The following is a 230,686-nucleotide window of genomic DNA, read 5'->3' on the forward strand; positions in this document are numbered from 1 at the left end:
TAGGACCCGAAAAGTATATCCTTATGTAAACACGATCACAATTGCCGAGGCAAATTGTGATGGAGTCTGGGAGGCTACCGGAGGTTTTAAAATTATTGATAATACCCATAATAAAAGAACAGTACGGGTTAAAAGAATCAATAAGAACGAAGGCAAGCTTTTTTTTATTACCAGCAATGGTGGCTATTCTGTTCTTACTTTTGATGCTTTTATTTACCCAGATATTACAGACCCTACAGCTCCATGCCCTACTAGCGAGCATACCAAAATGAAACGAACAGGAAGAAGAACCCTTTATGCAGAGAATTATAAGGGATATTATACCTACAAGTGGACTATCGTTAATAGGGGGAATACGTATTATGAAACAGGAAGAACTATTACATTACGTATTGGAAGTTCGGATGTAACCCTTACGGTATCCAAGAAGGATTGTGCTACACAAACAAGTGTTCGAAAAAACTTTTTTATCGATGCTAATCCTAATAATTAATACTATAGATCGGTTTAAAAAAATAAAAAGAGGCCTCTGAAAAGGTAATTCTAAGACTAAATTGTCAGTCTGAGTTTATCGAAGGGCTCTGCTTGACATTGAAAATACTATTTTCAGACCTCTTTTTTATTTCAATAATTGATTAGTAGCTAGGTATGTCTAATGCAGTATAGCCATGGCTTGCTATCTCTTGTATTGAGGATTCTAATTATTTACAATTACACACCTAATTCATAAAACAACAAATCATGAAAAAAACAATTTTTAAAGTAATTACTATTGTAATGCTGGCAACCTTTATTAGTAGTTGCGAGACAGATGATGGTACTCTTGATAATCTCGAAGGAGAATCAAAGAGCTTATTAACAGAAAATCAGTCAGAAGGTTATCTTAATGACAATGCCAACGAAGCAATGTCCCAAACCGACCCTGTTTATTTTAGGATTATAAGCTATGACAACCCTAATGGAAAAGCCTATTCGATTATAGACGGAAAAATCATAGTATACGTAGGAACATATATAACTGCAGAAGCAGAAGGCCCTGGATATTGGAAAGTTACTGGAGATTTTAAGATTATAGGAGACCCTACCAAAAGGAGAGTGCGAATTCTTCGAACTGGTAGAAAAGCTTCGTCTATGATATATATGTATCCAGTACCAAGTGGAGAGGCTGGTACTGTACGTACTTTTGTAGAAGTTCCATCATCGGTTCCACCTACAGCTTCATGCCCAAGCAGCGGACATACAATGATAGAGCAAATTTTTAATTCTGTTCTTGATGCCAAGAATTATAATACGAAGTATACCTATAAGTGGAAAGTTGTTCATAACGGCCGTACCACTTATAAAACAGGACGAAGTGTTTTGTTAAGTAAAGGAGGATCTACCGTTACCCTTTCTGTATCTAAAAATGGATGCACCACTCAGTCAAGTGGACCTAAAAACTACTTTGTTAGATAAGAGTAGTCTAAATTTGATGTAAACAAAAATTACCCTATTAAACAGGCTGCCTTTTTAGACAGCCTGTTTTGATTGTTTTAATACTAAAATTATGACAGGCAGACTGCTATGATAAATTAAACCGTTCTTTTAGAGCTTGTTTAACGCGTTCTAAACCCGCCAGGATATATTCTTTGCGTTCTCCAATCCCTATTCTGAAATGATGGTCCATCCCATAACAATCTCCTGCCAAAATAAATACACTTTTTTCTGTTCGTAACCATTCTGCCAGTTCGGTAGAATTAATATCTAAATTGTATTTTATAAATAACATTCCGCCGCTTTTTGGGGGTACATATTCAAATAAATCCCCATATTGATCGAGCCATTGCTTTACTACTATTAAGTTTTCATTAAGCATGGTTCTGTTTCGGGTTAATATTTCTTTACGTTTTTCGGGTCTTAATGCGATCTCACCAATATAATGACTCATAATACCTGCAGTAATAGAGGTATAATCATGGTATGCCCATGTATCTGCAATCAGTGTTTCTGGCCCTATTAACCACCCTAAACGTAATCCGGGGAGGGCATAGGCTTTAGATAACCCACCATTAACCATAACTTTGTCATACATCCCAATAAAACTTTCGATAATTTCTCCGTTTAATTCGGCTCCGCGATATACTTCATCACAATATACCCAGGCATCTACACGCTTTGCGATAGTTACAATTTCCTGCATTTCTTCAGAAGAAAGTGTGTATCCTGTTGGGTTATTGGGATTACATATTGCAATCATTTTTGTTTTTGAAGTGACCAAAGCTTTTAATTCTTCGATATCTGGTTTCCACTTGTTTTCTTCACGTAAATGAAATGCCTTGGGAATACATCCCATTTCTTCGGCAATACCCCAAATCTGCATATAGTTGGGGACCATCATAACCACTTCATCTCCTTTTTCTAATAAAGTATGACAAGCAATAAAATTTGCTTCAGAAGAGCCATTGGTTACTAATACATTTTCTTCATTAGCCCCGTTATACATTGCACTAATCCTTTTGCGTAATGGGATAGAACCGTTGGTTTGCCCATATCCTAAAACAGTATTGGTAAGTGTATCTATCTGATCTTGCTCTAATAGCTCATTAAGCGTATAAGGATGAAAACCACTTTCGGTAAGATTGTAATCTACTGTGTTTTCAAATAGGGATTGTACTCTTTCGAGCTCAAAAATTGGAATATTCATTCTATTATATTTTAGTATTCATGTATGTTTTATAAACAGCTTTTGCAATCATTATATCTTGTACTGCAACTCCTGTAAGGTCTACTATTGTTATTTGTTGATCATCGGTGCGTTGTAAAGCGGGATCCTGAATTGCACTACCAAGCTCAATGATTTTTTCTTCGGAAATTGCACCATCTTTAATGGCACGATATATTTCGCCTCTACTTTTACTTTGCGGAATACTATCTGCAATAACGATATCTGCTTTTTGAAGCACTTCACTATCAAGTTCCTGCTTATCCGAAGTATCAGAGCCTACCGCAGTGATATGAGTTCCCGGCAAGATATCTCTTGCATCGAGCAGTGCAACTTCAGAAGGAGTAGTGGTAACAATTAAGGTACTATTTTTTGCTACATCTGCTGGAGTTTTAGCAATGTAGATATCAAAATCAGTACTTAATTCTGCTTTAAACTTCTCTGCATTTTCGAGTGTTCTTCCCCATACCCATACGGTTTTACAAGGATTGTTTTTCTGCAGAAATTGCAACTGTAATTTGGCCTGTATCCCGGTACCTATAATACCAATGGCGTTTATTTTTTTTGGAGCAAAATATGTAGCTGCCAGAGCACCTGCTGCTGCAGTTCGAATATCGGTAAGGTACCCCTCGTCTAATAAAATGGCTACGGGCTGCCCTGTTTTTTGACTAAATATGAGCATCATTCCCTGACTGGAAGCTATTCCTAATTTTGAATTGTTATAAAAACCAGAGGCAATTTTGATAACATAAAAATCATCATTCTTTATATATCCATATTTAATATGTACATCTCCGGGAGGATCTTCAAATAGTAATTCACCTATAGGAGGAACCACCGTTTTACCATTACTGTAGTGTATAAAACCTTCTTCCATAGCCGCAACTACATCTAATGATTGTATACTTTCTTTAATGTCTTTCAGATTAATAATAGTCGCCATATTTTACCATTATTTGGGTTAATAATTGATTATCTATTTTTTTCCCTGTTAGTACCAGAACCACATTTTTGCCATGATATGCTTTGCTTTGTAATAATGCTGCTACAGGTAAAGCAGCGGTAGGTTCAATTTCTACCTTATGATACTTCATTATAAAAGCAAGAGCTTTTTTAATATCCTCTTCTTCGATGACCTCAAAACCAGACAAGTATTTTTTGCAAATATCAAAGGTGATGGCGTTATTTTCAATTCCGCCCGCAGATGCATCTGCAATAGTGGATAAAGTACTTGGAGGAACGATACCATCTTGTTGTATCGACAAATACATTTCTGAAGCATTTTTGGGTTGACAGCCAATGACTGAAACACTATCATTAGTACTAAAATATGTGCTTATCCCAGATGCCAATCCACCACCGCCAACAGGTGTTAAAATAGTATCTACTTCTGGTACTTGTTCTTCTATTTCAACAGCGATAGTACCTTGCCCTTTAATAATTTCAGGATCATTATAGGGGTGAATTAAAACACCGTTGATGTCTTTTACATAAGCTGTTGCTTTTTCTTCGGTTTCCAGACTATTTTCGCCATAGAAAATAACTCTCATCCTATATTGCTCAAGGGCTTTTATTTTTGCGTCACTTGTTTTCTTAGGAAGGAATAAAACACCTTTAAATCCAAATTTTTCTGAGGCATACCCAAATGCTGCAGCATGATTCCCGGTAGATGCTGCTACAAAAGTTTTGTCAAAAACACTTTTGTCTAAACTACGTACTTTGGTAAGAACCCCTCGTATTTTAAACGATCCCGTATATTGTAAAAATTCCATTTTAAGAAAGACATTTGCCCCAGAAATTTTACTTAATTCTGGAGAATACGCCATAGGTGTTCTATTCAAATCAGGCTTGCTGATTTTGTAAGCATCAATTATATCTGTAGCCCGTATCATTGTTTTGAATTTGGAAAATTTTGATCTATCGCTTCAATAGATTTCTGGATTAATTTTGCTACGTTTTTATAATATTCTGGATGTATCTCTTCGACATCATCGGTCGCCTGGTGATACCCTGGGTGATCTTCTTCGCTAAAAGTGATATTGGGAATTCCTTTCCTGAAAAAAGGACCATTATCAGAAGAAAACATCCAATAATCTTTGGTTTTGTCATCTGGATCATCATGACCATAAGAAACGGTTAACGGGCTATCTTTTGCAATACTTTCGATTATTGGTTTAAACTGTGGATAAGGGTAAGTACCAACCACATATATTTCGTTTTTAGGATTGCGGCTAATCATATCCATATTGATATTGAGTTTGATATCTGATAACAAAACCGGCGGGTTATCTATAAAATGTTTAGAACCAAATAGCCCTAATTCTTCGGCATCAAAAGCAGCAAAAAGAATAGAATACTGAGGTTGGTTTTTAGAAAAATATTTAGCTAAGATCAATAGGGCAGAAGTACCAGATGCATTATCATCTGCACCATTGTATATCGTATCGTTTATAATACCAAGATGATCATAATGCGCCCCAATAACAATATATTTTTTGGGATACGTTTTTCCTTTTACATAACCTATAAAATTGGTACCTGCTCTCTCTTTTTTGGCTTTTCTATCTTTAAAAGTAAAGTGAGAATCGTAATCGGTATCTAATTTTTCTAAACCGATATTTTTAAAATACGATCTGATAAAATCTTGAGCTTTTTGATTATTTCCTGTACCTCTTCCCAGGTACTCATCTGATGATATTTGTTTTTGAATATCTAATAATTCGGTTGTTTCTATTCCCGAATCCGTTACTACATCATATTTTTTTATTTCGTTAGCTGTCATCCAGTGAATACTATCAGCGGGTGCAGCTTCTAAGGTATACCAATAAAATGCTGTAGGGATATTCATTTCGGTATAGTAGTTTACATATTTTTTATGCTCTTCATGATCTTTCGGAAAATCTAATGCTACACTATCTTCTCCAGACCAGGAATGCACTCCTAGTTTTGCTGTAGCGTGAATATTTCGTTTTTCTCCTGCCAAAAACATATCTGTTCCTCCAGAAGCTACCATTCCGTTTTCGGGGATGTAAGTGTTTATATGGTGTTTCCTGATTTCGCGAGAAGCAAGAAGATTTATTTCATCGTCTATAGATCCCGAAACCTCTTCCATTACCAACGTGGTTACTTTTGGATTTTCGAACAGAACTTCTTTAATGTCATGTAGCGTATTAGAATAAATAACACCATTCATATATAGGGTGTCTTTGGTAGTTTGATTTTCTTTAAAATAGAATTCTGCTACTTGATCGCCTTCCATTTTCATCAATATCTTTTGCCCAAAAGATGAGGTATATAGAATTTGGGGAAAGAAATACAAGGTAGCAACAGAAATAATGATAATTGTTGCAAATGCAATGATGACTCTTTTCATAATAGTAATGTGTTAATTAATACTAGATGTAATAAAAAAAAACCTCCGTACACCAAACCAACTTTTGTTGATTAAGGTATACGGAGGTTTTCCGTAAGAAATTCACTTGTCTTCCCGATGTTCTTCCTTAAGCTAAAAAACAAGAGTGTAACATACTGTTACTATATTTCTACATATACAAAGATAGAAAAAAAACAATTAAGTGTATACAAATTAGAATTATAGCTTTTGAGTATCTACTTTGATAAGTGAAATTTTGTAGGACATCATTTTTTTTGAATAAAATAAATATCTACGTAATCAGTAACCTCACTACAAGGATTATTCATCTCCTGGAGCCTCCAGTATTTTCTATTTCCCTTTACTTTAAAATTGAATTCTCCTTCTCTTTTGCAAGGTTTTCCGTTGTTTATAAAATCTACCTGGGTCTCAATAGTGCCGTTAAATACGAGGTGCTTTGCAGAACGTGGAGTAATGGTGCCTTTAATTTTTAAGAAATCACTATTTTCTTTACTATTTTGGTGACCTTCTATTGTATACACATTGTCGTTATCTGTTTTTTCGATCTTGGCAGTTCCAAAATAATCCCATGAAATCCATTGAACAGATAGATAGTGATTACCTACCATAATTTTATCTAAGTCGTTTTGCGAAAAAGAAAATAATGGTAAGAATACTAAAAGAATTAAAATTATTTTTTTCATACGTTCTCACGTTAATTATTTACTATATATCTTACGACCAAAGATAGGCATCATAAATGATTTGTGTCACCTTGTTTTCAGTGAAATCTTTGTGTTGATAGCGTATCGATGGTATCATAGAATTGTTTTCTACAACATTATTTTTATAACATCTTTCCTAAAATTTCTTTCATCATTTTGGCCGCCAGAAAAGCTGTCATATTCTGAAAATCCCTATTAGGATTGTATTCTACGATATCGGCACCAATGACTTCACCTTTTATATTCTGAATTAAATCGATTACTTGCCTAGACGATAGACCTCCAGGCTCATGATGCGAAACTCCGGGTGCATATGCCGGATCAAAACCATCCATATCCAATGAGATATATACAGGATTATCAAATTGAGTTATTTTGGTTACATCCAGATTCTTCATTTGATGAATTTCGACATTAAACTTTTCTGCCTGCTCTGCCTGATGTGTATTTAATGTTCTAATCCCTACCTGAACTAATCTGGCGGCAAATCCGTTTTCCATAATTCTTGCAAAAGGACAGGCGTGAGAGTATTTATCACCTTCAAAGTTATCATATAAATCAGAATGCGCATCGATATGTAAAATGTCTAATTTTGGATATTTTTTATGATGAGCCTTAATAATAGGAAATGTAATAGAGTGATCCCCTCCCAGGGTAAAAACTTTTGTTTCAGATGCTAAATGATTCGAAGTTATGGTTTCAATATCGAAATAGTCCAAAATATCAAAATCTCCTTTATCGGTTATTCGAGAATCCTCGATTGTGATTCCGTTTTCGGTAAATAAATTAAGCGAACCACAGTGTAATGCCTCTCTAATTAGTGGAGGAGCTAGTCCCGGACCTTGCTGAAAAGAGGACTTTTTATCAAATTGTATTCCTTGTATGACAATTTTGCTCATTTATTTTTAGGTATTAATTCTGGTTTATTTGCCTGAGTAATTTACAAATAGTATCGTTAATTGGCGTTGCAATTTTATTTTGTACTGCCACCTTTTCGATTGCTCCATTTTTTGCGTTAACTTCTATGATGTTTCCAGTTAACCGATCAGATAACATTGAGCTTCCTTTTGTTTTTGAGTATGTGGATATTTTTTCCATCATTTCAGATTCAAAACTACTTTTAATTATTGCTCCGTCTGATTTTGCTACTTCAATTCCTTCTCTTAGGAGATCTTTATACAAACCTATTACTTCTGGATTTTCAAAAACAGAACATGTTCTTCCGGTTAAACATAGTATTGATCCCAGGGCAGAGCTTTCTATTAGTTTTTTCCAATTTTCGGTTTTGTAATCCAATACTTCTATTATCTGTGCATCGTTTTTGGTAAAAAGCTGTGTAAATCGTTTTGCTAACTCGCTTTGTTCGACTTTAAGTACCGGTTTTCTAAATTGTAAGTAATAATTATCTTCAATGGGTTGAGTAGGACAATCAATCATACATTCCAAAATATTTTCCTTTGTAGTAAAAGGCGTAATGCGTTCTTTTAATTCTATACCGTTTCTTATAACAGCTACTTTAGTATTCGCCCTGATTAATTTTGCCAATTTATCATTAGCAGCGTCAAAATGATATTCTTTTAAGCATATAAGTAACCAATCAAGTTCCTCTGATCTTTCTTTTTCAGTCTCAATAGGTATTTCTATTTTTTTATTTTGAAATTGTATTTTGATTTTAGATTTAGGAGTTCTGGTATAATAGAATACTTCGTTTTCAGGATGTGCTACTAATATCCGTGACATTACAGAACCTATTGCCCCTAAACCTAATACTCCTATTCTTTTCATTTATTCTTTTTGCGAGATGTTATGTTAACATGAAAAAAACTCATGTGTTTATATAATATGAATATGGTTTTAATATTCATGAAATTCTTTTATCGTAAAATCATTTATTTTTTGTTTAGGTCTAAGTAGTGTATTTAGATAGTATCTATGAAAATAACCATTTAAAACTATAATTCTTTGATTTTTATATTCTTCTGTGAAATGAAGAATGTTTTTAGACATTGTTTTATTCCTAAGCTGCCAAAAATCAGATGCTCGTTTATAGCCTTCGAGATAGCTAATACTATCGCCATCTGCTTTTTTATGATATGTAGTTTTAAAAGCAGGGATATTATCCATTATTTTTCCCAGCTTTTTATATTGAAAATCCTGTCTGATATTTGATACACTATCTGTCTTTAGGCTGTTAAATGCTTTTGGACCCAAATAGGCAAAAGAATTTAAGGTATCATTTACTACCAGAAATTCTTTGTAAACTTGTTCTTCTTGCGAATTAAGGACTCCATTTTTGTATAGACTATCGAGCATTTTAAAAGCTTTACTATCTGTTGGTCTTGAGCCTATTTTGATTCTATACTCATTTCGCCCTGTAAAATCATATGGTCTTACCTTTACATCAAAAGTGTTCATGTATTTTATCGTAGCGATATTCTCATTACTATCCCAGGTCTTTTTGAATTTAAAATCTGTTGTAAAAAAAGAAGAATCACATTCATATAGGATGAGATCTGGTTTTATTTTGACCAGAATATTATATAGACTATCTGAATTAAAATTTTCTACGGGTTGATGAACGGTTCCTAAAAGAATTAACTCTGTATTTTTCTTACTACAAGACAGTATTATGAAACAGCTAAGAATTATGATGATATTCTTATTCATGTGAATTTTTAGTTTTTGATGAGGACCAACAATTAAATATAGACACCAATGTAATTATAATTTTTAAGTTGGTGAGTATGGTTAGGAGAATTGCAGGCAAGAAAATGCACAAACAATTTCCCTATCTAGATTGTTTTTTTGGCCTTAGTAATATATAGGAGAGGCGACTATTACTCTTTATTTTGTTTACCAGTAATTAAAAACTCTGATAATGCAGTATTAAGATTATCTCCTGTATTACTATTGGTAAATACAACATATCCCATATTGAGATCATTATACAGTATAGCTTCACATCTAAAATCGCCATTATTACCACCATGCCCAAAACTAGGACCAAATGGTGTTTTTTGCATATGGATACTTAATCCAAAATAGTTTTCCCATCCTTCTGGACTAGGATCTTCTTTATCTTTAGGAATTCTGGTTTGTATTTTAAACATTTCGTTATAGGTTTCTGGTTTTAGCCCTTTTTTATTATGTAATCCTAATAAGAAATTGGTAAATGTTTTAGCTTCTGTATGCATACTCCAGGCCATACCCGGATTTTCTGGTAATGAAGCCTGTGATGGCAGGTTATCAAAATGACCATTAGATACTACTTTGGCCAGGTATTCGTTTTTAGAAAAATAGGTATTTTCTAAACCTAATGGTGTAAGCACTTCTTCTTTTAGTATAGTATTGATATCCTTACCTGTTACTTTGGTAACGACTCTTTTTAAGTATTCAAAACCTTCACCAGAATATCGATATTTGGTCCCTGGTGTAAATTTAATATCAATCTTTCCATCTTCGTTCATCCAAGCCCAGTTTGGGAACCCTGTTTTGTGAGACATTACATGTCGGGCTGTTATAAGTTTATAGCGATCATCATGTGCAATGGCTTCAAATGGCAAATATTCATATAATGGTTTATCAAGATCAATAATACCACGTTCTACCAATCGCATTACAGCAAAACCAAAAACTGGTTTGGTAATCGAGGCTGCTTCGAATAAGGTATTGTGATCTACTTCCTTTTTTGTGAGTGTGTTCTTTACTCCATAGGTTTGATGATAGACAACTTTACCATTTTTAATCAATGCAAGGGATACTCCGGGGATTTGATAATGTTCCTGATATGTTTTGATAAACGTATCCACTATAGAAGCTTCTTTGATATTAAAATCGTGTAAAATTCCTTTGTTTGGGATTATATCTGGATCAGAAATGGTAGATAATTCAAATGTTGGTGCAGTGATGTTTTTATTTGCCACTGCTGTGACTTTGATATTGGTATCTTTTGTATTTATTCTAAAAAGCTTTTCGTCTCTAAATTGACTTTCATCTTCGTAAAATAAACCTGATGCTGGTGAAATGATATATTCGCCAGAGGGAAGGTCTAAGGTGTAATTTCCTGTTGAATCTACCGAGGTTTGCGTCCAAAGGGCAGGATTATGAGTAGATGCAAATCGAATTCGGTTAGGATAGCCTTTCATAGCGCTATTTTTCCATTTTAATTTTCCACTGATTGTACCTGTTTTTTCTTTTCCTTTCATAAATATCACATCACCAAGTCTTCCTGGGGCACTACTTTTACCGCCACTATTTCCCCAGGCAATAAAAGAATTAGAGTTTTGATCATCGTCGGCATCTTTATCGATAAATACATGATCGACTCCAATAGATTTACCTGTAGTTATAGTACTATTCAGTTTTACTTTACATTCATAAATAGTGGTGTTTTTATTTCGCTTGGATTTAATTTCTATAGCATCCCAATTTGTATTTTTCTTTGTAGGATCCCAGCTTATAGATTGATTATTGGTGTCTTTATAATTTTCGCTATACTGATATAAATCTACACCAGAACCATTGGGAGAGTGTTGCTCGTCGATATAGAAATTAAAGGTATCTTGTGTATTCCATTCTGATGCATCGGTAGTATCTACAATATGAGAGTCGTCTGTTATTACAACAACAATGTAAAGTGCTTTTTCAGAGCGGTTATATCCCACCTGAAAATAAGCATCAAAATCATTTTTGTTCTTCGGCCCTCCACCATACGGTAGTTTATTGATAGGATAGCGAGTAAAGTCTTTTGGCCAATCTTGAGGATTCCCATCAATAGTTATAGAAGATACAGGATATGCATAGGCGATAGCACCATTAGACACCTCTATTAAATTTTCTGATTTTGTTTTTATGTCAATCGAATTACTATATGCAGTATTAAAAAATACAAAAAAGAGTAGTGCGTATAGCACTACTCTTTTTAAAATATTTCGATGTTCGTTTGATTGATGATGAATGGTATCTGTAAGAGAATTAAAGCGCAAATCCATAATGATTGATTTAAAATGTGAATAAATAGCTATATTCCTTAAAAAAGATGATGCTCTTTAGCCTCATCTTTTTTAAAGATACTATTGTTTAAAGATTGTTACAGTTTTGCAGTTATAAATTGAAATAAAAGTTAAATAAGGGAGGTTTTAAACTGAACTGTTATATAGATTGGTATTAATCACTTAGTTTATGAAATATTGTTTTTGGATGCTGTGAAGATGTGTATCCTGTAACTTTTTTGTTTTTATCCTTTATAAATGTGATCTTATGATTAGCCAGGTTCATAAAAGTATTATTTTGTACATGAAAAATCGGATAGTTTCTATCATCTACTATCGCATAAAGAGCTTTTTCTCTTGGGTTGATTTTTAATTTTACTTTAGCTCCATCCAGATATTCATAAGTTCCGGTGTATGCTTCCAGAATTGTTCTGTCACTATAATTTTTATAAGGATCATCTTCTGATAAAATTACCCCTTCTCCTGGTATCCACTTATCATACTCCATATGGTACGCTATTCTTCGCGCTTCATTAAACCCTTGAAGTTTTGCTACCAAATGTAAGGCACCATCAATACCGGCAGAAATACCAGCTGTGGTGATTACTTGTCCATTATCAACAAATCGGGCGTCTTTTATCACTGTTATATTTGGATAATTAGTTTCTAAGCCATTCAATGCGTTATGAAAAGTGGTTGCTGATTTACCATCAAGAATTCCGGCTTTTGCTAGTGCAAATACTCCTGTACATACAGAGAAATGGTATTCGATGTTTTGTTGTGCTTTTATCCATTCAATTACTTTTGGATCATTAAAAGCACTGGAAGAGTTTCCTCCAAAAAAAGCAAGTATATCTGCATTAGGGCTATTAGCTATACTGTAATCCGGGAGTATTTTCAGGATTCCCTGAGAGATAATAGGTTCTTTGGTTTTAGAAACGGTAAAAACTTCAAAATTTGCATAGGCAAATACTTCCATAGGACCAGCAAAATCTAATACTTCTATACCAGGTTGTAAATAGAAGGCAATTGTCATTTTTTTGTTGGCTAGTTTTTTAAGTTCCTTTTTTGTAGTAAGTTTCATATTACAATGGTGACAGATTCCAGGTTTACTAAATTTTAAAGTGTCGCAACTACTATTGCAAGGAGGACATACATAAATTTCATTAGAAGTTGCTGAAGGTTGTGATATAACCGATATATTGATCAGTAATAGTAATACTAATAACTTTTGCATTGTTTCTTGAGTAATGATTAATTCTTCAAAATTAAATGTCTTTTGAGAATCTTAAAAGGACAAGTGTGCGCAGTATTAGGACAGATATATTATATATATGTGAAGTTAACAGGTAGTACATCTTTATGTTTTTTAAGTAAGGCTCTTAATTGGTTTGTACTTTTTAATCCACATTGGTTGGCAACATAGCTAACTTTATTACCATCGGCCAAAAGATGCATGGCTTTATCTACTCTAAGTTTTTCGAGATAGGCACCAATGGTAATTCCCGTTGTTTTTTTAAAGAGCCGTGTAAGATTACGACTACTCATATGCACATAATCAGCCATATTTTCTAGTGTGAATGAAGTATGGAGGTGTTTTGTCATATAATCTTGGGCATCATGAATCCGAGTGTCCAGATGATTTCGATATTGTAAGAAAATACTCAGTTGAGGATCAGATTCGCTACGACGAAAATATATAACTACTTCTTTGGCTATATCTGTAGCAAACTTAGGGCCATATAATTGCTCGAGAATAAATAAAGAAAGATCAATACCAGAACTGACTCCCGCACTAGAGTACAGACGATTATCTACAACAAATAATCTGTTGTTAACTAGATCAACTTTGTGAAACTTATTAGTGAATTCTTTAAAATATTTCCAGTGTGTTGTGCATTTATGCCCATCTAATAATCCTGATTCTGCAAGTAAAAAACTTCCGGTACATACAGAACAGATATTGACCCCATTAGAATATTGAATATTTAACCAATCCAAAAATGCTTTACTTTTTTGTATAAATTCAGAATCAGAAAGTAATTGAAATTCTATCCCTGGGATAAAAATAAAATCACCCTCTGTTAATTCGAATTTCTCAAAATTAGAAAGCTTAGCAAAATAGAGCCCAGCACTGCTCTCTATTTCCTCTTCATTGTTTATGGTAACAAAATGAAGATCGATACCAGCCCCATATTCTTTGGCTTCATAAAAGATATGTGCTGGACCATTAATGTCTAATAAATGAACTTTGGGTGGTATGACAAAAATGATATTTTTGATAATCTGATTTTAAGCTAAAATACTAATAAATAGTATTCTTTAAAGAGTATTAAATGGGCAAAGAGAAGGTTTTTACGCCTCGTTTTCTTCAATAATTTTATTTTTTAGCTCGATAATTTCTAAAAGGGTTCGTATCTCTTTTTGAATACTATTTCTAACAAATTTAATAAAGATAATAGCACCGATAACATAGGAAGCGTCGATCATTACCATTTGCCATGTGGTAAAGTATAAGCTAAATTCTGGAGTGATCATATAAAAACCAATAGTGTACAATGCTATGATGGTTATCGTGACTGGTCCATGAATACGTTTTCTGAACTTATAAAATGCTATTGTATTATTAGTTGTTTTTAAGACATCGTCTATTACATCGATCTTTTCTGATTTTAAAACACTAATACATTCGATTAGTATTCTTAGTAATAATCCTCCTATCATTAGTGCTACTCCAATTCTACTTAGTATTTCTTTTACCGGAGCTACATAGTAGAAAAAGGCAGATATTCCTATTAATGTGATTGATAGTATTATGATATTTCCGTAGTGAAAACGGATATTAGATTTTTTCTTCGAAGTAATAGACGATAATGTCTCTTCTTGTACTCCAGAATTACTCTCAATATCTTTTTTTCCTTTTTGCCACTTACGTTGCAATTCGTCAAATTCATTACTCATGATCTAATATTTTTTTAAGTCGTTTCTTTATTCTGTGAATTTTTACCCTAACATTGGTGGGCTTAATACCTAAAACATGTGATATAGTTTCATAGTCCTGTCCTTCTAACACCATCATAATGATTAATCTATCCAGTTCTTCTAATTGGCCTATGGCTATATACAATCCTTGTTCTTGATCATCTTTTTGACTTTGTGACTCATCGACCAGTACATGTTCTATTTTATCAAAGGATAATCTCTTTTTCTTTTTTTCTTTTCTTATATATTGCAGGCATGTATTTACCGTGATTCTATACACCCAGGTTTTATGAGTGGATTGCTCTTTAAAGTTATCGAGAGCATTCCAGATATTAATGAATACTTCTTGCGAAAGATCATTAGCCATATCTATATCTCCTTTCATAAAACCGAGACACATTTGCTGAACCATAGGATAGCACTGGCGATATACGGTCTCAAAAAGTTGTTGATTCTTTTTACTCATTTGCCAGGAAAGCGTTTACTGTTGTATAAAACCATTCGGGTTGATCAAACATAATAAAGTGTCTGCTGTTTGAAGCCATCTTGATAGATTTGTTTGCTAAAGTAGCATATTGTTTTTCGTAATTAGATTTTGCAATCTCTACAGAAGGAAATGATGCTCCCAGAATTAAAGTTTTTGCAGTTACCTTGTTTAGAATTTTTCTTAAATCCAGTTTTAATAAATCGGTATATCCATACACATAGGTTTCGCGATCAGCTTCCATAATCCAATTGATTAGAGTATCTACTTTATCTTTATTATTGGTCATGTTTTTTGCCATCATGGTAGCAGTCTGTTTAAACTGTGTATCTTCTGCCTGTAGCATTTGCTTGTTATATGGACTATCGTATTGTATTTGACTTTCTGGTACACCAGGCATCATTAATTCTCGCATACACGGTATAGAATCTACAATAACTAACCTGGTAATTGTATCGGGTAGTGCTGCAGCAAGATCAATAGCTAGATTTCCACCCATACTGTGCCCTATAATTGTTACATTGGTTAGGTTTTTATCTTTGATATATACAATTAACTCTTTTTTAATGGTATCATACCATGGCATTGCAATAGGCGGGTTGCCATTAAAACCAGCGTAGGAAATAAGATGAGCTTCACTTTTTGTAGTTAAATGTTCAACAGTATCGTTCCATATTGATCCGGGAGTGGTAAAACCTGGTAAAAATAATACAGGATTTCCTTGTCCAACTATTTCAGTTTTGATAGCTGATGTTTGACTAAATCCTAAGTTTATAATAATTAGCATTAATAAGGTAATTCTAAATGTTTTCATGTCTTTATTTTTATTGTATTTCTATTTTAATTTTCCCCTTTGATGCAGAAAGTTGTGAATTGTTACACGTGGGATAAAAAAAATAAAAAGAAATACAAAAGACCTGTTAGAACTTAGTCAATAGTTGGTTGATAACGTACAGAGGATATTAGAGTTATTGAATAGAGTATATATATAAAGAGGGATTAATGTTTGGACGAATCGTTAAATTGCCAAAGGACATTTACAATTTTCCATGTACCGTTTATTTTTACAATATGCATATAATCAATCCACTCATCAGCAATAAGTTTTACAGAAGCTGTCTTGTCAAAAACATCTAATATAATAACCTCTTTTTTTGGTTTTTTAGGAAACTTATCTCCGTTACTATTATAAAACTCTGAGAGAATTACCATGAAATCTGTAAACGTTTCTCGAAGATATTCTTTGTTTGTAGCTTTGTTTTTCCAAAAAGTTCTTTTTACCATTCTAGGATGAGCAGCTCGCTCAAACTGCTTAGGGTTTACATTGTGTTGTGCTTCTAGGTAATCCAAAGCTACTTGTTTAATATCCAGAGAATCTTGTTTGGATTGTGCATTTGTTTTATACCCCAATAAACCAATACTAGATACTAAAGCAATTTTAAGTATATATTTCATGATAAAGACCTTTTATTTTTACTTCTAAAAATATAAGATATCTAATAATTAAGTTTGAAAGTTTTCTTAAATGTTAACGAACAATAAGTATTAATTTTTTATTGCTGAGAAGTAAAATATTCTTTTGGAGATGTTCCCATCAATTTTTTGAAAGACTTATTAAATGTCGTTTTAGAATTAAAACCTGCTTCCTGCGCCAGCCCAAAAAAAGTTAAGTTTTTTGCTTTATCTGTTTGTGCTAATTCTACAAATTCTTTAATGCGATGATAATTAATATATTCAAAGAAATTCATACCGATATTTTCGTTCAATAATCGAGCTATTTCCGGACTGCTTACTCCCAGCATTTCAGCAAGTTCTGCTTTTAATAATTTTCTATTGAGATACGGTTTTTTCTCTACCATTAACAGATCTAATTTGGTTTGTAAATGATCTAGATCTGATTTGGATAGCTTGGATTGCGTATATTTTTTTTGAACTCCACTGGGGATAATTTTAAATAGATCAGGAGAAATCATACCATAATAAGCGATAAAAAGAATGATTAAAGCGATACTTAGCCAAATTGCCTCTCTTGCTGTCCTTTCTAGCATTTCAAATCCTAAAATACTAATGAAATACACAATAACCCAGCATAGTAAGCAAATACCAATTGCAATAAGAAAATTAAGGAAAAACTGTGTCTTTACGGTATAACTTAATTCATCGCGTAACCCTTTCCTAAAAGAAAGAAATAATTGTAGACTCATTACCCAATATGTTATATTGAAGAGCAATCCGATGCCTATAAAAATAGTTATGGTACGAAATAATTCTCCGCTTTTAATTCTTGCTCCAATGACTTCGTCTGTAGGAAGCATAAACATAAAAATAACAAAGATGATATAGAAAACCCCAGGGAGGTAGTGTAACAAATCCTGGTACGAAAAGCGTTTGTTTAATAAAGAAGATTTGGTAAACAAGTAAATTGTAGATCCAAATAGAAGTGTTGCGAACTCAGAAAATGCAATCAGCCGAAAGTTTTTACCAAAGATATCAGATATATAAAGTACTCGACCCGATAAACCAATCATAAGAACCAGTACTAAAAAAGCGACATATCCATTAATGTTTTTTCTGTTTTTTGGCGAAAAAAGATAAATGCAGAGTAAAAACAGACTCTGGAAATAACCGAAATATACGAGTTGATTTAAAAGTGTTTGCATAAGAGTGTATTAAGCAGGTTATTTAATAACCTGCTTTTGTTGGTCTAAAATAGTTACTAAATATGAAACTGGTTCACATGTTTCACCGAACTATGATCCATTTTTAGATTTTCTTTATAAAATTGTTCAAAAGCGGCTTTGTTTTTCCAGGAAGTAATAACGAAATAATCTGGATTATAGTTATATCCAAAAGGAGATGCGCCTTCTACAAAATCCACTTGTATTTGACCACCTGCTTTTTTCATTTTTTGTACCCATTCTTTTTTGAACTTTTGAAAAGAAGACTTGTCTTTATGCCAATATGCGGTAACAATATTAAATTTTTCTGGGTTAATGCTAAAAGAAATATCCTGTTTTAATTCGTAATAAGTAAGGTTGAAAGTAGACCAGATATTTCTTCTTTCTTCATGAAAATCAGGCATTGTTTTCTGAATATCGTGTAAAAATTTTTCTCTTCCATTATGTGTATCCCAATATCCCAAGATCATGCTTTCGGGATGATAATTACCTTGAGTCGGGCTTCCTTTTATTGCAATCCCCGGTAAATTATGATATCCCATTTTTTCGGCAACAGGAAATACAGTTTTAAAATAATGCTGTAGTTTTTGTTTAGTATCGGGTTTGGTATTCAGAAATATGATATCAAATACATGCCCTTTTTTTAGAGTGTATGATTTTGTTTTTGATTGCGCATTCAGGGATGCAAAATTAACAGTCAAGAAAAGTGTTAATAACGAGATTTTTAAAAGCTTCATATAGTTCTTCAGTTTTAATTAATGAATTTTTTTACAAGACAAATGTATATGCTATCATCTGAGAAATGAAGAATAATAGGGGACGAAAGGTACAGATACCGTATGTGTACTTTTATTTGAAGATAAAATCGCGAAAATTGGTGGTGTAGAGATGATCCAATTAAAATCTATTAACTCTGGTTACGAAGTATACGCTTAATTAGTATTTGTTTTAGTATTGATTTGATCAACCAAATTACAGATGTATCGATTAAATTCAACATTTCTTGCACCATAACTGGCAAGCCCTATCAATTTTACTTCCTGGTTTTCTTTAGAATTTACTTTTAAGATAAATAGAGAATACCCTTCTTTGGTTCTAAATCTAAGACCATCTTCTTCTTTTATAATTTCATAATTGCTTAAGGCATCAGAATAAGGTGATTTTCTTATTAAAACATAGTTTTCATAAAGAATACAATTTGGGCTTGGCTTAATTTTACTCAAAAGGAAGACTAGAGTAACGATACTAATTATTACCATACTACCTATTATCATGACGATCATCTTTCTTGAGTTTTTATGCATTGTTAACCACGCCTTATGCTATCTAATGTACTAAAAATTATTTTCTTTTTAAGTTCATAATTTGCTTCTTGTTTCAAAAAACACCCCGAAAGTCTACAAATTAGAGCCATTCAGCTAATTAGTTTTTTAGACCTTTTCCTTATTTCTATCTTTTATGAAATCTCAATATATATTAACCCAACTTATTTAAAACGCAAACAATGAAACACAAATTATTATTCGTCATATGCTTACTCTTTACTTTATGTATGTATTCCCAAACATTTATTAGAGATTATAGTAATCCTACAGTAACTTATCAATTAAAAATGGAATTTTTACCACAATCCTGGGGAGATGTTTATCTTGATATAGAAGTGAAAAATACAGGAAACAGTGGTATTAATGCCAGAAATGCGAAAATTCAGTTTTTATCCGATGGTACTCCAAGCTTTGTTAATTTTACACCTAACGGAAGTATTTCGTACCCAACTGTAACTATGACCCACCTACAAGATGGAAATCAATTTATTAATACCTTAAATATAGGGCTTCCTGAAGCATCCTGGGTCGATCATATTTTATCTCCTAATGAAAGTTTTAAACTTAGAATTGATTTTAGAACTGTAACATCAACATACAGTGATCTTGCCGATTCTGTTAGATTTTATACAGAAGATGGAGTTCCTTCTTTATTTACAGACGTAACAACTACAGTAACAGGAAATGATACGAATGCCGTTGTAGTTAACTATAAAAATATGAGTTCTAATGCTCAATCCACAGAAACAATTACTACATCTAAGGTTTCTTCGTTAAGAGTAAATCAGCAATACCAGGTATGGGCAGATAATTTTATTGTAGGGACGACTCAATACACCAGTGCATATTCAGAATTATCACCTTTATCATTCACTCCTTCTGAAACAAATACAGCTATTGCAATAGGGTTTACTAAATCTACTATTCGTACAGAAAATGTAACGGTTAATGTATCTGGGCTTCCTAGCGGAGTTTCTACAGCAATTACACTTAAGAATAATGATACAAACGGTGCAGATAAAAATACGCAGATTGCTAATGGAAGTACTAGCATATCACAGGTTCTCGAAGGAAATTATAGTGTTACAATAGCTGCCTATACCGATAGTGCTAATAACCTAATTTATACTCCGAAATACACTGCAAATCTTACAATAGGTACAGGAAATAGCAATACCCTGGCTGTTTCTTTTACCGCTTCTTCTGTGCATGAGTTTACTGTTAAAGGTTTTCCTAAATACTTATCTCATGGAACTATAACAAATGCAGCGGCTTCTTTTGATGATAATTTTAAGAACTCACCTTTGAGTGTTCTTTTTAAATATTCTGGATTAGATGGCGCAGGGGATAGAGGTAAAATTCCTGATATGACTCCTACAAAGAACACCATCGAGCAAGCGCGAAGATTAGAAAGTAATCAAGGAGGTAGAAAAATACTTCCTGTAATGGTGCATTACACTGCCAATGCTAGTGGAGGAGGGTCTTTGGAAGCAATAAAAGATTTGTCTGAAAATGAGAACCTATATTTTCATTATAGAAATTTGATTCAGGAAATTAAAGTTATGCTTAGCTATGAAGATACAGATCACCCTAATCCCGGAGCTTTTGTAATAAGTCCAGATCTAATAGGTGCTATTCAACAAGATGTCGTTTTTGGAAATGATCATAATATCAGAACGATGAGAGTTGAGGTTAATCAGGATATCAAAAGAGCTTTTGAAGATGAGAATTTAAGTATTACAGGACTTCCTTCTTTTTCTGATAACCTAAAAGGTTATTTTCAATCGGTTAATTTCCTTATCCATCACGTCGGAGAATGTAAAATACCATTTGGATACCAGCAAAATGTGTGGGCTGCTGGTTCTGCCCGTTGGGTGTTTGAAAAAGCAGGAGAGTTTAATGACCCTGTGAGTGAAGCAATAGAAGTAGCAGATTTTATGAATAGCCTTGAGCTATATACAGGAGATTGGAAACCAGACTTTATAGCTTTTGACCGATATGAAAGAGATTGTTTTGGGCCGGCTGCAATACAAAATTATGCATGGACTGCCAGACATTGGGATAAATATCTGATCTTTTGTAAAGAAATAGCAGAACGAGTAGGTAATGTACCTGTTATGCTATGGCAAATCCCTGGTGGGCATATCCCTACTACAGGTGAAAATATTGTTAATTTCGATATTGCTAATCATTCTTCGGGTTCTGCTCCTTATTTTCTTGGAGATAGTAGAATAGGAACAAATCTAAACAAAATTCATCCAGATTTAAAAAATGTATCATTAGCAGCACTTCCTCATTATGATGCAAATACGGTTGGAGCGCTTTTGGCTAAGGATAATGGTTATGATTGGGGAACCTCAAATCTGCAAAGATTAGCAGATATGAATGTTTTTGCAATTTTATGGGGTGGGGGATCTACCACAGGAATAGGTTCTATTGGTACTAATGGAGATGATGACGGATGGTTGGCTGCAAAAATAAGTGAGTATTACAGCAATTCTCCTGTGTATAAAACCGTTGCGATTACACCATATCAAAATGCAGCATATTGCCAGAATGGAGCGAAATCCCTATTGTTACCTAATGAAAATAGTAGAGAGTTACAGGGTATAAAAATATTCCCTAGCCCTGCAAAAAATCAATTACAGATACGTAGCTCTGTTGCTGGACAAGAATTTTTGATAATGGTATTTGATATATATGGTAAGAAAGTAGGTGAATATAAAAACCGAAAAGGGAATAGTATAGATGTATCTAATTTGTCTAAAGGTGCCTATATTATTAAATTATATTCTCTATCTGAAGAAGAAAGCGTCTCTAAAATATTTTACAAAGACTAACACTGTCTGTTTAAAGAATAGATGTTAATTAAATTAGTAACCAAAGCCTGTCAAAAGTATTTGATCATCATATATGATATAAAATATGGATAGGCTTTGGTTTTTACTAAAAAATATTTTTTAAGGAGATAGTTTTGTGCTATTTGTTTCTGGAAATAGAAAAAATGATATTGTCTGGATTGTCACTATCTATTCTATCTTCAATATGATTGAAATCATTTCTTATGAGTAGTTTCTTTGAAGCTTCATTATTTTTATGTGTAAAAGCTTCTATACGATCTAACTCCAAAGTTTTAAATCCATAATCCAGGATACTTATCAGAGCTTCGTTCATGATTCCTTGTTTATAAAAATCTGGATGTAAATCGTAACCTACTTCTGCTATTTTTTTGTCTTCAGAGAAATTCCACAGACAGATAGTACCAATAAGTTCTGGATTATCTTTTACCGTTATTCCCCAAAATAACCAATCTTGCTGATCAATACCCTTATTAATTTTGTTGATGAAATTAATAGCTTCTTCGGTTGTATTTGTTTTAGGTCTTTTTACAAATGTATTAACGATTTCATTAGATCGTAAAAAGAGAATCACTTGATCATCACTTTCTTTTAATTGTCTTAGGAATAATCTTTCGGTTTGTAGTTCTGGAAACATTGTAAATTTCGTTTTTTGAAACTTTTATAAAGGCTAAAAATATTCAAAAGAAATTACATTTTGGTAGCTATTGAATAAAACAGTGATTTTTGCTAAGTTTTAACCTAAAGTATTTAAACAATCATACTCAAGAATTTAATATCACTCGTAATTATTTGAATAAAATAACTAACCCTCCAATTGCTGTCATGATTAAAATAAATTTTCGGTATTGGTGATCTTTAAATTGCTTTACTACTTTAAGTCCAATAATGAATCCTAATACAACTCCCGGAACTAAATATAAATCCACGGTTAACGACTGTGTATTTATGGTATTCCAACTAAAAATATGAAAAGGTAGTTTAAATAGGTTAATTATAAAAAAAAGCCAGGCTGCAGTGCCAATAAACTCATTTTTCGGTATTCGAGTTGCCATAAAAAAGATATTGGTAAAGGCTCCTGCCAGGTTTCCGATCATTGTAGTAAAACCTGCTGCAAATCCAGTACTACCAATAAACCAAAGCTTATTAGGAATGTTTTTCTTATCGTATCGTTCCCAAAAAAACATGATAATAACACTACTAATGATAATCACGGCCATTCCTTTCTTAAATATATATTCAGGAAGATCTTTTCCTACAAAAACAGCTATTAGAACTCCACCAATCATCCATGGGAGAAATTGGAAGAGATATTTCCAACGGGCATGTCGGTTATAATAGAGTACAGCCAAAACGTCTGCAAAAATTAGAAGAGGTAGTAGTATTCCTGTAGATGCTTTTGCACCATGTGCCAATGCCATTAGAGTTACGACCACAATCCCCATTCCTTTGAGCCCCGATTTAGATACACCTAATATAAAAGCAGCGGTAAACGGAATAAGATAAGATGTCATTTTAGAATACTATAGTTCTTTTACATTTACATAAAAATTAGGATCTACAGTAAGCTTATTTCCTTTAACATCTTTTGTCTGCCAATTAGCATTAGGCTTTATCCATTCTGGATTATCATCTATAAAGAGACGTACAGGCATATCAAATTTATCTACGATATTGCTATAACGATATTTTAATTTACCGTCTTTAAAATTATATTCGAGAACGGGTACTTTTATGGTTCTTAGATATTGATCAAAAAACTGAGTTAAATCGATGTCAGTTTCTTTGCTAATATAATCTTCGATCTGCTTTGTTGTCACTGTTTTATGATAAAATGTAGTATTAAGCCCTCTAAGAACAGATCTCCATTTTTCATCATCTTCTATAAGTTGACGTAGTGTGTGTAACATGTTTGATCCCTTAAGATACATATCACTTGACCCTTCATTATTTACATTATATGTACCTATGATTGGAGAATCATTTTGGATTTTTTTTCTGGTACCTATTACATATTCTGCAGCGGCCTTTTTTCCATAATGATAATCAAGAAAAAGACTTTCAGAATATGCTGTGAAACCTTCATGAATCCACATATCTGCAGCATCCTTATAGGTGATATTATTAGCAAACCATTCGTGACCAGATTCATGAATAATAATAAAGTCAAATTTCAATCCCCATCCTGATCCAGAAAGATCATTACCAAGGTATCCATTTATATATTTGTTTCCATAAGTGACAGAGCTTTGATGTTCCATTCCTAGATAAGGTACTTCTACCAGTTTAAAGCTATCTTCATAAAATGGGTAGGGACCAAACCAATGCTCAAAGGCTTTCATCATCTTTGGGGCATCTTTAAATTGTTTTTTTGCTTTTTCCAGGTTGTCCCTTAATACATAATAATCCATATCCAGTTTACCTTTTTCACCTTCATATTGTTCTCCAAAATGTACATAATCTCCGATATTGATATTTACACCATAGTTATTAATTGGATTACTTACGAACCAATGATATGTTTTGGTATCATTGTCATGTCTTTCTGTTTTACGCAATCGGCCATTAGATACATTCATAAGGGCAGATGGTACATTAACACTAATTAGCAAACTATCTACTTCATCATACATATGATCTTTATTAGGCCACCAAACGCTGGCTCCTAATCCCTGACATGAGGAAGCCACAAAATGTTTCCCATTTTGATCTTTTTTCCATGAAATACCACCATCCCATGGTGCCCGAACGGCTTCACGAGGTTTACCACTATAGTATACTTCTATTGCATTTTTGCTATTTTCTTTTTGTGCTGTTGCTAGTGTTATAAAATGAGCATTTCCTTCAGATGTTACTTGTAACGGTTTATTATTCTGAAGTACTTTTTCTATTTTTAAAGGTGGTTGCAGATCGATTTGCATTACGTTATGCTCTTTCAACACTTTATAATGAATTGTATTTTTTCCTGAAATAGTTTTTTTATCTGGATCCACAGCAATATCAAGATGGTAATAGGTTAAATCCCACCAAGCTCTTTCTGGAGTTATTGATCCTCGTAATGAATCTTGCCTTGTAAATTGTGACTCTTGCGCAGATAGTAGAGTAAAGCTTAAAATGCTAAAGACTATAGTATAGAATGTTTTCATCTATGGTGTGTTTATTTCTCGATAATTATACTTAATATCTACCTGTTAGATCAGTAGAATTCGCATAATAATCAATTTTGTATTAGTTTCGAAATTATTAGCAAACTCTTTTTTGTACTTTATCTAAAAGTTTCTGATGGAAATACGACCGGACTCTCATGACCGTTTTTCCCGACAGCGGCTATTCCGAAGAAGAAATTGTCAATTACAATGCCATCTAGAACAAAATTATCTACATTTCCTACAAAACGGCTATGATCCCAGGTGGGAGAAGTCGTATCTCGCCAGTATATTTTGTAACCTTTGATATTAGGATCATTGGCTTTTTTCCATTTAAATTTTGCTGATGGCTCTACAATACCACCTATTTTTACTTCGGATGGGGCAGGAGGAGCCCAGGCAATACTTGCTAAATTTATAGCATTAACTGCGGTAAGTTTTGCAGCATAATCAAAGTTAACATGTTCTACAACATCTCCGTATTTGATTCCGTTTTCTTCACGAATGTTTTGATGTTGTTGTGTGTAATTTTCATGCGCTTCCATAATTCGAATTCCGGCGTAGCCTAAATCATTAAAAGGTCTGTGATGCCCACCACGACCAAAGCGATCTAATCGATAAATCATCATTGGGTTCATCTCTGGCATATAGGTTTTTACATTTTTATGCACATATCGGGCCAATTGACGTGAAATTCCATCGACTTCTCCACCATAAAAACGTCTACGTCTTACCGTTTTTTCGTCATCGGTAAGATTGGTAGGTTCAGAAAATATTCTAAAAGCTCGATTATCGATAACTCCGTCTACTCCTTTAATGTTTCCAATCATATCATTATTAAGGATTCCTATAATGTCCCAGCCTTTGTTTTTAGCGTATTTTGCTAATCCACCACCACCAAAGAGACCTTGTTCTTCTCCAGACAATCCAACATAAATAATACTGTTTTCAAAAGTGTATTTTGATAATACCCTTGCAGCTTCAATGGTTCCTGCCATCCCGCTAGCATTATCATTTGCACCGGGAGCATCGGTAGTAAAATCCATAGTATCACTGGCTCGAGAATCGATATCTCCACTCATAATAATATAACGATTAGGATACTTTGTTCCTTTTTGTACAGCTACTACATTTACCACCCAGGCATCATGAGGTACTCTTGATCCCATATCTTTGGTTACAAAATCTTTTTGATAAAATACATCTAAACAGTTTTTACAATCGGTAGAGATTTTCTCAAATTCTGTTTTGATCCACCTTCGGGCTGCTCCAATACCTCGTGTCTGAGAAATAGTATCACTAAATGTATTACGAGTTCCAAAATTTGCTAATTTTTTGATATCGGTTTCAACTCTATCTGCAGAGACTGCATTGATGATATCATAAATACGTTGATCTGTTTGTGCAGTTAAAATGGTAGATAATAGAAGTAGGGTAGCGGTAAAAAATGTTTTCATTTGTGTGAATTTGATCGCCTAATTTAAAGAAAAGAGCCAAGTAATGATGATCTCTTAACAAATTTATAAGATGTTGATATACATCACTGAATAAAAACAACTTTAGCTATTTTATCATTTTTCACTTCATAAATTGCAATGGCACTATAATGTTGTTTATGGATGGTTAGAAATTCTTCATCAATAACGACATTACCCATAACAATCCTGTTTTTGATTTTGCAATTAAGATCAGGTGTGTTGTTAAAGAAATTGGCATATCCTTCTTTGATTTTCTTATGCCCCTCATATAAGAATTTATAAGGAAAATTGTAGACTTTTATATCTTCGGTATATGTAGCAACAAAAGCATCGATATCTCTTGTGTTATAGGCATCGAGTTGTTTATCAATAATGTTTAAAGTACTTTTTTCGAGATCATTATCATATTGAGGTTTAATAAAAGTTACCTTGGCAATCTTTCCGTTTTTAATTTCATATATAGAAATAACTCTTACTTTTCGATCGTTATAAGTAACATATTCTTCGTCGATTACTTTATTACCAAGTACAATACGATGTTTTATTTCACAAAATAAATTAGGTTGATTCTTAAATTTTTTGTCATAATATGGGCGCATAGCTTCCTTGCCCTTATAACGCACTGTATTTGGATAGTCATAAATTAATACATCGTCATTATATGTAGCTAAAAAAGCATCTATATCTCTGGCATTGTAAGCATCTAATTGTTTTTGAACAATATGTTCGGGAGATATATCTGATACTACAGCAAGCATGTTTCCGGTAGTATTTGTTGCTATTCTTGAAATATTACCAATTTCTTTATCCATAAAAGTATGAAAGATGTTCCAGCCGGCATCTGTTTTTGGATTAAACTTAAAAATCTGGTTTTGTTTTCCCATCAGGATTGTACCATCTGGTAACCAACACAGATCTTCGGATCCTGATATTGTATTTATGATTTTTTTGGTAGCTCCGGTTATAGGATCAATCGATCTAATTTCCCAATTTTTGTTTTCTTTACTGATATAGCTAATTAGGTTTGAATTTGGTATTTTATGCAACGATCTTCCTACTTTTTTTTGAAAAGTATGATTGGTATTCTCTTTTATATTGGATACGACCAATGACATTGCATTATCTTCGAGTACCGATGAAACCAGTATATCCTGATTAAACCAGGTATGATACCCTACTTTAAGTCCTTCTAATAAAACTTTAGACTTTCCAGTTTCATAGTTATAACGATACAGGAGTTGTTTACCATCTTGATCAAGGCGAATGGCAGAAACTTCATTTTTTCCTGGGATTTTAGTAGGGGAGTATTCACTACCATTTTTGGTTTCTGTAATCCAATCTACTTTAGCTTTTTTACTATCATATACAGCTATATCTGTTTGTTTATTACGTGTAGAGGAAAACAAAACCATATTACCGTTAAAGATAGAAGGTTGATTATCATATCCTTTGTTGTTAGATATGTTTCTTTGGTTGTTAAGTTTGATTGTTTCTCCTTTTTTGATGATATCAAAAAGATATACCTCGGTATCGGTTTGTGAGAAAGTAGGGATTGCAGCGAGTACTACTAAAAGAACAATTGCGTGTTTCATTGTTTTTGTTTTCTAAAATACATTGAAATATTGACGTTATTCTTAAGTAAATGTTAATGAACTCGTTTATACTTTTTTGATTTGCTAAAAAAATGTTGTTTTCGGCCCTGTTTTTGCCTTTTTTCTTTCTGTAGTTATGCTATGCAATTTAATCTCGAGTGCTCGGGGTAACAGAACTAAAAAAAGACTTATTTTTTATTTAAAACCCAAAAATTGAATGAGTTTAATGTAAGAATGATATCTATACTTGGTATTTAGAAAAAATAAAATTAATCAAAAAACCCAGAGCAAATGCTCCGGGTTTTCGAAAGTTGAGTTAGAAAGGCTATTGAGGGAACAATAGTTTATTGTGTATATTGTTGATAAGATTAGATTCCATACACGGAGAATCTAAACGTAAGTTGAGTATTTATTTTATGGATTACGCCAGAAAGTATACACTCTTAATGTAGGATCTGCCGCGCTGGTAAATGTTCCTGCTTTATTTGAGAAATTCTGGAAATTACCAGTTGTTTCATAATAAAGCCCCTCAGGATTACCAAAAAAGTCTAATAATGGCTGAGCAAAAGGTTGGAAGAACGCAAAGTTACCAAAAGTATCAGGCTCGTTCACTCCAACAAATGTCAGTACTAGTTTCTTATCTACTATTGATGATGTATAGTCGTAGATACCCCAGAATAAAGCATTATCTGTTGTTCTTCTAAAACCTATCCAAATTTGAGTATCTCTAGCATCACCGGTACGAGTTGATCTCAATTCTAATCGATCAAATATGAAGATACCGAGACCACCATTTGCAAGGTTGGTAGTAACTTGTTCTGTCAATGCTTGAAATGCAAGAGAAGTTCTAGTATCAGGAGGAAATACTCTTGGAATATATACAAAATCTGTGAATTCAGTTCCGATATCAAAAATATCATTATTAATAAATGGAGGTTGATTAATAAATCCAATTGTCGCTTTATTTCCATCTACTTCAGAAATATAAGATTCTGATACAGTATCAAAAACAAAGTTCTCGTATGTATTTCCGCCTATTTCTATTGCAGGGCTAACAACAAGTCCTTCTGGTGTATATGCTATACCGTAAGCGACTTCTGTAACCGTACCATCGTCAGCTTGGTTTTGAGAATTAGCAAAAAGACGTAAACTATCATAGTTAAACGTATAAAATGTTTTACCAGAACCATCTTCGATAGTTAACCCCTGAAAAACTGAAGTAGTAATTGTTGGTAAAAGACTAGCTCTTCTTCCCAAAGAAATATTAACATTATCCCATTCTGTTGCAGTTACAGGTTCGAAAACTAAAATTGCATCGTGTCGAGGTTCTTTAAATGTAATTTTTCCACCTTCATTTTTAATATACTGGAAATTTGAATTTCCTTCAAATCCAGATCCGATAAGACCTTGGATATTACTATCCGATACCTTATGAATGTGATTACGCGAAGAAAAAACTAATTCTGTAGTAGATCCCATCTTAACTTCATATCTACTAGAAGTAATTGCGGTTTCGGTATCAAAATCAGAAGTCATCTCTACGGTACCATTACTATTAAATTTCATATAAAAAGTAAATCCACCATATTCATCATTCTTCGTAAAATAAACAGCTTTATATCCATCAGGAGATGCCAAAAGTAAATTTTGAAGTTCTGTTACACGCTGATCAATTCTACTACTTGGTGTTCCTTCGAATAATACCTCATTGTCATCATTGCTACAAGAGAAAAAAATCAGTAGTAATGACCAAAACCATATTTTATTTAATGCTTTTATAACCATTTTCTTTATTTTATTAATTAACAATGTCTAAGGTATTTTGATTTACCAATTCTTGCAGCTCATATAAGTCAATGTTAAATTCATCACTAAAATATTTAACAACAAATTGCTCTTTCGTTCTTATAGAAGCTTTGCCTTCTGCACTTGTAATACCATCAACAATGGCATCAAATTCAGTTTTTGAAGTGGTTAGCATAGTTGCTACCATTTCTGCAAAATCCTCTGTATCCGAACTTGAAGCGTAATCAGTTATATACCCTAATTCTCTGGCTTCTGCTATACTTCGGTTAAACCATTGAGCTGTATAATTCTGAGGGTTTACTTGCCCATAATCAGGGTCATATGGTTTAGTTTGATTTAAAATATGTGCATATTCATGCTGGATAGTTTTAAAGTATCTTCTAGTAAGCGTAAGATCTGTTAAATCTAATTGATCAACATTAAATAGTGTAATTTTGGTTCCTGCTTCTGCAATACCTAGAGTAATTGTTCCCGTTTGATTAAAATTGAAACCACCAACGAGAGTGAATTGTCTTGGAGAAATATTTTTAATAAAGTCTTCTCCTCCCAATTGTGTATACGGATCTATCCATACAGCTTTAACAACTTCTAATAGTGGTTGAACGTTTTCTTCTGTAGGAGGGTACAAAAATCTATTTAGATCCACTTCATTTTCATTCCACTTATATTGGATATTTATGTTATAAGGGGAAACAAAATTTTCTTTTATCCAAGAATCAAGACTAGATAACTGTGGAGCTTCTGTATTGATTTGAGAAGGCCCAACACTATCACCTTTGTCGCAATTTATAACTATTACTGTGATTGCAACTATGGTTATCCATTTTATTATTTTTTTCATAATTATGTATTCTTAAAATTATTTAATATTACCTAGGATTTGGTTGCAAACCAAAACTTTGCGCATCTACAGGGATCTGTAACTGTTTTCTGTTATCCGTTTTAGTAAGAATGCTTTCGTTGTCAAAGAAATCTTCATGAATGACCGATAGATTAAATCTTTTTATGTCAAACCAACGTAGTCCTTCATTCTGAAATTCTCTTCTTCTATATTCTACTATGCCATTTATTAAGGCAAGTTTTTCTGTATCGATAGTGTAAAAAGGAGTATAGATACCTTCGGCAACAGCATGTATAGTATTAAGTTGATCTATTGTTAATACATCGGTAGCGGCATCATAATCTCTGACTTTTTTAGATAAAAAAGCATTAAGATCGTTTACAGCATTACCAGTTTGACCAAGCATAGTATATGCTTCTGCTCTGTTTAATAAGACTTCGTCTGTAGTAAGAAGTACAGAGTTTACAAAAGCAAATCCAATATTTGCAGCTGCATTGGTTGTTCTGAAATATTCAACATATTTAGGAAGATTTAAGAATAAATCATTACCAAATACTCGATACCCCCATCCTTTACCATTAACCTGAGAACTATTAAAGAAAAGGCTAGTTGCTAAATCTGATGATAATTGATATCTGGAACCTGCATAATTTCTTGCATATAGTGAATTTCCTGATACAAGTAATAGGTTTGCAACCTCTGCTGTCGAAGAATATTCATTACCTATCTGTGCAAAAGTAAAACCTCTATATTTACCATTCCAATCTCTTAAAAGATCTGCAGGAGCATCACCTAATACTTCGTTACTATATTGTATAACTTTTTCCCAATCTCCTTTGAATAAATAAAATCTTGAAGCAAAAGCATTTGCTGCACTTTTAGTAAAATGAAACTTAGGAATATCATAAGAATTAGTAACTAAAGGTAATCCTGCTACGATATCGGCTTCGATTTTTTCATAAACCTCTTTTACAGTTCCTCGTGTATAGTCCTTAATTACTATATTTTCTGGTTCAGTTACATAAGGAATTCCTAAATCAGATCCTGCAGTTGAAGGGTCATAGGTTTTAGACCAAATATTCACTAACATAAAATGAGTATATGCTCTAGCTATTAAAGCTTCTCCTTTTAGATAATCTAACTCGCTACCACCTCCTAACTCTTCGATAGCTTGTAATGCGTGATTAGCTTGCGAAATGGCTTCATAACACTCATTCCAATAATCAGTTGGAAAATCTGTATTGTTATCATTTACATCTCTCCAGAAATACATTTCTGTATTTACTCTTTGTTCATTTGCTGTAGGTCCTTTATCATCTGCATTATCAGTCATTGGGGCTAAAAAAGGTGCGTAGGTACCTGCTGGGTAAGCAAGTGTAATTAATTCTGCAATTTTTTCGGCAGTATCAATTTGCGTTCTATTATCTGGTATTTCATCTAATGAATCCTCACAAGAAGACATTATGAATAATGTTAATAGACTTATACCAATTAATTTGATGTTTGTTTTCATAATCATTTCTTTTTAAAATCCAAGATTTAATGATACAGTATATTGTTTAGCAATTGGGTAAGCAACACCTCCTGCTCTAAAGAATTCAGGATCCTGACCGTTTAATGCGTCATCAGAATAAATTAAGAAAGGATTTGTTGACTGAAACGTCATTTTTAGATTTGATAATCCTATTCTATCAATAGCGTCTTTAGGAAAAGTATAGGATAAAGAAATATTCTTCATTCTTATGAAATCTCCATCAGCAATTCTTTCTGTAGAGAAATTATATGCATTATACGCTCTTGCGATTTCATTAGTTCCAACCTCATTTACCAATCTTCTTGATGGTATAACTGGGATATTGGTAGTGTTTTCATCTCCTGGAAATAACCATCTGTTCGTAAATTCTGTTGGGAAAACCGATAGGTCACTATAAAAAGATGAGTAGTAAGGGTCTAATCTAATTTTGTTTCCTGCAGAGAATGTAAGAAAGAAACTTAAATCCCAGTTCTTATAGGTAAAATTGTTAGCAAATCCACCTGTTAAGTTTGGTTCTACAGATCCTTCGAATTTAAGAAATTCCTGAATATTTTCTACTTCCTGGAAATCAACACCAGAAATAGGATCTCTATCGTCATTAAAAACATAAGTTGGTAACCCTCTATCATCTAGTTTGTCAAATTGGAATGAAAATAAAGATCCTCTAGGGAAACCAATTGCATTACCTCCTGTATTTGATACTAAGTCAAACACATTTGGTCTTTGTTGTAATTCGGTGATTTCCTGATCAAAATAGGCAACATTAATTGTTGTTTCCCATTTAAAATTAGGACTAACAATGTTTTGTGTATTTAATTGAAATTCTATACCGTTAGTATTCATGGATGCATTATTGGCAAGCTTAACCGATTGTCCACCAATCCCTGAGGTTCTGATTTCATCGATTAGATCTTCTCCTTTTCTAAAATATACATCTGTAACAAGAGAGATTCTATTATTAAAGAAACCGGCTTCTAAACCAAGGTTAAGTTCGAATGTCTTTTCCCAGGTTAATTCTGTGTTTTGTAAAGCAGCAATGTTTATAGCATTTTCACGTGTATTAGGATTTAAACGATCCGTAACCACATTTCTGAAAATTGCCAAGTTATTACTTACATTATCGGCAAGTAATCCAACTAACCCATAACTTGGTCTCAATGCAAGTTTTGAAATCCAATCTATTCTTTGAATAACGGGCTCTTGATCAATATTCCATTTAGCACCAATGTTATATGTTGGTAACCATCTTGCATTAGATGATTTACCAGCTCTGTTTGATCCTTCATAGTTACCTGTTACATTTAAAACGTACTTATCATCAAAAGAATATGTTGCCGTAGCAAAGAAAGTAGCTCCTCTTTCTCTGGTCTGTTCTAAACCAAAATAGTTACCACCATCTAATATTATTTTATCTATTATATTAGGATCTGTGAATGGAGTACCACCTTTATCGAATTGATATCCAAATCCTCGACTAAAACTTTCTTCTCTATTGGTAAATCTATATTCCTGGCCTAGATATACTCTAATATCACTTCTTTCACTTATGCTTTTTGTGTAGTCTAATGTGTTTCTGAAATTATAAGAAATAATCTTATTGTCTCTTCTTGTATAAATACCTCCAAATGGTAATACTACTTGTGGTCTTGAATTAGGTTGATCCGGATCTTGGAATAGAAAAGTATTTGCATTTTCAACAATCGTAGTTTCATTAGCTCTGTATGCTCCAGCAACGTTAGAGTTTTCTGTTGCTTTATGTTCATTTGCAGAAGTAGCATATCTTGCCGTACCTAAAAAGTTATATTTTAAATTATCATTGATTTTGGCTTCAAGCTCTCCTTGAACTTTTAAATCAAGTACCGTTAATTCTGTAGTGTTGTTCTCAATTTCATTTAGAATATTAAAAGGAGCCCAGTTATATCTGAAATATTCTAGGTCACCATTATTATCTCTTGGTCTAAGTGCACGACTGGTATTAAGTGCATAACTAAAAGGATTAATGTCAAAATCTCTGTCAAACCCACCATTAACTACATCAGACAACCTGTCAAATGCACCTGGTGCATTCTGATCTCTATAAGACCCTTGTATCAAAGTAGTTACTTTATATCTGTCTCCCAGGTAGTATGTATTTCTGATATTTCCTGTAAGTCTTCTTACACGATCGGCGATTGTCCATCCCGGATCAGTAAAATATCCTATAGAAGAATAATGAGAAGAACTTTCACCACCTCCAGAAAAACTTATAGAATGATTCTGAGTTAAACTTTCTCTAAATAATTCTTTAAACCAATCTGTATTGGCTAATTCATATTGTTGCAAAAATTGAGCTCTGGCTTCAGGAGTATTTGCAAGTTGAAAAGAGTTAGTTTCTGGATTAAAATTATTAATAGCTCTATACATTTGGTTATAAATACCACCAAATCTTCCTTGTAAACTTGATGCAAGACTCAAATATCCTTTAGATTCTAGTTCTCTATAGATAGAAACAGTTTCTTGAGAATTAAGTAAATCAAACTGAGAATAGGTTGGTCTTGATCTTACAGCATATTCTGCAGAATAGCTAACCTTTGTTTTTTCATTTCTCTTTCCTGATTTTGTAGTAATTACTACTACACCATTTAGTGCTCTTGCACCATATAATGCTGTTGCAGAAGCATCTTTTAAGATTTCAATACTAGCAATATCAGAACCGTTTAATCCTGCAACAGCAGAACTTAATAACGTACTTGAGTCTCCCGAAACAAGATCATTTAATGATACATTTACTATTTCTTCTTGTATAGCACCATCGATAATCCAAATAGGTTTGGTGTCTCCAAGAATAGATGAAGATCCTCTAATTGTTATTCTAGGGGTAGCACCAAAAGTTCCAGTAACATTTTGTATGGTAACACCCGCAGCACGTCCCTCTAAAGATCTAGAAATATCTGGTACACCTTCTAATTTTATTTCTTCGGCTTTCAAAGATTGAGCTGCTCCAGTAAAAAATTTCTTCTGAATATTTTGATAACCAGTTATTACTATTTCTTCGAGACCTTCAACGTTTTCTTTTAATACGATATTAAATGTTGTTGTATTCTTATCTGTAATCGTAATAGTTTGAGTTTCGAAACCTATGTTTTCGATTTTAAGTATATCTGATACCGAAACTCGCATTGTGAAATTTCCATCAAAGTCTGTAACTACTCCTTGAGTAGTTCCTTGAATAGATACAGTAGACCCGGGGATGGGGAGACCGTTTTTATCAACTACCTGCCCACTAATTTCAAAACCTTTTTGGGGTTTAACAAGTGCAGACTGTCGTTTTTTGATTGTTGGTATATTAGAATTAGTTTCTTTTTTTACCAATACGATTTGCTTATCTACTATTTTATAAGAAACATTAGTGTTTCTAAATATTTTATCTAAAATATATTCTACTCTTTTGTTAGAAGCTTTAAGAGATACCTTTCTTTTAGTATTTACTTCGGCATCTTTAAAAAATACTTTAAATTCAGTTTTTTGCTGTATTAAATCAAATACTCTCTCAATTGTAAAGTTTTTCACATCTAGTGAAATCTTGGTGTTTTGAGAATACGTATTTGCATTTATTCTAAATAGAGACAATATAATTAATAGTATTGTTAGCCTCATTTTCAAATTAAATATTAATTTTGCCACACCATTTGTGTGGTTTTGTCTAATTATTTTCATATTTTTAATATGATTTAATGATTGAACCATTGTTAAATTACGCTTACTCTAAATCGGGAGATGTTGCAGCATTTCTCGATTTTTTTGTTTTCTAGTCATTTTGGAAACATACTTTTTTTGCTTTAGGGGTTAATAATTATTTCATTTTCTTTGATGGTGAAATTAAAGAAGGTGTTGCTTTTAAACGTTTTTAGCACATCTTCTATATTTTCTACATCGAACTGACCTGTAAATTTTTCTTTCTTTATTTTTTGATAATTAATTGTTATCTTCTTGTCATAAAACCTTTCAAGTTTCTTAATGATATTCTCAAAACTTTCATTTTTAAAGAGTAATATCCCATCAACCCAAGCGGTATAATTTTCTGTTTTTACTGTAGAAATATCCAAATTCTGACCTATTTTTAAAAGACTAGCCTTTTGATTTGGCTTAAGTATTTGATCGGTATCTTTATTAAAACGTCCTTTGTTTTTAAATACACCTACACTACCTTCTACCAAAACAACTTCAGAAAATGAATCATCTGCATAAGAAGAGACATTAAATTTTGTTCCTAAAACTTCAGTTTTAATACCATTGGTAGATACTATGAACGGAGCTTCTTCATTTCTAGCAACTTCAAAATAGGCTTCACCAGATAATTCTACTTCACGAACATGCCCGGCAACAAAATGCACAGGGAATTTTAATGTAGAACCTGCATTAACATGAACCGTTGTACCATCAGATAATTCTAACTTAAACTTCCTTCCATAAGGAACTTTTAATGTATTGATCTTTGGTTTAACTTCTGCGATGTTATTTTTTTCGTTGTGATATATTATTTTACCTTTTTCCTGAACCCCTACTACAGTACCATCATTATTTTTAATTTCTTTAAATAACTCATTCTCTTGTATGGTTTCGAGACTGCCATCACTTAACTGTAATGTTACTTCGTTTAGCGTAGAATCAGTATCAAAAAAAGTATTGTTGTAGTATAAAGTACTGCCAATTATAAGCCCTACAAAAACTGCAGCATATTTTAAATAATTATTGATTCTATTTTTGCGGATTTTAGTACGAGATTTTGTACTTTGTATATGTTTTTGGAATGATGATGCTGCTTTTTGGTTATCAAAATCATTTTTACCTAATTGGATGTAATGATCGGTGATAATATATTTTTTAAATTCGTTTAAATTTTCTTCATCATTCAATAGTTTTTTGAACTCGGTGAGTTCTCGTTCGGACATCTCATTATTTAGGTATTTATGTATTTGATTTATATCCAAATCTTTATTTTTTTTCATGCGAATTATTGGCTTATTTATAGTTAAGACTTGAAAAAAATAAAAAACCCTTACTTCTGAAACTATTTTTTTTATTATTTATGTAAAGTTTTTGTTAATTATTTTGTGAGAGGGTTTAAAAATGAGTTAAAAAAGAGTATTATAAAGAACGAGACCCAAATAAAGGAACTTAAGGAAGGTAATGAATTTGTATACAGGCATTTGTATGAAATGCACTATAACGAATTGTGCTCCTATGTCTATAGTTTATCAAGGAATAAACAACAGGCAGAAGACGTTGTTCAGAACGTAATGCTTAAGATTTGGAAGAATAAAAAAAAATTAAATATTAATACTTCTATTAAGAGTTATTTATACAAAGCATGTTATTATGAATTGATAGATACTTATAATAAAAATAAAAAAGAGTTAAGTTATATAGAACAAATACAAAAAAACACTTTAGATGTTTTTGTAGAGGAGGATACTGATTTTATCAAGAATAAAATAAACCTTGTTCAGGCCGAAATCGAAAAACTTCCTCCAAAATGTAAAGAGGTATTTGTTTTAAATAAAATTCAGGGATTTAAATATAAAGAAGTAGCAGAACAATTAGATATTTCGATAAAAACCGTTGAAGCTCAAATGTCAAAAGCTATGTCAAGAATTAAAGAAGCCCTAGAGCCTGTTGACTAGAATATTTCTTATTTAAAAAAAATACTTCCAAACTCATTCGTACTTAGATACTTATTTTCTTAACGTATATATTCCGAAAATAGGGCCTATACTTAAAAATACATAAAGCATAGTGTTATCTAATTTTCCTGTTAAAAAAGATAATAGCTGAATACTAATTATAGTAATGGCAAATCCAATACAATTGATAATTGTAAGAGCAGTACCTCTTAATTCTGGCGGCACAGCGGCAGCTACCATTGTTGAGAATTGAGGAGAATCGGAAATGACTAACATTCCCCAAATACATAAAGCAATTAAAAATAATTCGGGTGGTAATAGGAAAAGCAGGGGAGAAGCAAGGCAAAATATTCCAGAAATTAATAATGAATTATATGCTACTTTTCTACTTCCGGTTTTTAATGAAATCAAACCACCCAGAATACAAGAAATAAAACCAACACCTATAATGATAAAAGACCAAAATGGCACTGGTAGTTGTATAGATTGTAAGCGAGAATACGTTTTAAGAATAATAGGGATAAATCCCCAAAATGCATAGAGTTCCCACATATGCCCAAAATATCCAAAAGCAGCTTTTTTAAAACTGGGGATGTTAAAAAGTTGTGTAACTATCCCAAGCTGAAGCTTAGAAACAAGTTTTCTGTATGGACCATCCGGAACCAAAAACCACATTGCTGATCCTCCAACAAATGCTAAAATAGATGTACTAATAATTACTGCTTTATAATCACTACTCCAGGAAAATTGATTAATTAAGTGAGGAAAAGCTGTTCCTAATACCAAAGCACCTACAAGATATCCAAGCGCTTTACCGAGCCCATCTTTATAATAATCAGAAGCTATTTTCATACCAATAGGGTATATTCCAGCAAGGAAAAAACCAGTACCAAACCTTGCTGTAAGTAAATTAAAAACTGTGATGTCAGGAATAAGCAATGATAGATTACTTAGCCCTCCTAAAAAAGCACAAATCATAAATATACGAGAAGGAGAAAACCGATCGGCTAATGTTAACAAAGCAAATGTAAGTGTTCCTACAATAAACCCGAATTGCACAAAAGATAAAAGATACCCCAGGATATTAAATCCCGCATTAAACTGAGAGGCAAGGTCATCGATAACAGCATTACCAGCAAACCATAGCGAAGTACAAAAAAACTGCGAAATGATAATTACCGGGAGTATGTAGAATTTTGATTTCAATATGTTATTCTTCTAAAATGATTGTGCCAAAAATATCGGCATTAATCCATCCCAGGTTTTTTTCTTCTCCCGGGATAAAAACAGAACCAATAAAATTTTCTCTTTCTTTGCTGCCATCATTATCATTATAAGCAATAGCGAAACCTAATTTCTGATCTTTTTTTAGGATCATTGGATCATTAACTTTTCCTTCTTCATAAGTATCATCATATACAATAATCTCAAATTCCCATACCGATACATCACCATTAGTAACACGTTTAGAACTAACATGATTGTTATATAGTAAAGGTTTTTTATGTTTATCCAAATCCACCACATTTCCATCTAATGCTACATGATATGCAAATGCATTATTAGAATATTGATGATCCCCACCAGAGTTATCTGCGTCAATAAAAATTTCTACACAATCATCATCCCACCATAAACTTAACGGATCTTTATTTTGATCGAATAAAACATCATCTTTGATTTCGACTAATACATATAAGGCTTCTGGAGTCCAGACCACTTTATATCTTCCAAAAAAATCATTAAAGGTATAAGGTGCCCCTAACCATCTTTGATCAAAACCATACCAGGTAGCTTCTTTCCATATTGGGTCATTCATTATGCCATCTAGTTTAGGGACAATTACTGCTTTTTTAACTTTTCTGATTTGATGATCAATTTTAACGTTCTGTTTTCGTAAATCCTTTTGATCTAGGATTGCCAGTTCGTCATTAGTCGAGTTAGGAAGGTTTTTTTTACAGCTTAGTATAAATAATAAAATGAATAATAAAAGTATTCTTTTCATAATGAGATTTAGTGACATAATCATGATAAATGTAGTGAACAAAATTTAAAAATTAGTTGTAGCATATAAATAAGTAATAATCATTTGTATTTCTAACGGTAAATTACGGGATAACCAGAAATAGATATTTTATATTCATATGATATTAAAAAATGTATTAAGTTAAGTTTTGATTTTAGGAAACATTCAATAAAGCTTAATACCTTATTTTAAAATAAAATACTAGGTTATGTTTTTGTTTTGTGTAAGTAATAAAAGAATGAAATAAGAGATATATAGACAGAAATTAGGTGCTAAATAATAAAAGGAGCTTTTGGTTATTACTGTTTAGGAAGAAAAAATATTGCTATTTTCATGTTTAATCGTATTAGTGTATACCTTGCTAAAGATACAATAAGAAAATATTTTCTTTTAAAACAGACGATATACATGTCTTTTGAGTAATATTCTAGAATTTCATACTTCATTTTAGAATGAAATAAAAAAAATATAGCTGCTTTACTTTTGCGTTACACAGAAACCAATAAGTAGAATGAAACACTCGGCAAGAATATTTTGGAAGAAAAATCAACATGAAATATTTAAGGATGGGAAATATAGCAGGGTACATGCCTGGCATTTTGATGGAGGTGCAGAAGTACTTGCTTCTTCTTCTCCAGACATAATTCCCACTCCAATGTCTGATGCATCTGTGGTAGACCCTGAAGAAGCGTTTTTAGCATCCGTTTCGAGTTGTCATATGCTTTTTTTTCTTTCTATTGCTTCGAAGAAAAAATACGTTGTAGAGCGTTATGAAGATTACCCTGTAGGGCTGTTAAAAGAAATAAAAGGGAAAAAAGCAATTACTACGATTACATTATCTCCTAAGGTAATTTTTAATGGAAACTCTCCTTCAATAAAAACTATAGAGCAAATGCATAATCTAGCACATTCTAATTGCTTTATCGCAAACTCTATCAAAGCCAATATTCAAATTAAACTAATATAAAATCAAGTATGAGAAATTTAGCAATCAAGTTAGACAACAAACCTGGAGCTTTGGCCGAAATGGGAGAAGTATTAGGGAATGCTGGAGTAAGCCTTGAAGGAGGAGGTGTTTTTGTGCATAACAATATAGGTGTAGCCAATTTTTTGGTAGAAGATGCAGAAAAAGGAAAGAAAGCATTAGAATCTTATGGGGTTGAAGTATTTGCGATCAATAAAGTACTTATTCAGAAATTAGACCAGGAAGTGCCCGGACAGTTAGGGAAAATTTGCCGTTTAATGGAAAAAAATAATATTAATATAATAACACAATATAGTGATCACGATAATCAGTTAATATTAGTTGTAGACGATCATGAAAAAGGCAAAGTCGTTTCAGAGAATTGGAGTAGAGAAATATATTAAAACACACATGATGAATTCGATAGATATTATTTTATTAAACTGTTCAGAAACAAGAAGACGAAGTGTTAAACTTTGGAAAGGAATACCAGAAGAATATTTTGATTGGAAACCAGATAAAAACGCTTTTTCTATTATTGAAATGATTAGACATGTATTAGAAACCGAACATTTATTTCATAAAATAATTGACAATAGAGGAAATCTGGGGGATTATCATTCACCATGGCAAGGAATGAAATATGAGGATCTGGAGTTTGAGCTAGAGATGGCAAAGAGTTATAGAAAGAATTTTCTTAATATGATAGAAGGGGTAACAGAGGCAGATCTTGAAAACATAAGAATAGAAAGAACAGAAGTAGGACAGAGCAAAAAACTTGGTGACTATCTCAATAGAATTGTGTTTCATGAAGCAGTGCATATGGGGCAGATGCTTGATTATTTGAGAACACTTGGAGTAAAAAGACCTAAAATATGGGATTGAAAATGATGATATCGGTTATATTATAGTAAATTCAAGGCACAAATGGTATTGTATTAGTTTTGTGTATTGAAACCAGATCATATTGTGATAATAGTTAATGGAAGAGTTTGAAAATAAATTTGCTGAAATTGCCTCTTTATTAGGGGATAAATCTCGATCTGTCATGCTATGGTGTTTACTTGATGGTAGAGCATATACAGCTCTTGAGTTGTCTGTATGTGCCAATATCTCTGCACAATCAGCAAGTAATCATTTAAAAAAAATGATTCAGGCTAATATATTGCAGGTAGAAAAACAAGGAAGACATCGCTATTATAAGTATGCGACTTCAGAAGTGGCTCAAGTTATTGAATCTATGGCTGGGCTAGTATCTATGAATGATAAATATACCAGAACTAAAAAACCAGAACTTAATGGTATAACATATGCCAGAACCTGTTATGATCATTTGGCAGGGGAAATAGGTGTAAAAATCACTGATGCCTTACTGGATAATGGTATGTTAGAAATTGTAGAACGAACCTATAAAATTACTTCTATAGGAAAGAGTTGGTTTCAAGATGTTGGTATTAATATCGATGATGTAATGTCACAAAAACGATCTTTTGCCCATCTGTGCTTAGATTGGAGTGAACGTAGACATCATCTGGCAGGTGCACTGGGGGCTTCTTTTCTTACGATGATGTTGCAAAATGACTGGATACGAAGGAAGAAAGATTCTAGAGAGATTTTGATAACAGGAAAAGGAAAGCTAGAATTGAAAACAAGACTAAATCTGGATATATAAAAACCGCCTTTTTATTATTTAAAAGGCGGTTTCTTATGATAAAATTAAACACATCACAATGTTTTGTGTTCTTTTATTCTATTGATTACCCAATAAAATACCCGTTTTCTTTGGCAATTTTATCAGCAATTTTGATTCTTAATGCAACTACATTTGGTTGATTCGCATATTTAGTAAAACGCTTAAGTCCCATTAGCATCATTCGTTGTTCATCTCCTTCTGCAAAAGAAACTATTCCTTCTTTTCCCTTTCTAATAATGATATCTACCGCATTGTATAAATATAATTGAGACATTGCTATTTGAGTCTCCTGAGCTTCTTCACCAAAACGTTTTGCATTTTTCTCGGTACGTAAGATTGTAGATTCAGCCATGTAAATTTCAATTAAAATATCTGAAGCAGCTAGTAACAACTGTTGATGATCCTCTAGTTGCGGTCCAAATTTTTGAACAGCAGCTCCTGCTACCATTAAGAATACCTTCTTAAGCTTAGCTATGATTTCTTTTTCTTCAGAAAATAAAACTGAATAATCAGGAGTGTCAAAAGATGGAATACCGGTAAGTTCATCTGCAACTTTCATGGCAGGTCCAAGAAGGTCTACATGACCTTTCATCGCTTTCTTTACTAACATTCCTACAGCAAGCATACGATTGATCTCGTTGGTACCTTCATAGATACGGGAGATACGAGCATCTCTCCATGCAGATTCCATTGGGGTGTCAGCAGAGAATCCCATACCACCAAAAATCTGCACACCTTCATCAGTACAACTTTGTACGTCTTCAGAAACGGCAACTTTAAGAATAGAGCACTCGATCGCATATTCTTCGACACCTTTTAGTTCTGCTTCCTGATGTGTATTTCCTTCCGCTTGACGGATAGCAATTCTATCTTCGATATTTTTTGCTGCTCTGTAACTGGCAGATTCATCGGCATATGTATTGGTAGCCATTTCAGCAATTTTAGCTTTAATAGCACCAAAATTCATAATAGGTGTTTTAAACTGGATACGCTCATTAGCATATTTAGTTGCCTCACCAATCACACGACGTTGCGCATCAAGACAGGCAGCAGCAAGTTTGATACGACCTACATTTAATGCATTCATTGCAATTTTAAACCCATTACCTCTTTCTGATAACATGTTTTCTACCGGTACTTTGGTATCGCTAAAGAATACCTGGCGAGTAGAAGAGGAGTGAATACCTAGTTTCTTTTCTTCGTCACCGAGAGAAATTCCATTAGATGGATCATTTTCTACAATAAATCCTGTAATATTTTTATCGTCTTCAATACGAGCAAAAACAATAAACAAACTACAGAAACCAGCATTAGATATCCACATTTTCTGTCCAGAAATCAAATAATGCGTTCCATCTTCAGAAAGAACGGCTTTTGTTTTACCAGAATTAGCATCTGATCCCGCACCTGGTTCTGTTAAGCAGTATGCTCCAAACCACTCACCAGTAGCAAGCTTAGGAACATATTTTTTCTTTTGCTCTTCATTACCATATAAGGTGATTGGCATAGTACCGATACCGGTATGAGCCCCAAAAGCAGTACTAAACGATCCGGTAGCTCCAGAGATATAATCACAAACTAACATGGTAGATACGAATCCCATTCCTAGTCCATCATATGCTTCGGGTACAGAAACTCCTAAAAGTCCAAGTTCACCAGCTTTACGCATACACTCTTCTGTATATGCATAGTCTTTACTTTCGAATCGCTCCCAATGTGCCCATAGCTCACGATCTACAAATTCTCTAGCGCTATCACGCATCATTCTTTGCTCCTCAGAAAAATCTTCTGGAGTAAATACATCTTCACAATTTGTTTCTTTAACAAGGAATTGTCCTCCTCTAAGAATATCTTTATTTATAGTTTTATCACTCATTTTTTTAGTAAGGTTTTAGTAGTTAGTATTGAGGCCAATTAAAAATGTAATTTTTTAATACTTAGATCTCAATTCTAATTTTAATTTAAAAATTCATAAATACCTGCGGCACCTTGCCCTGTACCTACACACATGGTTACCATTCCGTATTTACCTTTCATATCACGTTTACGCATTTCGTCGAATAATTGAACCGAAAGTTTTGCTCCCGTACATCCTAGCGGGTGTCCTAATGCAATTGCGCCTCCATTAACATTTACGATATCCTGATTGAGACTTAATTCTCTCATTACTGCAAGAGATTGAGAAGCAAAAGCTTCATTAAGTTCTATAAGTTCTACATCATCTTGTTTTAATCCGGCTTGTTTTAAAGCTTTCGGAATAGCTTTTACAGGGCCAATACCCATGATTCTTGGTTCTACACCGGCAGCGGCATAATTAACTAGTCTTGCAATAGGTTCAAGGTTTAGTTCTTTAACCATTTCTTCACTCATTACCATCACAAAAGCAGCACCATCACTCATTTGTGAAGAATTACCAGCAGTTACACTTCCTCCAGCTTCGAATACTGGCCTAAGTTTACCTAGCACTTCTTTACTGGTTCCTGCACGAGGTCCTTCATCTTTAGATACAGTATATGATTTTGTAGCTTTTTTTCCATTTTCATCAACGTAGATTTGTTCTACATTAATAGGAACTATTTGATCCTGAAAACGCTCTTCTGCTTGTGCTTTTAAGGCCTTCATATGAGAGTTGTATGCAAATTCATCTTGATCTTCTCGAGATACTTTGAATTGGTGAGCAACTGCTTCTGCAGTATTACCCATTCCCCAGTAATAATCTTCATGTCCTGATTTGGCTAAGTCATAATTAAGTTCTGTCTTATACCCTGTCATAGGAACTGCGCTCATGCTTTCTGCTCCACCTGCAATAATGCAATCTGCCATTCCAGATTGTATTTTGGCTGTTGCAATACCAATAGTTTCTATTCCTGATGAACAAAATCTATTTACCGTTACTCCGGGAACATCAACAGAATTTAACCCCATTAATGAGATTAAACGCGCCATATTTAACCCTTGAGACCCTTCGGGCATGGCATTACCAACAATTACATCGTCGATACGTGCTTTGTCAAGGTTAGGAAGCTCTTTCATCATATGTGCTATGGTTTCGGCTGCCAATTCATCTGTCCTTTTAAACCTGAACACCCCGCGAGGAGCTTTTCCTACGGCTGTTCTATATGCTTTTACTATATATGCTGTTTTCATTGTTTTATAGTATTGAGTATTGAGATGTTAGTATTGAGATTTATAATCTTTTTTGAAAAGAATAATTCATTTTCTGTATTTCAATACATAATTCAATAACATGTTCTACTTTTTCTTTACTTATTATATTTAATTCTATTACTAATATTAATTGTGTATGGAGTTCATAGCACGAACCATTAGCAATACTTAAAAAATGTTTAAATTCTTTACTTGAATTTCTTCCAGCACCTTCAGCAATGTTAGAAGAAACAGAAATAGCACTACGTTTTATTTGAGAAACTAAGCCATATTTTTCATTAGATGGAAGCTGACTGGTAAGTTGATATACAGATTTGGCTAAATCAATTGATTTTTTCCATATTTTCAAATCTTCAACTTTGTGCATCATTTATCTAATTACTCAATACTAAATTCTCCATACTAATTACGTAACGGTTTTCCTTTTTTAAGCATATGCTCGATACGCTCAAGAGTCTTACGTTCTGTACAAAGTGACAAGAAAGCTTCACGTTCTAGATCCAATAAGTATTGTTCTGTAACCAATGTTGGTTCAGATAAATCTCCACCAGCCATTACATATCCTAGCTTATTAGCTATTTTATGATCATGCTCAGAAATATATTTACTAGCTTCCATAGAATCGGTTCCTACTAAGAACATACCTAATGCTTGTTTCCCTAAGACTTTTACATCCTTACGTTTTACAGGTTGTGTATACCCTTGTTCTGCCATTAATTTTGCATGTGCTTTTGCTGTAGCAATCTGGCGATCTTTATTAATGACTACAATATCTTTTCCTTTTTGAAGGATGTTGGTATCATATGCTTCATAAGCAGAAGTAGATACTTTGGCCATACCTATAGTTAAGAAATGTTCCTGTAGTACATTAAGTTCTACATCATTTTTCTTAAAAGTATCTGAGGCTCTTAATGCCATTTCTTTGGATCCACCACCACCGGGGATAACACCAACACCAAATTCTACAAGTCCTATATATGTTTCTGCAGCAGCAACTACTTTATCGGCATGCAAAGAAAGCTCACATCCTCCACCGAGCGTCATACCATGAGGAGCAGCAATTGTTGGGATTGCAGAATAACGCATGCGCATCATAGAATCCTGGAAGTATTTAATTGCCATATTAAGCTCATCATATTCTTGCTCAACAGCCATCATAAATATCATTCCGATATTTGCACCTACAGAGAAATTTGCAGCCTGGTTACCAACAACCAATCCCTGGAAATCTTTTTCAGCAATATCGATAGCTTTGTTTAGTCCGGCTAGCACATCACCACCAATAGTGTTCATCTTACTTTGAAACTCTACATTTAGGATTCCATCACCAAGATCTTCTACTACGACTCCGCTATTTTTAAATACTTCTGAAGATTTACGAATATTATCCAGAATGATAAATGCATCTTGTCCTGGTACTTTTACCTGTTCTTTTTTAGGAATATCATAGAAAAATGTAGCTCCGTTATTTACGGTATAAAAGGAAGTACTTCCTGATGCGATCATATCCAGTACCCATGAAGCAGGTTCATACCCTTCTGCACGCATCATTTCGATTCCTTTTTCTACTCCGACAGCATCCCAGATCTGAAAAGGACCATGTTCCCAGCCAAAACCAGCTTTCATTGCATCATCGATTTTATATAAATCGTCTGTAATTTCAGGAATACGATTAGATACATATGCGAATAATGCAGATAAATTTTTACGATAAAATTCTCCAGCTTTATCTTTACCAGATATTAATACTTTAAAACGATCTACTACTTTATCTATAGTTTTTGTCATTTCAAGAGTAGCAAAAGAGGCTCTTTTCTTTTCTCTATATTCTAAAGTATCTAAATCCAAAGACAGGATTTCTCTTTTCCCATCGGCACCAACATTCTTTTTATAAAATCCCTGTTTGGTTTTACTTCCTAACCATTTGTTTTCCATCATAGAGTTGATGAAATCCGGAAGTTTGAATAATTCATGACGTTCGTCATCTGGGCAATTATCGGCAATACCATTAGCCACATGAACTAAGGTATCGAGACCTACCACATCTACTGTACGGAATGTAGCCGATTTTGGACGACCGATTACAGGACCAGTAAGTTTATCAACTTCTTCTATGGTTAATCCCATTTCTTTTACCATATGGAATAAACTCATAATACTAAAGATTCCTATTCTATTACCAATAAAAGCAGGAGTGTCTTTTGCAACTACAGAAGTTTTTCCCAGGTATTGTTCCCCATAACCATTAAGGAAATCCAAAACTTCCTGAGAAGTATTTGGACCAGGAATGATTTCGAATAATTTAAGATAACGAGCAGGATTAAAGAAATGAGTTCCGCAGAAATGTTTTTGGAAATCTTCACTTCTTCCTTCACTCATAAAATGAATAGGAATACCAGAGGTATTAGAAGTAATTAATGTACCTGGTGTTCTGTGTTTTTCAAGATTCTCAAAAACTATTTTTTTGATATCTAATCTTTCTACAACAACTTCTATAATCCAATCTACATCTGCAACTTTTGTGATATCATCTTCCAGATTTCCTGTAGTGATTCGATTTGCAAATTTTTGATGGTATATAGGAGAGGGTTTAGATTTAAGAGCAGCAGTAAGTGAATCATTTACTAATCGATTACGCACCACTTTGTTGTCAAGAGTAAGGCCTTTCGCTTTTTCTTTGTCGTTAAGTTCTCGAGGTACTATATCTAGTAATAGTACTTCGATGCCAATATTAGCGAAATGACATGCAATACCGGATCCCATGATTCCTGAACCGATAACTGCAACTTTTTTAATGATTCTTTTCATTTTTTAACTTCGAGTTGTTAAGGTTTTACAGATTCTTGTTTTGAGTAAATTTTTTTAGATGATATCAGATCATTTATGGTTTGAAACACCTCTAAGAAAATGTCTAACTTCTCTTGTGGGACATGTTTTCTTACCATAGTATCAAAAGTAAAAACGACTTCTTTAGAGAAATTTCTCATTTCTACGCCAAATGGAGTGAGGTAGATCAATACACCGCGTCCGTCCTGAGGATTTTTCTTTCTGAAAATCAATCCTTTTTCTTCCATGGTTTTCAAAGTGCGTGATAAACTTGTAGCTTCCATTCCCATTTTGGGACCTAGTGAAGTAGAAGGTGTACCGCTTTCTGGGTCTATGCTTAGTAATGCAAATCCAGTAGCCATTGTACTTCCTTTTTTACTGGCTTCTTCATTATACATCTTAGCGACCGCCATCCAGGTGGCTCTAAGTGCATAATCGATTGTCTTTTCTCTCATTCAAAAAAATTATTATAAATGTAAAGGTAAGGAAATTTATTATGCGTGCATAATAAATAAAGTAAAAAATTGAGAAAAGTTGATGTAATTTACACTTTTTTGTTGAATTAATAAAAAAACTCCCCATAAAATGAGGAGTTTACTGATTAACAGTTAAAGCTTACATATGTTTTGCGTTGTAATCAGTTAATTGAATTAGCCATAAATTTTAGAATAAAGATCTTTGTATTTTTCTTTTATTACTTTTCTTTTTAATTTCATAGTAGGAGTGAGGTGACCCGCATCAATACTCCATTCATCTGCTGTAAGTTCGAATCGTTTCACACGCTCCCATTTTCCGAACTTTTTATTATGCTCGTCGACTTCTTCTTGGTAACGATCAATAATTGTTTGATTTTTAAGAGCTTCTGACATAGAGTTGCCTATTTGTATGCCTTTACGCTCTGCCCACTCTTTTAAAAACTCGAAGTTAGGTTGTATAAATGCTGCAGGCATCTTTTCTCCTTCACCAATTACCATTATTTGCTCGATAAAACGAGATTGTTTCATGGCATTTTCTATTAATTGCGGAGCGACATATTTACCTCCAGAAGTTTTAAACATTTCTTTTTTACGATCGGTAATACGCAAAAAACCATCACTATCAACTTCGCCAATATCTCCGGTATGGAAATATCCATTTTTTAATACCTCTTTGGTTTTTTCTTCATCTTTATAATATCCTAACATTACTTGAGGACCTTTTACCAAAATCTCCCCATCTTCTGCTATTTTTACTTCGGTATCAGGGATCATTCTTCCTACAGTGCCTATTTTCATTCCTCTGTTTCCTGTTTCATTTACAGAGATTACTGGTGACGTTTCGGTAAGACCATATCCTTCCATAACTCCCATCCCTGCCGCATTAAATATTCGTGCAAGTCTTGGTTGTAGTGCAGCACTACCAGAAGCAATTAATTTTAAATTACCTCCCAGAGCTTCTTGCCATTTACTAAAAATAAGTTTTCGGGCGAGACCTAATTTTTTCTCATACCACCAGCCATTTGCTCCGTAAGGTTCGTATTTTAACCCCAGATCTACTGCCCAAAAGAATAATTTCTTTTTAATACCTGTGAGATCAGCTCCTTTTGCAATGATTTTGTCATATACTTTTTCTAGTAATCTTGGTACTGCAGTCATAACCTCGGGTCTAACTTCCTTTAGATTATCACTAATAGTTTCTAAAGATTCTGCAAAATATATACCTACACCACGATATTGATATAAATACATTAACATTCTTTCGTAAATATGACATACGGGAAGAAAACTTAGAGCTTTTGTTTCTCCATCTACGATAGGGAACCGAGTAGAACTATTTATAGAATTGCTCACTACATTTTTATGACTTAGCATAACACCTTTAGGCCTTCCTGTGGTTCCTGAAGTATATATTAAGGTAGCAAGATCATCTTCTTTTACAGAAGCCATAATTTCTTCTACTTCAGATTGGTTACTATCGTCTTTACCTAACTCGAGAATTTCATTCCAACTTTTACAACCTGAAATATCATTATAAGAATAAACTTCTTTTAATGAAGGTACATTTGCCTTAATGTTTTTAACTTTCTGAAATACTTCTTCGTCAGAAACAAAACAGTACGTTGCTTCAGAATGATTTAAAACATATTCATAATCTTCTTGAGAAATTGTGGGATAAATAGGAACATCCTGTGCTCCAATTTGAAGGACACCAATGTCAGTGATATTCCATTCTGTTCTGTTATTAGAAGATATAATTGCTATTTTATCATTAGGTTTTACTCCTAATCGTAACAAACCACGGCTAATTTGATTTGCTTTTTCTACATATTCCTTAGTAGAAGTGGCAATCCATTCACCATTATATTTAGTTATTAAAGCCTTGTCTAAATTAAATTTTTCTAATTGATAATGTGGGAAATCAAATAATCTCGTAATTTTCGTCATAAGTTGTTTAAAAATAATTTTTGTAGCCTTCTAAAGCTCTTTTTAGATGGTTGTCTTTAAGGTAATTGGGTAACTAAATTTACAGATATACATATTAGAATACATCATTACCTAAGAACTTAAAAGAACTATTATGCGTGCATAGTTTCGCAAATTATAAAAAATCTTATAATACACAACTCTAAGATATAAAAAAAAGGAACTGTAATTTGTTAACTCCTCAATATTTTATCGTTTTTAATGAAATATTTATTGTTTAATGGCTTAAAAACGGTATTAACAAAATTTACAGAAGAACAAATTTAATGCCTCATTAGATCATTTTTTATACACTCAAAATTCTTAACTTCTATTTTTCCATTGGTTGGAATCATATTTTGCCAAACCCAATTATAATGCTCAATTACTTTTTTGGCTTCTAAGTGAGGTCTGTCTCCTGTGGTATGACCATCTTCTATCACGGTTATGTTATAGTCCTTTGTTAAAGCGGATTGAACAGTTGATGCTACACAAAAATCAGTTGCACAACCTGTAATAAATAACTCATCGATATTTAAGTCGTTTAGTTTTGATTGTAGCTTTGATTTATAAAATATATCATTTGCATACTTATCTATAAAAACGTCTGTTGCTTTTACTTTTAAGTCGTCTAGTAACTCCCACTCTGTTGTATTTGGTACAAATTCATTTGTTTTTGTACCATCATGTTGAATAAAAAATACTGAAAAATCAGAGGCTCTAAATAGTTGCGCAAGTATATTAATCCTACTTACAACTCCTTTTGTATCATATCGTGGAGTTTTAGAAGTAAAAGATCCCTTTTGCATGTCAATTATTAAGAGTGCTTTTCTGTTTTTCATTCAGAAGCACTTTTCTCTAACCATTTTCGGGCATTTACAAAGGCTTCGATCCATGGGGACACTTCGTCATGTCTATCTTGTGGATAGTTAGCCCAGTTCCATTGAAAGATCGAACGTTCAATATGAGGCATCATAACCAAATGGCGACCAGTCTTATCTGTCATCATAGCAGTATTATAATCTGACCCGTTAGGATTAGAGGGATATCCTTCATATCCATATTTTGCTACAATGTTATATTGATCTTCGGATAGAGGTAAATCAAATTTTCCTTCGCCATGAGAAATCCATACTCCTAGTGTACTTCCTGCCAAAGTAGATAGCATTACAGAGTTATTATCCTGTACTTTTACAGAAGTAAAATTACTCTCATGCTTATGAGAATCATTATAGGTTAGTTTACCATGTTTTTTATGTTCTGGATTAATAACCTCTAGTTCCATAAATAACTGGCAACCGTTACAAATACCTACAGATAAAGTGTCTTCTCTTTTGAAGAAGTTTTTTAAGGCTGTATTTGCTTTTTCGTTATATAAAAAGGCACCTGCCCACCCTTTGGCAGATCCCAAAACATCACTATTAGAAAAACCTCCTACAGCTCCAATAAACTGAATATTTTCTAATGTTTCTCGACCAGATATCAAATCGGTCATATGCACATCCTTTACATCAAAACCAGCTAGATACATGGCATTTGCCATTTCACGTTCAGAATTACTTCCTTTTTCACGTATGATAGCTGCTTTTGGTCTTTTAAGCTCACTAGAAATCACAGGTCGTTTACCATCAAAGTGTTTTGGAAAAGAATACTGTAATGGTTGGTTTGCATAGTTTTCAAGCCGATCTTTTGCTAAATCATTTGCAGTTTGTTTTTGATCTAACAAGAAAGAAGTTGTATACCAAGTATTTCTTAATTCTTCTATAGGAAGATCAAAGGAGTCATTTTGATTTTTTATACTTAAAGAAGCTTCTTCTTTTACCGTACCGATTTTGAAAAACTCAATATTGTTTTTAGAGAGTATAGATTCGATATCTGAATTTGAAGCACTCTGAAAAACGATTCCCGAATTTTCTGCAAACAATAATTTGATAGAATCAGATTCTCCAATTTTGGTAAAATCAAGCTCAGCTCCCAGGTTACGATCTGCAAAACATAACTCTAATAATGTAGTAATTAGACCTCCGGAAGCAACATCATGACCTGCTACAATTTTATTTTCTTTAATAAGATCTTGAATTACATTAAAGGTTTTCTTAAAACAAGCAGCGTCCTTAATATTAGGTGCTTCATCACCAATTTTATTTAATATTTGTGCAAATGATGAACCGCCAAGCTGATGTTTATCATTAGACAGATTAATATAATAGATAGCACCACTATTCTTTTGTAAAACAGGTTCAATAACTTTGGTAATATCATTACAATGTGCGGCTGCAGATATCACTACGGTTCCGGGAGCAATAACTTCTTCATTTGCATATTTTTGCTTCATAGACAGTGAATCTTTACCCGTAGGTACATTGATTCCTAAATCAATTGCAAAATCTGAAATTGCTTTTACGGCTTTATATAATCTGGCATCTTCTCCTTCATTCTTACACGGCCACATCCAGTTTGCAGATAAAGAGATAGATTGCAAACCTTCATGAAGTGGTGCCCATATGATATTAGTTAATGCTTCTGCAATAGAATTTTTACTACCAGCTTCTGGATCAATAAGCCCTGAGATAGGAGAGTGCCCAATGCTAGTTGCAATACCTTCTTTACCATTATAATCAAGAGCCATAACTCCACAATTATTTAAAGGCAATTGTAATGGTCCTGCACATTGCTGTTTTGCAACTTTTCCTCCTACACAGCGATCTACTTTATTGGTTAACCAGTCTTTACAGGCAACAGCTTCTAATTGTAGTACCTGTTCGAGGTAGTTTTCAAAATTTTCTTTATTATAGGAAAGGTTATCATATTTACGATCAATAGTCTTGTCGTTCATTATGGTTTTAGGAGAACTACCAAACATATCTTCTAATGCCAGATCCATTGGTGTATCTCCTTTGGTCTTGGATTGAAAGGTAAAACGGTGATCTCCGGTAACATCTCCTACTTCGTACATGGGTGATCGTTCACGCTCGGCAATACGTTGTAGTGTATCTATATTTTGTTGTCCGATAACTAATCCCATACGTTCCTGAGATTCATTACCGATAATTTCTTTTGCAGATAATGTAGGATCGCCTACAGGTAATTTATCCAAATCGATTTTTCCTCCGGTTTCTTCTACCAATTCAGAAAGGCAATTAAGGTGTCCTCCTGCACCATGATCATGTATTGATACAATTGTATTTTCTTCACTTTCTACCATACCTCTAATTGCATTAGAGGCACGTTTTTGCATTTCTGGATTAGAACGTTGTATGGCATTTAATTCGATACCGCTACTAAATTCTCCTGTGTCTGCAGAGGATACGGCTGCACCTCCCATACCAATCCGATAATTTTCTCCTCCCAGGATTACAATTTTATCTCCTTTTTCTGGAGTGGCTTTGATAGCTTGTTCGGCTTTACCATATCCAATCCCACCTGCCTGCATGATTACTTTGTCGAAACCAAGTTTACGGGGTGTCATATTGAGCTTGTCGAAATGTTCTTCATGCTCAAAAGTAAGTACAGACCCTGTAATTAGAGGCTGGCCAAATTTATTTCCAAAATCAGAAGCTCCGTTAGAAGCTTTTATTAAAATATCCATTGGGGTTTGGTATAGCCAATCTCTTTCTTTCATGGCATGTTCCCATGGGCGATTATCTTGTAATCGCGAATAAGAGGTCATATATACTGCAGTTCCGGCAAGAGGTAAAGATCCTTTTCCTCCGGCAAGACGATCCCTGATTTCTCCTCCAGATCCTGTTGCGGCTCCATTAAATGGTTCTACAGTAGTAGGGAAATTATGCGTTTCTGCTTTAAGCGAAATCACACTATTAAATTCGGTTTCCTGATAAAAATCAGGCTTATCGGCAGTTTTTGGAGCAAACTGAGTAACTTTTGGCCCTTTTATAAAGGCTACATTATCTTTATAAGCAGAAACAATATCGTTTGGATGTGTCTCTGATGTTTTTTTGATGAGTTTAAAAAGTGAAGTAGGTTGTTCTTCTCCATCAATCACAAAGGTCCCGTTAAATATTTTATGACGACAGTGTTCAGAATTTACTTGCGAAAACCCAAAAACTTCTGAGTCTGTAAGTTGTCTCCCTATTTTTTTACTCACTCCTTCGAGGTATTCAACCTCGTCATCACTAAGCGCTAAACCTTCAGCAATATTATAAGCAGCAATGTCATCGATTTCTATAATCGATTCTGGTTCTATATCTATGGTATAGATATCCTGATCTAATTTGCTGTATTTTTGAGAGAGCATAGGATCAAAATCGGCATAATCTTTTGTAACACTATTAAATTCTTCTATTCGTATAATTCCTTCTATACCCATATTCTGAGTGATCTCTACGGCATTGGTACTCCACGGAGTAATCATTGCGGCACGAGGACCAACAAAAAAAGCGTCAATAGACGCCGCAGATAGTTGAGGTTGGTTGCCAAATAACCATGTTAATTTTTTTATGGTTTCAGGGGAGATTTCATTGGCTGTTTGAACTGCAAATACTTTCTCGTTTTGGTTTCCGAAGAAATGAATCATACTTCGATTATTTGTGTTGATTTTTATTAAGCTGCAAATTTACTACTTTCTTACTAAAATTTGATAAAAAACTAAGATAGAATCCCTGAGTTATTCACCGAATTTTGAACAATTATGATATGATAAAATAAATCAGGTGAATTTTGTTACATCGAACTCACTTTATTTACTATCTTTTATCTTCCTTTATTGATGCTCGATATTTTTTTACAACCTGAATATCTTTAGTAACCGAATCATAATCAATATTAGGATGTTTTATAGCATTATCAATATTGATTCCTTTAATTGTCGTTATTTGAACTTGTCTTCCATCTTTATAATAATTAAGAGTGGTGATGATTTCATACTTTTCGTTGTTTTTTTGAATATGTTTTGTTTCATCAAGCGTATTACAGGATGATAATGCTAAAACTGTTGCAATCAGAATTATGATTATTTTTTTCATTATTGTATCTAGTTTAGAATTCTCTACATCATCTTTATAATAACCTACTTACGATGATTTTGCTCTATTTAGTTTTACATATTCTTTTAATTCTTCAATAAAAAAACCGAAATCTTCTTTGGTAAGCAGTCTAAAAGGAATTTTTATAGTTTGTTCAACGTTTTTAGAATCTGTAAAGGAGATAAATACATTTTTTGTGTTTTTTTGTAATTTGGTAATCTGATTGTGTTTAATGAATTTTTTGGAACCAAGTGGTCCAAATTTTAATTCCAAATATTCTGGATAGAATTTTATCGGTTGCAAATTGTATTGTAAGATTCCGGCGATTACCGAGAATGTTGCCGATCCAAGAAAAAAATCATAAGGTATAATTAAATATGAGATTACTTTTACAGCAGCCAAAAGAAAAAATTGATAGGCTAATTTTGGGTTGATATCGTATGTTGTAGTAGGTTTCATAATTTTAAATTATTGATCTAATTGTTTTAGAAATTTTTCTTCTTCTATTGTATTTAAATGTTTGCGTGCGCCAAAAGCTCCTATAAATCCAATAGGTAAAAAAGGAATACATCCTATAAAAAATAATATGCAACCTAGTTTTTGAGTATTAGTAATAATGAGTAGTAATCCCATGATGTTTAGTACTAGAAATTGTACGCATATCCATAGTATAAGTATAGAATGGCTATCGAGCCAAAATATAATTGTGTAAAAAATATGGATACATAATCCAGTAACCATAAGTGGGTTGATTGGTTTCATTTGCATTGTATATATAATGCAAAGATGATGCGCAAAGCATATGAATATTACACTGTTTTCAGTGAAACAGTTTTCCTAGTTTTCTGAGGTGGTAAAAGTTTTAGTAGTAATGTGTTAAATTATTTTTTCTGAAGCAATGCCATATAAAACCCGTCATATCCGGATTGATGCGAAAGTACTTTCTTATCTTTGATTAAAGTGAAATCATTTCCTGTTTCTTTAGAAAGGAAATTCTTTACCTGCTTCTGGTTCTCAGAGGGTAAAATAGAACAGGTCGCATATACCAATTTTCCTCCGGGTTTTACCATTTTAGCATAATTCTCAAGTATTTCGGCTTGTGTATGTCTGATTTTATCTAAAAATTCTGGTTGTAATTTCCATTTGGCATCAGGATTTCGTCGCAAGACTCCTAAACCACTACAAGGAGCATCGATAAGAACGCGATCTGCTTTACCATGTAATTTTTTGATATCTTTTGTGCTTTCGATAACTCGGGTTTCGATATTGTGCGCACCATCTCTACGAGCTCTTCTTTTAAGCTCTTTAAGTTTATTACCATAAATATCCATAGCAATAACCTGTCCTTTATTTTGCATTAATGCTGCTAAATGAAGGCTTTTTCCACCTGCACCTGCACAGGTATCTACAACACGTTGCCCTGGCTGTACTTCTAGAAAATCGGCTACCAACTGAGAAGAAGCATCTTGTACTTCGAATAATCCATTTTTGAATGCTTCTGTGGTAAAGACATTGGTTCTTTCGGTAAGCCTAAGTGCGTCTGGATATCCTTTAATAAATTCGGTATCGATCTTTTCGTCTTCTAGCAGACTTCTAAGTTTTTCTCTTGATGTTTTTAAAGTATTTGCACGCAGAATTACAGGAGCCTGCTCATTAAGTGCACTAATTTCTTTATCCCACAGTTTACCCAGTTCCTGTTCTCCTAATTGATCCATCCAATCGGGAATAGATTCTTTAAATTTTCTTATTTTACTTAATTCATCAAAACGTCCTTTGATACGACGAGTAGGTGTAGGAGCAATTTGTTTCCAATCGGGTAAGGAAATCCCTCTTAGTGTAGCCCATACCGCAAAAACCCTCCATAGATTCTCTCTAGAGAAAGGTTCTTTTACTTCAGCTATTTCGATATATAGGCGTTTCCATCGTACAATTTCATATACGGTCTCTGCAATAAAACTACGATCACGTGATCCCCATCTTTTGTCTCGTTTCAGTAATTTCTGAACCACTTTATCTGCATAGCTTCCTTCATTAAATATTTCGTGTAATCCATCTATAACAGCAAAGACAAGATTTCTATGTAAACGCATTGTATTATTTTTTAAGGTGTGCAAAGGTAGACCTTTGTGATCAAATACTATTATATTTGACTATAATTATTGATATCAGAACCTATGAAACTAATCTATACCTTATTATTTGTTTTGACTTTTGTTTTTTGCACTACAGAAGAGAAAGTGGTTGCTCATCATTTTTCTAAAGTTGAAATAGAAACTATTTTGAAAGATTCTGTAAGTATACGAGCCTTAGCTATATATAACGATACTTTGATCGGTTTTGGTTATAATAAAGGGTACGGTTTTATAAATCTTGCTACAGAAAAGAGGACTATTATCGAGTTTTCTGAGGCTGATACTATAGAAAAAAAGAAAAACTGGATTGCAGAACAGCGTGCTGTTGGTTTTACGGATAAGTCGTTTTTTAGCCTGGGAGTAAGTTCTCCTGCGCGATTAAGGAAAATAGATAGAAAGAGCAAAAAGGAGAAAATAGTATATACCGAAATGCACGAAAAAGCGTTCTATGATGCAATTGCATTTTGGAATACTAACGAAGGAATCGCAATGGGAGACCCTACAGATACGTGTTTGTCTATACTTATTACAAGAGATGGGGGAGACACCTGGAAAAAAGTTTCTTGTAATGATCTACCTGAGACTTTTGTTGGAGAAGCAGCATTTGCTGCTAGTAATGGAAACATTGCAATTGTAGGAGATAAGACGTGGATAGCTACAGGAGGAATGAAGTCTAGAGTGTTTTTCTCTCCTGATAAAGGAAAAACATGGGAGGTTTATGATACTCCTATGATTCAGGGAAAAGAAACTACGGGAGCGTATTCTGTTGATTTTTATGACGAGAATAACGGTGTCATTTATGGAGGAGATTATACAGCTCCAGAAGGTAATGAGGCAAATAAGGCGATTACAAAAGATGGAGGAAAAACCTGGGGATTAGTATCAGATGGCAGTGGAGCAGGGTATAAGAGTTGCATACGATATATACCTAATGGTGGTGGTAAAGAAATGGTAGCTGTTGGATTTACAGGAATATCGATTTCTAATGATCTGGGAAAAAGTTGGAAAGAATTAAGTAAAGAAGGTTTTTATACGGTAAGATTTATAAATGATAGTATTGCAATAGCCGCAGGTAAAGGAAGAATCGCCAAACTGGTTTTTAAATAAAAAAGAGGTTTATAACAACCTCTTTTTCTGTTTTATTACAATGGTATTAGTGCCTTTTTCTTCGTTCCTTAATTCTTGCCAACATACGTTTATGAAAATCTGCTTCTGCTTTTATGAGTTTTAGAATTTTCTTACTCGACATGACTTTCTTTAAATCGACGATTAATTTTTTTCGGGATTGCGATTTCTGTTCTTCTACCTCCATAAAACTATCTATAGCATCTTCGGCTTGTTTATCACTTAAACCGTTAGGATTATCGTTGGCTTCTTTTATACTCCTAATTAATTTACGCTCTCGGCGTCTAAGTTTTCCAACGGTCTCTTCATGTGCATTATAAACGGGCCAGAATTGTTGTGCTTCTTTACTGGTTAAATCTAATTTTTCAGTAATATATGCGATTTTAAATGCCTTTATTTTTTCTCTTGACCCATGTTGAGCAAAAGCACCTATAGAAAAACAGGTAAAGCAAATAAGTAAAACTATCTTTTTCATGTGTTTATTTTATTGTTTTAGGGGTCACGTGGAATCTTTGGCGATTAAAAGAATTATAGATTGATGTTTTAATCATTATTTTAATCGAGTCGGTTTCATGTGTTTATTTTATTCTGTAAATATAATATCATCATCTAAATCCTCTTCTGATAGATATTCTAATAAAGTTTCATCATCGATTATTTCTTTTTCGAATGTTTCCGAATATGTAATATCATCATCTAATAGCGCTGCTATTTCTGTAGTACTTAATTCAACATCTTCTTCATTAAAATAAGCATGTATGTCTGCAACTTCAATAGAATCGAAATTTATTTTTGATTCTTTTGGTATGGATATAGATATGATAATAGCAATCATTGCGGCAATACCAGAGAAGTATAAAATATTCCTTCTGGTTCGTAATGAGATAAGTTTCCCTTTGGGTTTATCATCATCAATTTTTTGCAATATAGTATCTTCCAGAGTAGTAAAATAGTCTTCGGGAACTTTAAAACCCGAATCCATTTTGGGGCTCAGTTGGTTATCGGTATCAGAAGCTATTTTTTCAAAAAGTTTACTTTCTAAACTTTCAAAATATCCTTCTGGTACTTTAAAACCGTCATTGTTTTTATGTGATTTATCTTTTTTCACTGATAGTAAGACTTTTTTAGTATAAAAAGGTTTAATCTTTTTTTAAAAATTCTTCAATTTTTTTTGAAGCTAGATGGTATGATGCTTTTAATGCTCCTTCACTGGTTTCTAGAATTTCTGACATCTCCCGATATTTTAGTTCCTGAAAATATTTCATATTAAAAACCTGTTGTTGTTTTTGTGGTAGGGTGGCTATTGCCTTTTGCAACATTAGTTGTATCTGATCTCCTTCATAATATACATCTGCTTCGAGATTCTGAATTAATTGTAAACTTAACTCTTCATTGCTAATATTATATTTTTTAGCTTTTTGATTAAGAAAAGTAATAGACTCATTTGTCGCTATGCGATATAACCATGAGTATAATTTACTATCTCCTTTAAATTTTTTTATATTCTTATATACTTTAATAAACACATTCTGTAATATATCATCTGTGTCATCATGATTTTTTACCATATTCCTGATATGCCAATAAAGCCGCTGTTGATATATAGCAACAAGCTTACCAAAAGCGATATTGATATGCTCTTCTGATTGTAAGGCAATGAGTAGGTCTTGTTCTTCCTGAGTGTTCAAAAGTAAAATTAGTTTTATTGAAAAGATCAATTATTTGATCTTACATACTACTATATGACTAATGTACATAAAAAAGGTTTAATTGAGATACTATATATTTTTGTAGGAATTTGTAGGAATAAATGTTAAAATAAATGATTATTTGCTTTTTTTACGGATAAAAAGCACTTTTTGTTTGGTAATCTGAAAATAATTACTATCTTTACAGTGTAATTAATAATTGAGTTCTTTCATTTCCCCCAAGATGAAAGTTTTTATAAAAGTGAGTTTTAATTTTAGAGTAAGCCCCTAAATTAAGATGATTTGTGTGAAGAGAAAGAGTGCGAAAGCACTCTTTTTTATGTTCTATACTTTTTTATTTCAAAATAGGTAAAATTTATATTTGTAAGTAAAAGATTACAAAAATGTAATTATTGATAACTTTTTAAAGTTAAAAAGCGTAATTATTAGATAAAATACATTTTTTATTTGGTAAATTAAAAATAATTACTATCTTTACAGTGTAATAATGATTGAGTTCTTTCATTTCCCCCAAGATGAAAGTTTTTATAAAAGTGAGTTTTAATTTTAGAGTAAGCCCCTAAATTAAGATGATTTGTGTGAAGAGAAAGAGTGCGAAAGCACTCTTTTTTTCTGTTTTATATTTTTTGTTATACATTAACAAATGTAGGTTAAATACTACAAAATTAACACATTTGTTTATTTAACAATGTTAAAAAGCACTATTATTAGATAAAATGCATTTTTTATTTGGTAGATTAAAAATAATTACTATCTTTACAGTGTAATAATGATTGAGTTCTTTCATTTCCCCCAAGATGAAAGTTTTTATAAAAGTGAGTTTTAATTTTAGAATAAGCCCCTAAATTAAGATGATTTGTGTGAAGAGAAAGAGTGCGAAAGCACTCTTTTTTATGTTTCATATTTTCGATAACCTTTACTTAAAGGAAATTTGTTGTTTATTTAATGAATAATATTGTAGGTTTTATACTACAAAAAACTATTGCAATTTTTAATTTATGCTGATAAAAAGTGTTTTTTATAGATAAAATTCAATTTTTATTTGTGTGTACCGGATTTTTGTATTATATTTACATCATAATTTAAGAAAGTTAGTCTTTCCATCCCCCCCAAGATGGAAGATATTAATAAGAGTGAGTTTTAATTTTAGAATAAGCCCCTAAATTAAGATGATTTGTGTGAAGAAAAAGAGTGCGAAAGCACTCTTTTTTATTTATATAGTAGCTATTATCGAGGGTTTACCTATTCTAATGATTGCATATTAACCAACTTTTGATAAATACCATCTTTAGAGATAAGCTCATCATGTGTTCCTAGTTCAACAATTTTTCCTTTTTGCATTACAACGATTAAATCTGAATTTTGTATTGTAGATAGCCTATGAGCAATTACAATACTTGTTCTATTTCTCATCATGTTCTCTAATGCAGATTGTACCAAACGTTCACTTTCGGTATCTAAAGCAGAAGTTGCTTCATCCAAAATCATGATCGGAGGATTTTTTAGTACTGCACGCGCTATAGATAACCGTTGCTTTTGTCCGCCACTAATTTTATTACCGCTATCTCCTATATTGGTTTCAATACCAGCCGGTAAATCTTTTACAAATTCCCAGGCATTAGCAATTTTTAAGGCTTTTATAATTTCTTCATCAGATGCAGTTGGATCTCCAACCAGTAAATTATTTTTTATAGACTCGTTAAATAAAATAGAATCCTGGGTAACCAATCCCATTAAATCTCTTAGGGAGTGTTTGGTGAGGTCTTTGATATCTACACCGTCTATTTTTATGTTTCCTTTATTTACATCATAAAAACGAGTAACCAGATTGGCGATAGTAGATTTACCACTACCAGACTGACCAACCAGTGCAACAGAACTACCTTTAGGTACTTGTAACGAAAAATCATTTAGCACATACTCATCTTCATATTTAAAAGATATATTCTCTAGAGTAATATCAGTGGTAAACTCTTTTTTCTCTTTTGCATCAGGGTGATCTTGTAGAGGAGAGGTTGTGTTTAATATTTCGAGTACACGTTCTGCTGCTGCATTACCTCTTTTTACTCCATAACTCGCCTTAGAAATGGCTTTTGCTGGCGTAAGAATATTATAGGCAAGGCCCATATATACAATAAAAAGACCTGGATCCAAAGATTTTTCGACCAGTACCATTTGTCCTCCATACCATAATAAAATAGAAATAACGGTTATACCCAAAAATTCACTTGTTGGAGACGCTAGGTTTTGCCTGTTTAGTAGCGTATTAGAGAAATTATAGAAACGTGAAGTAGACTCCTGGAACTTTTTCCCAAATATTTTTTCAGCATTAAACCCTTTAATTACTTTTAAGCCACCAAGAGTTTCTTCAACAATAGAAAGAAAAAATCCTTGTTCCTGTTGTACTTTATCAGAGTGTTTTTTTAATTTCTTTCCAATTAAGGAAATCAAAAACCCCGATATCGGAATAAAAATAAAGACAAATATTGTCAATTTTAGACTTATCAATAACATTGTCAATATCGTAAATAGAATCATCAGAGGCTCTCTTACGATAAGTTCTAATATAGATAAGAAGGAATGTTGTATTTCTAAAACATCTGTAGATATTCTGGCCATAGTATCTCCTTTTCTTTTTTCTGAAAAATAGGACAGCGGTAATTCTACTGTTTTTTTGTATAATTCATTACGTACATCCTTTAAAACACCATTTCTTAGGAATGTAATAAAATACATTGCCAGATAATTAAAAATATTCTTAAGAAAGAACATGCTAATCACAAGGACAACCATAAAAATTAGAACGTCTTCATTACCTTCATCGGCTTTTTGTGTTACAAAGTAATTAAGGTAATCTTCACCATATTCCTTAGCTTTTAATATGCCTTCCCATTTTGGTTTAACCCTAATCCTTTCAGTTTTGTCAAAAAGAACCTTTAACATAGGAAATAAAGACACCATAGATAGTGTTCCGAAAAGGGCATAAAAAATATTAGAAATTATATTTAATATAGCATATACTTTATAGGGTTTCGCAAAGCGAAGAATTTGTTTAAAATAATTCATTAAAAATATACTGAACAGCTATCACTGTTGTTTAAGTTAATTGTAAGTCTTTTTTGATGGCTTCAATTTTACCATCCAATTGTTGTTGCACAGCAGTAAAGTCGGCACTTGTATGAAGTGATTCCTGTACACTGATATAAAATTTTATCTTCGGTTCTGTACCACTTGGTCTGGCAGCAATTTTACTTCCCGCTTCGGTATAGAATATTAAAACATTTGATTTTGGGATATCGATATTGTGTTCTGTATGATCCTGAACGTTTTTGGCAATACCCGTTTGATAGTCCTCGATCAGTACTACTTTTTCTTCATTAAGAGATTCTGGAGGGTTATTTCTTAAATCCACCATAGTTTGCTTAATCTCTGCAGCACCATCGATTCCTTTTTTTACTAATGAAACCAAATGCTCCTTATAAAAACCATGTTTCGTATATAAATCTAATAAAGTACTATAAAAAGAACTACCATTCGCTTTCGCAAAAGCAACAATCTCACAAGCGAGTAGGGTAGACGTTACTGCATCTTTATCTCTAACAAAATCACCAACCATAAATCCAAAACTTTCTTCGCCACCACCAATAAAGTGTTGCTCGGGGAAATCTTTGATTAATTTGGCAATCCATTTAAAACCGGTTAATACTTCTTTGTATTCTACACCGTAGGCTTGAGCCAGACTTTGCATCATCGGAGTAGATACTATGGTAGATGCAATAAATTCATTACCAGTAAACCCTTGTTTTTTATAGTTTTCTAACAAAAACCAGGTCATTACAATCATGGTCTGATTTCCGTTAAGTAATTGTAATTCCCCCTGGTCATTACGTACGGCTATTCCTAATCGATCACAATCGGGATCAGTACCAATTACAATATCTGCATCAACTTGTGCAGCGAGCTTCATTGCCATAGTTAAGGCTTCTGGTTCTTCTGGATTAGGAGATTTTACAGTAGGAAAATTACCATCGGGTTCTGCTTGTTCTTGTACAATATGTACATTTTTGTATCCTGCTTTTTCGAGAGTTTCGGGTACAGCAGTAATAGAAGTACCGTGTAAAGAAGTAAAAACAATTGTTGTATTGTCTTTTGCTTCCCGGGTAGCTGCAAAACTTCCATTTTTTACACTTTGTTCAATAAAAACAGTATCAATCTCCTGATCTATTTTTTGAATAAGACTGGGATTGGTATCAAATTGAATATCTGAATATTTTAATGCGTTTATTTCTGAAATAATCTCACCATCCTGCGGTGGAACTAATTGTCCGCCATCCTGCCAGTATACTTTATAGCCATTATATTCTGGCGGATTATGACTTGCAGTAAGTACAATACCGCAATGACATCCTAATTCTCGTACGGCAAAAGATAATTCTGGAGTAGGGCGAAGGCTAGAGAATAAATAGACTTTAACTCCATTAGCAGAAAATACATCTGCGACTACTTGCGCAAGTGTATCACTATTATGTCTACAATCATAAGCGATTACCGCTTTTGGCTGTTCTCCAGCAAATTGCTTAATCAGATAATTACTTAATCCTTGTGTGCTTTTTCCTAAGGTGTATTTATTGATTCGATTGGTTCCCACACCCATGATACCACGCATACCTCCGGTACCAAATTCGAGGTCTTTATAAAAACTCTCTTTTAATTCTTCTGAATTGTTATCCTGTAGATTTTTAATTTCTTTTTGTGTGGCGGTATCAAAAACCGGAGTTAACCATTCGTCAACTCTTAGGTTTATAACAGAATCTGTGATTTGCATGCTTGTGATTTTAGTGCAAAAATACTATTTAATTTTGGTAAAAAAGTTTCGAAATACGCATAAACTGCTTCGATATGTAATTCATCTTGATTTTTTATGTCTGCAAGATGAATTGAGTATATTAAGAACTCATCTTGACTTTTTGATTTTAAGCGAAAATTAGGAGTTTTTCGTTCTGTTGAAGGCTTTTTTGAATTGCATAGCAGGGCTACGGAAGGAAAAAAAGACGAAAACAGGGCTAAAAACAGCAATTTTTCAGCAAATTGAAAAAGTTAAGATGGGTTCTAAAGATGTATCTTTTCTGCAATGCTATATCGCTCTTTACTTCGTTTACTGGTTAGGATAATTTCGCCTAAGAATCCTGCCAGAAAGAACTGAGTCCCCAGGATCATAGAGGTTAACGCTACATAAAACTCGGGGCGTTGTGCGATGAGTCTCCCTTTGGTTTCTATAAAAAGTTTATCGATTCCCAGGTATAACGAAAAACAGAACCCTATAATAAAAAGTAAGGTACCGATAAGGCCAAAAAAGTGCATGGGTCTTTTGCCAAAACGCGACATAAACCAAATGGTGATTAAATCTAGGAAACCGTTTATAAAACGACTCATCCCAAATTTGGTTTTACCATATTTTCGAGCCTGGTGTAGCACTACTTTCTCACCGATTTTGGCAAAACCTGCATTTTTGGCAAGTACAGGGATGTATCTGTGCATCTCGCCATGTACATCTATATTTTTTATTACGATATTTTTATACGCCTTTAGTCCACAGTTAAAATCATGTAATTTAACACCAGATGTTTTTCTGGCCGCAGCATTAAATAATTTTGAAGGTAGATTTTTGGCAATAACAGAATCGTATCGTTTCTTTTTCCACCCGGAAATAAGATCATATCCTTCTTTGGTGATCATATCATACAATTCTGGGATTTCTTCTGGATTGTCCTGTAAATCAGCATCCATAGTGATCACTACATCACCATGTGCTTCTTTGAATCCCGAGTGTAGTGCCTGGGATTTGCCAAAGTTTTTTAAGAAACGAATTCCTTTTACATTCAAATCTTTTGTGGATAACGCAGAGATGGTATCCCACGATCCATCGGTACTACCGTCATCGATAAAGATAATTTCATAAGAAAAAGAATTGGATTGCATAACTTTTGCAATCCAATTGTATAATTCGTTAAGTGATTCCTGCTCATTAAGCAGTGGTATGACCACAGATATATTCATATATTAATATAAGTCTTGTTTCTTTAGCTATTATACAAAAAGCATGAATGTTCAAATATAATGAAATGTTGTTAGTTGTAGTATTTATTTACTATAATCATAATAATTTAGAAAGAAATTCCTTTTTATTAAGTTTAGTATAGATATAAAATAATTTAATTATAAATCTTTTTTCTTAGTTAATATGAGTCCAGCAATTAAAACGAAAATAGAGTTAAATAATACCTTGTCTATTAAATCAAATGTAATTCGAAAATAAATAGAATTAAACATTTGAGAAAATGCTAGTTTTTCATGTAGCTCTTCGGGAGTTATGCTAGGGTTGCGCCTAATTATTCCATCTCGACCGGTTTTCATTATTTTATTGGCTAAATCGGGTTCTATCACTGTTTCTTTTATAACTAACCAAATTATAGATATAATGGCTGATATTAGGGCTATTCCCATACCAATTTTTAAAGCGCTTTTTAGTTTTAAAAAACCATTGTTAGCATATTTATATACTCCATACATTATTATACCAAATCGAACACTTATATCAAGAGTAGTATGAACCCAGTTTCTGCTTATGGTATTATCAGTAGAGTACATCATGATGCCATAAGCTACATATATCAATCCTAGAATTGTTCCATATTTGATGATATGTTTTCTAGCAGAAATAGTTTTGGTTTCCATTTGTTACTAATTTATAGTTTCTTATAAATTTTGCTTTTTATGCATGATCGCTCCTCCTATTAAAGCGGGAATGAACCCAAATAATAAATTAGAAATTAATCCAAATGCTGAGATCATATAGGAGCTGCTGAATTTTTCGGATGTTTTCATGTTTCGATGTATTTCCTCTGGAGAAATATCTGGATCACGCCTAATCATTTTTTCTCGAGTAGCTTCTACTAATTGATTAAGCATATCAGGTTCTATTATATTCATTAAGAGAAAATACCAAATATATGTTATCATACTACCTATTAAAATAATACCTATACCTAATTTTAGAGCTTCCTTCAATTTCAAAAAACTATTATTAGCAGATTTATAAGCGTATATTCCATAAAGAATAACGCTAAAAAGTATTGTTAAGCTTACTATAATAAATGACCAATGTGTATCAATTATGTTATCAGTTAGATAAAGAATGACATTATGTATAATAGACAGAATACCAAAAATTACTCCATATTTAATGATATATTTTTTAGTAGAAATAGCGTTGGTTTCCATTGGTTATTGTAATTTATGGTTTGTTATAAGTTTTGCTTTTTATGCATGATCGCTCCTCCTATTAGGGAAATTATAAATCCTAATAACAATCTCCAGAATAACCCGATTGTATTAACTATATATGGAGAACTAAATTTTTTCGAAAATTCTATGGTTTCGTTTACTTTTTCAGGAGACATTTCTGGATTATTTAGAATCATCTTCTCTCGTTGAGTATCGAGTATTTGGTTGAATAAATTTGGTTCTATAACGTTAGATAGTAAAACATTCCATACGATCGTTATTATCCCTCCTATTAGAGAAATACCTAAACCTATTTTTAAAGCCTTTCCTAATTTTAAAAAGTCATTATTATTTGATTTGTAGCTGTATAATCCATAAATAATGATGCAAAAGGGTATAGCAATATTTATTGTTACATGGATCCAATGTTCACTAGTAATATTATTGGTCAGGTAAAGAAAGACGTTGTATATGACAAATGTAATCCCCAAAATTACTCCATATTTAATGATATATTTTTTAGTGGAAATAGTTTTGTTTTCCATTTGTTACTAATTTATAGTTTGTTATAAATTTTGTTTTTTGTGCATAATTGCTCCTCCTACTAAAGAAATAACGAACGCTTCTAGTATGCTCCAAATTAATACAAGTGCTGAAGTTATGTAAATAGAATTGATTTTTTTTGCGCTAATCATAGTTTCATGAATTTCTTCTGGAGACATATCTGGATTTTGATCTATCATCTTTTTTCGATTTGTGTCAAGTATTTCGGTCATCATTTCAGGTTCAATTACATTCATTAAAATGATTCTCCAAATGATAGCTATTATCGCCCCTATTAATGCAATTCCAACACCTATTTTTATGGCCTCGTTTAATTTTAAAAAACCATTATTTGAAGATTTGTAAACATATATTGCTAAAATGATTATACCAATATGTATAGATAATTCAAACAAGGAAAGCTTCCAGTTACTAGTGTTTACGTTATCGGTTAAATAACGAATAACCCCATAAATAGCCCATATAAAACCCAGAATTACTCCATATTTGATGATATGTTTTTTAGCAGAAATATCGTTGGTTTCCATTGGTTATTGTAATTTATGGTCTGTTATAAGTTTTTCTTTTTGTGCATAATAGCTCCTGCGATTAAGGAAATTATAAATCCTAAAGATAAATGTAAAAGAAGAACAGTAGGAATGTATATATATGGGGAAAGCGCTGTTTCAGGAAACTCCATAACTTTGTGCACTTCCTCAGGAGATATATTTGGGTCTTTTAGAAAAATATTTTCTCTGGAGTCATTGAAACGTTGATTCATCAACCCAGGTTCTATTACATACAATAAAAAAAAGGTCCATATGCAGAATGTCATTCCACCAATTAAGGAAATACTCATACCTATTTTTAAAGCTTTCTTCAATTTCAAAAAACCATTGTTTTTAGATTTGTATTCGTATATTCCACAAATAACTGGAATACTATGTATGAGAAATTCTATACTACCATCCCATATAGAAAGGTTAAAAATATTGCTGGTCATATAACGAACAACATTTAATATAATCCATGCAATACAAATAATTATTCCATATTTGATGATGTATTTTTTAGTGGAAATATTGTTACTTCTCATTATTGATTGTTGCATTATGATTTTTTTTCTCATGATTGCTCCTCCAATCAAGGATATAACAAATCCAAATAATAAGTTTGAAACTAATGATGTCACAGAATTTATATAGTAAGAATTAATTGTTTTCATTGAAACTATGTTTTTTCCAATTTCTTCTTGAGACATATTAGGGTTATTGCCAATCATTCTTTTGTATTGTGCATCAACTATTTGGTTTGTCATTTCGGGTTCTATTATATTCCTGAATAAAATGATATAAACAATAAGTGTTAAAGCGCCAATTATGGCAATAGAAACACCAATTTTTATCGCTTTTCCTAATTCTAAAAAGCCTTTATTTGTTACTTTGTATCTATATATTCCAGAAGTAATTATGCAAATGAGTATCATTAAATCTATCATTCCTTCTATTAGACTTATATAGATTGCATTATCAGTTGTATATAGAATGAAGTTATATATAATGGATATAATTCCAAGAGCTATTCCATATTTGATAATAATATTTTTGCTAGAAATATTGTTACTTCTCATTATTGATTTCTATATAGAAAATGATTGTTTAAATATAATAAAATACTATAAGAGATGAAGGTGGGTAAATGTATTAAAAATATCTCATTGATTTTGTAAGTTAACTTTTAAAAGCTTGAATAAAAAGAATCAAAGAGTTTAAAATTTAGTTTTGTGCTTAGCCAAATATTTTGTCATATTTTTAAACTTAATATTTTCTAAGAAATAAATCTGGTTCTATATATATAATAGATGAAAAGAATATTACTTTTAATTTTTATCATTCACTGTAAACTACTTGCTCAGGAAAGAGGAGTTGATTTTAAAATTCCCGACTCTATTCAATCAAAAACTTATTTTGAGTTGTATGAATTGTTTTTTGATAATTATAAGGAGAATCCAGATAAAGCTCGTCTATATGCCAATAGATACTTAGAGAAAGGGAAAAATGAAAATGAAGATCTTGTAATTGCACACGGCTTCTTTTTAATTTCTCATTTATATGAGGGGAACGAAATATGTCTTAAATATGCAGATAGTATTATTGAATTAACCAAAGGTTTAAAAAACAATGGTCTTCTTACCAGAGGATATTTATTAAAAGGGGATTATTTTTTGAAAAAAGGACAGCTTCAGGAGGCTTGGAACAATTATAAAAAAGCGGACCAGATTATTACAAAAAAATCTAACTCAAGGACGCTTTACAGGTATAATCGATCTATTGGGCGGCTAAAAAGTAGAATAGGAAAACATGAAGAAGCGATAAAGATTTTTCGAGAATGTTATCAATATGCTTCAGAAGAAGAATTGGATAATCGCTTTCAAGATATGCTAGATCTAGCTAATGAATTTAATCAACTAAAAATACTGGACTCTGCTGCTTATTATAATAACCTAGGAATTAGAGGAACATTGGATATTGGAAATACGCATGTATATACTTTGTTTGTTCTTAATTCTGGGATTACTGATTATCATAAGAAAACATATAAGAATGCAATTGATAGTATCTCTAAAACACTACCATATCTAAAAAAAAGTAATGAATTTCAGGGACTAATAACCTCTTATTTTTATTTAGGAAAAGCTTATGCTGGTATTAATTCAAAAGATAAGAGTGCTGATTATTTAATGAAGATGGATTCTGTTGTTCAAATCCAGGAAGATATTATTCCTGAGCTACAAGAAGGATATAAATTACTAATTAATCATTTTAAAGAGCAGGGTGATGTTAAAAAGGAATCATTGTATCTTCAAAGGCAATCTAAAATTTACAGTTTGCAGAGTAATAATACAACAAATGTATTACAGAAAATAATTAACGAGTATACTTTACCTTTAATAGTTTCTAACAAAGATACCAGAATTTCTAAACTAGAAAGTAGTGCTGTTAAATATAGAATAATTATAATTTTAGTGATATTATTACTCATTATTTCGGTTGGGATCATGATTTATCTTCATAACGACCGTAAACGCTATCGAAAAAGTTTTCGTGCTGTTGTTTCATATACTAATAAGGTTGCCGAAGTTCAACCAAAACTTAATACGAAGAAAGAAAATGATCTTAATGACTTAAACATTTCGAAGGAGGTTGTCCAGAAAATCCTTGGGGGGATAAAAGATTTTGAAAGTAGTAAACGATATCTGGATAAAAAATATACGCTTGGTGTGTTAGCCAAAGAATTAAAAACAAATTCAACTTATCTATCAAAAATCATCAATATTTATAAAGAAAAGAATTTTTCTAATTATTTACATGATCTTAGAATCGGATATGCAATTGAGCGATTAAGAGATGATGAGAAATTTAGAAGATACTCTATAAAAGGGATTTCCGAAGAAATGGGATTTAAGACTAGTGAGTCTTTTGCAAAAGCATTTCATAAAAAAACAGGGATTTACCCTTCTTCATTTATAAAGAAACTAAAGAATACTTAGTTTTATAAAAAAGAATTGGATAGTAAAATACTATCCAATTCTTTTTTATAATTCATTAAGCAGTGGTATGACCACAGATATATTCATATATTAATATAAGTCTTGTTTCTTTTGCATGGCTAATCCCGCAAATAAGGAAATGATAAATCCTATAAATAAACTCCAGATTAACGCAAATGCAGAAATCATGTATGGAGTGGTAAGTTTTTTAGTCATTTCCAGGCTTTGATTTAGTTGCTCTTCTGGCATATCAGGAAAACGCTCTATCATTTGCTCACGCTGTACCTCATTCATTTGGTTTACAATATCCGGCTCAATAACGCTCATTAATAGAATCGTCCAAATAACACTTATGATACCACCAATAAGAGCAATACCCAGCCCAATTTTTATGGCTTCACCAAGTTTAAGAAATCCACCGTTAGCAGCTTTATACGCTTTTATCCCGTATACGGTAACACCGACCATAATCGCTAAACCGATAACAGAATGTATCCAGTTTTGCTCAGCATATCCATCCATTACATAGATTACTACTCCCATTAGGACAGAGAGAATTCCCAGGATCACCCCGTAATTGATTATAATTTTCTTGGCAGATGCTTTATCATTTTCCATATATACTATAGTTTTGGTTATTATAAAACATAAGTACACAAATATAGTAAATTGTTACAGGATGCGTAATAAATTTATAGGATTGATGACTAATGTCTACTTCGTGTTTTTAGATATAATAGACATAAGCTTTAGAGTAATAAGTAGATAAAATATGTGTATACATTAAAAAACATCTCTGTTTTTCTGCATAATAGCTCCTCCTATTAAAGAAATAATAAAGCCTAAGAATAAATTCCAGATTAACGAAAAAATTGGCATAACATATGGAGAGCTAATTTTTTCTGCCATTGCAATACTTTGATCGATTTGTTCTCGAGACATGTTATGATTTCGTTTTATCATTTCTTCTCGTTGTATATCAAATATTTGGTTCATCATATCAGGTTCTATGACATTCATTAGTATAACATTCCAAATAATAGAGATTACTCCCCCAATTAAAGCAATACCAATACCTATTTTTAAAGCACCTCCTAATTTTAGAAAACCATTATTAGCCATTTTATAAGCGTTTATTCCGTAAAAAATAATACTAATAAGTATGACTGCACTTATAACTGCAAAAATCCAATTTCTACTTGCAACATTGTCCGTTACGTAAAGAATAAGACCATATATAATAGATATGATTCCTAAAATCAGACCATAATTTAAAATAAATTTTTTAGAGGGAATGGTAGTTTCTTTCATATAAAAAATGTTTTCAGATATCTATGAATCATAATTAGGTAAGCAAATATAATAAAATGGTATTGGTATTGTAAAAATAACACTTTATCGATATAATTCACATTTTTATCGTATATTTACTAAGTTATTACGGTTTTACCGTAGTTGTGATATGGTGTTAGCAGGCGTAAAATAAGGGGATTCGCCAAAAATGACTGTAAAATAGTAATCTGTTGATATCTTGTGTTTTAGGTGGTGATAACCTTATGAATTATTAAATTTTAAACTTTTTTTAGAATTACTTACCCCAATTAGAATTGTATAAAAATATATTAACGAAACTAGTATTTATGAGAAAACTATTACTTTTTACATGTGTAATTTCTTTCCTTACTGTTATTTCTTGTTCCCGCGATGAGGAATCTACACAAGTTTCATTGACAGAGAAAGAAAACCTGGTCAAACAAACCATTATTGAATTTAATAATAGTGCTGTTAAAACTGGAAAATATGAGGCATTTATTAAAGATGTATCTCAAAAATCAACAACAGCACCATTGAGTTCAGTTGAATTGGAGGCTATGGTTCAGGGATTTCTTGGGGCTCAGACTCAGGCATTTTTGGATGTGTATTATCAACTTGTAGCTTTAAATATAACACCAGAAGAGTTTCATGTTATTGCTAGCCAATTTGAGTATTTAAGGTTAAATGTAATAACAAGTTCAAATAAGTCAGATGGATGTTGTGGAACAGGTGGATCTGTCGGTACAGCAGATAAGATTCTTCTTGCTTTGATTGACTTTTTTTGTGGTTGCGAGGCAGAATAATAATTTTATAGTATTCTAACATAGTTAATCGGTGTTTACAAGATCAATTAATTTACAGTTCTTTAATTTGTGAAATAATTTTGCATTTAAAAAAATAGTTGTAAATTTGCACCTCGAAAATAGAAAAGAAATATTACAATGAGAAAAGATATTCACCCAGAAAATTATAGATTAGTTGCTTTTAAAGATATGTCTAACGATGAAGTTTTTTTAACTAAATCTACAGCCAATACTAAAGAAACTTTAGAGGTAGAGGGTGTAGAGTATCCGTTAGTGAAATTAGAAATTTCAAGAACATCACATCCTTTCTATACCGGTAAGTCAAAACTTATCGATACTGCAGGACGTATTGATAAATTCAAAAACAAATATGCTAAATTCAAAAAGTAATTTAGTAGTATACTATAATAAGAAGCCTTTCCAATCCGGAAAGGCTTTTTTTATGCTAATTTAAATCATTCTCAAAAATTCACATTAAATTAGAATCTGGGTTCGACGTAAATTATAATGTTTAAAAAAGCGTCAATTCGAGTGTTTTGTCGTAATGGAATGGAGACAAAATGTACTTCGACAAGCTCAGCAGGACTATCGAGAATAGCTTTTTTGATCCCAAACCCTTGTCATCCTGAGCCCTTCGATAAACTCAGGACAGGCCTGTCGAAGGGTTCGATACACTATGCCCAAAAACGTGATACTCGAATCGACGTGATTTTTTTAGATCGAACTCAAATTATGACAAATTCATTTTATTATTTTAATGAGAATAATGGATAAGAAATTTTCGTCAGTTTGAGACATCAAATAAAATTTTATCCAGTGTTTAAGCTGACGTTTCAAAGCAGAGCTTTGATTATCTTTTTTCACCAGTATAAGATTTGTTTTGCGTTTACAACATCTATGAAGCCTTGGAAAGATTTTAGCACAATAAATCTGGTTTTCAGTGAAACTGAAAAATACCTTACGACATAGCGTAAGCTGTGGGCGAGATGATGTGGTTGAGAGCCTTTTCTTTTGGTTCTGTTTGCTGCCGGGCGAGCAAAGAAATCGTAGATTCATGAACTCAATATTATCAAATAAAAACCTTGTGAACTAAAATGAACAGAAAGCCAAATCAAAGGAAATTAGATGAAATTTATGAGTATATAAGTTTATGAAAAACAAATCATTATGAAATACGTCAATGGTAGTACCAAATCTCTGATTTGATGTATCGAAAACAAGAAAATGTATAACTAAAAAGTACTTCTCGATACTAAATTCTTACAGAGTTTCACCCGCAGTGACATCTCTGCTCTTATAGTATTTATATTATTTTACAAATAAATTCGCCAAACAGCACTATTTTTAATATTAACGTCTTTATTTTTGCAGCCGTATAACTAACTAATTTTTTGAAATCGAAACATGAATTATATTCTTTTTGACGGTGCTTCACGTAATGCGTTATTACCATTTACTTATACACGACCAGTTGCCGAGATTAGGATTGGGATATTAACCATTCGCGAGAAATGGGAGAAATATTTAGGGTATACTACCTCTACAGTAACAGAAGAGTACCTAAGCGAAAAATTTCCTATGGTAGAGTTGGCAGAGAATATAATGATCAATGCTTCTTACTTACCATCAGAAAACTTGGTGACAGCAATCAAAAACCTGAAACCAGAACAGGCCATTTTTTGCGATGACGAACCTATCGCTTTTTACGTCAAAGAGGATCAGGAGGTAGATTTTGAGGCCTATGAAATAATAGCATATGATACTGATGTGTTTACGGTACAGCATACTTGGGATATTTTTTCAAAAAATGAACAAGCGATTGCTGATGATTTTAAGCTACTAACACAGGATAGAGAGAGTCAGCCTATTCCTGAAAGTAATAATATCATCGCACCCGAAAATATTTTTATTGAAGAAGGGGCAACACTCGAATTTATAACACTTAATGCCAGTAAAGGACCAATATACATAGGGAAAGATACCGAAATCATGGAAGGCAGTATGATTAGAGGGCCTTTTGCGCTTTGTGATCGTGCTGTGGTAAAGATGGGAGCAAAGATTTATGGCGGTACTACTATTGGAGTGCATTCTAAAGTAGGAGGAGAGATCAATAATTCTGTACTATTTGGATGCTCTAATAAAGGGCATGACGGATATATGGGGAATTCTGTAATAGGAGAATGGTGTAACCTGGGAGCAGATACGAATACCTCTAATCTTAAAAATAATTATGCCGAAGTTCGTTTATGGAATTATGAAGCAGAAAGTTTTACAAAAACAGGATTGCGATTCTGTGGTTTGATGATGGGAGATCATTCTAAATGTGGTATCAATACCATGTTTAATACAGGAACTGTAGTGGGGGTAAATGCCAATATTTTTGGTACAGGTTTTCCACGTAATTTTGTGCCTAGCTATAGCTGGGGAGGAAGTGCAGGTTTTACCACTTACTTAACCAAAAAAGCTTTTGAAGTGGCTAATGTAGTTATGTCGAGAAGAAAAGTTGAATTCACAAAACAAGAAGAACAGATTCTTGAGCAGATCTTTGAAGATACCAGGCAATGGCGAAAGGGTTATGAAAAGTAATTTTTTTGTGTACTATAAATTTCGATAAAAGAAAACTACGTGTTTTCTGGAGTGTTAGTTTTTAACCGTGGTGTCATGCTGAGCTTGTCGAAGCAAATTATACTAGAAAACCTTTTGATCTAGGTAACATATAAGATAAATACGCCAAACCTTAATTATTTAATAGGTTCTTTCCATACTCGTTTTAGTACCAGGAAATTTTGTGGATTATTAGTGAGTCCTTTTACGTTTTTTTGAGTAAATCGAACTACCTGATCATAATATAGAGGAACGATAGGAGCATTGGCAATAATAATAGAGTCCATTTTTGCATAGTGCTGCTCTCTTATTTTGATATCGGTTATTAAGAAGCTTTCTTCGTATAAGCGATCAAAAGTTTCATTTTTGAAATGAGTATAGTTAGGGCCATGAGGAGTAAAGTTTTTACTATAATATGGCGATAGAAAGTTTTCGGCATCGGGGTAATCTGCAATCCAGCTGGCACGAAAAGATTCTAATTTTCCCTTCCATTTCTTTTGACGTATCGTCGAAGAAGGCATTACATCTACTATGATATTTAATCCAACTTTTTCAAGTTCTCGCTGTATAAATTCGCAAATGCTCTGATAATTTGCATCTGTAGCAATTCGTATGGTTGGATTGTTGTTTCCTGTTTGCTTTTTATAGGTTTCTACTAACTTACGAGCTTTTACAGGGGCATACTCATATCCGGGAATTCTATTAAACCCGGGAATACCCTTTGGGATAAAACCGTGTATTGCAGGGGTTCCTATACCATTCTTTAGATAGGTAATCATTTTTTTCCTGTCGAAACCATGATTGATGGCTTTTCTCAGTAGTTTCGATTGTATTTCCTTTTTGTCTGTATCGAGGTAGAAACCCAGGTATTCAGAATTTAGATAAGAACCTTTGCTAATATTGATACGTTCTCTGTATTTCTCTCTTAATTTTCCGCTAGGGGTTAATAATTCATCTTTATATGAGGCATCTAAACTGTTTAATAAATCGATATTTCCTTTGGCAAACTGTAAAAATTCACTTTGCTTGTCGGGTAAAAAAGTAATGGCTACAGCCTCGAGATAGGGGAGTTGTTTGCCATTTTTGCCCTTTTCAAAATACAATTCATTTTTACGCAAAACGAGCTTGATGTTTTCTTCCCATAATTTAAATTTAAAAGGACCAGTACCAATAGGATTAGCTCTAAACTCACTGCCATAAAATGATACAACCTCTTTAGGAACTACAGAGCAGTATCGCATACTCATTAATCCTAAAAATGCAGGAAAAGGTTTTTTTAGTTTAATTTCAAAAATAGTATCATTAATAGCTGTATAGGCATCTACTGTTTTAAGCACCCAGTTACCGGGAGATGCTACTTTGGGATCAACTAATCTATTAAAACTATACACAAAATCCTCTGCAACAACATATCGAGTGCTGTCCTTGGTTTTAAATTGTTCATGTTTATGAAACTTTACATCATCTCGAAGTATAAAGGTATAGGTAAGGGCGTCTTCAGAAATTTCCCACCTTTTTGCAATATCCGGCTTAATATGTAAAGAATCGTCTAGTTGTATCAAACTATTAAATAACTGATTTGTAGACCAGATATTAGCAACATCCCTCGCAAATGCAGGATCTAATGAACTTATGTTTTCATATTGATTATACCGAAATACCAAATGATCTCTGTTTTCCTGAGAAGAATCTTTACAGGATACGAGAGTAAGTAAAATATAAGCTATTGTTAAATAGCGAATTATGAAAAAATAATGAACACACTTCAATTTTAGTAAACGAATTATTGTTGGTATATTTGCACCCTAAAAATTTATTCTAGAGCGACTCAATATTTTTGAGTTTTGGTATGGGTAAATATAATGAGATTTCTGCCCCTGCGGAAATGACACTTATGTTTTATGAGAAAAAAAGTTGCTTTTTATACTTTGGGTTGTAAACTGAATTTTTCAGAAACCTCTACAATAGCAAGAGATTTTACAAATGAAGGCTTTGATCGTGTAGATTTTTCTGAGAATGCAGATATCTATGTCATTAATACATGTTCTGTTACCGAAAATGCAGATAAAAGATTTAAAACCATAGTGAAACAAGCGCAAAAGGTAAATCCAGATGCTTTTGTAGCTGCTGTGGGATGCTATGCCCAGTTAAAACCAGAAGAACTAGCTTCTGTAGATGGTGTAGATTTGGTTTTGGGAGCTACAGAGAAATTTAAGATTACCGATTATATTAATGACCTCTCTAAGAATGATTTTGGAGAAGTGCATTCTTGCGAAATCGAAGAAGCAGATTTTTATGTGGGTAGTTACTCTATAGGAGATCGTACCCGTGCATTTTTAAAAGTGCAGGACGGGTGTGATTATAAATGTACCTATTGTACAATTCCGCTTGCCAGAGGAATTTCACGAAGTGATACCCTGCAGAATGTATTAAAAAATGCTAAAGAAATTTCTGAAAAAGGAATTAAAGAGATTGTGCTTACCGGAGTTAATATAGGAGATTATGGTAAAGGTGAGTATGGAAATAAGAAACATGAACATACTTTTTTCGAACTCGTACAGGCATTGGATGAGGTTGAAGGTATTGAACGATTACGAATTTCGTCTATAGAACCCAATTTACTTAAAAATGAAACTATAGATTTTGTGTCAGGTTCCAGGACTTTTGTGCCACATTTTCATATCCCTTTACAATCTGGGAATGATGATATATTAAAACTGATGCGCCGCAGATATCTTAGTGATTTATATGTTAATAGGGTACAAAAAATTAAAGAAGTAATGCCTCATGCATGTATTGGAGTAGATGTTATTGTTGGTTTTCCTGGTGAGACCGATGATCATTTCTTAGACACCTATAACTTTTTATCTCGATTAGAGATCTCATATTTACATGTATTTACCTATTCTGAAAGAGATAATACTGTAGCAGCAGCTTTGGATGGTGTGGTTTCTCTGGATGTTAGAAAGAAAAGAAGTAAAATGTTACGAGGATTATCTGTAAAGAAAAGAAGAGCATTTTATGAAAGCCAGTTAGGAACCGAAAGAACAGTGCTGTTTGAGTCTGAAAATAAAGAAGGATATATACATGGTTTTACCGAAAATTATGTGAAAGTAAAAATGCCATGGAATCCATTGTATGTGAATACCTTACATAGGGTGGAATTAAGAGCTATTGATGAAGATGGGATGGTGAGATTTGATTTTATAGCATAAAAATCAAGCGAAGTTCGATATATAACACACAAAAGCCTGCTGTATAGCAGGCTTTTGTGTGTTATACTAGAGTAGTGTACTATATATTTATCCCAACAGGAAGTAAATCTTTATATTTCCTTCGGTTTTTTCGCATAAATTTTGCAATAATAGGGCTAGTGGGTACTAATCTAATATTGCGTTCTTCAATTACATTAAATACTGCAATGATAAAATCTTGTTCGTAACCTTTTTCAAGATGTTCTTCACTCATGATAAGTTTAGTAAGAAATATTTTTCTTTCTTGTAGCGCGTATTCGATCTTTGCTTTTTGACCGTCAATTGTAGTTTCGAATTGTCTTAGAAATTCATTGTCGATAATTTCTAATTCAACAGCACTCATGTTCTCCATATTTTTTAAAATTATGAGGTATTTAATCAAATGTTTATAAGGAGCTAACCTTACTAATCATAACCATCTTGTTAGAGAAGACTTTCTAGATATATGTATCTGAAATAAAGGTTATTAACCTAATAAAAATAAGGTTTTGCCTTGCTTCATCTAACTAAGATTAGTTAGTTCTAAAATTCCCTTTTGCAAAAATTTAACTTAATGTTTCCTTTTTTCTAACAAAGGAATACTATAATTTTGATACGCAAAGATAAGAAAATTAGAGTTTTAAATTTAATACCCACTGTTAAAATACCTATGTCGCAGGAAGTTAGCCATGTTTACTTTGTTCCAGGGATGGCAGCAGATGTTTCGATATTCGAATATATTAAGCTTCCCAAGGATAAATTTGTAACACAAACCCTACCTTGGAAAATCCCAAATAAGAATGAATCTATAGAGGATTATGCTAAACGCATGTGTGAAGAAATTGAGCATAAGAACTGTATTTTGATCGGAGTATCGTTTGGAGGTGTGATGGTGCAAGAGATGAGCAAGTATTTGAGTTTAAAGAAACTTGTCATTATTTCGAGTGTTAAAAGCAGATTCGAATTACCCAAGCGAATTAAGATTGCAAGAAAGACCAGGGCTTATAAATTGTTGCCAACGGCAATAGTTTCTAAAATAGATAATTGGGAAAAATTAGCTTTTGGTGATTTTGCAAAAAAACGTGCAGCGATGTATCAAAAATATTTATCTATAAATGATAAAAGGTATTTGGATTGGGCTATAGAAAATATGGTATGTTGGAATCAGGAAAAAACACCTGATGATCTTATTCATATTCATGGTAATAAAGACATCGTTTTTCCTATCGCAAATATAAAAAATTGTATAACAGTTGATGGGGGAACTCATGTTATGATTGTAAATAGAGCAAGGTGGTTTAATAAAAATTTACCCGAAATAATTAGTGATAACTTACGTTAATCTAACTTTTTACGCTATATTGTACAATAAATTTTATTCCCCAATAAAATCAAAATCTACTTAAGTAATGAAAACAATTAAGAAATTTTTAGTTCTTCTAGGTGTGCTGTTCACCTTCGGAATTTTAGTAAACGCTACACAAGACCATCAGCCAGAAAAGCCACTAGCTCAAGAAATTCTGGAAGAAAAATTAGTAAATGATTATAATGTATATGCTATTGCAATGCCAGATAATCTTAATTTTTCGGGAGAATTAGTTCCTATAGAAAATCCGGATATAAGAGAGCGAATGGATAGAGAATTGTTGGTTAACACCTACTGGCAATCTAATGGTTTACTTCTTTTTAAGAGAGCTAATAAGTATTTCCCTATTATAGAACCGATTCTTAAAGAGCAGGGTGTTCCTGATGATTTTAAATACCTGGCAGTAATAGAAAGTAGTTTAACTCAGGCAGTATCTCCTGCAAGAGCAACAGGTTTTTGGCAGATATTAAAAGGTACAGCTAAAGAATATGGACTAGAGGTAAACGAAAATGTAGATGAGCGTTATCATATTGAAAAATCTACAGAAGTGGCTTGTAGATATCTTAAAAGTGCAAAAGAAAAATTTGGCTCATGGACTTTGGCAGCAGCAGCATATAATGCAGGTAGAGCAGGGGTTAATAGAAGGTTAGAAAAACAAAAGGTGGCTTCGTACTATGATCTTTTGTTAGGAGAAGAGACGGGAAGATATGTGTTTAGAATTGTAGCAGTAAAAGAAATATTGAGCAACCCAAAGAAATATGGTTTTAACTTTAGTGATGAAGATTTGTATACTCATATTCCTACATTTAATGTTCTGGTAGATGAACCTATTACAGATTTTACTGACTTTGCTGAGCAATATGATATCAATTATAAGATTCTAAAACTACATAATCCCTGGCTTAGAGAAGCCCGTTTAAATAATCATTCTGGTAAAGAATATCTTATAAAAATACCAAGAGAAGGATATTATAAAACGACAACAGGGCAATAAAAATTTGAGATTTTTTATTAAGTTAGCGACTTGTTTTAAGGTAGTTTCTACTCATGTTTGAAACTGCTTTTAATAAGAGAATGTTGTGTAGTTACACGTTCTTAGTTACCAGGTGATTACTAAAATTTAAATGTGTGAATACTTCAGTACTTATTTCGTTAATCTTAATTGGGTTATTAGCCGGGTTTTTTAGTGGTACATTGGGGATAGGAGGAAGTGTGATTATGATTCCCCTTTTGATTTTGTGGGTAAATTTTTCTCAACACGAAGCACAAGGAACCAGTCTTGCCGTATTGGCAGTTCCTGTAACCTTATTAGCGGCATATAATTATTACCAGGAAGGGTTTGTAAATTGGAAATATGCAATTATAATAGCCGTAACCTTTATTATTGGAGGATATTTGGGAAGCAAACTGGCAATTTCTATAAACCAGGCATTACTAAAAAAAATCTTTGGAGGTGTATTATTACTAGTAGCCTTAAAAATGATAATGGGTAAATAGATAGTTATTAATTATCTTTTTTGTTACTTATAGAATCTCGCTCTCGCTTATATCTTTCGTATTCTTCGTCAATATTTCGTTCCTCATCTGTACGTCCGTCTTCATTTTCTTTTGCCTCAGCTTCAGCATTATTTATTTCAGTATTTAAATCCAGATCAGCAATTAAAAGAGAAACGCCTTTAGATAACGAATTAAAGTGAATGTTGTATGAGTTACTTAGTGTTTCACTAGAGTGATGAGTAACAATTTTTCTAATATCTAATATTTTTTTATTTCCATCCATAAAATACATCATAGGAAAACCTAATGCATGCTTTAGTTTATTGATAATATATGAATCTTGATTGGTCTTTTCATCAATATGAACTAAATGAATGTTACTATTGTATTCTTTTACTTTTTCTTTTAATTTCTCTTTATTATCCCAGAAGAGTACTACAAAATCAATCTGATCATGAAATCTATCGGCTAAATCATTTAGTGCAGGAATTTCTCCAACACCAGGAACACACCAGGAAGCATATGTAATAAGAAAAATTGGTTTTTCGTAATCTCTTAAAAGAATAGGGTCTCCTTTTAGTGGATATACATTAAAGTTATCCATATAGGTTCCGCTAAGGTGGTTGGTTACCAGGGAGTCAAATAAGAATTCTGCATGTTCTAGATCTTTATCTTTATATGCAAGATCAATTTTTTGGTTATATTTTACGATATGTGCCGAAATAGCAACCGAAAATGGTATTTGTCTTTCTTCTTGAGCAAAGGAATTGCTAAAATATAAAGAGAGTATTCCTAATACTAATAATTTCTTCATTATAAATAGATTACGGTAGCTAATGTAATATAATGCCATCAAAAAAAACATTTTTTAGGTGTAAAACTTTTGATGTTCACTTAATTAAAAAACGTTCTAAAGATTGTATTAAACTATCATTAAACGTAATTTTCTATACAATTAGTATGCCTAAATTTTCTTCATTTGCTGTTTCATCATAGTGATCTGATCCTTAAGCATATTGTGTTTATCTAATTTTTTGGCTTCTGTAAGCAACATTTGAGCTTCTCTTTTACGACGTTTTGTCATTGCAATACCCGCAAGATTTAATTTTGCCACGGCAAGATCTTGATTCATCGATAACCCCAGTTTTATTGCCTTTTTAAGGTGTTTTTCGGCTTGTGTGATGTTGGTCTGAGATAGCATAATACCAAGAAGATAATTGTAATATCCTTGTTGTTTTGTGGTAAGAGCGCTTTCTGGGTTTTTGATTTTGTCTAACCATTTTCTGGCACCATCAAAATCTTGTTTACGTAACCTTAAGAAAGCCAGGAGGATTAATTCGTTTTTAAAATATAAAAAGACGAAAATTGCAGCTAATAAAATAAGCATAATTCCATTACCTACATATCCTTCTACTATCTGCCATATTGCTACTCCGGTAACGATTGCTGCGATTACTAATTTTATATTTTTATTGTACATTTTTGACCTTATTTTATTGTTTTGTAGTTATTTTTAAATTTTATTGATGTCGGTATTTTGGTATCTGGCATAGTAGAGATTAATGTATTTCCATTACATATACCTTCTGAGCTTCCTTCTAGCATAAGCCCCGTTTTGTTGTTAACTGTGATCCTTGCTTTTTGAGAACCCGATACTATTATAGTAGCGCTGGCATTCGTATTTTCCATTTCTATTTCTGATGTACCTGCAATTGTAGCACTCTCATCCATAATTGAAGCAATATTCCATTTATTTTTGCTTTTCATTTTACCGGTATACTCATTTTCCCAATTATCACCCACAGTAGCATTATTATCACCATAGATATACGTCATTTGCTCAAAATTACCTAATAATTGGTTGTCTCCCCATTGTTGATCCAAACTAATGCGAACTTGTTTTATAGTGTTAGGATCTGTGATACCAGCGTTTTTAATCATATTATCGATAAGGACTTCTGTTCCTTCTAAGGCATTAATTTTACCATTTTTTTGCATTACCATGGTAACAGGAGAATTGATAAGTCCTTGAAAAATACGCCCTTGTACATCTGTAGAATCTGGCGTTATAGAAGTATCCATATCCATAAGAACCCCTAGAGAAGGAGAACTTGTTTTCATTTTTAATGTTTGATATTTCATTTCTATATAAAACAAGCTGTTTTCTACTTTTGTCACTATAAAAGACATCTCTGCACTAATATCATTTGTAATTATTTGTTGCCCTCCAGAAATATCTTGCGTAATTATTTGTTCAGAATCCTGACGAATTGCAAAAGAATCTCCAACATTAAGATTATATTGCAAAGTAGTTTGCGAAAAACCAGTAATCGACAGTATTGATACTAGTATAAAAAGGATTGGTTTTTTCATAAAAACAGGATTGCGATTTTCTTGTGCAAAGAAACTAATTTTTTTGGATAAAAAATATTTGATATTTACGTTTGTCAAAGTAAAAACTCTTTGTATATTTGCCCGCAGTTTTGGGAAGAAATTCTCAGAAAAGATCGAATTAGATATTTCAAGAAGATTTATAAAGATATATAGCAATGAAAAGAACGTTTCAACCATCGAAGAGAAAGAGAAAAAACAAACACGGTTTCAGAGAGCGTATGGCTTCTGCAAATGGTAGAAAGGTGTTGGCTCGTAGAAGAGCAAAAGGAAGAAAGAAGATATCTGTTTCGTCTGAACTAAGACATAAGCACTAATGATAACGTTCATTAAAAATATTGAAGGTGTTACTTTATAGGTAACGCCTTTTTTTATATCTAATACATAATTTTATAGAAAAAGCAATACCGTTATTACATGCCAAAAAGAGAAAAACTAAAGAGTATACTTATTATAGGATCGGGACCAATTGTTATTGGTCAAGCGTGTGAGTTTGATTATTCTGGTACACAAGCCCTACGTTCTTTAAGAGAAGATGGGATAGAAACGATTCTGATCAATTCGAATCCAGCTACAATTATGACAGATCCTTCTATGGCTGATCATATATACCTTAAACCATTAAATACAAAATCAATAATAGGGATTTTAAAAGAACACCCTCAGATTGATGCTGTACTACCCACAATGGGAGGACAAACTGCTCTTAACCTTTGTATAGAAGCAGATGAAAAAGGAATATGGAAAGATTTTGATGTAGAGATCATAGGAGTAGATATTGATGCTATAAATATTACTGAAGATAGAGAGCAATTTAGAGAACTAATGCTTTCTATTGGGATTCCGATGGCTCCTCAGGCAACTGCCAATTCTTATTTAAAAGGAAAAGAGATCGCCCAGGAATTTGGATTTCCTCTTGTTATTAGAGCATCATATACACTTGGTGGTGCAGGGGCATCTTTTGTTTATAAAGAAGAAGACTTTGATACGTTACTTACTCGTGGGCTAGAAGTTTCTCCGATTCACGAGGTGATGATCGATAAAGCTCTGATCGGGTGGAAAGAATATGAATTAGAATTGTTAAGAGATAATAATGATAATGTAGTTATTATTTGTACAATAGAGAATATGGACCCTATGGGAATCCATACCGGAGATTCGATTACGGTTGCTCCGGCAATGACGTTAAGTGATAAAACTTTTCAGCGTATGCGTGATATGGCAATCCATATGATGCGTAGTATTGGGGATTTTGCAGGAGGATGTAATGTACAGTTCGCGGTAAGTCCCGATGAAAAAGAAGATATTATTGCTATCGAGATTAACCCTAGAGTTTCTCGTTCTTCTGCATTAGCATCAAAAGCAACAGGGTATCCGATTGCCAAAATAGCAGCAAAACTGGCTATTGGATATAACCTGGATGAATTAGATAACCAGATTACCAAATCTACTTCTGCTTTATTCGAACCTACATTAGATTATGTAATTGTAAAAATACCACGATGGAATTTTGATAAGTTCGAAGGGTCTGATCGTACATTAGGACTTCAGATGAAATCTGTTGGAGAAGTAATGGCAATCGGTAGATCGTTTCAGGAAGCATTGCATAAAGCAACTCAGTCTTTAGAAATTAAAAGAAACGGACTTGGTGCCGATGGAAAAGGGTATAAAGACTATGATCAAATTATAGATAAACTTACCTATGCCAGCTGGGATCGTGTATTTGTAATCTATGATGCTATCCAAATGGGAATCCCATTAAGCAGAATACACGAAATCACAAAAATAGATATGTGGTTCCTAAAACAATATGAGGAATTATATAATCTTGAAAAAGAAATTTCAACATATACCATTCAATCCCTTACCAAAGAATTAATACTAGAAGCAAAACAAAAAGGTTTTGCAGATAGACAGATAGCTCATATGGTAGGGTGTTATGAAAGTGAAGTATACAATAAGAGAGATGAATTAGGGATAAAAAGAGTGTATAAATTAGTAGACACATGTGCTGCGGAATTTAAAGCTAAAACCCCTTATTTTTATTCTACTTTTGAAGCAGAAATAGAAACACCAGAAGGAGAAATATCGGTTTCTAATGAGAGTGTCGTTAGTGATAAAAAGAAAATTGTTGTTTTAGGTTCGGGGCCCAACAGGATCGGACAAGGGATAGAATTTGATTATTGTTGTGTGCATGGTGTTTTGGCATCTGCAGAGTGTGGATATGAAACGATAATGATCAATTGTAATCCAGAAACTGTATCTACCGATTTTGATACTGCCGACAAACTATATTTTGAACCTGTATTTTGGGAACATATTTATGATATTATCAGACATGAGAAACCCGAAGGAGTAATTGTTCAACTTGGTGGTCAAACAGCATTAAAACTTGCTGAAAAATTAGATCGCTACGGAATTAAGATTATAGGAACAAGTTACCAATCACTTGACCTTGCTGAAGATAGAGGGCATTTCTCTAAATTATTACAGGAAAACAATATTCCATATCCCGAGTTTGATATTGCAGAAACTGCAGATCAAGCACTTGAAGTGGCAGATCGTTTGGATTTTCCAATTTTGGTGAGACCATCTTATGTATTAGGAGGGCAAGGAATGAAGATCGTAATCAATAAGCAGGAATTAGAAGAGCATGTTGTCGACTTGTTACGCAAAATCCCTAATAATAAATTACTATTAGACCACTATCTGGATGGTGCGATCGAAGCAGAAGCAGATGCAATATGTGATGGTGAAAATGTATACATCATAGGAATTATGGAGCATATAGAGCCGTGTGGAATTCACTCAGGAGATTCTAATGCTACTTTACCTCCATTTAATTTGGGAGAATTTGTAATGCAACAGATTAAAGATCATACACATAAGATTGCTCTGGCTTTAAATACTGTGGGATTAATAAATATTCAGTTTGCTATCAAAGATGATACAGTATATATCATTGAAGCAAATCCAAGAGCTTCGAGAACAGTACCTTTTATTGCTAAAGCATACGGAGAACCTTACGTAAATTATGCAACCAAAGTGATGCTGGGAGAAAAGAAAGTGACAGATTTTGATTTTAAACCCCACTTAGATGGATATGCCATTAAGCAACCCGTATTCTCTTTCAATAAATTCCCTAATGTTAATAAGAAATTAGGCCCAGAAATGAAAAGTACAGGAGAGAGTATTTTGTTTATTGATGATCTTAAAGATGACCAATTTTATGATCTATATTCGAGACGTAAAATGTATTTGAGTAAATAGTATTTTATATATAGAATTTATAAAAAACCAGATTGTATATCTACAATCTGGTTTTTTTTGATTTGTCATATACATTAAAACTGTAGAGTCGTATACATTCGGGCCTATTTCTTAGTCTGGTTTTGTGTTTTACTTTTTTTATTCATGTTCCTTGGTCTAGATAACATCGCGCAAATAAAACTTTTATAGTATGAAAAATTTAGATTTCAAAAAAATAGAAAAGCAAGAATTACATTCTATTATGGGGGAACAAGAAGAAGGAGTAGAGGGTTTATAGATGAAAATTCTGAAGAGATTGATTTTTGGTGATATAATTATTGTTATAGCTTTTTTATTAAATACATCTACCAACCAAATTCTAATAAATGAATATGAATTTTGAAATGTATGATTTTGTTGTTTTATAAGTATCTGGATTGTGTAAAAAGTAATTTTTTTGTTAGAATTTTGGAAAAAACGCACATTTTGATCTAAAAAACATAGGTTTTTTGATAAGAATATTATAGAAATATTACCAATCACTACCGAATAAGATTCGTAGATTTGTTAATTTAAAGTTAATTATGTGTTAAATAGAGTTAAACTATCTTTAATTCCTTTAAGTTTTTGATGTCGTTTTTCTGTTGAAATTTCCCCAAAATTAGCCATGCCTATTTTTAGTTTAACCCCTTGATTTTCAATAATGCAACAGTGTTGCATTATTGAAAATCAAGGGGTTGTTTGTTCAGTTTAAAATTAGGTAAATGAAATGTAACTGTTTGTTTATTACGTGTTTGCCGTATTTGTTTATTTGAATTTATCTCTACTTTTGAACAACAAATTTTAATGAGAGCTCAACTTTTAATTTAAACTTAGAATCAAACGTTTAACACAAAAATTCAAACAATAATGAAAACTCAACTGAGAATTTTAAGTATGCTTACAGTCTTTTCTTTCGTCTTTTATAGTTGCGAAAAAGACGTCGATGGGGTTACCGATATAGAAACGGGAATAGAGACTACAGAAGCTGCAGGAGCAGAACAGGCAGTACCTGGGGAATATATCGTAATTTATAAAGAAGATAAATCTCTATTTGGTAAAAGTGCTGGTATGAAAGCTAAATCGCAGCAAACGTTATCCAAATATGCGATAGCAGAGAATAATATAAAGCAAGTCTACAGCAATGCTATCCAAGGTTTTTCAGTGAAAAACTTATCAGTAAAACAAGCTGATATGCTGAAAAATGATCCTGAAATTGCATATATACAGCCTAATTACATTAGAAAACTAAATGTTGAAATGGGAACACCAGTTAAAACCCTTCCTGCAACCGTAGAAAATAAAGCAGCAAACAAAGGTTCTTGGTTGCCTAGCGGAGACTTTTTACCATGGGGTATAAATAGAGTAGGTAGAGCAAATGGTAGTGGTAGAACTTGCTGGATTATTGATAGTGGGATTGCACCTCATAGTGATTTAAACATTGATACTAACCGAAGTAGAAGTTTTGTTGGTGGATCATGGCAAGATCAAAACGGACATGGTACTCATGTAGCCGGTACTGTTGCTGCAAAAAATAATGGTTCGGGAGTTATCGGTGTGGCTTATGGCGCTACAGTAGTTTCTGTAAGAGTTTTGGATGCTCGAGGTTTTGGTAGTGATGCAGCTATACTTGGAGGTATCGATTATGTTGCCAGAAATGCACGTAATGGGGACACCTGGAATTATAGTGTAGGGTATAGAAATCGTCAAACTAATGTAGCTATAGATAATGCATTTAGAAATCTTGAAAGAACAACTTACGGAGCTATGGCTGCGGGTAATAGTAATGATGATACACAGTATTATTCACCACAAAGATTACGAACTAGAAACTCTTGGAATGTTGGTAATATGACCAGAAATGATGGTCCTGCAGGAACTTCTAATTACGGAAGAAGTGTAGATCGTTGGGCTCCAGGTACGCAAGTATGGTCTACGTGGTTAAACGGACAATTTAATAGAATCTCTGGTACTTCTATGGCGTCACCACACGTGGCAGGAATATTATTACTAAGAGGTAACAGTACAGGAACAGATGGTTCTGTAAGTAAAGGTGGCCACTCGGCTCCTATAGCTACCACAAATTAATATACGGTAGTTTCATATTTTGAGTATGTATTAGAGAGGCTGGGTGATTCCAGCCTCTTTTTTTTTATTTTAAGTAAAATTATGATGTTACTTTTCTAAAAAACCATCAGCTTCCCAATCTAATATAATATCTATTGTTGCTTGTGGTAACCTGCCTTCTGGAGGCATTACATTAGCTCCTGTTGATTTAACTAAAAGAACAAGATCTCTATTTACTCCAACTATAGTTTCAGTATAATTTCGCATAGGAAAAGGAGCTCCGTTTTGAGCAGGAACGGTATGGCAACGTACACATTGAGCATCTATAATAGTCTTTACATCTGCATCGTATGTTGTTATTTTATTTGGGTTAGGGTTTGTATCGGGATCCGGATCCGGATTAGGTTGTGGGCTATCATCACCACTGCTACAGTTAAAACAAAGTAAGGCAATAAGCAGTAATGAAATTTTTTTAAATATACTTTCCATAACACGGGGTTTTTGTATGAAATATACAAAGATTTTACTAATAGATCGTATGGTGTAATGATCTTGACTTAATTATAAGTCGATCTTTACGTTATATTGGTCAAGGATTTCGAGATGGGATTCGAGCTCAAATTCTGAATCTTTAAAACGATTACGTCTTGTAACCGCATCTTCTTTACGTATAATACTTCTTACAAATCGACGTATCGCAGTTTTATTTTCTAAAATCAACCCTGGTATAGATACACTTTTACCTTTGTCGTTTTTAGCTACCATAGTAAAGTAACTCGAATTACAATGTTTTACTTTACCGGTTTGTATGTTTTCTGCCTCGACTCGTACTCCAACAACCATAGAAGTATTGCCTACATGATTTACTGATGCTTTAAGCGTTACAAGTTCGCCAACTTCGATAGGTTTTAAAAAATCTACTTTATCGACACTAGCAGTAACACAATAGGTTTCTGAGTGTTTAGAAGCACATGCAAAAGCAATTTGATCCATCAAAGACAAGATATAACCACCATGTATTTTTCCACTAAAATTAGAATGAGAGGGAAGCATGAGTTCTGAAATAATTACTCTGGATTCGGTATTGGTTTTGTACTTTTTCATTCTATTATTCATTTAGTTGATAATGTATGATATGCTACTTATTTCTAAAGTGAGGGGAGTCCTCCTCAATAACATCGATCACAAAATACTTTGTATCTCCAAGCCAGGAAACTTTTGCAAAACGCTCCTTATATTTTAGTTTTACATATCTACCCTGAAATTTTTCGAGCTTCTTAATGATATCTTCTTTTTGGCTTTCAACAGAAAAACTAAAAATTTGTGCTCCAGAGATCCCCTGACTAATTTCGCCTTCCCAGGTTTTAAAAACCACGCCTTTATTACTAAATTTTATGAGTTCACCACTTCGGGTTCCTTCACTATAAGATGCATAATATATAAATGCATACCATGCAGCAAAAAGCGCTAAAATTACAATAATGAGTATTGCGAGTATTTTTTTCATATTTAGAATGCATTATATACTTTGGTCATAAATTCATCGATCTGATTGGGTTCGAGCCATCGCGTAACTACAACCAGGTTTTGTTTTTGGTCAATCACAATAAAATTACCACCAAAGCCTGCGGCGTAGTACAAATGTTCTGGTAATCCTTCCCAATGCCTGGATCCTTTTTGGTTAAGCCACCACATAAAACCATAGTTAGGGTTGGCCTGCGAGGGTTTGATCGCTTCTTTGATCCACTCTTCAGATAATAATTGTGTTCCGTTCCAGTTTCCGTTGTTAAGAAAAAGCAATCCGAATCGGGCATGATCTAATGTATTGATAAATAATCCACCACCAGAATGACCACCTCCGCTAACAGATTGCATATTGATACCATCAACAGCAACCCAGGAATTATCATACCCATACCACCTCCATGTGGTTGATGCACCGATAGGGTTCATTATTTTTTCTTTTAATACCTGTGGTAATGGAGTTCTCCATACATGCAATAAGGAATATGCCAATACGTTAACGCGAACATCGTTGTACTCAAAGACAGTTCCGGGTTCGTTGAACTTTCTAAATTTCCACTCATCGATACCACCCTTTCTTGGGGGGCGATCTGCCCAGTCATATCCACCCCATAGCTGTCCTGACCAATCTGAGGACTGTGTAAGTAAGTGTCTCCAGGTAATTTTCTTGTTATGCTTTCCATCAAAGGTATGATCCCATATGGTAGTATAGGTGTGATCATCAACAGAATGTATTAATTTATTATCTATAGCTAACCCAGCCATAGTAGATAAATAACTTTTGGTAACACTAAATGTCATATCCACCCTGTCTACATCTCCCCATTTTGATATAATGTATCCGTCTTTAATGATAAGACCAGCAGGACCGCCTCTTTTTTTGGTAGGTCCCAGGATTTTGTGATATGGCTCTCGCTCAAAACCTTTTACAATAGCTTCGCGTAGATCTTTTGATCCCGAATATTCATGATCCTGGGCAAACTGCAATGCTTCCTGAAGCTTTTGCGCATTTACTTTAAATTCGGTTGGATTTTTTTCCTCCCAGTTTCCTCTTTCAGGAAAATAAGCCTGTTGCGCAGTAGCACTATGAAAAACGTTTCCGAAAAGAACTACAAAGAAATATATTCTTATAAATATAAATTTCATGTGTTTACATTTTTTAATTATTTATAAATGCCAGTTTCAATCTTTTAGGGTTGAACAAAGTACTTTATTGTTTTTTTAATCAATAAGAAAAAGCCAATAACAAAAAGAATTGACCCTAAAAAAGAAAAACCTTGTATAACATATATATAGGTTAGATAAGTATCTGTTCCTAATGTGCTAATATAGGTAGTCCCCACAGTATTCGAAATCCCGCACAATAAAGATATAATACTACCTGTAGTTAATAATATCCCTTCTGTTTTTGATCCCACTTTAATTATATAATAGATGCATAGTATGGTTATAACCAGTTGAGGTATTGAGGTTATAATGCCTAAAAAAATGTACTTAATGATTTCTGTAATACTTAGCTCCATAATTGTTTTTATTCAGAAACCTTATTTTTAATAATTTTCTGGATCATCATATAGAAACCAATTAAGAAAAGTATGGATCCAACGAATGAAATAGTATTTATTCCAGAGTTGATAATAAGGTATACGTCAAACCCCCATGAATCTACAAACCTATAGATAAATTGATGTAAAATTGCTACAATAAGGATTAGGATGTTACCGATAAGTATAAGGACTCCTTCTTTTGTTGTTCCTTTTTTGCTTATATAATAAATCGTAAGTATTATAAATAACAGGATGGGTAGAATGTAAAACAGTCCCCCAATGATCCTATGTATGATTTCTGATACGTTAGAACTTGATACCATAATTATTGATCTATGTTTTGTAGATTATTCATTTTCTTCGGTAGCTCTTTTAATCACAGCTTCGGGTAATGATTTCTTAGCCTTAGCCCCCATTTTTTTGAGTTTTTCAACACTTGTAATCAGATTTCCTTTACCTTCTACCAGTTTGTTCATTGCAGCAGAATAATCTTTTTTGGCATCATCTATCTTTTTGCCTACACCGGTAAGATCTTTTACTAGCCCTTCAAACTTATCATATAAAGCTCCAGCCTGTCGTGCAATTTCAATAGCGTTACGTTGTTGTTTTTCATTATTCCACATGGTATCAATCGTGCGTAGGGTGGCCAAAAGAGTAGAAGGAGTAACAATCACTATATTTTTCTCGAAAGCCTGATTGTATAATTTATTGTCCTGATTAATTGCTATTGCGAAAGCAGGCTCTATAGGAACAAACATTAAAATAAAATCGGGTGATTCGATATCATACAAATCTTGATAGTTTTTTTCTGAAAGCTGATCTACATGACGTTTTAATGACGTAATGTGTTCTTTGAGATGAGTAGCTCTTAACTCTTCATTTTCTTCATTGATATAACGCTCGTATGCGGTAAGTGTCACCTTAGCGTCAATAATCATTTTTTTATTGTCTGGTAGATAAATCACTACATCGGGCATCACTCGTTGTCCATTATCCAGTGTAAAACTTTGTTGCACAAAATACTCTCTATCTTTCTCTAATCCAGATTTTTCTAATACACGTTCTAATACTAATTCTCCCCAATTACCTTGCATTTTGCTATCGCCTTTAAGTGCCTTGGTGAGATTGGTCGCCTCCTTACTCATCTGTTCATTAAGGTCTTTAAGGCCCACTATTTGCTGGCGCAGCGCAGCGTGATAATCAATACTTTCTTTATGAGTTTGTTCTACTTTTTTCTCAAAAGTATTGATCTTTTCCTGTAATGGATTCAGGATGTTTTTAATATTCTCTTTGTTCTGTTCGGTAAATTTATTAGACTTCTCTTCAAGGATTTTATTGGCAAGGTTCTCAAATTCTTTGGTGAATTTTTCTTGAAGTTTTTCTACTTCTTCTTTTTGTGACGCATTTTTAAGTTGAAGATTTTGATATTCTGCATTACGACGTGTAAGCTCTGTATTGAGAAAATCTTTTTCTCTACGAATCTCTTCACGTTCTTTAGTCAATTCAGAAAGTTGTCTTTCGGTATTGTTTTTAAGCTCATCGAATTGAGATTGAAGCAAGTTTGCTCTTTCATTGGCAGCACTTTTTTCACTATTGTGTTGTAATGAAACTACATATTTACCAATAAAAAAACCTACAATAATTGATATGATGATTACCCCAACGGCAATGATAATCGGTGTGTATTCTAACATGTAATCTTTTGTTTACTCAAAGATAAAGATAAGCAATGAAAATTTGGATGAAGTACCCGAAGTTTTAATATTTATGATGTTACGATTCTTTTAATTTATTTCTTTCCCGAACAGGTAATTTTTTGACTACCAAATTATAAGAGTCGTCTATCCATTGTTTAATTAGAGTATCTGGGATAGAGTAATCCATTATTATTTTATTCCAATGTTTTTTACTCATGTATGATGGAGGTGCTACGGCGGTATAAGTTTCTCTAAGGATATCAACACGATCAGGATTACATTTTACACTTATAGCCTTAAAAGATGATATATCTGTAGCGGTAAACATTTTTCCTAATACCTTAAAAACTAAAACATCAGGAAGTCTTCCGAAAGGAAAAGATTCGGTTACTCCTTTTTTGCTAATACAGTGTTCCCGGTATTCTTCTATGTTCATCACTAAGTTATTTTTTGCTCTGGTTTAGTGAAGTTACAAAATGTAATTAAAGAAAAGGAATAATAAACTAAAAAGCCAGCCTTTCATAGGTATAGAAAGGCTGGCTTTTTTATGAATTGAGATTCTAGTTTTGTATTTTAATGTCTAGTTTAATGAAATCTCCTGTTCCGTCAGTACCAGAAATCTCTACTACTTTTATAAGTCCTTTATTCCCGTAATTATCGACAAAATCAATAATATTGTTAACAGCTAAATTATTAATTCTTTGATTTGCTGGTTGAACAACAAAATCTAAATCACTTCTATTACTTATTGCTTCGAATTCTGTTACGGTTTTAGAGGATAGTCCAAAATATGCTTTGTTTAATTCATCAGCAGTAACACCTCCAATGGTTGGTACATCTATGATATTTGTTGGATAATTGTTAGAAGAAGCCAAAGATGCTTTTCCTGTTAATCCATAATAATATCCAAAATCCCATAAAGCTGCAAATTCTTCTCCTTGGTTTATTTTATATACCGTTTCATTGAATAAAGAAATAAATGTTTCAGAAGATCCGTCTGCCAGAGGAGCAGACAGTATAGTTTGTGTAAAAGATTTAATACCAGAACCACTATTTGTACCTAAACCATACTTCACAGTTATTGTTCCTAGAACATTATCTCCTAATGCATTTCTTTTTGTAATATCTCTAAAATCACCTCTTCCTGTAGTTGCCCAGAATTTATATACAATAGTACCATTGGCCATACTTGGCGTTGGTAGATCGATTTTAAATTCGAAATCTTTTTTGTCTCCACCTACAAGATCTAAAGATCCATCAGGTTTTTCATCAACTTCTTGTGATGTAAATACATATGGCTCTTCGCCTACACCATTGATATTTTGAGTAATATATAATCTTCTCATCGATTTGGTAGTAGAAGAAAATTTTACTTTTGATTTTATACTTGTATTGGTAGCGCCTCCAGTAACATTAACAGTGCGATTATCACCAACACCAGATTCTGATACGATAAGTTCTGCATCAAATATTTCACCATCAGTAGGGATAAGATCGTCATTATCATCTGAGCTACAACTAAATGTAAAAGTTGCGATGATTAATAAAGTTACAATTGATTTGAGTTTTAACATGGTATTCATATAGGTTTAATTTATTATTCTGGGTAAAATTATAGCTTTCTATACTAATTGTAGGGTGTTAGTAACTTCAAATTTTTACAGTTTTCCCATGATAAGCAGATTTATTCGATAAAGTGTAATTAAATCCGGATTATGCATTAGAAAATTTATTACGCCTTGAAACTACTTCAAAATATACCGTTGCACTACATTTTTCAGTTTAACCATAGCCCTTCGATAAACTCAAGGTAAACTGCTATGCTAAAACTAAGAAAATGTTATATTTTAAGATCCTTTCAAGTCTCATAACGAAGTTCTAATGCATAATCTGGGTTAAAAGCAAAAAGAGGTAGGAGAGCAGAGGTGCTTTACAAGAATTTAACTTCTTACTTTATATCTCCCGGATTTAGAATCAAAAAGAATCAGGTCTTCGGGGAAAAGAGATGAAAAAGCTCGACATTGTACTAATTCCTTAGGTCTTCCGAATTCGAAACCATCTTGATTCATTACAATCATTTTATCACATAATTGTATCGCAAAATCGATTTCATGAGTTGAAAAAAGAATAGTTTTTCTGGTCTCAAAAGCTAAACGCTTGAGTAATTTTAATATATACGCCTTATGATAGACATCTAAGTGAGTGGTGGGTTCATCCAGCATAATAAAAGGAGTATCTTGGGCAATAGCACGGGCGATAAGTACTTTTTGTAACTGCCCGTCACTAAGTTCAAAACACCTTTTGGCGACCAAATCACCAATATGTGTTACTTCGATTGCTTTTCGTATTTGCTCTATATCTTCTTCTGCCATTTTTCCTACCCAGTTTGTATAAGGTTGTCTACCCAGGGCCACTAATTCCTGTACTGTTAGGTTTTTTGAAGCAATTTGTTCTGTTAATACAATACTTAACTGCGAAGCCAGTTCGACAGATTTGTAGGATTGAAGTTCTATATCAGATAACATGACTTTACCATGTAGAGCAGGTTGTACACGGGATAGAGTGCGTAGTAAGGTAGATTTACCGATACCATTGGCACCTACCAATCCTACTAGTTCTCCTTCGTGCAATTTTAGATTGATATCTGCTGCAATAACATTAAGTTCCTTTTTGGTGCGATAACCAATAGAGAGATCTTCTGTTTTAAGAACGATATTTAGGGCTTCACGATTAATAGGTTTAAGGTTTTAGGATTCAAAGTTTTCTATATCAAATATAAAGAATAGAATTTTAAACAATTTTTCTATACTTTTTCTTTCTGATAAACGAAAATAAAAAACCAAAAATGGCAAGGATAAATAAAGGAACCAATATATTGATAACTTGCCATAGCGTTTTACTGGCAACAACTTTTTCTACATTCAGAAATGAAATTTTGACTTCTTTACTTCTAATTTCGATAAGACCAGAATCATCTAACAAGTAATTTACTGCGTTTAACAGAAACTCTTTATTTCCATATTTTAAATTCATGGTAGGATCAAAACCTAACTCTATTGGTTGTCCTTTTCTCGTTTGGTTTTTAATAATATCACCATCGGCAATAACGATCATTTTTGTAGAAACACTCTTATCTTTGTGATCTTGTATTTTATATGGCTTTATTCGATCTTTATAGGTAGATTTAAAACTTCCCTCGAGTAAAACCGCTAGGTTTTGAGGTCCTTCGTTATAGCTAGCAATATCTGGTTTTTTTCTAATAATATTTTCTAATCGTATTTCTTTGGGTACCCCTTCTATTTTAGATTTATCAGAACTTTTAAGTAGAATCGTCTTTTTTATACCATTTTTTAGGGTGTCAATCTGGTTCGAAAACTCGAATTTTACAGATTCTGTGTTTTTAATAATAGGGTGGTTGCCAGTACTTTTGGTTAATGATCCGTAAAACCAGGGATATGGAGTAAATTGAGTCTTGCTACCTTGTCCAGAAGCTAATACCAGTGGTGCAGAATATAAATCGTTTACCAAGACGGGATTAACTCTTAGTCCGTAAGAAAATAAAGCGTCCCCTAATCTTAGATCCTGCATAATCGCAACAGAGGATCCTTCGGGATTCATTAAACTATCGATTTCCATAGCTACAGATTCTAATAACCACAATGACTTTCCTCCATTCATTACAAATTGATCCAATACATATTTTTCTTTTTCAGAAAAAGCTTTTGTAGGTTTAGCATTGATAATCATATCAAATTTTTGCAACTCGTTTAATGTCTTTGTGGGATTGCTCGATACCGAATCCAGAGTAAATGCTCCAACAAAATAGTAATCTTGCAAGGTTTTGATAAAATCGGCAATTTTAATATCGGGTAATTGCCCATTTCCTTTAAGCACGGCAATTTTATGTTTTTTAGGATGTAGTAACTTGGTTAACCCATCTGCAAAAGCATATTCTAATTGTTGAATAGAACTATTTACTCGTTCTTCGGAAGTAGCTCCAATAGTATTTTTGATTAAAGAAATCTTTACGCTTCGGTTTTGATAGCTTAGAATAGCCCAGGGAACTAAGGTTTCGGTTTCGGTTTTTCCGTTTTGCTGTACGCTAACCTCCATTGGGGTTAGACCAAACTTTTGTAATTCTGTAATGGTTTGGGCACGTATTTCTTCTTCTTCTAATGGGTTGGTAAAAATGTGCTGAATATTAGGGTTTATGACATTAAACTCTTCTAATATTTGTTTGGTTTCAGATTGTAAACGTCTAAACTCTGAAGGGAAATTTCCTTCTAATAATACATCGATAACAACAGGGGCAGCAGCTTCCTTAACTAGGCTTTCTGTAGCTTCAGAAAGTGTAAAACGACCATCTTGGGTAAGATCAAAACGATTGTATAATGAGTTTCCTGTCAAAAATAAAACAATGGCAAGGATTAGTGTAATACCAATAGGTTTGATTTTCTGCTTTGTAGTACCTTTTTTAAGAATGATAATAGTAAGAAGTACAAATAATAGAATACTACTTAAAAAATAAAAGATATCTCGGGTATCTAAAATACCTTGACTCATACGTTCATAATGCAATTGCATTCCTAGTTGTTCAAGGAAAGTATGTATTGCCCCTGGCAAGTTGTAATTTGCAAGTCCGCTAAAACCAAAATAAAAAACGAAACACAGAAACAGAGCAATCAAAAAAGCAACAATCTGATTGTTGGTAATCGAAGAAGAGAATATACCCATTGCAGTATATGATGCCACCAGTAATAGCAGTGCAATGTATGATCCTATAGTGCTACCGATATCGAGGTTGCCTATTGGGTTTCCTAACTGATAAATAGTAAGTATATAAAGGAGACTAGGAATTAAAGCAATTAGGATTAAGGATAAACTACCTAGATACTTTCCTAATACCAGTTGCCAGTTCTTAATTGGTTTTGTAATCAATACCTCCAAAGTTCCCTGTTTCTTTTCTTCTGCAAAACTTCTCATGGTTACGGCGGGGATAAGAAATAGCAATATCCATGGTGCAATCTGGAAAAATGGCGAAAGATCGGCAAACCCACTATCCAAAATATTAAATTGCCCTTTAAAAACCCATAAAAAGAGTCCGTTAAGAATTAAAAATATAGCAATCACCAAATACCCTACGGCAGAGGAGAAAAAGGTATTGATTTCTTTTCGTATTAATGCAAACATAGTTTTTTAGGATTGAGGTTTTTAAGTTTGAGGTATCAGGAAAACCTGAAACCTGATGTGATAAACTTTAGACTTCGGTTACGCTCCAAGCTTCTGGCCTTTGGCTAAATTTATTTTTGGTATTTGCCCAAACTCCTTTGAATAACGTAGAGTTTCTATAGTTATTGAGATGTTCTTCGGATTCCCAATGACTATACGTGAAAAATTGATTGGTTTGACTTACATCTCTTACTAATTTTAGATGGCTACATCCTTCAAAATTTCTGATCTTCTCTTTATTTTGCTCAAAGTTCTCTAAAAAAGCATCAATTTGATCGGGTAAGAATCCCATTTTTACGATTCGTATTATCATTTTTTAATTTTCAAAAGTATACCTACAAGGGTTTTACAGTTTATTCTCGATTCTTTTTAGATATTAATTTATTCAAAACTAATGCTTACTGTATCTCTATAGTACAATCCAAAGAGACTAGAGGCTCCTCCTACAGTTTTAGGGTTGCTCTTATAAATAGCTAGTTCTAAGTATCCCGAAGAATTAAAGACGGCTAATTTTTTACCATCTTCTTCTCGCTTACTTTTTTCGATATCAAAATTTATAGCATCACTATATCTATTATATACATCTTCAAATACTGCTGTACGTGCTGTGATTTTAAATTTACGTCCTTTACCTATTTCATCAAATAGCTTACGCGTAATGTTAGTAACCAAATTACCATAATTATCGATATAGATGATGCTACCTACAATCTGCTTATCTCCAAGATTTACAATAGGAGTAATCCCTTTTATGGTTTTGATTTCTGAGATAGTTTTTCCAATAACTTCTAGTGTACCACCTCGGGCAATATGACAGGCCACAGCCACAAAAACATCTAACACAGGAAAATTAGAAACAATGGCATCATGAATATTTATTTCGACAACTTTCTCAGGATTAAATTCTGATGTGATTAAACTTACCAGTCCGTTATTAGCACATATAAAATAATGTTCATCTAATTTTACAGCAATATGTTTATTTTCTGGATTTGGTTCACTATCGATCCCTATGATATGAATACTTCCTTTTGGGAAACTTTTATAAGCATTTTGTATGATATATGCAGCTTCTATTATATGAAAAGGTGAGATTTCATGGGATATGTCAACAACTTTGGCATCTGGCAATTCGGTATAAATAGCCCCTTTAACCGCAGATACAAAATGATCTTTGATTCCAAAATCTGTAGTTAAGGTGATAATTGGCATGTATAAGAATTGTTAATATCTTTTAGTTGTAAGCACTTAAAAATATGTAAATTTGTTTTGAAGTTATTCAAAGTTTTTCTTTGGACAACAAAATGATGATAAAACCATCGTATTTACTGTTTTTTTGATCACTAATTCATATAGTGATGATATAAACATTTTGCTTCGTTTTAAATTTCTATTTTGTTTTCCCGACAAAAACCTGAACAACTTTAGCAAACTTAGTCAATCCTAAAAAAAAATCATACTAAAATTCGTATAGCTTTTGAACGAACTTATCATAGAACTTACAGAAATCAATCCGAGAGAGTTTTTCGGACTTCAGAATAGCAATATTCAATTATTAAAAAAATACTTCCCGAAGTTAAAAATTGTAGCAAGAGGCAGTAAGATAAAAGTGTATGGAGACGATGACATGCTCAAAGAGTTTGATATGCGTCTTAATATGCTTCTCGAGCATTTTAGCAAATACAATAAGCTGGATGAGAATGCAATAGAGCGTGTGCTTACCAGTGTGAGTAAGGCAGATTATGAAACATCGCCTAATAGTGGAGAAACATTAGTGCATGGAGTAGGAGGGAAATTAATTAAGGCCCAGACTGCTAACCAACGTAAGCTGGTAGAGACCTGTAAAAAGAACGATATGGTTTTTGCTATTGGTCCAGCAGGTACCGGAAAAACGTATACCAGTGTTGCCCTAGCGATTAAGGCTCTAAAAGAAAAAGAGGTGAGGCGTATTATTCTTACACGTCCTGCAGTAGAAGCTGGAGAAAACCTTGGATTTTTACCGGGAGATCTTAAAGAGAAACTAGATCCGTATATGCAACCTCTATACGATGCTTTACGCGATATGGTTCCTAATGAAAAACTCGATAGTTATATAGAAAAAGGAATTATACAAATCGCACCTATGGCATTTATGCGAGGTAGGACATTAGATAATGCTTTTGTAATCCTTGATGAGGCACAAAATACAACACATGCACAGATGAAAATGTTTCTGACGCGTATGGGGAAAAATGCTAAATTTATTATTACAGGTGACCCAGGACAGATAGATTTACCAAGAAGGGTTACTTCTGGGCTTAAAGAAGCTCTACTAGTGCTTAAAAACACACAGGGGATAGGTATGATTTACCTGGATGACAAAGATGTGATTCGTCATAAATTGGTGAAAAAGGTAATTGCAGCTTATAAAGAGATAGAACATAGAAATGGATAAATAGTTTCAGATTTTAGTTTCTAATTGAAATTAAAGCCCGAAACCCGAAACCTAAGTAATGAATACAATTGTAGATACAAACTATAATTTTCCTAATCAAAAATCAGTATATAAAGGGAAAGTAAGAGAAGTATATAGTATAAATGATGAACTTTTAGTGATGATTGCAACTGATCGTTTATCTGCGTTTGATGTAGTTATGCCAAGAGGAATTCCTTTTAAAGGGCAGATTCTTAATCAAATTGCAACCAAGATGATGAAAGAAACTGAAGATTTGGTACCAAATTGGTTAATAGCCACTCCGGATCCTAATGTGGCCGTTGGACATTTATGTCAACCTTTTAAAGTAGAGATGGTGATTAGAGGGTATCTTTCTGGTCATGCAGCTCGAGAATATAAAGCTGATAAGAGAATATTGTGCGGTGTATCTATGCCCGATGGTATGAAAGAGAATGATAAATTTCCAGAACCTATTATAACACCTTCTACCAAAGCTGATAATGGAGAGCATGATGAGGATATTTCTAGAGAAGAGATTTTGTCAAAAGGAATCGTTTCTGAAGAAGATTATTTGATTCTTGAAGATTATACTCGTAAACTTTTTCAAAGAGGAACAGAGATTGCTGCCAAAAGAGGATTGATCCTTGTGGATACCAAATATGAGTTTGGGAAAACAAAAGATGGTCAAATTGTATTGATTGATGAAATTCATACTCCGGATTCTTCTCGTTATTTTTATGCTAAAGGATATGAAGAACGACAACAGAATGGAGAATCACAAAAACAATTGTCTAAAGAATTCGTAAGACAATGGTTAATTAGTAATGGTTTTCAAGGTAAAGAAGGCCAACAGATTCCCGAAATGACAGATGTATATATTAGTTCTGTCTCTGAGCGATATATCGAATTATATGAAAATATAACAGGAGTATCTTTTATAAAAGAAGATGTCTCTGATATACAAGGAAGGATAGAAGAGAATGTACTTGATTATCTAAAGACAAAAAGTTAGATGTTAGCATCTAACTTTTTGTCCTTATTACGGATTAGCAAAATTTAATCTTTATTCATTACAATCTGGCTCTTGGCACTGTAATTCTCTGCAAAAAGAGCCACATCGATAACAAACGCCATTGTCATGTGGCATACATACAGGATCTATATCTCCTCCATTAATAGATGATTGTTGCTTTCTGTTTAACTGTTGAGCTCCTTCGAGATGTAAAATGTTTGTTAACATGATTTTTGGATTTTTAAGATTAATAATTACCTAATTACTATGATGGCATACGGTGTATGTCATGCAATGTAAGGTAGTTGATTTTTGAAATAAAAAACCATGTCAATGATTTGAAAAAAGACTTGATAACCTATGATTTGAAGGTTTTTTATATGGTTTGTATTAAAATCAAGCCTATCATCAAAAATGAATTAAAACTTATCCTACGAAAGTCAGTTTTTTAAGAATGTTAAGATGTTAAGCCACCTTATATTCTAACAATTGTATATTATCTTGTAAGCGCTCTTTTACGATACTCATCATTCTTTTGTTTAACGCAGAAGAGTTTTTCATATAGATCTGGTATTCTTCTACAGTGAATTGCCCTATAATCATTCCTTTTAAACTATTTCTGAATTTCATATCCTTTTGGATAGCATTCTCTATAAAATCAAAGCGTTTTTCTAAGGATAACTCATAGAAAGTATTCTTTCTTTTTTTAATGTAGTTTTTAAATACTTCGATCAATAGACCTCCCTGTAGTTTTATAATAGGTCTAATCGTTTTGTTCTGAAATTGTTCATCATTAGACATGTTTTCAGAAACTCTTGCATTTAATAACTGCGGTCGTATTGCCAATAAATTTGATTCCCTGTTTTCCATAATAAAGAAGGTTTACTAAAAATAAGTATTTGTTGTGCTCAAAAATCAAGACTATGTTTAGAGTTTTAAACGACTTATAAACAATAAAAAAGTTGCATATGGAGTGTTTTATTATACTAATCTAATCTTTTTGTTTTTCTGTTATATTACCTTAACAATAAGTTATATATAATAAAAGCCCTCTATATAGAGGGCTTTTGTATAACAAGGTGTTTTTTTGTTTATTTTTTTATGAATTCTTCTTTACTTAAAATTTTGGTAGGAGTTTCACCAGATTTTTCAAGGTATTTGTTAAATTTTGCTACCTGCTTACCATTTATTTTTTCGTATGCAGCCTTAGCTTCATTTAATCTAGCTTCTAATACTTCCTGATTTTCTAATTGTGCAAAAGAAGGTTTTTCGAACTGTTCTGCCACTTCGCCATATAAATCAGATAATTTTTCTCTCAGTTGAGGTTCGGCTTCATCAACATAATTATCACCTGTAGTTACTACCAGAGTTTCTTTTAAGGCATTTAATTCTTTAACAGCAGCAGTAGTAACTTTTTGTGAAGCTGGGTCTTTTTTTAATACAGCTTCGGCTTTCTTTATATTTTGATCAATTTTATGAACCAGGTATGCCAGATCTTCCATATCATTAAATAACTCTTGCGTTGTTTTATGATGAGCAATTCTGTCTTTTTCTGATATTAAGGAAGTAGGATCATTTTGTAGTGTTATGGTACTTTCATATTGTTTCTTGCCTTTTTTGAGTACTATTTTATAAGTCCCTGCAGAAACTCTTGGAGCAGTAAATCCACCAAAGGTAAATGTTTTTCCAGCAGCTACTTTAGGTCCTTTTTTTCTGAAATTCCAGGTTACTATATTGATACCCTTAGCTTTTCCGGGAACAAGGCTTACTATCTCGTTGCCGTTTTGATCCTGAACAGATAGCGTCATTTTTCCAAAAGTATGTCTCTTTTTAAGGTAATAGATAATTTTTGCAAAAGAGCTAGGGTTGTCTCCTGTAAATTGAAGCTCTGTACTTCCGCCACCAAAACCACCTTCTTCTTTGATTATTGAAGGTTTAGGGTTAAAAAAGTGAACATCTTTGGCAAGAATTTCTTGGTTTATTTGCCTTAGCGGGGAGATATCATCAATAATAATAACACCTCTACCGTGGGTTCCTAGTACAAGATCATTAGTTTTTTTCTGTAAATCAATAAAATGCACTGCAGCAGCGGGCATATTATTGGTAAAACGAGACCAGTTTTTACCACCATTTATGGATATAAACAACCCAAATTCGGTACCTAAGTATAGTAAGTCTTCATTTACATAATCTTCCTGAATATTTCTTGCAAACCCTATAATCTCATCTGTCACCAGGGATTTCCATGTTTTTCCAAAATCCGAGGTTTTATATACGTAGGTATTCATATCTCCAGATGCATGACCATCAAACACAGCATAAGCTGTTCCTTTATGATGTGAACTGGCTTCTATGTGATATACCCAAGTGTTTTTTGGTAACCCTTGAATATTGGCTACTGTATTAGTCCAGGTCGCTCCGCCATCCTGAGTAACCTGTACATTACCATCATCGGTTCCTACCCAAATTATCTTTTGGTCAATTGGAGATTCTGCAATTGTAAAAATTGTAGTATGCGTTTCGGCTCCTGATTTATCTGTAGAGATACCTCCTGATTCTTTATCTTGTTTTGCAGGATCATTGGTAGTAAGATCTGGTGATATTTTTTTCCAGTTGTCGCCCATATCATCACTTACATGAAGGAATTGACTTCCCATATAAAACCGATCTGGTTGATGGTTACTCACTGCCATTGGAGCATTCCAGTTAAAACGTAAATCAGCTTCTCCTTTAATAGGTAGCGGAGCAATGTTTTTGGTGTAATTCTTATCTACATCATATCTCCATACATTTTGTGCTCCTTGCATTTCAGAATAAATAATATTCTTGGTCGGGTGTTTTAATACTCTAAATCCATCCCCATATCCAACACGATTCCAATCACGTGCTTCTATGCCTCCCGGAGAAGAGGATGGACCCCACCAGGAACCATTATCTTGCAGGCCACCATAGATATTATAAGGTTCTTCATTATCTACACTAATATGATAGAACTGAGAAATAGGTAAATTATCTACCATATCCATTGTAGATCCACCATCCCAGCTTCTGTATACTCCACCATCGGTTCCTACATACATTCGATCTGAGTTGTTGATGTCAAAAACAACATCATGTATATCTGGATGCATACTACCCAGGTTTTTGAAGGTTTTTCCTCCGTCCCTGGAGATAGATCCAAACAATCCTCCTTTAACCAGAATATCTGGATTTTTTGGGTCTACAACGATTCTAGAGAAATAGAAAGGTCTAACTACCAAGCCAAAATCTCCATTTAATAATTTCCAACTGGCTCCTGCATCATCAGAACGATATAGTCCTTTATCCTCTTTGCTTTCTACAACGGCATATACTATTTTGGGGTTTGAGGGGGCTATTGCCAATGCAAATCTACCCAGATCACCTTTAGGAAAACCATTATGGATTTTATTCCATGTTTTTCCTGCATCTGTAGATTTGTACAGTGCACTACTAGGTCCTCCAGAATTAAATCCCCATGCAGTTCTTCTAAACTCCCACATTGCTGCATAGAGCGTATTAGGATCTTTGGGATCCATTATAAGATCATTAACTCCTGTTTTTTCATTAACATAAAGTATCTTATTCCAGGTTTTTCCTCCATCTATTGTTTTGTATACTCCTCTGTCTTCACTATCTCCCCATAAAGCTCCTAAGACTCCAACATAAATTTCATTAGAGTTTTTGGGATTAATCTCTATACTACCAATTCGTTCTGAGTTTTCAAACCCCATTTTTTTCCAGTTTGCCCCTCCATCTGTAGATTTATATAACCCATCACCGATAGAAACACTATTTCTGGTCCATATTTCACCGGTTCCTACCCAAATAGTATTATCGGGATCATTAGGATCAATTTTTACCACTCCTATTGATTGCGCATGATCATCGAATACAGAGGAGAAGCTTGCTCCTCCATTCGAGGATTTCCAAACTCCACCACCAGCAGTACCGGCATATAGTATTCTATCGTTGGTAGGATGATTTTCTAAATCTATAATCCGACCGCTCATGAGTGCGGGTCCGATTTGTCGTGCTTCAAGGTTTCCGAATAGTTCTTTGCCTTTTAGAACAACTTCCTGTGCTTGCAAGTGTATGGAAAAGAGTATAGCCAAGCTTGCAATTATAAATTGTTTGTTCATAATTACTGGTTGTTTATTTAGAATAAAAAAATCCCCAAATTTTTGATTTGGGGATTATAATTTGTGTTTATTTTCCTTCTGGGAAAGCGAATAATGAAGCTTCTACTTCTGGATTGAGATCAAACTCCTTGAAATCCATGCTTTGGAACTGACTACTTTGTGAGAAAGGAAAGTATAATCCTTCTACTTCCTGATAATCACTAATAGACATTTTTATTTTTTGACCCTTCATTGGACCATCCTGAATTTCTTCTTCAATTATGATAGGTACAAAATTTTCGGTATCAAAATAGTAATGAGAAATATTAGGTTGTGATTGACCATTAACAGTAATAGGGTCTTTGGTTACCTTTATTTTAAAGGTATCGGTGCCATCTACAGTTTCATTACCTATAAGTTCTATGGCATATCCTTTTTCTTTATAATTTAAAAATGGAGAAGGCCAATCTTTCATTTGCTTCTTCATATTTTCTGTAGCTTCATTGTCACTCTTTTCAGCTTCCATAGTTTGCTGATTTCTAGACCATGAAGTTTTTCCGTCATATGCAGCCCAGATCATTTTATTTCCTTGTAGTTCGATTGTAGTAGACTGGCGTCCATCTTTCATCATAACCTGTTCAAAAGGAATTTCCATCCCTTGCATTTTCATTACTCCTTTCATAGTAATGCCTTCTAGTTTTTCCCAATTTTCTTTTCCCCCTGTATTTTCGAAGTAATTATTAACTATTTCATCTGCAGTTTGTGCATAGAACGATGTTGAGATAGCTAGTACAAGAGCTACTGTAATAGATTTTAAAGCATTCATTAGTTGTGATTTTTATGATGTTGTTGTAACAATTAGTCAATCTAGTAACATTTTTGTTACACTTTTTTCGATATTTTTATAGTAATAAGAGCAAAGTAATTGTTTACAATCTTATTTTTTTAATTAATTTTCATCACATAAATATAAAATACCAACTGTATGAAATTTGGCAAAGTAGAACATCCTGATAACATAGATTTTAGCTTACCAGATGATCATAAGGATACAGCAAGAGTACTAAATACTACAGCTAAAGAAAGTTTATCTACTTATGTTGGCTGTGCCAAATGGAATAGGCAAGATTTAAAAGGATTTTACCCCAGAGGAACTAAGGATGAACTGGAATATTATTCGAGACAGTTTAATAGTATTGAATTGAATGCTACATTTTATAGGATTTTTCCTGAAGATCAGTTTAAAAAATGGTATGATAAAACTCCGGAAGGATTTAAATTTTTTCCAAAACTTGTACAGAATATTTCCCATCTAAAAAGATTAAATGAAGATGTAGCGCCTTATGTAGATGAATATTTATCTAATGCAATTCACTTAAAAGAAAAATTAGGAACCATATTTTTACAGATGCATGGTAATTTTGCTCCTAAAAATTTTGACAGAGTTATTCGATTTATAGAAAAATGGCCTAAAGAAATACGTTTGGCCGTAGAATTTAGACATACAGATTGGTTTAATGATGTAACGGTGGCCGATGAGTTATATAGCCTTCTTGAAAGCAATAATATATCGAATATCATTACAGATACAGCGGGTAGAAGAGATTTATTACATATGCGTCTAACCAACGATGAAGCTTTTGTGAGATATGTTGGAGCAAATCACAAAACAGATTATACAAGGTTAGACGACTGGGTAAAGCGGCTTTCTACCTGGAAAGATGAAGGGATTAACCATATACATTTTTTTGTACATCAAAATTTAGAGGTAGAGTCCCCCTTACTTTCTAAGTATTTCATTAAAGAATTAAATGATCATTTAGGAACACAATTAGGTTTACCAAACCATTTATCAGACGACCTCAAATTGTTTTAACATAGGGATGTGGAGCTATTTGATACGCTTTACATACGATTTAACGGTATTACCTTCTTTTATAAATGTTAAAAGTTTAGTTTTTGTTGCTTTTTAGCGAATATATGTGTAGTTTGCCGATGAATTTAAAAATAGTGTTGTAGGAAATTACTTAATGCTATTACTTTAAATTTAAGTACGATTACCTCATGGTCCCTTAAATATCAACTGTATGAATAAACTTTTACGCTATCCTCTTATATTTGTTTTTTTGTTAATTGCTAATCTAGCTAATTCTCAATCTAGTACTACCATCAATCATTCTAATCACGAACAGGAAAATATATTTTCTTTTCATACGGATCACCCTATTTTAATCCAAAATCATGTATTTGCTAAAAAGAAGGTTTTTTCTTATGATTTTAATATCGTAGAAACCGAAAATCATCATCTAGATCATGATCATGCTGATGAAGTAGTCTTGTTAGATATTCTATTTTCTGATGAAGGATCTGATTTTAACTGCTCTGGTGGTTTTTGCATGAATAAATCTCATTTTCATAAAAAGGGATTAAGCATGAAAAAACAACTCTTTGGTTATTTTATGAGTATTGCTTGTTAATAGGATTTAACAATTAAGCTGGTTATTTTTTGATTAAGTTGAATTATGAATAGATATTCAATTACTTTTGCAACTTAAATCAGATATGTATGACGTTTTTAGAGTTAGGAGTACCCAAAGATCTTAATAAAGGTCTTAAAGAGATGGGAATTACGATTCCTACAAAGATTCAAGAACAGGCAATTCCTGTTTTAATGAGTCAGCAAACCGATTTTGTTGGGAAAGCTCAAACTGGAACCGGAAAAACTGCAGCTTTTGGAATTCCATTATTATCCCAGATTAACCCTTCTAAAAAACATGTTCAGGCTTTAGTTTTGGCTCCTACTCGCGAATTGGGTCAACAGATAGCAAAACAATTTTTTAAGTTCACTAAGTATACAGATAAGATTTTTACAGAATCGGTATATGGTGGCGAAAAAATTGAAAGACAGCTTTCGAGATTAAAAAGACCTACACATATTATTGTAGCAACACCAGGCAGACTTATAGATTTGATGAATAGGAAAGCGGTCGATATTTCTGAAATAAAGACGTTGGTTATGGATGAGGCCGATGAAATGTTAAGTATGGGTTTTAAGAAGGATCTAACTACAATTTTATCCAAAACCAAAGGAAATAGAAATGTTTGGCTTTTTTCTGCTACGATGCCGTCTTCTCTAAACGAAATTATAAATTCTTATGTTAGTAAAAGTGCAGTACAAATAAGTATTGATAAAGATGATGCAGTTAATAAAGGGATACAACATCAATTTGTAGTAGGTGATGAGGTTCATAAATTAGATACGCTTGCGTATTTTCTGAAAACGCAAAAAGGGGGTAGGGGAATTATTTTCACAAAAACTAAAGCTGCCGCCCGTGTACTTCATAAACAACTAAAAGCTAAAAATTATGAAGTAGGCCTTCTCGAAGGAGAAATGACACAAAAAGATAGAGATAAAGTAATGAGAGCGTTTAGGAAAAAAACGTTACAATTACTGGTGTCTACAGATGTTGCAGCAAGAGGTATTGATGTTGCTAACCTCGCTTTTGTTGTACATTATCAATTACCGGATCAGATAGAATATTATACACACAGAAGTGGTAGAACAGCCAGAGCAGGAAAAACAGGTTTATCCTTAGCGCTAATAACCAAATCAGAGGTACAGGTCATAAGAGAATTAGAAAAACAACTTGGGATACGATTTAACCAGGTTAGATAATCAAAAATTATAGTTTTTGATTCTTATTAATTCATTCTGTAATTATGTTGTTTGCGATGTGCCTATTTTTGATATTACCGATAAAAGTTGATCAAAATTTACAGGTTTAGAGAAATAATCATCAAACCCAATATTAATAAAACGTTGCTCATCACCAGGCATAGCATAAGCAGTTACTGCAAAAACAGGAATGTTTTTGAGGATATCCAGTTTACGAAATCTTTGAAGTAATTCACAGCCATCCATTTGATTAAGGCCTAGATTAATATCAACCAGAATAAGATCCAGTACTTCTTCCTTCACAACTTTAAGGGCTTGTGAACCATTTTCTGCAATGATAACATTAGAATCATTTCTGGATAACATTTTATCCATTACCATTGCGTTTATTTTATTATCTTCTACGTAGAGAACATTCATAGGCATTTTGGAATTATAATATTAAATTCGGTACCCTTACCTATTTTACTTTTAACTTTTATTTTCCCTTCCAGGATTTCAATATATCGCTTAGATAAGCTTAGTCCGATACCGGTTCCTTCATATTTACGACTCATACCAATACTTTCTTGCATAAAAGGATCAAAAATTTTCTTAAGATTTTCGTTATCTATTCCAATACCAGTATCAGTTATTGAAATATAAACATTATTTTTTGAATTTTTTGAATTAACTTTAATAATTATACTTCCTTTATTAGTGTATTTAATAGCATTATGGATAATATTATTTATCGCAGCCCTAAATAAATCTTTATCAATGTTAACCTGTGGACTGGTTTTATCGAGTTCTAATTGATACGTTAATTCCTTTGCTTCGGCCATATGTTTATATTCTCTGTACGAAGTTTCTATGGTGTAGTTAATGTCTAATTTTTGTACGTTTATATTCTTTTTTATAGCTTCGATTTCGCTAAAATTAGATAAGTTATTGATAGTGTCGAGCAGTCTATTTTTACTTTCTTCCAAATACTCCAGAAGTTTTTCTCTTTCATCAGGTTTTTCCTCGTCTAATAAGAGTTTACTTACTGTCATTATACCATTTAGCGGAGTTCTTATTTCATGGCTAAAATTGGATAATATATTTGATTTAAGACTATTTAACTCCTGTTCTTTAATATGTGATTCTTTAATTGCTATTTCTGCTAGTTTTCGTTCTGTAATATCCAGAAAACTAACAAGAACAGAGTTTACTTTCTTTTCTTGATCAAAAACAGGAGTGTATTTGGCTTCTAGCCATTGTAAATCACCCTTATGGGTAATGCGCTCTATTTCTTTTTTTACAATATTTCCTTTTAGAGCTTCATTAAATTCATGAGCAAAAGAATTCTTAAAATTAAGAGGCATAACATCTATAAAACGACAAGAAACCTGATTTGGATTTACATTAAAGTCTCTTTTTATAATTTTTACCGATTTTTCATCAGTCATTAAGATTACCCCTTTTGTATCTAACAGAATTGTATATGCAAATCCGTTATTAACAATTGCCTGTAATCGATTTTTACTTTCTACGATAGTCCTTTCATTAATCTTTTTTTGATGAACATCGATCAAATTACCAATCATTCGGGTTATTTCTCCCTTTGTGTTTTTTCTTTTGAAACCGTACACCTCATAATGACGATATCCTTCATTAATATGCTTAAGTCGATAATAATTATAATAGTAATTACCCTCTTGATTAAAGTTATCATGTCTCCTTGTAAGCATTTTTGCTACATCATCTGGATGTATCATTTTTCTAAACTCTTCTTCTGCTACAAAATCCTGATCCAGAGGTAATCCCAACATTTTTTTAAAATCCGAACTATAAAAAACTTCATTCCTTTTTACATGATAATCAAACAATCCAGATTGTATTCCTTTTAAAGCCAAATGTTTGGTTTCTTCACTGTATTTCAACTTTTCAATGTAATTGTACCGATCAGTAACGTCTGTGATAGTTCCGTTTACATATACAACTTCATCTTTATAAATAACAGGCTGCCCTACAACTCTAATCCATTTTTCATTTCCTTTTTCGGTAATAATTTTTTCTGTATATTCATAAGTTTCCTTGTCTTTGATAAGGTTGTCGAGGAAACTTTTTACTCTCGCTCTGGCATCTTTGGTATAAAAACTAATTTCTTTTTCTCTTGTTATAGGAGTACAGGAACTTAACTCGTTTATTAAGTAACATCCATCTGACCAATACATTTCATTATTCTTGGGATTAAAATACCAGGCACCTGTTTTGGCTAGTTTTGAAATGGTTAATAATGCTCTATGTTCTTTGTATTCTTCTGTAGTGTCTATTCCTGTTGCATAAATTAAATTATCATGTAGTTTGAAATCAAATTTTATAGAGACTACTCCTTGATTTTCTGTAGGAAAACTTAATGATACATTGATAAGTGGATTACTATCAGATAAACCAGATGTAGAATTTAAAAATACAGATACATCTTTATCGATTATAAAATCGGTAATGAATTTTCCTTCAATTTTATTTTTGTCAAGAGGAAATAATAGTTCGCACCTATTATTGAAAGAAATTATTTCTCCATCTTTTTTTAGAATAAAAAGAAATAGTAATGTTTTCTCTGATGAAATTCCAAATTTTTGTAAAGTTAAAGACATACGTACTGGTTAATTCTACTTAAAGTTACAAAATGATTTGTAATTCTCTGTTTGGAATTGACTTCAAAAAAATAATTTTCCCTGCATCATAGTTGAAATACCTCAAACTTTGCTCGTAGTGTTTCTCAATATAATACAGGAATAATTACAGATATTTCTGATAATGTGAATATTAATGTTTTTATAACTCATAAGGGAGATACCGATATTTTGAAGTATATAAAACAAAAATATTCGAACCTTGATCTTGAAAAATAAAGAAAAGCCCTCTAAAATTAGCTTTAGAAGGCTTAACATAAATAGTAAATAGTACCTAACCGTAAAACAACCCGTTTATTTTGAGGAAGATTTAAGTACTATTACTATACCTTTCCAGATGTATATATAATGAAGCCGTACATCTGGAAAGTGTAACATAAAAAGGGCTTTTAATAAAAGTATGAGATGTACTATACCTAGGTATTCTCTTATTGTTCTATGATTCATTTATAAATTAAGTACTATAAGTAACGAGATTACTGATATGATAAACCATGTCGATATTCCTAGAACTGCGGGTTTCCATCCAACCACTTTTATTTTAGAAATTGATAAATTCATTCCTACCAGAAAGAGAACTACTACAAATACTGATTTTGAAATCGTGTATACCAAATTTGTAATTGTACTAGAGATAGGCGAATAACTATTTATGATAATTGCCAAAACAAAAATTATTATAAACCAGGGTATTTTTTTTGAATAGAATTCACCCTTAAATAGCAGAGAAGAAAAAATAGCTACGGGGACAATCCACAACGTCTTAACCAACTTAATGATTGTAGCTATTTTTAAGGCTTCTTCTCCGTAGATTTGCGCAGCACCAACTACTGAACTGGTATCATGAATGGCAATAGCGCTCCATAAACCAAATTGATATTCGGATAAATTAAATATGTGCCCTAGAGTTGGGAAAACTAATAGCGCTATTGCATTAAGAATAAAAACTATACTTAAAGCAATAGAAATATCTTCTTTTGGGGCATTTATTGTAGATGCTATTGCTGCAATAGCACTCCCACCGCAGATAGCTGTTCCCGATGAAATTAGATGAGCTGTTTTTTGTTCGACTTTAAGGGTTTTTCCTAATACAATACCAATACATAAAGCAAAAATCACAAAGAACATGATATACATAAAACCATTTTGGCCAATAACCAGAGTTTCTTGAATATTGAGGTTAAAACCAATTCCTATAATAGCAAGTTGTAGTAAAAAACTAATGGCTTTGTTATTAAATATAAGAAATCGATTCCCGAATACATTGGTAAATATAAAACCTAATAATAATGCTATAGAACTATTTATAACTGAAGATAAACATGCTATTATAATTAGAGAAAATATAATTATTCTGGTCAGCCGAATCGCCTTTTCTTTCTTCAAAATATTCATCTACGTCTTGTTAATACTGGATCGTAGATGCAAATTTGAATGTTTTTACAGAATAAATTTCATTACAATTTGTAATCCCTTATTCCATTAGGTTATAATGAGCAGCAAAGAAGCGTTTTGTTTTTTCTACAGTATTCGAATATTCTCCATGTAAATTTACCATATGAAAAACACGCTTGATAGTAAAAGAAGTAATATCAATGATTTTTAATTTATTATTCATTAACTCATCTGTAATACAATGAATAGATAGAAAAGAGTAGGAGCCCGAGTGCATTAAATATGTTTTGATACTTTCTGTACTTCCTAAGGTCATTTCAATTGCTAATTGGCTAATATCTACATTTACATTTTGCAGAGCATCTTTTATAATGTTTCTGGTACCAGAACCTTTTTCTCGCAATATTAACGGTAGTTCTTTTAATTCTCTTAGCGTAATTTCTTGCTTTTTTAATGCGGTGTTATCTGTACTGGTGACCAAAACAATTTCGTCTAAAACAAATGTTTCGTAATGTAAAAGTGGATTAGAAGTATTTCCTTCTGTAAAACCAATATCTACCTGTTTATTAATAATTGATGATTCTATATGTTCAGAATTGTTATTGAGAAGAGTAATGTTGGTAGTACTGTATTTTGCTTTAAATTTTGATAATATTTTGGGCAAAATGTATTGAGAAATTGTAGTACTTGCTCCAATAGTGATCTTATCGGGGAATTTACTATTTAAAGCCAAGAAATCATCTTCTAGTTGATTATATAGATTAAGTATTTTATTAGTGTATTGCAGTAATAATTTTCCTTCGGGAGTTAAACTTATTTTATTGCCGTGCCTGTTAAATAATGCTTTACCAAAATGCTTTTCTAATTCGTTAATATGTTTTGTTATTGCTGGTTGTGTGATAAAAAGCATTTTGGAAGCTTTGGTAAAACTAAGAAAATCAGCAACTTTTTTGAAAACTTTTAATCTGTAGATCATTAGACTATACTTAAGCGGTTTTTCTTTCAGTAAAAAGATGTATTGAAAAAATGAAATTTGATTTCAATGTATTAAAACCTCTTTATTGATAGTGTTTATTATAACGTTTTACCTTGTTTATTCCCTACCAGGTATGCTAATCTGACTTTAAAATAGTAAAAAAATAACTTCATAATTTTATTATAATACATTCCTGACAATGGATGAGAATTGTTTCTTAAAAAAGAAGCATTTAAAAAACATTTAAAATTACTACAAATTTACTTCCTAGAATGCACTTTTAAGTTAAAGTCAAATGTATAGATCTCATAGGTGAAAAGGCTATTGCAATTTGTTATGGGGTATTATCTTATGTTATAACTTATTATAAACTGGTTGAGATATTAGTAATTGGGCGGTTTTAAAAATAATGAATATCAACTTGTAGTATATTCTTATCAAAAGATGGATCGTTAATATCATTCATCTCTAAAACCGGAATATTTGCTTAAACTTAGATACTCATTTGTATCTATATAAAACACAATGGTTAATAGATTAGTTATAATATTTATCGGATTATTTATAGTATATATATCTTGCTCATCGAGTCATATTACTCAAGAATCAGGTGTCGAAAATTCTGATCAACAAGATGATAGCCGTGATATATCAGACAAAGAATATGACCTCTTATTTGTGGGTAATAGCTTGACGTATAGTAATGATTTGCCCAGATTAGTAACACAAGAAGCAAAAAGAAAGGGGATAATGATTACGACTACCATGTTGGCTAAGCCCAATTATGCTATTGTAGATCATTGGGCAGATAAAGAGGTTCAACGTCTGATTAAAACAAAGAAATATGATGTTGTGATTATACAGCAAGGTCCTTCGTCTCAGGCCGATGGGAGAGAGATGCTTCTTAATTCAGGAAAAGAATATAGTAACTTATGTATTGCAAATGGTGCAAAACTGGCTTATTTTATGGTATGGCCATCAAGAATATACTACCATACTTTTGATGGTGTTATTAAAAACTATACAGACGCAGCAATCAAAAATAAAGCAATACTATGCCCTGTAGGAAAAATCTGGAAACAACATTTTGATAAGACCAGCGATTTTTCATATTACAGTCCAGATCAATTTCACCCTTCTTTATCGGGTAGTAAGGTGGCAGCCAAAGTGATTGTAGAGTCACTGTTTGTAAAATAGTTATTTGTATTGTAAAACGTTAAGAGTGCTTACCCTGTTCAAAGATTCTCGGTATTTTTATATAATTGATCACTCCAGAATTTTCATTATTTCTAATGTCAAATGAATAATTACCTTGATACAAGGTGTCTATTCGTTCTAAAACATTACTGATGCCATTACCGAAAACAATTTTTTCTTGTTGTAATTGTACTCCATTATTAGTTATTTCGAAAACAATATCATCATAGAGCATGAAAATTTTTATACCAATTGTAATGGTATCATGAGTATACGAAAAACCATGTTTTATAGAATTTTCTACAATAGGTTGTAAGATAAGCGGTGGTACTTTTTCGAATAACATAAAATCGGCAATATCAATCTTAAAATTTAATTTTTCTCCAAATCGTAGTTTTTCAATACCTAAATATTTGTTTAAAATTGATAACTCTTCTTCTAAAGTAATATGTTTTACATCTTTGATACTTAGTGTTTTTCTTAACATTTCGCTTAAATCGGCTAACGCATCTTGCGATTTTTCAATATCAATATCCATTAAGGAAGAGATGTCATTTAATGCATTAAATAGAAAATGTGGTTGTAACTGTGATTGTAAGACTTTAATTTTTGAATCCAGTAATTGTGTTTTTAAATTGGATTCTCTTATTTCCTGATCTTTTTGTTTTTTAAAATAATAATAAGCATATAGAATAGTGATTAGCGTGAAATAGACAAAAAAGTTAAAGTTCGAACTATAAGCTAACCTTAATAAAATTAGTTTAATATCAATAACATCGGTATATCCAAGAACATATTTCTCATATCCTAGTAGCAAAACAGAGCTATAGAGTGATAATAAAACTGAAATTAAAGTATGAATAATAATACTAATGGGTAGAGAAAATTTACGCATAATATATACTCTCGTAAATATGATCGATAGTATGATAAATATGAACTTGGTACCATAATTAAATAAATAATTCATGATAAGCCCAATCCAGGTAAATGATTTAAATGAAACTCCGCTTATTTTTTGAAAAAGAGCATTGACAAGACCAAAAAGACATGCTAAAATATAAAAGAGAACTATAAATCTAAAAAGTTTTTTATCTAGCATTTTAAGAATTCTTAATGTCAATTTTCTTTAAAAAAGATGTTTTGTACGTTTTTGTTAAAGAGAACGATTTTTCATCATTCATGGTAATACTATAATCTCCCATACCTTCTCCAATAACCTCTTTAATTTCTTTTAATCTAACGATAGTTGACCTGTTTATACGAATAAATTCTTTTGGATCTAATTTTTTAATAAAATCACTCATAGAAATACGATATACATGCTTTTGACCCGAATATGTGAAAATTTCGGCATAATACGCAGATGAAATGATATATTTTACGTCGCTGGTCTCTACAAAATAATACTTCTTTCCTAATTTTAAAACAATTCGCTCTAAATAGGTGTTATGCTCCTCTAATATGCTTGTTTCTTCATTTTTTAGAAATTGAATCAAGCTACTCATTTTTGAAGAGAAGATTTCTTTTTCATTTATTTTAATACGATTGATACCTCTGTGTAAAGCTTCAAAAAACCGATCTTTTTTAAAAGGTTTTAATAAAAAATCAATTGCCTGCACCTCAAATGCTTTTACCGCAAAACTATCAAAAGCAGTTACAAAAATAATAGTGGGAGTACATTCTGGATGCACTTTTTTTAGTACATCAAAACCAGTCATATCTGTCATTTGTATATCTAAGAAAACAAGATCAGGCTCTAACTCACGAATATATTGTATGGCTTCCTTACCAGATGATGCTTCAAAAATAGAATCGGTTACTTTGGCTTCAATAATTAATTTTAAAATCCTCTTTCTGGCCAAAGTTTCATCATCAACAATAAGTATTTTCATAATAATGGATCTAGGTAAGTATGTAGTTTTATTAAGCCGTTTATAATTTAAACTTTTAATTCATAGTATCAAATCATTTTTTAAACACTTTGAAGTATAGAACTGACTGTAAGTAAACGAAACATTTAGCAAATTGTCAAAAAAATGATATTTGTGAGCTATTTCATGATATTTTCATTCAATTTTTTACATAATAATTTATCATATTTGATGTGTAGACTATCATATAAAAACATAGCGATCATGAAATTTAAAATACTCATAATTCTTCTTTTGGTAACTTTAACTGGCTATACACAAAGCTTAAATGAACTCTATAAAAAAAGTATCGAAGCGTATAAGAATAAAAATTTTGAAGCTTTCGAAAAACTTAATTTAGAAGCTTTAGAGTTACATCCTTCACAGCCTACCATATTGTTTAATTTGGCAGCTTCATATGTCCTTAATAGTAAGAATAAACAGGCTTTTGAACTTTTGAGTAGTTTACTAAGTTGGAATGCCGAATTAAAATTGGAGGACGAAGATTTTAAATCTCTATTAGAAGAGAAGAAATTTGCAAACGACTTAAAGAAAAAAGCGTCCTTTTTTTCAACTCAAAAAGAATCAAGCTCCACTTTTTTTAAAATATCCAACAAATACCATGTTGAAGATGTAGTGGTGATAGAGGGTATGGCTTACTTAACAGATGTAAGAAATGGATTTGTTATTAAATATAATCTAAAAACTAAAAAGTCTGAAGAACTTCTATCTGTTGCAGGTGCTGCTTTCGCAATTATAAAAGGAGTAGATAAAAACTCTATTTGGGTCTCTTCCTCTATGTTTCCGAATTATAGTAAATATGACAAAGAGCAAAATAACAAATCATTTGTGTATAAGATAAATACCCAAAGCGGAAACATAATGGCTAAAATAGAAATACCAGAAGAAGCTGTTATTGGGAGCATGGTTTTAGCTAAAAACAATAAAATATATGCTACTAATTCTGTATCCCCCAAAATATTTGTAATAGATGCCAATAAAGGAGTACTCGAAAATTCTTTTGAAGTAAACGAAGCATTTAACCTACAAGGGATTACTCTTGATGATACACACCAGCATCTATTTATAGCCGATTATATAAAAGGGATTATGAAATTGAATTTAGCTGATTTTTCAGATAGAATGTGGTATGAGTCTAAAGCGTATTTATTAAAAGGCATAGACGGTTTAAATTATATTGATGATAATACATTAATTGCTATCCAAAATAATTCTAACCCTAAAAAAGTAATACAACTTACCACAGATGCTAATAAAGTAACTAAAGTCGAAATTTTGGATAATGCATTGCCGTATAAAGGAGAACCTACTAACGGTAAATTTTATAAAGAAATGGGGTATCTTTATATTTCGAACAGTCAATGGCCTTTTTATGATAAAAAGAACACTCCATTAGTAGAGCAATGGGAGCCACAAAGAATTAGAATTTTAAATCCTTTCTAAAATGATTGAAGAAGAAATTATTAGATATAAAGAAGAACAGTTATCAGAAATCAAGAATGTTTTTTTTCTAAATGTCCCTGAGTATTTTGCAGAAGAAGAGTGGGACGATTTTACAGAGTATTTAAAATTGCATAGTACTACATATTTTCTTGCAAAGAATGAAAATACAGTAATTGGTTGCGGGGGTTATCATAAAAGTAATGATATTACCGCAAGGCTTTCATGGGATTTTATTCACCCGGATTTCAAAGGTAAAGGGGTAGGAAGAAAAATTATCTCACACTGTTTAGAAGAGATAGACAAAGACGCAGATATACATAATATCGAAGTTTGGACTTCGCAGCTTGCATATCAATTTTATGCAAAATTTGGACTAAAAACGTACCATATCGAAGAACATTATTGGGGAAAGGGCCTACATCTCTATAGGATGAAAACGTGACCGTTCGTAAAACTCCTTCCTTTAAGTATACGTATAACCCTTCAAAAGATAACCGATCCATAATTAACTAGGATATAAAAAATATCTTAATAAACTATCTCTGGAGCAATTTAGAGAATTTGTACAGGTTCTTATTTTGTAAATTGAAATAAAGAGTTTGATATTAAATTTCTGATCTGATTAATTTTGGAAGGTATTTTAAAGCTTGTTTATCACGACTTTTAAAATAAGTATATGCATGTTCGGGTAACCAATGTTTGTCGACAAAATCTATAAATATGGGTAGCAAATGATTCCTGTATTGTTTCACTTCTATTTCTTTACCACTTGGTAATCGATGAAGATATGTTTTAAATTCACGATTATATTGTGGAAACTTTTTTTCAAGATATTTTTCAAAATGAAGAGAAACACTAATGTCGGGCCTTATTTCTTTACCATCTAAAGCTTTGTTGGGTAACATATAACCTTCCTGTTCAAACCGCCCATATAACCTAATAAAAAGTTCACTTAATATCGAAAAATAGCCAGAAGATATACGATCCCAATTGTCATTAAACCGAATTACAAAATTGGGTATTTCTAGCCGCTTTGTAGTGTAATATCCTCTAGTTCGTATTAGTGGTAAAACCTGGTTAGTAACCCATTTTCTAAATTTTTTAGCACTGTTTGTTGTGCTTTTAAAAATTAAAGAATACAAACCACTTTCAGAAATCAGGGTCGCATTTTTTTGAGTTCCGTTATAGAATATTTCGGTAGCAAAACGTTCTTCTATATCCAGTGTACTCCATACTTCATCTGGATTTCCTAACTCCAACACTTTCACTACTTCATCAACAATAAACCAAATTTGATTATTGATTTCTACAGACGTTAGCTGCTGAAAATAATTAGTTTCTTTTTTTACGATTTCTGATTTCATTACCGTGGTTTTTCAGAGAAATAAAAATAATAGCATATATCGTATCTCACAATGATAATTATCAGATTTTGAAATCTTTAAATACTATCATGATACCAGACTTGTGAGTGAGTTTTAAAAAGTACTCTAATGACATTGGTCATATTAAAAGAGAAGTGTAGTCTTTATATTTGAGATGGATCATATAAAAGTTTATTATGGACATATCTATATTTTTAGCAAAATTTTGGGGTTGGTATTTGATTGTGTTTTTCTTCATATTGAGCTTTAATCCCAATAGGATTAAACAGATTTTTGAGGACTTGAAAGACCAAAAATTCGTAATTATAACTTCATTTATTGCAATTATTGTGGGATTACTCAATATCCTTTTTCATAATATATGGGAACCAAACTGGAAATTTATCATTACTGCCATAGGTTGGATTTCATTAGGTATGGGGTTGTTGCTGTTTGTCTTTCCGAAAGGAACCGCCAAATGGTTAGAATTTATCAATATAAAATTGGTGCAAGTGCTATACGTACTACTGTTTTTAATGGGGATTCTTTTGTTGAATGCAGGATACGAACTGGTTCCGTATTAATCTTTTTAAAAAACGTAAGTACTGATAATGAAAAGAAGAAAAAGGATGATGACGAATATTCTGGTAATACTAGGATTAACATTGATTGTTTGGATAGTGCTTACTGTCATTGTGGGTAAAAAAGGGCCTGAAAAAATTGCTATCGTAGGGGCATCTAATAGTGATCAGAAGGCACTTATCGTTTACGACCCTGATCCGATTTATAATCTTGATGAAAAGGTAAGCAAATCATTTGCAGAAGGCCTGTTAGAGAAGGGGTGGGGATCAAAAGTGGTTACAGTAGCTGCTGCCAAAAATTTTGAGAAAGAGTTTTTTGATTTATATGTATTCTGTGCGAATACTTATAATTGGGCTCCTGATAAAGCAATTCGTGATCATATAAAAAATATTGATTATTTACAGGGAAAGCATGTAGTTGCGATCACTTTAGGTAGTGGTTCTACAAAAAGATCTCAACGTTTGCTCGAAGAGTCCATCAAACAAAAAGAAGCCATACTTATTGATTCAAGAACATTTTGGTTGATGAAACCCAATACCGAATCAAAAACAAAAAGATCAAATAGCAAAATTGCTGTAGAAATGGCAAATAATTTTGGAAAAGAAATAGCTGAAAGAATTAAAAATTAGCCTAAAATAGTCATGGTTTTTACTATTAGATTTATAATTAGATAGATATTATTTTTCTGTTTTTACAGTTTCCAAAATTTAAGTTGCTTTTTCAAATAATTCTTATACAAAATAGTACTGTAATGAAAACTCTAATCGTTTACTTTTCCTTTTCTGGAAACAATGAATTATTGGCTAAAGATGTAGCCAAAGACCTAGAAGCCGATCTGTTGCAAATCACCGAACCCAAAAAACGAGGGATGTTCGGGATTATGTTGAATATGTTATTTAATCGTTTTCCTAAGATCAATGAACTGGATATTTTATGGAATGAATACCACCATATCGTTTTGATAGCTCCCATCTGGAACTATATCATAGCGCATCCGATGAAAACCTTCATCAAAAAAAATAAAGAGGATCTTAAAAACTATTCATTTATAACGCTGTGTTCTGGGCGTGATACACAAAAAGAAAAGATTGCAGCTCAATTAGAAAAATTGGCGAGCTATGAACCTAAAGTAATAATAGAATTCGAGACACGAACATTCATTACCCCAGAACAAGAGAGTAAGGGCGCTTATAAAGTAACTAAAGAAGATCTTACAAGATTAAAAAAAGCAGATGCGTATCATAATTTTTTAGAAACATATGTAGCCAAAAAAGAAATCGTATAGACGATGTGCAGAAGAGGCAGATCATAATTATATGGTATTGTTTACAAAGGTATGAATACAGAAAGAACAGCAATAATTCTATACAATGGGATACGATATTGATTTATATAAAATTAGCATAGATGGTTATAAGAAGATCTTACAAACCACATACCTTATTCCCAGCTGGAAGGTACTGAAAGAGAATATAGATTACCTTAATACTATTAAAAAACATGGTATTTGTAACTTGAAAGAACTGCAGCAAAGACTGAAGAAAAAAGATCATCTTCTTGAGTTTTCGAGACAAAGTGGTTTATCAGAACAGTATCTTAATGTCCTTCGAAGAATGATCAATGGGTATCTTCGAAAACCCAATAGAATTAAAGATTTTCCTGAAACCTCGGGAGATGTTGTATTAAAATTAGAAAAAATTGGAATTAAACACACACGCCATTTATTTGATAAAATCGTTACTCTAGATGGCAGGGCTTTATTTTCTAAACAAATAAATATTAGTGATGAAGAAATGTTGAGACTAACCAAATTAACTGATTTGTCCAGAATTCGATGGGTGAATCATACTTTCGCTTATGTCTTGTATGAAGCAGGTTTTGATACCGTAGAAAAAGTGGCAAATGCCAATCCCAACCAATTATATAAAAAAATAACAGCATTAAATGCAGAAAGAAAGTTTTATCCAGCTCATATTGGTTTAAATGATATGAAAATGCTTGTAGAATGTGCAGAAATGTTACCTCCTGATATTGAATATTAAAAAGTGAAAAGAGCAACTACAACATATATTTTAATGTTTTTGATACTGTTTCAGATGATTAGTGCTATCCCGGCAGGATGGTTAATGATTATTGATCCATCAGGAAACAAACTCGGACTACCAATTGAAATACTTCGGTACTCACCCTTTTCTAATTTTTTAATTCCGGGCCTGTTCCTATTCTTAGTTTTAGGAATATTTCCGTTGATTGTCCTTTATGGGTTGGTGAGAAAAAATAAATCGAGAGTTTTAGAAAAAGTAAATCTTTATAAAAATTATCATTGGTCCTGGACCTTTTCATATTATGTAGGAGTATTGATTATATTGTGGATCAATATGCAATTATTATTTATAAAAGAATTCCATATATATCACTTCATCTATTCTATATTAGGTATTATTATCGTATTTGTAGTGCATTTACCAAGTACTAAAAAGAACTATTATAAAAATATTGATAGATAATCAAATACTACCTCTACTTCCGGTAGAGTTTGTCCTGTCGAGTTGTAATCTTTATTGGGGCATAAGAATTAAGAATACTTATTATACATATAATATTTAACCTTGATCCAATTCTTGACAGTTTTCTTTAAAGAGTATAGAAAATTAAAAAGTCCATAAACATATGTTTATGGACTTTTATTGGAATTCAATAAATTCCTTGCGGAGAATGAGGGATTCGAACCCCCGGAGGTGTGACCCTCAACAGTTTTCAAGACTGCCGCATTCGACCACTCTGCCAATTCTCCAGTGTTTAGTCTCATCAGGTATTCCCTGAATGCGGGTGCAAATATAAAACCTTTTTTAATTCTAAAAAGAAAAATTTAAAATAATTTAAGAGATATTTTCTTTAAAGATGGTATTCGCTTAATCATATGAGATGAATTAAGTATATTGTGCTTTATTAATTAAATTGTTACATGAAAAATACTATAATACTAGTTGGCTCATTTATAGTCTGTTGTTGCGGGACTTCACAAAATTCTACATCTACTAATCCAAAAATAGATTCACATACTAGTGTGAATACAGAATTAACTGCAGTTACTTATGCCGAAAGCATTACGGCCAAAGAATTAAAAGAATACTTATACGTTTTTGCAGGTGATGATTTCGAAGGACGTGATACAGGAGAACCTGGTCAGAAAAAAGCCGCAGAATATTTAAAAAAGCAATACCAAAGAATGGGTATCCCTTCTCCTTTAGGAGGGGATGATTACTATCAGGAAATCCCAGAAAGTTATTTTAGAGGAGGCATTAAATCTTCAGAGAATGTATTGGCATTTATTGAAGGTACCGAAAAACCCGATGAGATTGTCGTGATTTCTGCGCATTATGATCATGTAGGAACCGATAAAGATGGTAATATTCATAATGGTGCCGATGATGATGGTTCTGGAACAGTAAGTATCTTAGAAATAGCAGATGCCTTTATGAAAGCAAAGAAAGATGGGAAGGGACCAAAGAGATCTATTTTGTTTTTACATGTTACAGGTGAGGAAAAAGGACTGTATGGATCAAAATTTTATACAGAGAACCCGGTTTTTCCTTTAGAAAATACAGTAACGGATCTCAATATCGATATGATAGGAAGAATTGATGAAAAACATGAAGGAGAAGATAAAAGCAACTATGTGTATTTGATCGGTAGTGATCGGTTAAGTACAGAATTACACAATATCAGCGAAAAAGTAAATACAGAACATACCAAATTGGACTTAGACTATACGTATAATGCAGCAAATGATCCAAATCGATTTTATTTTAGAAGTGATCATTACAATTTTGCAAAACATAATATTCCTATCATATTTTATTTTAATGGAGTACATGAGGATTATCATAAACCAACCGATACGCCAGATAAAATAGAATATGAACTCATGACTAAAAGAGCAAAGTTAGTATTTTATACTGCCTGGGAGGTAGCAAATAGAGCAGAGAGAATTATTGTTGATGGTGCTAAAGAAGGTGAATAATGAGATGCTAAAATAAAAACACAAACTGTAATAAAAAAAAGCCCTTGAAAAAGGGCTTTTTTATTTTTAGGGGTGGAAGACGGGATTCGAACCCGCGACCCTTGGTACCACAAACCAATGCTCTAACCAACTGAGCTACAACCACCATTTAATTTCGGGTGCAAAAATAAAGTATTTCTACCTATCTACAAACATTTTTTTGAATTAAATTAAATCAAAAATAGAATCGACTGCTACATAGCGTTCTACGGTATAGCCTTCGGCATGATGTACACCTATTATTCGTCCTAAATCGGCAGCACGATACTTTACACTTTCAATAAAATTTTTACTTGAGATAGGAGTAACAGGCTCTTTACTACCGGCATCGTAAAATTGAGAAGTATATGCCATAACGCTTTCTATCTTTATATCTATATAACTACTAATATCTACTACAAAGTCGGGTTCAATATTGGCCCATTGTATATAGTGATATACTTGTTTGGGCCTCCATGGATCTTGATTTACACCATCTAGAGTAGTTTCAATTTTTTTCAATCCAGACAGAAAACAAGCGTCACTAGCTAGTTTACTTCCTTTTCCATGATCTATATGGCGATCTGTAATTGCATTGCAAAGTACAATCTCGGGTTTATATTTTCTTATTTTTTTTATAACCTCTAATTGATGATCTTGATCATTTGTAAAAAAACCATCTTTAAATCCCAAATTTTCACGGGTAGCAACCCCTAAGATTTTAGAAGCATTTTTTGCTTCCTGATCTCTAATTTCGGGAGTACCTCTTGTTCCCAGTTCTCCCCGGGTAAGATCCAGTATTCCAACTTTTTTACCTCTACTAACTTCTTTGGCTATGGTTCCTGAGCAACTTAGTTCTACATCATCAGGATGAGCTCCTATGGCTAGAATATCTAACTTCATATTTTAATGTTCTAATTCTGGGACTTTTACTTTTTCTATGGCTTGTTGTATATCTAGCATTAAATCTTCTTTTTCTTCAATTCCTACACTTAATCGTAATAACCCATCTTTAATTCCTTGCAAATTTCGTTCTTCCTCGGTGAGTAACGCATGTGAGGTAAGGGTAGGGGATAGCATAGTACTTTCAACCCCGGCAAGACTCATAGAGCTTTTAATTAGCTTTAATTCTTTTTGAAACTTACTGGCATCTATGCCTTCTTTTAATTCAAAAGATAACATACCACCATAACCTGTCATTTGTTTTTTAGCAATTTCATGGTCGGGGTGTGATTTCAACCCAGGATAATAGACCATAGCAATATCTTCATGCTTTTTAAGCCATTTAGCAAGCTTTAACGCATTCTTATTTTGGCGTTGTACTCTAATGCCCAGTGTTTTTATACTTCTCTCTAACATCCATACTGTAAAGTCACTTAAACTACCACCAAAATTTTTTGCAACCTGAAAGATCTGATCGATATTTTTCTCGGTAGAGATAACAGCCCCTGCCAGAATATCACTATGACCTCCCAGGTATTTGGTAGCAGAGTGAATAACGATATCTATACCAAATAGAATTGGGTTTTGATTTACAGGAGATGCAAAAGTGTTATCTATAATGGTAACGATGTTATTTTCTTTTGCTAAATCAGCAATAGATTTAATGTCAATAAGTGTTAATAGAGGATTAGAAGGTGTTTCTATATAGATTACTTTAGTATTGGGTTGTATTTTTTGTTTAAAACCTTCTGGGGTTTGAGAATCTACATAAGAAAATTCTATGCCATGTTTTTTAAACTCTTCATTAATAAGATTAGCAGTTCCTCCATAGAGTGTACGTTGTAAAACGATATGATCTCCTTTCTGTAAAAATGCAAATAGAGTAGTACTTATCGCTGCCATACCGCTACCAAAAATCAAAGAAGATTCTCCTTTTTCGAGCTTAGCTATTTTTTTACATAACGCTTCTTGATTGGGAGTGTTAAAATATCTGGGGTAACGTTTTACATCTACACCTTCAAAAGCATAAGAGGTAGACATGTATATTGGTGATATAGCTCCTTTAAATTGTTCATCCTTGATTTCGCCATGATGAGTGCAAATGGTATTAAACCCTATATTTTTTGTATCCATAATGAGTTCAGTAAAACTTATAGTTATCGCATCTAAATTAAGATTTTCAGAAGAAATCAGATAAGATTTAACAGATTAAATGATCGAATACAACAGATTTTGTTTCACCCTTTTTTGACAGGGCTATATCATTTTTACTTTTGAGATGTTTCTCATTATTGTTTGGAAGAATTGTTGAGTGTCATAAGGTTTTATGATTACATCATTCATACCTACTGACAAGGCTTGATTTCTTATTTCTCCTTCTTCAACAGCTGTTAGTGCTATAATCGGGATATTGGTATTAAAAGTTCGTACTACTTTGGTAGCCTCAAGACCATTCATTTCTGGCATGTTTATATCCATTAGTACCAAATCAAACTTTTCATTTTTTAACATTTCGATCGCATCCATACCATTGTTTGCAATATTACAAGTGTATCCTTTCTTTTTAAGGATATTTTGAGTGACAATTTGATTTATTTTGTTGTCATCTACAATAAGAACATAGAAATTGCTTGTTCCGATACTTAAGTTTTCTCCTGTTTTTAATGAAATCTCTTGTTCTTTTACAGCTTTTTCATAATATAGATCAAAATAGAATTCAGACCCCTGATTTTCTTTACTTTTTATATGAATTTCACTATTATGAAGATGAATTAGTTTTTTAACAATTGCTAATCCTAACCCTGTACCTTCATATTCTTGATTTTCGTTCTTTACCTGAGCAAAGTTGTCAAAAATTGTTTGTTGTTTATTTTTTGGTATTCCTATTCCATCATCTCTAACAATAAAGCGTAAAATATAATTATCTTCCTTATTGTCGATACATTTTACATTAACCCAAATGTTTCCATCTTTGGTGAATTTAAGAGCGTTACCGATTAGATTTATTAAAATTTGTGATAATCTTACCGAGTCACCAAGTAAAGTGGTATTTATTTTTTTGTCTATATCAATATGAACCGTATTGTTGTTACTTTTTTGTTTGGTATGAAGAGAATTAACAATTCCTTCTATGAGTGTTCTAATATCAAAAGATACCTTTTCGAGTTTAACTTCATTGGTTTCTATTTTACTTAATTGTAAAACATCATTAATTAAAGCCAAAAGGTAATCACCAGAAAATTTTAAGGATTCTAGATATTCGTTGGTCTTCTTTTTATCAGGATTTTCCATTAATAGAGACGTAAGTCCAATTACGCCATATAACGGTGTTCTAAGTTCGTGACTCACAGTAGAGATAAACTGGGACTTTAAAGTAGATACTTGCTCTGCAGTTTCTTTGGCGCTTATTAATTCCTTGTTTTTGTCAAGTAAGTCATTGTTAAGTCTTTTCTTTTGTATATTATTCTTGTAAGAACTAATTAAGAAAGCTAATGATATTAGAATTAGTATGATCCCCAGAATAATACTGATCCTCCATTTTACAACTTCTGATTCACTTTCTTTTTTCTCAGATTCTGCTTTTTTTGCTCTTTTTTCAAAAATATCAACCTCATACTTAATATTGGCACGTCTAAGCTCTTTCAATTTCTTATGGTTGTTTGCCTGTAATATATTTTGAAATTGCTTTTTCTGATAGTTGTATGCCTTTCGGTAATCATCTTGTTTAACATATAAACCAGATTTAGTTTCGTAAGCAGAAGCCAACTCTTCATAATATCTAGAGATTAACTCATCGTTATTTTCTTTGTTTTTAGTTTCACCAATGGCATATGATATTGCTTTATCTGTGTATTCTTCTGATTTTTTAAACTTTCGTACACTAAGGAAATATTTTCCTAAAAGACTATTCAATTTGGTTTTATCCAGATTTGAAGACTTTTGATGAATCAATTTTCTGGCTGGTGCCAGATATTCATAAGAACTGTCAAAATCATTTCTGGAAATATAATATTCTCCAAGATTTAATAATGGACGTATCATCCTTATGGTATCTTTTAACCTAACAGCAAACTCATAAGATTTTTTGTAATACCCTACTCCTTGTTTACGTGTAAGGTTGTGCTTAGTGTATACTCGTGCAAGATTATTATATAGATCTGTTTCTAATACTTCACTCTTTGAGCTTCGGGCATAGGTTAATGCTCTTCTATAATATCTTCTAGCTTCGTTATCATCCTCACTAGTTTCATAATTTTTGGCAATAATATTATTTATATACCCAAGACTTTTGTCATCATTATTGTATTGCGCATAATGAAGTGCAGCTTGGGCTATTTCCAAAGATTGTTCATACTTGTATTCTTCCTGTAATTTTTCAGCCTTTTCGATATAACTTTGAATACTATCAGAAGTTATAGAAGATTGAGATTGTACAGAAAGAGTAAAGCTTACTAAAAATATTATAGTTATATGTTGAATAAAATTTTTCAACGTTCAATAAATTCTTGGTTTATTTACGTTGACGAAAATACAAAAATAGATTTAACGTAGTGTAATTCACCGTAAAAAAAGTGCTATTTATCCGTAATTTTTGTAGGTGAACGGATGTTTGTGTAGGAATTTAACTCGTTTTGTGAAAAATTCTTCTATGATTAGAAAAAACTATTTAAATATAAATAATTAAAATTATACTGTAATTATTGTTCTATAAGTAGGTGTATATTTGCATTGTCAAAAATTAATCAATTATAAATTTTAAAAAATAAAAAAATGGCATTTGTAGGTAAAAAATTCCCAAATCTAGACGTTGATACAATGAACGATATGGGAGATACTTTTAAGCTTAATGTTTTGGAAGAAGCAAAAAATAAAAATAAAAAAGTATTGCTTTTTTGGTACCCTAAGGATTTTACATTTGTTTGTCCAACAGAATTGCATGCTTTTCAAGAGGCTTTAAATGAATTTGAAAAAAGAAATACAATCGTAATTGGTGCTTCTTGTGATACTCCAGAAGTTCATTTTGCATGGTTAAATACATCTAAAGATAACGGAGGTATAGAAGGAGTAACCTATCCTATTCTTGCAGATTCTAATCGTAATCTTGCGAGTACACTGGGTATCCTTGATATTACAAATGAAACCTACAATGAAGAAACTGGGGTTGTAACTGTAGAGGGAGACAATGTAACGTATAGAGCTACTTATTTAATCGATGAAGAAGGTACAGTTTTTCATGAAGGAATAAACCACATGCCTGTTGGTCGAAATGTAGCTGAGTTTTTAAGATTGATCGATGCATATACACATGTACAAAAAAATGGAGAAGTGTGTCCTGCAAACTGGGAAGAAGGAAAAGATGCAATGAATGCAGATAGAAAAGGAGTAGCTTCTTACCTGGCAACTCATTAATTGACAATCCTAATTAAAAATTTCTCTGGGCAATAATCCTCAGAGAAATTTTTTCTAAACTTTAATTCAAATACTATGGTACAAGAACTAGCAGCAGATAATCTTTCACAATTAATACAAGATAATGATACTGTGATTGTACAATATTCTGCCACCTGGTGTGGTAACTGTCGGATTATGAAACCAAAATTTAAAAAACTGGCTTCAGAAAATAATGATACAACTTTTGTTGTTGTTGATGCCGAAAAATATCCTGAATCCAGAAAACTAGCTACGGTAGATAATCTTCCGACATTTGCTACTTTCAAAGGCGGAGCTTTTGTAAACCAGGTTCAAACTAATAAATTTGATATTCTAAAAAATTTGGTAGATGAAGTTACCAGTAATTAAACACCTTACAAGCTTTATCGAAGAAAACGATGAAGATTTTATCGTAGAGACTATCGAAACTCTAGAAGCTTTAACCGAAGTACCTTCATTAAAAGATGAAGAGTTGGATGTTATCGGAGAGCTAATCTCTAATATGTATGGCGCTCTAGAGGTTGATAAAATGATCAAAGAAGGTACTCCAAAAAAAGAAGCTCTAAATAGCTTTATGAAAAGAGTCCTTGGGTCTATAGATACCTGAAAAATAAAAAAACCTATCATATGTAATGGTAGGTTTTTTTATTTTTTAAAAACTTTATTAATATTACAATATAATCTTACTAATTTTATAACTCTTAAAACAACAATCATTTATTATGGCTTCAATAACATTAAAAGGAAATACAATTCACACTAGTGGAAATTTACCAGAAGTAGGACAAAACGCACCAGATTTTGAAATGGTGAATGCTGATTTATCTACTGCAAAATTATCTGATTATAAAGGAAACAGAGTAGTTTTAAATGTTTTTCCTTCTGTAGATACAGGAATTTGCGCAGCTTCAGTAAGAGCATTTAATAAGGAGGCAAGCAATTTATCAAATACTAAAGTATTGTGTATATCACGTGATTTACCATTCGCTCAAGGTCGTTTCTGTGGAGCAGAAGGATTAGAAAATGTGATCAATCATTCTGATTTTAAAACCGGAGAGTTTGGAAAAAACTATGGACTAGAAATTGTAGATGGACCATTACAAGGGTTACATTCTAGAGCAGTTATTGTTCTTGATGAGAATGGAACCGTTTTATATACAGAACAAGTGCCAGAAATAGTACAGGAACCAGATTATTCTGCTGCACTCGAAATATTGTCTTAGTATCTTATGAGTAAAGCATTAAAATTTGTAGTTGGCAGATTGCGAGGTTGTGGTTATGCTTTTAAAGGAGCTCTGTTGTTGATAAAAACAGAACCAAGTATACAAGTACAGGTTGGGATTGCAATAGCAATGACAATATTAGGTTTTTATTTCAATATTACTTTGATCGAATGGATTTTGCAAATTTTTGCTATTGGATTGGTAATGAGTGTTGAAGGGATAAATACCGCAATCGAAGCAATCGCAGATTTTGTTCATCCAGATTTTCATAATAAGATAGGGGTTATAAAAGATATAGCCGCGGGAGCTGTTTTTATTGCTGCAATTACAGCTATAATAATTGGATTGTTAATTTATATCCCTTATTTAGTTTAGAAAATTTTTTAGTCATTTTTACGTTCCAATATAGATATTCGTATTTTTGCGATAAGATACCCAAAAAATGGCCAAAAGAAAGGTAAGTACAAAAAGGAAAACAACAAAAAAACCTAAGACTTCACTAAAAGAAAAATTTACGTTATCAAGACAACAGAAAGTTGTTTTAGGTAGCTTCTTATTCTTTTTGGGGATAGGATTATTTTTTGCTTTTGTTTCGTTTTTCTTTAATTGGAAAATTGACCAAAGTGAAATATCACAGTTTTATAATAGAACATCATCTCCAAAAAACTGGTTAAGTAAATTTGGAGCTACTGTAAGTCATTTCTTTATTTTTAAAGGATTTGGAATTTCTGCATTAGTCATTCCTGTGTTAACCTCATTAACAGGTGTGTATTTGTTCTTTGACCTCAATAAAAAGAAATTATTTGGGTTTTGGTTTTGGGGAGGGCTAGTCATGCTATGGGTATCCGTTGTTTTGGGCTTTGTAGAAAAAGGTGGTGGGTTATTAGCTGGTATTATAGGGTATGAAACTAATGATTTTTTAAGAGACTATATAGGTTTTATAGGTACCGTTCTTGTACTTGCCTTTTTTGCAATAGTGTATATTGTAGTACGTCTAAGATATACTCCCGAAAAAATATCTGATTCTTTAAAAAATACCCAAAAAGCTATAGCAAAGGATTATGAAGTAACACCAGAAACGAATAATAAACAAACTGTATCTACTCCTACCTCTGATAGCTCTAGTTCTAGTTCTAGTATTAAAGAAAAAATAGACTCAATCATTGCTAAATCCAAAGATATTAATAAAAAGAAAGAGGATAAAAAGCAAAATGAGAAGGAAGACACCATTAAAAAAGATAATGACACCGAAGAGATTACATTAAACCCTACAATTAATGATTTTTATGGAGATCCGAATAATCGAGATAATGAGGTCCCAGAGAAACTAATTATAAAATCAGAAGATAATCCCGAGGATATCGCAATGGAAGTCGAAACTATGGTAGAGGAAGAAGTAGTTGGAGACCTAAGTGCTAAGCTGGTTAAAGATTTTGGTGAGTTTGATCCAAAACTAGAGTTAGGGAACTATAAATTTCCGGCAATTACTTTATTAAAGGATTATACCACACAATCGGGAGGAATAACTATTGACCAGGGAGAATTAGAAGAAAATAAAAACCGTATTGTAGAGACGCTTAAAAATTACAAAATTGAAATAGCGCAAATTAAAGCTACCGTTGGTCCTACAGTAACATTGTACGAGATTGTACCCGAAGCCGGAATTCGAATTTCTAAAATTAAAAACCTCGAGGATGATATCGCATTATCATTAGCAGCTCTGGGAATTCGTATCATTGCTCCTATACCTGGTAAAGGGACTATTGGTATAGAAGTACCTAATAAAAAAGCCACTATCGTATCGATGCGATCTGCAATCTCTTCTTCAAAATTTCAGAACGCAGAAATGGAATTGCCATTATCTTTGGGTAAAACGATTTCGAACGAAACATTTGTAGTGGATCTTGCCAAAATGCCTCACCTTCTTATGGCAGGAGCTACAGGGCAAGGAAAATCTGTTGGACTTAATGCGATACTTACATCGTTGCTTTATAAGAAGCATCCTGCAGAAGTAAAATTTGTTTTAGTAGATCCAAAAAAGGTAGAACTTACATTGTTTAATAAGATAGAACGGCATTATCTGGCCAAACTGCCTGATACAGAAGAGGCTATTATTACAGATAATACTAAAGTAATTAATACACTTAATTCTTTATGTATTGAGATGGATGCTCGGTATGATCTGTTAAAGCAGGCAATGGTTAGAAATATTAAAGAATATAATGTAAAGTTTAAAGCAAGAAAATTAAATCCCGAGAACGGGCACAAGTTTTTACCCTATATTGTGCTTGTAGTAGATGAATTTGCAGATCTTATTATGACTGCAGGAAAAGAAGTAGAAACTCCTATAGCCCGACTGGCTCAATTAGCTCGTGCTATTGGGATACATCTTATTATAGCTACCCAACGACCATCTGTAAATGTAATAACGGGTATGATCAAAGCTAATTTCCCTGCCAGAATAGCATTTAGAGTGACTTCTAAAATAGATTCTCGTACAATTTTGGATACAGGGGGAGCAGATCAATTAATTGGTAGAGGAGATATGTTGTATACACAAGGAAATGATGTTGTAAGAATACAATGTGCTTTTGTAGATACTCCAGAAGTAGAACGAATAACAGATTATATTGGTAGTCAAAAAGCATACCCAGATGCACATCTGTTACCAGAATATCTGGGTGAAGAAAGTGGCACAAGTCTTGATATAGATAAAAAAGATAGAGATAAACTTTTTGCTGAAGCTGCAGAAGTAATTGTAACAGCTCAACAAGGATCGGCGTCTTTATTACAAAGGAAATTAAAATTAGGGTACAATCGAGCAGGTAGATTAATAGATCAATTAGAAGCTGCAGGAATCGTTGGCCCTTTTGAAGGAAGTAAAGCAAGACAGGTTTTAGTACCTGATTTAATTTCGCTTCAGCAGTTACTGGACAATGAGTAACGAGCTGATTCGTAGTATGGTAATTAGTAATTAAAGAAGAATAAATAAAATGATAAAAAAGGCTATATTTTTACTATTTGTATTGGGTATAACTACTGCACAAGCCCAAAGTGCCAAAGATCTTTTGGATGAGGTTTCCAAAAAAGTAAATAGCTACACCAATATTGTTATTAACTTTAAATATGCTATTAATAATAAGGCAGAACATGTTGCTCAGGAAACCAGAGGAGATGTAACGTTACAAGGGAATAAGTACCTGCTTAATATCATGGGGACCAAACGTATGTATGATGGTAAAAAGCTACATGTAATTGTTCCGGAAGATGAGGAAATCAATATTTCTTCTCAGGATGAAGATGATGGCACAAGCGTGACCCCTTCAAAAATGTTAACTTTCTATGAAGATGGATATACCTATAAAATGGATATTGTTCAGGATGTAAAAGGTAGGAAAATTCAATATGTAAAATTGATACCCATTGACTCAAAAAGCGATTTAAAAGAAATATTACTTGGTATTGATAAGCAAACAAAGCATATTTACAAAATGATTCAGAAACAAAATAATGGTACTAATGTTACAATTACGGTGAATAGTTTTAAAACGAATCAACCGCTTTCAGAAACATTATTTGTATTTGATAAATCAAAATATGAAAATTATTATATCAATCGCTTAGATTAGAAAAGAATTAAGGCATAAAGAAATAAAGGTATAAAAAAGAACGGGTGTAAAAATTTACACACGTTCTTTAGTTTTAATTAATGTATATTTTTAGCGGTTAGAAAATAGAAAACGAGTGAAGATTTTAGATCGATATATTTTAACAACTTTTGTAAAGACATTTTTCCCGCTCTTTGTAATTATTATGTTTATCCTTTTATTGCAAACTATCTGGTTGTTTATATCAGAACTGGCAGGAAAAGATCTCGATTTTTCAGTAATATTAAAATTTTTGACGTTTGCAACACCTAGATTGATTCCCATGGTTTTGCCACTAACTATTTTGTTAACGTCTATTATGATTTTTGGTAATTTTGCCGAGAATTATGAATTTGCCGCGATGAAATCTTCGGGGATATCCTTGCAACGAGCTATGAGAACTTTATCTGTTTTTATCTTTTTTGTAGGGATAGGTGCATTTTTATTTTCGAATACAGTGATCCCGTCCTCGGAGAAAAGATTTATAAATCTTCGTAAAAATATAGTTAAAGTAAAGCCCGCAATGGTAATAACCCCTAATCAGTTTAATGACTTAGGAGATATAAATATAAAAGTAGCAGAAAAATATGGTGATAATGATGAGTTTCTTAGAGATGTTATCATTCATAAGAAAGCTGCTAGGCCTGGTAATTTTACTGTTATAAAAGCAGTAGGAGGAGAGTTAAAAGGTAATATCAATTCTGATTTAATTACCTTAATCCTTAATGATGGTAATTATTATGATGAGATTCAACAGAATTCACCTCAAAAAAGAAACAGATTACCTTTTGCCAAAACACATTTTAAAAAATATGTTCTTAATATAGATTTGTCATCTCTGGGTAATGTAGATATGGATGAACAACAATATAGCAAAGGATATAATATGCTTAATGTTAATGAGCTAAAGAATCAGATAGATACATTGTCTATTGAGGTTAATAAGAATGTGAAGAATATGACGGTTGAAATTGATCGAATGATTGGATTTGAAGGGTTAAATAGAAACATTAAAATAGTTGATTCTCTTCCAAAAACAAGTAATGATACATTGCAGATAAGAGATTATTTTAATACGCTTAAAAAAATACAGATATATCAGATTGCTTCATCTACTGCAGATGGAGTAATAAGAAAACTAAATTCTACTCAAAAAAATCTAAGTTTTAGGAAAAGAGCATTAAATAAATACGAAATGTCATTGCATGATAAATTTGCTTTAGGAATTTCGTGTATCTTATTGTTCTTTGTAGGAGCTCCTTTGGGGGCCATAATCCGTAAAGGAGGGTTAGGGTTACCTATAGTTATTGGGGTAGTGTTGTTTTTGACCTATCATTTTATAGGAATTTTTGCTAAAAATAGTGCCGAAGAAGGAGGAATCCCTCCATTTGTGGGCTCATGGCTTTCTACATGTATTATATTTCCGTTAAGTATATTTCTAACTTATAGAGCAACTACAGATCAGGGAATTTTTAATATGGACACTTTTATCCAGCCAATAAAGAATTTCTTTGCAAAACGATCTTCTAAAACCAAAAAATAGATTTCTTTTTAAATATCTTTGCCGGTAATAAATTTAAGAGTATGATTATGTCACAAGCAACTAATACCACAAACAAAATGAAACTGAATACCATTCAAGAAGCCATTGAAGACATTAGGCAGGGAAAGGTAATTATTGTGGTAGATGATGAAGATCGTGAAAATGAAGGAGATTTTATTGCTGCGGCAGAGAAAGTAACTCCAGAGATGATCAATTTTATGGCAACCCATGGTCGTGGATTGATTTGTGCTCCACTTACAAAAGATCGTTGTGAGGAGTTAAATCTCGATATGATGGTTCAGAACAATACCGTATTACACGAGACTCAATTTACCGTATCGGTAGATTTAATAGGGCATGGATGTACTACAGGAATTTCTGTGCACGATAGAGCCAAAACCATAAATGCATTAATCAAGGAAGATACAAAACCTCATGACCTGGGAAGACCAGGGCATATTTTCCCGCTTAAGGCGAAAAATGGAGGAGTATTAAGACGTACTGGGCATACTGAAGCGGCTGTAGATTTAGCAAGACTTGCAGGTTTTAAACCGGCAGGGATTTTGGTCGAAATTTTGAACGAAGATGGTACTATGGCGCGTTTACCTCAATTAGTAGAGGTTGCCAAGAAATTTGATCTTAAATTAATATCGATAGAAGATCTGGTAGCATATCGTATGCAGCATGATTCTCTGATCGAGAAAAAAGAAGATTTTGATATTACTACGCGTTTTGGAAATTATAGACTTAGGGCGTATAAGCAAACAACTAATGATCAAGTGCATATTGCCTTAACATTGGGTTCTTGGAAAGAAAATGAACCTGTACTTACCAGAATCAATTCTACATTATTTAATAATGATATTCTGGGGACACTAACCAATAATGCCGATAAACGCCTGGATGCTATGTTTCAGCGTATTAATAGCGAAGGTAAAGGGGCGATAATTTTTATTAATCAAGAAAGTCAATCGCTTAATCTTTTAGGGCGTTTAAGTGCTTTAAAAGAAATTCAAAATGGAAAAGATGTCTTAAAAGCACCAAAAATAGCTATGGATAGCAAAGATTTTGGTATTGGAGCACAAATTTTACATGACATTAATATTCATAAACTACGATTAGTCTCTAATACGGTACAACAAAAACGTGTTGGAATGATTGGATACGGATTAGAAATTGTAGACTATGTAGGGTATTAAATAAATACCTGATATCTTATAATACACTTTTTACAAGGACACCTTTTAAAGCTTCAACCATTTTTGAGGCTCTGTTTGCTACTTCTGTTTCAGACCAATTTAACTTGATTAAGCAAGAAATAGTGCGACCCATCCATAGATCGCTCGCATCAAACGGCCTATTGTTTTTTTGTAACCCTGATTGTATTTCCTGAGAAAACTTACTAAGAGATTTTTGTTCTAAAAGGTGTTCCCATTTTTTATAGTAATGCCAGTTATTATCGAACCAATAAAAACAAGCATCTACGCCATTTTCTCCCAAGGCTTTATGTGCTTTTCTGGCGACATCTTCTGTAGGTAAAAATATATTTAGAAAGGAATAATTTTCTACCCCTGTTTCTGGTACTCTTCTAAAAGAAACTTCGGGAACCTCTGCCAGAGCATTGCGTAGTATCGTATAGTTTTTTTCCTGGATTGTTAATGTATGATCTAATTTTCTTAACTGTGCAATTCCTACTGCTGCATTTAGTTCAGATAACCTATAGTTATATCCTAAGAAAGGATGTGTTTCTGCACCACGATCATTACCAACATGATCGTGACCATGATCCTGGTATTTGTGTGCTCGATCTGCAAATGTTTCAGAGTTGGTAATGATACCACCACCTTCACCGCAGGTAATTGTTTTAACGTAATCAAAAGAAAAACAGCCCAAATCTCCATAACTCCCTAATGGTTTTCCATCATAAGTAGCTCCGATAGCCTGGCAAGCATCTTCTAGTAGAATAAGGCTATGTTTATCACTAATTGCTTTTAATGCGCCAAGATCTGCCATAGATCCACACATGTGTACAGGCATAATAGCTTTGGTTTTGGGAGTGATAGATGCTTCAACAGCTTTAGGGTCTAAGGTAAGTGTGTCGTCTATATCACATAGTACTGGGATCGCCCCAACAGATAATATAGCTTCAAAACTTGCTACAAAAGTAAATGTAGGCATGATTACCTCATCTCCAGATCCTATACCGGCACATGCCAATGCAACTGTTAAAGCTGCGGTTCCGCTAGAAACTACCTGAGCATATTTGGATTGCATTCTGTTTGCTAAATCTCTTTCTAATTCTAATGCTTTATAATGACCATTTCTCATAGGATCAAATCCATATCGCATTAAAACTCCATTATCTAAAACATCCTGAACTTCTTTTTGTTCTTCTGCACCAAATAACTCAAATCCTGGCATAAGTATAGTGTTAAATTAAAAACTCTTTCCAGCAAAAATACCGAAAAGAGTTTTGATTTTACAGTGGTTATTCTAGATTTTTTTGATTATACCGATACTTAATATTTTTTGTAGTGTTAGTTTAAATGTAAGAAACCAAAACTTAGATGGTAATGATAGTATCTGTAATTGGGCGTCTTACTTTTTTTAACTCAGAAAACATATCATCTTCTGCTCGATATCCAATAGGTAATACCAGTACCGATGTTAATCCTAAGTTATTAAGATTAAGGAGTTCATCGTATTTTTCTGGTATAAAACCTTCCATAGGGCAAGAATCTATTTTTTCGATAGCACATACGGTAAGTATATTTCCCAGTGCCAAATATGCTTGTTTTGCAGCCCAGTTTGATATCTCTTCGGGTGATTTATAAGTAAAAGAATCTACGAGTTGTTCTTTAAAAGGTTTTAATATTTCTTCGGGAGTATCTCTTATTTCTTTTACAGTATCAAAATACTTGGATATGTATTGTTCTCCAATAGTTTTTTCGATACAAAATACCAATACATGAGACGCATCAGCAACTTGTTGTTGATTCCAGGAGTGTGAGGTGAGTTCTTTTTGCAAGTCTTTATTCTTAATCACTACTAATTTTAAAGGTTGTAAGCCATATGAGGTGGCGGTAAGGTTAAAAGCTTCTGTTAGTGTGTCTATTTTTTCCTGAGAAACAATTTGCTTAGTATCGAATTTTTTGGTGGCATAACGCCAATGTAAACTTTCTATAATATCCATTCGAAGTTTTTTTAAGTATATGACAAAGATAGTATGATAAGATTTACCTTTGACAGATAAAATGATAAGAAAAAACTATATCACAATTGTATGAATGCTATAGATGAATTAATTAATAAATCTGAAACGAGAATCTTTAAAGCTGTGTTTCCTAATACTACCAATCATTACGAAACCTTATTTGGTGGTACAGCATTACAACTTATGGATGAAGTGTCTTTTATCTGTGCTACGCGTTTTAGTAGAAAAAAAGTAGTTACCATATCTACAGATAAAATTGATTTTGAAAAACCAATACCCGAAGGAACCATTGTAGAACTCGTAGCAAGAATTGCAGAAGTAGGTAGAACCAGTTGTTTGGTAAAAGTCGATATTTACAAAGAAGATATGTATAGCTATGATAGAGAACTAGCAGTTACTGGGCACTTTAAGTTTGTGGCTATAGATAATAATAAAAATCCAATTCCTATAGTTGACAAATAGTTCTTTTTGGGTAACTATTTTTAACTTTCAGATTCAAAAATAGAAAGATTGCATACGCATTCATCATAAAAAATCATAGCCGTTTCTATATGGTCTATGTAACTGAAATTTGCTAATTTATCAAGAATAAAGGATCTAAGATCATCAGAATCTTTTACTCCAATATGAATCATAAAGTCAGTATCTCCTGCCATATGATAAAACTTAATAACCCCCTTAAGTGTTCGTATTCTTTTGATAAAAGAATTTATAATTTCTCTTTCATGCTTTTTTAAACGTATAGCTACTATTACTTGCACATTGATTCCTAATTTTTTTAAATTAAGATCAGCATTAAAAGCTTTAAAAAAACCTTCTCGGGTTAATCTTTTTAATCGTTCATGACAAGTAGAGGGGGCAATATCTAACTCTGCAGCTACCTCTTTATTTGAAAGCCGAGCATTATTTTGTAATAGGTTCAAAATCTGAATATCCTTCTGATCTAACTTCATATTTACAGTCTTTTTAGAATTTATTTCGTTTTTGCTGAAATTTAATATGAATATAATTCATATAATTTGTAAATATAGTGAATTTTGTTCGTGAACTTATAAAATTAGATTCAAAAATGAATATAGGTATAATAGGATTGGGTACCGTAAGTAGAGGTTTTTTAGAAATTCTGGAGCAAAAAACAGATTGGATTTCTCAAAAATTTGGAAGTGATATCAAGGTTGTAGCTGTCAAAGATATTGCAAGAGGAAACATATATAATCCCCAGGGGATAAATATTAGTGAACTTTTAGATAAACTAAATAATGGAGAAAAGATAAGTGATACTTCATTAACAGATGGAGACTCTCTTTCTGAAATAGATAGTGTAGATCTTATTGTAGAGGCAACATATAGCGATTATACAACAGGAGATCCTGCATATACTTTTATCAAAGACGCTCTTACAAACGGTAAGCATGTAGTTACCACAAATAAAGGGCCAGTTGCATTGCATTATACAGAGTTAAATAAGTTAGCAAATGATAATAAGGTGATGCTACGATATGAAGGTACAGTATTAAGTGGTACTCCTACATTTTCATTAATCGAAGAATGCCTTGCCGGAGATGATATCGTAAGCATACGAGGAATTCTTAATGGTACAAGTAATTATATCCTGTCAAAAATGTCTCAGGGAGACTCTTTTGAAAATGCGTTAGAAGTTGCTCAGGAAAAAGGATATGCAGAAGCAGACCCTACTAATGATGTTAAGGGATATGATGCAAGAGGAAAAGTAGCTATACTTTCTCATAAAGTTTTTGGTGTTGATCTGGGATTAGATAATATACCTACTGTAGGTATAGATACTATTTCTAAAGAACAGCTGGATGCTGCAAAAAAGGAAGGGAAAAATATTCGCCTTGTAGGTAGCTTAACAAAAACTGGAAAAGCTATAGAAGCAAGAGTACAGCCAGAAGCTCTGGATAACGAAGATGCGCTATCAAATATTGGAGGCGTTACTAATGCAATAGAAGTCTCTACTGCATATCTAGGAAAACTTATGGTTACAGGGCCCGGAGCCGGGAAACTTGAAACTGGTTACTCTGTATTCTCAGATGTATTATCTATAATTAAAAATAGTTGAGGTATGATAAGCACTTTAGATAAGATTGATACCATGAAAATGTTGATTGGAGAAAATTGGGTAGAAAGCTCAACAAAATTACCGGTATTAAATCCGTATTCAGGAAAAGAGGTGTATGCTGTTTCTTGTGCCGATGCAGATCATGTACAGGAGGCTTTAAAATCTGCAGAGTTAGGAAAAGAGATATCAAGAAATCTATCACCTTATGATAGGAGTGAAATTATAGCCAGGGTAGTTGTTTTTTTAAAAGAAAGGAAAGAAGAATTTACTCAAATCATAGTAAACGAGGGAGTTAAAACCAAAATTGAAGCTGCCAAAGAAGTAGACAGGTGTATCAATACATTAACTCTTTGTAGTGAAGAAGCCAAAAGACTTACGGGAGAAACTGTCCCTTTTAGTGCATTTGCCGGAGCTGCTTCGAGAACAGGGTATTATGTATATGATCCAATAGGTATCATTACTGCAATTACACCTTTTAATGACCCCCTTAATTTGGTGGCTCATAAATTAGGCCCTGCAATAGCCTCGGGTAATGCGGTTATACTTAAACCGTCAGATTTCACTCCAATTTCTGCAATAAAACTAAGTGAGTTGTTTCTAGAGGCAGGTTTACCTCATCATATTCTAAATATCATAACCGGGCCGGTAAGTAATTTTGGGAATACATTAATTACAGACCCGCGTGTTAATATGGTAAGTTTTACAGGGGGGACAAAATCCGGAGAGGCGATCATAAAAACTGCTGGAATTAAAAAAGTAGCAATGGAACTTGGTTCGAGCTCTCCGGTAATAGTCATGGATGATGTTAATATTGATGCCGTTGCAGAAAACTGCATAGGAGGTATGATATGGGCAGCAGGTCAAAACTGTGTAGGTGTAAAACGTATGTATGTTCATGATGCTATCTATGATGTATTCAAAGAAAAAGTAATTGCCCTTGCTAAATCAGTACAACTGGGAGACCCAGGTGATCCTAATACCGATATGGGACCTATTATTACTCAAGAAGCAATTGATGCCATAGAGAATTCTATTTCTGATTTAAAAAAATCTGGTTATCAGGTTTTATGTGGAGGAAACCGGGTAGACAACGCTTTTGAAGCAACGCTCATAGAAGGAAGCTATGACCACCCACTAAATGGTAAACAAGAAATCTTTGGGCCTGTAGCAACAATTTCCAGAATTAGCTCATTAGAAGAAGGTATTAGAGCAAGTAATGATTCTCCTTACGGATTACATGCAGGAATCTTTACAAATTCAATCGAAGCCGCATTTAAAGCGGTTAACGAATTACAGTGTGGTGGAGTTATGGTTAATGATTCTTCAGATTACCGAATAGATATGATGCCTTTTGGCGGAATTAAACAAAGTGGTATTGGCCGGGAAGGAGTAAAATCTGCTATACGGGAAATGACCACAACTAAAATCGCATGTTTTAACCTTTAAATAAATAATAGATATGAATAGTATAGAAAACGTAGAGACGTTATCAGACGAAGCTATAACCAAAAACGGAAACATGGATATGGCTAAGGTGTTATCACCTAGGAGGAAATCTACAGCAAGCACAACTATCGAAGAGTTGGCGATCGAGCAGTTAGAACATTTTCAAATAGATATTGATAGTGCGTATGGAGAAGCCCTGAAAGGTGCTGCTATGGATATTTACCATGCACAATCAGATATTTCTAAATTACAGGAAATAACCAATAATACAATTGCAAAATTAGATCAGGGAGAAAAAGTAGCGTACTTTAATGCTAAACGTTTTTTGTCTTTTCAGATAGCAAAAGTATTAGAAACATTACAAAACCCGCTAAGCAAAACCTATCAGTCTTTAGGGCAATCAGACGAATCTTTACAAGCCAAAGGACCTCATCCTTTATTTAATAATATTGCAGCCTTATTTTCTGCAACTCCAGTAATCGCACGTACTTCTACATACGATTACTCTTGTACAGAATGGGTTGATGATGCTTTTAATGGTAAAGAATCAATACATCATATATACTCTAGATTATTGAATCCTACCTCTATGGCTTTGGCTACTCATATGGTGCATATAGAAGCAGGTAAATATGCAGATGAGTATACTGCATGGAATTTTAATAGTGGTATGGCTGCTGTAGATGCGTTATTAAGTAATGTATTAAACCATGGAGATGTTCTTATACTTTCTAGAAATATCTACGGAGGGGTTTACCAGTTAATCGAAGATTTTTTTGCTAAAAAGAATAAGTTTGCCATTAATGTGGTTTGGTTTGATGGATATTCTATTGAAGATTTTAAACCAGTATTAGAAAAAGCGAAAGATGATTATCAGGATATTCTTTCTTCTGGTAATAAATTACATGTATATATGGAATCCCCTTGTAACCCTCATGGTTATATGCTGGATGTGCCTGCAATTTGTAAAATTTCTAAGCAAAATGGAGCAACGGTAATGTTAGATGGTACTGTAGCAACACCGTTTTTAATCAAGCCATTACAACATGAAGATGAAGAATGTAGACCAGATTTCTTATTCCATAGCTATACCAAAGATATTACTGGATCTGGTAATGCAATAGCAGGAGGTATTATAGGTAAAAATAACTTAATGTTTTTGCCAAAAGGAGATGAAGTAGATGGGATAAAATGGGATGAGACTTTATTCTGGAATGTATACTATATTAAAGGTGCTTTTTTAGATTCTGATACTGCATTCGAGGTGTTATCGGGAATGAAAACACTAAGCATGAGAATGGTTCAAAAATGTGTAAATACTTTGGTGTTGGCTAAATTCTTTGACTCTAATCCTGGTATTACAGTACACTGTAACGGATTAGAAAACAACCATAATCATGGTATTATGAAGAAGATTAGTAAGTATCAATTAGCTTCGCCTTTATTCACTATTGATTTTGAAAAAGCAAAAGTATCGGATAAGTCATTTAAAATGTTCTTTGATACGTTAGCTCCTGCATTTGGTCTTCAGGTAAGTTTAGGACAGATTAATACTACACTTTTGTGCCCTGCATTTACATCTCATTCTGAGTTAAATAAAGATGCATTACTAGAAGCAGGTATTCACAAAACAACAATGAGAGTATCTGTAGGTAATGAAAACCCAAAAGAATTGATACAACACTTTATGCAATCTGTAAAATTAATGATAGATCCAGAAAAGCCAGGATTCTCTAGCTCTTTCTTATCCCGAAGTGAAGTAGATAAATTATATGCAGATACATATATGGAAGTACAACAACAATTAATAGATCACGGATACTTAAATTAAATACATTAACAATTAAAACTTTAAAAAATTATGATTAACGGAATTAATTTAGAGGCTTTAGGGAGTTATAAAAATACAGTTGAACAGGATCCTAAGAATGGAATGTATTCTGGTGGTATTAAAGCAACTTGGTTAGGAGGAACAAAAGTAGGGGTTGAAACCAATGCATTACAGCTTGGAGATGAGAAGATACCTCATAGTTTTTCTTTTGTTATAGACGAGCCAGAACAACTATTAGGAGAGCATTCTTCTCCAACACCTCAGGACTATTTATTAGGAGGGCTTTCGGGTTGTATGATGGTGACTTTTGTAGCTATGGCTTCAATAAAAGGAATCGAATTAGAAGGAGTTTCTTTAGAGATAAAATCAAGCTTGGACTTGCAAGGATTTCTAGGTATAAATGAAACTTCTCCTGTAGGGTTTGATACCGTAGAATATTGTTTTACTGTTGAAGGAAACGGTACAGAGCAGGATTTTAAAGAAATTGCAGATCAGGTTATCCAGTTTTCACCAAACTATGCTACTGTATCAAACAAAGTGAAAATGATTTCTAGCCTGGTAGTTAATCCTACAATGGTAAAAAATTAGTTAGTTTAGTTTGAGTTTACCCGTTTGGTGGTAAATAGGAAAGGCTGTATGATATTTTTCATACAGCCTTTTAGTATATAAAAACCTAGATACTTGATAAAATATCTATTGTGCTATTAATGAGTAGATTGTGTTCTTTGATAGAATGACACATCAACTCATCTCTGTATCATGTAAATTTTTGTCGTGTATAAAATATGGGACAGTAAATTGAAAAGATGAATTTATTATGTGTTGTAAGTAATGAAGAGAAAAGGCTGTTTAAAATTTTAAACAGCCTTTTACAGAATACACAAACAACCAAGTTTGCTTATTTACAATTAACCAATTTCTGAAATAAAAATATCATTAGAATGTTTTAATTTTTTGCTACTCCTATAGGAGCAGTATATCCTCCTTTACTAACATTACCATCGGTATAAATCTTACCAGTTCCATTAACAAGTAATATACCTGCTAAATGAGGAGAAGCCATTGAAGTACCAGATTTTAGTGCAAATTCGTTACCGCCTATACCGCAAGACCAGATTCTTGTTCCCGGAGCCCATGCATGTACATTGTCTCCGTAGCTAGAACCACCTGCTGCAGCATCTGTATTAGTCATGTTTCCAACTACCCAGCACCCTTCGATATATGCTCTTTGTGGTGAGTAGTAATATACGTTATCATTATTATTGCCTGCAGCCATAGCACCAAATGTAGTTTTGGCTAAATTTCTGAAAGCAGTTTCGTAAGCTACACTAATTGTTCTACTGGAAAACCCTATGCTATAGTTCCATACATCACCATAACTAGCATTATTAGCAACATAATTGATTCCTGCAATGATTTGCGCTTGTGTTCCGGATCCACTATCACTTAATACTTTTACCGCAACAATTGTAGCTCCCGGAGCAACTCCAACAACACCATCTCCATTGTGCATCGCACCAATGGTTCCTGCAACGTGAGTACCATGCCCATTTCTGTCTCCCCAATTGTTATCTACAAAAGTGGTACTACGATTATAATCGATGTTAAGATCGGGATGTGCATAGACACCGCTATCAAGAACCCATGCCGTTTTTCCGGTAGAGTAGGTGTATCCCCCAACTCTTACAACCCCCCAGTCTACATAATCTCCTCCGGTTTCATAATAACCAGTGGTAGCCGCAGCCTTATTAGAGTCTTTTCCTGTTGTTACAGTAGGCATTACTCCTTGCTCTACGGTAACGTCTAACCTCTCAATGTAATTCGGTTCTACAGCAAGAATGTCAGGATCGTTTTTAAGTAACTCTACTTCTTTTGTAGAAATACCATCAACGTTAAATCCCTGTATCGCAGTTTCGTAAACAAATTTCATTTTATCCGAAGAAATTTTGTGCTTAGATAAAATACCGGATGCTTTTTGGGTTACTTTTTGTTTGTTCTTTTTTAATTTTTCATCTTCTTTAAAAACAATAATATAGCTATTAGGAACCGCTTGTGCAGCACTAATATCTGTAGAAGGATTTTCTGTTGATAGCTCTTCTGAAACTTCTTCTTTAGAACAAGAGTTTAAAAAGATTGTGATTCCAAACATGATTAGAACCATTTTAATGCGAATAATTTTTTGAATTGTTTTCATAATATTAAGTTTATGTTAAGGTTTCAAAAATCTATAAATACATATGTTTGACAATAGTATTCTTAGTTTTTTTGTTAAAATCTGAAAACAATTCTAAAAAAGAGGGGTTTTTAATGTGATATTCGAATTTTATTAGGGGGTGAATGAACTGGGGTGATGATATGTAATGTGTTGTTTAGTAGGTTTTTACTGTTTTTGTATTTCGAATTTGTTCTGAATGAATGTGTTTTTAAAACATCTGGGAATAAAAAAAGCACATTGAAAACAATGCGCTTTTTTTATATGTTGTTAATAGTTGTTAGTTTTTAGCCAACTGTTTTATTTTAATTCTAAAAGCAGCAAAAAGTAGTGTCATAAATGGACTAAGCCAGTTAAAAATGGCAAAAAAGAAATAATCTAATACAGGTACACCAAGTACTCCGCTTTGATAAGCTCCACAAGTATTCCAGGGAATTAAAACAGAAGTAACAGTTCCCGAATCTTCTAGAGTACGACTAAGATTTTCTGGGGCTAGCCCTTTATCTTTATAAGCTTTAGCATACATTCTTCCGGGTACTACGATAGCTAAATATTGATCAGATGCAGTTACATTTAGTGCTAGGCAACTTACTACTGTACTTGCAAAAAGCCCGAATACAGAATCAAATAAATTCAATAAAGCTTTACTAATTCTGGCTAATGCTCCAATAGCATCCATCACACCGCCAAATACCATTGCACATAGTATTAACCAAATTGTATTTAACATTCCAACCATTCCTTTAGAAGTAAAGAGCTTAGTAAGTTCAGCATTAGATGTCTGTATTGATGTTTTTGTTGTTATTGCATTCATCACTCCTTTATATGCAGAATTAAATGTGAATTCGTCACTACCGGCAACGGTTGTTACAATTTCTGGTTGAGCAATAATGGCAGCAATAGCACCAAGCAGCGTACCTATAAGTAAGGCAACCACAGGAGGTGTTTTTTTGATGATTAAACCGATAATCAAAACAGGAACAATAAATAACCAGGGAGAAATATTAAAAGCATTATCGATAACATGTAATTGCTCACTAATTTCCGGAGTTCCGGATGTATCAATAGTAAATCCTATAACAATAAAAACCAGTAGTGTGATTACTATAGTTGGTATAGTTGTATATGCCATATATTTTATATGAGAAAATAATTCTCCACCAGCCATTGCAGGAGCTAAATTAGTAGTATCGGATAAGGGAGACATTTTATCTCCAAAATAAGCACCAGAGATTACAGCACCTGCTGTCATTCCGAGAGAGATTCCCAAGGTATCACCAATACCAATAAGTGCAATACCTACAGTTGCAGAGGTAGTCCAGGAGCTACCTGTTGCAATAGATATGATGGCGCAAATGATTACACAGGCGGCCAGGAAGATAGTTGGATTAAGAATTTGTAAACCATAATAAATCATGGTGGGGATAATACCGCTAATCAACCAGGTTCCTGCTAATGATCCCACCAGTAATAGTATAATTAGTGCACTAGAGGTTGATTTTATATTTTTGGCAACCTCTTCCATCATTTGTTTATAAGTTACCTTATTATAAAACCCTACTATCGCAGCTACTGCAGCTCCCATAAGCAAAACAAATTGATTACTTCCGCTAATTGCTTCATCTCCATAAATATAATAGACATTAAAGAATAACATAATAACCAATGCTATAATTGGGATCAAGGCTTCCCAGATGTTTAATTCTTTATTCTCAATAATATCTTCGTTTTGGGGATCGGTAGGTGTGATGTTTTGACTTTCCATATACTAAATTCGAAATTTTATGGATGTAATGTTACGATATTAATAAAAGCTATGCAACGTCTGCATTGAGTTTAATTACTTTCAAACCTAAATAAAAATGGTGTAAGGGTAAAAATATTCATTTAAAATCATAAAAATATTCTTTTAATCTGTTTTTTTGTGTATTTCGTCGGTATTTTTGATTTTATCGAATGGTGATTTTGTCATAAAATTTGTGATGTATTCTATTTTTGTAATACGAAAGAAGAAGAGTAAGAGAAAAATTGGAATTTTTTGATTGTTTTGTGACTTTTTTTGTCCCAGTAAAATAATTCTTGATGAGTTATTTTTGAACACTAAACCTAATAAGCCTCATACCCAGAGGCTTTTTGCTTTTTGTACCTATGTATGTAAGATATTCATGAGCTTTATTTGATCATATTGATGTACTTATTTCTTTGAATTTTATAACCTTCATTTTAATTCATACGCGATATTTAATGAGCTAATTATACTATAATCATAATTATATGTTAAGCGAAATACGTATTTAATCTTGTTTTTTGGTATTTTATCGATATTTTGTTATTTTTAATGAGGTTGTTTTGTAAGATTATGATGATAACAACATACTTTTGAAGTATCAAAAAGAAAAAATATAAAGAAATTAAAATATTGATTAGCCCATTGAACTAGAATTAGTCTTTTTTGCCCAAATTAATTTCGCCCCAAACCCTAATAAGCCTCATACCCCAGAGGCTTTTTTTTATTATAGAATAATATAGCATATTGTTATAGTTAAAAAATCGTTATTCTAATTTCAATACGATTTTGATAGTGTAGGTTTCATTTTTTATATTGAAATTAGTCGAAAACTAATAGGATGGAAACTAACACATATAAAGGCTTAGAATTATTTTGTTTTTTTGTATTACTACCGATAAGCTTTTTATTAGATTCTCACTTTCTTTTTAAAGTCATACCTACCGTTTTGGGGTTTATTTATATTCTTGTCCTTCTTAAAAAGAAAGGACTGTTGAAGTTGAAATTTCCGGTTAAAGAATATTGGAAACCTTTTTGGAAAGAAATTATAGTTAAGTTTGGGATTATTGCGATAATAACTGGACTATATGTCTTTCTAATTGCTCCGGATAAGTTGTTTTCTGTACTTATAAAAAGACCAGGGTTATGGATAATTATTCTTTTTGTATATACATTTTTGTCTGTTTGGCCACAGGAGATTATATATAGAACCTTTTTTTATGAGCGTTATGAGAATCTGATTAGTAATAAGTGGCTGTTTATTTTTATAAACGCAATCCTTTTTTCTTTAGCTCATCTTTTTTTGAATAGTTTTTTAGTGCAAGTATTAACTTTTGTTGGCGGTTTGTTATTTGCTTATACTTACCAAAAAACAAAATCCACTACCTTAGTTTCTGTAGAACATGCTATTTATGGTAATTGGTTATTTACTGTTGGTATGGGAGAGATGTTAGCCTTTCCTGGCCCCGGATAAATCACAAAAAATACTCAATAAGCTGGCGTACTGCTTTTCCACGATGACCAATCTTGTTTTTTTCTGATAAAGAAAGTTCGGCAAATGTTTCGGTATACCCATCGGGTAAAAAAACTGGATCATATCCAAAACCTCCTTTTCCTCTTTTATCTTCGGTAATAAAGCCAGAGCATATTCCTGTAAATGTTTTCACTTTTCCATTTGATACCAAAGCGATTACAGTTTTAAACTGTGCCTTGCGATTTTCTTTTTCTTTTAACTCTTTTAAAAGTTTTTCCATATTTGCATTAGCATCTTTGGCTTCACCAGCATACCTTGCCGAGTATACTCCGGGAGCACCATGCAACGATTCGACTTCAAGACCTGTATCATCGGCAAAACAATCAAATCCATAATGCTCTTTGATATAATTAGCTTTTTGCATTGCATTACCTTCAATAGTTGTAGAAGTTTCGGGAATATCTTCTATGCAACCTATATCACTAAGCCCTACTATTTGAATAGTAGGAGGCAGTAATGCTTGTACTTCTTTTATTTTATTATGATTATTGGTAGCAAATACGATTTTCATTTAGAGGTCTAATTTCTAATGTATAGTTTTCAAAAAAATATGTTCTCGTTATGCTTTTGCATCAAAATCTAATACCCATTTCTCCTGGACTTTAAGTACTTGTTCGATAACATCTCTTGCACATCCTTTACCTCCCTTTTTGTAGGATACATATTTAGAAACTTCTTTTACTTCTGCCACTGCGTCTTGAGGGCAAGTTGGTAACCCTACCATTTTCATAACTGGTAAATCAGGAATATCATCACCCATATATAATACATTTTTTATGTTGATATTATTAGTTTCGAGATATTCATTTAGTTGTTCTACTTTGTGATGCGCCCCAAGATATATATCTGTTATTCCTAAGCCTTTTAAGCGTTGACGAACACCTTCATTTTTTCCTCCAGAAATAATACATACTTTAAAACCCTGTTGTATGGCAGTTTTCAAAGCGTACCCATCTTTAATATTCATTGTTCTTAGAAGTTGCCCATCGGTATTGATAATGACAGTACCATCGGTAAGTACTCCATCTACATCAAAAATAAAGGTGGTAACATGCTGCAGGTATTCTTTATAACTTTTTTCCATATTTAGATTGTATTGCTTTGGTAAGGGTTTTATATAGTTTTTGTTGTGTAGTATCTGTTATTATTTTTAAATGCCTGTTTATCGTTTTAGAATCATTACGTATCCCAGGCCCTGTTTGGGCCAGATCAGGATTCATTTTTGTGATTTTTTGAGCAGTCTCCAAAATCAAAGGGTGCAAAATTTCAAAAGGAACATCGTGTTCATTACAAATATCGTTTGCTGTTGAAAACAAATAATTTGTAAAATTATTTACAAATACAGCAGAAACATGGAGTATATTACGCTGTTCTGAAGAAATTTCATATACCTTATTAGAAAGGGTAACGCTTAGTTTTTTTAGTAGCGTAAGATCGGCTTCATTTTCAGCTTCCAAACAAAAAGGAATAGCGCTAAAGTCAACAGCTTTATCTCTGCTAAATGTTTGTAATGGGTAAAAAACACCTCTTTTATTCGTATCCGTAAGGACATTCATAGGAACACTGCCAGAGGTATGAACGATAAGTCTATTCGTAAATGGTAATTGGTTAGAAACCTCCTCAATAGCATCATCGCTTACTGCCAAAATATAAATATCAGCTTCTTTTAGTGAGCTAAAATCTTGTGTAATAGTATTTTCTCTCTGATCAGGATGTAATGACAATCCTTTACGATTATAGCACTGGACAACTTCTACCGATTTTTGATTGTAAAAAGCAGTATACAAGTGTTTGGCCACATTACCGGCACCAAGAATTATAACTCTAATCATTTGGCTAAAATAAGGAAGTTCCCTTAAAAAGCAGAGCAATACATTTTTTCATTTTTATTTTAAATGAGTTCTATAGTAAAAGGCGGTATTCATATTAATTCAGAATAAAATATTTCGGGAGTATTACTCTTCAAAAATTAGGCATGGTTTAAAAAAACGCAAAATTTTGTAACCTTTCTTACATGCACTTATCTAAGGTTTACAATAAATCCTCTTGTAGTTAATACAATAGTAAAAAACTCTTAAAAATCAATACTACATAAATGATTAAAATTTTCACATAACTCATAAAAATGACCGCTATGAAACTAAGAAAAACAATATTCTTTCTGATGCTATTTGGTATTAGTACAGTTTTTATTCAATGTAAGGATGATGATTTAATTCCGATACCAGATGAACTGGTAATACCACCTCCGATAGAACTTAATTTGGATCCGGCTTTGGTTGCCGAGGGAAAAGAAATTTTTAGGCATGATACTTTTGGAAGTGAGGCGCAATGGACAGATTTATTAGAGTTAGATAAAGCTATTTTGGGAGCAGCCAATGGTGGATTTGGACCTGGCCTTGATCCAACTACGGCTTTAGCAGTAGGACTTAAAGTAGATGCCGAAGTATTACCACAAGCTGTGGTAGATGGTATTACAGATGGAAGTATTGATTTAACCGATCCAATGACCACAGTAGCTTTGTTAGATTTGGATGCTGTTGTTGGTGTAAAAGGAAGCTTTAATGAAAACAAAAAATTAACATCTGTTGGAATCACATGTGCCTTATGTCATTCTACAGTTGATGATTCATTTACTTCGGGAATAGGAAATAGAAAAGATGGTTGGGCAAATACAGATCTTAATGTGGGAGCTATTTTGGGATTTGTTAAAAATGCTCCTCTCGCAGATATTCTAAGTGTTGATGTCGAAACTTTTAATAGTGTTGTTAATGCATGGGGCCCGGGAAGATTTGCTCCTACATTATTAATGGACGGAAAAGTAACAAAACCTAACGGAGAACTAGCAACATTGGTAATACCTCCGGCTTATGGGTTACAGGGAATAACCCATGAAACATATACTGGTTGGGGTGAAGTATCCTATTGGAATAGATTTATTGGTGTTTTGGTCATGGGAGGACAAGGGAATTTTTCTGATCAAAGATTAAATGATCCCGAAAAATTTCCACTTGCGGTAGAAAGAGGATTGTTTGATGTAAGTGTACCCGTAGATATGGTAGATTCGAAACTGGAAGGCTTACGAGAATATCAATTATCAATACTAGCCCCAACTCCAGATCCAGATAGTTATGATGAGACTTCGGCAATTCGTGGTAAAATACTGTTTGAAGGCAAAGCAAATTGTATTTCTTGCCATTCGGGGCGTGCTTTTGCAGACAATATATTACATACTCCAGAAGAAATTGGGATTGATGACTTTGAAGCAAAGAGATCTCCCACAGAAATGTACAGAACACCACCATTAAGAGGAGTATTTGTTAAATCTAATGGTAATGGATTTTTTCATGATGGGCGATTTGCTACTCTTAATGATGTGGTCATACATTATAACGATCATTTTAGTCTAGAGTTATCAAATCAGGAACAAGATGACCTGGTCGAATATCTAAAAGCGCTATAAAAGAAATAAAAAGGCCAAATTCTATATTCATAACGAGTTTTGGCCTTATTTTTTTGATATTTTTTTCAGAAGTGGTTAGCATTAAAAGTATATAGAGTATGACATCTTTCTATAAAAATTGAAAAAGTAATATCGGTTATACTTATACTTCTGTTAAAACCATAAAATCAAAAGGCGATCATGGTACATTATCCTTCTAAAAATAGTAAATTTGCCCAGCAAAAAAAGAAAGGTTACTATGCAAGATAAGCTAGCGAGTATTTTGTTCTCCACACGATTAATGGCAGTTTTATTTATTGTTTTTGCGTTTTCTATGGGAGTAGGAACGTTTTTAGAAGACGCACACGGAACCACAGCCTCTAGAATTTGGGTGTATAATACATGGTGGTTTGAAGCTATTATGGTGTTTTTTGTTATTAATTTCTGCGGAAATATTGTACGCTACAAATTATATAAGAAAGATAAATGGGCAACGTTATTACTTCATTTATCTTTTATTTTAATTATCATAGGAGCTTTTGTTACTCGATATATAAGCTATGAAGGCGTTATGCCCATAAGAGAAGGTGAAACTACATCTACTTTTCTTTCTGAAAAAACATATTTATCCGTTTTTCTGGATGGAGAAATTAATGGAGAACCCCGAAGACGTATTATTACAGAAGCACTAGAGTTAGCTGAAGCTACTAATAATGATTTTACTATTCATACCGATTATAATAAGCAACCTGTTACAATAACATATCAAAACTATATCCAGGGAGCAGAAATGGGATTAGTTGAGACAGAAGATGGAGAGAACTATCTTAAAGTAGTAGAAGCAGGAGATGGTAATCGTCATGATCATTTTCTAAGAGAAGGAGAAGTTTCTAATATTCATAATATATTGGTTAGTTTTAATAAACCAACCAAAGGAGCAATAAATATTACCTATAAAAATGATGATTACTTTATAGAATCTCCTTTTGATGGGTCATTTTTAAGAATGGCAGATCAGATGCAAGGATTAGTATTTAAAGATAGTCTTCAACCTTTAATGCTTAGATCACTATATCAAACCGCCGGAATGCAATTTGTAATTCCTGATCCTGTAATTACCGGTAAGTATGATGTAGTTCCTATAGAAGTTAAAGATAAAGGACAAGAAGATGCCTTGGTATTAAATATCTCTACCAATGGAGAAACCAAAGAAGTTAAGTTATTGGGAGGAAAAGGATATAATAATGATATGACCAAAATCTCGTTAGGAGGTTTGGATATGTATTTTAACTATGGCTCTAAACAAATGGAATTGCCTTTTGCATTAAAATTGAATGACTTTATCGCCGAAAAATTTCCTGGTACAAAGAATGTTTATAAATCTTTTAAGAGTAAGGTAGATATTGTAGAAGGAAATTCTTCTCAACCATATGATATTTATATGAATCATGTACTAGATCATAAAGGATATAGATTTTTTCAGGCTTCTTTTGATCCAGATGAAAAGGGAACTGTGCTTTCTGTAAATCATGATCGTTGGGGTACCTGGATTACTTATACTGGGTATATGTTATTATATTTAGGGTTAATGTTAATTCTTTTTACCAAAGGATCACGTTTTAAGGAAATAGAAGATAAATTGAGTAAAATAAAGAAAAAGAAAAAAACATTGACCATATTTTTGGCATTAATAGTATCTACTTTTTCTTTTGCGCAAGACCAATCTCAGCCTGATCATGCAAATCACTTACCATCGTTGCCAACTAAAGCACAATTAGACTCGGTTATTTTGGCTAATGTTGTTCCTGCTGCTCATGCAGCTAAATTTGGAAGTATAGTGATACAGGACGAAAGAGGGAGAATGAAACCGGTAAATACTTTTTCCTCAGAATTATTGCGTAAACTTAGCAAAAAAGATACCTATAAAGGTTTGAGTGCAGACCAGGTGTTTGTATCGATGGTAGAAAATCCATTTATCTGGTACAGTATGCCAATTATAGAAATTCAAAGAGAAAATGATAGTATACGTAAGATATTAGGGGTTCCAAAAAGTGAAAGAAGAGTATCTTTAATAGATCTTGTAGAACCCGATGGATCTTATAAATTAACTCCTTATTTAGAAAAAGCTAGTAGTACCAATACACCTAGTAGTTTTGAAAAAGATTTTCTTAAAACTCATGAAAAGTTTTATTTGTTAAATCAGGCTTTAGGAGGAGGGATTTTAAGAGTTTTTCCGGTTCCGGGTGATGAAGGAAACAAATGGGTTTCTATGCCAGAGTTAAATGAATTTAAATTTAGCGGGATGGATTCGGTATACACCAGACAAATTATTCCGATTTATCGCCAGTCTTTACGAGAAGCAAGAAAAACAGGGGATTATAGCAAACCTGATCAATATATTGAAAGTATTAAAAGTTTTCAGAAAAAATTTGGAAACGAAGTATTACCAACGGATAAAAAAATCGAAGCAGAAATTGCACTGAATAAATATGATATTTTTAGAACACTATATCGATACTATGGAGTAATAGGCCTACTGCTAATGATCTTTGTAGTTGTTAGAATATTTAAGGATTCTAAAATTGTAAGAACTTTAATAAATAGTGCAATTGGTATCGTAATTCTTCTTTTTATTCTACATACTGCGGGATTGATAATACGTTGGTATGTTTCGGGACATGCACCATGGAGTGATGCGTATGAATCTATGATTTATGTTGGATGGACAACCCTGGCAATTGGCCTCGCTTTTGGAAAAAGAAGTAACCTTACTATTGCAGCTACCACCTTTGTGGCGGCAATCATCTTGTTTTTTGCTCATGAAAACTGGACAGATCCTGCAATTGCAAATTTACAACCTGTATTAGATTCATATTGGGTATTAATTCATGTATCTATTATTGTAGGTAGCTATGGTCCATTCTTTGTCGGAGCAATTTTAGGAATCCTATCATTGTTATTAATGATATTGACAACAGAATCTAATAAGAAACGAATGGATCTTAATATTAAAGAGATAACCATTATCAATGAGATGGCACTTACTATTGGATTAGTAATGCTTACTATTGGTAATTTCCTGGGCGGAATGTGGGCTAATGAGAGTTGGGGACGTTACTGGGGTTGGGATCCAAAAGAAACATGGGCTTTGATAAGTATTATGGTATATGCTTTTATAATACATATGCGATTAGTTCCTGGTCTAAGAGGAAGATGGTGGTTTAATCTGGCTTCAGTTATTGCTGTCTATAGTATTTTGATGACATATTTTGGAGTTAATTTTTACCTCAAAGGGTTGCATTCATATGCTAGTGGAGATAAAGTAATTACACCCAATGCAGTCTACTATTCTATTGCCTTTTTAGCTCTACTAGGCATAGCTTCATATTGGAGAAACAAAGTACATTATAAGAAAACTAAAAAAGCAATTTCTACAGAAAAATAATCATATTCTTTATTTTATAAAGTTTCTAAAATTCATTTCTGTGATATCTTGATAATCATCTTATGATTTTATATTAAAAGATAGATTTACATATTCTTTTTGCGATTATTGAAAATAATTTTAAGAAGGATTATGAGGTTAAACGCAGTGTTTACTACAGTTTTTATGTTTTATTTAAGACCATCTTAAAAAAAAATAAAAAAAATATTCCTCAGTCCCGAAAAATGGGACTCATTACTCGTATTCTTGTACTGTAATAAATAATTAGAGAGTATTACCTGGTATAGGAGAAGCAATTTTGAAGAAAGCGATACATTTTATAAAGTAGCACATTCAGAACTTCTTTATTTAGATTAGACTTTGATATTGTAGTATCTAAAACTAATGTAATAACTCTTTCACTAATGCAAAGAAATTTTAGATAACAGGTATAGTTTTTATGTAGTGATGTTAGATTATTATTACTTAATAGATTTAAATAAAATTTTAAGAGATGAAGTATTTTTTTAAGTGTTTAACATTCAATTATTTTACTGTTTTTTACTTAAAAACATCAATTCTGTTAAAGATAAGTTAACCATAAATTGTTTTATTTTGATTTGAAAAAATAGTATGTTTGCCCGAGCAATAAGATTAATATAAAACCCCATTAATTTTAATGCTAGTCCTACAAATAATTTCATAAATATTAAAAAGAATATTGCTTAGAAATATATGCTTAAGTGCTTGTTTTTAAGTGGTTTGTCTTGATTTTTGCTGATAGCGTTAAGTTGTTGGGTAGGGAGATATTTGGCTTATTTTAAAACCGTTTTTGACATTAATAAAAAGTAACTAACTGACTAAAAATAAAAAATAAATGAAGCAGATAAAAGCACGCCTTGGTGATTCTATTGCATTTGTCTTAACAGTATTTTTAACTCTTGTTTTAACATTTCCTTTACTGGCTCAAGTTTCTTCAACAGAACGCCAGGCATTAATAGATTTTTATAATGCCACTAATGGAAATAATTGGAAAAATACGATAGAGGGAAATCAACCTTGGTTGATTAATGACCCTAATTCTTTAGTAAGTGATTGGTATGGTGTTACAATACTTAATGATAAAGTTACCAAATTAAGTTTTTTTAAAAATAATCTAACTGGTACTCTGCCAAACTCAATAGGAGATTTATCTTCTATAAATCAATTAATACTTAGTGGTAATGATATTGGAGGGGAATTACCTGCAAGCTTGGGGCAAATGACAGGGTTACAATCACTTCATTTGAGTGGCAATGAATTTTCTGGTGCAATACCAATAGCAGCATTATTAAATGCACCAGGTTTGTCACGTTTATATTTTGATGGTAATAATTTTTCAGGTACGATTCCACCTCAATTGGGGCAACTAGCAAATCTTACGTTTATTAATATGAGCTATAATCAGTTAACAGGAACGATTCCGGTTGAACTGGCACAGCTTTCAAAATTAGGATCTTTATACTTATCAAATAATAAACTTACAGGGACTATACCACAAGAATTAGGACAATTAGCTAGTCTTCAAAAACTTTCCTTGGCAAGTAATGAACTTACAGGAGTTATTCCTGAAAGTCTAGCTTTATTAACCAACCTGGGATCTCTATCACTAGGTGGTAACCAACTTACAGGAACTATTCCTCCACAATTAGGGCAGTTATCAAAATTATATGCTCTAAGTCTAAACAATAATAATTTAACCGGGACATTACCATCAGAACTAGGACAATTAGTAAATATGAAACGTCTTTATGTTTCTGATAATCAAATATCTGGTGGTGTACCTTCTAGTTTTGGGCAGATGTCAAAATTAGAAAATTTGCAATTAGGAAAGAATCAACTTACCGGTAGCATTCCTTCAGAAATGGGATTATTGTCTAATGTGGTGAGAATTGGCTTGTCCAGTAATAAAATTAGCGGTAACATACCATCAGAACTAGGTCAATTAACAAAAATAGAGCATATTCACTTTCATAATAATGACTTAACCGGTTCGATTCCTATATCATTTAAACAATTGGTTAATTTAAAAGCATTATACCTTTATAATAATAGCCTTTCTGGCAAAATTCCAACAGAAATAAGTACGTTACCCAAGCTAAGTAATTTTGGGATTTCGGGTAATCAATTTGTGTTTTCTGATTTCCAACCTGAGTTCGCTGCATACCAAGCAAACTTATCTAGTTTTACTTATAATAACCAGAAAAATGCGGATGTCGAAGAAACACTTAGCGCATCTATAGGAGGGAGCGTTACATTAACATCAAACGTATTTACAAATTCTAATAATACATATCAGTGGTATAAGGGAACTACCATTATTCCTGGAGCAACTAATAAAGAGTATACAATTGCAAATGTAAGCGAAACTGATGCAGGAGTTTACAAACTGCTTGTTAAAAACAGTGTGGTAACAGGACTTAGTATCTATCGTAATAACATAACATTATCGGTAACTCAGGCAGCAGATAATGCTTGCGAGGTTTCTGCATCAGAAAGACAGGCTTTGGTAGATTTATATAATAGTACCGATGGTGCTAATTGGACAAATACACAGGCCAATAACAGACCATGGTTGGTTAATGATCCTAACTCTCCTGTTTGTGACTGGGCAGGTGTTACAGTTACCAATGGAAAAGTAACAAAATTGTCTTTATCATATAACGGATTGAAGGGGACAATTCCTGCATCTTTTGGAAACTTAACACATTTAACTTTTGTTAACCTTACTATTAATAAATTATCAGGCTCTTTACCAGATTCAATAAGTAGTTTGGTAAATGTAGAAACATTTACTGTTGAGCGTAATGCTATGACGGGCACTATTCCTACATCTATTGGTAGTATGGTTGCATTGAAGATTTTAAACCTGGGCTCTAACCAATTTTCTGGAGGAATCCCTGTGTCATTACAAAATCTTACGAACTTAACAGCATTAAGTTTATTTCGAAATACTCTTACCGGTTCGATTCCAGCCGAGTTAGGAAATTTATCTAATCTGGAATATCTTAATTTGTTTAGCAATCAACTTACAGGAGTAATTCCAGCTTCTATTGGTAATTTGTCTAAGCTAAAGAAGTTGATGTTATATATTAACCGCTTAGAAGGACCAATGCCTTCAGAATTGGGTAATTTATTGAGTTTAGAAGAACTCCATTTTGAGCGTAATACTATCACTGGTTCAATTCCAGTATCTTTTGGAAATTTATCATCTCTACAATACTTAAATCTTGGTAACAACTCATTAAGTGGTAGTATCCCAAAAGAATTAGGTAATTTATCTAATTTGACAAAACTATATCTTTTCTGGAATAAATTAGAAGGTGAAATTCCTTTAGAATTAGGTAATCTAACGAAGATAGAAGTTTTAAGTTTTACCAGAAATTTACTTACTGGAGCAATTCCGGCTTCTATAGGTCAGTTACCTGGTTTAACGAATTTGGGATTAGGTATAAATGAGTTTTCAGGAAGTATTCCATCAGGATTATCAAGTTTGACATCTTCAGATATTTTAAATTCATTAAGTTTTGAGAGTAATAATTTTGTTTTTAGTGATTTTGAATCAGATTTTACTACCTATAAGAGTAATTTAACCACGTTTACTTATCTCACACAAGGTAAAGTAGATCAGGCAGAGACTTTATCTGTAGCTGCTAATGGTAGTATTACTTTATCGAGTACAGCATTAACCAGTACGAATAACAGTTATCAATGGTATAAAGATGGAGTAGCAATTACAGGAGCTACCAATAAGGATTTGGTTATCTCTAATACTACAGATGCCGATGCAGGGGTATATCATTTTACAGCCACTAATAGTATTGTTACAGATTTAACATTAACACGTAATCCGATAACCTTATCAATTGGTACTGGAGATACATGTGGAGTATCTGCATCAGAAAGACAGGCTTTGGTAGATTTATATAATAGTACCGATGGTGCTAATTGGCGTAATAATGCCAATTGGGTAACTGATACTCCTGTTTGTGACTGGACAGGAGTTACAGTTACCGATGGAAAAGTTACTGGTCTATATATATTTGACAATGCACTTAACGGAGAGCTACCAGCCTCTATAGGAGATTTAGTTCACCTTACTTCAATATCAATTACAAGACATGGACGCTTAACAGGTCGTATTCCGACAACAATTGGTAATTGGACCAATATTAAACAGATAGACTTTAATGCAAATAAGCTTACCGGCCCAATCCCTACAGAATTGGGGACTTTATCAGCCTTAGAAAATATTAACTTATTTAGGAATACCCTTAGTGGTACAATTCCACCTTCATTAGGTGGTTTGCCAAACTTAGTCCATTTAACATTAGCAGAAAATGGATTAACCGGTTCAATTCCTGTATCATTGTCAAACTTATTAAATTTAAAGACGTTAAATTTTTTCCAGAATTCTTTAACTGGAGCTATCCCTGTAGAATTAGGTAATCTAAGCAAACTAGAAACATTAAACCTAGCAAGAAATGGCCTTAGTGGTAGTATTCCTTCTTCTTTAGGAGGGTTAAGTAATTTAACAGGATTATCTTTAAATGCGAATAACCTCACTGGCTCGATTCCTTCAGAATTAGGTAATCTTTCTAAATTAACAGGCCTTAATCTATTCAGAAATAGTCTTAGTGGTTCAATCCCTGTATCATTAGGGCAATTATCGAATTTGACATTTTTATCTATAGAAGACAATAAAATCACAGGAGAGATACCATCTGCTTTAGGTAATTTATTAAAACTGGAAAAGCTGTATTTGTCTACTAATCAAATTACGGGCTCTATTCCTTCAAGTATTGGTAGTTTGGCAGGATTAAAAACTCTAGAGCTTTTGCGCAATCAATTGTCGGGAGTAGTACCTTCTGGTTTAGCAGTATTAGCAACCAATGATATATTGAACAGCTTTGGTTTTAGTACTAATAATTTTGTTTTTAGTGATTTCGAATCAGATTTTACTACGTATAAAAATAATATAACAGGTTTTGCTTATCTCACACAAGGTAAAGTAGATCAAACAGAGGCTTTATCTGTAGCTGCCAACGGTAGTATTACTTTATCGAGTATAGCATTAACCAGTGCAAATAACAGTTATCAATGGTATAAAGATGGAGTAGCAATTACGGGAGCTACCAGTAAAGATTTGGTTATCTCTAATGCTACAGATGCCGATGCAGGGGTATATCATTTTACAGCTACTAATAGTATCGTTACAGATTTAACATTAACACGTAATCCGATCACTTTATCAATTGGTACTGGAGACATATGTGGAGTATCTGCAGCCGAGCGTCAGGCCTTGATAGATTTGTATAATAGTACCGATGGTGCTAATTGGACGAATATAACAGCAAATAATAAACCTTGGCTGGTTACTGATCCAGCTTCTAAAGTATGCGATTGGTACGGGGTTACTGTAACCGAAGGTAAAGTGACAGAATTAGAACTTGATAATAATAATTTGATAGGTACCATTCCAAACTCCATATCTGATTTATCAAATTTGAAATCTTTGTCCTTAAATAAGAACACTATTTCAGGAAGTATTCCTAATACAATAGGAGGATTGGTAAACTTAACGAATTTATCTATCGACAATAATAAGTTAACAGGTACAATTCCTGCATCTATTTCTGGTTTATCGAAATTAACCAATCTTTCTTTATTTTTAAATAGATTGAGCGGTACAATTCCTTCAGAGTTAGGTAGTTTGTCGAATTTGAAGGTTATTCATATTGGTCTTAATCAGTTTCAAGGCCAGATACCATCAAGTTTAGGAAACTTATCTGAGCTTACATATTTATATTTAAGTAATAATAAGCTAGAAGGAGAAATTCCTGTAGAAATAAGTAATCTAATAAACCTACAAACCTTAGAGATTTCTAATAATAGTTTTACAGGTACAATCCCTAGTCAAATATCTAATTTTGCAAATCTTCTTCACTTTAGATTTAAAGGTAATGGTTTTGTATTTAATAGTTTTGAAACAGAGCATCTTGCATACAAATCAAAACTTACAAATTATATATTCTCTCCCCAGGACAAAGTAGATCAAACAGAGACTTTATCTGTAGCTGCCAATGGTAGTATTACATTATCTAGTACAGTATTAACAAGTACAAATAACAGCTATCAGTGGTATAAGGATGGTACAGCAATTACAGGAGCTACCAGTAAAGATTTGATTATCTCTAATGCTACAGATGCAGATGCTGGGGTATACCATTTTACAGCTACTAATAGTGTAATAACAGATCTTACATTAACCCGTAACCCGATTACTCTAGAGATTACAACGGCGGTAAATGAACTTGAGGTTACGATAAATACGAAAGATCTTCCAAATTCTGAATTTGATATTGTATCGGGTAGTACAACAATACCAGGTGTAATAAGTGGGAATGCGGATAGCGAAACACTTGTTAATCTTGGAGCCAATACCGGAGAGAATAAAACGGTTCTTATTAATGTAAAACCTTCTCAAAATACAGGAGCACTTCATCTAAGATTTATAGCAAATACTAGCGGTATCTCGAATGTACAGGTATCCAGTGGAGGTAATTGGCTGGATTTCTCACCCGAGTTTTATCGTATAGAAGGGAGTACAATATATTTCATGAATAAAAAAACTGCTCTGGTTGTACCGTTTACTATAAATCTAATTAATGGAGTACAGTACGATTCTTCGGTACCATTAACCATCAATGTTAATAACAGTATTGATCTTACCGGAGCGACTGTAGAGATTTTTTCTCCCTCAAATGCTAATATAGTTGTTCAGCCAAGTGCTAGTATTAATGGTTTTATCTTAGATACAACATTAACAGAAGCAGGATCCTATACGTTTATCATGAAAATTCAGAATAAATCCTTTAAAGGACATTTTCTGGTAGCCGGATCTGGTCAAACAGGAAATGGTTCATTTTAAAAAACAATAATTCATAATTACTTATAAAATTAAATAAGGTGAAAATAAATAATAAAATACACTTTTTGATAACACTACTTATGTTGCTGGTCATCGCTTATTTATGCTTTCAGCAGTATAATGCAAAAAAAACCGTAATCGTAAATGCTCAGACAGTTTTAGAAAACTATCAGGGTTTTAAAGAGGCTCAGGACTTGTTCGAGATCAAAACCAAGGAGATGCAAGATACGTTCGAAAAACAAAAAAGTATGTATGAATCCAAATCTAATGAACTCGAGATTATTTCTGATAAATTATCTAATCAGGAAAGGATTGTAAAGAAAGGAGAACTAGAGGTTCTTAAAGCCAAAACGGTTCAGTTAGGTAAGGCAATCGAACAGAAAGTGATAGCTCAGGAAGAAGAATTGCTACAAGGCGTATATAATAAGATTAATGATTTTGTTAAACGCTATGCAGAAACTCATGATATTGATTTGATAGAAGGAATAACAAATTCTGGAAATATAATGTATGCATCTGATGCCATAGATATAACACAAGACATTATAGAAGGACTAAATAAAGAATATGTTGAAGGGATTAAAGAATAGTATATACATTTTTCTGTTGATTGCTATGGGTTGTAGCTCTTCAATTAATAATGAAAAAGAGCTTTTAAAGTGGTTAGGAGACCCAGATCATGGATTTATAAAAAAAACAAAAGCAAATGGGTTTTTATTATCAATGAAATATTTACCAGCAGAGTATCTAGCGCTTAATGAGATGAAAAAAGACAACAAAACTGATATGAAGGATTTTCAGATATATGTAGATAAGTTTAAAAATTCTAAAACTTTTTTGTTGACCATAAGCCATGATGAAGAAACAGTAAATGTGAGCAACTATGATGTTGCTAACCTTAGTGAATACGGGCAAAGGATAAGGGATTTAAGTTTCAATATAAAAGAAGTATTGGTTTTAAAGACAAACTCTGGTAAAAAATATAATCCTGTTTTAACCACTATGGAAAATGCATATGAAATAGCTAATAAAAAGTCAATTTATATGGTGTTTTCAGACGATCAAAAAGAAATATTGAATTCAGAACAACTAGACATTGTATTTCAGGATACTTTTTTGGATACAGGAATAAGTCATTTTGTTTTTGAAAACGAAAAAATAAATAATCTACCAAATTTAAACTTTTAATTAAGAGCACTTATGATTTCAATACGTAAGAAAAATATTAAGATCATTACATACTTTTTGTTATGTGATATGTTGATTGGAATTTTTGTACCATCAGTAGGTTCATTATATGCTTTAACATCAGGACCTGGTTCACCAGAATTTTCGAGTTTTGAACCCGTGGCAACTACAAATCTGGTGGATCCATTGTCGGGTAATTTTACGTATAACTTACCTGTAATTCAAATTCCTGGACCTGATGGCGGAGGATATGCAATGTCATTATCTTATCACAGCGGAACTTCATCAGAAGAAGAATCTTCATGGGTTGGACATGGTTGGACTTTAAACCCAGGAGCAATAAACACAAGTGTTCGAGGCTATCCCGATGAGTATAACAATGCACCTGTAGATGTGTATAACAAAACAAGGCCAAATTGGACAATGTCAGGTGTTGTAAAAGGAAATATTGAGATTTTCAGTGCAGGTTTAAAAATAGGAGTTTCTGATTATGTGCGATATAATAATTATCAGGGAGTTTCGAGAACTACATCTATAGGATTGTCTAAAAGTTTTGCTAGCTTATCTCTTAATAGATCGGCTACGGGAGTCACCTATAGTGCAGCAATTAACCCTTATGCTCTTTTAGGTAACGGAGTTCCTGATTTATCTTATGAAAAATCAAAAACTATAAAGAAAGCAGATAAAAATGACCCTACAAAAACAAAGTCATATAAAAGTGGATTTAAGGCTTCAATTAAAGGAGGAGGATCTTTTGATGTAGGATCTGCTTTTGGATTACAAACGTTTACAGATGTAGGACAGTCGGTTTCTTTAACAAAGCTTAAAGGAATGAATGTGAATTTAAGTTATGGAGGACAAGTTAATATAAGTACTGCACCTGTTGGATTTGAGGGAGGATATATTGGTTCATTTTCTATAAACCATTCTATAGCACATCGCATCTTGAATGCTTCGGGATATATGAAAGGTTCAAATGCAAGATCAGATTATTTTACAGAAAAGGCTCAACCTTTTGATAGACGTGATTTCTTTATTGGCGTTCCTTTTAGTACACCCGATAATCATTTTCTATCTGGAGAAGGTTTATCTGGCGGGTTTCGTGCATTTGCAGATGGTCCAAGAACCTTTAGTAATGATGAAAATGTAAAGAATAGAATGAAAACATATGGTGTAGGTATAGAAGGAATGATAGGTGCCAATGTTGGAGTAGGGGTAAATCTTTCTTTTGGGAGAAGTAAATCTGAAATGAACTATTTTCCAGGAACTGGATCACATAGTAATCTAAAATACAGATTTTATGGAGATATGGGAGGTAAGGTAAATTTTGCTAATAATGATATTGCAAATGTAGAATTGGGTGCAAATCCTAATTTCTCAGGAGTAAAAGGGGTAAGTGACGCTGTTAAGGATGGAGGAAAGGCATTTTTAGATTCTGCTATTGACTCAAAAATCAATACATCATCACATATCGAAAAATTAAGCACAGGAGGATACGAGATATTTAATGAAGGAGGAACTAAATACGAGTATTCACAACCGGTAATGGTTAGAAATACATCAAATCTTTCTTTTGGGATTGATGAAAATGATAACATAGAAAAAAATCATTTAGCATATACAACTACCTATTTGTCTGGTAATTACAAAGTAGATGTTTGTGAACAAGATCGGGTAACCGGTGAGGTAAGAGCTCTGCCACATGAAAATATCTCGTTATTAAAAGTCATTACGACTCCAGATTATATTGATCTTGGTACTGCAGGGGTAGATGATAGTGATTTTGGAGGATGGACTTCATTTGAGTATCATAAAAAGTACGGAGAGGCGAGTGAGAAAGGAAAATGGTATCGCTGGAGAACCCCTTACAATGGTCTTTTCTATAATAAAAATTCGATCTCTGATGTTAAAGACGATGCGGGTTTTGTGACTACAGGAGAGAAAGAAGTGTTTTTTCTTAAAAAAGTGGAAACAAAAACCCATGTGGCCTATTTTGTTACCAATACATCTAACGCTGCTAGATTTGGAGTTACCGGATCAGGAGCAAGTTATTTACGAGGATCACAAACCTCGAGGTTAGATGGTTTGGCAGCACAAGATTTAACAACAAATGAAGACCCTTCTTCTAAAAGTGCAAAAGCAAAAGGAACAGATGAATTAGAATATCTTGAAAAAATAGTACTGTTTTCTAAAGCCAGACCAGATGTGCCATTGCAGGTAACTAATTTTCAGTATGATTATTCATTAGTTCAAAACTTACCAAATAATAAAAATGGAAATTATCCTAATAACAAAATCTCTGTAAATAGTGGGAAATTGACACTTAAAAAAGTATGGTCAGAATTTGAAGGAGTCGTAGACTCCAGAATCAGCTCATATAAATTTGGATATCAATATACATCTAATCATCAAATGGATGTTCAATATTCATTATCTGCTCAAAATCCAGATTATGGTCCACATCTTTTAGATGCATGGGGATATAACCAATTTAATGTAAGAGGTAATGCAAATAGTGCAGAAAACAGACATCTTAATTTAATTACATGGCCATATCAGGGAGATATTCCACAAAAACAATTTGACCCTGCAGCATGGCAGTTAAAACAGATAGTACTACCATCTGGAGGAGAAATTCTGGTAGAATATGAAAGTAAAGATTATTCGTATGTTCAAGATAGAGATGCTATGGCAATGGTACGCTTGTCAAGCGCTTCAAACACATATGATGACCCTACATATACTTTAGATTTATCTGATATAGGAGGGTATTCTGATGGGTTATGTGAAAAAATTAATGAATATTTTCTAGAAGGAAAACCTGACGGTGGTGGTGAAATTGATGTTCGTAAAAGGATATATTTTAAACTATTATATGCATTAGAAGATAATAATCCCGATTTGTTAGGATGCCAATCAGAGTATATAACAGGATATGCAAAGATCTCAAAAGTCACCTGTAACGGTAGCTCAATTTCTATTACAGTAAAATCTAAAAATAGAAAGAATCATACAAAATATGGAGGAGATACATTTACAGAAGAATCTAAGGAAGATCCAGACTATAGACTGTCACCCAGACAAGCTTGTCATGATTATTATGTCACACAAAGATGGGGTAAATATTCTGCAGGTTGCGAAGGTAAAATAGAAAAAGAATATGAAGATGCAATTGCAGCCAGGCTTTTAGACTGCAATGGAGATATTGGTAGTACAGGTTTAGGAAAAGCTATCAAAACATTAAAATATGCACAGAAAGGAATAGAAAAATTAGCAAACAGAGGGATCAACGTTTCATTTCCTGATAGAAGTGAAACTTGTAAAAAATTAAATCCTGGTTTATCTTATCTTAAAATACCTATTAATAAAGCAAAACGTGGAGGAGGAGTTCGGGTTAAAAAGGTTTTGATGTATGATAAAGGTATAGAATCTGGAGATGAAGCTACCTATGGTCAAATTTATAAATATGAACTAGAAGATGGAAGATCAAGTGGTGTTGCTACCAATGAACCACAAGAAATGAGAGAAGAAAATCCTCTGGTAGGGTTTCTTCCTAAAAAGAACCAATCCTGGATTAATAGATTAATAGTCGGTAAAGATAAAGAACAAACCGAAGGACCAATAGGAGAATCATTGCTCCCAGCTGCTTCTGTTAGCCACTCAAGAGTGGTTGTAGAAAGTATCCATACTGGTAAGACAGGTACTGGGCATACTGTTCATGAATTTTATACATGTAAAGATTATCCATATGATAAGTTATATGATTATAAAATATATGAAGGAAATGAAAGAAAATTTGACTTTGCTAATGAATATCCAGAACGTGGCGTCTCTTATTCTGTACTTCAGGATAATATGCATCATGATAAATTTAACCTTCCTACCCCTTCTTTTTCTTATGGTTATGATAAAGCCTGGGCTTCTCAAGGATTTAGATTTATACAAAATGGGATGCATGGTGTTCCTAAATCTGTAAGAACGTATGGAGGTAATTATAAAACTGGTAATACAAGTTATATCTCTTCGGGGCAGGATTTTTATTACTATGAGCCAGGGGAGAAAGTAAAACTGTTAACAGGGTTTGATGGACAAGATTCAGGTACTTATGTGTGGGACGTACCGGGCAAAGAAATGGATGTTACCCAAGAAGGGTATAGTATAGAAAACCAAGACTTAGACTTTGAATTTGAAATTGATGTAAGTGTTGGGCTAACGCTACCGCCACCTATATTTGTGTCATTTGCTCTGGTATTTAGATACAAAGAACAATTGCTTTCCAAATATGCTACATCAAAGGTTATAAAATATCCAGCGATTCAAAAAAGGATAGTTTCATATACAGATAATATCGCATCTACCACAGAAAACCTTGCATTTGATTATGCTACAGGACGCTCTGTTTTAACAAAAACATATGATGCATATCATGGTATTGATTTAACTGGTGCAAACCAAAAGCACGATGGATCTATTTATAACCTAAATATTCCTGCACATTGGAATTACGATAAAATGGGGCAGAAGTCCAATATATCAAGTAATACCAATCAATTACTAGCTAGCTCAGGACAGTTCGTAACGTATGGAGCAGATGCTAACCCAATTAATGACAATGGTACTTGGAGTATTAAGTCGAATAAAATTATATCTGCGGGAGCAAGTACTTATAATGTATTGGCCGGAGTTTCTGAGTGGACAAATAATCAAAGTGTAAATACTGAATATGGATCCTTAGGAAATCCATCAGTATATAGAATGCATGAAAATTATGCATTTAAAGGAAACGTAAAGAAATCTTCAGATCGTAATACAAATTCTGGAAAAATCTATGAAGGTGGTATTGTAGAAAACTTTACCCCGTTTAATTATAATGCAAATTCACAAGACGAAAAATGGGTAAAACTCACAGAAATTACCAAGTATTCTCCTAATGGAGCAGCATTAGAAGAACAAGATGTTCTAGGAATTTATAGTGCTTCTAAGTACGGATATAACTTTACGCTTCCTACTATGATTGCTAAAAACTCAACCTATGAGGAAATGTATTTTGAGCATTTTGAAGATAAAGTAGGTGTCGAAACAGGTTTGGTAACAGATATAGCACATTCAGGAATATATTCAAAACAAATTGTATCTGGCGAGAGTTTACTAAAAAATGTTACCGCCGGAAACTTATTATCAACTACTGGGGGTTGGTTAAAATTTTGGACAAAATCTGATGAAAAACTGATTAATCCACAGATTCAAATCAATGGTAATACATTGACTCCAGAGTTTATGGCAAAAACAGGAGAGTGGTCCTTATACAGAACTTACATAACGCCACAATCTTTTGTTTCTGGCCAGGTAGTTTCAGTAAGTCTAAGTTTTGAAAACTCACAAGTATATATAGATGATATCAAATTTAATCCTAAAGAAGCGCAAACAACATGCTATGTATATGATGTAAAATCACTTCGATTATTAACCTTATTTGACGATCAACATTTTGGATTGTACTATCAGTATAATGGAGAAGGACAATTGATTCGTAAACTAATCGAGACAGAAAAAGGATTAAAGATAATAACAGAAACACAATATAATTTACCAAAAGAAAGCCGTGAAAGAATTTAAAGTAATAGCCCTGATTGCATATTGTTGTTTTTATTTTAGTGGATATGCTCAAAATGAAACCTCAAGTAAATGCAGAGATAGAATTTTAGAATATCTGGATGGTATGCAGGAAGTAATATCTCCAAAGAAAGGACAGGTGTATTATATGAAATATAGTACCAATACAACTTTTTTTAAAAAGTATAACCTTCCTGTTTCTTCTACCAAAAGTGAAATGCTTATCGCAGAGTATAAAATCTTTATGGATGATGAAAACATGAAAATATATGGAGATGATAAGGAAATGTTTGTGGTCTTGCCTAAAATTGGAAAGATATACTGGAATGATTCTGATCCAAGGTTATTTACAGATAATAATGCACAACAAAAATTTTTAGAAATAGAGAGAGCACTTTTAAAATCAATAAGTACGATTGATTGTGCAACTAATGGTAATAAACAGCATATTACTATAATACCCAATAGAGATTTTGAAAAAAAATCAGGATTAGTACGACAGGTTTTAGAATATGATGTGAATCAAAAACGAGTTACAAAAGTCGAAAATCGATTTAATGAAAAAAGTAAGATCAAAAAGCAGATCGTACACTATGAGATTATTGACTACAAGAGCTCTAAAAAAATCAAAAAACCTTTGGAGTACATTTTTAATGGAACAGAATTAAAAGGAGCTTACAAGAATTTTGAAATTATAGATAACAGAAAAAATAAATGATGTTTTGTACACTAAAAAATCACCGAAATGAAATGTTATTTTTTAGTATATCAATCCTATCGGACAACTTTAAAAATAAAATTTACAGATGAAAATTAATTGGTCACTCACAAGAATCATCTTTTTACTTTTTCTAGCTAGCGGTACATTGTTTTCGCAAGATAAAGGGGTATACTTAGATAATGTTATGTTAAGTATTCCTGGTGCAGGAGAATCAACTTCGGGTAATTTAAGTTTTATTACTCCGTGTTCTACTTTTAATGTTAATGAAGGAAAAGTATGGGTCAAAATTGACCTGGGAGAAAATTACGAATTTGGATATGATAATTTCGGAGTTCCGTTTGAAATAGGAATGGATCTCGAAATAAAAGTCCTCACAGACAACCCGAGTATTGATCCGGCAATATCATTTAAAGTTGAATTGAATAATAACAAACCAGAAAGTGTCATTTTTCTCGACCTTAACCAATATATAGATACTGCTAATAATAGTACAGGACTTTCTTATCTCGGAAATAAAATTAATGGAGTTAGAGCTACCATTAGTAACCTTACAAATACTGCAGTTACAATTAATACAGGAACAGCGTTAAATGTTGGACTAAACTATGAAATGAATTATGGTATTGATGTAAGTGCAAACACGGTAAGTAATTTAACAAAAACAGCCGTAGCCAATAGCAAAGCAATAGTGTTTAATTGGGCAGATAGTTGTAATGCTCCGGGGTACGAATTTCAGATTATTAGATTGTATAATACAGATCCGGCAACATCATCTGATCAAAGAACAATAACTACAACTATTGATTGGGATAAGGCATTATCATTACATGTCGATGGAGCAACAACTTCTATCGATCTCACGATGGGAGAAGGACAAGGATATTATGCATGGCGAGTTAGACCAATAGGAACGTATTACGAAAATGGAATTGGTAATAATAAAAACTGGGGGAGTTGGAATGCTCTAGATTATACAGAATGTACTTCGTGTGTATTTACACCTTCAACAAGCTCTAATCAGGTATTCTTTTTTACAGATGTCGACGATCAAAAAAATTACCAATACAGTAGAGTTTTTACCGAAAATAATAAAGTAAGTGAGCAAGTGACCTATGCTACTTCTTTAAATCAAGTAAAACAAACACAACGATATATACCCTCAAAAGATTATAAGGTAATTACACAGACCATTCTGGATAATTCAGGAAGGCCTACCATAAATACATTACCGGTACCAATTGTTGGAGAAAAGATAAGTAATTATAAAGAAGGTTTTGTGCAGACGAATAAAAGTCTATACAAAGCTAAGGATTTTGATGAAGAAGATAATTATAGTGCTCCGGCAATGATAGATGCTACCGGTGCTTTTGAATACTATTCTGGTGCCAATGCAGATAAAAGAATACCAGATGCAGAAGGATATCCCTTTACCAGAGTTATTTTTAGTAACGATGGTACTGATCGTGTTGTTGAACAATCAGGTGTTGGAAAAACACACATGATAGGTAATATAGCAGATGGAAAAACAAGAACTACAAGAACTTTATATTCTACACCTACAGAGGATGAATTGGTAAAGTTATTTGGGGATGAAGCACCTAATCATCAGGATGTTGCAAAAATTATAACCGTCGACCCTAATAGCACAAGATCGGTTTCTTATATTACTAAAGAAGGAAATACAATCGCTACAGGGCTTACTTTTAGCGAAGATGATACTGTGTTAGATAGTGTAAAAGATACAAATCCGGATAACACAGTTAAAGGGGTAACCGATAGAATTACTAATAATATTAAAACATCAACAGGTTTTTTAGCATCTAAACGTGTTACCATTTTAGAAGACGGAACAGATGTAAATATAAGTTATACCATTACAAGACCTGTATTAGATGGGTTATGCCATAATTTAGAATTAGATTTGGACTACAGTCTAAAAATTGAAGTTTTTGATGTAGGTACAGGAAATGTAGTACATAATTTTGAACAACCAACCTTAAAAGATTTAACAGATACAACAAATGACGGTATAGATAATGTTACTGTAGATTTCGGAAATGTAATTTTAAATACAGGTACATATTATATTCAAAAAACATTAGTGCCTAGCGATACTATAAAGCTTGATTTAGTTAATGCAGAGGATAGTATTAATAAACTCATAAAACCATTTTTTGATTGGATTATTGATTTTTCGAATGAAATAGATTGTGAAGAAGAAATGGAATATTTATATAATGATATTTTTCATTTCGGTAAACTAGTGTATAATAAGCAACTCGCAGCAAATATCGTTACCGATGCTACTACAGGAAGAAGAATCGCTACTGTTAATTTTGATTGCGTAGGATGCTCTGATGAAAAAGTAAGTTTTACAAGTAAAGATCCTAATGACCCTGAAGCAGATGACGAATTTTTAGACTATTATATTGGTAAAGAAGATCAATATAAAATCACAGTATATTATTTTGACCCTAGTGGTGATTTAAAGGCATTTGATTATACTACTGATACTTCGATTGCAGGGAGAAGACCTGTAAAAGTTGGATTTGAAACACCATGTTGTCAGTTTCAGGTACCTATATTATTTACACCACCTTTTCGTACTCCGATTCCAACAGCTTTAGAAGCATATCGAAATAATAAACAGTTAGATGATCAGGTGGTAGAATCTATCTCCTACTTTGGGACAGGAGCAACTCCATTAACCACTCCAAACCCAGATAACCATATAAATCCAAACCCAAATTTCTTATTAGATACAGAAAACAACTTCACTTATGAAAAACTAAGCGATGGTTCGGTAACACTTAAGAATACTGATGCTTATCCTATTGATTTTGAAGGGTACGCTATCTCTATGCTTTACGAATGTAAAAGTGCAGTTAATACTGGATATACAAGAGAAAAAGCAGCAGAAGAAATTTATGCGCAATTAGTAGGATGGCAAAGACCTGGGGTATTTAATCAAATGGTCTATCATATGGCTACAGATCAATATGGTGATCAGGATTGCCCTAAAGAAGAAGAAGATATCCCTAATCATCCGGTTCCAAATGGAAACTATGAATCTTGTGATTACCCAAAACCTAAAGTGATATTGCCAGGATCGCAGTATTCTGCACAAGAACTGGCAGAATGCTGGGAACCTATCGTAATAGAACTGGTAAATAAATTATGTGTTGGTGATTATGATTTGGACTCAAATGAAGAAAATAATGTAGCAGAAAGTTATGACACAAGAGGTGGCGATAGTAAAAGGCATTTAAGAAAAAATATAAAAAACTTTATTGTACGATGGATCGCAAAGCGTAAACTAGTAAGAAGAATAAGAAGGCAAAATGTAAGTACCAATGGTGTTGCTCAGGATAAGGCAGAGGCAGAACTAGGTAGTGTAGTACATAAGTTTTTTGAATGTACTGGTTACAAATTTGGAGATATCATAAACGAAGTACCTAAAGACAGAGCTCCCAAAGCTAATTTTGCAGTATTTCAACCCGATTTCGATACGTTGGTGAATTCAAAAACCAATCTAAAATATACAAAATATGATCGAAAAAGACTAACGGGCCTTATAGGGGAATGGTTAGACCTTTTTGATGCGGAAACAAGAGAACATTATTATAATATTAAAGATCCTGTGTATGCTTTTAAGTATTTTGAATATAAAGAAGGAACATTCCCTATTCTTGAAGCAGAAACCTGTTTTAGAGATCCTAATATTTGTATAGAAGAGGTAGTTAATGAAACAACAGGAGAAATTGAAGAAAAAGAGTTCGGTTGTTGTGGTGAATATCCCGATGGAACGCCCATCCCCTGTAACTTTTGTGATGTAGGATATATACAGTGTGAACAAACATCAAAAGATTGGAATTGTGATCAACGTCTTACCTTTTATAACCTGGTGAAAGACTTTAAAGAAGAAGTGGTGCCCGATGTAGTACCTGTTAATTGCGAAAATTATTTTGAAGCAACAAGTTATGTGTTAAATCCAGATTTTGAGAAAGAAACAGGTTTCATATTAACTTTTACCAGTGCAGATGTGTTACCGGGAACATTATCTGGATTAGAATTTTTATCAGCAGATTTATTTGCAGAAAACGGAGGGTATATCACTAATAGTTTTGCAGATATGCCACCGATTCCTCAAGATAGATGGTTTATTGATCTGGCAGGTGAACCGCAAGCTACCGGAGTTAGTATGATTGAAAATGAAGTTTCATTATTGATGAAGGAATGTAATGAAAATTGTGATGACAAACGAGATTTTTTTAGGCAAAACTTAATACAACTGTTTGAAGATAGATGCTATGTAATCGGCAAATGTAAAATCGATCCCAATGACAATATAGTTCCCGAAGAAGATATTGAAGCACTAGTAGAACAAATTGTACAACAATGTAAAAAACAATGCGAGATAGATACTTATGCTTGTATTGATGAAACATGCAGGCTTTTGGGAGCACCTACCAGAGTAGATAGATCAGATCCTAACGCTATTTCTAAATATACTATAGATCTTAGTTTTCCAGAGTTAGGAGTGTCCGGACCTGTAGTCGCTGGGTTGTCTACCAGAGAAGAACAGAAATTAAAATATTTTGATCCGTTAACCGGGATAACAACTCAAACAAACGAATCTCCTATAGAAGAAAACCTCCCTAGCGGATTGGTTAAGTACTCATATAACACATCGGCATATCCTTTTGTAACGATTTGGGATATTAGACAATCGCTTACCTATGCGCAATCTACCAGATCGAAACAGGCATTAGAATGGACAGTAAAATTAGATATTCCTAGTAAATGTGATAACAAAGGAAATTATAATCCGGATTTGACATATGATACAAATAACCTACCTGTTGAACCCGTATATGTTTATAATAGAGAAAGCAAAAAATGGGAACTACAATCCTTTGGGATATGTACAGATCAGGCAGATTATATTACTCGTCAAAATCTAGATGGGCCTGGAGATACTTTTGTAGATAGAGATAAATATATCAAGACCACCAAAAAACCATTTTCTCCTTCTGATCCCGATTTTGATCCGGTAGAGTCACCAAAAACTGGAATAAATGTAGTCATTGATCCTAATAACTAAACCTATAGCAACGATGAAAAATAGAATCAAACATAGTATGATCCTGATTTTTGGGATGTTTTGTACGACACTTTTTTATGCGCAACAAAATACATTTGACTTTGAGGTTTATGAAAAAGAAAAAAATGTATTTGAAATCTCACTTCAGTTTTATGAAGCTGTAAATGTAAAGTTCATTCAGATAGATTTAATTGAAGATGGACATGTGCTAGATAACCAAGAAGCAATATTGAATAGAAAATCAGATAATAACTTCTATTTGTTTTATAATCAAGAAGAAACCTTAGTCTATTTAGATGATCTAAAAATGATCATAGAAAAGAAATGGGGTAAAGCAAAACCGAAATCTATAGCTCTGGAAGTTCGACTTTTAAATAACGAATTTCAGCTAATCACCAAGAACCGTAAACAAATCAGATAACCAACTCGAATACACACAAAATGAAAAAAATATATACTGTACTTTTTCTGTTACTTAATGTAATAGGATATGCACAATCCAATGCTGATTTGTTGATAGAAACATCTACCAATGCTGCATTGGTAGTTTGTGGAGATGAAGTAACTTTTACCATTAAGTTGACTAATAGAAGCAATGCTGTTTTATCCGGTATTATATATAATTCTACGTTACCGAATGGAATTACTTTGGTAAACTCGCAATATCCTAATGGTAATACAGCTAGTCAGATAAAGTTTTTAATACCAGATATCCCGGCTAATGGAATTACCAATTTCACCTATACGGCAAAAGGAAACTGTACGTTACTAACTGAGTTTGATGCCGCAACACAAACTAATGAAACATTTGTTGTAAGAAATACAAATTCAGTCGCTTATAGAGTAAACGCGGGAGCAGAACAAACAGTAACAGGTACTTCAGAATCGTATAATGTTAATTTTCCAGAATTATTTGTAAAGGTAAAAGATCAGGATGTTAATATACAGGTAGGTGTATTAGAAAAAGATACCGATGGTTCTATATTTAATAGAGAAGTAGAAGTTATAAATAGTGGTATTGGGGCCGTGAGTGAATTTAGGTTATATGTAGATTACGATGCCAATATTGATTTTAAAGAACTTAAATTATCTACGGGACAGATAGTCTCACCTGTGGGAGCTGCAGTAACTTCACCACTTGGCGCAGGGTTACAACGATTAACTTATGTAATAACTAATTTTTCTAGTGTTGGTAATGGAAATAATCTATTTGAACAAAATGAAAAACTAGTTTTTATTGATCAGGTATCATTAGATTCTACTGATTGTCATTCTTCAATGCCAACGAACTATACAGCAGTATATGGTTGTTATAGTACATTTTGTGAAGCTATAGATGATAAAGACTCGACTTCTGTAAATTATTTGAGTTTTGTTACTGGGACTCCAAAGTTTACAACAAAACGAATAGTGGAAAAATCGGGAGATTTATGTGGTGATCCCATTCGTGTAAAGTATGAATATACAAACATTGGAAATAATTCAGTAGAAGCATCTGCTGATACTGCTATAGATATATCTTTTGTAAGTCTTTCAGATATATTTCACCATATGGGAACTAATAACTTCAGTATTAATGGAAATTTATTGATTCATGATGAGGTTCATTTGGGAAATCAATATTATTATTATTTGAATGAGAACATTTTTAGAAGTGATCCTGATGGTGTAGGAATAGGGTTAGATGACGTAGATAAGGATGGTTTTTATGATGATTTACCAGTTGGAGCAACTTTAACTATTGATGTAGAACTAAATTTGGACTTCGCTTCATCTTTTTTTGAAAACATCAACTCATATATTGCATATTTAGCTCTTAGAGGTAGGTCAAATTCTTGTAATTCAGGTATTTATAGTGCGGCTAATCTAACAAGGTTAAATACCTTAGAGAGAAATTCTGCTTCAGATAAAGTACCAAATGAATTAGCAACTGATCAAACAGCTATATTAGAATTTAATGTTGATTATAGTAGGTTACTACTTGATTTTGATGGTGGAATCACAATAGCAAATAATTATGTTTCTAGATTTACACTACCCGAAGGATATGAGATTGTTAAAGTTGATTGGTTCGATAGAGGTTTTAATCCAATTCAGGTTCCTGCAAGTAGTATAGGAAATAATACATATGAAGTAAGAGGTGGAGGTAAAGAAGGGAAATACGAAGTAACTGTTAAAGTGGCTTGTAGCGATAGTTTAGTAGAAACTATTGAGGATATTAACTGGGATATGTATGCAGATGTTTGTAACGATTACAATACCTTAGAACTTATTAAAATTGCACATACTTCATCATCTATTTTTACTGTTTTTGAGCGATGTACTACAGATCCCGGAGGCCCCGGAGGAGGAGGGAATACCTGTGATTTTGAAACAGAGGTATTTGAAGTGAAAAGAAATACATTTGGCTATGTAGACAATCATAATGGGTTAAGTTATTATACTTTTAATCAGTTAAATACAGTCCCTAGGGTAAATAAAGATACTCCGGAGATAAACTTAGAAGCTGTATATCCTTCTGATAAAATTCTTGTAAATAGTTTAGGAAGCCTTAAAACTGATCAAGGAGAATCTTATAATGAAATTTCTTTTGAAATGGCATTTAATCTTCCTGAAGGTATTAGTACAGAAATAGTATCACATAGTGATGATGGAACATTATTAGTTAATGGAACTAGTTATGTTTTAACAAATCCTATAGTGACTATAGATAATAATAGAATAAAATATAAATATACTGTATCAATAGCTTCAGTTTCAGGATCTGGAATTTCATTAGAAGTAAAAAACTTACAGCTTCAAGTAGCAAAAATGTCGGATGTTTCTTTATCTAAAGGAGCTTATAATTTGTCTGTATTTAGAGGTAAGTTTTTAGGTAAAAATTCAATAAACGAAGAGAGTTGTGGAAAATCTAAAGGAAGTACTTTAAGCCTATATATACCTAGTGCCACATTAAATGTTTCTACTGGGCGAAATATTACCTGTAATTTAGGAGATTATTTAATGGGGTATAATTCATTTTCAGCAACAGGAGGCGATGATTTTGTGAATGAATATAGACCACTTTTGTTGAATAAAAGTATAGAGTATAAAATACCAGAAGATTATATTGTAAAAGAATTATTTTATTCACATTCTGGGATAAAAACCCTGATTCCTCATAATTTTCTGAGCGCTCCCCAAATTAATATCATAGATATGGGAGAAATGATAGTGCTAAATGATTCGAAAAATAGAGATGGAGTTGGTGTCGGTGTTTTCTATGAACCAAATTGTAGTGATCCATCGTATGAAATTCCTCGAAATGGAAATCGTAAACCATACAGTTTTGATGTTAATTATATAGATTATTTAGAAAACCCAGCAGAAATAGTTAAACACTCGGTATCTACTGGGGCATCAATAGAAAAAGTATCAATAGAAAGGTATAATATCCCTTTCGAGATATCTCCAAATATAGTTCAGGAAGGATTTGAGAGGACCACAGATTGGTCTGTGCAATTTTGTAATAGGTCAACATCAAGTTCTACAGGTACTGTTATTAATAATCCTTGGATAAGTTTAGAATTAAAAGAAGGGGATGAGAGTACAATACTAATAGGAGCAAAAGATCAAAATAATAATGTTATACCGGCTGAAGATATAATATTTTATGGTCCTATAAATCCTCGTTCTGGTAAGCCTAGAAATATGTTGATTCAATTGAAAGGATCAAGAATTTCAAGAGGTAATTGCTTGATTGTATACCCTATAGCAGAATATCGAGTTTGTGAGAATGACGTAGAGCAAGATATTGATTTGATATCCAGTTGGTCTTGTGATTCTTGGCCATTATCTGGAGAAGCTTTTGATACCGAAGCTGAGTTGACTGCAGTAAATTCTATTATAAATGATGGAGGGCTTACTTGTCAATTCGAAGTAAAACAAGATATAGTAACCTTACGTTATAAAACCGGAGGAATTGATTGGGAAGTAAATCGTTTGGTAAATGAAGTAGATCTTTGTGAGGATATTGCTTTTGATGTAAAAGTAGTAAGCTCTAAGTTTGCTAATGTATATGATACTAATGTTACTGTAGATTTACCAATTGGGGCTTCGGTTTCAGATGTAAGTACGATAACCTATACCTATAATGGAGCTTCAGCTACAGTACCAGTTTCTTTTATTCAGCAAAATGTATCAGGTACTCAAGATCTAATAATCAAAGCATCAGACTTAGTAACTTCTTTACTTGTCGCATCAGGAGATCTTACCGATGCAACAGAAAGTACTATCCCAGGAATTCGTTTGCCTGGTAAAAATGAAATTAGTTTTAGAATAAGTCTGAATTCAGATTGTAACTATAACCCGGGAAAACCAGTTCAATTTTTCTTAGAAGGAACTACCAACTGTTCAGAAAATATCAATCTTCAGTTTGATCGTTTTATTCCGCTTAAAGGATTAACTACTCCGGATATAACAGTAGATATTACGGGTAGTAACTTTTTAGTTTGTAATGACAGTAATGAAGTAACCATAGCAGTAGTAAATGCAAGTGTTAACCCAATTGCTCAACAGCAATTGGTAGTTACATTACCAACCGGGGTTACTTATGCAAATGAGGTAAGTGGTTTCCCTGCACCGACAAGTACTACGGCAACCACAGTAACCTGGAGTCTAGCAGATTTAGATACTAATAAAAATCAAACTTTTAAAATAAACACCCGTTTAACCAATCTATCGGGAACCAGTTTTGAGTATCAGGCAGAAACTATACAAAACGGGCAAGCTACTTGTATTTCAAACAATCAGGTTTGTGACCTTGAGGTTACTACAGCAAGTGATACTGTAGAAGTGGTAAACTCTCCGTTTCCGGGGATAACAATCAATACATTAAGCAGTTCTCCTGTGTGCGAAGGTGAAGATGTGGTGGTAGAAGTTGTACTTTCTGGAGCTTTAGCAGGAGGAAGTTATACCTATACCTGGAATGTACAACCTATATCTTCTAATGGAAATCAGTTTACTTTTAGACCACTAAACTCAACATCATTACAAGTTACTGTACAATCTGCAACAAACCCTGCACCTAATTGTAGCGGTACTGCAACTGTAGATGTAGAAGTATATCCAAGTGCAGAGATAAACCTTACTTTGGTAGATGGTATAAGTTGTTCTGGTAAGTCTGATGGTAAAGTTACGGTTAGCATAACAGGAGAACAAGGAACCGGGTATTTAGAGCAAGAACCTTTCGAAATTGTAAATTCTACATATCCTAACCTGGTTACTATTGGTCAACAATTAATAAATGGGCAGGAATTAACTATAGAAAATATACCCGAAGGAAACTTTAGCATTACATTCAAAGATAATTATGGGTGTCAATTTGAAAAATCAATAGCAATTGGTGTTGTAGCTAAACCTATAGATGAATTATGTGTTTCGTTATTACCTTGTGATGTCACAAGTGGTAATGTAATGGTATCATTTAGTACTTTAGATGTTCATCCATCTCTTACAGGGACAAATTATACAGGAAGAATATATAAAATTACTGGAGGTACGTCTGAAGATATTGTAACCTATACGGGAACATTTCCTGATACACAAAGTCACGAACTTATAAATGCAATTGTTGGTGATTTTTATTCTATCGAACTTACTGCAACTAATGGCTGTGTATTTAGGACTTCTTTTGTACCAAAGACTATTGGAGCAAGCATAAAAATTGATGATAATAATCGAGATCTAGAAGTTTGTTTTGCCAATGACACGTTAGATGTAAACTTTGAATTAAGAAATAATGGGAACGGCTGTTCAATTTATGCTGTTTCAGGGTATACTGTATTCTTTGGAGGAGTAGATGATGAAGGTGAATTCGTAGGAACACCAGAAGTGTTTAATGATATTCCTTCATTAGGAAGTGATCCTACACCATTTCAATTACAGAATGTTGGTCCCGGTAATTATAAAATTTTTGTACAACCAAGTGCGGTTTCATCCTATAGTGGAGATCTTGGAGTTTGTGGAGAATCTAGTTATTTTAATATAAAGGCGCTTTCTAACTTATCTGTAGATACGATAGCGAATAATCCACAATGTGCGGGAGAAGATTCGGGTAGTGCAGAAGTTGTGGTAACAGGAAATTCTGGTGCTGTTAGTTATGAATGGACAAATACAGCAGGAGAAGTGGTTTCAGTAGGATATATTGCTACGGGACTTATAGCTGGTGAATATAGTGTAGTAGTAGCAGATGAGAGTGGATGTGGAGCAACAGATCCTATTAAAGTAATCTTAGAAGATCCAACACCTTTAGAAACTCCAATAATAGAAGATATCCAAACCAGTTGTGATGCAGTTTCAGGATCAGGAACAACGGGAGGCACAGTATCTGGATATACATCAGGTACCGCACCCTATACATTTACATGGTATTTGGTAACCGAAGAAGAAGTTCTTCCTCCAGACGGAGATCCCGTTATTGAATTGGTAGAAGAATTAAAATATCAAGAAATTGTTCAGGAAGGTGGTACATCTAGTTATCCCGGTATTACACCAGGTAATTATAAGGTTATCGTAACAGATGCCAATGGTTGTACTGCAGAAACAGTAGTTACAGCAGTAACACAACCCCCCGTAAGACGTAATTATAATATATGTTTAAGTTGGGTATCTCCGACTCAAAAAGAAAGAAATGATACAGAACCAGATACTACGCGTACGGTTAAACCTATAGGACCATCTACATTTAATCAAGCGATTGCATCAAAAGTAGAGCTTTGTGTTGTTGAAAATGTAGATAAGTTAGAGGCTAATGTAAATGAGGTTCTTTATAATACAGGTGGACTAGACGATGAGGTAACGTTAAAGTATACTCAGGGAACAAGCGATACATATCACTTTACTTTATATTATTATGATCGTGCTGGTAACCTGGTACGTACTGTACCACCAGAAGGAGTTCGCACGGTTAGCGATCGTAGTGCAACTGCACATACATATGTTACGGGGTATGACTATAATAGTATTTCACAATTAGCCAGTCAAAACACACCAGATGGAGGAACTTCACAATTTGTATATAATGATATTGGTCAATTATGGTATTCTCAAAACGAACGCCAGCAACGAGAAGGTGTATTCTCCTATGTGGTATATGATGAACTGGGGAGAGTGCGTGAAGGTGGAGAAGCCAAATTAAATGGAAAAATATTCCCTGCCGATTTCTTGATTAATAATCAAGCGAATCCACAAGTGGCGATCGATTTACCAATGATTGATAAAACTGAATACATTCAAACCACTTATAATGATAGAGTAGAAGAAATTTCTTACCGAGATCAAAAACAACGTTTTTTACGTAATAACGTAAGTTTTATTAATAATAAAGATAAAAATGGTAAGCTTACTAAAACATATTATAGCTATGATCCACATGGTAATGTAGAGTGGTGCATACAGGAACTTCCCGGGATCGGAAGAACAACTGTTGCCTATACATATGACTTAGTATCGGGTAATGTAAACGAAGTTCATTTCAACAGAGGACGAGTAGATGAATATCGTCATAAATATACCTATGATGAAGATAATAGAATTGTATCTGTAGAAACGTCTAAAGATGGTTATGTCTGGGATGAAGATGCTCGATATGATTATTATCTACATGGCCCATTAGCAAGAACCGAACTAGGTGAAGATAAGGTACAAGGATTAGATTTTACCTATACCATTCATGGATGGTTAAAAGGTATCAATACACCAGACCTTGCACAGAATGGGTATAACCCAGATGCAAATAATAAACGTGGTGATGCCTCAACAAAACATGCCAAAGATGAATTTGGTATGGCATTAGGCTATTATCGTGGAGATTTTACTCGTGATGGAGTATTAAATTCTGGACTTACAGCAGCCAATCCGTTTAATCTGGAAAATGCAGTAAACGGCGTACAACAGAACCTATATAATGGTAATATTAGTACCTGGACTTCTCAGGTTGCAGAAGAAGCAAAAGAGAAAAACAGAGCAAGTTACCTTACCGGAAATAGCTACCATTATGACCAGTTAAACCGAATCAAATCATCAACTACACAATTGTATAGTGATACCAATCAAACCTATGGTGCTATAGGAGGCAGTGCCAATGCCTTTAAAACATCTTACGAGTATGATAAAAATGGTAATCTACAACGATTAAAACGTCATAAGGATGATGGACAGTTAATAGATGATCTAACGTATCACTACAATCTGGAAGATCCAAACTTATCTAATCGTTTGACATATGTAGATGATGCTGCAGGACAAGTAAGCACGGTAATCAATGATTTACCTGATCAAAATGTAGGAAACTATGAATACGATGAAACGGGGCAGTTAATTCGTGATAATAGTGAAGGGTTACGTTACGTATGGACAGCCGCTGGTAAAGTATCAGAAATTATCCCGGATAATACAGCTAATCCTGATACGCAAAAAGTACACATGTCATTTACTTATGATGGTATGGGGATGCGTGCGATGAAGCAAGTGAACCGTATGCCATATAATGCGACTGGAGAAGGTCCGCAAATTCATAATCCGGCAGCAGTAGAAACAACCTATTATACTTGTGACGCCTCTGGTAATGTAATGGGAATCTATAAACGCGAGGATGTTAAGGTAAATCCAAATGATGCAACCGATAATACGTATACAGCAACATTTAGTATCTCAGAGCGACCTATCTATGGTAGTGATCGTGTTGGGCAGGATGTCTTTAGCGAAGTGATCTATACACGCACCTATGGATTTGATACTATAGAAAACTATGAAGAGGTAGCAGTACAGTTTATGAGTAACATCACAAACGCACTAGACAATGTATTCTTAGTACAAAATGATAGTAAAGAGTTAACAGATACAAACGGTGTTGTAGTGCAGGTTCCTGGAACCAAGATGGCGAAAGCTAAAGCAGATCGAACGTTTAATGCATTAGAATATGAAGCTTTACAACAAGAAAATGAAGCCATAGTGCCTATTGTAACTGATAATAATGTCTTCTTAATCGAGAATACACAGGGTGAAGTAATAAGCTACGGTGCAGTAGCGACTAATTACTTTAGTACTGATCCCGATCGTTCGGTATTATTAATCTATGATGCATTGGGTAATCTGGTATCAGGATTAGAAACTATTAATGTTGATACAGCTACATCAATTGATCCACAGGCAAAAACAGTAGTGGTAAAACATCCATCTAATCCTAGTGAATATTTGATATTTTATAGAGATACAGCTTCTGGGTTACATTGTGCAACCTTACGTAATAGTGGCGGAGTATCGATTACGGGTCATCAAAACTTTGCCTATAGTAATTATGGGCGTCATATGGCAGTGATCCAGGATGAACAACAAAAAAAGGCGTATCTTTATGCCACCATGCATACCGAAGGTACTGTTGCAGCAGATGGTACAGTAACAACGCCACCAGGAACCAACCTGGTTCGTTTTACAATTGGTGAAACAGGAGCTGTAAGTTTTGATGGTACATTGCTACCAGCATACTTTGATAGTTTCGATGCAGCAGGTAATGGAGAGTTGCAGATCGCAACCGATGGTACCGCAATAAGTGTGTATCATAATACTTCCTTACCCGCACAGTGGACCGCAGCTACAGACGCAGAAATTCGCACCTGGCAGCTCGATCCGGATACGAAACTACCGGTAGTAGCAAGTGTATCGACTATTGCAGTAACCAACGGTAATATTGGTAAAGGTTCTTTGATAAACACAGGAGATGATATCTACTATACACAGTATACGCAAGAGGTAACAACCAATGCAGATACCAAGGTCGTAAAACGAGCCTCAGATAATCAGGTAGTAGCTACTAACGCCTTAGGGGATCTTAGAGTAAATAAGGATAATAAACTCTATCAGTTTGTAGGTACAACGAATAGCGGACAGGAATGGAATCTCGATACTCAAACTAGTACAGCGTTAAATAATTTACCTGCTGCTACAGGTGGAGTAACTGGATACCAACCGTATCAACCGTATACTATTCTTACTACAGAAGATGAAGCGACCAGTGGGTTGGTATATCGTGATCTGGGTAATAAGTATTATGAGATCAAGGATCACCTTGGTAATGTACGTGTAGTGGTTAACGATCGTAAAAATCTGGATCCTGCTACAGGAGACTTAACGGCTAAGGTAGAAAGTTATAATGGTTACTATCCGTTTGGGATGCTACAACCTAATCGTCATAAAGACTCCAAATCCTATAGATATGGATTCCAGGGACAAGAAAAAGACGATGAAATCAAAGGCGAAGGGAATTCTGTAAACTATAAGTATAGAATGCACGATCCTAGATTAGGGAGGTTCTTTGCGGTGGATCCGTTGGCAGGAAGGTATTCTTGGAACTCCCCTTACGCCTTTAGCGAAAATAGGGTTGTTGATGGTTTAGAGCTAGAAGGGTTAGAATTTATTATACCAGAAGTACCTATTTTTAACCATAAAAAGGATGATAATAAAGCTATTTATGCAGGTAAAGTAGCAAGTAATATAGGAGCAAAAGCATTAAATGGGATTATTGGAATATGGAATTATGCAGGAGACCTAACCCCAGAAGGAGATTATTTTAACTTGCAGTATGGAAGGGATAAGATAAGGACTGACGGTTCAGCTGTAATGAGCTATTTGAATGAGATAGATCAGTTTTATTCTGAAGATGGTCAAAAAGCGCATCGAGCAAAAATGTTCTTAACGTCCTTTAAATCTAACGTTAAAAACTTTGATACCGAAGATTTTGAGGATGTAATATCAAATAGTATTGATATTGGTGGGCTCCTTAAATTTCTTAAAGCAGGTAAGGTATTTAATGTTAAGGTAAGTGGAGGAGTTGATCCTAAGTTGTTTGGGTTTAAAGGTAAAAAAATAATAGGTTTAGGTATAGATAGTGATCTATTTAGACATAGAGGCAAAGCTGCGGATTATAAAAATGGGAAGTGGTTTGAAGCTGGTCTTACGGATGTAGATTACAGTGTAGATCTTGATAATCAAAATCTATTTTTTACAGCTTTTATTCAAGCAGCTAGAAATGCTGACGGTATAAGGTTTGAATTATCGAGTTTTAGAAGTAATAAAAACCCAATGACAAGGAGAGAGTTTAGTATAATTACTCGGGATAAAAAACTTTATGAAAAAACCATTTTTATACGTGATGGAGTGGAATATCGATATAATGGTAAGGCTCTAGAAAAAATAAAACAACCTTAACTTAATAATTTGTGAAAAGATGAAATGTACTATAATAAAACTTTTGGAGTAAAGAAGAGTGACTATTGACGATTTCATTTTACATTTGAAAGACAATAAAAAACAGATGAAAATAATTAGAAATGATGTTAAACAAGCCAACGTTATTCTGGAAGAATTCTATGGGTTTAATTTACATGTGCAGTCATATAGTAGTACATTTAATGTAATCAAAATAATGATAGAATCTAGTGATTGTGAATATATTGTTTTTATAAATTTTAATAATTGCAAGTATTTTAGAGGAAAGTTTTATCGGTCAGAATCTGAATTAAGAATCTCAGAAAATAATGGTATTACTGAAATTAATGATGTTAAATCTGATTTTCAAATAAAATCTGAAGGGGGATTTATTTTAAAGAAAGGTTTGTATGAAGAGTTTTTTGATGATTCTCAGTTGCCCAAAATACCTCCGTTACCTTGGGAAAAGAGAGAAAAAGGCGGAACGAACCCGGATAGCGCGGATTTGTAATCCGTGCCGGTTACTAGAAAATATTATAATTTATATTAGTGCAAATGTCTAGCTCATACAATACCAGATAAGGTAATCAAGAGTAAAGAAATATTATAAAAGCAAAGCTGCCTAGAAATGGGTAGTTTTTGTCATTTTATGATTTAAGCTATTTTTTCAGTAGAAAAACTACTAATCATATGTTTCTAGTTTATCATGTATTTTTTCTATTTCTTTATCTACATAGGATTGAGCAAAATGTACATATCTATAAAAGGAGTTACTATTTGCACTATGACCACTTATGGTGCGTACCAAATGTTCTGGCATCCCTAAAATTAGTAAGGTGGTAATAGCTGTACGTCTCATCATATGAGAGCTCATTTTATCACAAAAACGTTCTGGCTTTTTCAGAGTATTTTTATAGACAGTATAGGTTTTACCCTGTCGTTCCCTGGAAAACTCTATAGGAGCAGTAAAATTTGCTTTTTCTCCGATACTTTTTAGCGTCTTATTAAAAGTATATAATGTTATTGGAGTAAACAAAGTAATTTTTGCACTCTTAGATTTATACTTCTGGTAAATGTTCACTGCATATCCTGGCAATTTTATCGAACTGTAAGCTTTTGTTTTTTTACTTTTAACCTTTAAATACCAATCTCCGTTTTGCATTTCAAAATTTTTGGTAGTTAACAAAAAAATATCCGAAAAACGCAAACCTGTAGTACAGCCAAATACAAAAATATCTTTGATACGCTTTTCGGGAGGAGTAAGTATAGTTTCAAATTCTTTGTTATGAATCAAGAACTTTAATTGTTCTGGAGATATCACTAAGATATCTACTTCTTCTTTACGAACATATAAAAGCTTATGAAAATCGCCAGTATTAAAATGTTTTTCGTTTTTTAGGTAATTAAAAAAGGTACGTATCTGTTTCATATTACTACCTACATAATTATCATAACATCCTTTTTTATACATGAAATCAGAGAACTTACGATAGAATTTTTTCCAATAATTCTTTTCAGATTCAAATTCTCGCTTTGTCAGTTTTTGTACATCACAAATTCTTAAATCAAAATCACAAGAGCTAGAAAATTCAATCAAATTATGTAATACATATCGATAATTATCGATAGTGCCCGAGGTAATTCTATTTCCATTTTTTTTTAATCGTTTTCCTGTTTCAGAATCCCGAATAAACTGTTTAAAAAGAGGTATTAAATCAACTGTTTTTTTCATTTATTTATATTCTTGCCTCACTACATTACTTATTCTAGTACAAGAATACAAATGTGGAGTCCCACTTTTCGGGACTGGGGAATATTTTTTTATTTTTTTTGATATTAATCGATATAAAACACATTTTATATCGATTAAACTCTGTTTGATATAAAGACAAAAGCTACCCATTTCTAGACAGCTTTTGTATAATAATTGTTTCTTACTCTAACCCACCAAGCTGGTACGGTACTAGTTGCAAACTAGCACTAACGCATACTAGAACGGCTGGGGTTATAATTCTTCAAAAAACGCTTTTTTAACAAAATCAATAATATCATCACTAATATATTCTAGTTCTTCAATAAGCTCATTAGCCAATGAAGGGTTCCAAACATATACACTTCCATAATTTTGATGATTCAAATCGCAGTTTAAAACAAAATACTCTTGATCTCCTGCATAGGAAATAGCAATTATATCTTTTCTTAAACCATATTTTCTTAGATTTTCATTAAAGTAAATAATATTAGGAGGTGTTTTTAAAAATATATCTAACCCTTTTTTAACCCCAAAAAAATCAATATATCCAATAATTCCCGAACCATATTCAATTAAAAATTCTTTATACTTCTCTGGAAAAACAATATCAAGATGCTTTTCTATTTCATTAATAATTTCTATGCTGACCTCACCATTAGATCTATTACCTTCGGGTTTTGAAACTATTTCATTTAACAATTCTTTCATAAAAAATTTATAGTTAATTATCCACCATTATTATTATTGGTTCTATCATTTTTAATCTTCGTTGCCCTAAATTCCCAATATTCTTTTCTAAATTTATTAAACTCCGATCTACTAAATTGGAATTCACTTGGTTTTTTACCTCCTTTACCACCTCTCCAAATATGTAATATTCCATGATATTTTTTGTGAAAAGTTCCATCTACTTCCGCAAAAGGTCCATTTCTATGTTGTATCATATGATGTAAATCTACTGGAATATCTTCATTTCCTACCCTAACAACAGGAGAATCACCATCAGACATTCTCTTTAGATTACTTCTTCCATCCAATCCTATAAAGTCTGGATCAAATACATCATTCCTCATATAAACCTTACCTTCTAAACCATTAGATGCTTCAAAATGTATTGTGTTTTCTTCAGTCCAAAACTTTTTTTCCGATTTAAAAGTCTTATCTCTTACTTTGAGAGATTTGATAGCCGGTCTAAAAACTATTGGAGTTCTACTAATTGTTTCTTGAGCAACCGCTACTGCAGAATTTAAAAGTAACTGCTTATTAAAAACTTCTGTTTCTCTATCATCTTGGTTTACAAAAGAATCCGGGTCAGATAAGAATCTTGGTAATGCTCTATACCCCCCTTCATTCACAAAGAAATTAAAATACCCTCCGTATGCTGAATTTTCTTTAAAAGTAAAGGTTTTGCCCTTATAAGAAATATTCATAGCCTTATCTTGGAGATAAACATCTATAAAATCATCTTCGACAGAAACAAGTTCTAGATGGGGGCTTCCATCACTAAGAGTCAATAGATAATTGTATTGTTCAGCTCCTTCTAGTTCGATTGCATCAATTACTCTATTTTCAGAAAAGGCAAACGGGCTATTGTAAGGATAATACCCCTCAAGCGGATCGACAGTAAAAAACCTTCCCAATCTAGGATCGTGCATTCTATACTTATAGTTTACAGAATTCCCTTCGCCTTTGATTTCATCGTCTTTTTCTTGTCCCTGGAATCCATATCTATAGGATTTGGAGTCTTTATGACGATTAGGTTGTAGCATCCCAAACGGATAGTAATCAAAATCTTGTTTACATCAGTATTTAAAAGAACTTTGGCAATTTTTATGAGAACGAAAATAACCATTTGTTGTTAAAATCAACAATAATTTTGCTGCTTTTATAACATCTATATACATTTTTTTAAGAGTAGAGGATATTCATTTTTAAATAAGAATTATTGGTCTTTAGGTACCATCAAAATAAAAACAGATTTATGCTATGATAATGTTAAAGATTAAAAAAAATAAAAAAAATAATTCCCAGTCCCGAAAAATGAAACTCAGGACTCGTATTCTTGTACTGTGAAAAACAACATAATGTAATATTAAACATAATTTTTTATGAGATCTAGGTTAAGATAAAAGCATGATAACAAGTGATTTGATATGTTTGATTGTATGTAATGTAAGATGTGAAAAATATATAGAGAGCTAGCTTTTTTTAAGATAAACTAACTTCTTAAAGTAAAGTTAAACCTTAACTTTTTAACAACTTAAAAATGAATATATTTGCGACTTCATTTTTTAAAAGCATACAAAGTGTTGTGTCTATAAATGTTTTGTTAAAATGAATTTAAAGTATTGATTATTAGTGAATTAAATATGTGTGCGAGATGGGTTTTTAGATTTTTTATAGTGATTGTTAATGTAACTATTAAGTATAATGTACTATACGATAAATTACATTTTAAGAATCAAAATACTATAACTGTATAACAATAAATTTGCCCAAAAAAATAATAACCACAATGGTTGGAAAAGTATTGTAAAGGAATGCAAAAAATAATATATATAAGTATCATATTCACCTGCCTGTTGAGTTGTAAAACTTCACAGGAACTGTTTAATAAGAAAAATATTAGTACTACTGAGTATAAAGAAAGTTTTCATATTACAGAGGATGAGCCAAAACCAAAATCAGGAGTAAAATACTATTGGTTTAAATCCAGAAAAGTACAGGCTACACAAAGTGATTATGCAGGAGAATTATTGGATGGATTATATACCAAGTATTATTACTCTAATGAATTGGCAGAGAAAGGCAATTTTAATAAAGGAAAAAAGATTGGTATCTGGAAATCCTGGTATAAAAATGGTCAATTAGCAACTACAGAAAACTGGAACAAAGGAGTACTAAATGGCAAATGCGTATTCTATGATAGTATTGGTAATGTTATATCAAAAGGTAAATATACTAGTGGTAAACGATCTGGGAAATGGATTTTCGTGCAAAAAGGTGACACTATAGATTATAGTAAGAAAGTACGTAAAGAAAAAGATACACTACAACCGGGATTTTTTGGTAGACTATTTAAAAAGAAAGCAAAAGATTCAGTAGCTCCTCAGGAGAAAAAACCAGGGTTCTTTAAAAGACTTTTTTCTAAAAAAGATAAAAATAAAGCAACTTCTAAAAGGACAAAAAATAATAACCCAAAGGTAAAAGGGAATACTAAAAAGGGAGCTAAAAAAGCAAAACAAAAAAAGACAGCTAACGATAAACCAAATTTCTTTCAACGATTATTTGGTAAAAAAGAGAAAGATAATACGTGATAAAAGCCGGTTCTATAGCGTATGCGATACTAATTTGTATTGTAGTAGGGATATTTTGTTATTCGCTGTTATTGATGAGTGGATATTCTAAAATACACCAGGGAATGCTTGATGCTCATGCCGAACTAGTATCTAACAATGAATCAGCACAAGAGTATTTTCTTGCAAAAATAGAGGATATCGAAGAGAAGGAACTTACTATAGATGTTTTTGATAATGGTATGGTTTCATCAGGTAGTATAAAACCATGGGGATTTTATAAAGTATTATTGACCACCTCAGTTTTTAAGAAAGATACCATAAAAAGAGCTGCTTTGATAGGGCAGTGGCAGAAAGAAGATGCATTGGCACTATATCTTTCAGATGCTTCTAAACCTTTGTTTATGGTAGAAAAAGCCAAAATAACAGGAAATGTGTTTTTACCAAAATCAGGTATAAAAGCTGGATATATCACTTCTAATGCATACCGAGATACAAAATTTTTGATAGGTACAAAACGTAACTCAAAAACGAGTTTACCAAAGATCGATCATGTAGATTTTGCATATGATATTAATAACGCACGCCAGATTAGATTAAATGATATAAAAGACGATGTTCTTTTATATAATAGTTTTAGTAAGCAAACACTGGTTATAGAAAGCGATACTATAATTATAAATAATAAAAAGCTTTCGGGGAATATTGTTATAAAATCTAAAGATTCTGTTTATATCAAGAAGAATAATGTATTAGAAGATATTATCATAGATGCTCCAAAAGTAGCTTTTGAATCTGGTTTTATTGGTAATGTACAGGTGTTGGCAGAAAAAGTAGTTGGACTTGAAGAAAATGTAGTTTTAAAATACCCATCGGGTATTTTGATGAATACAGGTAATGTAGATAAAAGAGAGGTTATTATAGGGAAGAAAAGCAAGATCCTGGGAGGAGTTGTGATCAATGATATAAATAGAGGGTTAGATAAAATCGTTACTGTAGAGGAAGACGCCGAAGTAATTGGTGATATCTACTGTAGTGGTAAGTTACAACTTAAGGGAAATATAATAGGTACAGTTTATACCAGTAACTTTTACCTTAGGACAGAAGCTTCTGCTTATGATAATTATATTTTAAACGGAACAATTGATAGGAAAAGCCTTCCTGATGAATTTGTAAGGATACCGCTATTTAAAAATAAAAGTAAATACTTTAAACCCTATGCAGTTATTAAACAAATATAATGTAAAAGCAGGGTCTGTTATAGAATCGGTAATTGCCATGACCATCATTGCAATTTGTTTGTCTATGGCGCTTATAATTTATAGTAGAGTGTTGGGCTCTGATAATAGTATTGCTCATTACCAGGCTCGGCAAAAAGTAAAAGAATTGTTTTGGGAAACAAAAAGTGAAAAACAATTTATAGATGAAGATTATGATTTTGAATCTTTTACTGTAGTAAAAAAAGTAGAGAAATTAGAAAATAACACAGGATATAAAGTTGTATTCACGATAAAGGTGCAATCAAAAAAAGAAACATATCAATACATTGTTAGAGAATAAAAAATATACACGATTACAAGCATTTACGATGTTAGAACTCGTTATTGGCATGGTGATATCATCATTGGTCATTACAATGGTATATGTTATTTATGATAATTTATCCAGACAAGTCGTGGTTTATGCAGATCAACAAGATGATTTAATGACATATAACCAGTTTCAAAACCTTTTTTCAAAAGATGTTCAACTTAGTACATCTATAGCTATAGATGATGATAAACATATTGTATTAGAGGTTTCTAATAATGAAGTTCATTATTTTTTCAAAACAGAAAAGATAATCAGAAAAGCAGAAGCTGTAGATACTTTTAATATAAAAGTTCTAGAGGTACAGTTTGACCAAAATGAAAAAATTGAGGAAAAATATCAACTTATAAAATTAAAGATTGAGGTACTGGGAGCAAGTTTTGACTTTTTTGAATCTAAAGAAGTTTCTCTTGCGTCGAGAATGAATAATTATTTGCTGGATGAGTATTAATATTTCAACATATAAAACAAAGAAAGTCACTAAGGCAAAGAAGAAAAACGATAGTTTTTTCTCTAAAGAAGTGAGTTTTGGTAATCGTTTTTCTGATAAAGATAAAATGGATTTCTATAAAGAACTTTCCGTTTTATTAAACTCTGGGGTAGATTTTAGAAAGGCACTCGAAATATTAAAAGACCAGCAAAAGAAAGAGAAACATAAAGATCTGATACAAGCAATAACAAAAGAAGTGGTACAAGGTAAAGCCTTATTCGAGGCGTTACGAGACTCTGGGAAATTCTCTCCGTATGAATACTTCAGTGTTAAAATAGGGGAAGAAACCAGAAAATTAGACGAAGTATTACTAGAGCTATTTCAGTACTTCGATAGAAAAGTAAAAATGAGAAGGCAGTTGTTATCGGTTTTTACATATCCTTCGTTTGTATTGCTGTTAACTTTTGGAGTGCTCTATTTTATGATGAAGTATGTCGTACCTATGTTCGCTACTGTATTTAAACAGTTTGGAAAAGATTTACCAGACTTAACTAAAAAGATTATTTATGTTTCAGAGCATTTTTCGACCATAAGTATAGTTTTTGGTATTGTTTTGATTTCAATAATAGCTTTTCACTTTTACTTTAAAAATCATACTTTTTACAGAAAAGCAATATCCAATGTAATTATACGCCTCCCGTTTTTTGGTAAACTGGTAAGAAAAATATACATCACTCGTTTTTGTCAATCGTTAAGTTTATTATTATCTGCAAAAACTCCATTAGTAACTTCTTTGGATTTGGTGCAGCGTATGATATCCTTTTATCCATTAGAATCAAGTTTAGATATGATCAAAAAAGAGGTGACAAAAGGAACTCTTTTTTCAAAAGCGTTAGCCAAACATTCTATATACGATTTTAAATTGGTTTCACTTGTTAGCGTAGCCGAGCAAGTAAATAAATTAGATGATATGTTTGAGCGATTGGCTAAACAATATGATGAAGAAGTGCAGCACCAAACTAAGATGATTGGTGTTATTATGGAACCATTAATAATTGTAATCATAGGTTTGGTTGTAGGTACTGTGTTAATTGCAATGTATTCACCTATGTTTGATTTAAGTAAAATTATTCAACCTTCTTAAAAAAGGAAAATGAAGATAAATAAAAACACCAGTAAAAAGGTTTATGTAAAGGCATATTCGATGTCAGAATTGGTAATTGTATTGTGTATTATCGGGATTTTAATACTATTGGTATTACCAAACCAAACTTCTGTAGTATCACAAGCAAAAGCTATTGAAGCTCAGAGTATGCTAAATCATTTGTACGGATTAGAGAAAAGCTATTTTTATCGAAACTCTAAGTATACAGCCGATTTTGAAGCTCTAGGCTTTGAACCTGCACTATCTATTAGTGAAGGAGGACAGGCTGTGTATAGAATTGAGATCACAGAGGCGTCTACTAATTCTTTTAGAGCCAGAGCGGTTTCTCTATCTGATTTTGATGGCGATGGTACTTTTAATACCTGGGAGATTGATCATAATAAGTTATTAAAAGAAACGGTAAAGGACTAATGACATACGTATTAGTATCTATTTTATTCATCTCTTTGGGGATAATGCTATATCAAGATGTCAGGTATAGGCATATACATATTGGGCTACCTATTTTGGTGTTTGTGGTGAGTATGTATATGAATAAAGATATCATAGTTCTTTTTGATGGTTTGAAATCATTGGCATTTATCGGAATTAATTTCATTTCAATTGTAGCATATTTTTCCATTAAAAAATCAAAATTTCAAAACCCATTTCAACAATATATTGGTATAGGAGATTTGGTGTTTTTAATCGCTGTAACCCCTCTCTTTTCCTTTAGAAATTATATGCTGTTCTTTATTTCTGGGATGATATTGTCTTTAGTATTGTATGCGATATTTCAGAATAAAAGCGAACAGAAAACAATACCATTAGCAGGATATTTATCACTATATATCATTGGTTTGATGATTCCTAATCTATTTTTATCAACTAACATTTTTTACGACTTTATCATTTGAGCACTGATACCAACATACAAATATCTGTAGAACTAAAACAGCTTATTAATGCTGATTTAGCACATCATTATAGTATTATTCCTAAGAACAATACCGAAGATGTAATGGAACTCTATATTGATGCAGAAAAAGTAAATTCTCAGGTCAAGGAAGAATTAGAATTGTATTTGGGAAAACCATTAAAGTTTGATGAGATTTCGTCAGAGAGACTAAATAAAGCATTGTTTGTCTATTACAGAAAGAATAATAGAGATCAGGAAGCAACACAAAGTATATCTACTGTAGAAAGTAGCTTTTTGGATACTTTGATTTTTGAAGCTAAATCTATTGGTAGTAGTGATATTCATTTCGAAGTGTATGAAGAAGAAGCAAGAGCAAGACTGCGTATTGATGGCGTTTTAGTTGAAAAATATAAAATTCCTAAAGAGAGTTATTTAGAATTAGTAAATAAGATCAAAATAGAATCTAATCTAGATATCACAGAAAAAAGATTACCACAAGACGGAAGGATTGATTATAAAGATTTTGATATTAGGGTTTCTATATTACCCACCTTACATGGTGAAAAAGTGGTGATGCGTCTGTTAGGAAAAGATGCTTCTAATATTAGATTAGAAGATCTGGGGTTAGAGTCAGAAGAAAAAGAAAAATATCTTGAAGCTGTAAAAAAGAATAATGGTATTGTACTAATTAGCGGGCCTACCGGATCTGGTAAAACAACAACACTATATGCTACGCTAAAACTTCTTAATGATGTAAAAAGAAATATAGTAACTGTAGAAGATCCGATTGAATATACATTAAAGGGAATTAATCAAGTACAACTTAAAGAAGACATCGGACTTACTTTTTCTTCTGCATTACGGTCATTTTTACGACAAGATCCAGATATAATCATGTTAGGGGAAATCAGGGATGCCGAGACAGCTAAAATGGCTATCAGAGCTTCATTAACGGGACATTTAGTATTGTCTACAATACATACTAATTCTGCACTGGGAACCATATCCAGATTAGTTGATATGGGAGTTCCTGCATTTTATATTGCAGAGACCTTAAACCTATCTGTAGCACAGCGATTGGTTAGAAAGTTATGTCCACATTGTAAAAAAGAGACTCCTTTTAATGAAGAAGAACTTCCTAGAAATTACAAACTTCCTAGGGCCTTATCTACACATCATATGCCAGTAGGATGCACAGAATGTTACTATACCGGGTATAAGGGTAGAAGAGCAATTTATGAAATTGTATCGATCACAGATGATGTAGTGAATGCTATTAAAAATAATAGTCATAATCTAGAACAAAATATAAGTTATAAATACCAAAGCCTCGCGGATAAAGCTTTTAATTTATTAGAAGAAGGGGAAACTTCTCTCGAAGAAATTTATTCGCTGCTAATCAAAGCTTAATTATGAAGAAATTTTTATATTATATAGTATTAGTTTGTGTAATTCCACTTTCGTATGGACAGCAAGACATGCAAAAGATCGAGGAACAAATTAATGCATATGCAGAAGAAACTCCCGAACTTAATGAAACGATACAGATTGATGTTTCGGGACTTACACTATATGATTTTCTAACCTCTGTTGCGATAGAGCACAAGCTCAATATAAGTGCAGATCCGGATCTTAACCAGATTGTTTCCAGTAGTTTTTTTAATGTACCTGTTAAAGATGTGTTTCTTTTTGTAATCAAGAAATATAATCTAAGTATAGAGTTTATAAACAAAATTATTGTTTTTAAGAAAACTATAAAACCAAAAGAACTTCCAAAACCAAAAGTACTTAAAGAAATCGATGTCACTTATAATAGCCAAAATGATTTCTTAGCAATTAAACTTAAAAATGATTCTCTGTCTCGCGTAGCTAAAAAGATCACCGATGTATCGGGTAAAAATGTAATCTTAGGACCTAATGTGAAAAATGAAAAAGTTTCTGCTTATATCTTAAATAGACCATTTGATCAGGTAATGGAGATGATGGCTAAATCTAATAAATTAATAGTGACCAAAGATGATAATGGGTTTTACTATGTAGAAAAAGATCAAGCGCCAGCAGCGGGTACAGCTACTAGATCATCGAGGAAAGGTAAGAAAACCAGGAGTCCAGAATCATCAGCAGAAATAACGGTTCTTCCAAGTGGGTTTTTGAGTGTTCAGGCATTTGATGCCGATGTTACTTCGTTGATATTAGAAGCAGCAGAAAAGCTCAATGTAAACTATTTCATGTATGATAAACCTGCAGGAGCTACAACAACATTGGTAGTAAATGAAATTACTTTTGATGAGCTTTTGGATCATGTTTTTATGGGCAAAAACAGTACCTATAAAAAAACAGATGATTTTTATCTTATCGGAGATCAAAATGGAGAAGGACTAAGGAGTACAGAACTTATACAACTAGAAAATAGAACAATAGAAACTGTTTTAGAAACATTGCCTAAGAACTTAATAGAAAACGTAGAACTTAAGGAATTTATAGAACTTAATGGATTCGTGGTTTCTGGTTCAAGACCAAGAATATTAGAGCTAAAAGAATATATAAAACAAATTGATAAAGTAGTACCCATGATCCTTATAGAGGTGTTGATAGTACAATATCAAAAAGGGTACGACATTCAAACCGGGATTAAAGCCGGGATAGATAAAAAAGAGAGAGTTACTTCTGGAGTTTTATTTCCACAATCTGAAGTTACTATAAATTCATCTTCTGTAAATAAGTTGATCGATGCCTTTAATGGGTTTGGTATTTTTAACCTGGGTAAAGTTGCAAAAGACTTCTATCTTAGTTTAAAAGCTCTAGAAAATAATTCTATAATCCGATTGCAATCGACTCCCAAGATTTCTACACTAAGTGGCCATGAAGCAAAAATTTCTATCGGAGAAACTAATTATTACTTCGAACAAAATAATAGGTTGATTAATAATGGAGTCAGTAGTGATATTTTACAATCAGGTCAATGGAAAGCTACAGATGCAAATTTAAGTGTTAATATAAAACCTTTTGTCTCTAAAGATGAGCAAATAACACTTACTATTGTCGTAGAAAAGAGCGCCTTTTTAGGAAGAGCAGGAGAGAACGCTCCACCAGGAAAATCAACCCAGCAGTTTGAGTCTTTGGTTCGAGTACGAAATGGTGAAATGATACTTCTGGGAGGACTGGATGAATTAGAAAAAGAAAACTCTGGAACAGGAACACCTGTTTTATCTAGAATACCAATACTAAAATGGTTTTTTAGTAGTAAGATCAAGAGAAAAAATAAATCAAAGTTACACGTGTTTATAAAACCGACCGTTGTTTACTAATGTTAGAACAGATAAAAAATAATATTTTAAAGCCTTTTCAGGAAAAAAAATACGCTATTGTAGGTGTAATATTGGGGAATACTCCAATATACAATGTGCTTATAGTAGATAAGAAATCTGATGCTTTGTCTGTAGAAACTTCTTTTTCTACAGAGGATTTTAACGTTGTTAAAGATAAAGTGAATACATCGGTTCCTTTACTTCTTAATTTTTATGGAAAAGGAATTATAAATAAACAAGTTTCTGCAAAAGGAAACTATTTAAAAGAAGTATTGTTTAACGCTTCTATTGATGATTTTTATATTTATGAACTACACCAAAATCAACAAAATTTTATTTCAATTGTAAGAAAAGATGTCTTAGAAAAATTCTTTACATTGTTTTTAGAAAATAAATATTTGGTTGTAGATTATAGTATTGGCCCTTTTGTAGGAGTACTATTTAATGGGCTATCTAATACATCATCAATTATTTCTGCCGATTATGAATTAAGTTTTGAAGATGATTACCTAACAGAAACCCAAAAACTGGATACTATTACCAAGGAATATATCTTGGGGGAGGAGAAGATTAACAATACTCAGGTTCCTTTATTTTCTACACTACTTCATTATTTATATCCATCAGATGATTTTAGCTACGATACAGAATTTTTAATAGAGAATAAAAAAGAAAATGTACTTAAAAAGGCATTTAATACCGTAGCTACAGTATTGGGGATTTTTTTCCTGTCTGCATTATTGATTAGCTATTTGTTATTGAATTACTATAATGATAAGTATGTAAGTTATGAATCTCAATTATATAACCTTAATGATACTTATAATCAGGTAAAAAAAATAGAAAGCGAAAAAGAGAACAAAAAAAAAATACTTCAGGAATCGGGTATTTTAAATCAGAACTTTCTTTCTTTTTATATGTATCGTATTGTAAACTCAATTCCTGATAACGTAGGGCTTAATAGCTTGAAGGTTAACCCTACACAGAAAAAGATCAAGAATTTTGAAAAGATAATATTTGAAACAAATACCATTATTATTAATGGTAATTCTAGTTCGAGTATGCCAATTAATTCTTGGGTTAAAGAATTAAAGAAGGAAAAATGGATTTCCAAAATAGAGATTTTGGATTTTAGTAAGAGTAGAAATAAAAAAAGTGAATTCACTTTAAAAATCGTTGTAAAATAGTGTTTGCAAATCTAACATATAAACAAAAATTAATTGGACTTATAGCAATTGGAATATTGCTATTCATGGCAGCGAATAAGAGATCTTTTAAAATCACTCGACATGCCTATGATCAGGTTCGACAGTTAGAAGATAAGTTAGCATATGTAAACTCATCAACAACCGATGTTACTCAAACACAGGCAGAATTAAAGTTTTATGATAAAATAATAGGAAAACAGGGAGTAGAACCTGAAGAAATACAACAACAAATACTGGATTTTGTATCTACTTATGATAATGTATATGTTTTTAACTTAGATGAAATCCATATAGCAGAAAGTAATGGTTTTAATGTAATTAGTAATCAATTAACACTGGAAGGAGATTTTAACGGACTATTAGAAATAGTGTATGCATTTGAGAAAGAGTTTAAGTTTTCAAATATTGTTAGTATTTCATTTGTAAAAGAAAAAGAATTCCAAACACGAAAAAATAAATTAAGAGTAAAGATAATATTTCAGAATTATGAAAAAAATAGTTAATATAGGTATAGTTTTTAGCAGTTTGTTTCTGTTGATAGCGTGCGATGATGTCCTCGAAGAAGATATTACAGATGATTTGGTAACAACGGTAGCACCAAAAGATAAAAGTAATCTCGATGGTAATTCGGTTCAGTTTAGATGGGATGAATTAGGAGATGCAGATGATTATAGAATACAGGTAGTAGAAGAGGCTACACAAAGAAGTGTGTTAGATTCATTAGTTAAAGGGAATAACTTTACATATGGACTTAATCCTGGTGAATATAGCTGGAGGATACGAGGAGAAAATTTTGCATATACAACTGCTTATAGTTTTCCTATTTCTTTTACACTTTCTGTATCAGACGATTTAACAAACCAAACTGTGTTTCTAACATCACCATCAGAGAATTTTTATACGAATAAAGATGCTTTAATATTAACCTGGGATAGAATTCAGGCAGCAACTTCATATACTGTAGTGGTTGATAAGACCATTCAAGGAAATACAGCTACCGAAATCCAGACTCCTGATTTAACTAATAATAACTTTACACTTAGTTCTACCGTCTTGAGTGAAGATGCAATATATACCTGGAAAGTAAAAGGTGTAAATGATAATAGTGAAACCAAATTCTCAACGAGAAAGATTTTTCTAGATACCCAGGCACCTAATCAACCCACCTTAGCATCTCCTAATAACGATGCAAAAGGATCATCTCCTATTACTTTTACCTGGAATATACCTAGTGATACCGGAGAAATACAATCTACACTATCCAGCGTTATAGAGGTAGCAACAGATAGTGGTTTTGCCACCATAATTGAAACTGTTCCGACTAGTTCGAACTCTCAGGAAATAACATTTTCTAATTTGGGAGATTACTATTGGAGAGTGAGAATCTTAGATCAAGCGGGTAATAAGAGTATTTATAGTGAAGTTAGAAAAATAACGGTTGAGTAAATAAAACCTAACGAATTGTAATTTTTAGGCTAGTGAATAAAAAGATTTTAAATAGCGTTCTGATTTTTTTTATGCTTGTCATCTGGGCAATTGTTTTTAGTAAAATTTTTAATTTTTTTGGAAACAATTTGGAAGAGAGCAACGTATCGGTTAATCCAATTACTATTGTGGATCCCAGAATGAATTTTTCGAAAGATACTTTTGATCTTAGAAAAGTTGAAAGAGACCCATTCTTAGGAAAATATGTTGTTTTTAGAGCTAAAAAGCGTAAAAAAAATACGAAACTAGTATCGAATAACAAGTCTAAGAAAACAAATGTTACTCCTAATAGCGTTAAGAAACCATGGCCTAAATTAAGTTATCATGGTTATGTAAAAGGATCTAAAAGTACTTCGGAACTAATCTTAATTAGAATGAACAATAAATTTTATAAGATTAGAGAAGGGGATATGCTAGAAGATATTTCGGTAAAAAAAATATTTAGAGATTCTATAATTATAAAAAGAAGCAGAGAAAGTAAAACCGTATTAAAAAGTAAATAATAAACTGGGTATACTATTAAATTATACCCAGAATATTTTCTGTAATTTAGAAAATATACCACTTCATCATCTTGCACTATATATTCTAAAAAGTATATTCTTAAGCTCTTTAAGAAAAACTTCTATTGGTTTTAGTGATTAATATACTGTTGAGGTGTTATCTTTTGATAAAAATTTCGACATACTATACACCAATCAAGCGATTATTGTGTTTATAGAATTTACACCAGAAATAAATAAAGTATACTTTATAGGTCAATATACTTTTTTCCAGATTTTATCGGGTAGTGGTAGTATTCAGGTTGATTTTAAGAACTACTTCGATTGGCAAAATAAAGCTATTTACCTCGAAAAAGGACAGTATATAAAATTTCTTTCAGATAACTTCCTGATCCGAAAAATAGAATTTCCTGATGAAACGGTGATTAGAAATAAAGAGTTTAGAGTGTTATTTAAACATCTTATCTCTCTTGGGTATATTAATTTTGATGGATCTGGGGATTTTCAAAAAATAACAAATCAAATAGAATATGATATAGAAGTAGATCGTATCATAGATGCTTCTGCAGAACAATGGTATTACCAAAATCCGTTTCAGGCAAATAAGGAAGAGTACCGTGTTATTTTTGATACGAAGGATATCATTGATATGCAATATTCTAGTAATATTAACAATAGAGAACTCACCGCTTTGATTGATAAAAATGGATATAATATCCAATCTTTAATTAAAAATAAAATAGGAATTTCTCTAAAATCTCTGTTATCTGGTAAAAAACTATTAGAAAGTAAAAAGGAGATTGCTTTTACCGATAAAAGTATTAAGGAAATATCTTATGATTTGGGATACAATGATCCGGCGTATTTTACCAGAGTTTTTAAAAATAATGTGGGTAGAAATCCGTTAGAATTTAGAGAAGATTTTGACTATCAAAATAGAGATCTTTTCTCTCAGAATATCCTCGAACTTCTTCAGCAATATCATACCAAAGAAAGAACACTTGACTTTTATGCTTCAGAAATGAACCTTTCTCCAAAAGTACTATCCAGAAAAGTGAAAGATAAAATGCAAACTTCTTTGGGGAAACTTATTAGATCTGAGATGGTTAATACATCAAAGTCTCTTTTGGTTAAAAACCTTACAATTAAAGAGATTTCGATAGAATTAGGTTTTGAAGAACCTAACCATTTTTCTAACTTTTTTAAGCATTATACAGGAGAATCTCCATCACATTTCAAAAGCACATTTCAAAAATAAAAAGTACAAGAACTAGTACTTTTTTTGTAGCCCTCTTTCCTCGACATATCCAGAAATTTGTAGTGTAATTACAAAACAATATTTGTTTAATCATTTAAAAATAAAACAATGGATATTAAAGCATTAGCTACAGAAATGGATAGTATTGTTACACAAGGAGCAATAGTAGATGCAGTAAAACAATTTTTTGCTGAGGATGCTACAACCTCTGATTATAATAACCTTACTACCAAAAATAAAGCTCAAATGGTAGAAAAGATGGAGGGTTTTGCCAATTCTATTAAAAAAGTAAATAGTATAACTCACCACCATACGATAGTAGATGGTAATGTTTCGGCTTCAGAATTTACATTTGATTTCGAGATGACCGATAATAGTACAATTTATTGGCATGAAATCATCAGGCGAATATGGAACAATGACGGATTAGTTATACAAGAAGAATATTTTAACGCTTAAAACAAAGAAAATGAAAACTTTAAAAAATATAAAAATAGTACTAGTAGTAATGATAATGACAACCATGACTACTATTGCGCAGGATAAGAAAGGAAATAATATTGATAACAGCAATATAGCGCTACAGGGATATAGTCCTGTATCTTATCTGGATCTTGGTATTGCACAACGAGGAAATAAAGAATATAAATCTGAACATGAGAAGGTTGTGTATTATTTTACCTCTAAAGAGCAGAAGTCTAAATTTGATAAGAACCCTAAACAATACTTACCACAATATGGAGGATTCTGTGCATTTGGTGTATATGCTGGCGCTAAATTTAGACCCGATCCGAATAAGTTTGTAGTAAAAGATGGGAAGTACTTTTTGTTTTTGTATAATATAGAGTTAGATGCACAACAATTATGGCTTGCAGAAAACAATCACAAAAAATTAGTGGCAAAGGCTAATAGTAATTGGGAGAAACTTCGTAATACATATAATTAAAGGTTTTGATACTTTTCTTTAGTCTAGTAGAAAAGTTCTAACCGGTGTTTAGTTTTTCTTTTGTAGAGCACCTTAGCTCATTGGTTAGGGTGTTCTTTGATGAATAGGATAAAGGATGAAACAAATCTTAAATAAGTTAAGTAAAACCATATTATTTTATAATTTACTAATCAGTTTATAAAACGCAGTATCTATTATGCAAAAATTATTGTCTTTGATTTCAAAATGTAGTGAGTGTGCAGCGCAATTAGAACTAGGACCAAGACCAATAGTTTCGGCACATGCGTATAGTAGAATAGTAATCATAGGGCAAGCTCCCGGAAGTATCGTTCATAAATCGGGAATTCCATGGGATGATAAGAGCGGGCAAAATTTAAGAGCCTGGATGGGGATAGATGATGAAACGTTCTATAATCCCGAAAAAATAGCACTTGTACCTATGGGGTTTTGCTACCCGGGAAAAGGGAAATCCGGAGATCTCCCCCCTATAAAAAAATGTGCTCCTTTGTGGCATCAAAAACTATTAACTAAAATAGAAAATGTAGAACTTGTTTTACTCATTGGGAAATATGCTCAAGAGTATTATTTGGGTGATCGATTAAAAAGAACGTTAACAGATACGGTAAAGAATTATAAAGAATATTTGCCAGATTATTTTGTATTGCCACATCCTTCGCCAAGAAATAATATTTGGCAAGCAAAAAATGAATGGTATAAAAAAGAGGTTATACCACAGTTACAACTACAAGTTCGCTCGATACTTAAATAATTCATATAAGAGCTCTGATCTTGTCTATTAATCCTCTATTCTTAAACAGTGTCTTTAAAATGTAATTGCAATTTTTCCTATGGTTTTGCCTGATTCTAATTTTTGATGAGCTTCTTTAAAGTTCTCAGTAGTAAAACCATTAAGGGTACTATTGAGTGTTGATTTAATTTTATTGTTATCAAGCAATGCAGCTATTTTGTTTAAGATATGATGTTGTTCAATCATATCTTCTGTTTTATACATAGATCGTGTATACATTAACTCATAGGATAGGGTGATGCTCTTAGATTTAAAAGATCCTATATTGATTTGGTTATCCGGAGATTCTGCAATAGTGCATATATGCCCTTGTGGATCAATTAACTCGATTATATTTTCCCAATGATCAGAAGTTCCCGAAAAATTTAGAATGTAGTTTACGGTGTTGATCCCTAAAGCATGTACTTCTTCAATAAGATTATGATGATTTACAACATGATCTGCTCCCATATTCTGGCACCATAAACGACTTTCGACACGAGAAGCAGTAGCTATAACGGTTAAATCGGTTAGTTTTTTGGCTAATTGAGTTGCAATAGAGCCAACACCACCTGCACCACTAATAATTAGTATCGTTTTTTCTTTTCCTTCTCCTGGGGTTAACTTAAGTCTGTCAAACAACGTCTCCCATGCGGTTAACGAAGTTAAAGGCATCACAGCCGCTTCGGCATCAGAAATAGTATTCGGTTTTTTACCTACTATGCGCTCATCCACTAATTGATATTCGGCATTAGATCCGGGACGTGTAATATCTCCTGCATAAAACACTTCGTCTCCTGTTTTAAATAAGGTTACTTTGTCACCTACAGCTTCAACAATACCTACAGCATCCCAACCTAATATTTTTGGAGAATCTAATTCTTGATTTAGCGCACTTTTTTGGCGAACTTTATAATCCACAGGATTCATACCCACTACCTTGATTTTTATTAATAAATCATGTCCTTTTGGTACAGGCCGATCTGTTTCGAACTGAATTAAACTATTTTCTTCACTTATGGGTAATGATGTTTTGATTCCTATTGCTTTCATAAAAATATGTTTTAATAATTTAGAGCAAATTTATACCTTTGTACATGTTTTTTAATAGTATATGTTTTCGTTTTAAATGTAAAAATGTGTAATTATGAATAAAAAGAATTTATATGAACCTTTTTCGATTGCTTTTGAAACATTAGATCAATCTCCGGTACATGAGCATAAAAACAGTTTTTTTGAATTGGTTTATATTTTATCGGGTACAGGAATTCAACGTGTAAATAAGAACGAATTTCAATATCATCCCGGACATATGCTTTTATTAACCCCTACAGACATATCTTCTATAGAAATTAATACAACCACACAATTTTTCTTTTTGAGATTTAATGATATTTATATTAAATCAGGGAAAATAAGTGCTGATAATATTCAACGATTAGAATTTATTCTAAAAAATGCAAATCATCAACCGGGCTGTATTTTAAGAAACCTAACAGACAAAACATTGGTCAAACCTATGGTCGAAGCTATGATACGCGAATATGTTAACCGGGATTTATATAATAAAGAAATTATACAGCAGTTGGTAAATACATTAATCGTTATTGTGGCGAGAAATATTGCAAAATACCTTCCTGATGAGGTAGATGCAGGAACAGAAGAAAAAGCGATGAATATATTACAATATATACAAGAGAATATATACGACCCTAGCAAATTGAGAACTGAAGAAATTTGTGATCGGTTTGGTATTTCTAAAACATACCTTGGTCGTTATTTTAAAAAACATACTAGAGAAACATTACAGCAATATATTACGAATTACAGGGTTAGATTAATAGAAAACAGACTTCAATATAGTGATATGCGCATAACCGAAATTACTGATGAATTAGGATTTACAGATGTTAGTCACCTTAATAAATTTTTTAAAAAGAATAAAGGAATTAGTCCCACAAAGTATAGGAAAGAATTTATATAGGTTTGCAATTATTTTACCACATAAAGCCTATATCATTTTTTCTGAAATGTATACAAATTATAATTTCCGATAAAAAATATGAGCATCTACATATCCTTTTTCAAAATGCTTAAAACCTCCAGGTATGGTTCCTATAATTTCAAAACCATTTGCCAACCATACTTTTATAGCAGCAGCATTGGTACTAACGACCAGGTTAAACTGCATCGCATAATACCCTAATTCTTTTGCTGCATCGATAGAATGCGCACAAAGCTTATGTCCAAGGCCCATTCCTCTTTTTTGACTGTTAACCATATATGAAGCATTAGCAATATGACTTCCATATCCGGGCTGATTAGGCTTCAAAATGTAAGCTCCTACAATTTCTTTTTCTAATTCTGCCACAAAACAGTTATTATTTAGATTTATCCAACTGCTTTCAATCTGTTCTCGTGAAAAACTATCGTCATAAGGGAAATAGACTTTTTGATTTACGACTACTTTCCACAGACTCCATATTGCTTCAAAATCACTTTTGTTTGCAGGTCGAATACATATTTCGTGAGATTTCATATTAGAAAGAGTTTTTTGAAAGGTTAATAATATCCCTTACTACAGCTGCAGAGGTAGTCATGGGATCTTCTTCATATATTTTCATAGATAGTTCTTCATAATAATCGGTTTGTAATTGAATACCCATTTCCCAACCATCACAATTCCCTATAAAAGAACTGGCTTCTACCTTTGTGGGGCGAACCGATAAACTCCAGGTATCTGCTTTTTTTTCTGCTACAGCTAATAATTTTATTCTTTTATTTTGTATCGTTGCCTGTTTAATGTCTTCAGAAGTAATAGCTCTGATACCTTCTATTTGTATGTCGGAGATACTGCCAGAGAATTCTGTAAAAGATTTCATGATGATATACAGTTTATTTGCGGTATCATATCCGTCAATATCCAGGGATGGATCAGCTTCTGCTGCACCTAATCTTTGTGCTTCTTTAACAGCTTCATCAAAAGATCCGTCTTTTTCTAATGTTTCTAAAATAAAATTAGTGGTGGCATTAAAAATCCCTTTAAAACCAATAAGGTTTGTCGCTTGCAAATCACGTTGTAAAATATTGATCACAGGTAATCCTCCACAAACTGTTGCGCTATATGCTAGTTTACCACCATGCTTTTTGGCCAGTTGATGCAACTCATCATAGGCTAATACCAAAGGAGCCTTATTGGCACTAACTACAGTCCATCCTTTACTAAGAGCGTTTCGTATTGCTTGTAATCCCGGATTTCCCGTTTTAAGATTAACCGGTGATCCATCGATCAATACATCAGCGTTTACATGATTTGTGATTTGCTCTATGGCTATACCCGAGAGATATCCTGCTAACTGGTTTACTTTATTTCCATTTGATTTTAAATGAATTAATTCTTCGTAGGTGTATCCATTTTTTTTGATGGCAATTCCAGAAGAGTCAGCCACACCAATAATGTGTATTTCTAGGTTGTGACTTTTTGTGATTATAGCCTTTTTCTCTATCAAAATTTTAAGTACACCAATGTTTACGGTACCTAAACCTACAAGGACTATTCTTATTTTTTGTATTGAAGTATGATCATTCATTGATTAAAATTAGCTTAATTAAATATTTTCTCATCAGATATTTTATATAATTGATCTACAATATTTTGCATCTCTTCAAAACTGTTTTTTAAGTTCTCTGTGGGGAAAATGATATTAAATTGACGAAATCTCCAAAATGCTGTAGCTGTAGCAGCATAGATTACAAAAGCCTTAAGTTTTTCTTTTTCTAAAGAGGTCAATGAGGTTATGCTTTGATAACCTTTAAGCAATATGTGAATTTTTGAGAAAATAATTTTACCATCTTCACAGCATAGTCCAACAATTGCCATACCCAGATCAAAAATTCTATAATAAAAACATGCCTCTTCAAAATCTATAATAATGGGTTCTCCATTTGAATCTATTATCACATTACTATAAAATAAATCCCCATGAATTAGGCTTTTGGGTAGATCAGGATGTAAATTGTCTTTAATATAGTTATGCATATCAGAGAGCCATATAATGAAAGGATGTTCTGTTGAACTTTCATTAAGCTCATAAAATGTTTGTTCTCCATAAGGATATTTATTTGCAATGTATGGTGGAGACGGGAGTTGATGTAATTGCCCTAAAGAAACTCCTAGTTTTATTAATATGTCATCACTAAATTGGGTTAATACTGTTCCCGAAATATATTCTTTTAAAAGTAAAGGTTTATTATCGTAAGTGCTTACAACGCTACCGTTTTTGTTAGGGATAATTTTTGTAGTTGTATAGTGATGATTTTCAAAATGAATTAACAAATTAGCCAACTTATCAATTTCTTCAAAAGATTTACTATCACAAATTGATAGTACATATGTATTGGTTTCTGTTTCCAAATAATAATTGGTATTTGCAAATCCTCCATCCAATGGGTAGTATTGAGTGAGAGGGCTTATATCAAAACCCTGTACTATTTTGAAAATATCTCTTTTGTGAAGATGAGTATATAAAGCCATTAGAACAACTATATTAAACGTTACTTTTTTTTAGATTTTTTTACTTATTTGTTACTAATTACTTGCATCGTCTTAGGTATTGTTTGATACATATTTTCATAATTACATTCATATATTTTTTGACAATATTCTTTAGCATTTTCTATGGAGTGATGTATAGCTTCAGCTGGCAAAGCATTGACATTTAGAGACTCTTTTATAACATCAGAAAATTTTGAAGGATGTGCAGTAGCTAAGCATAATATTTTAGAATCATTAGGGAATTCAGCTTTTACAGTATTTGCCGCAGCAACAGCCACTGCTGCGTGAGGATCAAGAAGATATCCCTCTGTTTCGAATACCTCTTGTATGGTGTTTAGTGTTAGTTTATCTGAAATAGAAGCTGTTAAAAATCCTTTGCTAAATTGTTTATGAGTATTTTTATCAAACTCTACTCGATTATTTTTCTCAGACTCTTCCATCCATAGTTTTATCTTTTCTGGATTTTGATCAATTGCAAAATATAAATAACGCCAAAAATTAATAGGAAGAGAAATGTCTATTGCAGAAGAAGCACAATTGATGACTTTTTCTTTTACATAAATTCCTTCATTAAAAATACGTTGCAGGCAGTTATTTTGATTGTTTGACAAGATAAATTTTCCGACAGGCAAACCCATTTCTCTTGCTAAAGAGCCAGCGCACAAATTACCAAAGGCGCCCGATGGTACTGCAAAATTTAATAACTCCCCGATAGTATCTACGGTTTTTAAATACCCATAAAAATAATGAACAGTTTGCATCATAATTCTTCCCCAGTTGATAGAATTTACACTAGATAGATTTAATTCTTGTTTAAATGATGTATTAGCAAATAAACTCGAAATCAGTTCATCGAGATCGTCTGATCCATTTGGGCAATTTGTTACTCTTACCGAATGTACATTCGGTGCAGTAATGGTTGTCATCTGGCGTTCTTGTTCCTCTGTGATGTATCCTTGAGGATACAAAGCCCAGGTGTTAATAGTTTCTTTTCCTATGGTAGCAAATGCTGCTGCAGGCCCTGTATCTCCAGAAGTAGCTACCATGATAGACATTTTTTCTTTTCTTCTTTTTAGAAAAAAATCGAGTAGATTAACAACAAATCCCATAGCAATATCTTTGAAGGATAATGTAGGTCCATGAAATAATTCCTGGATGATAATATTCTTTCTGGATGTAAGGGAATGGAAAGGAATTTTTTCTGGATGGTAGAATGTATCAAAACTATTTTCTATGATTTTATGCAACTCAATTGATGATATTGTTGTTTCATCGATAAATAGAGATAAGACTTCGAAAGCTAAATCAGTATAACTTAGGTTTTTCCAGGATTGTAATTGTGTTTTTGATATCCTGGGGAGTGATGTAGGTACATATAATCCACCATCAGGAGCTCGACCAGCTAATATTGCAGTTTCAAAATCTACTGAGGCACCATTACCTTTATTACTTACGTACTGAATCATACAATTTAGTTTTTTAATTGTTTGTATTTTAAATAAATAGCATTAGCAATCATTATATCTTGTACGGCTACACCAGTAAGATCAACAACACTAATTTGATTTTCATTTGTGCGTTGAAAGGAGATATTTTGGATTGCATTCCCTAGTTCGGTAACCTTATCAGGAGGTATAACCGCCGTTTTTACAGCTTGAAAGATTTCTCCTCTACTTTTACTTTGTGAAATACTGTCAGAAATTACGATATCTGCTTTTTTTAAAATTTCACAATCTAATTCTTGTTTGGTTGGAGTATCTGATCCTATGGCTGTAATATGTGTTCCTGGTTTAATATCATGCGCATATAATATAGGAGTTTCTGATGGAGTAGTAGTTACAATCAGATTACAATTATTAACAACTTCTGATGGGGTTGCTGCGATGTAAATATCAAAATCCGAAGCTAACTCTGATTTAAACTTTTGCATGTTTTCAATGGTTCTACCCCATACCCAAACCATACTATAAGGATAATTTTTACAGAGAAATTGCAATTGTAATTTTGCCTGTATTCCTGTACCAATAATACCTATCCCTTTAATTCGTTTTGGCGCAAAATATTTGGCAGTCAAAGCACCCGCAGCTGCAGTGCGAATATTGGTAAGTAATCCGTCGTCTAACAATATCGCTAGTGGCTCTCCTGTTTTTTGACTATATAACAGCATCATACCTTGCGAAGAGGGAATGCCTAATGCCGAATTTTCATGAAACCCAGAAGCTATTTTGATACAGTATGTCGTATCGTTTTTGATATATCCATATTTGATATGTGTTTCTCCTTTAGGATTTTCAAACAATAATTCGCCTACAGGAGGAACTATTGCATTTCCTTTAGAATAAGAAACGAAAGCATGTTCCATATCATCAATCATTTCATTTACAGAAATATTGGCTATTATTTTTTCAATATTTTGTCTATCAATAATGATACTCATTAATTCACTTTGTTATGATATTATTAATGTAGTGTCTTTCTGTAATTATTTAAAGTTAATTTTTTCTCGTTACAGAAGTACATACCTAATTTTTAATACTACTTATCTCCGGTAGGAAGTATCTCACTAGTCTCTACCATTAACATTACTGTTTTTTTGGGAGCTCTTGTGCGGTGTATGATACCTTTTGGGACTGTAATTCCCTGGTTAGGATTTAACTCAATAGTGCGGTCCTTTAGGTCCAATACTAGTTGACCACTAATAACGTAGAAAAACTCATCTTCGTTATCATGTTTGTGCCAATGATATTCGCCTTCTATTATACCAAGTCGAACAACGCTATTATTTACTTTGGTTAATGATTGATTATACCATTGATCTTTACATGCTTCTACCATTTTTGAGATATCGATACGTTCTAAATGATCAAATTTGATGTCAAGATTGGTTACATACTTAATTTCTTTCATGATACAGTATATTTAATTGATTAATAAAAAATCTCTGGTGGTTATTTAAAAACAGGCCTCATAAAGCTGCGTTCATAATTAATAATACATTTGGTTTTGGTCCCATAATCAAAAGCTTCAATACATTCCGGATCTTTAAAACTATCCTTTCTATACGTTTCATAAGTCGTCAAAGAAGGAAAACTAAATAAAGTTATAGCTATATTATTTGCTCCCTCGTAAGGTAAAAAATATCCATGATGGGTACCTCCAAATTTATTGACCAGAGGAATCCATTTTTTTGCATAGATTTCAAATTCTTTAAATTTATAAGGATCTATCGTATATCTTATATAACATGTGATCATAGTGTTATTTGTTTAGTTTGCATTTCTTTTTTTTGATCTAAGTTATTGTTGATTTTCTTAATATCATTTATAAATTCATTTACCATATTCTCTTTTGTGCCCCAGGATGTTACAAGCCTTACTACAGAATTTTTTCTATCTATTTTTTTCCATACATAGAAATTGTACTTGTTTTTTAATTCCTTGATTAATACATCGGGAAGAATAGGAAATATTTGATTTGATGTAGATTCTGTAAGCATTGAGAAATTATTAGCCTTAATTGCTTTAGATATTTTCATTGCCATTGTATTAGCATGTTTTGCAAGATCAAAAAATAAATCATCCCTAAATAACTCTAAAAATTGTATTCCTAGAAGTCTTCCTTTGGATAGCATGGCTCCTCTTTGCTTTATATGAAAAGTAAAGTCATTTTTAAGTTTATTCGTATTAATGACTATTGCTTCACCTATTAAAGCCCCATTTTTTGTTCCACCAATAGTAAATATGTCTGTTAGCCTACTAATATCTGATAACGTTAAATCATTATTTTCTGCCATTAATGCCGAACCAAGTCTGGCACCATCCAAAAATAGAAGTAATCCCATTTTTTTACAGTATAAAGAAAGTTCTTCTAATTCTTGTTTTTTATAAATAGTCCCTATCTCTGTAGAATTAGAGATATATACCATTTTGGGTTTTACAACATGTGGACCAAAATCATGCTCTTCAAGAATGTTTGATATGTCTTGCTGAGTAAGTTTTCCATCTTTTTTTTCTATAGTATTAATTTTATGGCCTGTAGCTTCAATAGCTCCCGCTTCACGAATAGTAATGTGACCAATATTAGCTGAAATTACAGATTCGTGAGATCTTAATGCAGAAGCGATTATGATAAGATTTGCTTGTGTGCCTCCAGAAACAAAAAATACATCAGAATTTGGGTTATTAATTTTGTTTTTGATCAATTCTTTTGCGGTATTAGAATAACTATCATCACCATAAGGTATATGTTGTTCTAAGTTGGTTTTACTTAGCGCTTTTAATATGTTAGGATGTCCTCCTTCACTATAATCATTCAAAAAACTATACATAACTAATAAAATTAATACTATAAAAATTATAGTAGCAATATTAAGTATAGTTTTATAGATTTGCAATAACTATCTAAAACGATAGTATAAAAGCATTGAGTATTTTATGGAACTATATAAACTAAACGGAAAATTGTATCCTTGTAGCACCAGTGTTACAATGGCATATATTGGAGGGAAATGGAAAACAGTAATATTGTGGTATTTAGCTATTTCTCCTCTTCGCTATGGCGAATTAAGAAAAAAATTAACTGTGGTAACAGAACGTACATTAAGTTTGCAGTTAAAGCAACTTGAAGAAGATGGTATTATAAACCGTAAGGTATATACAAAGAAACCACCTATGAAAGTTGAATATTCTCTAACTCAATTTGGAGAATCCCTGATCCCGTTATTAAAAATGTTATCGGATTGGGGAGATGAGGTCGTTAAAGATAAGGGTGTTGTTGTTAATTTTGACCCTACTACCGATTCTTAAACTAATTTAAATCTGTATTCTGCTTATAGTGTTCTAAAATCATTTGAAAGAAAATTTTAGAAGCTTTTTTTTGATAGTTACCCTTAAGGTATCGTATCGCTGATCGTAATTTAAGCTTCTTTTTGTTTATAGGAATACTCTTAAGAGTAGGTAAATACTGTGTGGTCGATTTTGTAAGAACGGTCGCCCATTTTCCGGTTTCAATGAGTCGAATTAAGGTAGGGATATGATTTAATTCTATTTGATATTGATAAGGAAGTTCGTTTGTTCTAAACGCTTTATCCAGAACTTTTCTGGTCGTAAACCCTTCTGCGGGTACAGCTAAATCTATTGTATTAAGCTCTTCGATATTGATTTGTTTTTTGCTGGCAAATGGATGGGATTCATGTACTACCAACATTAAATAAGATTGAAATAAAGGAATAGTAGTAATCATCTGATCATCTGTTGCTTTATTAAAAGATAAAATAAAATCCAACATACCCGATTTGAGTTTTTCCATTAGTTCATCAGAAGTACCAAAGAAAGCCTTAACCTGTATTAAAGGAAATTTTGTAGAAAAGGATATCAATGTTTCTGTAAACAAGTTGGTTAAACCATAGGTTACCCCAATATGTAAAGTCCCGGATTGTAGATTTTGTAAATCTTCTATCAATTGTTTGGCGTTTTCGGCATTTTTAAGCGTATGCCTCGCACGGGTCAAAAATAATGAACCAGCTTCTGTAAGTTGTATTCTCTTTCCGATTCTATCAAAAAGAGGAACTCCTAATTCCTGTTCCAAAAGCTTTATTTGCTGTGAAAGCGCACTTTGTGTTATGAATACTTTGTGAGAAGCTTCAGTAAAATTTAAACACTCTGCCGCTTTAACAAAATAGTTTAACTGGCGTAACTCCATAATTAATAAGTTTTACTAATGTATATGATAAGAAAATAATGTTTTACTAATGTAAAAATAATTTTAAACTTTGTACTTCAATTCCTTTCTAACTTATAATAAAAGAGGATGCCACTACAGTAATGAAAACAAAAGCAGAAAGAAATACAAGACGTTATAAAGAGATCCGAAAAGCGATCTTTATCCCTGGTTTAGCTGCTTTTTCACAGTTTTATATGTTTCAGCCATTATTACCATCATTAAGCGAAAGTTTTTTGGTATCTCCGGCTGTCAGTAGCCTGGTTGTTTCATCCTCTATGATTGGTGATCTTTTAGATGGGTTAAGCTTAAAATTAGATAGAAAGAAACGTTTTAAACGAATTAAAAAATGGTGATAAATTAGGATACTATTTTACTTTATACATAATCCAGACATAATAAAATCGGCGATTTCTTTTTCTAGCTCCACAGAGTTCACTTTTACATTATTATCTGTATATTTATCATATAACCACCTAAGAGTTGACAGTACTAAATCGGTTATTATATCTGGGTTAACAATTCTAAATTGGTTATGTTCAATTCCTGATTTGATCACAGACTTTACCTTTTCTTCATATATATTTCGTTTAGTTACAAACTCGTTTAGTTTTGGCTCTTTTAAGTTTCTCCACTCATTAACCAACAACGCTATTTCATAAGGTCTTTTAGCAGTTAACCGAACATGTGTTGAAATTATTAACCTTAATTTTTCTTCTGGTGTATACGATGAAGCAATAATGTCATCAATAGAAGAATGAAATTTTTCTGATATGTCAAACAAGTATTCTTCAAGTAAAGAAGATTTAGAATCAATATAATTATAGATGTTTGCCACTTCAAAATTCATTTTTCTAGCGATGTCTCGCATGGTAGTGGCTTTAAACCCTTTTTCATAAAACAGTTTTAAGGATTCTTCAAAAAAAATTTCCTTTTTGGCCTTTTCTTTCATAATCGAACGATTCTTATATAAAATTTCACACAAAATAAAGAAAATTTTGTAGGAGTTGTGAATTATTGTATATATTTACATGAACAAACGTTAATTATAATCAATATGTCTATTTATCACAAGCTTGGTGAAATTCCTAAAAAAAGGCACACAGTATTTAAAAATAGTAATGGCAAACTGTACTATGAACAGTTATTTGGAACTATTGGTTTTGATGGAATGTCTTCTTTGTTATACCATATTCACAGGCCTACACAGGTAAAAGAAATAAGGAAACAATATTCTGTTGCTCCAAAAATTGTAAAGGATAACAATATGCAATCCTATCTTTTAAAGGGACTTCAGGTTCCTGTCATAGAAGACTATTTAGAAAGTAGGAAAGTAATTTTAACTAATACCGATTGTAATATTATTTTATCAGCACCCAAGAACTCATTTAGAGATTATTTTTATAAGAACACAGATGCAGATGAGTTAATTTTTATTCACAAAGGATCTGGTAAATTAAGAACCCTGGTAGGTAATATTGATTTTAAGTACGGTGATTATTTATTAATTCCAAGAGGAATTATTTACCAGATTGATTTTGATACTATAGATAATCGATTATTTATTGTAGAATCCTATCGGCCAATTTATACTCCAAAGCGATATCGGAACTGGTTTGGACAATTATTAGAGCATTCTCCTTTTTGTGAACGAGATATTAGAAAACCAGAGGCCCTTGAAACTCATGATGAAGTTGGAGAATTTTTAATAAGAGTAAAAAAGAAAAACGAAATCATTGAAATGGTGTATGCTACACATCCATTTGATGTAGTTGGGTATGATGGTTTTAATTACCCTTATGCTTTTTCAATTCATGATTTTGAACCCATAACCGGACGTATTCACCAACCGCCACCAGTACATCAGAACTTTGAAACAGATGCATTTGTAGTATGTTCATTCTGCCCAAGGTTGTATGATTATCACCCAGAAGCTATACCAGCACCGTATAATCACAGTAATATTGATAGTGATGAGGTATTATATTATGTAGATGGAGATTTTATGAGTCGAAATGATATTGAAGAAGGACATATTTCTTTGCACCCGGCTGGTATTCCTCATGGCCCGCATCCCGGAGCTGTAGAGCGTAGTATTGGGCAAACTCAAACAGAAGAATTAGCTGTAATGGTAGATACATTTAAACCTCTTATGATTACTGAAGAGGCAATGAAAATAGCAGACGAAGATTATCATAAATCATGGCTGGAAAAATAAAAGGAAATTTCAACGTATTTTAAAACTTATGAGAAATAAAGATAGCTGGGTACACATAAAATCTGATTCTGATTTTTCAATACATAATATACCCTTTGGAATTTTCTCAACAGGTAATAAATCACCTAGAATTGGTATTGCTATAGGAGATGAAATAGTTGATTTGGTAGAAGTATGGGAGCTAGGTCTTTTTAAACCCTTATCGATACCTAAAGAAGTATTTGAAAATCAATTTCTTAATGATTTTATTGCATTAGGAAAAGAAAAAACCAATAGGGTGAGGGTACTAATTCAAAGGGAATTACTTAATACGAATTCATTATTACGAGAAAAACCTACTCTTCTTGTAAAACAAGAAAGTGTAATGATGTATATGCCTGTTTTTGTTCGAGATTATACTGATTTTTACTCAAGTATAGAACATGCAACAAATGTTGGTAAAATGTTTAGAGATCCTGAGAATGCATTATTACCAAACTGGAAACATATTCCTGTAGGATATCATGGGAGAGCATCGTCTATTGTGGTAAGTGGTACAAATATTCATAGGCCAATGGGACAAATTCTACTCCCCGATTCTAAAAATCCAGTGTATTCCAAATCTAAAAAAATAGATTTTGAGTTAGAAATGGGGTACATTATAGGGAAAAATACATCATTAGGAGATACCATAAAAATTGATGAAGCAGAAGAATATATTTTTGGTAAAGTTTTATTTAATGATTGGTCCGCTAGGGATGTCCAAAAATGGGAATACATACCATTAGGCCCTTTTTTATCTAAAAACTTTGCGTCATCTATTTCTCCTTGGGTTGTAACTATGGAAGCATTAGAACCTTTTAGAGTAACCGGACCAGAACAAACACCAGAGGTTTTACCTTATTTAAAATATAAAGGTGAAAAAAATTATGATATCAAATTACAAGTTTCATTAAAACCACAAAACAAAGAAGAAAAGATTATTAGTAATTCTAATTTTAAATACATGTATTGGAATATGGCTCAGCAAATTTCTCATCATACCATGAATGGTTGTAATTTAAGTGTTGGTGATATAATGGGATCAGGGACTATTAGTGGTAAATCACCAGATAGCTATGGTTCTATGCTTGAATTAACATGGTCAGGTCAAAGACCGTTACAATTAGACGAAGGAGTACAGCGTACATTTGTTGAGGATCACGATACTATAATAATTAAAGGATATTGTGAGAAAGAGGGAGTTAGAATTGGTTTTGGAGTAGTGAATACCAAATTACTACCAAGTATTGCATAAATATATTGGTGGTGTTAGAAAATTATAATCAATATCGTTGTTAGTAATTAATAAAAAAATAAAAAATGGCAAAAGAATTTGCATCAAAAGCTGATTTAGGAGAAAAAAAAATATCATTTGTAAAACTAGGAGAAGGTTGTTATGGTTATACCGCAGAAGGAGACCCTAATAGTGGTGTAATTATAGGGGATGATTATGTAATGGTGATTGAGGCACAGGCAACTCCAAAAATGGCCAAAGATGTTATAAAAAAAATTAGAACAGTAACCGACAAACCCATTAAATATTTAGTATTAACACATTATCATGCAGTAAGAGTATTAGGTGCTAGTGAGTATAATGCAGAAGAAATTATAATGTCTAGAAAAACCAATGAGATGGTTGAAGAGAGAGGAAAGCAGGATTGGGACAGCGAGTTTGAACGTTTTCCAAGATTATTTAGAGGACATGAAAGTATTCCTGGATTAACCCACCCCACTATTGTTTTTGAAGATAAACTGACTTTAGATTTAGGAAATAAAAAAGTAGAAATTATACATGCTGGCGAAGGTCATACCAGAGGAGATAGTGTGATATGGGTTCCGGATGAAAAAGTATTATTTGCAGGAGATTTGGTAGAATATGGCGCTACCCCTTATTGCGGAGATGCTCAGCTAAAAAATTGGCCAATAACTTTGCAAAGACTAAGTGATATGAAACCAAAGGCTATGGTCCCTGGAAGAGGAGAAGCTTTAACTAATCCCGTAGAGTGTCAGGAGGCTATATTAATGACTTCGGATTATGTAACCATGTTATATCAACAAGCACTGTTAAGTGTGACTAGAGGAGAATCATTAAAAAAATGCTACAATGCACTAATGAAATCAATGACCCCTCGTTTTGGTGATTGGGTAATTTTTGAGCATTGTATGCCTTTTAACGTCACTAGGGCATATGATGAAGCTAGTGGGATTTCTCACCCTAGAATCTGGACAGATAAACGAGATATTGAAATGTGGAACGAATTAAATTCATAAGAAGATGAAGTGGATATTACCAAAAACATATAAAAACCCGATATATCCGTTTAGACAAACACCAGATCAGTTTGCTAAAACTCCGGTTAGACATAAAGTGATAATTATAGGAGCTGGCCCTGTTGGATTAGCTGCAGCTTTGGATTTAGCAAAAAGAGGAATCTCTAGTGTTGTCTTTAGCAAAGAAAAAACAGTTAGTATTGGTAGTAGAGCATTGTGTTTTTCGAAAAAATGCCTCGAAATTATCAATAGAATTAACCCTGATACTGCCAGTAAAATGGTAAACAAAGGGGTGACCTGGAATTTAGGTAAGGTTTTTTACAGAGAGGAAGAAGTGTATAAATTTAACCTTTTACCAGAAGAAGGCCATAAAATTCCTGCTTTTATAAATCTACAGCAATATTACTTCGAGGAATACTTGGTAGACGAAGCTCATAAAAACCCTTTAATCGATGTTCGTTGGCAAAGCTATGCACATTTTGTACAACAAGATGATGAAAAAGTAACTCTTGATATACATACCCAAGAAGGAAACTATAATGTAGAAAGTGAATATGTATTGGCATGTGATGGAGTTCATAGTCCTACGCGTAATGCATTGAATTTGAGTTTTGATGGAGAATTGTTTGAAGAGAATTTTTTGATTGCAGATATAATAATGGAAAATGATTTTCCGACAGAAAGATGGTTTTGGTTTGATCCTCCATTTAACAAAGGTAATTCTGCATTGCTACATAAAGAACCAGATGGTGTTTGGCGTATCGACTTGCAGTTGGGTTGGAATATTGATAAAGATAAAGAATTGAACCCAGATAGGATTAAAGAAAGACTGAGAAAAATGCTGGGAGAAGATTGTGAGTTCGAATTAGAATGGACAAGTATATATAATTTTAGATGTATGCGGATGGAAAAATTTGTACATAATAGAATCATTTTCGCAGGAGATAGTGCACATCAGGTCTCTCCATTTGGTGCTAGAGGAGCTAATAGTGGTATTCAGGATACGGATAATCTTATCTGGAAACTGGCTTACCTAATACAAGGAAAAGCCCCTAAATCTATTTTAGAAACTTATGATAAAGAACGAAGCCCTGCGACAGATGAAAATATTTATCATTCCTCTAATGCTACCGATTTTATTTCTCCTAAATCAAGAATGAGTACGATATATAGAAATGCTATTTTAGACCTTGCAAAGAATTACCTATTTGCTCAGAAAATAGTGAATAGTGGTCGATTATCACATTCTTTTAAATATTTAAACTCATCTCTTACAACAGAAGATATAGAAGAATGGCATGGTGACGTTCAGCCTGGATATGCCATAAGTGATGTACTATTGTTAAAGAACGGTAAGACTACGTATTTGATAGATGAATTGGGTAATGATTTTACGCTTTTGATTTATGGATCAAATGCTAACAATTTAATTCAATTTAATACAAAATTTGATGTCAAAACAGTTTATGTAAATGCTAAGAATGAAATGAACGAGTTAGTAGATTTTGATAATAATTTTAAACAAAAATACGACGTAAACGAAACCAGTTGGTATTTAATAAGGCCTGATCATTATATTGCAGCAAGAGGTAAAAAGGCAAATGAAAAAAACATTAATAATGCTTTATTAAAAGCAACTAATGCTATGAAAAATACAAAAGAAACCAATATTAAAGATAAAACCCCTCTATATGTTAGAGACGAAATGTATAAAATTTTAATAAAGTCCCACACTGGATTAACAGAGGAAGAAAGTGTAAAAATGAATGCCAAATTAATATTATTATTAATGGATAAAATTGATGATATTGAAGAATGGATTGTATTAATGAATCAAGCTAAAAACCAGGAAAGTGATGTGAAATTGGTTAATTAGTATTTTAGTCATTTGATGGATAAAAAGTTGCTATGGTTTCAATACGTCCCGCAAAAAAAAATAAAAAGCGGTAAAAATCATAATGAATAATGTAATTTGCGAAATCATAAGTAAGAATTGAAATTATTACATTTAATGAAATCCAAAAAAGGCAAAAGAGAATTAATTTTAGAAGAATCGGCTAAGTTATTTTCAGAAAAAGGGTATACAGCTACTTCGATGAAAGATATAGCTAATGCCTTGGGAGTCGAGGCTGCAAGTTTATATAACCATATACAATCCAAACAAGAAATTTTGGGAGTTCTTTTACTGTCTATCTCTAAGAAATTTTATTCAGGAATTATTGATATAAAAAATTCTTCTTATCCTAATAAGGAAAAATTAAAGGAGATTATCAAAATGCATATCAGGGTCGTTATTGAACACCAGAATATTTCTTCTTTAATTTTAAGAGACTGGAAACATTTAAAAGAACCTTATTATTCAGAATTTGTTGAAAAAAGGAGAGTTTATATAGAGGTGTTAAAAGAGGTTGTTAATAGAGGGGTAACTTCTGGTGAGCTGAAAGATATTAACCCATTAATAGTTTTGAACTGTATTTTATCTTCTTTGCGTTGGGTTTATGATAAAAATGTATACTTAAATATTATAGATGTCAATGTTGTTGAACTCGAACGTAATATTTTAAATTTTGTGTTTAAAGGTATTGACTCAGAAATATAAATTGGATTAAATTTTTCTTTTACCTGCATGATATTATATATTTTGCAGGTTTATTTTTGATAATATGGACTACAGTGATTTTTGTATTGCTGAAAAAAATGCAGTTCGTATAATAATTCTTTAACTCCTATTATATAAACAGTAAAGAGACTACAAAATAGTACTGTTTTTATATTCTAGCTATTGTTTATTCGTAAAATATTATGACAAAAAGTATGATATATGTCATGTTTTTTTGCATAATCCAATTATTTTACATTAATTTGACTAATGAGTATTAGTTTTTTATGAATTAACATTAATTAATAAAAATATGAAAAGAGTAAATACAATAATTTTTACTGTACTGTTATTTATTACTACTTTAGTTTGTGCACAAACCAAAACAGTAATAACAGGTACTGTAAATGATGGTAATACCCTACTTTGGGGAGTAAACGTTCTGATAAAAGAACAGAATATTGGAACTATCACTAATGATTTGGGTCAATTTACATTAGAAACAGAAAGTGAATTTCCTGTTGTTTTAGAAGTGTCATACTTAGGATTTAGTACCAAAGAAGTAACTGTTACAAAGGATAATAACCAAAACCTTAGTATTACTCTTGATGAAGGAGCTTTTCAGCTCGATGCTATCGTAGTTGGGGCATCCAGGCATAAGGAACGATTTATTGAAGCTCCCGTTTCTATTCAAAAGATTGATGCTAAGACATTAGAAGTCTCTTCGGCAGAAGGTGTATTTGAAACATTATCAAACCTAAAAGGGGTACAGGTTATGAAAGGAAGTCTTTCTGGCCCTTCAATTAATACTCGTGGATTTTCAAACAACAATAACATACGTTTTTTACAGCATTTAGATGGGATGGATGTAACTACTCCTGGATTTGGAGTATTTGCAAATATCGGTGGAGTGTCTTCATTAGATATAAGCTCTGTAGAGATAATACCTGGTTCTGCATCTGCTTTGTATGGTGCAAATGCATTTAATGGAATTATGCTTTTAAAAACCAAGGATCCGTTTATTTATCAAGGAATTAGTATTAATTTGAAATCAGGGTTTTCAAGCCAGAAAGAATCTGGTAATAATCCATATACCAATTTAAACCTTAGAGCAGCTAAAGCTTTTGGAGATAAATTTGCCATAAAGGTTGATTTTGAAATGCTTTTGGCATCAGATTGGGTAGCAAATGATTATTCATTAAGAGTTAGAAATAATGATCCTAATATTCCGGCAGATCAAAATCCAGAATTATATTCACCCTCTTCAGGAAGTTATGATGCTGTGAATATATGGGGAGATGCAGATGCAGGAGGGTTTACTCGTGCGTTAACAGATGGAACTTCACTTACCATTGCCGGAACTCCTACTACTTGGAATGGTGGTACAGTTTCTAGAACAGGATATAAAGAATCTGAATTGTTTAATAATGATGTGTCTAATTACCGTTTGAATACAACTTTACAATATAAAATAAGTGATGATTGGAGATTAGAATATTTGTATAAATATGGGACCCAAGATTTAATTGTACGACATACAACATCATATCCTCATAGAGATTTCACTTTGCAACATCATAAAGTTGAACTTAGAGGAGATGGACTTACCGCGAGATGGTATTATTCTGATCAAGAAGCAAAAAATTCATGGACAACTACTTTTTTAGCGGCTTCAATACAGACTCAGTTGTTATCCAATCAAGAATGGGGACAACGGTATGCAGAAGCATATCTGGGGTCGGTAAGTGGTATTCCTGCTAATGATGGTGCAGCAGCAAGAAATTATGCAGATGCACCAATGGCATTACCGGGTTCTCAAGAATGGAACGAAGCAAGAGATCGATCATTAGCAACTTCCACAACTTTTCCACAAAACCCAGGAGACGTAATAGGGTCTAGATTAGTAGAAAAAAGCTCGTTTTGGCATAGTGATTTAATATATAATTTTAATGAAACTCTTATCAAAGATGATACATGGGAGGCAATCTTTGGAGCAAATTATAGGCAATATAATATTAATTCGGATGGAGCATTTTTTAATGATAATAGGGATACTCCAAATGGATTTAAAGGAGATATCACAAATAGTGATTTTGGCGTCTTTGGCCAGGTTTCTAAAAAAATGCTAAAAGAAAGGTTAAAACTTTCATTAGCAGCGAGATTTAATAAGAATACAAATTTTGATGGAAATATTACACCACAAGCTTCTGCAGTATATTCATTAGGAGAGGCTAGAAATCATAATTTAAGAGCTTCTTTCCAGACAGGAGTTAGAAATCCGGGTTTACAAGAACAATACATCAATTTTTTAGTATCTCCGGTATTCGTTATTCTTGGAGGAACCGATGATAATTTGGATCATTACACTGACGAATTTTATGGTATCACGGGAGACGATTTAAAAACATTGCTTAGAGATCAATTAGGGTATGATCATAAGGGGCTAGACCCCGAAACAAATACCACTTTTGATTTTGGATATAGAGGGCTATTTTTCAACAAGAGGCTTTTGGTAGATGCTAATTATTATACTACTACCTATAAAAAATTCATTGAAAGAGCTAACCTCAGTGTAACAGTTCCAGGTGGACCAACAAAAACACATGCAATATATGCAAATATACAGGATGATGTCGTTTCACGAGGATTTGGAGTTAATCTAGAATATAGCTTATCTGGCAATTATAGAACTTATTTTAATTATCAATGGATGGATTTTGAACAGAAATCCAATACCACTACAAATGGATTTGTGGTTCCAGCTTTTAATACCCCACCTAATAGAATTAACTTGGGAATTTCAAAGTCTAATAGAGATGGTGGACTTGGCTTCGATTTTGCTTTTAGATGGGTAGATGAATATGATTTTATCTCTCCAATGGGAAAAGGATTTATAGATAGTTTTGTAACTATGGATGCATCTCTTTTTTATAAAATAAAACAATTTAACTTAACTATTGCTGGATCTAATATAACGAAGAATGAATATAAAACGGTATATGGCGGACCAGAAGTTGGGGCGCTTTACACGCTAGGTGTTCGGTGGGA

The 230,686-nt window shown here is 32.7% G+C and carries 195 protein-coding genes, 2 tRNA genes and 1 pseudogene (2 of these 198 cut by a window edge); 86 read left to right on the forward strand and 112 right to left on the reverse strand.

The window, feature by feature from the left end; all coding sequences use genetic code 11:
* Both DK441_RS20195 and DK441_RS20200 read left to right on the forward strand, forming a co-directional pair.
* Positions 1–493: the 3' portion of a hypothetical protein gene (locus tag DK441_RS20195; protein WP_109852284.1), read on the forward strand. It extends 215 nt beyond the left edge of the window; 493 of the gene's 708 nt are visible here — the last part of the coding sequence; its start codon lies off the left edge, out of view; the stop codon is at positions 491–493.
* A gap of 248 nt (positions 494–741) precedes the next feature.
* Entirely contained in the window at positions 742–1,455 is a 714-nt protein-coding gene (locus DK441_RS20200; RefSeq protein ID WP_109852285.1) for a hypothetical protein, read from the forward strand.
* 106 nt (positions 1,456–1,561) lie between these two features.
* On the opposite strand, the gene DK441_RS20205 is transcribed toward DK441_RS20200, so the two are convergent.
* The 18 genes from DK441_RS20205 to DK441_RS20290 form a co-directional block, all read right to left on the reverse strand.
* Positions 1,562–2,683 carry an aminotransferase class I/II-fold pyridoxal phosphate-dependent enzyme gene (locus DK441_RS20205; RefSeq protein WP_109852286.1) on the reverse strand — a complete coding sequence of 374 codons (1,122 nt, stop codon included), beginning with the start codon at positions 2,681–2,683 and terminating at the stop codon, positions 1,562–1,564.
* 4 nt (positions 2,684–2,687) lie between these two features.
* Positions 2,688–3,644, reverse strand: a complete 957-nt coding sequence (locus DK441_RS20210; RefSeq protein WP_109852287.1) for an NAD(P)-binding domain-containing protein — start codon at positions 3,642–3,644, stop codon at positions 2,688–2,690.
* The gene (locus tag DK441_RS20215; RefSeq protein WP_109852288.1) at positions 3,628–4,593 is read right to left on the reverse strand and encodes a threonine/serine dehydratase; all 966 of its coding nucleotides are present in this window, start codon (positions 4,591–4,593) and stop codon (positions 3,628–3,630) included. The genes DK441_RS20210 and DK441_RS20215 overlap by 17 nt, the downstream gene beginning before the upstream one ends.
* Positions 4,590–6,074, reverse strand: a complete 1,485-nt coding sequence (locus tag DK441_RS20220) for a M28 family peptidase (RefSeq protein WP_109852289.1) — start codon at positions 6,072–6,074, stop codon at positions 4,590–4,592. Before DK441_RS20220 ends, DK441_RS20215 begins: the two co-directional genes overlap by 4 nt.
* A 266-nt stretch (positions 6,075–6,340) precedes the next feature.
* Positions 6,341–6,778, reverse strand: coding sequence for a hypothetical protein (locus tag DK441_RS20225; protein WP_109852290.1), 438 nt, complete (start codon positions 6,776–6,778; stop codon positions 6,341–6,343).
* A 143-nt stretch (positions 6,779–6,921) separates the two neighbouring features.
* Positions 6,922–7,698 (reverse strand): agmatinase, encoded by a 777-nt coding sequence (gene speB / locus DK441_RS20230; RefSeq protein ID WP_109852291.1) that lies wholly within the window; start codon positions 7,696–7,698, stop codon positions 6,922–6,924.
* A gap of 13 nt (positions 7,699–7,711) precedes the next feature.
* Entirely contained in the window at positions 7,712–8,584 is an 873-nt protein-coding gene (locus DK441_RS20235) for a ketopantoate reductase C-terminal domain-containing protein (RefSeq protein ID WP_109852292.1), read from the reverse strand.
* Positions 8,585–8,653: 69 nt separating this feature from the next.
* Positions 8,654–9,466: a hypothetical protein gene (locus DK441_RS20240; protein ID WP_109852293.1), complete on the reverse strand. Its 813-nt coding sequence runs from the start codon at positions 9,464–9,466 to the stop codon at positions 8,654–8,656.
* Between the two features lie 170 nt (positions 9,467–9,636).
* The gene (locus DK441_RS20245; protein ID WP_109852294.1) at positions 9,637–11,790 is read right to left on the reverse strand and encodes a serine hydrolase; all 2,154 of its coding nucleotides are present in this window, start codon (positions 11,788–11,790) and stop codon (positions 9,637–9,639) included.
* A gap of 175 nt (positions 11,791–11,965) precedes the next feature.
* The gene (locus tag DK441_RS20250) at positions 11,966–13,027 is read right to left on the reverse strand and encodes a DJ-1/PfpI family protein (protein WP_109852295.1); all 1,062 of its coding nucleotides are present in this window, start codon (positions 13,025–13,027) and stop codon (positions 11,966–11,968) included.
* 89 nt (positions 13,028–13,116) lie between these two features.
* Positions 13,117–14,076, reverse strand: a complete 960-nt coding sequence (locus DK441_RS20255) for a GlxA family transcriptional regulator (RefSeq protein WP_370444341.1) — start codon at positions 14,074–14,076, stop codon at positions 13,117–13,119.
* Between the two features lie 69 nt (positions 14,077–14,145).
* Positions 14,146–14,751 carry a hypothetical protein gene (locus DK441_RS20260; protein WP_109852297.1) on the reverse strand — a complete coding sequence of 202 codons (606 nt, stop codon included), beginning with the start codon at positions 14,749–14,751 and terminating at the stop codon, positions 14,146–14,148.
* The gene (locus tag DK441_RS20265; RefSeq protein WP_109852298.1) at positions 14,744–15,238 is read right to left on the reverse strand and encodes an RNA polymerase sigma factor; all 495 of its coding nucleotides are present in this window, start codon (positions 15,236–15,238) and stop codon (positions 14,744–14,746) included. Before DK441_RS20265 ends, DK441_RS20260 begins: the two co-directional genes overlap by 8 nt.
* Positions 15,231–16,070, reverse strand: coding sequence for an alpha/beta fold hydrolase (locus tag DK441_RS20270; protein WP_109852299.1), 840 nt, complete (start codon positions 16,068–16,070; stop codon positions 15,231–15,233). Before DK441_RS20270 ends, DK441_RS20265 begins: the two co-directional genes overlap by 8 nt.
* A gap of 185 nt (positions 16,071–16,255) precedes the next feature.
* On the reverse strand, positions 16,256–16,711 hold the full coding sequence (locus DK441_RS20275) for a nuclear transport factor 2 family protein (RefSeq protein WP_109852300.1): 456 nt from the start codon (positions 16,709–16,711) through the stop codon (positions 16,256–16,258).
* 98 nt (positions 16,712–16,809) lie between these two features.
* Entirely contained in the window at positions 16,810–17,916 is a 1,107-nt protein-coding gene (locus tag DK441_RS20280; RefSeq protein WP_109852301.1) for a helix-turn-helix domain-containing protein, read from the reverse strand.
* A gap of 56 nt (positions 17,917–17,972) precedes the next feature.
* Positions 17,973–18,671: a hypothetical protein gene (locus tag DK441_RS20285; protein ID WP_160112195.1), complete on the reverse strand. Its 699-nt coding sequence runs from the start codon at positions 18,669–18,671 to the stop codon at positions 17,973–17,975.
* A 195-nt stretch (positions 18,672–18,866) separates the two neighbouring features.
* Positions 18,867–19,217, reverse strand: coding sequence for a hypothetical protein (locus tag DK441_RS20290; protein ID WP_160112196.1), 351 nt, complete (start codon positions 19,215–19,217; stop codon positions 18,867–18,869).
* 221 nt (positions 19,218–19,438) lie between these two features.
* On the opposite strand from DK441_RS20290, the gene DK441_RS20295 reads away from it, so the two are divergent.
* Positions 19,439–22,099 carry a T9SS type A sorting domain-containing protein gene (locus DK441_RS20295; protein ID WP_160112197.1) on the forward strand — a complete coding sequence of 887 codons (2,661 nt, stop codon included), beginning with the start codon at positions 19,439–19,441 and terminating at the stop codon, positions 22,097–22,099.
* Positions 22,100–22,238: 139 nt separating this feature from the next.
* On the opposite strand, the gene DK441_RS20300 is transcribed toward DK441_RS20295, so the two are convergent.
* From DK441_RS20300 to DK441_RS20345, 10 genes are all read right to left on the reverse strand, one after another.
* A complete protein-coding gene (locus tag DK441_RS20300; protein WP_109852305.1) occupies positions 22,239–22,754 on the reverse strand; it encodes a GNAT family N-acetyltransferase in 516 nt (171 codons plus the stop codon).
* A gap of 151 nt (positions 22,755–22,905) precedes the next feature.
* Positions 22,906–23,631, reverse strand: coding sequence for a sulfite exporter TauE/SafE family protein (locus DK441_RS20305; RefSeq protein ID WP_109852306.1), 726 nt, complete (start codon positions 23,629–23,631; stop codon positions 22,906–22,908).
* Positions 23,632–23,640: 9 nt separating this feature from the next.
* The gene (locus DK441_RS20310) at positions 23,641–25,263 is read right to left on the reverse strand and encodes a M1 family metallopeptidase (RefSeq protein WP_109852307.1); all 1,623 of its coding nucleotides are present in this window, start codon (positions 25,261–25,263) and stop codon (positions 23,641–23,643) included.
* Between the two features lie 119 nt (positions 25,264–25,382).
* Positions 25,383–26,720 carry a M28 family peptidase gene (locus DK441_RS20315; protein ID WP_109852308.1) on the reverse strand — a complete coding sequence of 446 codons (1,338 nt, stop codon included), beginning with the start codon at positions 26,718–26,720 and terminating at the stop codon, positions 25,383–25,385.
* Between the two features lie 83 nt (positions 26,721–26,803).
* Positions 26,804–28,333 carry a nuclear transport factor 2 family protein gene (locus tag DK441_RS26935; RefSeq protein WP_200822875.1) on the reverse strand — a complete coding sequence of 510 codons (1,530 nt, stop codon included), beginning with the start codon at positions 28,331–28,333 and terminating at the stop codon, positions 26,804–26,806.
* Between the two features lie 414 nt (positions 28,334–28,747).
* The gene (locus DK441_RS20325; protein ID WP_160112198.1) at positions 28,748–30,118 is read right to left on the reverse strand and encodes a DUF4302 domain-containing protein; all 1,371 of its coding nucleotides are present in this window, start codon (positions 30,116–30,118) and stop codon (positions 28,748–28,750) included.
* A 13-nt stretch (positions 30,119–30,131) separates the two neighbouring features.
* Positions 30,132–30,980, reverse strand: coding sequence for a putative zinc-binding metallopeptidase (locus DK441_RS20330; protein WP_109852310.1), 849 nt, complete (start codon positions 30,978–30,980; stop codon positions 30,132–30,134).
* Positions 30,981–31,008: 28 nt separating this feature from the next.
* Complete coding sequence (locus tag DK441_RS20335) at positions 31,009–32,493, reverse strand: RagB/SusD family nutrient uptake outer membrane protein (protein ID WP_109852311.1); 1,485 nt, start codon at positions 32,491–32,493, stop codon at positions 31,009–31,011.
* Positions 32,494–32,505: 12 nt separating this feature from the next.
* Positions 32,506–36,210, reverse strand: a complete 3,705-nt coding sequence (locus DK441_RS20340) for a SusC/RagA family TonB-linked outer membrane protein (RefSeq protein WP_235015796.1) — start codon at positions 36,208–36,210, stop codon at positions 32,506–32,508.
* A gap of 122 nt (positions 36,211–36,332) precedes the next feature.
* On the reverse strand, positions 36,333–37,502 hold the full coding sequence (locus tag DK441_RS20345) for a FecR family protein (RefSeq protein ID WP_109852312.1): 1,170 nt from the start codon (positions 37,500–37,502) through the stop codon (positions 36,333–36,335).
* A gap of 105 nt (positions 37,503–37,607) precedes the next feature.
* Between DK441_RS20345 and DK441_RS20350 the strand changes: the two genes are divergently transcribed.
* The gene (locus DK441_RS20350) at positions 37,608–38,177 is read left to right on the forward strand and encodes an RNA polymerase sigma factor (RefSeq protein ID WP_109852313.1); all 570 of its coding nucleotides are present in this window, start codon (positions 37,608–37,610) and stop codon (positions 38,175–38,177) included.
* 51 nt (positions 38,178–38,228) lie between these two features.
* Here the strand turns inward: DK441_RS20350 and DK441_RS20355 are convergent, their stop codons facing one another.
* Both DK441_RS20355 and DK441_RS20360 read right to left on the reverse strand, forming a co-directional pair.
* Positions 38,229–39,383, reverse strand: coding sequence for an MFS transporter (locus tag DK441_RS20355; protein ID WP_109852314.1), 1,155 nt, complete (start codon positions 39,381–39,383; stop codon positions 38,229–38,231).
* Between the two features lie 4 nt (positions 39,384–39,387).
* On the reverse strand, positions 39,388–40,182 hold the full coding sequence (locus tag DK441_RS20360; RefSeq protein WP_109852315.1) for a sugar-binding protein: 795 nt from the start codon (positions 40,180–40,182) through the stop codon (positions 39,388–39,390).
* A gap of 532 nt (positions 40,183–40,714) precedes the next feature.
* Here DK441_RS20360 and DK441_RS20365 point away from each other — a divergent pair.
* The 4 genes from DK441_RS20365 (at position 40,715) to DK441_RS20380 (ending at position 42,839) form a co-directional block, all read left to right on the forward strand.
* Positions 40,715–41,170 carry an OsmC family protein gene (locus DK441_RS20365; protein ID WP_109852316.1) on the forward strand — a complete coding sequence of 152 codons (456 nt, stop codon included), beginning with the start codon at positions 40,715–40,717 and terminating at the stop codon, positions 41,168–41,170.
* 8 nt (positions 41,171–41,178) lie between these two features.
* On the forward strand, positions 41,179–41,571 hold the full coding sequence (locus DK441_RS20370) for an amino acid-binding ACT domain-containing protein (RefSeq protein WP_109852317.1): 393 nt from the start codon (positions 41,179–41,181) through the stop codon (positions 41,569–41,571).
* On the forward strand, positions 41,522–42,052 hold the full coding sequence (locus DK441_RS20375) for a DinB family protein (RefSeq protein WP_200822876.1): 531 nt from the start codon (positions 41,522–41,524) through the stop codon (positions 42,050–42,052). The genes DK441_RS20370 and DK441_RS20375 overlap by 50 nt, the downstream gene beginning before the upstream one ends.
* Before the next feature lie 97 nt (positions 42,053–42,149).
* Entirely contained in the window at positions 42,150–42,839 is a 690-nt protein-coding gene (locus DK441_RS20380) for a helix-turn-helix transcriptional regulator (RefSeq protein ID WP_109852319.1), read from the forward strand.
* Between the two features lie 85 nt (positions 42,840–42,924).
* Here the strand turns inward: DK441_RS20380 and DK441_RS20385 are convergent, their stop codons facing one another.
* The 12 genes from DK441_RS20385 to DK441_RS20440 form a co-directional block, all read right to left on the reverse strand.
* Positions 42,925–44,736, reverse strand: a complete 1,812-nt coding sequence (locus DK441_RS20385) for an acyl-CoA dehydrogenase family protein (RefSeq protein ID WP_109852320.1) — start codon at positions 44,734–44,736, stop codon at positions 42,925–42,927.
* Positions 44,737–44,816: 80 nt separating this feature from the next.
* Positions 44,817–46,007 carry an acetyl-CoA C-acyltransferase gene (locus DK441_RS20390; RefSeq protein ID WP_109852321.1) on the reverse strand — a complete coding sequence of 397 codons (1,191 nt, stop codon included), beginning with the start codon at positions 46,005–46,007 and terminating at the stop codon, positions 44,817–44,819.
* 40 nt (positions 46,008–46,047) lie between these two features.
* Positions 46,048–46,395: a four helix bundle protein gene (locus DK441_RS20395; RefSeq protein WP_109853589.1), complete on the reverse strand. Its 348-nt coding sequence runs from the start codon at positions 46,393–46,395 to the stop codon at positions 46,048–46,050.
* Positions 46,396–46,430: 35 nt separating this feature from the next.
* Positions 46,431–48,836 carry a 3-hydroxyacyl-CoA dehydrogenase/enoyl-CoA hydratase family protein gene (locus DK441_RS20400; RefSeq protein ID WP_109852322.1) on the reverse strand — a complete coding sequence of 802 codons (2,406 nt, stop codon included), beginning with the start codon at positions 48,834–48,836 and terminating at the stop codon, positions 46,431–46,433.
* A gap of 17 nt (positions 48,837–48,853) precedes the next feature.
* Positions 48,854–49,309, reverse strand: coding sequence for a MarR family winged helix-turn-helix transcriptional regulator (locus tag DK441_RS20405; protein WP_024771025.1), 456 nt, complete (start codon positions 49,307–49,309; stop codon positions 48,854–48,856).
* 195 nt (positions 49,310–49,504) lie between these two features.
* A complete protein-coding gene (locus tag DK441_RS20410; protein WP_109852323.1) occupies positions 49,505–51,277 on the reverse strand; it encodes a long-chain fatty acid--CoA ligase in 1,773 nt (590 codons plus the stop codon).
* A gap of 302 nt (positions 51,278–51,579) precedes the next feature.
* Positions 51,580–52,137: an isochorismatase family protein gene (locus DK441_RS20415; RefSeq protein WP_109852324.1), complete on the reverse strand. Its 558-nt coding sequence runs from the start codon at positions 52,135–52,137 to the stop codon at positions 51,580–51,582.
* Positions 52,134–55,829, reverse strand: a complete 3,696-nt coding sequence (gene purL, locus DK441_RS20420; protein WP_109852325.1) for a phosphoribosylformylglycinamidine synthase — start codon at positions 55,827–55,829, stop codon at positions 52,134–52,136. The genes DK441_RS20415 and purL overlap by 4 nt, the downstream gene beginning before the upstream one ends.
* Positions 55,830–55,998: 169 nt before the next feature.
* Positions 55,999–56,277, reverse strand: a complete 279-nt coding sequence (locus tag DK441_RS20425) for a membrane lipoprotein lipid attachment site-containing protein (RefSeq protein WP_109852326.1) — start codon at positions 56,275–56,277, stop codon at positions 55,999–56,001.
* A 48-nt stretch (positions 56,278–56,325) separates the two neighbouring features.
* Entirely contained in the window at positions 56,326–56,736 is a 411-nt protein-coding gene (locus DK441_RS20430) for a hypothetical protein (RefSeq protein ID WP_109852327.1), read from the reverse strand.
* Between the two features lie 9 nt (positions 56,737–56,745).
* Positions 56,746–56,910: a hypothetical protein gene (locus DK441_RS26765; protein ID WP_160112199.1), complete on the reverse strand. Its 165-nt coding sequence runs from the start codon at positions 56,908–56,910 to the stop codon at positions 56,746–56,748.
* 248 nt (positions 56,911–57,158) lie between these two features.
* On the reverse strand, positions 57,159–58,367 hold the full coding sequence (locus DK441_RS20440; RefSeq protein WP_109852329.1) for an RsmB/NOP family class I SAM-dependent RNA methyltransferase: 1,209 nt from the start codon (positions 58,365–58,367) through the stop codon (positions 57,159–57,161).
* An 84-nt stretch (positions 58,368–58,451) separates the two neighbouring features.
* On the opposite strand from DK441_RS20440, the gene DK441_RS20445 reads away from it, so the two are divergent.
* Complete coding sequence (locus DK441_RS20445; protein WP_109852330.1) at positions 58,452–59,516, forward strand: oxidoreductase; 1,065 nt, start codon at positions 58,452–58,454, stop codon at positions 59,514–59,516.
* Between the two features lie 46 nt (positions 59,517–59,562).
* On the opposite strand, the gene DK441_RS20450 is transcribed toward DK441_RS20445, so the two are convergent.
* The 11 genes from DK441_RS20450 to DK441_RS20505 form a co-directional block, all read right to left on the reverse strand.
* On the reverse strand, positions 59,563–60,009 hold the full coding sequence (locus DK441_RS20450; protein WP_109852331.1) for a sensor of ECF-type sigma factor: 447 nt from the start codon (positions 60,007–60,009) through the stop codon (positions 59,563–59,565).
* A gap of 108 nt (positions 60,010–60,117) precedes the next feature.
* Entirely contained in the window at positions 60,118–60,642 is a 525-nt protein-coding gene (locus DK441_RS20455) for a hypothetical protein (protein ID WP_109852332.1), read from the reverse strand.
* Positions 60,643–60,673: 31 nt separating this feature from the next.
* The gene (locus tag DK441_RS20460) at positions 60,674–61,222 is read right to left on the reverse strand and encodes an RNA polymerase sigma factor (RefSeq protein ID WP_074410127.1); all 549 of its coding nucleotides are present in this window, start codon (positions 61,220–61,222) and stop codon (positions 60,674–60,676) included.
* A gap of 1,263 nt (positions 61,223–62,485) precedes the next feature.
* Complete coding sequence (locus DK441_RS20465; protein WP_109852333.1) at positions 62,486–64,309, reverse strand: ABC transporter ATP-binding protein; 1,824 nt, start codon at positions 64,307–64,309, stop codon at positions 62,486–62,488.
* Between the two features lie 31 nt (positions 64,310–64,340).
* Positions 64,341–66,068, reverse strand: a complete 1,728-nt coding sequence (locus DK441_RS20470) for a phospho-sugar mutase (RefSeq protein ID WP_109852334.1) — start codon at positions 66,066–66,068, stop codon at positions 64,341–64,343.
* 284 nt (positions 66,069–66,352) lie between these two features.
* Positions 66,353–67,300, reverse strand: coding sequence for a glycosyltransferase family 2 protein (locus DK441_RS20480; protein ID WP_109852336.1), 948 nt, complete (start codon positions 67,298–67,300; stop codon positions 66,353–66,355).
* 159 nt (positions 67,301–67,459) lie between these two features.
* Positions 67,460–67,978: a DUF4199 family protein gene (locus DK441_RS20485; protein ID WP_109852337.1), complete on the reverse strand. Its 519-nt coding sequence runs from the start codon at positions 67,976–67,978 to the stop codon at positions 67,460–67,462.
* Positions 67,979–67,999: 21 nt separating this feature from the next.
* Positions 68,000–68,524 carry a DUF4199 domain-containing protein gene (locus tag DK441_RS20490; protein WP_109852338.1) on the reverse strand — a complete coding sequence of 175 codons (525 nt, stop codon included), beginning with the start codon at positions 68,522–68,524 and terminating at the stop codon, positions 68,000–68,002.
* 23 nt (positions 68,525–68,547) lie between these two features.
* Positions 68,548–69,072, reverse strand: a complete 525-nt coding sequence (locus DK441_RS20495; RefSeq protein WP_109852339.1) for a DUF4199 domain-containing protein — start codon at positions 69,070–69,072, stop codon at positions 68,548–68,550.
* A gap of 21 nt (positions 69,073–69,093) precedes the next feature.
* A complete protein-coding gene (locus DK441_RS20500; protein WP_109852340.1) occupies positions 69,094–69,618 on the reverse strand; it encodes a DUF4199 family protein in 525 nt (174 codons plus the stop codon).
* 23 nt (positions 69,619–69,641) lie between these two features.
* Entirely contained in the window at positions 69,642–70,700 is a 1,059-nt protein-coding gene (locus DK441_RS20505) for a DUF4199 domain-containing protein (RefSeq protein ID WP_109852341.1), read from the reverse strand.
* Positions 70,701–70,931: 231 nt separating this feature from the next.
* On the opposite strand from DK441_RS20505, the gene DK441_RS20510 reads away from it, so the two are divergent.
* Complete coding sequence (locus DK441_RS20510) at positions 70,932–72,620, forward strand: AraC family transcriptional regulator (protein ID WP_109852342.1); 1,689 nt, start codon at positions 70,932–70,934, stop codon at positions 72,618–72,620.
* 90 nt (positions 72,621–72,710) lie between these two features.
* Here DK441_RS20510 and DK441_RS20515 read toward each other — a convergent pair whose 3' ends face one another.
* Positions 72,711–73,238, reverse strand: a complete 528-nt coding sequence (locus DK441_RS20515) for a DUF4199 domain-containing protein (protein ID WP_109852343.1) — start codon at positions 73,236–73,238, stop codon at positions 72,711–72,713.
* A 165-nt stretch (positions 73,239–73,403) separates the two neighbouring features.
* Positions 73,404–73,931: a DUF4199 domain-containing protein gene (locus DK441_RS20520; RefSeq protein ID WP_109852344.1), complete on the reverse strand. Its 528-nt coding sequence runs from the start codon at positions 73,929–73,931 to the stop codon at positions 73,404–73,406.
* Between the two features lie 329 nt (positions 73,932–74,260).
* On the opposite strand from DK441_RS20520, the gene DK441_RS20525 reads away from it, so the two are divergent.
* The 3 genes from DK441_RS20525 to DK441_RS20535 all read left to right on the forward strand — a co-directional run bounded on the left by DK441_RS20525 (position 74,261) and on the right by DK441_RS20535 (position 77,323).
* Positions 74,261–74,737: a hypothetical protein gene (locus tag DK441_RS20525; RefSeq protein WP_109852345.1), complete on the forward strand. Its 477-nt coding sequence runs from the start codon at positions 74,261–74,263 to the stop codon at positions 74,735–74,737.
* A 138-nt stretch (positions 74,738–74,875) separates the two neighbouring features.
* Entirely contained in the window at positions 74,876–75,127 is a 252-nt protein-coding gene (locus DK441_RS20530) for a type B 50S ribosomal protein L31 (RefSeq protein WP_024771186.1), read from the forward strand.
* A 1,014-nt stretch (positions 75,128–76,141) separates the two neighbouring features.
* Positions 76,142–77,323 carry a GlmU family protein gene (locus DK441_RS20535; RefSeq protein ID WP_109852346.1) on the forward strand — a complete coding sequence of 394 codons (1,182 nt, stop codon included), beginning with the start codon at positions 76,142–76,144 and terminating at the stop codon, positions 77,321–77,323.
* A gap of 155 nt (positions 77,324–77,478) precedes the next feature.
* Here DK441_RS20535 and DK441_RS20540 read toward each other — a convergent pair whose 3' ends face one another.
* Positions 77,479–79,110 carry an ABC transporter substrate-binding protein gene (locus tag DK441_RS20540; protein ID WP_235015797.1) on the reverse strand — a complete coding sequence of 544 codons (1,632 nt, stop codon included), beginning with the start codon at positions 79,108–79,110 and terminating at the stop codon, positions 77,479–77,481.
* A 132-nt stretch (positions 79,111–79,242) separates the two neighbouring features.
* On the opposite strand from DK441_RS20540, the gene mtaB reads away from it, so the two are divergent.
* Positions 79,243–80,556: a tRNA (N(6)-L-threonylcarbamoyladenosine(37)-C(2))-methylthiotransferase MtaB gene (mtaB, locus tag DK441_RS20545; protein ID WP_109852347.1), complete on the forward strand. Its 1,314-nt coding sequence runs from the start codon at positions 79,243–79,245 to the stop codon at positions 80,554–80,556.
* Positions 80,557–80,635: 79 nt separating this feature from the next.
* Here the strand turns inward: mtaB and DK441_RS20550 are convergent, their stop codons facing one another.
* The gene (locus DK441_RS20550; protein WP_109852348.1) at positions 80,636–80,947 is read right to left on the reverse strand and encodes an N-acetyltransferase; all 312 of its coding nucleotides are present in this window, start codon (positions 80,945–80,947) and stop codon (positions 80,636–80,638) included.
* A gap of 297 nt (positions 80,948–81,244) precedes the next feature.
* On the opposite strand from DK441_RS20550, the gene DK441_RS20555 reads away from it, so the two are divergent.
* The 3 genes from DK441_RS20555 to DK441_RS20565 all read left to right on the forward strand — a co-directional run bounded on the left by DK441_RS20555 (position 81,245) and on the right by DK441_RS20565 (position 83,437).
* Positions 81,245–81,916, forward strand: a complete 672-nt coding sequence (locus tag DK441_RS20555; protein ID WP_109853591.1) for an alpha/beta hydrolase — start codon at positions 81,245–81,247, stop codon at positions 81,914–81,916.
* A gap of 67 nt (positions 81,917–81,983) precedes the next feature.
* Positions 81,984–82,934: a lytic transglycosylase domain-containing protein gene (locus DK441_RS20560; protein WP_074410135.1), complete on the forward strand. Its 951-nt coding sequence runs from the start codon at positions 81,984–81,986 to the stop codon at positions 82,932–82,934.
* A 134-nt stretch (positions 82,935–83,068) separates the two neighbouring features.
* Positions 83,069–83,437 carry a sulfite exporter TauE/SafE family protein gene (locus DK441_RS20565; protein WP_074410136.1) on the forward strand — a complete coding sequence of 123 codons (369 nt, stop codon included), beginning with the start codon at positions 83,069–83,071 and terminating at the stop codon, positions 83,435–83,437.
* Between the two features lie 7 nt (positions 83,438–83,444).
* Here the strand turns inward: DK441_RS20565 and DK441_RS20570 are convergent, their stop codons facing one another.
* The 3 genes from DK441_RS20570 to DK441_RS20580 all read right to left on the reverse strand — a co-directional run bounded on the left by DK441_RS20570 (position 83,445) and on the right by DK441_RS20580 (position 85,810).
* The gene (locus DK441_RS20570) at positions 83,445–84,251 is read right to left on the reverse strand and encodes a redoxin domain-containing protein (protein ID WP_160112200.1); all 807 of its coding nucleotides are present in this window, start codon (positions 84,249–84,251) and stop codon (positions 83,445–83,447) included.
* Positions 84,252–84,401: 150 nt separating this feature from the next.
* Positions 84,402–84,917, reverse strand: coding sequence for a hypothetical protein (locus DK441_RS20575; protein ID WP_025664876.1), 516 nt, complete (start codon positions 84,915–84,917; stop codon positions 84,402–84,404).
* A gap of 8 nt (positions 84,918–84,925) precedes the next feature.
* Positions 84,926–85,810, reverse strand: a complete 885-nt coding sequence (locus DK441_RS20580) for a DUF6263 family protein (protein WP_160112201.1) — start codon at positions 85,808–85,810, stop codon at positions 84,926–84,928.
* 176 nt (positions 85,811–85,986) lie between these two features.
* Between DK441_RS20580 and rpmH the strand changes: the two genes are divergently transcribed.
* From rpmH to DK441_RS20595, 3 genes are all read left to right on the forward strand, one after another.
* Complete coding sequence (gene rpmH / locus DK441_RS20585) at positions 85,987–86,145, forward strand: 50S ribosomal protein L34 (RefSeq protein WP_074410140.1); 159 nt, start codon at positions 85,987–85,989, stop codon at positions 86,143–86,145.
* Between the two features lie 100 nt (positions 86,146–86,245).
* The gene (carB, locus tag DK441_RS20590; protein WP_074410141.1) at positions 86,246–89,098 is read left to right on the forward strand and encodes a carbamoyl-phosphate synthase large subunit; all 2,853 of its coding nucleotides are present in this window, start codon (positions 86,246–86,248) and stop codon (positions 89,096–89,098) included.
* 888 nt (positions 89,099–89,986) lie between these two features.
* The gene (locus DK441_RS20595) at positions 89,987–91,204 is read left to right on the forward strand and encodes a S8 family serine peptidase (protein WP_109852351.1); all 1,218 of its coding nucleotides are present in this window, start codon (positions 89,987–89,989) and stop codon (positions 91,202–91,204) included.
* Between the two features lie 87 nt (positions 91,205–91,291).
* Here the strand turns inward: DK441_RS20595 and DK441_RS20600 are convergent, their stop codons facing one another.
* The 13 genes from DK441_RS20600 to DK441_RS20655 all read right to left on the reverse strand — a co-directional run bounded on the left by DK441_RS20600 (position 91,292) and on the right by DK441_RS20655 (position 102,392).
* Positions 91,292–91,672: a cytochrome c gene (locus DK441_RS20600; RefSeq protein WP_109852352.1), complete on the reverse strand. Its 381-nt coding sequence runs from the start codon at positions 91,670–91,672 to the stop codon at positions 91,292–91,294.
* A gap of 72 nt (positions 91,673–91,744) precedes the next feature.
* Positions 91,745–92,287: an acyl-CoA thioesterase gene (locus DK441_RS20605; protein ID WP_109853592.1), complete on the reverse strand. Its 543-nt coding sequence runs from the start codon at positions 92,285–92,287 to the stop codon at positions 91,745–91,747.
* Between the two features lie 34 nt (positions 92,288–92,321).
* On the reverse strand, positions 92,322–92,690 hold the full coding sequence (locus tag DK441_RS20610; RefSeq protein WP_109852353.1) for a 6-phosphogluconate dehydrogenase: 369 nt from the start codon (positions 92,688–92,690) through the stop codon (positions 92,322–92,324).
* A gap of 2 nt (positions 92,691–92,692) precedes the next feature.
* Complete coding sequence (locus DK441_RS20615; protein ID WP_109852354.1) at positions 92,693–93,853, reverse strand: serine hydrolase; 1,161 nt, start codon at positions 93,851–93,853, stop codon at positions 92,693–92,695.
* 44 nt (positions 93,854–93,897) lie between these two features.
* Positions 93,898–94,230: a hypothetical protein gene (locus DK441_RS20620; RefSeq protein WP_109852355.1), complete on the reverse strand. Its 333-nt coding sequence runs from the start codon at positions 94,228–94,230 to the stop codon at positions 93,898–93,900.
* An 8-nt stretch (positions 94,231–94,238) separates the two neighbouring features.
* Positions 94,239–94,577, reverse strand: a complete 339-nt coding sequence (locus DK441_RS26770) for a hypothetical protein (protein ID WP_160112202.1) — start codon at positions 94,575–94,577, stop codon at positions 94,239–94,241.
* A 24-nt stretch (positions 94,578–94,601) separates the two neighbouring features.
* Complete coding sequence (gene rmuC / locus DK441_RS20625; RefSeq protein ID WP_109852356.1) at positions 94,602–95,948, reverse strand: DNA recombination protein RmuC; 1,347 nt, start codon at positions 95,946–95,948, stop codon at positions 94,602–94,604.
* Between the two features lie 79 nt (positions 95,949–96,027).
* Complete coding sequence (locus DK441_RS20630; RefSeq protein WP_109852357.1) at positions 96,028–96,387, reverse strand: MmcQ/YjbR family DNA-binding protein; 360 nt, start codon at positions 96,385–96,387, stop codon at positions 96,028–96,030.
* A gap of 124 nt (positions 96,388–96,511) precedes the next feature.
* A complete protein-coding gene (locus DK441_RS20635) occupies positions 96,512–97,534 on the reverse strand; it encodes a hypothetical protein (protein ID WP_109852358.1) in 1,023 nt (340 codons plus the stop codon).
* Between the two features lie 357 nt (positions 97,535–97,891).
* Positions 97,892–98,686: an ABC transporter ATP-binding protein gene (locus DK441_RS20640; protein WP_109852359.1), complete on the reverse strand. Its 795-nt coding sequence runs from the start codon at positions 98,684–98,686 to the stop codon at positions 97,892–97,894.
* Positions 98,687–98,741: 55 nt separating this feature from the next.
* Positions 98,742–101,141, reverse strand: coding sequence for a gliding motility-associated ABC transporter substrate-binding protein GldG (gene gldG, locus DK441_RS20645; protein ID WP_109852360.1), 2,400 nt, complete (start codon positions 101,139–101,141; stop codon positions 98,742–98,744).
* 67 nt (positions 101,142–101,208) lie between these two features.
* Positions 101,209–101,493 (reverse strand): putative quinol monooxygenase, encoded by a 285-nt coding sequence (locus tag DK441_RS20650; protein ID WP_109852361.1) that lies wholly within the window; start codon positions 101,491–101,493, stop codon positions 101,209–101,211.
* A 68-nt stretch (positions 101,494–101,561) separates the two neighbouring features.
* A complete protein-coding gene (locus DK441_RS20655; protein ID WP_109852362.1) occupies positions 101,562–102,392 on the reverse strand; it encodes an S-adenosyl-l-methionine hydroxide adenosyltransferase family protein in 831 nt (276 codons plus the stop codon).
* 265 nt (positions 102,393–102,657) lie between these two features.
* Between DK441_RS20655 and DK441_RS20660 the strand changes: the two genes are divergently transcribed.
* Positions 102,658–103,614 carry a PhoH family protein gene (locus DK441_RS20660; RefSeq protein ID WP_074410158.1) on the forward strand — a complete coding sequence of 319 codons (957 nt, stop codon included), beginning with the start codon at positions 102,658–102,660 and terminating at the stop codon, positions 103,612–103,614.
* A 58-nt stretch (positions 103,615–103,672) separates the two neighbouring features.
* Positions 103,673–104,626 carry a phosphoribosylaminoimidazolesuccinocarboxamide synthase gene (locus DK441_RS20665; protein WP_109852363.1) on the forward strand — a complete coding sequence of 318 codons (954 nt, stop codon included), beginning with the start codon at positions 103,673–103,675 and terminating at the stop codon, positions 104,624–104,626.
* A gap of 51 nt (positions 104,627–104,677) precedes the next feature.
* Here DK441_RS20665 and DK441_RS26775 read toward each other — a convergent pair whose 3' ends face one another.
* The 4 genes from DK441_RS26775 to DK441_RS20680 form a co-directional block, all read right to left on the reverse strand.
* Entirely contained in the window at positions 104,678–104,854 is a 177-nt protein-coding gene (locus tag DK441_RS26775; RefSeq protein WP_160112203.1) for a hypothetical protein, read from the reverse strand.
* 237 nt (positions 104,855–105,091) lie between these two features.
* Complete coding sequence (locus DK441_RS20670; protein WP_074410160.1) at positions 105,092–105,496, reverse strand: glyoxalase; 405 nt, start codon at positions 105,494–105,496, stop codon at positions 105,092–105,094.
* Positions 105,497–105,717: 221 nt separating this feature from the next.
* Complete coding sequence (locus tag DK441_RS20675) at positions 105,718–108,786, reverse strand: hypothetical protein (protein ID WP_109852364.1); 3,069 nt, start codon at positions 108,784–108,786, stop codon at positions 105,718–105,720.
* A gap of 67 nt (positions 108,787–108,853) precedes the next feature.
* Entirely contained in the window at positions 108,854–109,591 is a 738-nt protein-coding gene (locus tag DK441_RS20680; protein WP_109852365.1) for an outer membrane lipoprotein-sorting protein, read from the reverse strand.
* A gap of 159 nt (positions 109,592–109,750) precedes the next feature.
* Between DK441_RS20680 and DK441_RS20685 the strand changes: the two genes are divergently transcribed.
* The 3 genes from DK441_RS20685 (at position 109,751) to DK441_RS20695 (ending at position 112,441) form a co-directional block, all read left to right on the forward strand.
* Positions 109,751–110,641, forward strand: a complete 891-nt coding sequence (locus tag DK441_RS20685) for a DUF72 domain-containing protein (RefSeq protein ID WP_109852366.1) — start codon at positions 109,751–109,753, stop codon at positions 110,639–110,641.
* Positions 110,642–110,852: 211 nt separating this feature from the next.
* A complete protein-coding gene (locus DK441_RS20690; protein ID WP_109852367.1) occupies positions 110,853–111,242 on the forward strand; it encodes a hypothetical protein in 390 nt (129 codons plus the stop codon).
* A gap of 89 nt (positions 111,243–111,331) precedes the next feature.
* A complete protein-coding gene (locus DK441_RS20695; RefSeq protein ID WP_109852368.1) occupies positions 111,332–112,441 on the forward strand; it encodes a DEAD/DEAH box helicase in 1,110 nt (369 codons plus the stop codon).
* A 42-nt stretch (positions 112,442–112,483) separates the two neighbouring features.
* On the opposite strand, the gene DK441_RS20700 is transcribed toward DK441_RS20695, so the two are convergent.
* From DK441_RS20700 to DK441_RS20715, 4 genes are all read right to left on the reverse strand, one after another.
* A complete protein-coding gene (locus DK441_RS20700) occupies positions 112,484–112,861 on the reverse strand; it encodes a response regulator (protein WP_200822877.1) in 378 nt (125 codons plus the stop codon).
* Positions 112,858–115,062 carry an ATP-binding protein gene (locus DK441_RS20705; protein ID WP_109852370.1) on the reverse strand — a complete coding sequence of 735 codons (2,205 nt, stop codon included), beginning with the start codon at positions 115,060–115,062 and terminating at the stop codon, positions 112,858–112,860. The genes DK441_RS20700 and DK441_RS20705 overlap by 4 nt, the downstream gene beginning before the upstream one ends.
* Positions 115,063–115,548: 486 nt before the next feature.
* A complete protein-coding gene (locus DK441_RS20710; RefSeq protein WP_109852371.1) occupies positions 115,549–116,496 on the reverse strand; it encodes a YeiH family protein in 948 nt (315 codons plus the stop codon).
* A 79-nt stretch (positions 116,497–116,575) separates the two neighbouring features.
* Positions 116,576–117,472, reverse strand: coding sequence for a LysR family transcriptional regulator (locus tag DK441_RS20715; protein ID WP_109852372.1), 897 nt, complete (start codon positions 117,470–117,472; stop codon positions 116,576–116,578).
* 525 nt (positions 117,473–117,997) lie between these two features.
* Between DK441_RS20715 and DK441_RS20720 the strand changes: the two genes are divergently transcribed.
* The gene (locus DK441_RS20720; protein ID WP_109852373.1) at positions 117,998–118,669 is read left to right on the forward strand and encodes an SGNH/GDSL hydrolase family protein; all 672 of its coding nucleotides are present in this window, start codon (positions 117,998–118,000) and stop codon (positions 118,667–118,669) included.
* A gap of 19 nt (positions 118,670–118,688) precedes the next feature.
* On the opposite strand, the gene DK441_RS20725 is transcribed toward DK441_RS20720, so the two are convergent.
* Positions 118,689–119,771: a sensor histidine kinase gene (locus DK441_RS20725; RefSeq protein ID WP_109852374.1), complete on the reverse strand. Its 1,083-nt coding sequence runs from the start codon at positions 119,769–119,771 to the stop codon at positions 118,689–118,691.
* 1 nt (position 119,772) lies between these two features.
* Positions 119,773–120,564: a LytTR family DNA-binding domain-containing protein gene (locus DK441_RS20730; protein WP_109852375.1), complete on the reverse strand. Its 792-nt coding sequence runs from the start codon at positions 120,562–120,564 to the stop codon at positions 119,773–119,775.
* 243 nt (positions 120,565–120,807) lie between these two features.
* Here DK441_RS20730 and DK441_RS20735 point away from each other — a divergent pair, with 243 nt between their 5' ends.
* On the forward strand, positions 120,808–122,046 hold the full coding sequence (locus tag DK441_RS20735) for a hypothetical protein (protein WP_109852376.1): 1,239 nt from the start codon (positions 120,808–120,810) through the stop codon (positions 122,044–122,046).
* A gap of 1 nt (position 122,047) precedes the next feature.
* Positions 122,048–122,488 (forward strand): GNAT family N-acetyltransferase, encoded by a 441-nt coding sequence (locus DK441_RS20740; protein ID WP_109852377.1) that lies wholly within the window; start codon positions 122,048–122,050, stop codon positions 122,486–122,488.
* Positions 122,489–122,651: 163 nt separating this feature from the next.
* Here the strand turns inward: DK441_RS20740 and DK441_RS20745 are convergent, their stop codons facing one another.
* Positions 122,652–123,410: a BRO family protein gene (locus DK441_RS20745; protein WP_109852378.1), complete on the reverse strand. Its 759-nt coding sequence runs from the start codon at positions 123,408–123,410 to the stop codon at positions 122,652–122,654.
* A gap of 197 nt (positions 123,411–123,607) precedes the next feature.
* Here DK441_RS20745 and DK441_RS20750 point away from each other — a divergent pair, with 197 nt between their 5' ends.
* The 5 genes from DK441_RS20750 to DK441_RS20770 all read left to right on the forward strand — a co-directional run bounded on the left by DK441_RS20750 (position 123,608) and on the right by DK441_RS20770 (position 126,499).
* Positions 123,608–123,994, forward strand: coding sequence for a hypothetical protein (locus DK441_RS20750; protein WP_109852379.1), 387 nt, complete (start codon positions 123,608–123,610; stop codon positions 123,992–123,994).
* A gap of 27 nt (positions 123,995–124,021) precedes the next feature.
* Positions 124,022–124,621, forward strand: a complete 600-nt coding sequence (locus DK441_RS20755) for a hypothetical protein (RefSeq protein ID WP_109852380.1) — start codon at positions 124,022–124,024, stop codon at positions 124,619–124,621.
* Between the two features lie 122 nt (positions 124,622–124,743).
* Positions 124,744–125,277: a hypothetical protein gene (locus tag DK441_RS20760; RefSeq protein WP_109852381.1), complete on the forward strand. Its 534-nt coding sequence runs from the start codon at positions 124,744–124,746 to the stop codon at positions 125,275–125,277.
* Between the two features lie 85 nt (positions 125,278–125,362).
* Positions 125,363–126,034 carry a DUF4332 domain-containing protein gene (locus tag DK441_RS20765; RefSeq protein WP_109852382.1) on the forward strand — a complete coding sequence of 224 codons (672 nt, stop codon included), beginning with the start codon at positions 125,363–125,365 and terminating at the stop codon, positions 126,032–126,034.
* A 3-nt stretch (positions 126,035–126,037) separates the two neighbouring features.
* Positions 126,038–126,499 (forward strand): hypothetical protein, encoded by a 462-nt coding sequence (locus tag DK441_RS20770; protein ID WP_160112204.1) that lies wholly within the window; start codon positions 126,038–126,040, stop codon positions 126,497–126,499.
* A 202-nt stretch (positions 126,500–126,701) separates the two neighbouring features.
* Here DK441_RS20770 and DK441_RS20775 read toward each other — a convergent pair.
* A tRNA-Ser gene (locus DK441_RS20775) sits at positions 126,702–126,786 on the reverse strand.
* Between the two features lie 171 nt (positions 126,787–126,957).
* Here DK441_RS20775 and DK441_RS20780 point away from each other — a divergent pair.
* Positions 126,958–128,016, forward strand: coding sequence for a M28 family metallopeptidase (locus DK441_RS20780; protein ID WP_109852384.1), 1,059 nt, complete (start codon positions 126,958–126,960; stop codon positions 128,014–128,016).
* 70 nt (positions 128,017–128,086) lie between these two features.
* Here the strand turns inward: DK441_RS20780 and DK441_RS20785 are convergent.
* From DK441_RS20785 to DK441_RS20800, 4 genes are all read right to left on the reverse strand, one after another.
* Positions 128,087–128,162, reverse strand: a tRNA-His gene (locus tag DK441_RS20785).
* 58 nt (positions 128,163–128,220) lie between these two features.
* Positions 128,221–128,937 (reverse strand): bacillithiol biosynthesis deacetylase BshB1, encoded by a 717-nt coding sequence (bshB1, locus tag DK441_RS20790; RefSeq protein WP_109852385.1) that lies wholly within the window; start codon positions 128,935–128,937, stop codon positions 128,221–128,223.
* 3 nt (positions 128,938–128,940) lie between these two features.
* Positions 128,941–130,110, reverse strand: a complete 1,170-nt coding sequence (locus DK441_RS20795; RefSeq protein WP_109852386.1) for a PLP-dependent aspartate aminotransferase family protein — start codon at positions 130,108–130,110, stop codon at positions 128,941–128,943.
* Positions 130,111–130,233: 123 nt separating this feature from the next.
* Positions 130,234–132,468 (reverse strand): response regulator, encoded by a 2,235-nt coding sequence (locus DK441_RS20800; protein ID WP_109852387.1) that lies wholly within the window; start codon positions 132,466–132,468, stop codon positions 130,234–130,236.
* Positions 132,469–132,747: 279 nt separating this feature from the next.
* Here DK441_RS20800 and DK441_RS20805 point away from each other — a divergent pair, with 279 nt between their 5' ends.
* The 9 genes from DK441_RS20805 to ribB all read left to right on the forward strand — a co-directional run bounded on the left by DK441_RS20805 (position 132,748) and on the right by ribB (position 141,019).
* Positions 132,748–133,386, forward strand: a complete 639-nt coding sequence (locus tag DK441_RS20805) for a peroxiredoxin (protein WP_074410181.1) — start codon at positions 132,748–132,750, stop codon at positions 133,384–133,386.
* Between the two features lie 75 nt (positions 133,387–133,461).
* Complete coding sequence (locus DK441_RS20810; protein WP_109852388.1) at positions 133,462–133,776, forward strand: co-chaperone YbbN; 315 nt, start codon at positions 133,462–133,464, stop codon at positions 133,774–133,776.
* A complete protein-coding gene (locus DK441_RS20815) occupies positions 133,757–134,014 on the forward strand; it encodes a hypothetical protein (protein ID WP_025664919.1) in 258 nt (85 codons plus the stop codon). The genes DK441_RS20810 and DK441_RS20815 overlap by 20 nt, the downstream gene beginning before the upstream one ends.
* A 115-nt stretch (positions 134,015–134,129) precedes the next feature.
* Positions 134,130–134,630, forward strand: a complete 501-nt coding sequence (gene tpx / locus DK441_RS20820; RefSeq protein WP_074410183.1) for a thiol peroxidase — start codon at positions 134,130–134,132, stop codon at positions 134,628–134,630.
* A 6-nt stretch (positions 134,631–134,636) separates the two neighbouring features.
* Positions 134,637–135,005 carry a diacylglycerol kinase gene (locus DK441_RS20825; protein WP_109852389.1) on the forward strand — a complete coding sequence of 123 codons (369 nt, stop codon included), beginning with the start codon at positions 134,637–134,639 and terminating at the stop codon, positions 135,003–135,005.
* Between the two features lie 67 nt (positions 135,006–135,072).
* Entirely contained in the window at positions 135,073–137,574 is a 2,502-nt protein-coding gene (locus DK441_RS20830) for a DNA translocase FtsK (RefSeq protein WP_109852390.1), read from the forward strand.
* A 52-nt stretch (positions 137,575–137,626) separates the two neighbouring features.
* On the forward strand, positions 137,627–138,259 hold the full coding sequence (locus DK441_RS20835; protein WP_025664923.1) for an outer membrane lipoprotein carrier protein LolA: 633 nt from the start codon (positions 137,627–137,629) through the stop codon (positions 138,257–138,259).
* Positions 138,260–138,374: 115 nt separating this feature from the next.
* Positions 138,375–139,820 (forward strand): LptF/LptG family permease, encoded by a 1,446-nt coding sequence (locus DK441_RS20840; RefSeq protein WP_109852391.1) that lies wholly within the window; start codon positions 138,375–138,377, stop codon positions 139,818–139,820.
* 47 nt (positions 139,821–139,867) lie between these two features.
* The gene (gene ribB / locus DK441_RS20845) at positions 139,868–141,019 is read left to right on the forward strand and encodes a 3,4-dihydroxy-2-butanone-4-phosphate synthase (RefSeq protein ID WP_109852392.1); all 1,152 of its coding nucleotides are present in this window, start codon (positions 139,868–139,870) and stop codon (positions 141,017–141,019) included.
* A gap of 16 nt (positions 141,020–141,035) precedes the next feature.
* On the opposite strand, the gene DK441_RS20850 is transcribed toward ribB, so the two are convergent.
* Positions 141,036–142,241 (reverse strand): DegT/DnrJ/EryC1/StrS aminotransferase family protein, encoded by a 1,206-nt coding sequence (locus DK441_RS20850; RefSeq protein WP_109852393.1) that lies wholly within the window; start codon positions 142,239–142,241, stop codon positions 141,036–141,038.
* A 142-nt stretch (positions 142,242–142,383) separates the two neighbouring features.
* Positions 142,384–143,013, reverse strand: a complete 630-nt coding sequence (locus DK441_RS20855) for an NAD(P)H-dependent oxidoreductase (protein ID WP_109852394.1) — start codon at positions 143,011–143,013, stop codon at positions 142,384–142,386.
* 90 nt (positions 143,014–143,103) lie between these two features.
* Between DK441_RS20855 and DK441_RS20860 the strand changes: the two genes are divergently transcribed.
* Positions 143,104–143,496, forward strand: a complete 393-nt coding sequence (locus tag DK441_RS20860) for an acyl-CoA thioesterase (protein WP_074410190.1) — start codon at positions 143,104–143,106, stop codon at positions 143,494–143,496.
* A gap of 20 nt (positions 143,497–143,516) precedes the next feature.
* On the opposite strand, the gene DK441_RS20865 is transcribed toward DK441_RS20860, so the two are convergent.
* Complete coding sequence (locus DK441_RS20865) at positions 143,517–143,987, reverse strand: Lrp/AsnC family transcriptional regulator (protein ID WP_109852395.1); 471 nt, start codon at positions 143,985–143,987, stop codon at positions 143,517–143,519.
* Between the two features lie 116 nt (positions 143,988–144,103).
* Between DK441_RS20865 and DK441_RS20870 the strand changes: the two genes are divergently transcribed.
* From DK441_RS20870 to DK441_RS20885, 4 genes are read left to right on the forward strand one after another with little or no spacing between them, the layout of a single operon-like run.
* Positions 144,104–145,114, forward strand: coding sequence for a homoserine dehydrogenase (locus tag DK441_RS20870; protein ID WP_109852396.1), 1,011 nt, complete (start codon positions 144,104–144,106; stop codon positions 145,112–145,114).
* Between the two features lie 3 nt (positions 145,115–145,117).
* Positions 145,118–146,560: an aldehyde dehydrogenase family protein gene (locus tag DK441_RS20875; RefSeq protein WP_109852397.1), complete on the forward strand. Its 1,443-nt coding sequence runs from the start codon at positions 145,118–145,120 to the stop codon at positions 146,558–146,560.
* A 13-nt stretch (positions 146,561–146,573) separates the two neighbouring features.
* Complete coding sequence (locus tag DK441_RS20880; protein ID WP_200822878.1) at positions 146,574–148,391, forward strand: PLP-dependent aspartate aminotransferase family protein; 1,818 nt, start codon at positions 146,574–146,576, stop codon at positions 148,389–148,391.
* Between the two features lie 30 nt (positions 148,392–148,421).
* Positions 148,422–148,979 carry an OsmC family protein gene (locus DK441_RS20885; protein WP_109852398.1) on the forward strand — a complete coding sequence of 186 codons (558 nt, stop codon included), beginning with the start codon at positions 148,422–148,424 and terminating at the stop codon, positions 148,977–148,979.
* A gap of 358 nt (positions 148,980–149,337) precedes the next feature.
* Here DK441_RS20885 and DK441_RS20890 read toward each other — a convergent pair whose 3' ends face one another.
* Positions 149,338–150,585 (reverse strand): S8 family serine peptidase, encoded by a 1,248-nt coding sequence (locus DK441_RS20890; RefSeq protein ID WP_109852399.1) that lies wholly within the window; start codon positions 150,583–150,585, stop codon positions 149,338–149,340.
* 298 nt (positions 150,586–150,883) lie between these two features.
* Positions 150,884–152,368, reverse strand: coding sequence for a Na+/H+ antiporter NhaC (gene nhaC, locus DK441_RS20895; protein ID WP_109852400.1), 1,485 nt, complete (start codon positions 152,366–152,368; stop codon positions 150,884–150,886).
* An 862-nt stretch (positions 152,369–153,230) separates the two neighbouring features.
* Between nhaC and DK441_RS20900 the strand changes: the two genes are divergently transcribed.
* Positions 153,231–153,863: a CPBP family intramembrane glutamic endopeptidase gene (locus DK441_RS20900; RefSeq protein ID WP_109852401.1), complete on the forward strand. Its 633-nt coding sequence runs from the start codon at positions 153,231–153,233 to the stop codon at positions 153,861–153,863.
* A 1-nt stretch (position 153,864) separates the two neighbouring features.
* Here DK441_RS20900 and DK441_RS20905 read toward each other — a convergent pair whose 3' ends face one another.
* The 3 genes from DK441_RS20905 to DK441_RS20915 are packed head-to-tail and all read right to left on the reverse strand — an operon-like array spanning position 153,865 to position 155,755.
* Positions 153,865–154,434 (reverse strand): non-canonical purine NTP diphosphatase, encoded by a 570-nt coding sequence (locus tag DK441_RS20905; protein ID WP_109852402.1) that lies wholly within the window; start codon positions 154,432–154,434, stop codon positions 153,865–153,867.
* Between the two features lie 48 nt (positions 154,435–154,482).
* The gene (locus DK441_RS20910) at positions 154,483–155,007 is read right to left on the reverse strand and encodes an HAD family hydrolase (protein ID WP_109852403.1); all 525 of its coding nucleotides are present in this window, start codon (positions 155,005–155,007) and stop codon (positions 154,483–154,485) included.
* Positions 154,991–155,755: a Rossmann-like and DUF2520 domain-containing protein gene (locus DK441_RS20915; RefSeq protein WP_109852404.1), complete on the reverse strand. Its 765-nt coding sequence runs from the start codon at positions 155,753–155,755 to the stop codon at positions 154,991–154,993. The genes DK441_RS20910 and DK441_RS20915 overlap by 17 nt, the downstream gene beginning before the upstream one ends.
* 302 nt (positions 155,756–156,057) lie before the next feature.
* Between DK441_RS20915 and DK441_RS20920 the strand changes: the two genes are divergently transcribed.
* From DK441_RS20920 to DK441_RS20970, 11 genes are all read left to right on the forward strand, one after another.
* Positions 156,058–157,386, forward strand: coding sequence for a hypothetical protein (locus DK441_RS20920; RefSeq protein ID WP_200822879.1), 1,329 nt, complete (start codon positions 156,058–156,060; stop codon positions 157,384–157,386).
* 238 nt (positions 157,387–157,624) lie between these two features.
* A complete protein-coding gene (gene ccsA, locus DK441_RS20925) occupies positions 157,625–160,810 on the forward strand; it encodes a cytochrome c biogenesis protein (protein WP_109852405.1) in 3,186 nt (1,061 codons plus the stop codon).
* A gap of 856 nt (positions 160,811–161,666) precedes the next feature.
* Positions 161,667–167,759, forward strand: coding sequence for a hypothetical protein (locus DK441_RS20930; RefSeq protein ID WP_109852406.1), 6,093 nt, complete (start codon positions 161,667–161,669; stop codon positions 167,757–167,759).
* Between the two features lie 65 nt (positions 167,760–167,824).
* Positions 167,825–168,349, forward strand: a complete 525-nt coding sequence (locus tag DK441_RS20935) for an OmpH family outer membrane protein (protein ID WP_160112205.1) — start codon at positions 167,825–167,827, stop codon at positions 168,347–168,349.
* Complete coding sequence (locus DK441_RS20940; RefSeq protein ID WP_160112206.1) at positions 168,327–168,947, forward strand: hypothetical protein; 621 nt, start codon at positions 168,327–168,329, stop codon at positions 168,945–168,947. Before DK441_RS20935 ends, DK441_RS20940 begins: the two co-directional genes overlap by 23 nt.
* Positions 168,948–168,959: 12 nt before the next feature.
* A complete protein-coding gene (locus DK441_RS20945; RefSeq protein ID WP_160112207.1) occupies positions 168,960–174,563 on the forward strand; it encodes a hypothetical protein in 5,604 nt (1,867 codons plus the stop codon).
* The gene (locus DK441_RS20950) at positions 174,550–175,278 is read left to right on the forward strand and encodes a hypothetical protein (RefSeq protein WP_109852410.1); all 729 of its coding nucleotides are present in this window, start codon (positions 174,550–174,552) and stop codon (positions 175,276–175,278) included. Before DK441_RS20945 ends, DK441_RS20950 begins: the two co-directional genes overlap by 14 nt.
* 88 nt (positions 175,279–175,366) lie before the next feature.
* Positions 175,367–180,385, forward strand: a complete 5,019-nt coding sequence (locus DK441_RS20955; RefSeq protein ID WP_109852411.1) for a hypothetical protein — start codon at positions 175,367–175,369, stop codon at positions 180,383–180,385.
* 13 nt (positions 180,386–180,398) lie between these two features.
* Complete coding sequence (locus DK441_RS20960; RefSeq protein WP_109852412.1) at positions 180,399–180,806, forward strand: hypothetical protein; 408 nt, start codon at positions 180,399–180,401, stop codon at positions 180,804–180,806.
* A 20-nt stretch (positions 180,807–180,826) separates the two neighbouring features.
* A complete protein-coding gene (locus tag DK441_RS20965; protein ID WP_109852413.1) occupies positions 180,827–191,629 on the forward strand; it encodes an RHS repeat-associated core domain-containing protein in 10,803 nt (3,600 codons plus the stop codon).
* Positions 191,630–191,735: 106 nt separating this feature from the next.
* On the forward strand, positions 191,736–192,140 hold the full coding sequence (locus tag DK441_RS20970) for a hypothetical protein (RefSeq protein ID WP_109852414.1): 405 nt from the start codon (positions 191,736–191,738) through the stop codon (positions 192,138–192,140).
* Between the two features lie 171 nt (positions 192,141–192,311).
* On the opposite strand, the gene DK441_RS20975 is transcribed toward DK441_RS20970, so the two are convergent.
* From DK441_RS20975 to DK441_RS27165, 4 genes and pseudogenes are all read right to left on the reverse strand, one after another.
* On the reverse strand, positions 192,312–193,361 hold the full coding sequence (locus DK441_RS20975) for a tyrosine-type recombinase/integrase (protein WP_109852415.1): 1,050 nt from the start codon (positions 193,359–193,361) through the stop codon (positions 192,312–192,314).
* Positions 193,362–193,634: 273 nt separating this feature from the next.
* Positions 193,635–194,090 (reverse strand): SMI1/KNR4 family protein, encoded by a 456-nt coding sequence (locus DK441_RS20980; protein WP_109852416.1) that lies wholly within the window; start codon positions 194,088–194,090, stop codon positions 193,635–193,637.
* Between the two features lie 17 nt (positions 194,091–194,107).
* Positions 194,108–194,812: an HNH/ENDO VII family nuclease gene (locus tag DK441_RS27295; protein ID WP_370444342.1), complete on the reverse strand. Its 705-nt coding sequence runs from the start codon at positions 194,810–194,812 to the stop codon at positions 194,108–194,110.
* Positions 194,813–194,938: 126 nt separating this feature from the next.
* Positions 194,939–195,154: pseudogene (locus tag DK441_RS27165) on the reverse strand (RHS repeat-associated core domain-containing protein); the annotation flags it as partial.
* Between the two features lie 768 nt (positions 195,155–195,922).
* On the opposite strand from DK441_RS27165, the gene DK441_RS20990 reads away from it, so the two are divergent.
* The 17 genes from DK441_RS20990 to DK441_RS21070 all read left to right on the forward strand — a co-directional run bounded on the left by DK441_RS20990 (position 195,923) and on the right by DK441_RS21070 (position 210,238).
* Positions 195,923–196,699: a toxin-antitoxin system YwqK family antitoxin gene (locus tag DK441_RS20990; protein WP_160112208.1), complete on the forward strand. Its 777-nt coding sequence runs from the start codon at positions 195,923–195,925 to the stop codon at positions 196,697–196,699.
* A complete protein-coding gene (locus tag DK441_RS20995) occupies positions 196,696–197,919 on the forward strand; it encodes a hypothetical protein (RefSeq protein ID WP_160112209.1) in 1,224 nt (407 codons plus the stop codon). Before DK441_RS20990 ends, DK441_RS20995 begins: the two co-directional genes overlap by 4 nt.
* The gene (locus tag DK441_RS21000) at positions 197,897–198,238 is read left to right on the forward strand and encodes a hypothetical protein (protein WP_109852420.1); all 342 of its coding nucleotides are present in this window, start codon (positions 197,897–197,899) and stop codon (positions 198,236–198,238) included. Before DK441_RS20995 ends, DK441_RS21000 begins: the two co-directional genes overlap by 23 nt.
* Positions 198,225–198,719 carry a type II secretion system protein J gene (locus DK441_RS21005; protein ID WP_160112210.1) on the forward strand — a complete coding sequence of 165 codons (495 nt, stop codon included), beginning with the start codon at positions 198,225–198,227 and terminating at the stop codon, positions 198,717–198,719. The genes DK441_RS21000 and DK441_RS21005 overlap by 14 nt, the downstream gene beginning before the upstream one ends.
* Positions 198,709–199,842: a type II secretion system F family protein gene (locus DK441_RS21010; RefSeq protein ID WP_109852422.1), complete on the forward strand. Its 1,134-nt coding sequence runs from the start codon at positions 198,709–198,711 to the stop codon at positions 199,840–199,842. Before DK441_RS21005 ends, DK441_RS21010 begins: the two co-directional genes overlap by 11 nt.
* Positions 199,843–199,851: 9 nt before the next feature.
* Complete coding sequence (locus tag DK441_RS21015; protein WP_109852423.1) at positions 199,852–200,274, forward strand: prepilin-type cleavage/methylation domain-containing protein; 423 nt, start codon at positions 199,852–199,854, stop codon at positions 200,272–200,274.
* Complete coding sequence (locus DK441_RS21020) at positions 200,274–200,759, forward strand: hypothetical protein (RefSeq protein WP_160112211.1); 486 nt, start codon at positions 200,274–200,276, stop codon at positions 200,757–200,759. The genes DK441_RS21015 and DK441_RS21020 overlap by 1 nt, the downstream gene beginning before the upstream one ends.
* Entirely contained in the window at positions 200,756–202,171 is a 1,416-nt protein-coding gene (locus tag DK441_RS21025) for a GspE/PulE family protein (RefSeq protein ID WP_109852427.1), read from the forward strand. Before DK441_RS21020 ends, DK441_RS21025 begins: the two co-directional genes overlap by 4 nt.
* A gap of 2 nt (positions 202,172–202,173) precedes the next feature.
* On the forward strand, positions 202,174–204,069 hold the full coding sequence (locus tag DK441_RS21030) for a type II secretion system protein GspD (protein ID WP_109852429.1): 1,896 nt from the start codon (positions 202,174–202,176) through the stop codon (positions 204,067–204,069).
* The gene (locus DK441_RS21035) at positions 204,069–205,256 is read left to right on the forward strand and encodes a PilN domain-containing protein (RefSeq protein WP_109852431.1); all 1,188 of its coding nucleotides are present in this window, start codon (positions 204,069–204,071) and stop codon (positions 205,254–205,256) included. The genes DK441_RS21030 and DK441_RS21035 overlap by 1 nt, the downstream gene beginning before the upstream one ends.
* Positions 205,256–205,780 (forward strand): hypothetical protein, encoded by a 525-nt coding sequence (locus DK441_RS21040; RefSeq protein WP_108808722.1) that lies wholly within the window; start codon positions 205,256–205,258, stop codon positions 205,778–205,780. Before DK441_RS21035 ends, DK441_RS21040 begins: the two co-directional genes overlap by 1 nt.
* Entirely contained in the window at positions 205,764–206,723 is a 960-nt protein-coding gene (locus DK441_RS21045; RefSeq protein ID WP_109852433.1) for a hypothetical protein, read from the forward strand. Before DK441_RS21040 ends, DK441_RS21045 begins: the two co-directional genes overlap by 17 nt.
* A gap of 128 nt (positions 206,724–206,851) precedes the next feature.
* Positions 206,852–207,265, forward strand: a complete 414-nt coding sequence (locus DK441_RS21050; protein WP_160112212.1) for a hypothetical protein — start codon at positions 206,852–206,854, stop codon at positions 207,263–207,265.
* Between the two features lie 154 nt (positions 207,266–207,419).
* Positions 207,420–208,523: an AraC family transcriptional regulator gene (locus DK441_RS21055; protein WP_235015798.1), complete on the forward strand. Its 1,104-nt coding sequence runs from the start codon at positions 207,420–207,422 to the stop codon at positions 208,521–208,523.
* A 108-nt stretch (positions 208,524–208,631) separates the two neighbouring features.
* Positions 208,632–208,982 (forward strand): hypothetical protein, encoded by a 351-nt coding sequence (locus DK441_RS21060; protein WP_109852438.1) that lies wholly within the window; start codon positions 208,632–208,634, stop codon positions 208,980–208,982.
* A gap of 10 nt (positions 208,983–208,992) precedes the next feature.
* On the forward strand, positions 208,993–209,469 hold the full coding sequence (locus DK441_RS21065; RefSeq protein WP_025667045.1) for a YHS domain-containing (seleno)protein: 477 nt from the start codon (positions 208,993–208,995) through the stop codon (positions 209,467–209,469).
* Positions 209,470–209,665: 196 nt separating this feature from the next.
* A complete protein-coding gene (locus DK441_RS21070; protein ID WP_109852441.1) occupies positions 209,666–210,238 on the forward strand; it encodes a uracil-DNA glycosylase family protein in 573 nt (190 codons plus the stop codon).
* Between the two features lie 54 nt (positions 210,239–210,292).
* Here the strand turns inward: DK441_RS21070 and DK441_RS21075 are convergent, their stop codons facing one another.
* A complete protein-coding gene (locus tag DK441_RS21075) occupies positions 210,293–211,309 on the reverse strand; it encodes a zinc-binding alcohol dehydrogenase family protein (RefSeq protein WP_109852443.1) in 1,017 nt (338 codons plus the stop codon).
* Positions 211,310–211,403: 94 nt separating this feature from the next.
* On the opposite strand from DK441_RS21075, the gene DK441_RS21080 reads away from it, so the two are divergent.
* Positions 211,404–212,240 carry an AraC family transcriptional regulator gene (locus DK441_RS21080; protein ID WP_025667048.1) on the forward strand — a complete coding sequence of 279 codons (837 nt, stop codon included), beginning with the start codon at positions 211,404–211,406 and terminating at the stop codon, positions 212,238–212,240.
* Positions 212,241–212,297: 57 nt separating this feature from the next.
* On the opposite strand, the gene DK441_RS21085 is transcribed toward DK441_RS21080, so the two are convergent.
* The 8 genes from DK441_RS21085 to DK441_RS21120 form a co-directional block, all read right to left on the reverse strand.
* Positions 212,298–212,795, reverse strand: coding sequence for a GNAT family N-acetyltransferase (locus tag DK441_RS21085; RefSeq protein WP_109852446.1), 498 nt, complete (start codon positions 212,793–212,795; stop codon positions 212,298–212,300).
* Between the two features lies 1 nt (position 212,796).
* The gene (locus DK441_RS21090; RefSeq protein ID WP_109852447.1) at positions 212,797–213,846 is read right to left on the reverse strand and encodes a homoserine dehydrogenase; all 1,050 of its coding nucleotides are present in this window, start codon (positions 213,844–213,846) and stop codon (positions 212,797–212,799) included.
* A 14-nt stretch (positions 213,847–213,860) separates the two neighbouring features.
* On the reverse strand, positions 213,861–214,790 hold the full coding sequence (locus tag DK441_RS21095) for a homoserine kinase (RefSeq protein WP_109852450.1): 930 nt from the start codon (positions 214,788–214,790) through the stop codon (positions 213,861–213,863).
* A gap of 44 nt (positions 214,791–214,834) precedes the next feature.
* The gene (gene thrC / locus DK441_RS21100; RefSeq protein ID WP_109852452.1) at positions 214,835–216,277 is read right to left on the reverse strand and encodes a threonine synthase; all 1,443 of its coding nucleotides are present in this window, start codon (positions 216,275–216,277) and stop codon (positions 214,835–214,837) included.
* A gap of 5 nt (positions 216,278–216,282) precedes the next feature.
* Positions 216,283–217,248, reverse strand: coding sequence for an ornithine cyclodeaminase family protein (locus DK441_RS21105; RefSeq protein ID WP_109852454.1), 966 nt, complete (start codon positions 217,246–217,248; stop codon positions 216,283–216,285).
* Between the two features lie 98 nt (positions 217,249–217,346).
* Positions 217,347–217,718, reverse strand: coding sequence for a cupin domain-containing protein (locus DK441_RS21110; protein WP_109852457.1), 372 nt, complete (start codon positions 217,716–217,718; stop codon positions 217,347–217,349).
* 41 nt (positions 217,719–217,759) lie between these two features.
* Positions 217,760–218,065 carry an NIPSNAP family protein gene (locus DK441_RS21115; protein ID WP_109852460.1) on the reverse strand — a complete coding sequence of 102 codons (306 nt, stop codon included), beginning with the start codon at positions 218,063–218,065 and terminating at the stop codon, positions 217,760–217,762.
* Positions 218,062–219,138 (reverse strand): low specificity L-threonine aldolase, encoded by a 1,077-nt coding sequence (locus tag DK441_RS21120; protein ID WP_109852462.1) that lies wholly within the window; start codon positions 219,136–219,138, stop codon positions 218,062–218,064. Before DK441_RS21120 ends, DK441_RS21115 begins: the two co-directional genes overlap by 4 nt.
* A 106-nt stretch (positions 219,139–219,244) precedes the next feature.
* Here DK441_RS21120 and DK441_RS21125 point away from each other — a divergent pair, with 106 nt between their 5' ends.
* The gene (locus DK441_RS21125; RefSeq protein WP_109852464.1) at positions 219,245–219,616 is read left to right on the forward strand and encodes a helix-turn-helix domain-containing protein; all 372 of its coding nucleotides are present in this window, start codon (positions 219,245–219,247) and stop codon (positions 219,614–219,616) included.
* Between the two features lies 1 nt (position 219,617).
* Here the strand turns inward: DK441_RS21125 and DK441_RS21130 are convergent, their stop codons facing one another.
* The gene (locus DK441_RS21130; RefSeq protein WP_109852466.1) at positions 219,618–220,511 is read right to left on the reverse strand and encodes a LysR family transcriptional regulator; all 894 of its coding nucleotides are present in this window, start codon (positions 220,509–220,511) and stop codon (positions 219,618–219,620) included.
* Between the two features lie 122 nt (positions 220,512–220,633).
* Between DK441_RS21130 and DK441_RS21135 the strand changes: the two genes are divergently transcribed.
* Positions 220,634–220,885 (forward strand): hypothetical protein, encoded by a 252-nt coding sequence (locus tag DK441_RS21135; protein WP_109852468.1) that lies wholly within the window; start codon positions 220,634–220,636, stop codon positions 220,883–220,885.
* 17 nt (positions 220,886–220,902) lie between these two features.
* Here DK441_RS21135 and DK441_RS21140 read toward each other — a convergent pair whose 3' ends face one another.
* Positions 220,903–221,481 carry a TetR/AcrR family transcriptional regulator gene (locus tag DK441_RS21140; RefSeq protein ID WP_109852470.1) on the reverse strand — a complete coding sequence of 193 codons (579 nt, stop codon included), beginning with the start codon at positions 221,479–221,481 and terminating at the stop codon, positions 220,903–220,905.
* Between the two features lie 105 nt (positions 221,482–221,586).
* Between DK441_RS21140 and DK441_RS21145 the strand changes: the two genes are divergently transcribed.
* From DK441_RS21145 to DK441_RS21170, 6 genes are all read left to right on the forward strand, one after another.
* Complete coding sequence (locus DK441_RS21145; RefSeq protein WP_109852472.1) at positions 221,587–222,747, forward strand: homogentisate 1,2-dioxygenase; 1,161 nt, start codon at positions 221,587–221,589, stop codon at positions 222,745–222,747.
* A gap of 28 nt (positions 222,748–222,775) precedes the next feature.
* Entirely contained in the window at positions 222,776–224,023 is a 1,248-nt protein-coding gene (fahA, locus tag DK441_RS21150; RefSeq protein WP_109852474.1) for a fumarylacetoacetase, read from the forward strand.
* Between the two features lie 65 nt (positions 224,024–224,088).
* A complete protein-coding gene (locus tag DK441_RS21155; RefSeq protein WP_109852476.1) occupies positions 224,089–225,039 on the forward strand; it encodes an MBL fold metallo-hydrolase in 951 nt (316 codons plus the stop codon).
* A 4-nt stretch (positions 225,040–225,043) separates the two neighbouring features.
* The gene (locus DK441_RS21160; protein WP_109852479.1) at positions 225,044–226,915 is read left to right on the forward strand and encodes an FAD-dependent monooxygenase; all 1,872 of its coding nucleotides are present in this window, start codon (positions 225,044–225,046) and stop codon (positions 226,913–226,915) included.
* A 135-nt stretch (positions 226,916–227,050) separates the two neighbouring features.
* Complete coding sequence (locus tag DK441_RS21165; RefSeq protein ID WP_109852481.1) at positions 227,051–227,638, forward strand: TetR/AcrR family transcriptional regulator; 588 nt, start codon at positions 227,051–227,053, stop codon at positions 227,636–227,638.
* A 313-nt stretch (positions 227,639–227,951) separates the two neighbouring features.
* Positions 227,952–230,686, forward strand: the 5' portion of a protein-coding gene (locus DK441_RS21170; protein WP_109852483.1) for a TonB-dependent receptor. The gene runs 13 nt beyond the window's last position; the window shows 2,735 of its 2,748 coding nt (coding positions 1–2,735); the start codon lies at positions 227,952–227,954; the stop codon falls past the right edge of the window.

This window comes from Aquimarina sp. AU58, assembly GCF_900312745.1.
Classification (GTDB): domain Bacteria; phylum Bacteroidota; class Bacteroidia; order Flavobacteriales; family Flavobacteriaceae; genus Aquimarina; species Aquimarina spinulae.

Bases quoted from the DNA above. Each gene is read 5' to 3' on its own strand.
- DK441_RS20370 (WP_109852317.1), top strand. From the start codon at position 41,179: ATGAGAAATTTAGCAATCAAGTTAGACAACAAACCTGGAGCTTTGGCC.
- DK441_RS20205 (WP_109852286.1), bottom strand. From the start codon at position 2,683: ATGAATATTCCAATTTTTGAGCTCGAAAGAGTACAATCCCTATTTGAA.
- DK441_RS20325 (WP_160112198.1), bottom strand. From the start codon at position 30,118: ATGGTTATAAAAGCATTAAATAAAATATGGTTTTGGTCATTACTACTG.
- DK441_RS20875 (WP_109852397.1), top strand. From the start codon at position 145,118: ATGATAAGCACTTTAGATAAGATTGATACCATGAAAATGTTGATTGGA.
- DK441_RS20915 (WP_109852404.1), bottom strand. From the start codon at position 155,755: ATGATTAGAGTTATAATTCTTGGTGCCGGTAATGTGGCCAAACACTTG.
- DK441_RS20385 (WP_109852320.1), bottom strand. From the start codon at position 44,736: ATGAGTGATAAAACTATAAATAAAGATATTCTTAGAGGAGGACAATTC.
- DK441_RS20760 (WP_109852381.1), top strand. From the start codon at position 124,744: ATGAAAACTCTAATCGTTTACTTTTCCTTTTCTGGAAACAATGAATTA.
- DK441_RS20735 (WP_109852376.1), top strand. From the start codon at position 120,808: ATGAAATTTAAAATACTCATAATTCTTCTTTTGGTAACTTTAACTGGC.
- DK441_RS20670 (WP_074410160.1), bottom strand. From the start codon at position 105,496: ATGGAAAACAGGGAATCAAATTTATTGGCAATACGACCGCAGTTATTA.
- DK441_RS20470 (WP_109852334.1), bottom strand. From the start codon at position 66,068: ATGCAAATCACAGATTCTGTTATAAACCTAAGAGTTGACGAATGGTTA.
- DK441_RS20510 (WP_109852342.1), top strand. From the start codon at position 70,932: ATGAAAAGAATATTACTTTTAATTTTTATCATTCACTGTAAACTACTT.
- DK441_RS20780 (WP_109852384.1), top strand. From the start codon at position 126,958: ATGAAAAATACTATAATACTAGTTGGCTCATTTATAGTCTGTTGTTGC.
- DK441_RS20610 (WP_109852353.1), bottom strand. From the start codon at position 92,690: ATGAAAAAAATACTCGCAATACTCATTATTGTAATTTTAGCGCTTTTT.
- DK441_RS20305 (WP_109852306.1), bottom strand. From the start codon at position 23,631: ATGACATCTTATCTTATTCCGTTTACCGCTGCTTTTATATTAGGTGTA.
- DK441_RS20365 (WP_109852316.1), top strand. From the start codon at position 40,715: ATGAAACACTCGGCAAGAATATTTTGGAAGAAAAATCAACATGAAATA.
- DK441_RS21145 (WP_109852472.1), top strand. From the start codon at position 221,587: ATGTCTATTTATCACAAGCTTGGTGAAATTCCTAAAAAAAGGCACACA.
- DK441_RS20495 (WP_109852339.1), bottom strand. From the start codon at position 69,072: ATGGAAAACAAAACTATTTCCACTAAAAAATATATCATTAAATATGGA.
- bshB1 (WP_109852385.1), bottom strand. From the start codon at position 128,937: ATGAAGTTAGATATTCTAGCCATAGGAGCTCATCCTGATGATGTAGAA.
- DK441_RS20880 (WP_200822878.1), top strand. From the start codon at position 146,574: ATGAATAGTATAGAAAACGTAGAGACGTTATCAGACGAAGCTATAACC.
- DK441_RS20865 (WP_109852395.1), bottom strand. From the start codon at position 143,987: ATGAAGTTAGATCAGAAGGATATTCAGATTTTGAACCTATTACAAAAT.
- DK441_RS21140 (WP_109852470.1), bottom strand. From the start codon at position 221,481: ATGAAAGAAAAGGCCAAAAAGGAAATTTTTTTTGAAGAATCCTTAAAA.
- DK441_RS20285 (WP_160112195.1), bottom strand. From the start codon at position 18,671: ATGAAGCTTTTAAAAATCTCGTTATTAACACTTTTCTTGACTGTTAAT.
- DK441_RS20535 (WP_109852346.1), top strand. From the start codon at position 76,142: ATGAATTATATTCTTTTTGACGGTGCTTCACGTAATGCGTTATTACCA.
- DK441_RS20480 (WP_109852336.1), bottom strand. From the start codon at position 67,300: ATGAATATATCTGTGGTCATACCACTGCTTAATGAGCAGGAATCACTT.
- DK441_RS21080 (WP_025667048.1), top strand. From the start codon at position 211,404: ATGAATAAAAAGAATTTATATGAACCTTTTTCGATTGCTTTTGAAACA.
- DK441_RS20595 (WP_109852351.1), top strand. From the start codon at position 89,987: ATGAAAACTCAACTGAGAATTTTAAGTATGCTTACAGTCTTTTCTTTC.
- DK441_RS20295 (WP_160112197.1), top strand. From the start codon at position 19,439: ATGAAACACAAATTATTATTCGTCATATGCTTACTCTTTACTTTATGT.
- DK441_RS20235 (WP_109852292.1), bottom strand. From the start codon at position 8,584: ATGAAAAGAATAGGAGTATTAGGTTTAGGGGCAATAGGTTCTGTAATG.
- DK441_RS20200 (WP_109852285.1), top strand. From the start codon at position 742: ATGAAAAAAACAATTTTTAAAGTAATTACTATTGTAATGCTGGCAACC.
- DK441_RS20630 (WP_109852357.1), bottom strand. From the start codon at position 96,387: ATGAACATAGAAGAATACCGGGAACACTGTATTAGCAAAAAAGGAGTA.
- DK441_RS20850 (WP_109852393.1), bottom strand. From the start codon at position 142,241: ATGCCAGGATTTGAGTTATTTGGTGCAGAAGAACAAAAAGAAGTTCAG.
- DK441_RS20220 (WP_109852289.1), bottom strand. From the start codon at position 6,074: ATGAAAAGAGTCATCATTGCATTTGCAACAATTATCATTATTTCTGTT.
- DK441_RS20335 (WP_109852311.1), bottom strand. From the start codon at position 32,493: ATGAAAACAAACATCAAATTAATTGGTATAAGTCTATTAACATTATTC.
- DK441_RS21115 (WP_109852460.1), bottom strand. From the start codon at position 218,065: ATGATCACATGTTATATAAGATATACGATAGATCCTTATAAATTTAAA.
- purL (WP_109852325.1), bottom strand. From the start codon at position 55,829: ATGATTCATTTCTTCGGAAACCAAAACGAGAAAGTATTTGCAGTTCAA.
- DK441_RS20650 (WP_109852361.1), bottom strand. From the start codon at position 101,493: ATGATAATACGAATCGTAAAAATGGGATTCTTACCCGATCAAATTGAT.
- mtaB (WP_109852347.1), top strand. From the start codon at position 79,243: ATGAGAAAAAAAGTTGCTTTTTATACTTTGGGTTGTAAACTGAATTTT.
- DK441_RS20655 (WP_109852362.1), bottom strand. From the start codon at position 102,392: ATGCCAATTATCACCTTAACTACAGATTTTGGAATCAAAGATCATTTT.
- DK441_RS20810 (WP_109852388.1), top strand. From the start codon at position 133,462: ATGGTACAAGAACTAGCAGCAGATAATCTTTCACAATTAATACAAGAT.
- DK441_RS20570 (WP_160112200.1), bottom strand. From the start codon at position 84,251: ATGAAGAAATTATTAGTATTAGGAATACTCTCTTTATATTTTAGCAAT.
- DK441_RS20905 (WP_109852402.1), bottom strand. From the start codon at position 154,434: ATGAAAATCGTATTTGCTACCAATAATCATAATAAAATAAAAGAAGTA.
- DK441_RS20400 (WP_109852322.1), bottom strand. From the start codon at position 48,836: ATGAAAAGAATCATTAAAAAAGTTGCAGTTATCGGTTCAGGAATCATG.
- DK441_RS20300 (WP_109852305.1), bottom strand. From the start codon at position 22,754: ATGTTTCCAGAACTACAAACCGAAAGATTATTCCTAAGACAATTAAAA.
- ccsA (WP_109852405.1), top strand. From the start codon at position 157,625: ATGCAAGATAAGCTAGCGAGTATTTTGTTCTCCACACGATTAATGGCA.
- DK441_RS20705 (WP_109852370.1), bottom strand. From the start codon at position 115,062: ATGTCTTTAACTTTACAAAAATTTGGAATTTCATCAGAGAAAACATTA.
- DK441_RS20490 (WP_109852338.1), bottom strand. From the start codon at position 68,524: ATGGAAACCAACGCTATTTCTACTAAAAAATATATCATTAAATATGGA.
- DK441_RS20965 (WP_109852413.1), top strand. From the start codon at position 180,827: ATGAAAAAAATATATACTGTACTTTTTCTGTTACTTAATGTAATAGGA.
- DK441_RS21070 (WP_109852441.1), top strand. From the start codon at position 209,666: ATGCAAAAATTATTGTCTTTGATTTCAAAATGTAGTGAGTGTGCAGCG.
- DK441_RS20345 (WP_109852312.1), bottom strand. From the start codon at position 37,502: ATGAAAAAAAATAAAGATTTGGATATAAATCAAATACATAAATACCTA.
- DK441_RS20555 (WP_109853591.1), top strand. From the start codon at position 81,245: ATGTCGCAGGAAGTTAGCCATGTTTACTTTGTTCCAGGGATGGCAGCA.
- DK441_RS20360 (WP_109852315.1), bottom strand. From the start codon at position 40,182: ATGAAAAGAATACTTTTATTATTCATTTTATTATTTATACTAAGCTGT.
- DK441_RS20600 (WP_109852352.1), bottom strand. From the start codon at position 91,672: ATGGAAAGTATATTTAAAAAAATTTCATTACTGCTTATTGCCTTACTT.
- DK441_RS20955 (WP_109852411.1), top strand. From the start codon at position 175,367: ATGAAAATTAATTGGTCACTCACAAGAATCATCTTTTTACTTTTTCTA.
- DK441_RS20740 (WP_109852377.1), top strand. From the start codon at position 122,048: ATGATTGAAGAAGAAATTATTAGATATAAAGAAGAACAGTTATCAGAA.
- DK441_RS20485 (WP_109852337.1), bottom strand. From the start codon at position 67,978: ATGGAAACCAAAACTATTTCTGCTAGAAAACATATCATCAAATATGGA.
- DK441_RS21060 (WP_109852438.1), top strand. From the start codon at position 208,632: ATGGATATTAAAGCATTAGCTACAGAAATGGATAGTATTGTTACACAA.
- DK441_RS21130 (WP_109852466.1), bottom strand. From the start codon at position 220,511: ATGGAGTTACGCCAGTTAAACTATTTTGTTAAAGCGGCAGAGTGTTTA.
- DK441_RS20690 (WP_109852367.1), top strand. From the start codon at position 110,853: ATGAATAAACTTTTACGCTATCCTCTTATATTTGTTTTTTTGTTAATT.
- DK441_RS20515 (WP_109852343.1), bottom strand. From the start codon at position 73,238: ATGGAAAATGATAAAGCATCTGCCAAGAAAATTATAATCAATTACGGG.
- DK441_RS20290 (WP_160112196.1), bottom strand. From the start codon at position 19,217: ATGATCGTCATGATAATAGGTAGTATGGTAATAATTAGTATCGTTACT.
- DK441_RS20975 (WP_109852415.1), bottom strand. From the start codon at position 193,361: ATGAAAAAAACAGTTGATTTAATACCTCTTTTTAAACAGTTTATTCGG.
- DK441_RS21125 (WP_109852464.1), top strand. From the start codon at position 219,245: ATGGAACTATATAAACTAAACGGAAAATTGTATCCTTGTAGCACCAGT.
- DK441_RS21165 (WP_109852481.1), top strand. From the start codon at position 227,051: ATGAAATCCAAAAAAGGCAAAAGAGAATTAATTTTAGAAGAATCGGCT.
- DK441_RS20430 (WP_109852327.1), bottom strand. From the start codon at position 56,736: ATGAAACCTACTACAACATACGATATCAACCCAAAATTAGCCTATCAA.
- DK441_RS21085 (WP_109852446.1), bottom strand. From the start codon at position 212,795: ATGAAATCTCACGAAATATGTATTCGACCTGCAAACAAAAGTGATTTT.
- DK441_RS20410 (WP_109852323.1), bottom strand. From the start codon at position 51,277: ATGACGAAAATTACGAGATTATTTGATTTCCCACATTATCAATTAGAA.
- DK441_RS20310 (WP_109852307.1), bottom strand. From the start codon at position 25,263: ATGAAAACATTCTATACTATAGTCTTTAGCATTTTAAGCTTTACTCTA.
- DK441_RS20530 (WP_024771186.1), top strand. From the start codon at position 74,876: ATGAGAAAAGATATTCACCCAGAAAATTATAGATTAGTTGCTTTTAAA.
- DK441_RS20390 (WP_109852321.1), bottom strand. From the start codon at position 46,007: ATGAAAACAGCATATATAGTAAAAGCATATAGAACAGCCGTAGGAAAA.
- DK441_RS20465 (WP_109852333.1), bottom strand. From the start codon at position 64,309: ATGAATTATTTTAAACAAATTCTTCGCTTTGCGAAACCCTATAAAGTA.
- DK441_RS21030 (WP_109852429.1), top strand. From the start codon at position 202,174: ATGAAGAAATTTTTATATTATATAGTATTAGTTTGTGTAATTCCACTT.
- tpx (WP_074410183.1), top strand. From the start codon at position 134,130: ATGGCTTCAATAACATTAAAAGGAAATACAATTCACACTAGTGGAAAT.
- DK441_RS20765 (WP_109852382.1), top strand. From the start codon at position 125,363: ATGGGATACGATATTGATTTATATAAAATTAGCATAGATGGTTATAAG.
- nhaC (WP_109852400.1), bottom strand. From the start codon at position 152,368: ATGGAAAGTCAAAACATCACACCTACCGATCCCCAAAACGAAGATATT.
- rmuC (WP_109852356.1), bottom strand. From the start codon at position 95,948: ATGTTAGAATACACACCGATTATCATTGCCGTTGGGGTAATCATCATA.
- DK441_RS27295 (WP_370444342.1), bottom strand. From the start codon at position 194,812: ATGAATATTTCTTATAAGGGCAAAACCTTTACTTTTAAAGAAAATTCA.
- DK441_RS20580 (WP_160112201.1), bottom strand. From the start codon at position 85,810: ATGAAAAAACCAATCCTTTTTATACTAGTATCAATACTGTCGATTACT.
- DK441_RS20990 (WP_160112208.1), top strand. From the start codon at position 195,923: ATGCAAAAAATAATATATATAAGTATCATATTCACCTGCCTGTTGAGT.
- DK441_RS20715 (WP_109852372.1), bottom strand. From the start codon at position 117,472: ATGATCTACAGATTAAAAGTTTTCAAAAAAGTTGCTGATTTTCTTAGT.
- DK441_RS20730 (WP_109852375.1), bottom strand. From the start codon at position 120,564: ATGAAAATACTTATTGTTGATGATGAAACTTTGGCCAGAAAGAGGATT.
- DK441_RS26775 (WP_160112203.1), bottom strand. From the start codon at position 104,854: ATGTTAACAAACATTTTACATCTCGAAGGAGCTCAACAGTTAAACAGA.
- DK441_RS20815 (WP_025664919.1), top strand. From the start codon at position 133,757: ATGAAGTTACCAGTAATTAAACACCTTACAAGCTTTATCGAAGAAAAC.
- DK441_RS20550 (WP_109852348.1), bottom strand. From the start codon at position 80,947: ATGGAGAACATGAGTGCTGTTGAATTAGAAATTATCGACAATGAATTT.
- DK441_RS20930 (WP_109852406.1), top strand. From the start codon at position 161,667: ATGAAGCAGATAAAAGCACGCCTTGGTGATTCTATTGCATTTGTCTTA.
- DK441_RS21120 (WP_109852462.1), bottom strand. From the start codon at position 219,138: ATGTATAGTTTTTTGAATGATTATAGTGAAGGAGGACATCCTAACATA.
- DK441_RS20700 (WP_200822877.1), bottom strand. From the start codon at position 112,861: ATGAATGTTCTCTACGTAGAAGATAATAAAATAAACGCAATGGTAATG.
- DK441_RS20970 (WP_109852414.1), top strand. From the start codon at position 191,736: ATGAAAATAATTAGAAATGATGTTAAACAAGCCAACGTTATTCTGGAA.
- DK441_RS26765 (WP_160112199.1), bottom strand. From the start codon at position 56,910: ATGGGATTACTACTCATTATTACTAATACTCAAAAACTAGGTTGCATA.
- DK441_RS20520 (WP_109852344.1), bottom strand. From the start codon at position 73,931: ATGAAAGAAACTACCATTCCCTCTAAAAAATTTATTTTAAATTATGGT.
- DK441_RS20445 (WP_109852330.1), top strand. From the start codon at position 58,452: ATGAAACTAATCTATACCTTATTATTTGTTTTGACTTTTGTTTTTTGC.
- DK441_RS20635 (WP_109852358.1), bottom strand. From the start codon at position 97,534: ATGAATACCATGTTAAAACTCAAATCAATTGTAACTTTATTAATCATC.
- DK441_RS20245 (WP_109852294.1), bottom strand. From the start codon at position 11,790: ATGGATTTGCGCTTTAATTCTCTTACAGATACCATTCATCATCAATCA.
- DK441_RS21110 (WP_109852457.1), bottom strand. From the start codon at position 217,718: ATGAAAGAAATTAAGTATGTAACCAATCTTGACATCAAATTTGATCAT.
- DK441_RS20725 (WP_109852374.1), bottom strand. From the start codon at position 119,771: ATGCTAGATAAAAAACTTTTTAGATTTATAGTTCTCTTTTATATTTTA.
- rpmH (WP_074410140.1), top strand. From the start codon at position 85,987: ATGAAAAGAACGTTTCAACCATCGAAGAGAAAGAGAAAAAACAAACAC.
- DK441_RS20910 (WP_109852403.1), bottom strand. From the start codon at position 155,007: ATGGAAAAAAGTTATAAAGAATACCTGCAGCATGTTACCACCTTTATT.
- DK441_RS20380 (WP_109852319.1), top strand. From the start codon at position 42,150: ATGGAAGAGTTTGAAAATAAATTTGCTGAAATTGCCTCTTTATTAGGG.
- DK441_RS20665 (WP_109852363.1), top strand. From the start codon at position 103,673: ATGAATACAATTGTAGATACAAACTATAATTTTCCTAATCAAAAATCA.
- DK441_RS20415 (WP_109852324.1), bottom strand. From the start codon at position 52,137: ATGAAAAACAGAAAAGCACTCTTAATAATTGACATGCAAAAGGGATCT.
- DK441_RS20395 (WP_109853589.1), bottom strand. From the start codon at position 46,395: ATGCACAAAGTTGAAGATTTGAAAATATGGAAAAAATCAATTGATTTA.
- DK441_RS20855 (WP_109852394.1), bottom strand. From the start codon at position 143,013: ATGGATATTATAGAAAGTTTACATTGGCGTTATGCCACCAAAAAATTC.
- DK441_RS20620 (WP_109852355.1), bottom strand. From the start codon at position 94,230: ATGGAGCTAAGTATTACAGAAATCATTAAGTACATTTTTTTAGGCATT.
- DK441_RS20755 (WP_109852380.1), top strand. From the start codon at position 124,022: ATGAAAAGAAGAAAAAGGATGATGACGAATATTCTGGTAATACTAGGA.
- DK441_RS20260 (WP_109852297.1), bottom strand. From the start codon at position 14,751: ATGAGTAATGAATTTGACGAATTGCAACGTAAGTGGCAAAAAGGAAAA.
- DK441_RS20315 (WP_109852308.1), bottom strand. From the start codon at position 26,720: ATGAAAACATTTTTTACCGCTACCCTACTTCTATTATCTACCATTTTA.
- DK441_RS20440 (WP_109852329.1), bottom strand. From the start codon at position 58,367: ATGCGTTTACATAGAAATCTTGTCTTTGCTGTTATAGATGGATTACAC.
- DK441_RS20745 (WP_109852378.1), bottom strand. From the start codon at position 123,410: ATGAAATCAGAAATCGTAAAAAAAGAAACTAATTATTTTCAGCAGCTA.
- DK441_RS21065 (WP_025667045.1), top strand. From the start codon at position 208,993: ATGAAAACTTTAAAAAATATAAAAATAGTACTAGTAGTAATGATAATG.
- DK441_RS20375 (WP_200822876.1), top strand. From the start codon at position 41,522: ATGAAAAAGGCAAAGTCGTTTCAGAGAATTGGAGTAGAGAAATATATT.
- DK441_RS20225 (WP_109852290.1), bottom strand. From the start codon at position 6,778: ATGAAAAAAATAATTTTAATTCTTTTAGTATTCTTACCATTATTTTCT.
- DK441_RS20900 (WP_109852401.1), top strand. From the start codon at position 153,231: ATGGAAACTAACACATATAAAGGCTTAGAATTATTTTGTTTTTTTGTA.
- DK441_RS20575 (WP_025664876.1), bottom strand. From the start codon at position 84,917: ATGTACAATAAAAATATAAAATTAGTAATCGCAGCAATCGTTACCGGA.
- DK441_RS20695 (WP_109852368.1), top strand. From the start codon at position 111,332: ATGACGTTTTTAGAGTTAGGAGTACCCAAAGATCTTAATAAAGGTCTT.
- DK441_RS20830 (WP_109852390.1), top strand. From the start codon at position 135,073: ATGGCCAAAAGAAAGGTAAGTACAAAAAGGAAAACAACAAAAAAACCT.
- DK441_RS21000 (WP_109852420.1), top strand. From the start codon at position 197,897: ATGCAGTTATTAAACAAATATAATGTAAAAGCAGGGTCTGTTATAGAA.
- DK441_RS20330 (WP_109852310.1), bottom strand. From the start codon at position 30,980: ATGAAAAAAATAATAAAATGGATAACCATAGTTGCAATCACAGTAATA.
- DK441_RS20960 (WP_109852412.1), top strand. From the start codon at position 180,399: ATGAAAAATAGAATCAAACATAGTATGATCCTGATTTTTGGGATGTTT.
- DK441_RS21160 (WP_109852479.1), top strand. From the start codon at position 225,044: ATGAAGTGGATATTACCAAAAACATATAAAAACCCGATATATCCGTTT.
- DK441_RS20525 (WP_109852345.1), top strand. From the start codon at position 74,261: ATGAGAAAACTATTACTTTTTACATGTGTAATTTCTTTCCTTACTGTT.
- DK441_RS21095 (WP_109852450.1), bottom strand. From the start codon at position 214,790: ATGGCTTTATATACTCATCTTCACAAAAGAGATATTTTCAAAATAGTA.
- DK441_RS20605 (WP_109853592.1), bottom strand. From the start codon at position 92,287: ATGAAAAAGTACAAAACCAATACCGAATCCAGAGTAATTATTTCAGAA.
- DK441_RS20210 (WP_109852287.1), bottom strand. From the start codon at position 3,644: ATGGCGACTATTATTAATCTGAAAGACATTAAAGAAAGTATACAATCA.
- fahA (WP_109852474.1), top strand. From the start codon at position 222,776: ATGAGAAATAAAGATAGCTGGGTACACATAAAATCTGATTCTGATTTT.
- DK441_RS20860 (WP_074410190.1), top strand. From the start codon at position 143,104: ATGAATGCTATAGATGAATTAATTAATAAATCTGAAACGAGAATCTTT.
- DK441_RS21020 (WP_160112211.1), top strand. From the start codon at position 200,274: ATGACATACGTATTAGTATCTATTTTATTCATCTCTTTGGGGATAATG.
- DK441_RS20685 (WP_109852366.1), top strand. From the start codon at position 109,751: ATGAAATTTGGCAAAGTAGAACATCCTGATAACATAGATTTTAGCTTA.
- ribB (WP_109852392.1), top strand. From the start codon at position 139,868: ATGTCACAAGCAACTAATACCACAAACAAAATGAAACTGAATACCATT.
- DK441_RS21010 (WP_109852422.1), top strand. From the start codon at position 198,709: ATGAGTATTAATATTTCAACATATAAAACAAAGAAAGTCACTAAGGCA.
- speB (WP_109852291.1), bottom strand. From the start codon at position 7,698: ATGAGCAAAATTGTCATACAAGGAATACAATTTGATAAAAAGTCCTCT.
- DK441_RS20710 (WP_109852371.1), bottom strand. From the start codon at position 116,496: ATGAATATTTTGAAGAAAGAAAAGGCGATTCGGCTGACCAGAATAATT.
- DK441_RS20425 (WP_109852326.1), bottom strand. From the start codon at position 56,277: ATGAAAAAAATAATCATAATTCTGATTGCAACAGTTTTAGCATTATCA.
- DK441_RS20920 (WP_200822879.1), top strand. From the start codon at position 156,058: ATGAAACTAAGAAAAACAATATTCTTTCTGATGCTATTTGGTATTAGT.
- DK441_RS20750 (WP_109852379.1), top strand. From the start codon at position 123,608: ATGGACATATCTATATTTTTAGCAAAATTTTGGGGTTGGTATTTGATT.
- DK441_RS20250 (WP_109852295.1), bottom strand. From the start codon at position 13,027: ATGCAAAAGTTATTAGTATTACTATTACTGATCAATATATCGGTTATA.
- DK441_RS20940 (WP_160112206.1), top strand. From the start codon at position 168,327: ATGTTGAAGGGATTAAAGAATAGTATATACATTTTTCTGTTGATTGCT.
- DK441_RS20405 (WP_024771025.1), bottom strand. From the start codon at position 49,309: ATGAGAGAAAAGACAATCGATTATGCACTTAGAGCCACCTGGATGGCG.
- gldG (WP_109852360.1), bottom strand. From the start codon at position 101,141: ATGTTTGCATTAATACGAAAAGAAATCAATACCTTTTTCTCCTCTGCC.
- DK441_RS20215 (WP_109852288.1), bottom strand. From the start codon at position 4,593: ATGATACGGGCTACAGATATAATTGATGCTTACAAAATCAGCAAGCCT.
- DK441_RS21105 (WP_109852454.1), bottom strand. From the start codon at position 217,248: ATGAGTATCATTATTGATAGACAAAATATTGAAAAAATAATAGCCAAT.
- DK441_RS20675 (WP_109852364.1), bottom strand. From the start codon at position 108,786: ATGAACAAACAATTTATAATTGCAAGCTTGGCTATACTCTTTTCCATA.
- DK441_RS20870 (WP_109852396.1), top strand. From the start codon at position 144,104: ATGAATATAGGTATAATAGGATTGGGTACCGTAAGTAGAGGTTTTTTA.
- DK441_RS20795 (WP_109852386.1), bottom strand. From the start codon at position 130,110: ATGGATACAAAAAATATAGGGTTTAATACCATTTGCACTCATCATGGC.
- DK441_RS20980 (WP_109852416.1), bottom strand. From the start codon at position 194,090: ATGAAAGAATTGTTAAATGAAATAGTTTCAAAACCCGAAGGTAATAGA.
- DK441_RS21155 (WP_109852476.1), top strand. From the start codon at position 224,089: ATGGCAAAAGAATTTGCATCAAAAGCTGATTTAGGAGAAAAAAAAATA.
- DK441_RS21135 (WP_109852468.1), top strand. From the start codon at position 220,634: ATGAAAACAAAAGCAGAAAGAAATACAAGACGTTATAAAGAGATCCGA.
- DK441_RS26770 (WP_160112202.1), bottom strand. From the start codon at position 94,577: ATGGTATCAAGTTCTAACGTATCAGAAATCATACATAGGATCATTGGG.
- DK441_RS20265 (WP_109852298.1), bottom strand. From the start codon at position 15,238: ATGAGTAAAAAGAATCAACAACTTTTTGAGACCGTATATCGCCAGTGC.
- DK441_RS20720 (WP_109852373.1), top strand. From the start codon at position 117,998: ATGGTTAATAGATTAGTTATAATATTTATCGGATTATTTATAGTATAT.
- DK441_RS20500 (WP_109852340.1), bottom strand. From the start codon at position 69,618: ATGGAAACCAACGATATTTCTGCTAAAAAACATATCATCAAATATGGA.
- DK441_RS20805 (WP_074410181.1), top strand. From the start codon at position 132,748: ATGGCATTTGTAGGTAAAAAATTCCCAAATCTAGACGTTGATACAATG.
- DK441_RS20680 (WP_109852365.1), bottom strand. From the start codon at position 109,591: ATGAATGCTTTAAAATCTATTACAGTAGCTCTTGTACTAGCTATCTCA.
- DK441_RS20240 (WP_109852293.1), bottom strand. From the start codon at position 9,466: ATGAATAAGAATATCATCATAATTCTTAGCTGTTTCATAATACTGTCT.
- DK441_RS20825 (WP_109852389.1), top strand. From the start codon at position 134,637: ATGAGTAAAGCATTAAAATTTGTAGTTGGCAGATTGCGAGGTTGTGGT.
- DK441_RS20505 (WP_109852341.1), bottom strand. From the start codon at position 70,700: ATGAGAAGTAACAATATTTCTAGCAAAAATATTATTATCAAATATGGA.
- DK441_RS21015 (WP_109852423.1), top strand. From the start codon at position 199,852: ATGAAGATAAATAAAAACACCAGTAAAAAGGTTTATGTAAAGGCATAT.
- DK441_RS20275 (WP_109852300.1), bottom strand. From the start codon at position 16,711: ATGAAATATATACTTAAAATTGCTTTAGTATCTAGTATTGGTTTATTG.
- DK441_RS26935 (WP_200822875.1), bottom strand. From the start codon at position 28,333: ATGAAACACGCAATTGTTCTTTTAGTAGTACTCGCTGCAATCCCTACT.
- DK441_RS20615 (WP_109852354.1), bottom strand. From the start codon at position 93,853: ATGAAATTTATATTTATAAGAATATATTTCTTTGTAGTTCTTTTCGGA.
- DK441_RS20890 (WP_109852399.1), bottom strand. From the start codon at position 150,585: ATGAAAACAATTCAAAAAATTATTCGCATTAAAATGGTTCTAATCATG.
- thrC (WP_109852452.1), bottom strand. From the start codon at position 216,277: ATGATTCAGTACGTAAGTAATAAAGGTAATGGTGCCTCAGTAGATTTT.
- DK441_RS20270 (WP_109852299.1), bottom strand. From the start codon at position 16,070: ATGAAAACATTTAGAATTACCTTATTAATGCTAATTATTATAAACTTA.
- DK441_RS20560 (WP_074410135.1), top strand. From the start codon at position 81,984: ATGAAAACAATTAAGAAATTTTTAGTTCTTCTAGGTGTGCTGTTCACC.
- DK441_RS21035 (WP_109852431.1), top strand. From the start codon at position 204,069: ATGTTAGAACAGATAAAAAATAATATTTTAAAGCCTTTTCAGGAAAAA.
- DK441_RS20340 (WP_235015796.1), bottom strand. From the start codon at position 36,210: ATGAAAATAATTAGACAAAACCACACAAATGGTGTGGCAAAATTAATA.
- DK441_RS20945 (WP_160112207.1), top strand. From the start codon at position 168,960: ATGATTTCAATACGTAAGAAAAATATTAAGATCATTACATACTTTTTG.
- DK441_RS21045 (WP_109852433.1), top strand. From the start codon at position 205,764: ATGAAAAAAATAGTTAATATAGGTATAGTTTTTAGCAGTTTGTTTCTG.
- DK441_RS20885 (WP_109852398.1), top strand. From the start codon at position 148,422: ATGATTAACGGAATTAATTTAGAGGCTTTAGGGAGTTATAAAAATACA.
- DK441_RS21090 (WP_109852447.1), bottom strand. From the start codon at position 213,846: ATGAATGATCATACTTCAATACAAAAAATAAGAATAGTCCTTGTAGGT.
- DK441_RS21075 (WP_109852443.1), bottom strand. From the start codon at position 211,309: ATGAAAGCAATAGGAATCAAAACATCATTACCCATAAGTGAAGAAAAT.
- DK441_RS20450 (WP_109852331.1), bottom strand. From the start codon at position 60,009: ATGAAAAAGATAGTTTTACTTATTTGCTTTACCTGTTTTTCTATAGGT.
- DK441_RS20280 (WP_109852301.1), bottom strand. From the start codon at position 17,916: ATGCAAACACTTTTAAATCAACTCGTATATTTCGGTTATTTCCAGAGT.
- carB (WP_074410141.1), top strand. From the start codon at position 86,246: ATGCCAAAAAGAGAAAAACTAAAGAGTATACTTATTATAGGATCGGGA.